Genomic DNA, 211,987 nt, shown 5'->3' with positions numbered 1-211,987 from the left:
GGCCCCGCCCCCCGCCACCGCCATGCCCGCACCGGCGGCCGACGCCGGGGCGCCAGAGCTCCCGGCGGCCGACAGCGCCGCCGAACCCGCACCCGCGCCGGCGGCCCCCGCGTCCGTACCGGCAGCCGCATCATCGGCCGCGGAAGACGCTCCCCCAGCCCCTGCCGCAGTGGCCGCGCAGACGGGGGCGAGCGCGCCCTCCGCCGCGCCCGTGCCGGGCATCGCCATCCTGGCGCCCGGCGCCGCGGAGGACGGTGCCGGCACGCCCGCCATGCCGGTGCGCATCCCGGCGCCGGTGCGCCTGGGTTTTGACGTGCACGGCCAGGTCCGGCGCCTGCAGTACAACGCCAGCGCCGAGCTGTCCTGGCAGCATGACGGCCAGCAGTACCAGGCGCGGCAGGAGATCCGCGTGCTGTTTCTGGGCGGGCGCGCACAGACCAGCGTGGGCGAGATCACCGCGCTGGGCCTGCAGCCCCGGCGCTTTGGCGACCGCTCGCGCAGCGAGCAGGCCGCGCATTTCGACTTTGCCCAGGGCCAGGTCAGCTTCAGCGCCAACACGCCGTCGGCCGCCATCGCGCCGGGCACGCAGGACCGGCTCAGCGTGTTCCTGCAACTGAGCGCCATGCTCGCGGCCGCGCCGCAGGCCTATCCCGTGGGCACGCGCATCCGCATCCCCACGGTGAGCGCGCGTGCCGCCGATGTCTGGACCTTCACCATCGAGGGCGAGGAGACCCTGGACCTGCCCCTCGGCCCGGTGCGCGCCCTGCTGCTCGAACGCCTGCCCCGGCGCGACTACGACCTCAAGGCCCAGGTCTGGCTCGCCCCGGCGCTGGACTACCTGCCGGCGCGCATCCGCATCACCCAGGCCAACGGCGACCTGGTGGAGCTCAACCTGCGCTCGCACGAGGCGCCGTAGGCGGGGCGCGGCCGGCCGCGTGCACGGCAGCCCGGTTCGTGGAATACTGGGTGCACGGGACACCAACCCTTGAACTTGCGCCAGCCGCAGCCATCTCAGCATCTAAGCCAGCCAAGGGAGAACCGCCATGCACATGCTCTACGATTCCGATTCCTTCGTCGTGGTCCACATGCTGGCCGACGCCGAAGCGCAGGACCCCGCCGCCAGCGAGGCCACGCCGCCCGTGCCCCAGCTCGCCCGCCACGGCTTCGAGATCGTGGACAAGCGCAGCGGCAAGGAGGTCTACCTCGACGGCTCCTGGGCCGAGATGTTCCAGCAGCACATCCTGGCCTGGCAGCGCCAGACCCCCACGCAGGAGGAGGTCGAGGACATCCTCGACCGCTACACCGGCCTGGCCCAGAACCCTGTCGTGGTTCACTGAGTTTTTGGGCTGCAGCGCCCGCCAACACAGCGCGAGCAGCTCTCAATAAAAGAGCAAATTACGACGCGGCGCCACGGCGCTGGCGCATGTCCGCGCCCATGGCGGCCAGGGCGGCGTCGCTCAGCAGGGCACGGGCTGCGGGGTAGACCAGGTCTTCCTCGGTGCGGATGTGCTCCGCGTAGCCCGCGGCAAAGCGCGCGAACAGCGCCTCGTCCTCCGTCGTGAACGCATCGGCCTGCCCGTCGGCCAGCGCCAGCAGGCGCGTGCGTGCGGCCTGCCAGTGGGCATGCATGGCCTCGTGGTCGGCCTGCAGGCGCCGTACCGCCGCCGCCACGGCGCTTTCGCCCTGGGCGAGCAGGGGCGGAAAGACATGCCGCTCCTCGTCCTCATGGTGCAGGGGCGCGGCGATGTCGAAATAGCGCAGCACATCGCGCGCCGCCTGGCGTGCCGACGCATCGCAGCCGTCGCTGTGCAGGTAGTCCACCAGCCGCGCCAGCAGCGCCAGCGTGCGCTGCACGCGCTCGTGGCAGGCGCGCAGCATCTCGAACGGGGTGTCAAAGCCCACGGCGGGGCCGCCGAAGCCGGGCAAGGGGGTGTGTGGTGTGGCCATGGTCGCCGAACCGGTTCAGGAAAAATGCACCGGCTCGCCCTGCCGGTTGAAGGGGATGAACGGCCCGAACATGCCCTGGCGGATGGCCTCGACCATACGCTGCAGGGGCCGCTCGGCGTCCTGGCTGCTGGGCGCGCGGTCCAGGGTGCCCGAGAGCCCGGCCACGAACACGATGGCCCAGTCCTGGCCCCACTGCAGCGACTCCTCGGCCAGCGCGGCAAAGCTGCCCAGCTCCTGCGGTAGCCGGTCCAGGCACATGCGCGGCACCAGCGCCCCGCCCTCACCCGCGGCAAAGCGCGCGCGCTGCTCGGCCGTGGCGTCCTCGGGCAGTTCCACCGCGGCGAACACGAACAGCAGGCGCTGGGCCTCGGGCTGCGCCAGCGCGGCGCGCAGCAGGTCGTCAAAACAGGTGATGTCCATGGCAAATCCTTTCAATGATCCCTGGGTTCAGCCGGGCCGCCCATCGGGGCGCAGGCGCCCGCACCAGCCGCCCAGGCGCACCGCCCACCAGGCCAGTGCGGCGGCCCAGCACAGCGCCGCCGCCAGCAGCAGCCCGGCCGAGAGCCGCGACGGCACACTGGCCGCGATGCGCAGCAGCGTCGCCGCCTGCAGGCACCAGAACAGGGGCCAGGCCAGGCGCTCGGCCGCCAGCGCCCGCCCGCTGTGCCCGCCCGCCACGCGCGTGACCATGGCCAGCAGAAGCGAGCCCAGGCAGCCCATGGTCAGGGCGTGCAGCGCGCCCAGGCCCAGCGCGGGCGCCCCGGGCACCAGGGCCAGCGCCTGGCCCGCGCCGGCCAGCAGCAGGGCTGCGCCCAGCCACAGGAAGCCGATGTGCAGCATGGCCATCATGCGGTTGCGCAGGCTTTGCGCCAGCGCCCAGGCGCGCGCCACCCAGCACAGCGCCAGGCCCGCAGCCCCTTCGAGCACGGCGCGCAGCACCTGCCAGGCGCGCGCCCAGGCCGGCGCCAGCCCCGCGCCCTCGACCCCCACGGCCAGCACTTCGAGCGCCGCCACGCCCCACATCAGCCACAGCAGCCAGAAGGCGTGGCGCCCGTGCACGAACGGCATGGCCGGCGAGGTGAAAAACGGCACCATGCGGTGCGCCATGGTCACAAAGACCACCACCATGCACCCCCACAGCCCGGAAAGCACGCTGGCGCGTGCCAGGTCCGCATCCCCGGCGGCCACGCCCAGCGCCACGCCCAGCAGGCAGAGCACGCCCCAGACCAGCGCCAGGCCCACGGCGCGCGGGTGCAGGGTGTCGGGCGCGCGGCTGCGGCGGATGAGCCGCCACAGCAGCAGGGCCATCCACGCCAGGCCCAGGGCCGCCAGCAGCGCGCCGGCCAGCGCCAGCGGCACCCCCGCATGGGCGCCCAGCAGCCACAGCAGCCCGCCCAGCGCCTGCAGCAGCAGGGCCGGGCGCAGCGCCGCCGCCGGCCAGGGCGCGACGCGCAGCCACTTGGGCAGGGCCGTGAACAGAAAGCCCGCAAAGAACAGGGGCATGAAGCCGTACACCATGGCCACGGCGTGCACCAGAGCAGGCGGCAGCGCCAGGGATGGCCCGGGCAGCCCGCCGGCCCGGCCGGCCTGCACCAGCGCCCACCAGACGCTTGCGGCCGTGAGCTGTACCAGGGCGAGGAAAAACCCGAGCCGGTAGGGCGCCAGCATCAGGTAGCGGGGCCGCCAGCGGCGCTCGGGCGGCGCCACGGTCCCAGGAGAGGGTGGGCCCGCTGCCGGTGCAACCGCAGCGGCGGGCCCGTCAGTCTTCACCCACAGCTTCCCATGTGCCCGCACTGGGTGCAGTAGTCGCAGCCGTCCTTGCGGATCATGGCGTGCGCGCCGCACTCGGGGCATTTCTTGCCGGCCATCACCGGGGGCACGGCACCCTGCCCGGCGCCTTCGTCGGCGGCCTCGGGCTCGGGCGCGGCATGCTGCTGGCGCGCGCGGCGCGCCAGGATGTTCTGGATGGCGTAGGCGATGGCCGCCACCTCGGAGTCATGCCACTTGGGCACCTGCGTGCCGTCGCTCTTCTGGTAGGTGCCCAGGCGCACGGGGCCGCGGTCCCAGGCGACCTTGCGCATGTCCGACAGGGCGCGCTCCAGGAAGCCGCCGCGCGCCGCCAGCGAGAGCAGGCGCATGCTCGAGGTGACCCACTGCTGCGACTCGCCGCTCTGGCCCACGGGCATGAAGAACTCGATGGCCCGGTCCACCGTGCCCGTGCCGTCGGCGTTGGGCACCGGCAGGAAGGAAACGATGAGGTACAGGCGCTTCTGCCCTTCCTGCGTCCAGTAGTCCACCTTTTCGGCCACGGCCGAGAGCGCGCCCTTGGGGCGGCTCTCGATCACGGTGCGCATGGGATCGACGGGGACGTGCGGCTCGGGGGCGGCGTCCTTCTTGTCGGCGGCGGGGGCGCTGTGCGTCTCCAGCACGGCGCCCAGGATGTTGTTCGGGCGGTAGGTGGCCAGGCCCTTGAGGCGCGCGCGCCAGGCCTGCAGGTACAGGCCCTTGAAGTCGTCGTAGGGGTAATCGGCCGGGATGTTCACGGTCTTGGAGATGGCCGTGTCCACATAGGGCTGCACCGCCTCCATCATGGCGATGTGATCCTGCGCCGACATCTCCAGCGCCGAGACGAAGTAATCGGGCAGCTTGTCCACGTCGCCGCCGAGCTCGCGGTACAGGCGCCAGGCGTGGTCTTCCACGGCGTATTCGGCCATGCTGCCGTCGGCTTCGCGCTTCCTGCGCTTGTACATCCAGGAGAACGGCGGCTCGATGCCGTTGGAGGCGTTGTCGGCAAAGGCCAGGCTCACCGTGCCCGTGGGGGCGATGGACAGCAGGTGGCTGTTGCGGATGCCGTGCTTGCGGATCTGCTTTTTGATGGCCTCGGGCAGGCGGCTGGCGAAGGTGCCTTCGGCCAGGTAGCCGTCGGCGTCGAATTTCGGGAAGGCGCCCTTCTCGCGCGCCAGATCGACGGAGGCGGCATAGGCCGCATCGCGCATGCGCTCGGCAATGCGCTTGGCCATGGTCCGGCCTTCGCTGCTGTCGTAGCGCAGGCACAGCATGGCCAGGGTGTTGCCCATGCCGGTAAACCCGACGCCGATACGGCGCTTGGCCTTGGCCTCGTCATCCTGCTGCGGCAGCGGCCAGAAGGTGACGTCGAGCACGTTGTCGAGTGCGCGCACCTGCAGGGCCACCGACTGGGCAAAGGCGTCGAAGTCGAACACGGGCACGCCGTGGAAGCCGAACGGGTTGCGCACGAAGCGCGTGAGGATGATGGGCCCCAGGTCGCAGCAGCCGTAGGACGGCAGGGGCTGCTCGCCACACGGGTTGGTGGCCGAGATGGTTTCGCAGTAGTTGAGGTTGTTGTCGCGGTTGATGTGGTCCAGGAACAGGATGCCGGGCTCGGCGAAGTCGTAGGTGGACTTCATGATGGTGTCCCACAGCTCGCGCGCGGGCAGGCACTGGTACACCCACAGGCCATCGGCGCGCTGGTAGGCGCCCTGCTGCATGACGGTGGCGCCGGGCTTGGCGCGGTGCGCCAGCTCCCAGGGCTGGTCGTCGAGCACGGCCTGGACGAAGGCGTCGCTCACGCCCACGGACACGTTGAAATTGTTCCAGCGGCCCGGCGTGCGCTTGGCGGTGATGAAGTCCAGCACGTCGGGGTGGTCGATGCGCAGCACGCCCATCTGCGCGCCGCGGCGTGCGCCCGCGCTCTCGACGGTGGAGCAGGACTGGTCGAAGACGTTGATGTAGCTGCACGGGCCCGAGGCCATGGAGTGCGTACCCTTGACCTCGGCGCCGCGCGGGCGGATGCGCGAGAAGTCGTAGCCCACGCCGCCGCCGCGGCGCATGGTCTCGGCGGCCTCGCGCAGGGCTTCGTAGATGCCGGGGAAGCCTTCGTCGTCCACGCCCTGGATGCAGTCGCCCACGGGCTGCACGAAGCAGTTGATCAGCGTGGCCTGGATGTCGGTGCCGGCCGCGCTCATGATGCGCCCGGCACCGATGGCGCCCGCGTGCATGTTGGCCAGAAACAGGGCTTCGTATTTCTCGCGTTCGTCCGGTTTTTCCACCGACGCCAGCGCCCGGGCCACGCGCCGGAACAGGTCTTCGGCGCTGGTTTCCCCCGCCTTGAGGTATTTCTCCTGCAGCACATCGAGGCTGATGGGCTGCGTGGCCGTCACATCCTGTGCGCGACCCAGATTTTCTCTCTTCATGGTGTGGATGTCCGTAGGTGGTGCGTTGGGCTTTCCCTGCGGCCATGGGGCCCGGGAACACGGCCCCGCCCGGCGCGCCGGGCGGGGCAAAGCGGCAGTTTAGCGATTTGGCGCGCGCCGGTTTGAGGGTTTTCCTGCCCGGCGCGCGGGAAGCCCCATGGGGGCTGGCTGAGGGGAAGTGTAAATTATTGTGAATGCGGCGAATGCCCCAGCCACCTGCACGGATTTAACTGTCGACCCATACCTGTCCGTCGTGTTCGACGTAGGGAGGGTAAGGCCCGGTGCCGCTGGAGGTGGCCTGCGAGGCGGCGACGAATCCGCCCGTGCGCACGTCGAAGACATGCACCTCGCCGTCCTCGATGACGTAGTGCCAGCCGTGCAGGCTGATGCCGCCCTGCTCGACCCGGCGGCGCACCATGGGGTAGTCCATGAGCCGCTCCAGTTGCAGGACCACGGCGCGCTGCTCCGTGCGGCGCAGGGCCTCGGGCCCGGGCACCACGGGCAGCGCGGCCTCGCGGCCCAGGTCAAGCCAGCGGCGCAGGTTGTGCGCCTCCGGCGGCACCTCGCCGTAGAGCGTCTTGATGGCGCCGCAGTGGCTGTGGCCGCAGACCACGATGCGGCTGACCTGCAGGCTCAGCACGGCAAACTCGATGGCGGCGGCCGTGCCGTGCAAGCCGTGCGAGCCGTCGTAGGGCGGCACGAAGGCGCCCACATTGCGCACGATGAACAGCTCCCCGGGCTCCGCGCCCGTGAGCAGGTAGGGCACGAGGCGCGAATCGGAGCAACCGATGAACAGGGTGGTGGGATGCTGCCCCTCTTCCACCAGGGTCTGGAACTGCTGGCGGTACTGGGGGAACGCGTCCTGGTTGAAACGGCGCAGGCGGGCGAGCAAATCGTCGTCGGGCATGGCGCAGCTCTTGGCGGCGGGCGGGCCGGGCTACTGCACCAGCGGCGTGGGCGCGCCGGCGAGGTCCACGCCCTCGATCGCGGCCTGCCCCGCCAGCACCTGCAGGTACTGGCGCAGGGCGTTCGCCCAGGCCTGCTGGCGCAGCCGCAGGGCCACGGCGCCGCGCACCTGCGCCAGAGGCGGCTGCACGCCCGCCTCGCGCTCCAGCACCTCGACCACGTGCAGCCCGAAGCGGCTGTGCACCAGGCGCGCGAGCACGCCGACCTCGGCCCCGCCAAACAGCTCGCGGGCGAACTCGGGCGCGCAGTCGGCGCGCGTGAGCCAGCCCAGCTCGCCGCCCGCGCTGCCGCTGGGGCAGTTGGACCATTGCGCCGCCGCGGCGTGGAAGGCCTGGCCGCCATCGTCGGCGCAGCGCAGCTCCCGCAGCAGGGCCTCGGCACGCTGGCGCAGGCGCTGCACGTCCACGCCCGGGGTGACGGCAAAGAGCACATGGCGCACGCGCGCGCGCTCGCCCTGCATGGTCTGTGCTGGATGGGCCGCGTGGTAGCGGCGGCAAGCCTCTTCCGAGGGCTCGGGCACCTGCAGCTCGCGGTCGAGCAATTGCTCGATGGCGGCGGCCGCGGCCGCGCTGGTCGTGCCGTCGGCGCCGGGGGCGTCGCCGGCCGCCAGCAGGCCCGCGCGCTGCGCCTGCTGGCGCAGCAGCTCGGTGCACGCGCGCTGGCGCAGCGCCTCGGGCGCCAGCCGCTCGCCGTGGGCGTGCAGCGCCACGCCGTTGATGCAGGCGACGGGGGATGGGGCCATCACGGTCATGGAGTTCTCCTGTTTTGATAGCTGCCAGCGCTTGTTTTCATGGATTTTCAATATGAATAGAACCTGGAAATCTTTTGGAACAAGCGCAAGCAGCTATTTATTTCATAGCGTGTGGCGCTGGCCAGGATGGTGCTGGCCGGCGGGCAGGTTCAGGCGCCGGGCGCGCACGAGCTGGTAGGGGCGCAGCACATAGGCCAGGGTGCCAAAGCCGCTCCACACGTGCACCAGGCGGGTGAACGGGAAGATCAGGAACACGCTCATGCCCAGGAACATGTGCAGGCGGAAGATCCAGCCCGCGTCGGCGAGCAGCTCCACGGCGCCGGCGCGGAAGGTGACGATGCGCTGGCCCCACTCGGCGAGCTTCATCATCATGGAGCCGTCCAGGTGCTGGGCCGACAGCGGGATCGTCGCCAGCCCGAGCGCGAGCTGGACCCACAGCAGCACCAGCAGCACGATGTCGCTGGTCTTGGACGTGGCGCGGATGCGCGGGTCCGTCAGGCGCCGGTGCAGCAGCAGCGTGAGGCCGAAGAGGCCCAGCACCCCGGCGACGCCGCCCACGGCCATGGCCAGGAGCTGCTTGGCGCCCGCGCTCATGAAATGCCCGTACACCGCGTGCGGGGTCAGCATGCCCACGAAGTGGCCGAAGAACAGCGTGAGCACGCCGATGTGGAACAGGTTGTTGCCCCAGCGCAGGCTGCCCGCGCGCAGCAGCTGCGAGGAATCGCTCTTCCAAGTGTACTGGTCGCGGTCGAAGCGGATCCAGCTGCCGAGGAAGAACACGGCCAGGCAGATGTAGGGATAGATGCCGAACAGCAGGGTGTCAAGCCAGGCGGTCATACGGAGGCTCCTTGGGGTGCACGGGGGTTGCGGACAAAATGCAGGGGCTGCGGCTGGTCCGGCCTGGCCTGGCCGCGCTGGCTGCAGCCCTCGAAGGCCGCGGGCTCGTCCCAGGACTCGTCGATCCCGGGCTCGGGCGCCAGGGGCACGGACTGCACCTGCTGGCCCGCGACCTCCAGGATGGCGGCGATCACGCTGGCATAGGGATTGCCCCGCGCGAGCAGCGCACTGAAGACCGCGTTGAGGATGTGGGCCATCTCCCCCAGGAAGCTGCGCGCCACCGCGGCCGGCTGCGTGGAGGCGAACTCCAGCACCACGGGCAGATGGTCCGGCAGCTCCTGGGCGCTCAGGTGCAGGCCGGCGCGCTCGTAGGTCTGCGCCAGGTCGACGAGCGCCGGGCCGCGGTCGCGCGAATCGCCGTGCACATGCTCGAACAGGTGCAGCGAGGTCGCGCGCCCGCGGTCGAAGGTCTCCACATAGCGCGCCTCCATCTCCATGGGGTCGCCCTGCGCGAGCTGCCGGCACAGGGCCTGCAGCTCGGCCAGGCGCGCAGGGCGCAGCGCCTGCTCTGTGGCCAGCGCCGCCGACAACTGCGGCAGCAGCGCGCGCACGCGCGCATCCGGGTAGGCCAGCACATGGGCCAGGGCGCGCAGGGTGATGCGCAGGCAGTCGGGTGGTGTCGTGAACATGGTGCGCCCCTCAGACCGTGGCCTTGATCGGGATGGTGCGCGGCTTCTTGCCGCCGAACAGGCTCGCCCCGGTGCTGCCGTCGGAGCAGCCGTTGCCGAACGAGAAGCCGCAGCCGCCGCGCAGGTCGAAGGCGTTTTCCGCGTATTCGCGGTGCGAGGACGGAATCACGAAGCGGTCTTCGTAGTTGGCGATGGCCATGATCTGGTACATGTCCTCGGCCTCGTGCAGGCTCAGACCCGCCTGCTGCAGCACCTGCAGGTTCTGGCGCTGCTCCACGTGCTTGTCGCGCTGGTAGGCGCGCATGGCCAGCATGCGCTCCAGGGCGCGCACCACGGGGGCGGTGTCGCCCGCGGTGAGCAGGTTGGCCAGGTACTGCACGGGAATGCGCAGTTGCGAGACGTCCGGAATTTCGCCGTTGACGCCCACATGGCCGGCGTTGGCCGCCGCGGTGATGGGCGAGAGCGGCGGCACGTACCAGACCATGGGCAGCGTGCGGTACTCGGGGTGCAGCGGCAGGGCCACCTTCCAGTCCACGGCCATCTTGTAGACGGGGCTGTTCCTGGCGGCCTCCAGCCAGTGGTCGGAAATGCCGTCGGCGCGCGCCTGGCGGATCACCTCCGGGTCGTGGGGGTCGAGGAAGATGTCGAGCTGCGCCTGGTACAGGTCCTTGTCGCGCTCCACGCTCGCGGCCTCCTGGATGCGGTCGGCGTCATAGAGCAGCACGCCCAGGTAGCGGATGCGGCCCACGCAGGTCTCGGAGCACACGGTGGGCTGGCCGGCCTCGATGCGCGGGTAGCAGAAGATGCACTTCTCGGCCTTGCCGGTCTGCCAGTTGTAGTAGATCTTCTTGTACGGGCAGCCCGAGACGCACATGCGCCAGCCGCGGCATTTGTCCTGGTCGATGAGGACGATGCCGTCTTCCTCGCGCTTGTAGATCGAGCCCGAGGGGCAGGACGCCACGCACGCCGGGTTCAGGCAGTGCTCGCACAGGCGCGGCAGGTACATCATGAAGGTGTTCTCGAACTGGCCGTAGATGTCCTTCTGCACCTGCTCGAAGTTCACGTCGGCACTGCGCTTGGCAAACTCGCCGCCGAGAATTTCCTCCCAATTCGGGCCCCACTCGATCTTTTCCATGCGCTGGCCGGTGATCAGGCTGCGCGGGCGCGCGGTGGGCGCGGCGCGCATCTCGGGTGCCGACTGCAGGTGGTCGTAGTCGAAGGTGAAGGGCTCGTAGTAGTCGTCGATCTGCGGCAGGTTCGGGTTGGCAAAGATGCGCATGAGCAGCTTCCACTTGCCGCCCTGGCGCGGGACGATGGAGCCGTCGGGGTTGCGCATCCAGCCGCCGTTCCACTTGTCCTGGTTCTCCCACTCCTTGGGATAGCCGATGCCGGGCTTGGTCTCGACGTTGTTGAACCAGGCGTATTCCACGCCGGGGCGGCTGGTCCAGACGTTCTTGCAGGTGACGGAACAGGTGTGGCAGCCGATGCACTTGTCCAGGTTCAGCACCATGCCGATTTGTGCGCGAATTTTCATCGTGTTCTCCTTGGGGTGCGGCTCAGGCGTGGGCGGCGGCGCCAGCGCCGGCCTCGTCGTCCATCCAGTCCACGCGCCGCATCTTGCGCACCAGCACGAACTCGTCGCGGTTGGTGCCGATGGTTCCGTAGTAATTGAAGCCGTAGCTGTACTGCGCGTAACCGCCGATCATGTGCGTGGGCTTCAAGACCACGCGCGTGACGGAGTTGTGGATGCCGCCGCGCGTGCCCGTGATCTCCGAGCCCGGGGTGTTGATGATCTTTTCCTGCGCGTGGTACATCAGCACCATGCCGGGGTTCACGCGCTGGCTCACCACCGCGCGCGCCGCAATCGCGCCGTTGGCGTTGAACAGCTCGACCCAGTCGTTGTCCACGATGCCGCCGCGCCGGGCGTCGTCCTCGCTGAGCCAGACCACCGGGCCGCCGCGGTTGAGCGTGAGCATGTGCAGGTTGTCGCTGTACGTGCTGTGGATGCCCCACTTCTGGTGCGGGGTGATGAAGTTGAGCGCGATCTCGGGGTTGCCGTTGGGCATCTGGCCCTCGACCTCGTGCAGCGTCTTGAGGTGCACGGGCGGGCGGTAGCTCACGAAGCCCTCGCCGAAGTCGCGCATCCAGGGGTGGTCCTGGTAGAACTGCTGGCGCCCCGTGAGAGTGCGCCAGGGGATAAGCTCGTGCACGTTGGTATAGCCGGCGTTGTAGCTGACCTTCTCGCTCTCCAGCCCGCTCCAGGTGGGCGAGCTGATGATCTTGCGCGGCTGCGCCTGGATGTCGCGGAAGCGGATCTTCTCGTCCTCGCGGTGCAGGGCCAGGTGCACGTGCTCGCGCCCGGTCTGCCGGCCCAGCGCTTCCCAGGCCTTGCAGGCCACGTGGCCGTTGGTCTCGGGCGCCAGCATCATCACCACCTCGGTGGCGTCGATGTCGGTGACGATGCGCGGCATGCCCTGGGTGGGCCCTTGCTCGCGCACGCGGCCGTTGAGGTCGCCCAGTTGGGCCACTTCGGTGCGGGTGTCCCAGGCGATGCCCTTGCCGCCGTTGCCCACGGCTTCCATCAACGGGCCCAGCGCCGTGAAGCGCTGGTACAGATGGGGGTAGTCGCGCTCCACCACGGTGATCTGCGGCGCCGTCTTGCCGGGAATGAGATCGACCTCGCCCTTCTTCCAGTCGCGCACCTCGAAGGGCTGCGCGATCTCGGCCGCCGTGTCGTGCATGATGGGGGTGAGCACCACCTCCTTCTCCGTGCCCAGGTGGCCCACGCAGACCTCGCTGAAGGCCTTGGCGAAGCCCTTGTAGATCTCCCAGTCGCTCTTGGCCTGCCAGGCCGGATCGACGGCCGCCGACAGCGGGTGGATGAAGGGGTGCATGTCGCTGGTGTTGAGGTCGTTCTTCTCGTACCAGGTGGCCGTGGGCAGCACGATGTCGGAATACAGGCAGGTGGTGGAGAGGCGGAAGTCCAGCGTCACCAGCAGGTCGAGCTTGCCTTCGGGCGCCTGGGCGTGCCAGCGCGCCTCCTCGGGCTTGGCGTCGTCCTGGCCCAGGTCCTTGCCCTGCACGCCGTGCGTGGTGCCCAGCAGGTGCTTGAGGAAGTACTCGTGGCCCTTGCCCGAGCTGCCCAGGATGTTGGAGCGCCACACGAACATGTTGCGCGGCCAGTTGGCGGGGTGGTCGGGGTCTTCGCAGCTCATCCTGAGCGAGCCGTCCTGGAGCGACTGCACCACGTAGTCGCGCGCATCCATGCCGCGCGCCTGCGCGTCCTTGACCACCTGCAGGGGGTTGGTTTGCAGCTGGGGCGCCGAGGGCAGCCAGCCCATGCGCTCGGCACGGATGTTGAAGTCGATCATCGAGCCGCTGTAGCGGCTCTTGTCGGCCAGGGGCGAGAGCACCTCGTCCACCGCCAGCTTCTCGTAGCGCCACTGGTCGGTGTGCGCGTAGAAGAAGCTCGTGGAGTTCTGCTGGCGCGGCGGGCGGATCCAGTCCAGCGCGAAGGCCAGCGCCGTCCAGCCGGTCTGCGGGCGCAGCTTCTCCTGGCCCACGTAGTGCGCCCAGCCGCCGCCGCTCTGGCCGATGCAGCCGCACAGCATCAGCATGTTGATGATGCCGCGGTAGTTCATGTCGCAGTGGTACCAGTGGTTCATGGCCGCGCCGATGATCACCATGCTCTTGCCACGGGTCTTGTCGGCGTTGTCGGCGAACTGGCGCGCCACGGTGATGACCTGCTCGCGCGGCACGCCCGTGATGCGCTCTTGCCATGCAGGGGTGTAGGGGCGGTCGGCGTCATAGCCGGCCGCGCCGCTCTCTCCGGGCAGGCCGCGCTGGATGCCGTAGTTGGCGGCCAGCAGGTCGAACACGGTGGCCACCATGACCTCGCCGGACACCCCTTCGCCCTGCAGCGCCAGGCGCGTGACCGGCACGGGGCTCACCATCACGTCGCCCTGCGCCTGGGTGTTCGCCGTGAAGTGGGGCGTGGGCACACCGCCGAAATATGGAAACGCCACGGGCGCCACTTCATGCGCCTGGGCGCCGTCTTCGAGCACGGAGAGCTTGAGCCGGGTTGGCGCGCCGCTGCGCGCGTCCTTGCTCTCCAGGTTCCAGCGGCCGAGGTCGGCGCGCTCCTTGGCCCCCCAGCGGAACCCGATGGAGCCCTGGGGCAGGACCACGTTGCCCTGCGCGTCGTAGGCCACGGTCTTCCAGTCGGGGTTGTTGTCCTGGTCGAGCTTTCCGGGGAAGTCGCTGGCGCGCACGTAGCGGTCGGGCACCAGCGCGGTGCGCCCATCCGCAAGCTGCTTTTCCTTGAGCACCACGAGCAGCGGCAGGTCGGTGTAGCGGCGCGCGTAGTCGTCAAAGTATGCCGAGCGCCGGTCGAAATAGAACTCCTGGAGGATCACGTGCCCCATGGCCATGGCCAGGGCGGCGTCCGTGCCCTGCTTGGGGTGCATCCACAGGTCGGCGAGCTTGGCCACTTCGGAATAGTCCGGCGTGACGGCCACGGTTTTGGCGCCCTTGTAGCGCACCTCGGTGAAGAAGTGCGCATCGGGGGTGCGCGTCTGGGGCACGTTCGAGCCCCAGGCGATGAGGAAGGTGGAGTTGTACCAGTCGGCGCTCTCGGGCACGTCGGTCTGCTCGCCCCACACCTGCGGGCTGGACGGCGGCAGGTCGCAGTACCAGTCGTAGAAGCTCATGCACACGCCGCCCAGCAGGCTCAGGTAGCGCGAACCGGCGGCGTAGGAAATCATGGACATGGCCGGAATCGGCGAGAAGCCGATGATGCGGTCCGGGCCGTGCTTCTTGATGGTGTAGACGTTGGCCGCCGCGATCATCTGGTTGACCTCGTCCCAGGTGCTGCGCACGAAGCCGCCCAGGCCGCGCTGCTTCTGCCATTCGCGGCGCGCACTGTCGTTCTCGACGATGGCGGCCCAGGCGTCGACCGGGCTCTTGGCCACGGTCAGGGCGGCGCGCCAGTGCTGGAGCAGGCGTGCGCGCACCAGCGGGTACTTCACGCGGTTGGCGCTGTAGAGGTACCAGCTGTAGCTGGCGCCGCGCGCGCAGCCGCGCGGCTCGTGGTTGGGCAGATCGGGGCGCGTGCGCGGGTAGTCGGTCTGCTGGGTTTCCCAGGTGACGATGCCGCCCTTGACGTACACCTTCCACGAGCACGAGCCCGTGCAGTTGACGCCGTGCGTGGAGCGCACGATCTTGTCGTGCGCCCAGCGGTCGCGGTAGGCATCCTCCCAGGTGCGGTCCTCGCCGGTGGTCCGGCCATGCCCGCCCGAGAACGGCTCCTGCGGCTGGTTGAAGTAACTCAGGCGGTCCAGAAAATGGCTCATAGGTCTCTCCAGATGCGATGCGGTGGGGGTGACGGCTCAGGGGTTCTTGATTTCCGAACCCCGGCGCAGGTAGAACCACCAGTTCAGTACCAGGCAGAAGCCATAGAACGCAGCAAAGCCGTACATGGCCAGTTGCGGCGTGCCGGCCTTGATCTCGTCGCCGATGACGATGGGGGCGATGAACGCACCGTAGGCGGCCACGGCCGACGTCCAGCCGAGCACGGGGCCGGCCTGGGTGCGGTCGAAGATCACGCCGATGGTGCGGAAGGTCGAGCCATTGCCGATGCCGCTGGCGGCGAACAGCACGATGAACAGGCCCAGGAAAGCGGGGAAATAGCTCTCGGGCGTGGCCGATGCGTAGGCCTGCTGCATGACGTAGCCCACGGCCACCGAGGCCACGACCATCACCGCCGAGATGGCCTGGGTGACGATGGAGCCGCCGATCTTGTCGGAGATCCAGCCGCCCACCGGGCGCACTGCCGCCCCCACGAACGGACCGATCCAGGCGTAGGCGAGCACCGTGGGGGCGTTCGGGTTGTTCTGCGTGTGCTGCAGGATGCCGTTGGCATCCGGGACGTGGATCACGCCGAAAATGACCTTCATCGCCAGCGGCAGGGCCATGGAAAAGCCGATGAAGGAGCCGAAGGTCACGATGTACAGCGCCGTGAGCGACCAGGTGTGCTTGTTGCGAAAGATCGCGAACTGGCGGGCGATGTTCTCCTTCATGGTGCCGAAGGCGGCCAGGCGCATGATGAGCAGGGCGCTGCAGATGTCCAGCGGAATCGCCACCCACATGCTGATGAGGCCCAGCCCCGTGGGCTGGGGCAGGTAGAGGTACAGGCCCAGGATGGAGGGAATGAAGGCCAGCGTGTACAGCCAGGTGATCTTGGCAAAGGCCACCAGCGGACTGCCGGTGTCGGGCGAGACGGTCTTGAGGTTGTTCATGCCCAGCCAGCAGAGGATGGACAGCGGCACCAGCGACAGCGCCCAGGCGAAGCCCGCGTTCTGTATCCAGGTCGGCGTGCCGGCGGCGATCTTGCCGAAGATCCAGCCACTGTCCTTCTGCAGGATGTCGGGCGCACCGCCGAGGGTGCCGAACAGGCCCACGGTCATGACCAGCGGGATCACGATCTGCATGGTCGTGACGCCGAAATTGCCCAGGCCCGCATTCAGCCCCAGCGCCGTGCCCTGCAACCGCTTGGGAAAGAAGGTGCTGATGTTGGACATGGAGGAGGCAAAGTTGCCGCCGCCCACGCCGCACCACAGGGCCATGAGCTGGAAGGACCACAGCGGCCAGTCCTTGTGCTGCAGCACGATGCCCGTGCCGATGGCTGGCGCCAGCAGCATGGCCGTGGTCAGGAAGATGGTGTTGCGCCCGCCGGAGAGGCGCACGAAGAACGAGGCCGGGATGCGCATGGTGGCGCCCGCGATCCCGGCGATCGCCGTGAGCGTGAACAGCTCGGCCTGGGTGAAGGGAAACCCCAGGTTCATCATCTGCACGGTGATGATGCCCCACATGCCCCAGACGGCAAAGCCGCACAGGAGCGCCGGGATGGACAGCCAGAGGTTGCGGTAGGCCACCTGCCTGCCGGTCTGCTCCCAGAAGGACTCATCCTCGGGGTACCAGTCGGCAAGGGTGCGGCCACCTGCGTTGGTTTGGGTCATGGTGTGCTTTCGGTCAAGATTGCAGGGCCGCACCCTGGGCGCTCCTGCCCATGACGTCGGTGCGGCGGACTTCGGTCCAGTACATCCAAATGAGCGAGACCCAGACCACGCCATACATGAGCATGAATGCGCTGGAGCGGATGCCGCTCAGGTCCATGAGCGCGCCGAACATGATGGGCAGGACGAACCCGCCCAGGCCGCCGGCCAGGCCCACGATGCCGCTGATCGTGCCGATGTTGTCCGGGTATTCGTCGCTGATGTACTTGAACACGCTGGCCTTGCCAAAGGCCCATGCCACGCCCAGCACGGCCATGATGGCGGTGAACAGGTAGACGTTCAGGCCGATGTGGAAGCTGGTCGGGCCGTTGACGGTCTGGATGGTGAAATCGGTCTGCGGGTAGGACAGCAGGAACAGGCAGATCCAGCTCACCCACATCACCCACCAGGTCACGCTGTGCGCGCCGTACTTGTCCGAGAGCACGCCGCCGATGGCGCGCAGCACCCCGCCCGGCAGGGAGAAGCAGGCCGCCAGCAGCGCCGCGACGCGGATGTCCAGCCCGTACTCGCCCACGTAGTACTGCACCATCCACAGCGCCAGTGCCACATAGCCGCCGAACACGATGCTGTAGTACTGGCAGTACTTGAGCACCTTGGGATCCTTGAGCGCCCGGAGCTGGTCGGTGAACTTGACGTGGCTCGCCACCAGGTGCGCCGGGTCGCTGTGGCTGAACAGCCAGAACAGCACCAGCGTGCCCGCCATGATGGCCGCGTAGACCTGGGGCACCATGGTCCAGCCGAAGGCCACCACCAGCACCGGCGCGACGAACTTGTTCACCGCGGCGCCCGAGTTGCCCGCCCCATACACCCCCATGGCCGTACCCTGGCGGCTCTTGGGAAACCAGCGTGCGACATACGGCGTGCCCACGGAGAACGTGCCCCCGGCCAGGCCGACGAACAGACCGATCACGAGAAAATGCCAGTACTGCGTGGCATAGGCCATGAGCCAGATGGCCGGCACGGTGGCAGCCATCACGCTGGCCATGACGATGCGCCCGCCGTAGCGGTCCGTCCAGATGCCCAGCGGCACGCGCACCAGCGAGCCCGTGAGCACGGGCATGGACATGAGCAGGCCGAACTGGGTGGCGTTGAGGTCCAGCATCTTCTTGATCGGGATGCCGATGACGCCGAACATCATCCAGACCATGAAGCAGACCGTGAAGGACAGGGTGCTGACGATCAGCACCGACCAGGCCTGGCGCGTTTTTTGCGGGCTGTCGCCCGCAGCCTGCGGAGCATTTGCCATGGAAACGATTCCTCTCAAAGATGAGTGGATGCATCGTCGTCCAGGGCGCGCCCTTTGCACATCCTTCCGCAGACGGGTCGGGGCGCGGCAAAAGAACTAGGAATGGGAGGGCGCCATCCTCCCAAAGAACTATGGGCGCCTGCCGGCGCGAGGGGGGATCAGCGCAGGCGGTCCGAGGCGTACACGGCCGCCTGTACGCGCGAGGAAAGGCCCAGCTTGCGCAGGATGTGCTGCACGTGGATCTTGACCGTGGTCTCGGCGATGTTCAGCGTACGGGCGATTTCCTTGTTGCTCGCGCCGCGCGCAATCTCGCGCAGCACCTCTTCCTCGCGCGGCGACAGGGGCGAGCTGCTGCCCTCCGGGGCGGGCGCGGTGTCGGCCGGGGCCAAAGGCGCCAGGGGCGCAGGCGGCGGCCCCCCCAGGGCCTGGAACGCCGCCACCAGCTTGCCCATGAGTTCCTGGCTGACGACGGGCTCGCCCTGCGCCGCGCGGCGTATGGCCTGCGCCAGGAGGTCGCCGTCAATGGTCTTGAGCAGATAGCCCTGGGCGCCGTTGCGCAGCGCGACGGCCAGGTCCTGTGCGTCCTCGCTCACGGTGAGCATGAGCACGCGCGAACGCGGAGAGAGCGCGCGCAAATCCTTCACCGCATCCATGCCCAGGACACCGGGCAGGTGGTTGTCCAGCAGGATGACGTCGGGCTGCAAGCCCGGCACCAGGCGCAGGGCCTGCGCGGCATCCGCCGCCTCGCCGATCACGCGCAGGCCGCTGTCCTGCTCCAGCAGGGCAATGAGGCCGCGGCGGAACAGGGTGTGGTCGTCCACCACGAGAATGGAAATGACGGGCGCAGGGGAAGTCATGACGGGGTTTCTGTCGCTACGGGGCCGGGCACGGCTGCATCCTCGACGGCCTGCAGGGCCTGGTCGGGCAGCTCGATCAGCACGGTGGTGCCCTGGCCGGGGGCGGATTGCCATTGCACCGCCGCGCCAATGCGCTCGGCGCGCTCGCGCATGATGCCCCGGCCCACGTGCAGCGAATCGGGCGACGGCGCCGTGCTGGTGTCGAATCCCAGGCCGTTGTCGCGTACCTCGAAGCGCCAGGGGTGGCGCTGCACCAGCACCTGCACGCGGCTGGCCTGCGCATGCTTGCGCACATTGGACAGCGCCTCCTGCACGATGTGCAGGATCTGGATCTGCATGTCGGGCGGCAGGGGCAGGCCGTGCCCCGTCAGGCTGAGCTCGGTGCCGATGCCCGTCTGGTGCTCGAACTTGGAGAGCGTGGAGCGCAAGGCACCCTCGATGTCCTCCTCGTTGGCGCGGGTGCGGAAGTGCACGAGCAGTTCGCGCACATCGGCATAGCACTCGCGCACCCCCGCGTCCAGCTCGGCCATGCTGCGGTCGCGCGCGGCCTCGTTGCCCCTGGCCACGGCGTCGCGCAGGAGCTGCGTCTGGATCTTGAGGAACGCCAGCGACTGGGCAATCGAGTCGTGCAGTTCGCGCGCCAGCAGGCTGCGCTCCTGGGCGATGGCGGCCTCGCGCTCCAGGGCGATCGCGCGCAAGCCCTCCATGGAACTGGCCAGGTGGCGCACCATGGCTTCCAGCAGGTCGCGCATCTCGGTGCCGATCTCCATGCAGGAGCGGAAAAACAGGTTGAGCTCGCCCAGCACCCGGTGCTGCACCATGACGGGAATGGCCACGAGGGTCTGGTACCCGGCCTCCTGGCAATGGGGCAGCAGCATGTCCTGCTGGGCGACGATGGGAATCACGCGCGTGTGCGGCTGCTCGCCCACAGGGCCGCAGAGGCAGGCACCGGCACTCAGGCATTGCTCGCCCTGCGCCATCGCCTGGGGCAGGCCATCGGCCGCCAGAATCACGTAGCGCTCATTCGCCTCGTCCGACCAGCGCACCACAGCGGCGTCGGCACCGGCGACCTTGCGCACCTGCTGCACGAAACCCTGCGCCAGCGTGGCCAGGGAACTGGCGTCCGCCGCCATGGCGCTGATGTCGTACAGGGCCGAGAGCCGCTGGTTCTTGATTTCCACGCTGGCCGTCTTCTCGCGCACCTTGCGCTCCAGGTCTTCGTGCGAGGTCTGCAGGGCGCCGGCCATGCGGTTGAAGCCCTCGGCCAACTGGCCAAATTCGTCCTCCGAATCCACGGGCACGCGCGTTCCCAGATCTCCCTGGCGCAGGCGCGCCAAGGCCTGCTGCATGCGTGACACCGGTGCCAGCACCAGCAGAAAGCTCATGGCCATGAAGACGGCCGCGGCCACGATGGCCATGCCCAGCATGAAGATCTGGAACACGTGCAGCGCCGCCGTCCAGCGCGCGATCTGGGTCTCGATGGCATCGACGAAATGGTCCACGCGCGCCACGAAGGCATCGGCCTGGGGCACGACCTGCGCCGTATCACCCTCGCGCGCCGCCCACCAGGCGGCATGCAGGACCGTCCACCCATCGGCCACGTCGTCAAAGCGCGCGCGTGCATCGTCGCTCCAGGGCACGAACAGCGGGCGCATCGAGGTGCCGGCGCGCAGCAGCTCCAGGCTGGCGTCGAAGCGCTGTGCCAGGTCCCCCAGGCGCTCGGCGTCGCCGGTCTTGAGTGCCAGCGCCATGCGCACGGTGTACATGCGCAGGCGCCCGGCTTCGTTGATCGCCGCCGCCCCACCCTCGAGCTTCCAGGTCACCCACAGCGTCAGACCGATGGACACCATGGCCAGAAAAAGAAAAGCGCAGCCCGTGGCCATCAGCCGCGTCGTCAGGGTGGGGGTCTGCTGCATGCGCGCGAGTGTACGAGAGCCTGCGAAAATGCCGTCCCTATGAGTACTCCCGCCTATATCCTGACCCTCTCCTGCCCCGACCGGCTCGGGCTGGTGCACGCCGTCTCCGGTTTTCTGCTGGAGCATGGCGGCAACATCGAAGAAGCCGCACAGTACAACGACCACGGCACGGGCCTGTTCTTCATGCGCGTGCAGTTCGCCTGCGGCCAGCACGATGCGGCCACGCTGCGCACCCATCTGACCGCCTTTGCCGAGCCCTACCAGATGCACTGGCGCCTGCACGCCCAGGCCGAGCCCATGAAGACCGTGATCATGGTCAGCAAGGAGGGGCACTGCCTCAACGATCTGCTGTTCCGCTGGAAGTCGGGCTTGCTGCCGCTGGACATCCGCGCCATCATCAGCAACCACCGCGACTTCTACCAGCTCGCCGCCGGCTACAACGTGCCGTTCCACCACATCCCCGTCACGGCCGCCACCAAGGCACAGGCCGAAGGCCGCCAGTACGAGATCATCGAGCAGGAGGGTGCAGACCTCGTGGTGCTGGCGCGCTACATGCAGGTGCTCTCGAACGACCTGTGCACCAAGCTGGCGGGCCGGGCGATCAACATCCACCACAGCTTCCTGCCAAGCTTCAAGGGCGCCAAGCCGTACTACCAGGCGCACGACCGGGGCGTCAAGCTCATCGGTGCCACGGCGCACTACGTGACGGCCGACCTCGACGAAGGCCCCATCATCGAACAGGACGTGGCGCGCGCCGACCACACCGACACCGTGGAAGACCTCACTGCGCGCGGCCGCGACACCGAAAGCCTGGTGCTGGCGCGTGCCGTCAAGTGGCACAGCGAGCACCGCGTGCTGCTCAACGGCCACCGTACGGTGGTCTTCCGCTAGGCCCCACCATGGCCACGCACAGCCCCAGCCCGGCAAACGTGCGGCGCATCCCGCCCATCCAGTGCCTGCTGACCTTCGAGGCCCTCGCCCGGCTGCGCAGCGTCACGCTGGCAGCCGACGAGCTGTGCGTGACACCAAGCGCGGTCAGCCACCGCATCAAGCAACTGGAGCAGACCATTGGCACCCGGCTGTTCGGCCGCGCGGATTTCTCCCTGACCACCGAAGGCAGCGAATACCTGGCCCATGTACGCGAGGGCCTGGGCAACCTGCAGAAATTCCCGCAGGCGGCATCCGCCCCCGGCAAGCGCAAGCTGCGCGTGGCCGTCACGCCCACCTTCGCCCGCTCCATTCTGCTGCCCCGGCTGCGCCAGTTCACCGACACCTACCCCGAGATCGACCTCACCCTGCAGGTGTCGATCCCGCTGCTCGATGTGGTGGCAGAGGACGCGGACCTGACCGTGCGCTTCGGCACGGGACGCTACGCCGACATGGAGCACCTGTGCCTGCTCAAGGACGAGGTGCTGCCCCTGGCGTCACCGGCCTTCGTGCGCGAGCAGGGGCCGTTCGAGACCAGTGCCGACCTGGCTGCCCTGCCGCTGCTGCGCAGCCCGCTGGAGCCCTGGCGCACCTGGTTCGCCGCCCACGCGCTCGATTGGCCCGAACCCGCCGAAGGCTCCCAGTTCAACGACGTGGGCCTGATGTGCGATGCCGCCGCCGCGGGCATGGGCATTGCGCTGGTGCGCCTGAAGCTGGCCACCGCCTGGCTGGATCAGGGCACGCTGGTGCGCCTGGGCACCAGCGCGCCGTTCTGCCAGGCCATTGCCAGCCCGCATGCGCACTACCTGTGCTGGCGCACCGGCGCCATGGACCGCTGGGAGGTGAGCGCCTTTTCCGGCTGGCTGCGCCAGGTCTGCGCCTGAGTGGCGCAGGCGCATCTCACTGCATCATGTGGGAGACTTCGATGACGCGGGCGCGCTGGGCCAGAGTGCGCACCAGGGCGCGCGCGCGCTCACGGTTGCCGGCGTCGAGGTTGGCGTCCCATTCGTCGAGCAGGTAGTAGCGGCAGCGCGTGTGCTCGACCAGTTCCGTGAGCACCTGCAACTGCCGCTCGCCACTGGAGTAGCCGCGCTGCTCCACGGCGGCCTCCTGGGCGCAAAACTCCTCGGCCTCGGGCGCGTCGTCCTCGGTGGCGTCAGCGTCCCATTCCATGGCCGGCAGGGCCGGCTGAGCGTTGAAGCGAAAGCGCAGGCGGTCATGGGCGGGCAGGTAGAACGCCGCGCCCCCCCAGTGGGCCTTGAGCCCGGCCAGCAGCGATGACTTGCCGGCCCCATTGCCCCCGCGCACGCTCACCCAGCCCGCCGGACGCGCCTGCACGGACTGCAGCACCTGGGCAAACGAGTCGCACGGTGCGCGCGGGCCGCCTTCCTCGCCCATCTGGATGTGCGCAAAGCGCACGCGCTCGAGGGGGCGCACGGTGGGCGCCGGCTGGATATGCGCCATGGCACCCTGCATGCGCGACCAGATGGCGACCAGCTCGTTGAGTCCGGTGGTGAGCTGGTGCAGGTCCATGGTCATCTCCAGCTGGCGCGGCAGGGTCGCGGCCAGGCCGATGAGCAAGGCCGCATTGCCCCGGTCGTCCCAGACGATCCAGGCCGTGGCCGAGAGCACCACCCCCAGGGCCAGTACCCCGCTGAAGGCGCTCCAGCCTTCGCGCAGCATGATGGCGCGGATCTGCGCGCCCAGCGCCTGGCGCCAGCGTTCGCGAAAGTCCCGCTGCCACAGGCGCAGATTGTGGGCGTTGCCCGTGGCCACGTTGTCCCAGGCGTTGTAGGTACGCGCCGTCATGCGGTTGGCCATGGCCTGGTTGTGCAGGTAGGCGCGTGCCATGGGCCGGCGCAGCAGCCACTGCAGCAGCACCAGCAGCACGAAGGCCGCTGCGTAGGCCAACGGCAAGGCCGCGTCTATGGCCCAGCCGAACACGGCGGCATTGAACACCACGTTGGCAAACAGCCGCAGGTCGTACTGGATGTCATAGACCAGGCTGAAACTGATCTGGAAGGCCTCGCCGGTCAGAAAGGGTTCCGTGCTCTCGCGCGCCTGGGCGTCGCTCAGGAGATCGGTGCGCCCGCGGTTGGCGCGCACGAAGAACTGCAGATAGCGCGCATAGGCGGCAAATCCTGCGCGCTCGACGAAAAACCAGCTCGCCGCCCCGGCCAGATACGAGGCCGACTGGATCGCCGCCAGCTCGGCCAGCGCGCGCAGCCCCAGATGCCCGTCGGCGATGTCCCGGGCAATGGCGATCACCCACCAGGTGGCGACGGCACCGGCGGCTTCCTGCAGCAGCACCAGGAGCACCATGGCCCACAGGGCAGGCCCCCAGACAAAGGCCAGGAAATCGCGGGCACTGCGGGACGGGGGAGTCTGGATGGTTTCAGCCATGACAACACCTGCAAACGGCAACAAAAAAGCAGGCTCAGCCTGCTTTTTTGTCGTGTAACAGCAAGTCGGGAAAACTTGCCTGTTTCACTTTTTCTTCTTGCCTTTTTTCTTGGCCATGGCAGTTTCCTTTTCAAGCACTCGCACGGCGCGAGCAAATTCGGTGTAGCGCACGCGCCAGGGAGAAAAAGGCTTCGCCGAGGACTATTTTTTGCACGGACTTGCAACAGGGCATTTCACGGCCTCGTGCAAGATTCGTCATGGCACAGATCTGCCGATTCGCCTACAGTTGCCGGCATGAACGCCGCCGATTCAGCCCCTTTTGCTGCTGCACAGGAGCGCGCCGCCCGCCAAAGCCAGGTGGTGCAGGCGCTGCAGCGGGTCTTGCCCGCCGACGCCCTGCTGTGGCACAGCGAAGACACCACCCCCTATGAGTGCGATGGCCTGACGGCCTACCGCCAGCGCCCGCTGGCCGTGTGCCTGCCGCAGACCGAAGCCCAGGTGCAGGCCGTGCTGCGCACCTGCCACGGCCTGGGCGTGCCGGTGGTGGCGCGCGGTGCAGGCACGGGCCTCTCGGGCGGCGCCATGCCGCATGCCCTGGGCGTGACGCTGTCGCTCGCGCGGTTCAACCGCATCCTGGCCGTCGACCCGGTCAGCCGCACGGCCACCGTGCAGTGCGGCGTGCGCAACCTGGCCATCAGCGAAGCGGCGGCCCCCCACGGGCTGTACTACGCGCCCGACCCCAGCAGCCAGATCGCCTGCACCATCGGCGGCAACATTGCCGAAAACTCGGGCGGCGTGCACTGCCTGAAATATGGCCTGACGGTACACAACGTGCTGCGCGTGCGCGGCTTCACCGCCGAGGGCGACGAAGTCACTTTCGGCAGCGAGGCGCTCGACGCCCCGGGCTACGACCTGCTGGCCGCCGTGATCGGCAGCGAAGGCATGCTGGCCGTGGCCATCGAAGCGACCGTCCGGCTCGTGCCCAAGCCGCAGCTGGCGCGCTGCATCATGGCCAGCTTCGATAGCGTGCGCAAGGCGGGCGATGCGGTGGCCGCCGTCATCGCCGCCGGCATCATCCCCGCCGGGCTGGAGATGATGGACAAGCCCATGACGGCTGCCGTGGAGGACTTCGTGCACGCCGGCTACGACCTGAGCGCCGAAGCCATCCTGCTGTGCGAGAGCGACGGCACGCCCGAAGAAGTGGAAGAGGAAATCGCGCGCATGAGCGCCGTGCTGCAGGATGCCGGCGCCACGGCCCTGGCGGTGAGCCGCGATGAAGAAGAACGCCTGCGCTTCTGGAGCGGGCGCAAGAACGCCTTCCCCGCCAGCGGCCGCATCAGCCCCGACTACATGTGCATGGACTCGACCATCCCGCGCAAGCGCCTGGCCGACATCCTGCTGGCCATCCAGGACATGGAGAAGAAATACGGCCTGCGCTGCGCCAACGTGTTCCATGCGGGCGACGGCAACCTGCACCCGCTGATCCTGTTCGATGCCAACGACGCCGACCAGCTGCGCCGCGCCGAGGCCTTTGGCGCCGACATCATGAACACCAGCGTGGCCATGGGCGGCGCCATCACCGGCGAGCATGGCGTGGGCGTGGAAAAGCTCGCCAGCATGCGCGTGCAGTTCACCGACGCGGAGCTGCAGCAGATGGAGCGCCTCAAGCAGGCCTTCGACCCGCAGGGCCTGCTCAATCCCGGCAAGGTCATCCCCACGCCCAACCGCTGCGGGGACTTGGGGCTGATGAAAACCCTGGCCGGCGGACCTGGCCTGGCGCCGCGCGCCTGAGCACCGGCCATGCAGGTGCTCCAGGGCCTGGCCATCCTGCTCACGCTGCAGTCGGCGGGCGAGGCCCTGGCGCGCCTGCTGCACCTGCCCTACCCCGGCCCGGTGATCGGCATGGTGCTGCTGCTGGGCGCGCTGCGCTGGCCGGCGGTGCAGATGCGCGTGCAGGCTGTCGCCAGCTTCCTGCTGAGCCACCTCTCGCTGCTCTTCGTGCCCGTGGGCGTGGGCGTGGTCACGCAGCTCGGGCTGCTGGCACAGCACGGCCTGCGGCTGCTGCTGGTGATCGCCGTCTCCACCTGGATCGGCCTGGCCGTGACAGCATTGGTGCTGCGCCGCCTGATGAAGGCACCGCATGACTGACTTCGTGCAACTGTGGGTGTACCTGGCGTCCACGCCGCTGTTCGGGCTCAACGCCACGCTGGTGGTGTACGTGCTGGCCCTGGCGTTCTACACGCGCATGGGGCAGGCGCCCTGGGCCAACCCGGTGCTCTGGTCCATTCTGGCCCTGGGCACAGGCCTGTGGGCCACGGGCACGGCCTACCCCACCTACTTTGCCGGTGCGCAGTTCATCCACTTCCTGCTCGGGCCGGCCGTGGTCGCGCTGGCCTGGCCCCTGTGGGAGCGACGCGCCGCGCTGCGCGCGCACTGGGCGCGCTTTACCCTGGCGGCCGTGGTCGGTGGTGCGGCCGCAGCAGGCAGCGCCGCCGGCCTGGCCTGGGCCCTGGGATTGCCCGCGGAGGTGGTGCTCTCGCTGGTGCCCAAATCGGTCACCGCCCCCGTGGCCATGGGCATTGCCGACAAGATCGGGGGCGTGCCTTCCCTCGCGGCAGTGTTTGCGGTGTTGACGGGGCTGATCGGCGCCCTCAGCGGCAAAACCCTGTTCGCCCTGCTGGGCGTGGGCCGGGACACCACGGGGTGGATGGCGCGCGGCTTCGCCCTGGGTACGGCCGCACACGGCATCGGAGCAGCCCGCGCCCTGCAGGTGCACGCGGACGCGGGCGCCTGGGCCGCCCTGGCGCTGGGGCTGCAGGCCGTGCTGGCGGCGCTGCTGATTCCGCTGGCCATGCGCTGGCTATGACGCCCCTTGGGCCTGCAGCCACTCCCGGAACGCCTGCAGGGCCTCCGTGCCGGGACGGTGCTGCGGCTGCACGCACCAGTAGCCCTGGGCCCCAGCGAGCTGCTGCGGGTGGGCAAGCACCAGGCGGCCGCTGTCCAGCGCCTCCTGCGCCAGCAGCAGCGGCACCAGACCCACGCCCAGGCCCACGGCAGCAGCGGCGATGACCATGGAGAACAGTTCATAGCGCGGCCCGCGCGAGGCGTGCAGCGTGTAATGCCAGCCCCGCGCGGCGTACCAGTCGCGCCAGGCGTTGGGGCGCGAGGCCAGCGTGAGGTGTGGGCACTGCAGCCAGGCGGATTCGTCCTGCAGGCTGTGCGCCTGCGCATAGGCCGGACTGCACACCGGCGCGCAAGACCCCTCGGGCACCACCATGCTGCCCTGGGTGTCAGGCCAGAGCCGGTCGCCGTAGTAAAGGGCAGCGTCGAAACCGCTTTCGTCAAAGGCAAAGGCCTCTGAGCGCACCGACAGGTTCAGCGTGATGCGCGGGTGCTGCGCCGCAAACTGCGGCAGGCGCGGAATGAGCCACTGCGTGCAGAACGTGGAGACCACGGCCAGGTTCAGCACATAGCCTTCCTCGCGCCCCACGCGGATTTCCTGCGTGTCGCGCTCGATCTGCTCCAGGTGCAGGCGGATGCGCGCCGCATAGCTGCGCCCGGTATCGGTCAGCATGAGGCGGCGGCGCGCACGCACGAACAGCGTCACCCCCAGGCGGTCCTCCAGGGCCGCCACATGGCGGCTCACGGCACTGGGCGTGAGCGCCAGCTCCTCGGCCGCGCGGGAGAAGCTCAGCAAGCGCGCCGACGCCTCGAACGCCTGGAGCACACCCAGGCTGGGGATGTCTTTTCTCATGCCCGATAGATTCAAAAAACTCAACAACCATGAAGGATATAGCAGTTGTTGGGTGCGCAAAACGCAATTACCATGGCATGCATCGCCTCCTGAATGCCCCTGCGCCTCTGCGTGCACAGGAGCCGAGGCGGCCTCACCGTTGAAGCCTTCCGGCATGGATTTATGAACACCTCTTCGATTCCTCTTTTCGACTCCGTCCTGCAGCAACTGGGCCTGGACCTCGCACCCTGGCGCGGCCAGGGCCTGAGCGTGCGCGCACCGCGCGACGGCGCCGTGTACGCCCAGCTCGCCAGCCACACCAGCGCACAGGCCCAGGCGCTCATCGAGGGCGCACACGCCGCCTTCCTGCAGTGGCGCGCCACGCCCGCGCCCGTGCGCGGCGAACTGGTGCGCCGCCTGGGCCAGAAGCTGCGCCAGCACAAGGAGGCGCTGGGCCTGCTGGTGTCGCTGGAGGCGGGCAAGGTGCGCTCCGAAGGGCTGGGCGAGGTGCAGGAGATGATCGACATCTGCGACTTCGCCGTGGGCCTGTCGCGCCAGCTGCATGGCCTGACCATCGCCAGCGAGCGCCCCGGCCACCGCATGATGGAAACCTGGCACCCGGTGGGCGTGGTGGGTGTGATCTCGGCCTTCAACTTCCCCGTGGCCGTGTGGGCCTGGAACGCCGCGCTGGCCCTGGTGTGCGGCAACGCCGTGGCCTGGAAGCCTTCGGAAAAGACCCCGCTGTGCGCCATCGCCTGCCACCACCTGCTGCAGCAGACGCTGGACGAGTTTGCCGCCGAGCAAGGCGTGGCCGCCCCCGACGGCCTGGCCACGCTGCTGCTGGGCGGGCGCGAGATGGGCGAGCTGCTCGCGCGCTCGCCGCGCGTGCCCGTGCTCAGCGCCACCGGCAGCACGCGCATGGGCCGCGCCGTGGCAGTGGACGTGGCGCAACGCTTTGGCCGCAGCATCCTGGAGCTGGGCGGCAACAACGCCATGGTGGTCATGCCCAGCGCCGACCTGGAACTGGCCGCGCGCGCCATCACCTTCGCCGCCGTGGGCACGGCGGGCCAGCGCTGCACCACGCTGCGCCGCCTCATCGTGCACCGCGACGTGGCCGCGCCGCTGCTGGCGCGGCTGGAAAAAATCTACGCCAGCGTGCGCGTGGGCGACCCTTTGGCCGACGGCGTGCTCGTCGGCCCGCTGGTGGACCGGGCGTCTTTTGAGCAGATGCAGAGCGCCCTGGCCCAGGCGCGTGAACAGGGCGGCACGGTGCACGGCGGTGAACGCGAATGCCAGGCCCTGGGCGAGGACGCCTGGTACGCCCGCCCGGCCCTGGTGCGCATGCCGACGCAAAGCGCCGTGGTGCAGCACGAAACCTTCGCGCCCATCCTCTACGTGCTGACCTGCGCCAGCCTGGAAGAAGCCATTGCCTTGCAGAACGGCGTGCCCCAGGGCCTGTCGTCGGCCATCTTCACCACCGACCTGCGCGAGGCCGAGCGCTTCCTCTCCAGCACCGGCAGCGACTGCGGTATCGCCAACGTGAACATCGGCACCTCCGGCGCCGAGATCGGCGGTGCCTTTGGCGGCGAGAAGGAAACCGGCGGCGGCCGCGAATCGGGCTCCGACGCCTGGAAGGGCTACATGCGCCGCGCCACCAATACCATCAACTACAGCGACGCTCTGCCGCTGGCCCAAGGCGTGCGCTTCGACGTCTGATCCCATGATCGCCAACACCCAGGGCGCGCCGATCGCCATCATCGGCGGCGGCGCCATTGGCAGCGCCATCGCCTTTTTCTTGACGCAGATGGCGCCGCAGCAGCCCGTCGTCGTGATGGAGCGCGACCCTAGCTACGCGCGCGCCTCGTCGGCGTTGTCGGCCAGCTCGATCCGGCAACAGTTCTCCAGCCCGATCAACATTGCCATCTCGCAGTTCGGCATCGAATTCCTGCGCGACATCGGCACGCGCTTGCAGGTGCATGGGGAACAGCCCGACATCGGCCTGGTCGAAGCGGGCTACCTGTACCTGGCCAGCCCGGCGGGCGAATCCGTGCTGCGCGACAACCATGCGGTGCAGCGTGGCATGGGCGCCGATGTGGCCCTGCTCGCACCCGACGCGCTGCGCGCGCGCTTTCCCTGGCTGTCCACGGACGGCGTCTCGCTCGGCTCGCTCGGCCTGTCAGCCGAGGGCTGGTTCGACGGCTACAGCCTGCTGCAGGCCCTGCGCCGCAAGGCCCTGGCCCAGGGCGCGCGCTATATACAGGCCGAGGCCGTGGGCGTGGACACGCAGGCCAGCGGCGGCGTGCGGCACATCCGCGCGCTGCGCCTGGCGGATGGCCAGCGGCTGGAATGCAGCGCCGTGGTCAACGCCGCCGGCCCCTGGGCGCGCGCGGTGGCGCAGTGGCTGGGCATTGACCTGCCGGTGTTTGGCAAGCGGCGCACGGTGTTCCACTTCACCTGCCCCGAGGCGCTGCCCGGCTGCCCGCTGCTCATCGACCCCTCGGGCATCTGGCTGCGGCCCGAGGGCACAGGCTTCATCGCGGGCTATGCCCCACCCGAGGACGCAGACCCCGACGACGCACCGCTGGACCCGGACCACGCGGCTTTCGAGGACCATGTCTGGCCCACGCTGGCGGAACGCATCCCAGCCTTCGAGGCGCTGCGGCTGCGCAGCACCTGGGCGGGCTACTACGAGATGAATGCGTTCGACCACAACGCCATCCTGGGCCTGCACCCGGCCTGCGACAACCTGTACTTCGCCAACGGCTTCTCGGGCCACGGCCTGCAGCAGTGCCCGGCCGTCGGGCGCGGCCTGGCCGAGCTCATCCTCACCGGCCGCTGGCAGACACTGGACCTGGAGCCCCTGGCCTTCCAGCGCCTTCTCGACAACCGCCCCCTGCTCGAACGCAATGTCATCTGAAACCACCCCCACCCTGCTGCGCACCGGCGGCCAGATCCTGGTCGACCAGCTCGTGCTGCACGGCGTGCAGCACATCTTCTGCGTGCCCGGCGAGAGCTACCTCGCCGTGCTCGACGCATTGCACGACGCGCCCATCGAACTGACGGTGTGCCGCCAGGAAGGCGGCGCAGCCATGATGGCCGAGGCGCACGGCAAGCTCACCGGGCGGCCCGGCGTGTGCTTCGTCACGCGCGGCCCCGGCGCCACCAACGCAGCGGCGGGCGTGCACATCGCCATGCAAGACTCGACGCCCATGGTGCTGTTCGTCGGCCAGATCGAGCGCGGCGCGCGCGGGCGCGAGGCCTTCCAGGAGGTGGACTACCGCGCCGCCTTCGGCCCGCTCGCCAAGTGGGCCACCGAGGTGGACGACGCTCGCCGCCTGCCCGAGATCGTGGCACGCGCCTTCAGCGTGGCCTGCAGCGGGCGCCCCGGCCCGGTGGTGGTGGCCCTGCCCGAGGACATGCTGACCGAGCGCGCCCAAGTGCCCGACGCGCGCACGCTCCAGCCCATCGAGGCCGCGCCAGCGCCGGCGCAGATGGAACGCGTGCTGGCACTGCTGCGCCAAGCACGCAACCCGGTGGCCATCGTTGGCGGCAGCCGCTGGAACGCCGAGGCCGTGGCGCGCTTTCAGGACTTCGCCGCCGCCCACGCCCTGCCCGTGGCCTGCTCGTTCCGGCGCCAGATGCTATTCGACCACCAGCACCCCTGCTACGCGGGCGACCTGGGCCTGGGCGTGAACCCTGCCCTGCTGGCGCGCATCCGCGCGGCGGACCTGCTGCTGCTCGTCGGCGGTCGCCTGTCGGAAGTGCCCTCGCAGAGCTACACCCTGCTCGACATTCCCACGCCGCAGATCCCGCTGGTGCATGTGCACCCCGACCCGGACGAACTGGGCCGCGTCTACCAGGCCGACCTGGCCGTCAACGCCCCGCCCACGGCCTTCTGCGCCGCCCTGCCCAGCACGGCGGCGCAAGCGCCCCGTGCCGAGCGCCAGCAGGCCGTGCACGAAGCGCATACCGCCTACCAGGCCTGGAGCGATCCGGCGCCGATCCGCATTCCGGGCGAGCTGCAGATGGGCGCGGTGATGCAGCACCTGCGCGAAGTGCTGCCGCCCGATGCCATCTTCTGCAACGGCGCGGGCAACTTCGCCACCTGGGTGCACCGCTTCTGGCCGTTCCGCCAGTTCGGCACACAGCTCGCGCCCACCAGCGGCAGCATGGGTTACGGCCTGCCGGCTGGTGTGGGCGCGCAGCGCCTGTGGCCCGAGCGCACGGTGGTGGTGTTCGCGGGCGACGGCGACTTCCTCATGCACGGCCAGGAATTCGCCACCGCCGTGCAGTACCGTCTGCCCCTCATCGTGGTGCTGCTGGACAACGGCATGTACGGCACCATCCGCATGCACCAGGAGCGCGAGTACCCGCACCGCGTCAGCGGCACGGCCTTGCAGAACCCCGATTTCGCGGCCTACGCCCAGGCCTTCGGCGGCCACGGCGCGCGCGTGGAACGCACGGAGGACTTCGCCCCGGCGCTGGCCCGCCTGCGTGCGCAGGCCCAGGCCACACGCCTGCCCGTGCTGCTGCACTGCCTGATCGACCCCGAGGCCATCACGCCCAGCCGGTCGTTGAGCCAGATACGGGGCGGCTGAAGCGCCCCAACACAATTGCTATTATTTTGATAGCTTGTAGCGCTTATTCGATGGGTGCTGGAGCCCCATTTCACTCAGAACCTTCAGCCACCCAATCGCGCTGGGCGGCACCACCCTCCAGCGCCAGCAGCGCCCGCTTGCGCGGCAGGCCGCCGCCAAAACCGGTGAGGCTGCCGTCGCTGCCGATCACGCGGTGGCAGGGCACGATGATGGAGACCTTGTTCTGCCCATTGGCTGCAGCCACGGCGCGCGTGGCGCTGGGGCGGGCGATGGCGCGGGCCTGCTGGGCGTAGCTGCGCGTCTGCCCGAAGGGGATCTCTAACAGGGCCTGCCAGGCGCTGCGTTGGAAGGGTGTGCCCACCAGGTCCAGCGGCACGCCAAAACGCTGGCGTTGCCCGGCGAAATATTCCGCCAGTTCGTGCACCGTCTGCGCCAGTACCGCGCTGTCACCCGGCTGCGCCGGGCCGCCGCGCGCGGCCTCGACCTGGGCCAGCTCGCGCTCCACGCCGTCCTGGCCCACGAATTCGAGCAGGCACAGGCCCTGGGACGAGGCCACGGCCAGCATCTCGCCCAAGGGGGAGGAGAGCTGGCGCGAGAGCAAGGCCATTGGCCGGGTGGTCAGGCGATTTGATCCAATGCCTTGCGCAGGTGGCCCACCGTGCGCTCCACGTTGTGCCACTTCTCCAGGCCGAACAGGCCGATGCGGAAGCTCTTGAAGTCCGGCCCCTCGTCGCACTGCAGCGGCACGCCCGAGGCGGTCTGCAGGCCCACGGCGGCGAACTTGCTGGCGTTCTGGATCCCGGGGTCCGTGGTGTAGCTGACCACCACGCCGGGCGCCTTCCAGCCTTCGGCGGCCACGCTGGGGAAGCCCTTGCTCTCCAGCAGCGCGCGCACCTGGGCGCCCAGTTCGATCTGTTCCTGGCGCACCTTGGCAAAGCCGTATTCGCGCGTCTCCTGCATCACGTCGCGCAGGCGCACCAGCGCGTCGGTGGGCATGGTGGTGTGGTAGGCGTGCTGGCCTTTTTCGTAGCCTTCGGCGATCTGCATCCACTTCTTCAGGTCGCAGGCGAAGCTGCTGCTCGTCGTGCCGTCGATGGCCTGGCGCGCACGCTCGCTCAGCATCACCATGGCGCAGCAGGGCGAGCCGCTCCAGCCCTTTTGCGGCGCACTTATGAGCACGTCCACGCCGGTGGCCTGCATGTCCACCCACATGGCACCGGAGGCGATGCAGTCGAGCACGAACAGCGCGCCCACCTCGTGCGCGGCGGCGCTCACGGTGCGGATGTAGTCGTCGGAGAGGATGATGCCGCTGGCCGTCTCCACATGCGGCGCGAACACCACCTTGGGCTGCTCGGCGCGGATGGTGGCCGCCACTTCCTCGGCCGGGCACGGTGCCCAGGGCGCCTGCGGGCCTTCGCCCTGCTTGCGCGCCTTGCAGACCACGGCGCCGCCGCCCAGGCCGGTGTCGGCATCAAAAATCTGGCTCCAGCGGAAGCTGAACCAGCCATTGCGCACGATCAGCACTTTCTGCTTGTTGGCAAACTGGCGCGCCACGGCCTCCATGCCGAAGGTGCCGCTGCCGGGCACGAGCACGGCGGTGTGGGCGTGGTAGACCTCCTTGAGCGTGGCCAGGATGTCCTGCATGACGCCAGTGAAGCGCTTGGACATGTGGTTGAGCGCGCGGTCGGTGTAGACCACCGAGAATTCGAGCAAGCCGTCGGGATCGATGTCGGGCAGAAGGCCGGGCATGGGGGTACTCCGTGGGTGGGAAAGCGAAGGACCACGCCCGGCGGATGGCCCGGCGCGGCATCAAAGCGTTTCAGCTTAGCACGGGCCACCGGCCCTGAAGGACACCGCCCCACGGGCGGGCGGGCCTTCTCACCAGGTGTCGATGAAGCGCGGCCCCAATGCTCCCACGCGCGCCGAGGCCAGGCCACGCGCCAGCCAGGCGCGTGTGTCCGCCGGGTCGATGACGGCGTCGATCTCCAGCGTGGCGGCCATGTGCATGGCCTCGCCATTGGAATACTGCTTGGCCACGAGCTTCTGGAACAGCGCGTCGCGCTCGGGGCCTTCGGGCAGGGCTTCGAGCTCCTTGCGGAAGCCCAGGCGCACCGCGCCCTCCAGCCCCATGGCGCCGAACTCGCCCGTGGGCCAGGCGATGGTGAACACCGGCGCATGGAAGCCCCCGGCCGCCATGCCCATGGCGCCCAGGCCGTAGCCCTTGCGCAGCACCACGCTGAAGAACGGCACGCGCAGGTGCGCGGCGGTGACGAACAGGCGGCTCACATGGCGCACCTGCGCCGTCTGCTCGACCTCGGGGCCGACCATGAAGCCGGGCGTGTCCACCAGGCTCACGAGCGGCAGGCCGTGCGCGTTGCACAGCTGCATGAAGCGCGCGGCCTTGTCGGCGGCGGGCGCGTCGATGGCGCCGCCCAGGTGCAGCGGGTTGTTGGCGATCAAGCCCACGGGCCGGCCCTCGATGCGTGCCAGCGCCGTGTGGATGCCGGCGCCAAAGCCGGTGCGCAGCATCAGCAGGCTGCCTTCGTCCACCAAGCCCGCCATGGCGGCGCGCGTGTCGTACACGCGCAGGCGGTTCTCGGGCACCACGGAGCGCAGCAAGCGCTGGTCGGGCGCGCTCCAGCCCTGCACGCGGCCCTGGAAGAACGACAGGTAGTGGCGCGCGGCCTGCACGGCCTCTTGCTCGTTGTCGACGAGCACGTCGATCACGCCATTGGCGTGCTGCACATGGCTGGGGCCGATCTGCTCGGGCTTGAACACGCCCAGGCCGCCGCCCTCGATCATGGCCGGGCCGCCCATGCCGATGTTGCTGGCGCGCGTGGCGATGATGGCGTCGCAGCAGCCCAGCAGCGCCGCGTTGCCGGCGAAGCAGCGGCCTGCCGCGATGCCCACCACGGGCACCTGGCCCGACAGCGCGGCGTGGCTGGCGAAGGTGTGCACATGCAGGCCCGCGACCACGGGAATATCGGTGTCGCCCGGGCGCCCGCCGCCGCCCTCGGCGAACAGCACCACGGGCAGCTGCTGGTCGAGCGCAATGCCCAGCATGCGGTCGGTCTTGGCGTGGTTGCGCGCGCCCTGGGTGCCCGCGAGCACGGTGGCGTCGTAGGCCATGACCACGGTGCGCGCCTTCTCCTCGCCGCACTGCGCGCCGTTGACGGCGCCAATGCCCGTCACCATGCCGTCGGCCGGGGTGTTGGCGATGAGGTCGTCCATGCTGCGGCGGCGCGCCTGCGCGGCCACGGCGAGCTGGCCGTATTCGATGAAGGAGCCAGCGTCGCACAGGTCGGCGATGTTCTCGCGCGCCGTGCGCTGGCCCTGCGCGTGGCGCTTGGCCACGGCGGCCGAGCGTTGGGCGTCAAGCGTGAAGGCGTGGCGGTCGATGACGCGCTGCAGGTCGGGGCGGATCTGGTCCGGGTCCTGCGCCGCATCGGGGCCGGTGGCCTCCAGCGCGGCGTCCTGCACCGGGTCCAGCACCAGCAGCGGCTGGCCCTGCGCCACGTAGGCGCCCGGCGCGGCGGCCAGGCCGCGCACCCGGCCCGCGTGCGGCGCGAGCAGCACATGCTCCATCTTCATGGCTTCGAGCACGGCCAGCTCGGCGCCCGCCGCCACCACGGCGCCCTCGGCCACGGCGTACTGCACCAGGCGCGCGGGCATGGGGGCTCGGACGGCGTGCGGGTCAACATCCTCCGGTTCGGACGCATTCTTTGAATGATTTTGGCCACCAGCGCTCTCCAAATAAGCGCCAGCAGCTATGGTTTTGGAAGCTTCGAGCAGCGCGGGCAACACCTCTTCCACCCAGCGCGTGTGCACCTGCTGGTGCTCCATCTCGGGCCGCTGGGCCAGGGCCTGCAGCAGAGACACATTGGTCGCCAGGCCGTCGATGCGGCATTCGGCCAGCGCGCGCTGCGAGCGGCGCAGCACGTCGGCGAAGCTGCCGCCGCGCGTGGACACGATCAGCTTGGCCAGCAGCGTGTCGTAGTGCGGCGAGGGCGCACGGCCCGCGACCGCATGCGTGTCCACGCGCACGCCCGGCCCCGTGGGCAGCGCCAGCCGCGCGATGGTGCCGCTGCCCGGCTGGGCCTGGCCCTGGGCATCGAGCGTTTCGGCGTTGATGCGCCACTGGATGGCATGGCCCAGCGCGCGCGGCGGCTGCGCCGGGTCCAGGCCCAGGTCGCCCAGGCGGCGGCCCGCGGCCAGGCGCACCTGCGCCTGCACCAGGTCCACGCCCGTCACCTCCTCGGTGATGGTGTGCTCGACCTGCAGGCGCGGGTTGCATTCGATGAAGACGTAGGGCAGGTCGCTGGACGCCAGGTCCACGAGAAACTCGAAGGTGCCCAGGCCCTCGTAGCGCACCTCGCGCGCCATGGCCAGGGCGTCCTGGATGATGCGTTGGCGCAGGGCCTCGGGCAGCGACGGGCTGGGCGCGATCTCCACCAACTTCTGGAAGCGCCGCTGCAACGTGCATTCGCGCTCGCCCAGGGCAATCACCTCGGCGCCATCGCCCAGCACCTGCACCTCGATGTGGCGCGCGTTCACCATCAGCCGCTCGACGTACACGCCCGCCACGCCGAAGGCCGCCTGCGCCTCGCGCCGGCAGGTCTCGTAGGCTGCGGGCAGCTCGGCCGCCGACTGCACGGCGCGCATGCCGCGCCCACCACCGCCGCCAATGGCCTTGATGACGATGCCCGCCCCCGCCCCGCCCGCCTGCTGCGCGTGCCAGAAGGCCTGCGCCTCTTCGAGCGTGACCTCGTGCTGCGTGCCCGGCATCAGCGGCACCCCGCAGCGCGCGGCCAGCGCGCGCGCCTGGGCCTTGTCGCCGAACAGCGTGAGCTGCGCGGGCGTGGGGCCGATGAAGCGCAGGCCCGCAGCCTCGCAGGCCTGGGCGAAGTCGGCGCGCTCGCTCAGAAAGCCGTAGCCGGGGTGCACGGCTTCCACGCCGCGCTCGCGCGCCAGAGCGACGATCCGCGCACCGTCGAGGTAGGCCGCTGGGCCCGTGGCGCCGAGCGCGACGGCCTCGGTGGCCGCCTGCACATGGGGCGCACCGGCATCGTCGTCGGCATACACAGCGACGCTGGGAATACCCAGGTCGTGCAAGGCGCGCACGATGCGCAGCGCCACCTCGCCACGGTTGGCGATCAGGACTTTGGAAAAGACCGGCGTGTTCATGGTTTTGCTTCGGTTTTAATAGCTGCCAGCGCTTGATACATAAGCCCTGGAGGCCGATTTTTCATTTATCTCAGTGATTCATGGCGCGGCACGCGAAACTGGCGTGGCCCCAACCAGGGCAGCCGCGCAAGGGCCGCCCCGCCGCGCTGGCTGCGTCCCCCTGCCCGCAGCGCGCAGCGCTGCGAGAGCGGGGGGAAGGCGCGCAGCGCCACAGGGGGGTGTCACTCATCCTTCAACATGCGCCGCAGCACCTTGCCCGCACCCGTGGCGGGGAGCTGGGCGATGAAACGCACCTCGCGCGGCGCCTTGTAGGGCGCCATGTTCTCGCGGCACCAGGCCACGAGCGCGGCAGCCTCCACCTCCTGCCCCGGCTTCTGGACGATGAAGGCGCGCACCACCTCGCCCTTCTCGGCGTCGGGCACGCCAATGACAGCGGCCTGGGCCACGGCGGGGTGCTTGATGAGGATGGTTTCGACCTCCTCGGGGAACACGCTGTAGCCCGAGACCTTGATCATTTCCTTGAAGCGGCCGATGAAGGTGAGGTAGCCGTCCTTGTCGATTTGGCCCATGTCGCCAGTGAACACCCAGCCGTTCTTCAGCGTCTTGGCCGTGGCCTCGGGCTTGTTCCAGTAGCCCTTGAAGTTGCCGGGGCCGAGGATGGTGATCTCGCCCACCGTGCCGGCTGGCAGCGGCGCGCCGGTGTCGGGGTCGACGATGCGGATCTGGTTGCCCGGCACGGGCTTGCCCTGCGTGCCCCAGCGTATGGCATCCACCGGCATGGCGGTGTCCACCGTGTGCGTCTCGCTCAGGCCATAGGCCGCCTCGTGCGAGACGCAGTTCGGCGCAAACTGGCGCCACTGCTGCGCCAACTGCTCGGTGAAGGTGATGCCGAAGCTCGTCACCGGGTTGCGGCGCAGCGCGCTCCAGTCCATCTCGCGCGCGCCGGGCACCTGCATGAGCGCGCCATTCATCGGCGCGATGCTGTACCACCAGGTGATGCGGTGACGCTCCAGTGCCTGGGCCACGCCCAGGGGGTCGAAGCGGTAGAGCAGCACGCAGGTGGCGCCGGTGTAGACCGGCAGGTTCACGCCCATCACCATGCCGGCGATGTGGTACAGCGGCGCCACGGCCAGCAGCACCTCACCGGCCGACATGCCGTTGCAGTCGGCCGAGGCCGCCGTCTTGAAGCGCGCGTTCTCGTAGCTCAGCATGGCACCCTTGGGCAGCCCGGTGGTGCCCGAGGTGTAGGTCATGAGCGCCACGTCGTCCATGGACAACTCCACGGGCGCGGGTTGGCCACCCGCGCGCACGGCGGCGAGGAAGTCCTCGCAGCCCGCGGGCACCGGTGCCGCGCTGGCGCGCATGGCCAGCAGTTCGGCCGGCACGGTGATGCTCGGCTCGCCATCGGGCAGCAGTTCGGCGTAGCGCACCACGAACACATGCTGCAGCGCCGTCTGCGCGCGCACCTGCTCCACCACGGGCAGCAGCACGTCGGCGGCGACGATCACGCGCGCCTTCAGGTCATCGAGCTGGTACTGCAGCTCGTGCTCCTTGTTCAGCGGCCCGCAGGGGCAGACGATGGCGCCGATCTTCTGGATGCCGTAGTGCGCCATGAGGTACTGCGGGCAGTTGTTCATGAACAGCGCCACCGGCTCGCCCTTCTTGACGCCCAGGGCCTGCAGGCGCGCGGCGAAGGCGTCGCTGGCGGCATCGAGTTCGGCCCAGGTGATGGCGCGGCCGTACCAGAGGTAGGCCGTGCGGTCCGGGGTGGCGCGCGCGTGGCGGCGCAGGTGTTCGTGCAGGGGCAACAGGGTGGCGTTGGGGGCCATGGGGTGTCTCCAGAGTGTCAAAAACCGCCGGTTCTCGGTGCCGCATCAGGGTTTGCCATAGGGCCAGGCACCGGCCAGCGTCTTGCCAATATATACCGCTTGGTAGAACAATGCTACCCATGGGTATAACCAAAGCGACACCAAGCACCGCGCCCGCCGCGCTGGGCACGCCGCCCGTAAAGGCGCGCGGCCGCCAGAAGGCCAGCACGCCGAGCACGGACGAGAAGCGCGAGCGCATCCTCCAGGCGGCCGAGGCGCTGTTCGACCGGCAGGGCTACGCCAACACCACGATGGAGCAGATCGTGCAGCAGCTCGGCGTGACCAAGCCCTACGTCTACTACTACTTCCACAACAAGCAGGAAATCTTCGAGACGCTGTGCTGGCGCCCCTCCGTGGCCTGCTTCACGGCCATGGACTTCCCCGAGGACGACCGCCGCCCCGCGCATGTCAAGGTCACCGAGGGCATAGAGCGGCTGATCCGCGCCACCATCGAGCACCACCCGGCAGCCTTCTTTCCCTACCGCGAGCCGCAGGTCTTCCGCCCCGAGTACCTGGCCATGCAAAAAAAATTGGCCAACCACTTCTACGACCGCATGTGCGCGCTGATGGAAGAGGCCCGCGCCGACGGCATGCTCGATTTCAAGGAAACGCGCCTCACGGCCCTGGCCGCCTGCAGCCTGCCGGGCTTTCTCTACCACTGGTACCGGCCCGACGGGCGCCTGTCGCCGGCCGAGGTAGTGCGCGAACTCTCGCAACTGGCCTGGCGCGTGCTGGGCCTGCGCACGGCGCGCCGTCGCCCCGCGCGCTCCTCCACCCCCCTTCCACCATCCTCCACGGAGACCCACCCATGAAAGCCTTGTTCACTCCCCTCGCCGCCGCGGCCCTGCTCTGCGCCGGCGCCGCATCGGCCCAGGACACCTTCAAGATCGCCTACATCGACCCGCTCTCGGGCCCGTTCGCCAACGTGGGCGAGCTGATGCTCACGCACACCCAGTTCGCCGTGGAGGACATCAACGCCAAGGGCGGCGTGCTCAAGGGCACCAAGCTGCAACTGCTGCAGTTCGACAGCAAGCTCTCCGCCCAGGAAAGCCTCAGCGCGCTGCAGGCCGCCATCGACCAGGGCGCGCGCGCCATCGTCACGGGCGGTTCGGGCTCGTCGGTGGTCACGGCGCTGGTGCAGGCGGCCGCACGCCACAACCAGCGCAACCCGGGCAAGGAGATCCTGGTGCTCAACCACTCCTCCATCGACCCCGAGCTGACCGGCAAGGCCTGCAGCTTCTGGCACTTCCAGTTCGAGGCGAACACGGCCATGAAGATGAAGGCCATCGCCAACTACATCAAGAAGCAGGAGAGCATCAAGAAGGTCTACCTGCTCAACCAGGACTACGCGCACGGCAAACAGTGGGCGCATTACGGCCGCGAGCTGGTGGGCCTGGCGCGGCCCGACATCCAGTTCACCGGCGAGGCCCTGCACCCCATCGGCCGCGTGAAGGACTTTGCGCCCTATGTGGCCAAGATCAAGAGCACCGAGGCCGACTCGGTCATCACCGGCAACTGGGGCCAGGACATGGTGCTGCTGCTCAAGGCGGCGGGCGACGCGGGCTACAACCTGCGCTACTTCAACCACAGCGCGGGCTCGGTGCCGGGCACGGTGCTGGCGGTCTCGCAGGCCAAGCTGGGCCAGCTCACCTGGGTGGCCGAATGGCACCCCGGCCAGGCCGACAGCCCCAAGGCGGACGCGCTGGCCAAGGCCTACAAGGCCAAGACGGGCAAGGAGTTCCTGGCGCCGCGCATCGAGATGACGCCGCGCATGCTGGCCGCGGCGATCAACAAGGCCCAGTCCACCGACCCGGTGAAGGTCGCGCGTGCCCTGGAAGACCTGAGCTTCGACTCCGTGGTCGGCCCGGTGCGCATGCGCGGCGACGACCACCAGTTGCTGCTGCCCCAGGTGGTCAACACCATCGCGCCCGTGGACGGCAAGGCGGTGAAAGTGGGTTGGGAAGGCACGAACTACGGCTTCCGCACCGACGCGGCCTACACCGGCAACGAACTGGCGCAGGGCACCGACTGCAAGATGGCACGCCCCTGAGCCGGCAAGGGAGCGCGGCGGCCGATACCATGGGTGGCTTCTTCACGAGAGAGACCGCCCATGCCCGATTTCCGCAGCGACACCGTCACCCAGCCCACGCCCGCCATGCGCGCCGCCATGCAGGCAGCGCCGCTCGGTGACGACGTCTTCGGCGACGACCCCTCCGTCAACGCCCTACAGGAGTACGCCGCGCAGTTGCTGGGCTTCGAGGCGGCGCTGTTCGCACCCTCGGGCACGCAGACCAACCTGATCGCCCTCATGGGCCACTGCCAGCGTGGCGACGAGGCCATCGTGGGCCAGAGCTGGCACACCTACCGCTGGGAGGCCGGCGGCATGGCGGTGCTCGGCTCCATCCAGCCCCAGCCGGTGGAAACCCAACCCGACGGCACGCTGCGCCTGGCCGACATCGCCGCCGCCATCAAGCCCGATGACCCGCATTTCGCACGCACCCGCCTGGTGGTGCTGGAGAACACCACCGGTGGCCAGGTGCTGCCCACGCCCTACATCTTTGATGTGGCGCAACTGGCGCGTTCGCGCGACCTGGCCCTGCACCTCGATGGCGCGCGCCTGTTCAACGCCGCCACCGCCAACGCCGAGGCCCAGGGCAGCGACGTGTACGACGAGGCGCGCGCCCTCTGCCAGCACTTCGACTCCGTGTCGCTGTGCCTGAGCAAGGGCCTGGGCGCGCCCGTGGGCTCGCTGCTGCTGGGCCGCGCCGATTTCATCCGCCAGGCCAAACGCACGCGCAAAATCCTGGGCGGCGCCATGCGCCAGTGTGGCCTGCTCGCAGCCGCCGGGCAGCACGCGCTGCAGCACCATGTGCGCCGCCTCGCCGACGACCACGCCCTGCTGCGCCAGCTCGCCGCCGGCCTGGCCGAGGCCGGGCGCAGCCACCCGACACTGCAGGGGCGCCTGGCCGTGGCCTCGGCGCACACCAACATTCTGTTCACCGACGTGCACGCCGACGTGGCGCCCGCCTTCACCGCCTGGCTGGCGCAGCACGGCGTGCGCGTGACCAGCAGCCTCTATGGCGGGCAAACACGCCTGCGCTGGGTCACGCACCTGGACGTGGGGCCGCAGGATGTGGCGCAAGCGCTGGATTGCGTGCGCCTCTTCGGCGCCACCTGATCGCTACAAAAAATAGAGCTGGCAGCGCATGCTGCGCGGGCACCAGCGGTCAATTTGCCATGAAATCCGTTCAGGCCGCAGGGCGGGTTCTTCCGCCGAAGATGCCCGTGCCCACGCGCACCATGGTGCTGCCCGCTGCGATGGCGGCGTCGAGGTCGGCCGTCATGCCCAGGGACAAGGTATCGAAGCGCTCCAGCCCACGCAGGCCCGACGCCCGGATCTGCTCGAACACGGCGCGCGCACGCTGGTGCAGCGCCAACTGGCCGGCATAGTCCGGCGCCGGCTCGGGGATGCTCATCACGCCGCGCAGGCACAACTGTGGCAGCGCCGCCACGGCGCCGGCCAATGCCAGCGCATCTTCGGGGGCCACGCCCGACTTGTTCAGCCCGCCATCGACGTTCACCTGGATGCACACCTGCAGCGGCGCGCGGTGCGCCGGGCGCTGGGCCGAGAGGCGCTCGGCGATCTTGAGCCGGTCCACCGTGTGCATCCAGTCGAAATGCTCGGCCACGAGCCGCGTCTTGTTGCTCTGCACCGGGCCGATGCAGTGCCACTGCAGCGCCGGCGCGCCCAAGGCCTGCACGGCGGCCATCTTCTCCACGGCCTCCTGGATGTAGTTCTCGCCAAAGGCGCGCTGCCCCGCACGGGCGGCCTCGCACACGGCCTCGGGGCCGAAGGTCTTGGAAACGGCCAGCAGCGCCACGCTGGCGGGATCGCGCCCGGCGCGCGCGCAGGCAGCCGCCACTTGGTGCTGCACCTGTTGAAGCTTGTCGGCAATCGTGGTCATAATGATCATTGAGCGTACCAAACGACAGAGGGAACCGTGGACATTACCCAACTGCTGGCCTTCAGCGTCAAGAACAAAGCGTCCGACCTGCACCTGTCTGCAGGGCTGCCTCCGATGATCCGCGTGCACGGCGACGTGCGGCGCATCAACGTCGATGCCCTGGACCACAAGACGGTGCACGGCATGGTGTACGACATCATGAGCGACGCGCAGCGCAAGACCTACGAGGAATTCCTGGAGGTCGATTTCTCCTTCGAGATCGAGGGCCTGGCGCGCTTTCGCGTCAACGCCTTCAACCAGAACCGCGGCGCCGCCGCCGTGTTCCGTACCATTCCGAGCAAGATCCTCACGCTGGAGCAGCTCAACGCCCCCAAGATCTTCGCCGACCTTGCGCTCAAGCCGCGCGGCCTGGTGCTGGTGACCGGGCCCACGGGCTCGGGCAAGTCCACGACGCTGGCGGGCATGGTCAACCACCTCAACGAGACCGAATACGGCCACATCCTCACCATCGAGGACCCGATCGAGTTCGTGCACGAGTCCAAGAAATGCCTGGTCAACCAGCGCGAAGTGGGGCCGATGACGCTGTCGTTCGCCGCCGCCCTGCGCTCGGCCCTGCGTGAGGACCCGGACGCCATCCTCGTGGGCGAAATGCGCGACCTGGAAACCATCCGCCTGGCCATGACGGCCGCCGAAACGGGCCACCTGGTGTTCGGCACGCTGCACACCTCCAGCGCCGCCAAGACCATCGACCGCATCATCGACGTGTTCCCCGCCGAAGAGAAGGAAATGGTGCGCGCCATGCTGTCGGAGTCGCTGCAGGCCGTGATCTCGCAGACGCTGTGCAAGCTCAAGGACGGCTCGGGCCGCGTGGCCGCGCACGAGATCATGCTGGGCACCAGCGCCATCCGCAACCTCATCCGCGAGGCCAAGGTGGCGCAGATGTACTCCACCATCCAGACCAGCAACAGTGTGGGCATGCAGACGCTGGACCAGAACCTCACCGATCTGGTGCGCCGCAACATCATCAGCCCCGCCGAAGCGCGCAGCAAGGCCAAGATCCCCGAGAACTTCCCCGGCTGACGCCCCACCCAACCCACCGATACCGGCCTGCCGCAGGCCCCCACTGGAGCATCCGATGAAAGGCATTCTGGCCCTCCTGCGCATGTCCTCGCGCAACCCCAAGGCGCAGCAGGAGCATGGCGATTCCGTCTTCTTCTCCACCGCCTTCGCCACCCAGGGCGTCGATGCCTCCATGCTCGTGCCCTGGGATGCACGGGCCGTGGAGATCGGCGCCAAGCGCATGGCCGCGAGCCGCGGGGGCAAGCTGCTGCAGATGATCTGGTCCAAGGACAAGTACATGGCGCAACTGGAGGCCGACTCCATCAAGCGCATGGAGCACTTCTTCGAGTTTGCCCAGGTGCCGCCCAACCGCGACGTGATCCGCCAGGACGAGTACGGCAACTTCATGATCGTGCTGCTCACGGGCACCATCGCCGTGGACCGCGTGCAGCCCTGGGGCGAGCAATTGCGCCTGGCCGAGACGCGCCCCGGCGACATCCTGGGCGAGATGTCCCTGCTCGACAGCGGCATCCGTTTCTCCGCCTGCACCACGCTGACCGATTGCGAGATCGCCGTGCTCAGCGCCGATGCCATGGACGAGATGATGACCAAGGACCCGCAGCTTGCCGCCAGCCTCATCGCCCTGCTGGCGCGCAAGCTCTCGCTGCGGCTGCGCGCCGTGAGCGCACGCTTGAGCGAGAACCAGAAATAGGGCTGCGGCAGGCACCCACCAATCGAGAGGGACACACAAGATGGAACGCGATCAGGCGAGCAAGTTCATCAACGACCTGCTGAAGCTGCTGGTGAGCCGCAACGGCAGTGACCTGTTCATCACCGCCGACTTCCCCCCCGCCATCAAGGTCGATGGCGCCATCACCAAGGTCTCTCCGCAGACCCTGACCCCCAACCACACCTTGACGCTGGCGCGCTCCATCATGAGCGACAAGCAGGCCGCCGAGTTCGAGCGCACCAAGGAGTGCAATTTTGCGATCTCGCCCTCGGGCATCGGGCGCTTCCGCGTCAATGCCTTCGTGCAGCAGGGGCGCGTGGGCATGGTGCTGCGCGTGATCCCGCTGGCGCTGCCCACCATCGACGGGCTGGGCCTGCCGCAGGTGCTCAAGGAGGTGGCCATGACCAAGCGCGGCCTGTGCATCCTGGTGGGTGCCACGGGCTCGGGCAAGTCCACCTCGCTCGCCGCCATGGTGGACTGGCGCAATGAGAACTCCTTCGGCCACATCATCACGGTGGAAGACCCGGTCGAATTCGTGCATCCGCACAAGAACTGCGTGGTCACGCAGCGCGAGGTGGGCCTGGACACCGACAGCTGGGAGGCCGCGCTCAAGAACACCCTGCGCCAGGCGCCCGACGTGATCCTCATGGGCGAAATCCGCGACCGCGAGACCATGGAACACGCCGTGGCCTTCGCCGAGACCGGCCACCTGTGCCTGGCCACGCTGCACGCCAACAGCGCCAACCAGGCCCTGGACCGGGTGATCAACTTCTTCCCCGAGGAACGCCGCGCGCAATTGCTCATGGACCTGTCGCTGAACCTGCGCGCCATGGTCTCGCAGCGCCTGATCCCCAAGCAGGACGGCAAGGGCCGCGCCGCTGCCGTGGAAGTCATGCTCAACACCCCCCTGATCGCCGACCTCATCTTCAAGGGCGAAGTGGCCGAGATCAAGGAGATCATGAAAAAGAGCCGCAACCTGGGCATGCAGACCTTCGACCAGTCGCTGTTCGACCTGTTCGAGTCCAACGTCATCAGCTACGAAGACGCGCTGCGCAACGCCGACTCGCTCAACGACCTGCGCCTGCAGATCAAGCTCTCCAGCCAGCGCGCCAAGAGCACCGACCTGTCGTCGGGCACGGAACACTTCGTCATCGTCTGACGCCTGCGGCGCCGGACCATCGGCCTGGCCCCTGCGCCCCGCGCGGGCCAGGCATTCTTTTCTCTACAGGAGCATTCCTCACCATGGCCAGCACGAATCCCCGCAGCTACGAACCCACCGCCCCGCGCAAACTGGCCTTCATCGGCCTGGGGGTCATGGGCTACCCCATGGCGGCGCACCTGGCGCTGGCCGGGCACGCCGTCACGGTCTACAACCGCACATCCGCCAAGGCCCAGGCCTGGTGCGCCGAGTACGCGGCCAGCGCTGCGCCGCGCCAGGCCCCCACGCCACGCGAGGCCGCGCAGGGCGCCGACATCGTCTTCTGCTGCGTGGGCAACGACGACGACCTGCGCGCCGTCACCCTGGGCGCGGACGGCGCCTTCGCCGGCATGGCCCCCGGCAGCATCTTCGTGGACCACACCACCGCCTCGGCCGAAGTGGCGCGCGAACTCTATGGCGCAGCGCGCGCGCTGGGCCTGCGCTTCATCGATGCGCCGGTCTCCGGTGGCCAGGCAGGCGCGCAAAACGGCCTGCTCACGGTGATGTGCGGCGGCGACCAGGACGCCTTCGACACCGTGCAGCCGGTGGGCATGGCGTTTGCGCGCGCCTTCACGCGCATGGGCGAGAGCGGCGCAGGCCAGCTCACCAAGATGGTCAACCAGATCTGCATCGCCGGCCTGGTACAGGGCCTGGCGGAAGCCATCGCCTTTGGCCAGCGCGCCGGGCTGGACATGCCCCTGGTGCTCGACGTGATCGGCAAGGGCGCCGCGCAGAGCTGGCAAATGGACAACCGCGGCAAGACCATGGTGGCCGACCAGTTCGACTTCGGCTTTGCCGTGGACTGGATGCGCAAGGACCTGGGCCTGGTGCTGGCCGAGGCCCAGCGCAACGGTGCACGCCTGCCGGTGACGGCGCTGGTGGACCAGTTCTACGGCGACGTGCAGCAAATGGGCGGCCAGCGCTGGGACACCTCCAGCCTCATCCGGCGCCTGCGCTGAGGCCGCCGCCGGGCTGCGCCGTTACTGCGCCGGGCGCGAGGCCTCGCCGCTGGCAGGCGCCTCGGCCGGCTTGACGGGCTGGCCGGCCTGGATGCGGGCGACATCCTCGTCGCTCAGGTATTCAAACACGCGCACCACCTTGCTCACCCCGCTGATGTTGCGCGCAATGGCCGTGGCGCGGCCCGCCTCGCGCTGCGACACACGCCCCATGAGGTAGACGGTGTTGCGCTCGGTCACCACCTTGAAGCTGTTGGCCGACAGGTCCCGGGCATCGACCAGGCTGGCGCGCACCTTGCCGGTGATGTAGGTGTCGTTCGAGCGCTGGCCCAGCGAGGTATTGGGCATCACGGCGAGCTCGTTGACCACGCTGCGCACATTCTCGACGCCGACAACGATCTTCTCGACCGCATCGCGGATCTCGGCGCTGGGCACCTCGCCGGTCAGCAGCACCTGGCGGTTGTAGCTCGTGACGTTGACGTGCACCTTGTCGCCATGGACGCCACGGATGCGGTTGCCCGCGCGCAGCTCGATGCCCTCATCCTCCACCTGCGTGCCGACGGTGCGCCGGTCCAGCGCCATCATGCTGCCCACGGCAGCGCCGCCCAGCACGGCCGGGGCGCAGCCGCCCAGGGCCGCCGACAGGGCTGCTGCCGAGAGCACGGCACACAGGCTGCGATCGAATCGGAAAGTCATGACAAATCCTCCTGTTCACCAAACAATTGCGCGTCCATGCCATCGCACAGGCAGTGCAGCACCAGGGCATGGACCTCGCGCACCCGCGCCGCACGCTCATGCGGCACGGCCAGGCATACATCTGTGTCACGCAGCAGCGCCGCAAGTTCCCCGCCCTGGCGGCCGGTGAGCGCCACCACCGACATGTCGCGCTCGTGCGCAGCCTGCACAGCGCCGAGCACCTGCGCATCATGGCCGTCCACGGTGACGGCGACCAACAGGTCGCCCGTCTGTCCCAGGGCGCGGACCTGGCGCGCCAGTGCCTGGGCCACGCCACCCTGGCCCGCCGTCCACAGCGCGGCGTCGCTGCCCAGTGCCACGGCGGCGAATTCCGGGCGCTCACGCTCGAAGCCCGCCACGCAGCAGGCCACGAACTGCTGCGCCAGCGGCGCACAGACGCCGCTGCCGCACGCAAGAATCTTGCCGCCGCTGGTCACGCAGGCCAGCAGGGCCTGCACGGCCGCGGCAATGGGCCGGCCCAGCGCCTCGGCGGCCTGGTATTTGAGGTCGGCGCTGTCGATGAATTGCTGCTGGATGCGTTGCTCGATCATCAATGGGAAATCCTTGCGCAGGGTCGCATGATATACCCTGTGTGTTATCAATTTTGTAGCAATCTGTGCGCCCCGGGGGCGCGTTCAGCCGGCGTCGAAGGCTCCCTGGATCCAGGTGAGCGCGGGCTCCAGCAGCACGGCATCGAAGCGGCAGGCTGGTTCTGACCCGTAGCGCAGCAAAAAGTGCCGCGCCGCAAAGACGATGCGCCGCTGCTTGGCCGCCCCGATGCTGGCGCCCGCGCCGCCCCAGGCGCGGCTGGTGCGGCTGCGCACCTCGACGAACACCACCGTGCCGTCGGGCGCGCGCATGACCAGGTCGATCTCGCCGCCGCCACGCCCCGGTGTCCGATAATTGCGCTCCAGCAGGCGCAGGCCTGCGGCCTGCAGGTGGGCCAGCGCCCGGTCTTCGGCGGCCTGGCCCTGGGCCCGCGTACTGGCCTGCCGGCCCTGGACCGCATCGTTCTTGCCAAGGAATCCCATTGAGCGCCTCTTTTGCCCTTGCCCTGGATGCTGCCCATGCGGCAGCGGCAGCGCAGCATTATCCGCAAGGCGCACTCTACGTGGTCGCCACGCCCATCGGCAATCTGGCGGACATCACCCTGCGCGCCCTGCACGTACTGCAGCTCGCCGACACCCTGGCGTGCGAGGACACGCGCCACACCCAGGCCCTGCTGCGCGCCTACGGCATCGACAAGCCGGCAGCGCACTGGCTGGCCCTGCACCAGCACAACGAAGCCCAGGCGGCCCAGACCGTGCTCGAACGCCTGCAGGCCGGCCAGCGCGTGGCCTACGTGAGCGATGCAGGCACGCCGGGTATCAGCGACCCAGGCGCCCGCCTGGCCGCCGCCGCGGCCTCCGCGGGCCTGCGCGTGGTGCCCCTGCCCGGCGCCAGCAGCATCACGGCGGCGCTGAGCGTGGCCGGTGCGGTGGCCAGCGGCGCCGACGACGGCGGCTTTGTATTTGCCGGCTTTTTGCCCACCAAGGCCGGTGAACGCGATGCTGCCGTGCAGCGCCTGCAGGCCGAATCCCGCTGCTGCGTGCTGCTCGAAGCCCCCCACCGCATCGCCGCCCTGGCCGCCACGCTGGCCGCCCTGGGCGAGCGCCCCGTAACCCTGGCGCGCGAGCTGACCAAGCAGTTCGAGCAGATCACCACCCTGCCCGCGGCCGCGCTCGCCGGCTGGCTGCAGCAAGACCCGCTGCGCTGCCGCGGCGAGTTCGTCGTGGTGCTGCACCCGGTGGCCGCCAGCGCCGACACGGCGCAGGGCCTGGACGTGCTGCAGCGCCTGCTGCAGGAGCTGCCGCTCAAGAGCGCCGTGCGCCTGGCCGCCGACATCACGGGCGCGCCGCGCAACCAGCTCTATGAGGCGGCGCTGGCGCTCAAGGCGCAGTCCTAGATCTCGATCTTTGAGCCCAGCTCGACCACGGCATTGCTCGGCAGGTGGAGGAACTCCGCCGCGGCCGTCGCGCTGTGGTGCATCTGCGCAAACAGCTTTTCACGCCACAGCGCCATGCCCGGCCCCGGGGTCGGGGTGACGATGTCGCGCGAGAGGAAGTAGCTGGTCGTCATGGGGTTGAGGTCCACGCCGCGGCCCGTGAGCAGGGCCAGAGCGCGCGGCAGGTCGGGGTCGTTCTTGAAGCCGTAGTGCACCGCCACCTGCCAGCAATCATGGCCCAGGGGCTCGACTTCGAGCCGCTGCTCCATGCCGATCCAGGGCAGTTCGTGGCTGCGCACGGTGACGAACAGGTTCTGCTCGTGCAGCACCTTGTTGTGCTTGAGGTTGTGCAGGAGCGCGCTGGGCACGATGCCGGGCTGCGCCGTCAGGAACACCGCCGTGCCCGGCACGCGCGCGGGCGGGCTCACGAACACCGATGCGAGGAAGTCCTGCAGATCGACCGAGAACGCGCGCAGCGTCTCGTTGAGCTGCTCGCGCCCGTCCTTCCAGGTCGTCATGAGCAGGAACACCCCGCCGCCGATGAGCAGCGGGAACCAGCCGCCATCGACCAGCTTGAGCAGGTTGGAGCTGAAGAAGGCGATGTCGATGACGAAGAAAAAGCCCGTGGCCGCGATGCACAGCGCCAGCGGATAGCCCCAGCCGTAGCGGATGACGAAGAAGGTGAGCACGGTGGTGATGGTCATGTCCAGCGTCACCGCGATGCCATAGGCCGCAGCCAGGTTGCTCGACGACCGAAACAGCACCACGGCCAGCACGATCATCACGAACAGGCTCCAGTTGACGAAGGGCAGGTAGATCTGCCCCGTGTCCCGGGTGCTGGTGTGCAGGATCTGCAGGCGCGGCAGATAGCCCAGCTGGATGACCTGCTTGGTGACGCTGAAGGCCCCGGAAATCAGGGCCTGCGAGGCAATCACGGCCGCCGCCGTGGCCAGCCCCACCAGGGGCAGCGTGATCCACTCGGGGGCCATCATGAAGAACGGGTTCTTCACCGCCGCGGGGTGCTCGAGCAGCAGCGCCCCCTGCCCGAAATAATTGAGCGTGAGCGCCGGCATGACGATGGAGAACCAGGCGATGCGTATGGGCCGGCGCCCGAAATGCCCCATGTCGGCATACAAGGCCTCGCCACCCGTGACGCACAGCACCACGGCGCCCAGGATGATGAAGGTGGTGCCGGGCTGGCGCAGCATGAAGCGCAGCGCATGGTGCGGGCTGAGCGCACCGAGGATCTCCGGGTGGCCCGCGATGTGGTACACGCCCAGCGCTGCAATGGCCGCAAACCACACCACCATGACGGGCCCGAAGAAGCGCCCTATGCCGGAGGTGCCCTTCTTCTGCACCCAGAACAGCACGAACAGGATGGCCAGGGTCAGCGGGATCACGGCGCGGCGGAAGGCGGGCGAGACCACGTCCAGCCCCTCCATGGCCGAGAGCACCGTGATGGCCGGGGTGATGACGCCGTCGCCATAGAACAGGCAGGTGCCGAAGATGCCGATCAGCAGCATCCAGCGGCGCAGCGCGGGGGCCTTGTCCTTGACCGACTGCGAGGCCAGCGCCAGCATCGCCACCAGCCCGCCCTCGCCATGGTTGTCGGCGCGCAGCACCAGCGTGACGTACTTGATGGAGACGATGCTCGTGAGCGTCCAGAAGACGATGGACAGCACGCCATAGACATTGGCATGCGTGAAGGGCACATGGCCGGAGCCGAAGACCTCCTTGAGCGTGTAGAGAACGCTGGTGCCGATGTCACCGTAGACGACGCCGATGGCTGCCAAGGTCAGCGCAGCCGTGGAGGATTTTGCGTGGTTCACTGCAGTACCCCCTGCAGCCAGCAGAGTCCTGGCCGTGGGAGGCGGGTGGTCCTGAAGCCCCGGATTCTGCGCCAGCCCGCACGCCGAGGGAATCACCCGCAGCACCGGCTGCACAAAAAAGACACAGTTTGTTGCGGTGCAACAACTGTGTGTCAATCGTAGGTCTCGGCCTCCGGGTTGGTGGCTTCGAGCTCGTAGCTGGCGGCCAGCATGGCCAGCCGGGCGATCACGCCGTACATGTAGAAACGGTTGGGCGCGCTGGCCCCGGGCTTGGCCCCCAGGTGCGGGAACTGCGTGCCGGCCGCAAAGGCCAGGGGCACGAAGCCCGCGCCCGGCCCCTTGAGATCCTCATCCACGCCGCGCTCGGGATGGATGCGGTAAAAGCCGCCGACCACATAGCGGTCCATGAGGTAGACCACCGGCTCGGCCACGGCCTCGTGCACGCGCTCCTGGGTGAGCACCCCCTCCTGGACGATGAAGTCCTGCCCCGCGCGGGCGGCGCGCGCCGTGCCCCGGGGGCGCGGGCGCCGGGCCAGGGCCGGCAGGTCGCGGGCGTCGTGCACGGTGAATACGCCCATGCCATGGTCGCCGTTGTCGGCCTTGACGACGGCAAAGGGCTTTTCGTGGATGCCGTACTCCTTGTACTTGCGCCGCACCTTGGCGAGCAGCGCATCGACCAGGGTCTGCAACTCCTCCAGGCCCGCGGCGGTGGCCACATCGACGCCGCTGCCATGCCCGTACAGCGGGTGGATGAGCCAGGGGTCTATGCCCAGCAGCTTGCCGAAGCGCTTGGTCACCTCCTCGTAGCTGCGGAAGTGGTGGCTCTTGCGGCGCACAGCCCAGCCCGCGTGCAGCGGCGGCAGCAGGTACTGCTCGTGGATGTCCTCCAGGATGCCCGGGGCGCCGGCCGAGAGGTCGTTGTTGAGCAGGATGGTGCAGGGGTCGAAATGCTTGAGCCCCAGCCGGCGGCGCGTGCGCACCACGGGCTCGAGGGTGATGGACTCGCCCGTGGGCAGTTCGATGACGGTGTTCTTCTTCACCTCCGGGCTGATGGAGCCGAAGCGCACGTTCAGCCCCGCCATGTTGAAGATGCGCTGCAACTGCACCAGGTTGCCCAGGTAGGAGATGCTGCGCGTGTCGTTCTCGGGCACGATGAGCAGGTTGCGCGCCTCGGGGCAGATCTTCTCGATGGCCGCCATGGCGGCCTGCACCGCCAGGGGGAGCACCTCGGGCGCCAGGTGGTTCCAGCCGCCGGGAAAGAGGTTGGTGTCCACGGGCGCAAGCTTGAACCCGGCGTTGCGGATGTCCACCGAGGTGTAGAACGGCGGCGTGTGCTCCATCCACTCCAGGCGGAACCAGCGCTCGGTCGCCGGCATGGAGTCGATGATGCGCTGTTCAAGCTCGTTGATGGGCCCCGTGAGGGCCGTGATGAGATGCGGAACCATAAAAACCCTGGTGAAGGCCAATGCGGCATTTTAGGGACGCCATCGCGCCCGCAGCCTCCCCCACGGGCTTGGCCAGACCACTGGCGCCGCTCCCCGTCCCGCCCACGGGCCGCCAGAGGGGAAAGCGGCGCAGCCGCGCTGGGGGGATTGTCCTTCAGCGCCGCCAGAACGCTGGGGACAGCAGGGCCATGAAGCTCAGAATCTCCAGGCGCCCGAGCAGCATGCCCAGCGTGCACACCCAGAGCTGGAAGTCGCTGAGCACGGCGTAGTTGGAGCTGGGCCCGATGGCGCCCAGCCCCGGGCCCGTGCAGTGCACGCTGGCGAGCACGGCGGAAAACGCCGTGAGCGGATCCAGGTCGGTGAGCAGCAGCACCATGCTGAGCACGATGACGGTGGCGCCATAGACCAGCATGAAGGCCAGCACCGAGAAGATCATGCGGTTGTCCACCACGCTGCCGCCCAGCACCACCGGCTGCACCGCACGCGGATGCACCAGGCGCGTGAGCTCGCGCCGCGCCTGCTTGACGAGGATGAGCATGCGCACCATCTTGATGCCGCCGCCCGTGGAGCCCGCGCTCGTGGCCACGCCCGACAGCAGCAGCATGAGCACCGGGGCGAACACCGGCCACTGCAGGTAGTCCTGGGTGGCGAAACCCGTGGTCGTGGCCACCGAGACCACCTGGAACAGCCCATGGCGCAGCGCCTGCAGCGGGCCGTACACGCCCTTGGCCCACAGCAGCAGGGCGACCACCAGGCCACCGCCCACCAGCGCCACCATGGTGGCGCGCATCTCGGGGTCGCGCCAGAAGCCCCGCCAGTGGCCCTTGCGCAGCGCCACGAAGTACAGCGCGAAGTTGCAGCTCGCCACCAGCATGAACAGCACCGCAATGGCTTCGAGCAGCGGCGAGTCGAAATAGGCAAAGCTCGCATCGTGCGGCGACAGCCCGCCCAGGCTCACCGTGGTGAACATGTGCATGAGCGCGTCCAGCGGCTGCATGCCGCCCGCCCAGAAGGCCGCCGCGCACAGCACGGAAAACGCCGCGTACACCCCCCACAGGCCCTTGGCCGTCTCGGTCATGCGCGGGGTGAGCTTGGTGTCCTTGATCGGGCCGGCGGCCTCGGCCTTGAAGAGCTGGGCGCCGCCCACGCCCAGCAGCGGCAGCACGGCCACGGCCAGGATCAGGATGCCCATGCCGCCCATCCACTGCAGGAAGGTGCGCCAGACGTTGACCGAGGCGGGCAACGCGTCGAGGCCGCTGAGCACGGTGCTGCCCGTCGTCGTCAGGCCCGAGACGGCCTCGAAGTACGCATGCGTGAACGACAGCGGCCGGCCTATGGACTGCATGGCCAGCCACAGCGGCAGCGTGGCGCACAGCGGCAGCAGCACCCACACCAGCGTGACCAGGATGACGCCGTGGCGCGGCTGCAGCTCGCGCCGGTGGCGGCGCAGCCCCCACCACAGCGCCAGGCCCAGCAGCAGCGCCACGCCCATGGACACGGGGTACACCTGCCACACGCCGTCGCCCTGGAACCACGACACGGCCCAGGGCAGGCCCATGGCCAGCGAGAACATGCACAGCAGCATGCCCAGCACGCGCAGAACGGGAAGCAGGTCCGTCATGGCCGGTGCGGGCGCGTCTAGAAGAAGGTGGCGCTCACGCGGAAGAGCTTTTCCACGTCGCGCACCAGGCGCTTGTTCGGCAGGAAGAAGACCACGTGGTCGTTGCTCTCGATCACCGTGTGGCTGCGCGGCAGGATGATCTGCGGCTCCTGCGCTTGCTGCGCGGGCGGCGCCTGCCCGTCCTCGCCGGCGAGCGCGTCCGGGTCGGGCAGGCCGCGCACGATCAGGCCCATGTGCACCGCGCGCGGCAACGACAGCTCCTCGACGCGGCGGCCGACGACGCGCGAACTCTTGCGGTCGCCGCGCGCGACGATCTCCAGCGCCTCGGCCACGCCGCGGCGCAGGCTGTGCACGGCCTGCACGTCGCCCTGGCGCACAAAGGCCAGCAATTCGCCCAGCATGGCCTGCGCGGGCGACAGAGCGATGTCGATCTGCGTACCGTGCATGAGGTCGGCATAGCTCTGGCGGTGGATGAGCGCCAGCACGCGCCGCGCCCCCAGGCGCTTGGCCAGCAGGCAGGACATGATGTTGTTCTCGTCATCGTCGGTCAGCGCCAGGAACAGGTCCACCTCCTCGATGCCCTCCTCGCCGAGCAGATCCTCGTCGGACGTCTCGCCCTGCAGCACCAGCACGCCCTCGGGCAGAGCCGAGGCCAGGGCGACGCAACGCTGCGGGTCTTCCTCGACGATCTTGACGTGGAAGCGCTCGCCCTCCTGCGCCAGCAGGCGCGCCAGGCGCTCGCCCACGCGGCTGGCGCCCGCGATCAGGATGCGCCGCACCGGGCGCGCGGGCTGGTCCTCGCGGCGGTGCAGCGCGGCCAGCACCTGGGCAATGCGCTCGCGCCCGGCCAGGGCGAAGACCTCGTCGCCGGGCTCGATGCGCGTGGCGCCGTCGCAGGGCACGAAGCGGTCGGGCTCGTCGGGAAAGCGGCGGTAGATGGCGACGATGCGCACGGCCACGTCGGGCATGCGCTCGCGCAGCTCGCGGATCTCCATGCCCACGGCCGGCGCGCCGGGGCGCGCGCGCGCCGACACCAGGCAGGCGCGCCCGCCCGCGAACTCGCGCACCTGCAGGGCCTCGGGGTATTCGACCAGCTTGGCGATGTAGCGCACCAGCGAATCCTCGGGGCAGAGGATGTGGTCCACCGCAAAGCCATTGGTGCCGAGCAGGGCGCTGCCGTCTTCGTAGCCCTCGGCGCGCACGCGCGCGATGCGCGTGGGCACGCTGAACAGCATTTGCGCCACCTTGCAGCACACGAGGTTGGTTTCGTCCTGCGCGGCGCAGGCGATGAGCAGGTCGGTGTCGCGCGCACCGGCCTCGGCCAGCACCCGGGGGTCGGTGCCGCTGCCGACCACGCCGCGCAGGTCCAGGCGCGCCTCCAGCTCGCGCAGGCGCTCGGCGTCGGTGTCGATGACGGTGATGTCGTTCTTCTCCGACACCAGGCTGTCGGCCACGCTCTGGCCCACACGGCCCGCCCCGAGGATGATGATTTTCATCGCCGCACCGTGCGCCGTCTCAGGTGCGCACTTCGCCCTCGCCCAGCACCACCCATTTGAGCGAGGTGAGCCCCTCGATGCCCACGGGGCCGCGCGCGTGGAATTTGTCGGTGCTGATGCCGATCTCGGCGCCCAGGCCGTACTCGAAGCCATCGGCAAAGCGCGTGCTGGCGTTGACCATCACACTGCTCGAATCGACCTCGCGCAGGAAGCGCTGGGCGTGCATGTGGTGGGTGGTGAGGATGGCCTCGGTGTGGTGGCTGGAATAGCGGTTGATGTGGGCAATGGCCTCGTCCAGCCCCGCCACCACGCGGATCGAGATGATGGGCGCCAGGTATTCCTCGGACCAGTCGGCTTCCGTGGCGTCCTGCAGTTTCGCTCCTGAAACAGTCGCTAGCAGCGCCCTGCTTTCGGCGCAAACCCGCATTTCCACGCCTTTTTCGGCGAACACCGCGCCGATGCGCGGCAGGAAGGCGCTGGCCACGCCGCGCGCCACCAGCAGGCTCTCGGTGGCGTTGCAGGGGCTGTACTTCTGTGTCTTGGCGTTTTCGGTGACCTTGAGCGCCAGTTCCAGGTCGCAGGGGTCGTCCACATAGGTGTGGCAGTTGCCGTCCAGGTGCTTGATGACGGGCACCTTGGCCTCGCGGCTGATGCGCTCGATCAGGCCCTTGCCGCCGCGCGGGATGATCACGTCCACAAACTCGGGCATGGCGATGAGGTGGCCCACGGCGGCGCGGTCGGTGGTTTGCACCAATTGCACGGCGTCCTGCGGCAGGCCGGCTTCTTCCAGCGCCTGCTGCACCAGCCGCGCCAGCGCCTTGTTGGAGTCGATCGCCTCGGAGCCGCCGCGCAGAATGCAGGCGTTGCCGCTCTTGATCGACAGGCTGGCGGCCTCGATGGTCACGTTCGGGCGGCTCTCGAAGATCATGCCGAACACGCCGATGGGCACGCGCATGCGCCCCACGCGGATGCCGCTGGGCTGCTGCTGCAGGCCGATGATCTCGCCGATCACGTCGGGCATGGCGGCGAGCTGCTCGCAGCCCTGGGCACAGGTTTCCAGCACCTGGGGGGTCAGCTTGAGCCGATCCACCATGGGCTCGGCCAGCCCGGCGGCACGGGCGCGCTCCAGGTCGCGCGCGTTGTCCACCTGCAGCGCTGCGGTCTGCTCGCGCAGCAGGCGCGCCAGCGCCCGCAGCGCTTTGTTTTTGATAGCTGCTGGCGCTTTGGCCATCAGTGCCGAAGCCGTTTTTGCCTGTAAACCGAGGGTGTGCGTGGTTTCAGCCACGTTGAGCGCGTTCATGGGGGGATTTTGCCGCAGTTGCACACAAGACGGCGGCCCGCGCTGTAATCCCGCCAGGAGACCCGCCATGACCGAACACCCCGCCACCCAGCTCGCCGCTCTGCAGTCCGCCCTGGCGGCCCACGGCCGGGGCGAGCTGAGCGCCGCCGCCCTGGGCGATGCGGCACGCGCCCAGCAAGCCCTGCTGACCGCCCTGCCACCGCGCTACGGCGAGGTGCTGCTGGGCCTGCTCGACCGGCTGGAAGCCAGCGCGCTGTTCACCGAGGAGAGCTGTTCCTTCAGCCGCTCCGAGCTGCTCAACCACCTGCAGGCCTGGGTGGACAAGGCGCGTAGCGTGCTGCCTGGCGCCTGATTGCTTCAAAAACAATAGCTGCCCGCGTTGACACCACGAGCGTCAGCAGCACTTTTTGCTTGATTTCCCGCGACTTCAGCGCGCCGCCATGCCCAGCCGCGCAAGCTGGAGCGCCAGGCGCTGCAAGGCCTGCCAGGGCTGGGCCGGCCAGTCGGGGAGCTTGAGGCCCTTGACGATGCCATCCACCTGGTGCGCCGCCTGCAGCAGGCGCGCGAGCTGCGCGTCGTTGGCGCGCGGCAGGATGCGCTCGTACAGCCGCTCCTTCACGCCCCAGACGCGGTTTTCGCGCAGCGCCATGGGCAGGGGCTTGCCGGCGTTCATGGCGTCCTTCACGCGCTTCAGGGCGCGGATGTCCTCGGCCAGCGCCCAGTGCACCAGCACCGCGGCCTCGCCCTCGGCCTCCAGGCCGTCGAGCATGCGCTGCACGCGCAGCACCTGGCCGCCCAGCACCGCCTCGGAGAGCTTGAAGACGTCGTAGCGCGCCACGTTGAGCACGGCGGCCTCGACCTGCGCCCACGAGAGCTCACCCGGCGGATGCAACAGGCCGAGCTTCTGGATTTCCTGGTGCGCGGCCAGCAGGTTGCCCTCCACCCGATCGGCGAAGAACTGCAGCGTGCGCTGCCCCTCCTCGCCCGCCGCCACGCGCTGGCCCTGCGCGGCCAGGCGCTGGGCGATCCACTGCGGGAGCTGGGCGCGCTCGACGGGGTCGATCTGCACGGCCAGGCCCGCGCCGTCGAGCGCGGTGAACCAGCCGCCGGTCTTGGTGGCCTTGTCCAGGCGCGGCAGTTGCACCAGCGTGAGCGTGCTGTCGTTGCCGCGTGCGGCTTCCGCCAGCTGCTGCAGCGCCACGCTGCCATCCTTGCCGGGCTTGCCCGAGGGGATGCGGATCTCGACGATCTGCCGGTCGGCGAACAGGCTCAAACTGCCGCCCGCCGCCAGCACCGCGCTCCAGTCGAAATGCGCGCCCGCCACGGTGAAGCTGCTGCGCTCGGTGTAGCCCTGGGCGCGCGCCGCGGCGCGGATGGCGTCGGCCGCCTCCTGCTGCAGCAGGGGCTCATCGCCGTGCAGCACGTACAGCGGCGCGAGGCCGCGCTGCAGTTGCGAAGAGAGTTGGGCCAGGGCGACTTGCATGCCCGGCAGTGTATCGCCGCGCCCTGCCCGAACGGTCTATGAGGCAAATCGCCATTTATCGATGGCGATTTGCTCTACAAGCTGCATGAATTGCGCAGGTTTCTCACTTTTCTTTGGCCGCGCCCCTGCGGAGAATTCTTCCCAGAACACAAGTCAAGGAGATGGTCATGGTGAATTACCTCGGTGTGAGCAGCGTGCGCGAACTGGTGCGGCAGGTGGGGCTGGCCCGCTTCCTGCAGCAACTGGTGGACGCCATGGACAGCGACTACCGCCGCTGGGAGCAGTTCGACAAGTCGGCGCGGCACGCCATCCATTCGCCCGTCGGCGTGATCGAGCTGATGCCCACCAGCGACGGGCAGCTCTACTGCTTCAAGTACGTCAACGGCCACCCCAAGAACACGGCCGAGGGGTTGCTCACCGTCACGGCCTTCGGCGTGCTGGCCGATGTGGACACGGGCTACCCGCTGCTGGTGTCCGAGCTGACGCTCACCACCGCGCTGCGCACCGCCGCCATGTCGGTGTTGGCCGCGCGCCACCTGGCCCGGCCCGACAGCCGCCGCATGGCGCTGATCGGCAACGGCGCACAGAGCGAGTTCCAGGCGCTGGCCTTCCACCACCTGCTGGGCATCCGCGAGCTGCGCCTGTTCGACACCGACCCCGGCGCCAGCCTCAAGCTGGAGCGCAACCTGGCACGCCTGGCGCTGCCGGACCTGCACATCGAGCGCTGCGCCAGCGCGCAGGAGGCCGTGCGCGGCTGCGACATCGTGACCACGGCCACGGCCGACAAGCGCAACGCCACCATCCTGCGGCCCGAGATGATCGAGCCCGGCATGCACCTCAACGCCGTGGGCGGCGACTGCCCGGGCAAGACCGAGCTGCATGCCGACATCCTGCGCCGCGCCGACGCGCGCGTGGTGGTGGAGTTCGAGCCGCAGTCGCGCATCGAGGGCGAGATCCAGCAGATGCCGGCCGACTTCGCCGTGACCGAGTTCCACCGCATCCTGGCCGGCCAGGCCCCGGGCCGCCGCACGGCGCAGGAGGTGACGGTGTTCGACTCCGTGGGCTTCGCACTGGAGGACTTCTCCGCCCTGCGCACGCTGCACGCGCTGCTGCAACAATACCCGCACCTGGGCACGTCCATCGACCTGGTGCCGCAGATGAACGACCCCAAGGACCTGTTCGGCCTGCTGCACGCCCCGGCGCCCCAGGCCCGCACCGCCCTGCAACCGGAGCCGCAAGCCGCATGAACACCCACCGCCCCGCCCCCGCCATCAGCCTGATCGGCGCCCCCACCGACATCGGCGCGGGCGCGCGCGGCGCCTCCATGGGCCCCGAGGCCCTGCGCGTGGCCGGGCTGCAGGCGGCGCTCGAAGGCCGGGGGCTGGAGGTGGCGGACCGGGGCAACCTCGCCGGCCCCGCCAACCCCTGGCTGCCGCCCGTGGACGGCTACCGCCACCTGCCCCAGGTGGTGGAATGGAACCGCGCCGTGTTCGGCGCCGTGCGGGCCGAACTGCGCCAGCAGCGGCTGCCCGTGCTGCTGGGCGGCGACCACAGCCTGGGCCTGGGCAGCATCAGCGCCGTGGCGCGCCATTGCGCGGAAGCGGGCAAGCAACTGCGCGTGCTGTGGCTGGACGCGCACGCCGACTTCAACACCAGCACGCTCACGCCCAGCGGCAACGTGCACGGCATGCCCGTGGCCTGCCTGTGCGGCTTCGGTCCCGAGGCGCTCACGCAGCTCGCCGGCATGCCCGGCGGCGCCCCGGCACTGCGGCCCGACCAGATCCGCCAGATCGGCATCCGCAGCGTGGACGCGGGCGAGCGCCGCTTCGTGCACGAGCAGGGGCTGGAGGTGTTCGACATGCGCTTCATCGACGAGGTGGGCATGCGCCAGACCATGCTGCAGGCGCTCGACGGCCTGGACGAGCACACGCACCTGCATGTGAGCTTCGACGTGGACTTCCTCGACCCCGACATCGCCCCTGGCGTGGGCACCACCGTGCCCGGCGGGCCGACCTACCGCGAGGCGCAGCTGTGCATGGAGATGATTGCCGACAGCGGACGCCTGGCCTCGCTCGACATCGTGGAGCTCAACCCCGCGCTCGATGTGCGCAACCAGACGGCCCTGCTGGCCGTCGATCTGGTGGAATCGCTCTTTGGCAAGAGCACGCTGATGCGGCGCTGACTCAGCGCGGCGGCCGTGCGGCGGCAAGGCGGCGCACGATTTGCTGCACGATGTCGGTCTGCATGTTGCGGTAGAGCAGCGCCTCCTCGGCCTCCTTGGCCAGGGCGATGGTCTCGCTGTAGCTGATGTCGCGCGTCTGCACGATCTCCGTGGGCGCGATCCACTCGGCGCCGTCCGCACTGCGCAGGCGGATCTGCACGCGCAGGCGCAGTTGCAGCTCGCGCACCTGGCCGGCGGAGGTGAGGCCCACCACGGCACGCTCCTGCTTTTCCTGCAGGATGTCGAGCACCACCTGCGCCGCGTTCGGCGGCGCCGGCTCGCGCAGCACCTGCAGGCGCCCCCCCGAGGACTCCAGCATGCGCTGCAGCTCGCGCGCCAGCGAGGAGCCCGCGGGCGCGGCCAGGTACAGCGACGCAAAAGCGAACTGCGGCGCGCCCCGCAGGTGGAAACCGCAGGCAGCCAGCCCCGCGACCGGAGCCAAGGCCAGAAGCGTGCGCCGCTGCATGGTCAGACCACCACGTTGACCAGGCGCCCGGGCACCACCACCACCTTCTTGGGCACGGCACCCGCGGCGAACTTCTGGAAGGCCTCGCTCGCCACGGCCAGGCGCTCGATCGCTGCCTTGTCGGCGCTGGCGGGCACATGGAGGGCGCCGCGCAGCTTGCCGTTGACCTGCAGCACCAGTTCGATCTCGTCCTGCACCAGCGCGGCGGGGTCCACCTGCGGCCAGGGGGCGTCGAGCAGGTCGCCCAGGTGGGCCGCGTAGCCCAGCTCGCTCCAGAGCGCGTGCGTGATGTGCGGCGTGGCCGGGTAGAGCGCGCGCAGCAGGATGCCAAAGCCCTCGATCAGCGCGACGCTGGCGCCCTCGCCGTCCCAGGCCTTGAAGTCCTCCAGGGCGTTGAGCATCTTCATCGCGCCCGAGACCACGGTGTTGTACTGCATGCGCTGGTAGTCGTAGTCCACCTGCTTGAGCACGGTATGGATCTCCAGGCGCAGGGCCTGGGCCTCCTTGCCGAACTTGACCTCATTCAGGCTTGCAGCGCCCGCCACACTTGCGCCAGCAGCTACCTTATCGATAGCAGAGAGCTTGACACCGAAGTTCCACACGCGGCGCAGGAAGCGGTAGCTGCCCTCCACGGCCGCGTCGTTCCACTCCAGCGTGGCCTCGGGCGGCGCGGTGAACATGGTGTACAGGCGTGCGGTGTCGGCGCCGTATTTCTCGATCAGCTCCTGCGGGTCCACGCCGTTGTTCTTGGACTTGGACATGGTGCCCACGCCCTCGTAGTCGATGCTGGTGCCCACGGGCAGGTCGCCCACGGCGTTCTTCAGCTTGGCGCCGATGACCTTGCCGCCCTCGTCCAGCACATGTTCGACGTCGTGCGGCCAGAAGTATTCCTTGCCGCCCTTCTCGCCCTTGCGCGAGTAGATGTGGTTGAGCACCATGCCCTGCGTGAGCAGCTTGGTGAAGGGCTCGTCGATCTTCACCAGCCCCAGGTCGCGCATGACCTTGGTCCAGAAGCGCGCGTACAGCAGGTGCAGGATGGCGTGCTCGATGCCACCGATGTACTGGTCCATGGGCATCCAGTAGTCGGCACCGCCGGCCACCATGGCTTCGGCATTCTTCGGGTCGCAGTAGCGCATGAAGTACCACGAGCTGTCCACGAAGGTGTCCATGGTGTCGGTCTCGCGGCGCGCGGCCTGGCCGCAGCAGGGGCAGGTCACGCCGGCGTGGAAGGCCTCGCTTTTCACCAGCGGGTTGCCCGAGCCGTCGGGCACCAGGTCCTGCGGCAGCACCACGGGCAGGTCCTTCTCCGGCACGGGCACGGCGCCGCAGGAGGGGCAGTGGATGATGGGAATGGGCGTGCCCCAGTAGCGCTGGCGCGAGATGCCCCAGTCGCGCAGGCGCCAGGTGGTCTTCTTCTCGCCCAGGCCCTTTTCGCTCAGCGCCTGGGCCACGGCGTTGACGGCCTCGGCGTACGACAGACCGCTGAAGCTGTCGGAGTTGATAGTCACGCCGCGCTGCTTGTCGGCGTACCAGTCCTGCCAGTGGTGGAAGTCGTAGCTCTCGCCATCGACCAGCACCACCTGCTTGATCTCGATGCCGTACTTGAGCGCAAAGGCGAAGTCGCGCTCGTCGTGCGCGGGCACGCCCATCACGGCGCCGTCGCCGTAGGACATGAGCACGTAGTTGCCCACCCACACCTCGACCTGCTCGCCGGTGAGCGGGTGCGTGACGCACAGGCCCGTGCGCATGCCTTCCTTGTCCTTGAGCGCCAGCTCGGCCTCGGTGGTGCCGCCCTTCTTGCATTCCTCGATGAAGGCGGCGAGCTGCGGGTTGCCGCGCGCGGCATGCTGGGCCAGCGGGTGCTCGGGCGCCACGGCGCAGAAGGTCACGCCCATGATGGTGTCGGCGCGCGTGGTGAACACGTACATGCGCCCGTCCTGGATCAGCGCGCCGTCCGCGCCGCGGATGTCGTGCGTGAAGGCAAAGCGCACGCCCTCGCTCTTGCCGATCCAGTTCTCCTGCATCAGGCGCACCTTGTCGGGCCAGCCGGTCAGCGTGGCCTTGGCGTTGCCGATCTGCACATGGTCGAGCAGCTCCTGGGCGTAGTCGGAGATCTTCAGGTAGTAGCCGGGGATTTCGCGCTTTTCCACCACGGCGCCGGTGCGCCAGCCCTTGCCGTCGATCACCTGTTCGTTCGCCAGCACGGTCTGGTCCACCGGGTCCCAGTTCACCACCTGGGTCTTGCGGTAGGCAATGCCCTTTTCCAGCATCTTGAGGAACAGCCACTGGTTCCAGTGGTAGTAGTCGGGGTCGCAGGTGGCGACCTCGCGGCTCCAGTCGATGGCCAGGCCCATGGCCTGCATCTGGCCCTTCATGTAGGCGATGTTCTCGTAGGTCCACTTCGCGGGTGGCACGCCGTTCTTGAGCGCGGCGTTCTCGGCCGGCAGGCCGAAGGCGTCCCAGCCCATGGGCATGAGCACGTTGTAGCCCTGCATGCGCAACTGGCGCGTGAGCATGTCGTTGATGGTGTAGTTGCGCACATGGCCCATGTGCAGCTTGCCGCTGGGGTAGGGCAGCATGGAACAGGCGTAGAACTTCTTGCGGCCAGCGTCTTCGGTCACGCGGTAGGCGTCGTTGGCCGTCCAGTGGGCCTGCGCGCTGCGCTCGACCTCGGTGTGGTGGTACTTGTCTTGCATGGATGCCCTGAAAAAAGAAAAAGCAGCCGCAACCCGCTGCACTGGCTGGATTTTAGGCCCGCTGGCTCAGCGCGCGCCGGGCCGCCCGGCCTGTGCGGCCGGTTCGGCCACGAAGCCGATGCGCTGCAGCCCCGCCGCATGCGCTGCGCCCATGATCTCGACCACGCGCCCGTAGGGCACGGCGGCGTCGGCGCGCAACTGCACTTCGGTGTCGGCGCCGTCCGCGGCCGCCTGGGCCAGGCGCGCGGCCAGGGCGGCGGCCGTGGGCACGGCCTGGTCGTCGATGAAGACCTGCCCGCGCTGGTCGAGCACCAGCATGATGGCGCGCGGCGCCGCGCCGGGCGCCGTGCCTTCGGCGCGCGGCAGCTCCAGGCGGATGCTGCTGGCCAGCAGCGGCGCCGTGAGGATGAAGATCACCACCAGCACGAGCATCACATCCACCAGCGGCGTCATGTTGATGTCGCTCATGGGCGCGGGCGCGCTCGTGCGTTCCAGGCGGCCGAAGGCCATCAGCCCCCTCCCCCCGTCTGGTGCAGCATGAGCTCGCGCAGGTCCAGGGCGAAGCCCTCGAGGTCGGCCTCGATGCGGCCGACCACGCGGCCAAAGGCGTTGTACGCCAGCACCGCCGGAATGGCGACCGCCAGCCCCGCCGCGGTCATGATGAGCGCCTCACCCACCGGGCCGGCCACGCGGTCGATGCTGATCTGGCCGGCACCCGCAATGGCGGTGAGCGCGTGGTAAATGCCCCAGACCGTGCCCAGCAGGCCGACAAAGGGCGCCGTGGAGCCCACGGTGGCCAGCAGCACCTGGCCCGCCTGCAGCCGGGCCAGCACGGCGTGCAGCGCATCGCGCAGCCCGCGCGTGAGCTGCTGGCTGCGGCTCGCCGCGTGCGCCAGCGAGCCCGCAGGCGGCAACTGCGCCACCGCATGGGCGGCGGCCACCAGGGGCAGCACCAGGGTCTCGCGGTCGAAGGCCGCCAGGGCGCGCTGCGCCGCGTCCACCGTGGGGGCCTGCCAGAAGGCCGCCATGCTGCGCGCCACGTCGCGGCTGCCGCGGTGCAGGAACCAGGTCTTCCAGACGATGACGACCCAACTGCCCACGGACATGGCCAGCAGCAGCAGCGCCGTGCCCTGGGTCACGGCATCGCCCTGGCGCCACCAGTGCAGCAGATCCATGGCGGCGTGTCAGCGCAGGCCCAGCACGTCGAACATGTCGAACATGCCGGTGGCGTGGCCGCGCAGGAAGCGCACCGCGCGCAGACTGCCCTGGGCGTAGGTGGCGCGGCTGGACGACTTGTGCGTGATCTCGATGCGCTCGCCCGTGCCGGCGAACAGCACGGTGTGGTCGCCCACGATGTCGCCGCCACGGATGGTGGCGAAGCCGATGGAGGACGGGTCGCGCTCGCCGGTCACGCCTTCGCGCGCGTAGACGGCGCAGTCCTTGAGGTCGCGGCCCAGGGCGCCGGCGATGACCTCGCCCATCTTGAGCGCAGTGCCCGAGGGCGCGTCCACCTTGTGGCGGTGGTGCGCCTCAATGATTTCGATGTCGTAGCCTGTGGACAGCGCCTTGGCCGCCATCTCCAGCAGCTTGAGCGTGACGTTCACACCCACGCTCATGTTGGGCGCCATGACGATGGCCGTGCGCTGCGCATGGGCGGCGATCTCGGCCTTCTGCGCCTCGGTGAAGCCGGTGGTGCCGATGACGGCCTTGACGCCGCGCGCGGCGCACACCGCCAGGTGGCCCAGCGTGCCCTCGGGGCGCGTGAAGTCGATGAGCACGTCGGCGTTCTGCAGCCCCACGCCCAGGTCGGCCGTGATGGGCACGCCGCTGGCCACGCCGAGGAAGGCGGTGGCGTCCGAGCCGATGCCCGGGCTCGACGGCACGTCCAGCGCGCCCGCGAGCACGCAGTCCGGGCTGGCGCGCACGGCCTCGATGAGCATGCGACCCATGCGGCCCGAAGCGCCCGCCACAGCCACGCGGCAGGGGGCATTGGAGGGGGTGGGGGAGGAAGTCCCGGTCATGGCTGTCCTTGAATAACGGTTCGCAGGCCGCGCAATGCGCGCGCAGGCGCCCTCAGCGCGTGCGCGCTTCGAGCGGCGGATACGGCGTCGCCGCAGGGGCGACCGACGCGTCGCCGGGCTCCTGCGCCGCGGCGGGCTCCTGGGGCGCGGGGAATTTGGCGAGCTGCTCTTCGCTCGCCTCGAGCACCGGCACCTTGCGCTGGCCCTTGCGCGTCTCCAGCGAGGCGACGAATTCGCTCTCGGAGGGCATGTCGTCACCCTCGTAGCGCTCCAGCACCTCGCCCCGGAAGAACACGGTGAGCTTGCGCGACTGCACGGGCTGGCCCGGGCGCTGCAGGGTGAACACATATTCCCAACGGTCGGCGTGGAACAGGCTGCTCACCAGCGGGGTGCCCAGGATCTCGCGCACCTGCTGGCGCCCCATGCCCGGCTGCAGCGCCTCGACCTGCTCGCGCGAGACGAAGTTGCCCTGCACCACGTCCACCTTGTAGGGCGTGACGACGCTGGCGATGCGCGCGGTGGCGCCATCGAAACTGCCGCAGGCGCTCACGCTGGCAAGAAGCAGCAGGGCTGGCGCCAGGCGCACCCTGCGATAGGCTTTGGCGGACATGGAAAAAACGCTTGAGGATATGATGCGGCCCATTGTAGCGGCAGGCCCCGCCAGCCCATGCCACCGCATCCTCACCCCGAACCCATGCCATGTCCAACATCGACGAGCTCAAGAGCAGCGGCCTGAAGGCCACGCTGCCGCGCCTGAAAATCCTGGAGATTTTTCAGAAGGGCACGCAGCGCCACATGACGGCCGAGGACGTGTTCCGCGTGCTGCTCGAGGAGCGCTCGGACATCGGCCTGGCCACCGTGTACCGCGTGCTCACGCAGTTCGAGCAGGCCGGCATTCTCACGCGCAGCAATTTCGAGAGCGGCAAGGCGGTCTACGAGCTCAACGAGGGGCAGCACCACGACCATTTCATCTGCACGTCCTGCGGCAAGGTCGAGGAGTTCTTCGATCCCGAGATCGAGAAGCGCCAGCAGGCCGTGGCCCAGGCCAAGGGCTGGGTGGTGCAGGACCATGCCATGGCGCTGTACGGGCAGTGCGCGAGCTGCGCCAAGAAGTAAGCCCCTGGGTCACTCAGGATCAAATCCGGCTCCAGCGCTTGTCCAGCAAGCGCCGGAAGCTACTAAAATAGCAGCAAATCAGGCGCTGCCGCCGCGCTCCATGGCGCGCCGGTGGCGCTCGACGAATTCCTGGTAGGTGTCGATGCCGCGCAATTGCAGGATGGTGTTGCGCACGGCGGCCTCGACGAGCACGGCGATGTTGCGCCCCGCCACCACCTGGATGATGACCTTGAGCACCGGCACGCCCAGCACGTCCTGCGTCAGGGGCTCGTAGGGCAGGCGCTCGAAGTCGCGCTCCAGGGTTTCCTTGCGCACCAGGTGCACGATGAGCTTCAGGCGCATCTTGCGCCGCACGGCCGTCTCGCCAAAGATGGCGCGGATGTCCAGCAGGCCGATGCCGCGCACCTCCAGCAGGTTCTGCAGCAGCTCCGGGCATTTGCCCTCGATGGTGTTCTGGTTGATACGGTACAGATCCACCGCATCGTCGGCCACCAGGCCGTTGCCGCGCGAGATCAGCTCCAGGCCCAGCTCGCTCTTGCCCAGGCCGGACTCGCCCGTGATGAGCACGCCCAGGCCCAGGATGTCCATGAACACGCCGTGCATGGTGGTGCGGTCGGCGAAATGCTTGGACAGGTAGGCGCGCAGCACGTCGATCACGAAGGCCGACGACTCGTGCGTGGCGAACATGGGAATCTGCGCGCGCTCGCACATCTGCAGCAGTTCCTCGGGGGCGGTCTGGCCATCGGCCAGCACGAGCACCGGGGGCTCCAGCGTGACGATGCGCGCCACGCGGCGCTTGCAGTCCTCGCGCGTGGCGTTCGTCAGGTAGGCGACTTCGCGCTCCCCGATGATCTGCACGCGGTAGGGGTGGATGTAGTTGAGGTGGCCTACGAGATCGGAGCCCGAGCGCGCCGAGCGTACGGCCTCTTCGTCGAAACGCCGCTCCGAAGCCCCCAGGCCCGCGACCCACTGCCATTTGAGCAGGCCGCGAAACTCCTCGAACAGGGCATCGGCGCTGACGACGTTGGGTTTCACGGCACGCGGGCGGCGGGGGCGGCGCCGCTCAGACCGTCTGGGTGGACTGCCACCCGGCGATCATGCGGTGCAGCTCGGCCGCGTCGTTGCAGGCCTTGATTTTTTCGCGCAGCGGGCCGTCGCTGAGCAGCTCGGCGATCTCGGAGAGGATTTCCAGGTGCTTTTGCGTGGCCGCCTCGGGCACCAGCAGGAAGATGAGCAGGCCCACGGGCTGCTCGTCCGGGGCGTCGAAGCCTATGGGCTGCGCCAACTGGAACACGGCCGCCATGGGCGACTTGAGCCCCTTGATGCGCCCGTGCGGTATGGCCACGCCATGGCCCAGGCCGGTCGAGCCCAGGCGCTCGCGCGCAAACAGGCTGTCGGTGATCAGGGCACGCGAGAGGCCATGCAGGCTTTCAAACAAAAGCCCCGCCTCTTCGAAGGCGCGCTTCTTGCTGGTGGCTTCGACGCTCACCAGCACTTGGTTGGCAGGCAGGATGGAGGCAAGGCGGTTCATGGCTGTGTCAGGGCGCGATTATGCACCGCTTGGAACAAACGCTCACATTTGCTCGCATACAGGAGAAAAAAACCGCCCGGCAGGGCGGTCGGTCTGCGGGACGGGCCTGCAGGCCCGTCCCAGGAACGCAGCGCAGGTTCACGCGCTGAGTCCACGCACGTCGGAGTAGTGGTTCTTGATGCGGTCCTTGTGACGCACGACCTGCCGGTCCATCTTGTCCACGAGTTCATCGACGGCAGCATACAGGTCTTCGTGTGCACTCTCGGCAAACAGATCCGAGCCCTTGACGCGGATATTGCATTCAGCGCGCTGGCGCTTTTCCTTCTCCTTTTGCTTCTCGACGGTGAGCAGGACCTTCACGTCGACCACCTGGTCGAAATGGCGCGTGATGCGGTCCAGCTTGGTGGTGACGTAATTGCGCAGAGCGGGGGTGACTTCGAGGTGGTGGCCACTGATCGTCAGATTCATAGACAAGCTCCTGTTGCACTCTGTAAATAAGCGCCGCCGCCCGGTTGGGAAGGCGGCCCGGCCGTGCGCCCAGAGCGCCTGGCCGTGGATTCACTATGCGCCCGGCGGGGGGCAAAAGCAATCCCATACCGGGGCGCCGCGGCGGGTTTTCCGGCCCAGGGTGCCAAAGCCCGGATTTGCGCGCACAATGAGCGGATTGGCCTACCACGCGCCCGGCACTGGCACCCGGCGCAGGTCACACGGGCGCATACAATGCCCCCGCCCGGCTGCTGCGCAGCAGCCCCGGTTTTCCGCTCCCCCGACCGCGTCTCCCCCATGAACCTCCCGTCCCGCCCCCCTGCCCTGCACACCTCCGCCCTCACCTCGCTGCCGCTGCTGGCGCGCGGCAAGGTGCGCGACAACTACGCGGTGGGCAACGACCGCATCCTCATGGTGGCCAGCGACCGCCTCTCGGCCTTCGACGTGATCATGGGCGAGCCCATCCCGGGCAAGGGTGAGCTGCTCACGCAGATGGCGCTGTTCTGGTTCGACAAGCTGGGCCACATCTGCCCCAACCACCTCACCGGCGAGGCGCCCGAGAGCGTGGTGAGCCCCGAGGAAGCCCCCCAGGTGCGTGGCCGCTCCATGCTGGTGCGGCGCCTGCAGCCCATTCCGGTCGAGGCCGTGGTGCGCGGCTACCTGGCTGGCAGCGGCTGGAAGGAGTACCAGGAGAGCCAGTCGGTCTGCGGCGTACCGCTGCCCCCGGGCCTGACCAACGCGGCCCAACTGCCCGAGCCCATCTACACCCCGGCGGCCAAGGCTGCGGCGGGCGAGCATGACGAGAACATCACCTTCGAGCGCACGGTGGAGATGATCGGCCCCGAGCTGGCCACGAAGATCCGCGACCTGAGCATCGCCATCTACAAGGAGGCAGCAGCGATCGCCCGGGCCAAGGGCATGATCATTGCCGACACCAAGTTCGAATTCGGCCTGGCGCCCGACGGCACGCTGGTGCTGATGGACGAGGTGCTCACGCCCGACAGCTCGCGCTACTGGCCCGTGGAAGGCTACGCCGAGGCCCTGGCCCAGGGCGCCAACCCGCCGAGCTACGACAAGCAGTTCGTGCGCGACTGGCTGGAGCAGGCCAAGGTGGGCGGCAAGCCCTGGAACAAGACGGCCCCCGCGCCGCGCCTGCCGCAGGACGTGATCGAGAAGACCGCCGCCAAGTACCGCGAGGCGCTGCAGCGGCTCATGGGCTGAGCGCCCGCTCCCCCAGCAAAAAGGCCCCATCCAGGGGCCTTTTTCATGGGCGCAGCGGGTTCAGCTGAGCACGACGGAGCTCAGGCGCCGGCGGTAGGTGGCCACCAGCGGGTCCTCGGGCGGGATCTGGCCTTCGGCGACCTTGGGCTTGGGCGGCTCGATGATTTCCAGGATGGAGACATAGGTCTTGCGCGCGGCCTCCTCGTTCCAGGTCTTGTCGCGCATCAGGATTTCCAGCAGCTCGTCCATGGCCTCCTGCCAGCGCTGCTGTGCCAGCAGCCAGCGCGCACGGCCGAAGCGCGCTTCAAAGTCACGCTTGTTGGCGGCGATTTTTGCATCAAATTCGGCTCCAGCGCCCTCTCCGTAAGCGCCAGAAGCTACGAAATCAAGAGCATCCATCCAGTCCTTGAGCGCCCCCAGGCGGCGCGAGCCCGCCGCCTTGGCGATCACGGGGGCGAAAGCCACCTTGGCATCGTCCTCGCGGCCGAGCTGCAGCAGCAGCTTGACGTAGTCGAAGCGCGCGTCGTCGTTCGCCGGGTCGGTGGCCACGGCATGCTGGAGCTTTTCCAGCGCGGTGTCGGTGTCGCCCTCGGCCAGGGCGTCCAGCGCCTGCTCCTCCTCGACCTCGGCCTGCACCTCTTCGGCGCTGGGCACATGCTTGTCCAGAAAGGCGCGCACCTGGCCCTCGGGCAAGGCGCCGGTAAAGCCATCGACCGGCTGGCCGTTCATCAGCAGCACGCAGGTGGGGATGCTGCGGATGCCGAACATGGCGGCCAGTTGCTGCTCGGTATCGGAGTTGATCTTGGCCAGGCGAAAGCGCCCGGCGTACTCGGTCTCGAGCTTTTCGAGCACCGGGCCCAGGGACTTGCAGGGGCCGCACCACGGCGCCCAGAAGTCCACCAGCACGGGCACGCTCATGGAGGCGGCGATGACCTCGGTTTCAAAATTCTCTACAGTGATGTCCAGCATGCGGCAAGGCCCCTTTCAGGCAACGGGCGGCAAAACGTAAAATCCCGGGTTCACATCCGTGGCAGGCCACCGGCTTTGGTGCGCAGCCCCTCCACACTATGACACCCATCCAGATCGGCGTGGTCATGGGCTCTTCCAGCGACTGGGAGACCATGCAGCACGCAGTGCAGATTCTCCAGCAATTCGGCATCCCCCACGAGGCCCGGGTGGTATCGGCCCACCGCATGCCCGACGACATGTTCGCCTACGCCGAGGCGGCGGCCGGCCGCGGGCTCAAGGCCATCATCGCGGGCGCGGGCGGCGCGGCCCACCTGCCGGGCATGCTGGCGGCCAAGACCACGGTGCCCGTGCTGGGCGTGCCCGTGGCCAGCAAGCACCTCTCGGGTGTGGATTCGCTGCACAGCATCGTGCAGATGCCCAAGGGCATTCCGGTGGCGACTTTCGCCATCGGCGCGGCCGGCGCGGCCAATGCGGCGCTGTTTGCCGTGGCCATGCTCGCCACCGGCAACCCGGCGCTGCGCGAGCAGCTCGAGGTGTTCCGCACCGCGCAGACGCAAAGCGCGCGTGCCATGCAACTGCCCCCGGCCGCATGAGCGCGCACCCCATCCGGCCCTTGCCGCCCGGCAGCACCCTGGGCGTGCTCGGCGGCGGCCAGCTTGGCCGCATGTTCGCGCACGCCGCCCAGGCCATGGGCTACTTCACGGCCGTGCTCGACCCCGACCCGGAAAGCCCTGCCGGGCTGATCAGCCACCACCACATCCCGACCGGCTATGAAGACCCCGACGGCCTGGCGCGGCTCGCCGGGCTGAGCGACGCCATCACCACCGAGTTCGAGAACGTGCCCGCCGTCTCCCTGGCCGCACTGGCCGGGCAATGCCCCGTGGCGCCGGCCGCGCGCGCCGTGGCCGTGGCGCAGGATCGCGCCCAGGAGAAGGCCCATTTCGTGCGCTGCGGCGTGCCCTGCGCGCCCTACGCGGTGATCGAGACGGCCGAGCAACGGGCGGCCGTGTCCGCCGACCTGCTCCCGGGCATTCTCAAGACGGCCCGCCTGGGCTACGACGGCAAGGGCCAGGTGCGCGTGCCAACCGCCGCCGCACTGGCCACCGCCTGGGCATCGGTCGGCTCCGTGCCCTGCGTGTTAGAGAAGATGCTGCCGCTGCAGCTCGAATGCTCGGTGATCGTGGCGCGCGGCGCCGACGGCGCCACCGTGCACCTGCCGGTGCAGCGCAACCTGCACCGCGACGGCATCCTGGCCGTGACCGAGGTGTACGAAGGAAATCTGCCTCCAGCCCTTGCACAACAAGCGGTAGATGCTGCGATTTCCATAGCGCAAGGCCTCGATTACGTGGGCGTGCTGTGCGTGGAATTCTTCGTACTGCAGGACGGCAGCCTGGTGGTCAACGAGATCGCGCCGCGCCCGCACAACAGCGGCCACTACAGCCAGAACGCCTGCGATGTCTCGCAGTTCGAGCTGCAGGTGCGCACCCTGGCCGGCCTGCCGCTGGTGCAGCCGCGCCAGCACAGCGCCGCCGTCATGCTCAACCTGCTGGGCGACCTGTGGTTCGCCCACGGCGAGACGGCGCAGACGCCGCCCTGGGCCGCGGTGCTGCGCCTGCCCGGCACGCACCTGCACCTGTACGGCAAGACCCTGGCCAAGCATGGCCGCAAGATGGGGCACCTGAACATCACCGCCCCCACCGCAGAGGCGGCGCGCGCCACGGCGCTGCAGGCGGCGGCCATCCTGGGCATCGCGCCCTTCTGAGCGGCCCCATGATCCTCGACGGCAACGATCCCTCGGCCATCGCCGCCGCCGCGCGCGCCCTGCGCGGCGGCGCGCTGCTGGGCCTGCCCACCGAAACGGTGTACGGCCTGGCGGCCGACGCCCGCAGCGATGCCGCCGTGGCGCAGATCTTCGCCGCCAAGGGCCGGCCCAGCGACCACCCGCTGATCGTGCACGTGGCCGACGCCGCGGGCATCGCGCATTTCGCCAACGAGGTGCCGGCCTTCGCCCAGGCGCTGGTCGACACCTTCTGGCCCGGCCCGCTCACGCTCATCCTGCCGCGCCGGGACGGCGTGGCGACGGCGGCCACCGGCGGCCAGGACAGCGTGGGCCTGCGCTGCCCTGCCCACCCCGTGGCCCATGCCGTGCTGCAGGCCTGTGCCGCGCCCGGCGACGGCCCCGCGCTGGGCGGCCCGCCCGTGTGGGGGCTGGCTGCGCCCAGCGCCAACCGCTTCGGCCGCGTGAGCCCCACCACAGCACAGCATGTGCAGGACGAGTTCGGCGCATCGCTGCTGGTGCTCGACGGCGGGCCCTGCGGCGTGGGCATCGAATCGACCATCGTGGACTGCACGCGCGGCGTACCCGTGCTGCTGCGCCCGGGCGCCATCACGCGCGCGCAGATCGCGGCCGCCTGCGGCATGGAGCCGCTCTCGAAAGAAGAGCTGCCCGCGCAGACTCCGCGGGCCTCGGGAACCCTGGAAGCCCATTACGCACCGAACGCCAAGGTGCGCCTCATGGATGCCAAGGCCTTGCAGACGGGCCTGGACCTGCTCGGCGCCGAGGCCGCGCACCTGGCGGTGTATGCGCGCGCGCCGCTGCGCAGCGCCTCGCCCCACGTCCTGCTGCGGCGCATGCCCAGCGACGCCGAGGCCACGGCCCAGCAGTTGTTCGCAGCGCTGCGCAGCTTCGACGACGCGGGCGCACGGCTGATCTGGATCGAGACCCCGCCCGACACCCCCGACTGGGAAGGCGTGCGCGACCGCCTGCTGCGCGCCGCCGCGGCGGCGTAGGGCCGCACGCAGGCGCCTCGTTACACTAGCAACCCCTGATTGGAGAACTCACCATGGCAGCAAATTGGATGCGCCGCACCTTTCTGGCGGCCGCCTGCGCATCGGCCGCCCTGCTGGCGGCCTGCGGTTCCAGCACCACCGAATCGGCGATCAAGCCCGAGCGCTTCATCGCCTTTGGCGACGCCTTTTCCGATGCCGGCCAGAAGGGCGCGCTCTACACCGTGAACAACGGCTCGGTGAACAACTGGACGCTGCAGCTCGCTGCGCGCTATGGCAAGACCCTGGCCCCCGTCTCGGCCGGCGGCCTGAGCTATGCCCAGGGCAATGCACGCATCACGGCGCAGCCGGACGCCGCGGGCCAGAGCGGTACGCCAACCATCCAGGAGCAGGTGGACCGCTTTCTGGCCAGCAAGACCTTTGCCGTCAACGACCTCGTGCTGGTCAATGGCGGCATCAGCGACCTGATCGCCGGCATGGCGGCCGTGCAGGCCGGCACGCTGGCCAGCGCCGATTACCTGACCCAGGCACGGCAGAACGGCGAGGCGCTGGCGGCGCAGGTGCGCCGGCTGGTCAACGCCGGGGCCACGCACGTGGTCGTGGCCGGGGCCTATGACCTGAGCAAGACGCCCTGGGCCATCGCCACGCAGCAGCAGTCGCTGCTCTCCAGCGCCAGCCTGCGTTTCAACGAGGGCCTGCTGATCGGCATCAACGACCTCGGCGACCGGGTGCTGTACGTGGACGCGGCGTATTACGTCAACCTGTACACCTACTCCCCCGGCACCTACTACTTCACCAACGCCACCACGCCCGTGTGCACGTCGGTGGACCCGGGCCCGGGCATAGGCATAGGCGCAGGCCAGGTCAATTCGGCGCTGTGCACCTCGGCCACCCTGGTCGCTGGCGCCAACCCCGACCACTATGTGTTTGCCGACGCCGTGTACCTGAGCCCGTCGGCGCACCGCCAGTTTGGCGACTACGCCTACGACCGGCTGCGCATGCGCTGGTGAGCGCGCAGGGCGCACCCATGAAAAAAAACCGACCCCAGGGTCGGTTTTTTTGTGGACCCGGCCCCGATGGGCCGGGGGTGGACCTCACTTGACGAGGTCAAACAGGCCGCGCGCCTGGGCGTGGCAGAACGGCGGCTCGTAGGTGCCGTGGTAGGAGCCGTAGTAGGTGGCGAACTCGACCGAGGTGGGGTCGGTGGGCGCCTTGCCGCCAGGACCGTAGGCCATCTGGACCATGGCGTCCACGTCCACCGAGCTCACGTTGGTCACGCCGCGGCTGTCGAAGTCTGCCTTCATCACGTTCTGATGCACGGCCGGCGGGACGGTGGGATCCCCGGCGCCGCCGCACAGCAGCACGCGCGCCTTGGGGGTCCAGCCCAGCAGGTCGTTCTTGCGCGCCGCCACGGCCAGCGGATGCGTGTCGCTGGTGCGTGCACCGGCCAGGAAGTCGGCCTGGAACATGGCGTCGCGCGCCTGGTTGGGCGTGACACCCGGGCCGCCGGGCAGCGAGCCGCTGGTCACCAGCGTGGTGTAGTTCAGCGTGGGGTTGGGCAGCAGGTTTTCGATGTAGCCGGAATACGGAGCCTTGAACGCCGTCTTCACGTCGGTGTAGACGGTGCCGTACACCTTTTGCCAGGAGGTGACCAGGAAGGGCACGAAGAACTGGAAGCCGGCGATGGCGTCAGGCAGCTTGAGCGAGCCCGAAAGGTTGTACGGGCCGGCCAGGTGGGCACCCGCGGCGACGTTGAACTCCGTGCCGTAGTCGCGCTCGGCCGCCCGCTGCGCGGCCATGGACGCATGCCCGCCCTGCGAGTAGCCGGTGAACATCACCTTGCCCGAGAGGCTGGCACCCACCGCACCGGCTGCATGGCGCGCCGCGCGCACGGCGTCGATGACGCTGGTGGCCTCGGAGTCGGCATGCAGGTAGGGGTGGAAACTGTACTGCGACTTGGCGTAGCCCAGGTAGTCCGTGGCCACCACCGCATAGCCCTGTGCGGCATACATGGCCGCGAGCAGGAAGGTCTCGCTGTCCTGGGGATTGGCCAGGGTGCGCGGTTTTTGCACATCCGTGCCCTTGGCATAGGCCACCAGCGCCGCCGGTGCCGCGCAGGCCGCCCCGCCGGGCACGAGCATCACGCCCGAGGCGTTGGTGAAGTCATTGCCGCGCGCCCCCACGGTGTTGTAGTTCAGGGCCACCACCTTGACGTCGCATTTCGCTGCGCCCGCAAGAGGCCGCAGGCCGCTGGCCGTGGTGGCTGCGTCGATCTGCGCGGCGGTCAAGGTGGTCAGCACGGCAGGCGTATCGATCAGCGAACCGCGCTCCGGATCGTCCGAGCCACCGCAGGCGGTCAGGACGGCGGCCGCGACGGCCACACACGACAAACGGAAAAATGGCATGTTCTACCCCTCTTGGTCATGGAAAGCTGGCATGGTGCACCGGGCAGACCTATTGCAGCATCGGGGATAACACGCACCCGGCACACCGGCGCCGGGTTCACTGGTCGCGCGCCGTCCAGTCGATCAGGGCATCGAGCACCGGGCGGGCCGCGCCCGCCATGGGGTGGTTGACCAGGGCCACGAGCACATAGCGCCGCCCGCTCGCCGCATGCACGTAGCCGGCGACGGCCAGCACGTCGCGCAGGCTGCCCGTCTTGAGGTGGGCCGCCCCCGCCCGCCCCTTGCTGCGCCGCAGCGTGCCATCGACCCCGGCGATGGGCAGCGAGGCCGCCAGCTCCGGCATCACCGGCGAATCCCAGGCCACCTGCAGCATGCGCCCCAGGGCCTGGGCCGTGGTGCGCGCCTCGCGGCTCAGCCCGGCGCCGTTGTCCACCTGGGGCAGGGGCTGCCCCCCCAGGCGCTGGCGCCACCACTGTGCCAGCACGTCGCGCGCGCCCTCGAACGTGGCGGTGGCGCCACGCTGCAGGGCGAGCGTGAGAAACACCTGCTGCGCCATGACGTTGTTGCTGTACTTGTTGATGTCGCGCACCACCTCGGCCAGGGCCGGCGAAGCCACGGCAAAGGCGGGCTGCAGGCCCGCGGGCACCTGGCCGTCGCGCACCCGGCCCGTGAGCCTGCCGCCCAGCGCACGCCACATGCCCTCCACGGCGCGTGCCGCCAGGGCGGCCGGATCGGCATATGCCACGGGCCACACGCGCTCGCCGCAGGCCGCCGGATAGGCGCCCTGGAAGGCAATGCGCGCCGGATCGGCCCACTGCGCACGCAGGCCCGCACGCCAATCGCCGCAGGGCGTGCCCGCCGGCGCCAGCGGCACGCTGGGCTGGAGCTGCATCCCGGCGAGCGGCGGGTCGTACTGGATGCGCGCCAGGGCGGCCGCCGGGTCGGGCACGAAGGTCAGGGCCACGGATTGGAAGTTCACCAGCAGCGCGTCGGGCGCCACGTTGTAGGGGCGCAGCGGCTCGCCGTCGAAACGCCCGGGATCGTGCGCGGGCAGGTCGAAGGCGCTGCGGTCGAGCACGATGTCGCCCGCGATGTCCTCGATGCCCTGCGCCTGCAGGCGGCGCATCAGCAGCCACAGGCGCTCCACGACCAGCTTGGGGTCGCCCTGGCCCTGGATGTACACATTGCCGCGCAGGCTGCCGCCGCGCACCGTACCCTCGACGTACACCGGCGTGTTCCACACATAGGCGGGGCCCAGCAGGTCCAGGGCGGCAAAGGTGGTGACCAGCTTCATCACCGAGGCCGGGTTGGCGCCTTCCTGCGCGCGGTGCGCCAGGCGGGCCGGTGCGCGCGCATCCTGCGCATCGGCCACGTACACGGCCAGCGCGTCCTGCGGCAGGCGCGCGCGCGCCAGCGCAGCCTCGACCTCGGGGGGCAGGGCGCCAGCCGCCGCCTGGCACGCCAGGGCGGCGCCCAGGCCCAGGGCCGCGCCCATGCGCGCCAGGCGCAGAAGGCCACGGCGCAGGCCGCATGGGGACAGAGAATTTCGCATCGCCCAAGTCTAGCGATAATACCCTTTTGCCCCGGCGCACCCGCCCATGCACCTGCTTGCCTTCGATACCAGCACCGAAACCCTGTCCGTCGCCATCCAGCGCGGCACGGCCGTGTGGGAGCACACCGGCCCCGGGGGCGCGCAGGCCTCGCGCGGCCTGATCGCGGCCATCGAGGCGCTGCTCGCCCAGTCCGGCCTGCGGCTGGCGCAGCTCGATGCCCTGGTCTTCGGGCAAGGCCCGGGCTCGTTCACCGGCCTGCGCACGGCCTGCGCCGTGGCGCAAGGCCTGGCCTATGGCGCCAGCGGCGCCCGCGCCCTGCCCGTGCTGCCCATAGACACCTTGAGCACGCTGGCCCAGGCGGCCCGCGATGCCCACGGCTGCACCGAGGTGGTGGCCGTGCTCGACGCCCGCATGGACGAGGTCTATGCCGCCCACCTGCAATGGCAGCAGGACCGCTGGCATATGCCCTGGGGGCCCCAGCTGTGCGCACCCGAGCATGTGCCCGTGCCGGAGGGCTGGACGGTGGCGGGCAACGCCCAAGCCGCCTACGGCGCCCGCCTGGCCCCGCAGGCGCACCATGTGGCGGCGCTGCCCACGGCGCGCGCGCTGCTGCAACTGGCGCCCGCCTGGCTCGCGGCCGGCCGCGGCACGGATGCGCGCGGTGCGCTGCCGCTCTACCTGCGCGACAAGGTCGCCCAGACCACGGCCGAACGCGCGGCGCTGCGCGCCGGGGCCGCGCCATGACCACGGAAGCCGCCGTGCCCGTGCGGCTCGCGCCCCTGTCGCTGGCGCAGCTCGACGGCGTGCTGGCCATCGAGCAGCAGGCCCACGCGCACCCGTGGTCGCGCCGCCATTTCACCGATGCGCTGGCCAGCGGCTACCGCATCGACCTCCTGCTGGGCGGGGATTGCATTCTGGGCTACTTCGTCGCCATGGCGGGGGTGGACGAGGCGCACCTGCTCAATCTGACGGTCGCACCGGCCTTCCAGCGCCAGGGCTGGGCCCAGGTGCTGCTCGATGCGCTCGCCCTGTGGGCGCGCGCCCGGGGCCTGCAATGGCTGTGGCTTGAAGTGCGCGTGGGCAACCAGCGTGCGCGCCAGGTCTACGAGGCCAACGGCTTCCAGGCGGCGGGTGTGCGCAAGGGCTACTACCCCGTGGCCGCGGGCGGGCGCGAGGACGCCATCGTGATGAGCCGCGCGCTGTGAACCCTCCTGACGCCCCCTCGTCCGCACCGCCCGGCCTGGCCCTGGACGCGCGCCAGCGTGCCATGCTGCTCGAAATGGGCGTGCGGCTCTGGCAGCCCGCAGCCGCGGCAGAGGCTGCGCCGCCGGCCCCGCCGCCTGCCACTGCCACTGCCACTGCCACTGCCACTGCCGCTGCGCCGCCAGCGACGCCCGCACGCCCCGAGGCCGCCGCGCCACCGGCCACTGCAGCGGCTCCCGTGCGGCGCGCAGCGCCGGCCCCCGCCCGCCCTGCGGATGCGAGCCCGGCCGTGCTCCTGCCCGCACAAGCCCTCTACCCGGACGCCGACCCCGCCCAGACCCCGCCCGGACTGGGGACGGCCTGGCTGCTGGTGGCCGAGAGCCTGCAGACGCATGCCCGCCTGGCCGAACAGGGTGCACGCCTGCTGGACAATATGCTGCGCGCCCTGGGGCTGCACCGCCATCCGCAGGTGTACCTGTGCTCCGTGGCCAGCGCCCCGGACGCGGCAGCAGGCGGCCTGGCGCTGCCCGGCGCCCTCGACGGCGTGCTGCAGCAATTGCGCCCGGCGGTGGTGCTGCTCATGGGGCGCGCGGCCGTGCGCCACTGCCTGGGCCGCACCGAGCCCCTGGGGCAGTTGCGCGGCCAGCCCTTCGCGCTCGCGGGCGTGCCTGCCGTGGTGACCTACGACGCCCCCCTGCTGCTGCGCTCGCCGGGCCTCAAGCCGGCCGCCTGGGAAGACCTGTGCCGCGCCCGCGCCCTGGCGGCGCCAGGGCCTTCCGCCCCGGCCTGAAAAAAACGCCCCACCGCGGCGGGCAGACCGGGCGCGCGGGCCACCGGGCGCGCCCGCGCCGCGGGCGGCGCACCACCCCCTGGACATCGCGGACATGCCCCCGCACCAGCCGCTCGAGGACGGCCGGTGCGATAATTGCGTGCTTGCAATCTGGAGACCCTTGTCATGGAAGCCTATCCCAGTCGATAGCTTTCAGCTCCCGGCCGTATCGGGGCTGAAAGCACCCCCACCGTCCCCCCCGATCCACCCCTGCCGGGAGCCATCGCATGCTCAACGTCTTTACGCTCGCCAACGGGCGCCTTGTCCAGGAAGAAATCGAATCGCTGGAGGAGCTCTCCCGGTTCCAGCCCATCTGGGTCGATCTCGAATCGCCCACCACCGATGAAAAGCGCTGGGTCGCGCAGTATTTCGGCCTGTCCATCCCCGAGGACGCGATGGACGACGACATCGAGGAGTCGGCCCGGTTTTACGAGGAAGACAACGGCGAGCTGCACATCCGCAGCGACTTCCTGATCGACGACCGCGGCCAGCCGCGCGCGGCGCGCGTGGCCTTCATCCTCAACCTGGTCAACGACGAACTGCGCAGCAAGGGCGTGCTGTTCTCCATCCACGACGAGGATGTGCCCGTGTTCCGCCTGCTGCGCCTGCGCGCGCGCCGCGCGCCGGGCCTGATCGCGGACGCGCGCGACGTGCTGCTCAAGCTCTTCGACGCCGACGCCGAATACTCCGCCGACACCCTGGAAGGCATTTACGACGAGCTGGAGCAGGCGAGCAAGCAGGTGCTCTCGGGCGACGTGACGGACGAGCGCGCCGGCAAGGTGCTGGCCGCCATCGCGCGCCAGGAGGACCTGAACGGCCGCATCCGGCGCAACGTCATGGACACACGGCGCGCCGTGAGCTTCATGATGCGCAGCAAGATGCTCGACGCCGAGCAGTTCGAGGAAGCGCGCCAGATCCTGCGCGACATCGACTCGCTCGACAGCCACACGGCCTTTCTGTTCGACAAGATCAACTTCCTGATGGACGCCACCGTCGGCTTCACCAACATCAACCAGAACAAGATCATCAAGATCTTCTCGGTGGCCAGCGTGGCCCTGCTGCCGCCCACGCTGGTCGCCAGCCTCTATGGCATGAACCTGCGGTTTCCGGAGATCGAGTGGCTGGGCCACCTGGGCTACCCCTATGTGCTCGGGCTGATGATCTCCAGCGCGCTGGTGCCCATGTGGTACTTCCGCAAGCGCGGATGGCTGAAGTAGGCCTCCCCGGGGTGCTGCACGGCTTTGCACGCCCCGCGGCTGCGCCCGGACCGAGGGCAGCGCCCAGGACGCAGCGCCCACGGACATCCAATGAAATCAGCCTCCAGCGACCGCCCACCAAGCGCCAGCAGCTCTGTTTTTTATAGCGACTGGAGCAGATGGCGCACGATGTGGTCGGCGTAGCGGCTGGCCACGGTCTGGATGAAGACCGGGAAATCGACGTGCGCGTCATCATCGGCCCGGTCGGAAATCGTGCGCACGGCGGCAAACGGCAGGCCGTAATCCAGGCACACCTGGGCCACGGCGGCGCCCTCCATCTCCACGGCCAGCACATCGTGCCCGGCGGCCACCAGGGGCTCGCGCAGCGCGCGCGAGACCTGGGCGCAGGTGACAAAGCGGTCGCCACTGGCCACCAGCCCTTGGTGCAGGCTCGGCCGCCGCCCATCGGCATTTGAATGAAAATCGGCCACATCGCCCGCCAGGCAAGCGCTGACAGCTCCTGAAAGATGAGCAGTCAAGGCCGTATCGCACGGCAGGCGCACACCGGCGTAGCCCGGCACCAGCCAGCGCTCGAACAGCGGCGAGGCGTCCATGTCGTGCTGCACATAGTCCTGTGCCACCACCACGTCACCCACCTGCACGCCCTCGCCCACGCCGCCGGCCACACCCGTGAAGACGATGCGCGCCACGCCAAAGCGCTCGGCCAGCACCGTGGCCGTGGTGGCGGCAGCCACCTTGCCTATGCCCGAGAGCGCCAGCACCACGGGCCTGTCGTACAGGTGGCCGAGCCAGAAGGACCGCCCCGCATGCATCACCCGGCGCGCGCGCTCCAGGCTGGTGATGAGGCCGGACTGTTCTTCGGGCAGGGCGCTGAGGATGGCGGTGGTCATGGCAAAGTAGGCAGACAAAAGACAAGGAGCGGCGCCAGGCCGCTCCTTGATTGTCGCCCAGACCGGCTGGCGCGCTTACTTCTTGTCGCGCAGCTCGCGCCGCAGGATCTTGCCCACGGGCGTCTTGGGCAGTTCGGTGCGGAACTCCACCACCTTGGGCTGCTTGTAGCCCGTGAGGTTGGCGCGGCAGAACTCGCGCACCTCGGCCTCGGTCAGCTCGGGGTCCTTCTTGACGATGACGAGCTTGACCGCCTCGCCCGTCTTCTCGTCGGGCACGCCGACCACGGCGCATTCAAGCACGCCGGGGCAGTTGGCCACGACTTCCTCCACCTCGTTCGGGTAGACGTTGAAGCCGCTCACCAGCACCATGTCCTTCTTGCGGTCCACGATCTTGAAGTAGCCGCGCTCGTCCATCACGCCCACGTCGCCGGTCTTGAAGTAGCCGTCCGCCGTCATGACCTTGGCGGTCTCGTCGGGGCGCTGCCAGTAGCCGGCCATGACCTGCGGGCCCTTGATGGCGATCTCGCCGGGCTGGCCCAGCTCGGAGACGGTGTTGCCCTCGTCGTCCAGCAGCTTCATAAAGGTGCTGGGCAGGGGCACGCCGATGGTGCCGGTGAACTCGGTGCTGGTGGTCGGGTTGCAACTGGCCGAGGGGCTGGTCTCCGACAGGCCGTAGCCCTCGCAGATGGGGCAGCCCGTCTTCTCCAACCAGAGCTTGGCCACGGCGCCCTGCACCGCCATGCCGCCGCCCACGGAGACCTTGAGGTTCTTCCAGTTGACGGTGTTGAAGTCCGGGTGGTTGGCCAGGCCGTTGAACAGCGTGTTGACCGCCGGGAAGCTGTGGAAGGTGTGCTTGGACAGCTCCTTGAGCACGGCAGGCAGGTCGCGCGGATTGGGAATCAGGATGGTCTTGCCCCCGGTGCGCATGGACAGCATCATGTTCACCGTAAACGCGAAGATGTGGTAGAGCGGCAGCGCGCAAATGCTGGTGGGTTGCTCGCCGGCTGGCACCTTCTTCATCACCGGTTCGTTCCAGACCTCGGACTGCAGCACGTTGGCGATCACGTTGCGGTGCAGCAGCACAGCCCCCTTGGAGACGCCGGTGGTGCCGCCGGTGTACTGCAGCAGGGCGATGTCGTCGGGCTTGATGTCGGGCTTCTTGAAGGTGCCGCGCGTGCCCTGGGCAATGGCTTCATTGAAGCGCACGGCATGGGGCAGGTTGTAGGCCGGCACCATCTTCTTGACGTTGCGCACCACGTAGTTGACCAGCGCGCCCTTGAGCAGGCCGAGCTGGTCGCCCATGGCGCACAGCACCACATGCTTGACGGGCGTGTGCGCGATGCACTGCTCCAGCGTGGTGGCAAAGTTCTCGATGATGACGATGGCCTTGGCGCCCGAGTCCTTGAGCTGGTGCTCCAGTTCGCGCGGCGTGTACAGCGGGTTGACGTTGACCACCACGTAGCCGGCGCGCAGGATGGCCGCCACCGCCACGGGGTACTGGGGGATGTTGGGCATCATGATGGCCACACGGTCCCCCTTGGCCAGACCGAGCCCCTGCAGGTAGGCTGCGAAGGCGCTGCTCAGCGAGTCGGTCTGGGCGTAGGTGATGTCCTTGCCCATGAAGCTATAGGCCACGCGGTCCTTGTACTTCGTGAAGGCCTCCTCCATCAACGCCACGAGCGACGGGTACTGCCCCGCGTCGATGTCGGCGGGTACGCCGGACGGGTAGCTCTTGAGCCAAATGCGGTCGGTCATCTGCAAGTCTCCTGCTGTGTTTATCGTGTGTGAAAAACCGTGCCGGAACATTTAGCACGGTCGTGCTTTTTTGCCTGGGCCATTATGCCCCGTCAGCCCTTGAGCGCGCCCAGCACCTCGTCAAGCATCTTCTTCGCATCGCCAAACAGCATGCGGTTGTTCTCCTTGTAGAACAGCGGGTTGTCCACGCCGGCGTAGCCCGAGGCCATGGAGCGCTTCATGACGATGGAGGTCTTGGCCTTCCACACCTCCAGCACCGGCATGCCGGCAATGGGGCTGGCCGGGTCTTCGAGCGCGCTGGGGTTGACGATGTCGTTGGCGCCAATGACCATGGCGACGTCGGCGTCGGGGAAGTCCTCGTTGATCTCGTCCATCTCCATCACGATGTCGTAGGGCACCTTGGCCTCGGCCAGCAGCACGTTCATGTGGCCCGGCATGCGCCCGGCCACGGGGTGGATGGCAAAGCGCACCTGCACGCCCTTTTCGCGCAGGGTCTGGGTGATTTCGTACACCGTGTGCTGTGCCTGGGCCACGGCCATGCCGTAGCCGGGCACGATGATGACGCTCTTGGCCTCGCGCAGCATATCGGCCGTCTCGGCCGAGCTCACGGGCACCACTTCGCCCTGGGGCGCAGCAGCATCGCCAGCCTTGGCGGCGGGCGCCCCGCCGCCGGAACCGAAGCCGCCGGCGATCACGCTGATGAAGTTGCGGTTCATCGCGTTGCACATGATGTAGGAGAGGATGGCGCCCGACGAACCGACCAGCGCACCGGTCACGATCAGCAGGTCGTTGCTCAGCATGAAGCCGGTGGCCGCTGCGGCCCAGCCGGAGTAGCTGTTGAGCATGGACACCACCACGGGCATGTCCGCGCCGCCAATGGCCATGACCATGTGCACGCCGAACAGCAGCGCAATCGCGGTCATCACCATCAAAGGCAGCATGCCGGACTGCACATCGGGCGCGGCCAGGAACTGCTTGCCGAACCAGATCACCACCAGGAGCGCGACCAGGTTGAGCCAGTGGCGCGCGGGCAGCAGCAGGGGCTTGCCGCCGATCTTGCCGTTGAGCTTGCCAAAGGCGATCAGCGAGCCCGAGAAGGTCACGGCGCCGATCAGGATGCCGACGTAGATTTCCACCTCATGGATGACCTTCTCCGCGCCCTGGAGCTGGATCGAGGTATCCACATAGCTGGCAAAACCCACCAAACAGGCGGCCAGACCCACCAGGCTGTGCATGAGGGCCACCAGCTCGGGCATTTGCGTCATCTTGACGACCTTGGCCGCATACAGGCCGATGCCGCCGCCGATGACCAGCGCGCCCACGATCCAGGCAATGCCTGCCGGGCCCACGCGCGGGCCGAACACGGTGGCCAGCACGGCCAGCGCCATGCCGATCATGCCGAACAGGTTGCCGCGGCGCGAGGTCTCCGGGTTGGACAGGCCTCCCAGGCTGAGAATGAAAAGAATGGCGGCGCCCAGGTAGGCCACCGTAGCGAGACTTTGGGACATGGTGTGTTCTCCCTCTTGTTCTTATTTGCGGAACATGGCCAGCATGCGGCGCGTCACGGCAAAGCCGCCGAACATGTTGACGGCGGTAAGCACCAGGGCGGCAAAGGCCAGCCACAGGATCAAGCCGTCCGGGCGTCCGTTCGTCCCCGCTTCGGGCGGTGCAATCTGCACCAGCGCCCCGATGGCGATGATGCTGGAGATGGCATTGGTCACGCTCATCAGCGGCGTGTGCAGGGCCGGGGTGACGTTCCACACCACCATGTAGCCGATGAAGCAGGCCAGCACAAACACCGTGAAGTGGCCCAGGAAAGCCACCGGCGCATAGGCGCCCACCCCCCAGAAGAGCACGGCCAGCACGGCAAAGACGATGGTCAGCGTCTTGGCCGACATGGGCGCGCCCGGGCCGTGGCTGGACTTTTTCTCGGCCGCAGGCACTGCGGCTGCAGGCTTGGGCGCAGGGGCCGGGGCCGCCTTGAGCGGCGGGGCGGGCCAGGTGAGGGCGCCGTCCTTGACGACGGTGAGGCCGCGGATGGCGTCGTCCTCCATGTTGACCACGGCCACGCCATCCTTGGCCTTGCACAGCTCTTCGATCAGGCGCAGCAGGTTGGTGGCGTAGAGCGTGGACGACTGCTTGGCCAGGCGCGAGGCCAGGTCGGTGTAGCCGATGATGGTCACGCCATGGCGCACCACGGCCTCGCCGGGCACGGTCAGTTCGCAGTTGCCGCCCTGCTCGGCCGCCATGTCCACGATCACGCTGCCGGGGCGCATGCTCTGCACCATCTCGGCGGTGATCAGCTTGGGCGCGGGCTTGCCGGGGATCAGGGCCGTGGTGATGATGATGTCGGCATCCTTCGCCTGCTCGGCGTACATCTGGCGCTGCGCCGCCTGGAAGCCCTCGCTCATGACCTTGGCGTAGCCGCCGCCACCCGAGCCGTCTTCCTCGTAGTCCACCTTGACGAACTCGCCGCCCAGGGACTTGACCTGGTCGGCCACCTCGGCGCGCGTGTCGTTGGCGCGCACGATGGCGCCCAGGTTGGCGGCCGTGCCAATCGCGGCCAGGCCCGCCACGCCGGCGCCGGCGATGAACACCTTGGCCGGCGGCACCTTGCCCGCGGCCGTGATCTGGCCGTTGAAATAACGGCCAAAGGCGTTGGCCGCCTCGATCACGGCGCGGTAGCCGCTCACCCCGGCGGTGGAGGTCAGCGCATCCATCTTCTGCGCGCGGCTCAGGGTGCGGGGCAGGCAGTCAATGGCCAGCACCGTGGCCTTCTTGGCCTGGAGCTGCTCCATCAGCGCCGGGTTCTGGGCGGGCCAGACGAAGCCGATCAGCGTGCCACCTTCGCGCATCAGGGCCACTTCCTCGCTGCTCGGCGGGCGCACCTTGAGCACGATGTCCGATGCGGCCCAGAGCTGCGCCGCATCGGGCAGCACCTCGGCGCCCGCGGCGCGGTAGGTGTCGTCGCTGAAGTGGGCGGCATCGCCGGCACCCGCTTCCACAGCCACCTTGAAGCCGAGTTTGATGAGTTTTTCCACCACGTCGGGCACGGTGGCCACGCGCTTTTCGCCAGGGAAAGTTTCCTTGGGCACGCCAATGCGCTGCACCAGTGGACTTGGGCTCGTCTGCATGGATGATCTCCTCCAGGTTTTATGATCGTTGCGCAAGCCCTGTGCGGGCTCGGATGCACAGAAGACCAGGCGCGCACCGCTGCGCGCGCCTGTACAGGCTGACTGACCGCAAGCTTACATGAAGAAACAGGCCCCGCTCTGTCTCGCATGCGCGTGTAGAGAAGGCCCCCAAAACGCAAAACGGCAGCCCGCGGGCTGCCGTTTTTTTGCCGCCGTCGTGCGGCGGGCGTCAGTTCACCACCTGGGCCAGTGCGCCCGCAGCGTATTTCTGTGCCATCACGGCGAGCGGCGCCCCCTTGATCTTGGCAGCCTGCCCCTCGCAGCCGAACTCCAGGTAGCGCTGCTTGCAAATGGCCTTGGCCGCTTCACGCGCGGGCTTCATCCACTCGCGCATGTCGAACTTGTCGGGGTTTTCGGCCTGGAACTTGCGCACGGCACCGGTCATCGCCAGGCGGATGTCGGTGTCGATGTTGATCTTGCGCACGCCGTGCTTGATGGCTTCCTGGATTTCCGCGATGGGCACGCCATAGGTCTGCTTCATCTTGCCGCCGTACTGGTTGATGATGGCCAGCAGATCCTGCGGCACGCTGGAGCTGCCGTGCATCACCAGGTGGGTGTTGGGAATGCGCGCATGGATTTCCTTGACGCGCGAGATGGCCAGCACGTCGCCCGTGGGCGGGCGCGTGAACTTGTAGGCCCCGTGGCTGGTGCCGATGGCAATCGCCAGGGCGTCGAGCTGCGTGGCCTTGACGAACTGCGCAGCCTCCTCAGGGTCGGTCAGCATCTGGGCGTGGCTGAGCTTGCCCACGGCGCCAATGCCGTCCTCTTCACCCGCCTCGCCGGTCTCCAGGCTGCCCAGGCAGCCGAGCTCGCCCTCGACGGTGGCGCCGATGCGGTGGGCCATTTCGACGACCTGGCGCGTCACGCGCACGTTGTACTCGAAGTCGGCGGGCGTCTTGCCATCCTCCTTGAGGCTGCCGTCCATCATGACCGAGCCAAAACCCAGCTGGAGAGCGCCCTCGCAGATGGCAGGGCTGGTGCCGTGGTCCTGGTGCATCACCAACGGAATGTGCGGATAGGCCTCGGAGGCGGCGGCAATCAGGTGTTTGATGAAACTCTCGCCCGCGTACTTGCGCGCGCCGGCGCTGGCCTGCAGGATGACCGGCGCGCCCACTTCATCGGCGGCGGCCATCACGGCCTGGACTTGCTCCAGATTGTTGACGTTGAAGGCAGGGATGCCATAGCCGCATTCGGCGGCGTGGTCCAGCAGTTCGCGCATCGAGACGAGGGGCATGGTGGTCGGTCCGGGAAAATATGAGAAGTGCGGTGGGCTGTAACCGCTCCGTAACTCGCAATTCTATCCGCCATGCCTGCGGGCCCGGCCTTCGCGCAGCGCACCACCGGGTTAATGGCTCGTTAATTCTGGTGGCCTAGGATGGCAGCATGAAGACGACCGCCGAAGCCGCCACCATGCCCCTTCCTGCAGCAGGCCATGTGCGCATCCTGTTCTGGACCGTCGCCTGGCTGGTGTGCATGCTCGCATGGGACGCCAGCGGCCTGGATCTGCCCGTGGCCCGGTGGTTCGGCAACCCTTCTGGCTTTCCCCTGCGCGAGCACTGGTTCCTCGTCGGCGTCATGCACGAGCTCGCACGCCGCCTGGCATGGGTGCTGGTCGCCGTGCTGATCGCGTCCATCTGGCTGCCCCTGGGGCCCTTGCGCGGCACCAGCCGCGGCGCACGCATTCAACTGGCGGCCACCACCCTGCTGTCGCTGGCCGTGGTCAGCACACTCAAGTACACCAGCAGCACCAGTTGCCCCTGGGATTTGTCCGAATTTGGCGGCGTGGCGCGCCACGTCTCCCACTGGGCCCTGGGCGCTCTCGATGGCGGCGGCGGCAAGTGCTTTCCGGCCGGACACGCGTCGGCCGGATTTGCCTTTTTTGGCGGCTTTTTTGCACTGCGGCGCCAGCGCCCCCCGGCCGCCCAGGCATGGCTGGTCGCCACCCTGCTGGCGGGGTTGCTGCTGGGCTGGGCCCAGCAGGTGCGCGGCGCCCATTTTCTGAGCCACACCCTCTGGACCGGATGGCTGTGCTGGTGCACTGCCTGGCTCGTGGATCTCGGTATCCAGGTGCAGCAGCGGCGCCCCCGCCGCCCGGCCCGTGACAGCCTGTCCGGCGATGCTGCCGCTTGACCTGCTCCTGTTCCAGTGGATCAATGCCGGCCCCGGCACGGCGCCCGCGCTGGTGTTTCTGGCGCGTATCGCCTCCAGCGCCGAGGCCGTCCTGCTGCTGGCGCTGCTGACCCTGGCCATGCGCAGGGAACCACGCCGGGCGCACCGCGCACTGCTCGGCTGCCTGACGGCCCTGGCGCTGGCCTGGTGCACGGTGTACTGCCTGCGCCTGTGGATTCCCTTTCCCCGGCCGGCGCAATGGGGCCTGGGCATCCAGTGGGTGGCGCAAGGCCCGCGCCCGGGCTTTCCCAGCATGCACGCCGCCACGGCGTTTGCCTTTGCCTGCGCCCTGCAGTTCACCTGCCGCAGGTGCGTGGCGGCATGGACCGCCCTGCTGTTTGCCGGCATGGTCGCCTGGAGCCGCGTCTGCCTGGGGCTGCATTTCCCTTCGGATGTGCTGGCCGGCGCAGGGGTCGGCCTGACCTGCGCCTATGGCGCCAGGGCCCTGCTGCCCCTGCAGCTCAGGTGGCTCGGCAGATCTTCAGCATATTGGTCCCGCCTGGCGCACCCATGGGTTCGCCGCAGGTGATGGCGTAGACGTCGCCGCTGGCGACGATGCCGCGCTCCTTGAGATGCCGCTCCGCCTGCTCCAGGGCGGTGTCGCGATCGGCGCTGGTATCCATGAGCAGCGGACGCACATTGCGGTACAAGGCCATGCGGCGCTGCGTCGCCACCTTGGGTGTGAGAGCGTAGATGGGGATGTGGATGCGGTGGCGGCTCATCCACAGGGCGGTCGAGCCGCTTTCCGTCATGGCCACGATGGCCTTGGCACCCAGGTGGTGCGCGGTGAACAGCGCGCCCATGGCGATGGACTGGTCGATGCTGGCAAAACTGCGGCCGGAAAAATCGGCGTCGAGCTGGCTGTCTTCGGCTGCCTCGGCGGCTGCGCAGATCTTGGCCATTTCCTGCACCGTCTCCAGGGGATAACGGCCCGCGGCGGTTTCCGCGCTGAGCATCACGGCGTCCGTGCCGTCGAGCACGGCGTTGGCCACGTCGCTGACCTCGGCGCGCGTGGGCACGGGGTTGGTGATCATGCTCTCCATCATCTGCGTGGCGGTGATGACGACCTTGTCCATGTCGCGCGCCATGCGGATCATCTTTTTCTGCAGCGCCGGCACGGCCGCATTGCCCACCTCCACGGCCAGGTCGCCGCGCGCGACCATGATGCCGTCGCTGGCGCGCAGGATTTCCTCCAGCCGCGGAATGGCCTCGGCGCGCTCGATCTTGGCAATCAGGCCCGGCCGGTGGCGCAGGGGCGCGGCCGCCACATTGCACAGCTGGCGGGCCATTTCCATGTCGGTGGCGTTCTTGGGGAAGCTCACGGCCACGTAGTCGGCCTGCAGGCCCATGGCGGTGCGGATGTCCTCCATGTCCTTGGCCGTCAGGGCAGGCGCCGACAGGCCGCCGCCCTGCTTGTTGATGCCCTTGTTGTTCGACAGCTCGCCGCCGATGCGCACCGTGGTGTGCACGGCCTCGCCGCGCACGGCTTCGACCTGCAGCACGATCAGGCCATCGTTGAGCAGCAGCACATCGCCCGGGCGGGTGTCGCGCGGCAGCTCCTTGTAGTCCAGGCCCACGCCCTCCTGGTCGCCCGGCTCGGTGCGCGAGGCGTCGAGGATGAAGGGCGCACCCGCCTCCAGCAGCACCTTGCCCTCGGCAAATTTGCCCACGCGGATCTTGGGGCCCTGCAGGTCGGCGATGATGGCCACCTCGCGCCCGGCACGCTGCGCGGCCTCGCGCACCATGCGCGCACGGTCGATGTGGTCCTGCGCCGTTCCATGGCTGAAATTCAGCCGCACGACGTTCAGGCCGGCGGTGATCATCTTCTCGAGCAGGCCCGCATCACTCGATGCGGGGCCGAGGGTGGCCACGATCTTGGTGGCGCGGCGCGGTGACACGGACATGGGGGCTCCCTGACGATGTAATCGGGTTTCTATTTTTGCACGGATTCAGTTACATCGACACAACAAGACACGGCCGCCGCGCAGAAAAAAGGCCGTCAGAGACGGCCTGGTGCGAGACGGTGCGCCTGGAGCGGCGCGCTGTCAGCGGGGCACTGCCAGCATGCGCTGCACGTCGCGGTCGTTGGGCAGGGCGTAGTCATGCCCGCGCACTATGCGGCTGTCCTCGGTGCGCACGAGCTTGAGGCTCACGTAGGTGAGATTGGCGGCGGCCGAATAGGTGCCCACGAGGACCAGCGCGGCGTTCTGGTTGCGCGCAATGTCCTTGATCTCGCGCGACAGCAGCAATTCGCCCGTGCCTTCCTTGACGAACACATCACCGCGCAGCTTGATTTCCCTCACATTGAAGCCCTTGCCCGAGAGAGCGGAGGCGTACTGCTCGGAGAGCGTGCGGCCCAGGGGCGCGGCGCGGCTCAGGTCGTTGACGTTGACCACCGTGGCCACCAGCACCGGAGCGCCAGCCAGGGATTGCACGTCGAACCCGGCGGTGAGCTTGTCCACGGCAGCGGCGTTGGCCTGCAGGAACTGGCTGCTGGCCGCTTCCTGGTAGGTGGGTTCGGCACGCACCGGCGCGTTGTTGTTGGCACAGCCCGCGAGCAGTGCAGCAGCCAGGGCGGCCCAGAGTGCAGAGGTCTTCATGCTCATTGCGACACCACCTTCATGTTGACGCCCTTGGAAGGACGCACGAACAGGGGCGTGTCGGCGTTTTCCAGGTAATACACATCGGTCTTGCGCGCCACGTACTGGCCGCCGCGTGCCACCGTGGTGGTCAGGATCATTTCGGTATGGGTCGGCCCGCCGGAGTTGACGCTGGCGCCGTAATCGGCCGCCACTGCGAGGCCCAGGGCCCCTGCCAGCTGGGCATCCAGGTGCTCATGGCGCAGGCCATAGGCGGCCATCAATCCCGCGGCGATCATGGTGAACTGGCCGGGGATGAAGTGCGGGCGCTCGCTGTTGTGGCGCACGAGCTGTGCGTGGTAGGTCACGTCCAGCGCCTGGCCGGGCATCTGATCCACCACGGCGCCGCTCTGCACCAACTGGGTGATGAGGAAATCACGGAAACCCACGTCAAAGGCGCTGGGGTTGGGCGGCAGCGCCACATGCAGCGGCGTGCCGGGCGCCACGCCCGCCCTCTCCAGGGTTGCCAGGGTCTGGGCGACGACATCGCGCGACACCAGCTCCCAGTGCCCGGCAGAGCGGACCTTGGGCTGCACGGTCAGCTCAAAATTCTCGGCCAGCGGAATGGGTGCCCGGTTGGCGCAACCCACCATTGTTGCCACAGCACCGGCCAGAACGGCCAGGCTGACTGCCCTTGAAAATGCCATGATTTCCCTCCTACGGACTTGGAACGGTAGAAAGCCTGGAAAGCGGGCCACTACGCGATTGAAAATGATTTTGGGCGCTGTCCTCAACAAAAACAAGAAAAAGATGCGCTAACTGCGCCCAAGCGCAGACGCTTTGTTGTTTTTGTCACAGCGCCCCTGCAAGCTGTAACGGGCCGTTTCACGGCAGGGGGTTTGTTCAGCCTGCCGCGCGTTTTTCCAGGATTTCAAATGCCGGCAGGGTTTTACCTTCGAGCACCTCCAGGAAAGCGCCGCCGCCCGTGGAGATATAACCCACGTCCTTTTCAATGCCGAATTTGGCAATCGCCGCCAGGGTATCGCCACCCCCGGCAATGCTGAAGGCCGAGGATGCGGCAATGGCCTGGGCGATCGCGCGCGTGCCCTGGGCAAAGGCCTCGAACTCGAACACCCCCACCGGCCCGTTCCAGACGATGGTGCCCGCCCCCTTGAGCTGCGCCGCCAGGCGCGCGGCCGTCTCGGGGCCGATGTCCAGGATCAGGTCGTCGTCCTGCACGTCGGTGGCCCGCTTCACTGTGGCCGGGGCATCGGCGGCAAAGGTCTTGGCGACCACCACGTCGGTGGGGATGGGCACCTCGGCACCGCGGGCCTTCATGGCTTCGATCACCGCCCGGGCCTCGCCCACCAGGTCGGCCTCGGCCAGGCTCTTGCCGATGGGCAGGCCGGCAGCCAGCATGAAGGTGTTGGCGATGCCGCCGCCGACGATGAGCTGGTCCACGTTGCGGGCCAGGCTTTGCAGGATGGTGAGCTTGGTCGAAACCTTGGAGCCCGCCACGATGGCCGCCAGCGGCCGGCGCGGGTGGGCCAGCGCCTTGCCGATGGCATCGATCTCGGCGGCCAGCAGCGGGCCAGCGCAGGCGATCGGGGCGAACTGGGCGATGCCGTAGGTCGTGCCCTCGGCGCGGTGCGCCGTGCCGAAGGCGTCGTTCACGAAGATGTCGCACAGCTGCGCCATCTTGCGCGCCAGTGCTTCGCTGTTCTTCTTCTCGCCTTTGTTGACGCGGCAGTTCTCCAGCAGCACGACCTGCCCTGGCGCGACCTGCACCCCATCGACCCAGCCCGCGACCAGGGGCACCTCGCGGCCCAGCAGTTCGGCCAGGCGCCGGGCCACGGGCGCCAGCGAATCCTCGGGCTTGAACTCACCTTCGGTCGGCCGGCCCAGGTGGCTGGTGACCATGACGGCAGCGCCCGCATCCAGCGCCATGCGGATGCAGGGCACCGAGGCACGGATGCGCGTATCCTCGGTGATGGCGCCCTGGGCATCCAGCGGCACGTTCAGGTCGGCACGGATGAAGACGCGCTGGCCGCGCACGCGGTCCTGGGCGCACAGGTCGGAAAAGCGAAGAATGTTCATGGCTCGAAGAAGGGAAGTGGACAGACGGGCCGCACCGGCGGACCGGGTGGATTGTAGGCACCCGCCCTACCACCCCAGGCCGATGTGCAGGGGCAGGTAGACCAGCATGCCGACGACGATGGTGCCCAGGATGCCGCGCCGGAAGAAGTACCAGGCCACGGCACAGGCCACAGCGGGCAGGCGCGCATCCTGCCAGGTGCCGATCAACGCGCCCTGCGCCATCAGGACCTCGGGGGCGATCACCGCGGTGAGCGCGGCCAGGGGCGCGAACTTGAGTCCGCGGCGCAGCCAGCCGGGCATGGGGATTTCCTGCTCGGGCATCATGAAAAAGGCGCGCGCCACCACGGTGATCACGGTCAGGCCGGCAATGGCCAGCAGGGGTTCCCAGAAGGCATCGTTCATGGCTGGGACTCCCTGCGGTGCGGCGGCGGCGCACGCTGCGCCTCCAGGGCCTCGATGCACAGCCCGGCGGCCACGGCCGCGGCGATGGCCACCAGGATATTGAGCTTGAGCGGCAGCGCGAAGGCGGCGATGGCCGCCGTCGCCGCGACGCCGGTGGCCACCCAGCTTGCGCGGTCCACGAGCAGCGAGAGCAGCACCCCGAGCAGCGCCAGCACCCCGGCAAAGCCCAGGCCCCAGGAGAGCGGAATCGCGTGCGCCAGGACGATGCCCAGGATGGACGGCACCTGCCACGCCACCCAGTTGAGCCCGGCCGCCCCCCAGAAAAACGGCAGCTGCCCCGGCCCCGGGCGCGGATCGGGAAAGCGCTGGATGAAGGCGACGAAGATGACGTCACCGCTGAAATAACCGATCGCCAGCCGGTGGCGCAGCGGCAGGTGCTGGAAATAGGCGCGCCACAGGCTGCTGAAGATGACGAAGCGCAGATTGACGCAGGCCGCGGTGAGCCAGATCACCCACAGCGGCGCCCCGGCGGCCAGCAGGGGGATGACGGCCAGTTGCGCACTGCCGGCATACACGAGCAGGGACATGAGCACGGCCACGGGGATCGACATGCCGCTCTTGACCATGGCCACGCCCGTGACCAGGCCCCAGGCGGCAATGCCCAGGCCCGGCCCGATCATGTCGGCCGCGCCCTGGCGGAACAGGGGATGGTGCCAGGCGGCGCGCAACGGCAGCATGCCTCAGGCCTGGTCCGTGCCCAGCACCATGCCGGGCTGCAGGCCGAATCCGCGGAGGAAGTCCTGGGCCGGCAAGCGCTTGCCCCCGGCGCGCTGCAGCGCCGTCAGGCGCAGCACGCCGCTGCCGCAGGCCACGCGCACACCCTCGTCGTCTACATGCAAAATCTGGCCGCAGGGCACACCAGCCGGGCGCGACATGCTATCAATTTGAGAAGACCAGAGTTTCACCACCTCGCCTGCGGCTGTGGTGCTGGCCCCCGGGAAGGGGTCGAACGCCCGCACGCGCCGCTCGATCACCTCGGCCGGCAGTGTCCAGTCCACCGTGCTCTCCGCTTTCTCGATCTTGTGCGCATAGCTCACGCCGTGCGCGGGCTGCGGCTCGGGCACCAGCGCCCCTGCGGCCAGGGCCTGCACGATGAGCTGCCCACCCAGGGCGGCCAGCCGGTCGTGCAGGCTGGCCGTGGTGTCCTGCGGCAGGATGGCCAGGGGGGCGCGCAGCAGCATGGCGCCGGTATCGAGCCCGGCATCCATCTGCATGATGGTGATGCCCGTCTGCGCATCGCCGGCCTCGATGGCGCGGTGGATGGGCGCCGCCCCGCGCCAGCGCGGCAGCAGGCTGGCATGGATGTTCAGGCAGCCCAGGCGTGGCGCATCAAGCACCCACTGCGGCAGGATCAGGCCATAGGCCGCCACCACCATCACATCCGCCCGGGCCTGGGCGATGGCGGCCTGCGCGGCCTGCGCCTCGTCGGGGAATTTGCCGTCCAGCCGCAGGCTGCGCGGCTGCGCCAGGGGCAGGCCATGCGCCTGTGCCAACTGCTTGACGGGCGATGCCTGCAGCTTCATGCCGCGCCCGGCGGGGCGGTCGGGCTGGGTGAGCACCAGCGGCACCGCGTGCCCCGCATCGAGCAGGGCCTGCAGCGCCACGCGGGCAAATTCCGGCGTGCCGGCAAAAATCACTTTCATGGGGGATGGCGCCTGTGCAGGCGCTCAGCGGTAACGGCTGTCGGCCGCCGGGTCTTCGCCCAGGACGACGCTGGTGACCACGCCTGCAGTATTGAAATGGATGCGGGCCAGGCGGAATACGCCATGCTCCTGGTAGGAGTACACCCACTGGCTACCCTTGCCCGCATCGTCCGCGCGGCGCGCCGGTGGGCCGAATGCCTGCTGCACATCGGCCACGCGCCACTGGCCGGCCACGATGCCCGAGAGCAGCGCCGGGGTCAGCATCTGCTCGTGCACTTGCTGCAAGCGCCCCTGGGCGTCGAAATCAAGCCGCTGCACCTGCCAGGGCTGGGGGCTGTAGAACAGGCGCTGGCCAGTCTCCACCTGGTACATGGCCTTGGGCTCGCCCCACTGCGCCCGCACCTCGTCGAGGGTGGCGCCAGGACGCACGCCCCCGCCCGTGGCAGCGCAGCCAGCCAGCGCGGCGGCGACCAGCAGGCCGGCGGCAAGGCGGCGCGTCTTCATGCGCGGGCCTCGCGCTGGCGCTTGACCATCTTGGTCTTGATGCGCCCCTGCTTGAGGGGCGAGAGGTACTCGACGAACACCTTGCCGCGCAAATGGTCCATCTCATGCTGGATGCACACCGCCAGCAGGCCCTCGGCCTCCAGGGTCTGCTCCTGGCCCTGGGCGTCGAGGGCGCGCACACGCACCGCCACGGAGCGCTCGACGCCATCGTAGATGCCGGGCACCGAAAGGCAGCCCTCGTCCCCCAACTGGGTTTGCGGGCTGGCCCAGACGATTTCGGGATTGATGAGCACCAGGGGCTGGTCGCGCTCCTCGGACACGTCGATCACGACGATGCGTTCGTGCACGTCCACCTGCGTGGCCGCCAGGCCGATGCCGTGCGCGTCATACATGGTCTCGAACATGTCGGCCACCAGGCCGCGGATGCGCGCATCCACGGCCTGCACGGGTTGGGCCACGGTATGCAGGCGCGGGTCTGGGTAGCAAAGAATCGGAAGAAGGGCCATGGTGGAGCACTAGAGATTGTCGTTATTTTCGCCACTTTTTCCAGTCCGGGCACGCCCCTGGGGCAATAATCATTGCCGAATCAAGGGCTTGAGCAGAGAATCTCAGACGATTGATGACGTATTTCTGCCGGGAGGCTGCTTTGCCGCACGCCCTTGGCGCCAGTGAGGGGCGTTTGAACATGCACATCCACAACGACATGGGAGCCATTGCAACAATGCCACGCGCCGTCCTGGGCGCGCTCGGCATTGCCTGTGCCCTGCTCGCCAGCCCGGCGGCCATGGCGCAGTCCCGGCCAGTCACCCCGGCGCAGCGCGCCACGGCCGAGCAGGTGGCCCAGCAGGGCGTGCCCCTGGCGGAACTCGCCCCGAACGCCCCCGATGTGTACGTGGTCAAGCGCGGAGACACGCTCTGGGGCATCTCGGGCGTGTTCCTGCAGCGCCCCTGGCGCTGGCCCGAGCTGTGGGGCATGAACCTGCCCGCCATCGCCAACCCGCACCTGATCTTCCCGGGCCAGACCCTGTACCTGGAGAAGAAAGACGGCCGCGCCCGCCTGAGCACCGGCCCGGCTGCCGCCAGCGGCGAGCCCGAGACCGTGCGCGTCTCGCCCCGCACCCGTGCCGACAGCGTGTCCTCCATGGCGCTGCCCACGCTCAGGATGCACCTCATCGAACCCTTCCTGGCCGAGCCCCTGGTGGTCGATGCGCAGACGCTGGAGCAGGCTCCGCGCGTGGTCGGCACCATGGAAGACCGCGTGATCATGGGCCCCGGCGACCGCATCTACGCACGCGGCGACGCCGCCAACCCCCTGCGCGCCGAACCTGGCGAGCCGCGCCAGTACCGCGTGTTCCGCGATGCCGTGGCCCTGAAGGACCCGGCCTCGGGCGACATCCTGGGCTATGAGGCGCAGTACCTGGGCAAGGCCGATCTGGTGCGCGGCGAGAGCTTCGAGGAAAGCGCCAATGGCAAAGGCGGCTACGTATCCGACTACGTGCCGGCCTCGCTGGACCTGGTGTCCAGCAAGGAGGAAATCCGTGCCGGCGACCGGCTGCTGCCCGCGCCGGCGCGCACGTTCGTGAATTTCGTGCCCCACGCGCCCGAGATGAACGTCGATGCCCGGGTGGTCTCCATCTACGGCAGCTTCGGCATGTCCAACGCGGCGCAGAACAACGTCGTGGCCATCAACCAGGGCAGCGAGGACGGCATGCGCGCCGGCCATGTGCTGAGCCTGCTGACCAAGGGCAGCCGCATCAAGGACAAAACCGACAAGAACCGGCCCGTGATCAAGCTGCCCAGCGAGAGCAACGGTCTGGCCATGGTGTTCCGCACGTTCGACCGCGTCTCCTACGCCCTCATCCTGGAGGCGCGCCTGCCCGTGAGCGTGGGCGACCGCCTGGTCAATCCCGAGTGAGGCCCGCAGGGAAAGTGCCTGCAAGCAGCCGCCGCAGCCCGTGCACCCATGGAGCGCGATGAACTGGCCGGCTGGCTGCGCCTGACGCTGACCCCCGGCGTGGGCCCGCAGACGGCCCAGCGCCTGCTGGCGGCCTACGGCCTGCCGCAGCACATCTTCACCCAGACGCACAGTGCCTTGCGGGCGCATGCCACGCCCGCCCAGGCGGCCGCACTGTGCACGGTGCCCGAGACCCTGGACACCTTGCTGCAGACCACGCTGGCCTGGCTCGCACCGGGCAGTGCCGGCGAACCCTGCCACGACATCCTCACGCTGGGCGATCCCCGCTACCCGGCGGCCCTGCTGCATATCCCCGACCCGCCGCTGCTGCTGTACCTGCTCGGGCCCGCGCACTTGGTCCAGGGCCCGGTCCCGGCGCACTGCCTGGCCATGGTCGGCAGCCGCAACCCGACGCCGCAGGGACGCGAGACCGCCCGCCAGTTCGCCAGCCACCTGCGCACGGCGGGCTGGACCATCGTCTCCGGCCTGGCGCTGGGCATAGACGCCGCGGCCCACGAAGGCGCGCTGGAAGCCGCGGCCGACCCCGGCACCTGCGCCACCCTGGCCGTGGTGGGCACCGGGCTGGACCGCGTCTACCCCCGGCGCCACCTGGAGCTGGCGCACCGCATCGCGCGCCAGGGGCTGGTGCTGAGCGAATACGCTCTGGGCACGCCGCCGCTGGCCGGCAATTTCCCGCGGCGCAACCGCATCATCTCGGGCCTGGCGCAAGGCACGCTGGTGGTCGAGGCGGCCCCCGCCTCGGGCTCGCTCATCACGGCGCGCCTGGCGGGCGAACAAGGGCGCGAGGTCTTCGCCATCCCGGGCTCCATCCACTCCGTCCAGTCGCGCGGCTGCCATGCCCTGATCCGCCAGGGCGCCAAGCTGGTGGAGACGGCGCAGGACATCCTCGAAGAGCTCGCGCCGCCGGCCACCGCCCCGCGGCAGCCGCCGCCTCCCGATGCCGCACCGCCCCAAGCGTCGCTGGCAGGCGCGCATGCCGCGCTGCTTGCCGCCCTGGGCTACGACCCCGTGGGCCTGGACACGCTGCAGGCGCGGACCGGCCTGGACACCCCCACGCTGCAGGTGCAATTGCTGGAGCTGGAAATGGAAGGCCTGGTGATGCGCCTGCCGGGCGGCCTGTTCCAGCGCATGGCGCGCGCGTGAATCCCTAGCCCAACAGGCGTTCGGGATTGGCCTGCAGCTTGGCCAGGGCATCGCGCGTCGCACGCAGGGTCAGCCCCTCTTCCTCGCGGGCCACGAGCAGCCCGGCCTGCAGGTACGCCGCCAGCCGGCGCAACTGGATCAGGTAGCACGTGCCGTCGGACGCGGCGAACAGGTGCAGTTGCTTGCGCTCGCTGTGCCAGCAGTACTGCACCTGCGTGCTGGCGCCGTTGTGGTCCAGCGTGAACCAGTGGCCCTTTTGCAACTCCAGCGCCCAGGCCACCATGGACTCGTCCACCGGCGCGCCGTTGTCGGCGATCACGTGGATGGCCGAGGCGTCGATGCCGGTCATCATCTCGATGTTCTCGGCGTCCAGCGGCAGATCGCCCATCTCGGCGTCGCCGATGAAGTCCTCCAGGTGGGCCAGGCGCTTGGCCAGCGCCTGGATGTGCTCCACGGGGATGGCCGCGGTCTTGGAGAGAAAGGCTTCGGCGAGCGTGTCCGTCAGCGCCTTGATCTGCGCGTCCTGCGCCTGGCCGACCATGCCCATGAGCGTCAGCCCCTGGCGCAGGCGCTGCAGCAGGCCGGGCAGGCTCTGGATGACCTGCGCGCGCTCGGCGCGGTTGGGCTTGGCGCTGGCCGCCCACACCAGGTCGGCTGCCGTGCGCTTGTAGGACACGGTATCAGGGTGCTGCGGGCCATCGCGCACGGCAGACATGGCCAGCACCTCGGCCCAGTTCTTGAACAGGAAATCGCGGATCTCGTCGCGCACCGGCATGTCCTTGAGCAGGGTGCGCAGCTCGATGGTGTACTGGATGGTCAGCGTTTCCTTTTGCTCGACCTGCTGGGCCACGCTCACCAGCCGGGCCGTGGACTGCTTGGCCGTGAGGAACTTGGCGAGAAAGGCCTCGAACTCGTCGTGCACGAGCTGGAACACGCGCCGCCCCGTCTCGGGGTATTGCTCGATGACCTGCACGATGCGCTTGACCTCTGCCTCCAGGGCGCTGCCGGACAGCGCGGTGGAATCGAAGCCCAGCGCCACCGCGCCCATGCGGTCGATCAGCTTGCGCGCGGGATGGTCCATATTGCTGAAGAACTCGGGCTCGGCCAGCGCGACGCGCAGCACCGGCACCTGCAGGCGGGCAAACCACACGCGCACCGCGGGGGGGATGCGGTCCTCGGACAGGATGCTCTGGAACATCAGGGCCACGACTTCGATGATGGCCTTCTCGCCCTCGGTGTCCGCCTTCTTCTTGAGTTCCGTGGAGCGGTCGCGCACCACGTCGGCGAGCTTGACGACCGCCGCCGGGCTGTAGTCTTCGATGAGCGCGCCCACGGTGCTGTGGTAGCTCTCGGCCTGCACGCGGTGGGCCGCCAGCGCCTGCGCCAGGGCCGCCGAGGCGGGTGGGGCGTGCACCATGTCAAAACCCGTGGCCGGCTGGGTGAGCAGGCGCTTGAGCTGCACCATCACCCCTTGCGCACGCTGGCGCGCCCGCAGCAGCGGCGTGACGCCCCCATACCCGGACGGCACCGGACGGTGCGCCGCCGCACCCCAGGGGCCGGGCGCCAGGCGGCTGCCCGGGGGTGCTGGATGGGCCATGCCTGCCGGGGGGTGGGGGGTCGGGGCCGCGCCCGCCGCCAGGGGCGCGGCGCCGGATCCGCCCGCAGGGCGGCTGATGCGCACGCGCAATTCCTTCTGCGCCGCCACGCCCTGGGCCTGCAGGAAGTCATTGCAGGCCTGGTAGGCCTTGAGCAGCACCGCAGCCAGTTCGCGCTGCAGCGGATCGACCACCGTCTGCAGGTCTGTGCGGGCCATGCCCGCCTCGACCCACTGCTCGACCAGGCGCAAGGCCACGGCCTCCGGGCGCAGGATGTCGTCCTTGGGCAGCTCCTGCCCTTCCAGGAACTGCATGCGCAGGCGCAGGGCCTCGAAATCGGTGCTGACCTGCTCCATCACCGTCAGGGCCATGCGCGAGGCGATGATCCGGTTTTCGACGACGTCGTCATCGACCAGCTCGAAGCTGAACTCGGGAGCGGCCGTCGGGTCTGCGTGCGCGGTCGCGGTGGGTGCCAGGGCCTCGCGCCAGGCCGCGGCCACGGCGCGCATCCACTTGCCGCTGCCCTGCTGGAAGGCATGCCAGGCGTCGCGCCGGCTCTGCATCTCGCTCTGCGTGCCGGTCTGCGACATCAGGTGGTTGAAGAACTCCAACAGCACCTTGTCGATGTCCACCTGGCCGCGGCACACAGCGTCCACGAAACGCTCGCGCGTCTGCTGCGCGAGGCGGCGCTGGGCCAGGCTGGGAGGAGAATGGGATTGCATCCCCGGATATTAGTATGGGAGCGCCCGCCCGTGTAGGCCGGCGCGCTCCCTACAGGCCGGGGAGCAACAAAAAACTTACACCACGGCGCCCGCGTTGGGATCGTTGGGGTCGCCTTCCTTGCGCTGGCTCTTGACCAGGTCTTCGCGCTTGACGCCCAGCCACATGGCGATGGCCGCGGCCACGAACACCGAGGAGTAGATGCCGAACAGGATGCCAATGGTCAGCGCCAGCGCGAAATAGTGCAGGCTGGGGCCGCCGAAGAAGAACATGGACAGCACCATGGCCTCGGTGGAGGCGTGGGTGATGATGGTGCGGCTCATCGTCGAGGTGATGGCGTGGTCGATCACCTCGCGCGTGCTGAGCTTGCGGAATTTGCGGAAGGCCTCGCGGATCCGGTCGAAGATCACGACCGACTCGTTCACCGAATAACCGAGCACGGCCAGCACCCCGGCCAGCACGGAGAGCGAGAACTCCCACTGGAAGAAGGCGAAGAAGCCCAGGATGATGACCACGTCGTGCAGGTTGGCGATGATGGCCGCGACGCCGAACTTCCACTCGAAGCGGAACGCCAGGTAGATCACGATGCCCAGCACCACCATGCCCAGGGCCATGAGGCCGCCGTGCACCAGCTCGTCGCCCACCTGCGGGCCGACGAACTCCGTGCGCCGCAGGGTGACCTCGGCGTCCTGGCCTTTCAGTGCGGCGAGCACCTGCTCGCTCTGCTGCGCCGAGGTGACGCCCTTTTGCACCGGCAGGCGGATCATCACGTCGCGCGAGGTGCCGAAGTTCTGCACGATCACGTCCTGGTAGCCCAGGCGGGAGACGGTCTCGCGCACCTTGCCGATGTCCGCCGTCTGGGTGTAGGCCACCTCCATGACGGTGCCGCCCGTGAATTCCACCGACAGGTGCAGGCCGCGCGTGAGGAGGAAGAACACGGCCAGCGCGAAGGTGATGAAGGAGATCGCGTTGAGCACCAACGCGTACTTCATGAACGGGATGTCTTTTTTGATGCGGAAAAATTCCATGATTTTTCCTCCTCTTTATTGATCGCCGCGCGCGGCCACCGAACGCAGTTGCGAGTCGTCCTCGGGCTTCCACACCTGGCCGATGGCCACGCTCTTGAGCTTCTTGCGCCGGCCGTACCAGAGGTTGACCAGGCCGCGCGAGAAGAACACCGCCGAGAACATGCTGGTGAGGATGCCGATGCAGTGCACCACGGCAAAGCCGCGCACCGGGCCCGTGCCGAAGGCCAGCAGCGCCAGGCCGGCGATCAGGGTGGTGACGTTGGAGTCCAGGATGGTGGCCCAGGCACGCTCGTAGCCCGCGGCGATGGCCGCCTGCGGCGAGGCCCCCGCGCGCAGCTCCTCGCGGATGCGCTCGTTGATCAGCACGTTGGAGTCGATGGCCACGCCCAGCGCCAGCGCCATGGCGGCGATGCCGGGCAGCGTCAGCGTGGCCTGCAGCATGGACAGGATGGCGATGAGCAGCAGCACGTTCACGCCCAGCGCGACCGTGGAGAACACGCCGAACAGCATGTAGTACACGCACATGAAGGCCGCGATGGCCACCATGCCCCAGACCACGCTGTGGATGCCGCGCTCGATGTTGTCCGCGCCCAGGCTGGGGCCGATGGTGTATTCCTCGATGATCTCCATGGGCGCAGCGAGCGAACCCGCACGCAGCAGCAGGGCCGTGTCGTTGGCCTCCACGGTGGTCATGCGGCCGGAGATCTGCACGCGCCCGCCGCCGATCTCGGAGCGGATCACGGGCGCCGTGACGACCTCGCCCTTGCCCTTCTCGAACAGGATGATGGCCATGCGCTTGTTGATGTTCTCGCGTGTGACGTCCTTGAAGATGCGCGCGCCCTTGGCGTCGAGCGTGAGATTGACGGTGGGCTCCTGCGTCTGGCCGTCAAAGCCGGGCTGGGCGTCGGTGAGGTTCTCGCCCGTGAGCACGACCTGCTTCTTCACGATCACGGCCTGGCCGTTGCGGTCGAGGTATTTCTCGTCGCCGAAGGGCACGGGGCCCTGGCCGGTCTCGGCGGCGCGCGCCTCGGTGCTTTCATCGACCAGGCGCACCTCCAGCGTGGCCGTGCGGCCCAGGATGTCCTTGGCCTTGGCCGTGTCCTGCACGCCGGGCAGTTGCACGACGATGCGGTCCAGCCCCTGCTGTTGGATCACGGGCTCGGCCACGCCCAGCTCGTTGATGCGGTTGTGCAGCGTGGTGATGTTCTGCTTGAGCGCCTGCTCCTGCACCTTGCGCACGGCCTCGGGCTTGATGCTGGCGCGCAGCTTGAATTCGCTGCCCTCGGGCGTGGCCACGACCTGCAGTTCGGCAAACTGGTCGGCCAGCAGGTTGCTGGTGGCCTGGCGCGTGGCTTCGTCGCGCACCTTGATGTCGATGGCCTGGCCGTCGCGCGCGATGCCGCTGTGGCGGATGTTCTTGTCGCGCAGCGCGGTGCGGATGTCGCCGGCCAGCGACTCGGCGCGCTTGGTGAGCGCGGCCTGCATGTCCACCTGCAGCATGAAGTGCACGCCGCCGCGCAGGTCCAGGCCCAGGTACATGGGCTGGGCGTGCAGGGCCGTGAGCCAGGCGGGCGAGCGCGACACCAGGTTGAGCGCCACGATGTAGGTCGGGTCGGCGGCATCGGGGATGAGCGCCTTCTGGATCGCGTCCTTGGCCTTGAGCTGGTTGTCGGGCGTGTCAAAGCGCGCGCGCACCGAACTGCCCTCCAGGCTCACGTAGTCGGGCACGAGACCGGCGCCGCGCAGCGCCTCCTCGACGCGCTGCAGCACCACGGAGTCGACCTTGACGGTGGCCTTGGCCGAGGAAACCTGCACTGCAGGCGCCTCGCCAAAGAAGTTGGGCAGGGTGTAGAGCACCCCGATGAGCAGCGCGACCACCAGGATCGCGTACTTCCAGACCGGATAACGGTTCATGATCGCGCTTTACCTCACGGACAAAGGCGGCAGCGCCGCCGCAGGGCCCCGCGCGGGGGCCGCAGAAGAATTACTTGATGGTGCCCTTGGGCAGCACCTGCACGACGGCCGAGCGCTGGAACTGCACCTCGACGCCCGTGGCGACTTCCACGCTCAGGTACTGCTCGCCCAGGCGCGTGACCTTGCCCAGCATGCCGCCGGCAATGACGACCTCGTCGCCCTTGGCCAGGGCGTCGATCATGGCGCGGTGCTCCTTTTGGCGCTTCATCTGGGGACGGATCATGATGAAGTACAGCACCACGAACATGAGGACCAGCGGCAGCATGCTGGTCAGCGTGGTGGCCAGGTCGCCGCCACCGGCAGCGGCAGGTGCGGTCTGGGCAAAAGCAGAGGAAATGAACACGGGAAGACTCCACAGGGGATGGAAGAAAGAGGGACGACCGCCCCGACGCATCTGCTCGGGCGGTAAACGAGCGATTGTATGTCGCACCCCAAAGCCCCCGCGCAGCCGGGTGCACGGCGCCGCCCGGGGTCTGGTTTTGCAGGCAAAAAATGCCGCAAAACCTTACCCGTTAAGCGCAAATAGCTATTAATTCAATAGCATACCCACAGCTCAGGCCTGGCTGCGCCAGGCGGCCATGAGGCCCTGCCAGCGCGTGCGCGCGGCCTGCAGGTGGCGCTCCTTCACGTGGCCATAGCCGCGGATCTCTTCGGGGATGCTGGCAATCTGCACCGCCAGGGCCAGGCGCTCGGGCGCCAGGCCGGCCAGCAGCTCCTCGATGCAGGCGCGGTATTCCTGGATCAGGGCACGCTCCATGCGCCGCTCCCCGGTCTTGCCGAAGACATCCAGCGCCGTGCCGCGCAGGCCCTTCATGCGCGCCAGCCAGCCGAAGGCGCTGCGCACCCAGGGTCCGTAGGCCTTCTTGACGAGCTCGCCACGCTCGTTCTTGCGCGCCGTCAGGGGCGGTGCGAGGTGGTGCACGATCTTGTAGTCGCCTTCGAACATGGCGGCGATCTTGTCGGTGAAGGCCTTGTCGGTGTGCAGGCGGGCGACCTCGTACTCGTCCTTGTAGGCCATGAGCTTGAACAGGTAACGCGCCACGGCCTCGGCCAGGCGCGCGCCCGCGCCCAGCGGGGCCTCGGCGGCCTGCACCTTGTCCACCAACGCGCGGTACTGCGCGGCATAGGCGGCGTCCTGGTAGCCGGTGAGGAACTCCACACGCTGCGCGACCAGCTCGGCCAGGCTGGGCTTCTTCACGATCTGGATGACCTGCGCCGCCTGGTACAGGGCCTGCACCGCGGCCAGGTCGTGCGCGCAGCGGCGGCCCCATTCAAACGCGGCCTGGTTGTTCTGCACCTGCACGCCGTTGAGCTCCATGGCGCGCATGAGCGCGGCATGCGACAGCGGCACGCGGCCCTTCTGCCAGGCGTAGCCCAGCAGCAGCGGGTTGGTGTAGATGCTGTCGCCCAGCAATTGCACGGCCACCTGCTCGGCGTCGAAATGGCCGAGCAGCTCCGCGCCCACGGTCTGCGCGATCACGCTTTCGCAGGAGCTGCCGGGGAACTGCCAGTCGGGGTTGTGCACGAAGCTGGCCGTGGGCGTGGCGTGGCTGTTGAGCGCCACGAAGGTGCGCCCTGGCTGCATCACGGCCAGCGTGGCCTTGTTCGCGGCAACGATGGCGTCGCAGCCGATCACCAGGTCGGCCTTGGCGGTATCGACCTTGGTGGTGTAGATGGCGCCGGGCCGCTGGGCGATCTGGATGTGGCTCCAGGTCGCCCCGCCCTTTTGCGCCAGGCCGCCCGCGTCCTGCGTGACCACGCCCTTGCCGTCGAGGTGCGCGGCCATGCCCAAGAGCGAGCCGATGGTGATGACGCCCGTGCCGCCTACGCCGCCGACCACGATGCCCCAGGCCTGCTCGGCCAGCGGCAGCACCGGCTCGGGGATGGGAGGCAGGCTGGAGAGGTCGCCCTTGGTTTCCTTCTTGGGCTTCTTGAGCTGGCCGCCTTCGATGGTGACGAAGCTCGGGCAGAAGCCGTTGACGCAGGAGTAGTCCTTGTTGCAGGTGCTCTGGTTGATGCGGCGCTTGCGGCCGAACGGCGTCTCCACGGGCTCGACGCTCAGGCAGTTGGACTTGACCGAGCAGTCGCCGCAGCCCTCGCACACCAGTTCGTTGATGAGCACCGTCTTGGCAGGCGTGGCGAGCTTGCCGCGCTTCCTGCGGCGGCGCTTCTCGGTGGCGCAGGTCTGGTCATAGATCAGCGCCGTGCAGCCCGGGATCTCGCGCAGCTCGCGCTGGATGCGGTCGAGCTCGTCGCGGTGGTGCACCGTCACGCCCTCGGCCAGCGGCGCGCCCTCGTACTTCTGCGGCTCGTCGGTCACGATGACCAGCTTGGCCACGCCCTCGGCCTTCAGGCTGTTCATGATCTGCAGCACCGAGTGGCCCTCGGGGCGCTCGCCCACCTGCTGGCCGCCGGTCATGGCCACGGCGTCGTTGTAGAGGATCTTGTAGGTGATGTTCACGCCCGCGGCGATGCTCTGGCGGATCGCCAGCAGGCCGCTGTGGAAGTAGGTGCCGTCGCCCAGGTTGGCGAACACATGCTTGTCCTGGGTGAACGGGAACTGCCCCACCCAGGACACGCCTTCGCCGCCCATCTGCGTGAAGGTGGAGGTGCTGCGGTCCATCCACACCGTCATGTAGTGGCAGCCGATGCCGGCCACGGCGCGCGAGCCCTCGGGCACGCGCGTGCTGGTGTTGTGCGGGCAGCCGCTGCAGAACCAGGGCGTGCGCTCGCCGGTGTCGGCCTTTTGCTCCTGCAGCGCGCGCTCGCGCGCCTCGATGGTGGCCAGGCGCGCCTGCATGCGCGCCACGATGTCCTGGGGCACGCCGCGCTTGGTCAGGCGCTTGGCGATGGCCTGGGCGATGAGGGCCGGGGTCAGGTCGGCCTTGGGGCGCAGCAGCCAGTTCTGGCTCGGGTTGGGCATGCCCCATTCGCCGCCGGAGTGGTCGCCCTCGACCTCGTCGAACTTGCCCAGCACGTCGGGGCGCACGTCGGCGCGCCAGTTGTAGAGCTGCTCCTTGAGCTGGTATTCGATGACCTGGCGCTTTTCCTCGACCACCAGGATTTCCTGCAGGCCCTGGGCGAAGTCGCGCGTGATGGTGGCCTCCAGCGGCCACACCACATTGACCTTGTGCACGCGGATACCGAGCTGGCGGCAGGTGTCGTCGTCCAGGCCCAGGTCCACGAGCGCCTGGCGCGTGTCGTTGTAGGCCTTGCCGCTGGCGATGATGCCGAAGCGGTCATGAGGCCCCTCGATGACGTTGTAGTTGAGCTTGTTGGCGCGCACATAGGCCAGGGCGGCGTACCACTTGTAGTCCATGAGGCGCGCCTCCTGGGCCAGGGGCGCGTCGGGCCAGCGGATGTGCAGGCCGCCCTCGGGCATGGCGAAGTCCTCGGGCAGGAGGATCTGCACGCGGTCCGGGTCCACCGACACGCTGGCCGAGGACTCCACCACCTCCTGGATGGTCTTCATGCCCGCCCACACGCCCGAGAAACGGCTCATGGCCAGGGCGTGCAGGCCCATGTCCAGGATCTCCTGCACGCTGCTGGGGAAGAACACCGGCGTGCCGCAGGCCTTGAAGATGTGGTCGCTCTGGTGCGCAGCCGTGCTGCTCTTGCTGATGTGGTCGTCGCCGGCGATGGCGATCACGCCGCCATGGCGCGCCGTGCCCGCCATGTTGGCGTGCTTGAACACGTCGGCGCAGCGGTCCACGCCCGGGCCCTTGCCGTACCAGATGCCGAAGACACCGTCGTACTTCTTCCTGTCGGGGTACAGGTCGAGCTGCTGCGTGCCCCACACGGCCGTGGCCGCGAGTTCCTCGTTCACACCGGGCTGGAAGACGATGTGGTTCTCGGCCAGGTGCTTCTTGGCCGCCCACAGCGACTGGTCGTAGGTGCCCAGGGGCGAGCCGCGGTAGCCGCTGATGAAGCCCGCCGTGTTCAGGCCCGCCGCCAGGTCGCGCTGGCGCTGCAGCATGGGCAGGCGCACCAGGGCCTGCACGCCGCTCATGAAGGCGCGGCCCCGGTCCAGGGTGTATTTGTCCTCCAGCGTGACGGCTTCAAGCGCCTGGCGGATGTGTTCGGGCAGCGGGGCGTTCATGGCCTTGTCTCCTTATGGTGGTGCATGCAGGCCGCACACGGCGGCGCGCGCCTAGCATGCCAGGCACGCTAGCGCATGCAGCGTGTTCTGGAGTGTATGCCCTTGCTGCTGACAGGTGTTTGCTTTTGATGCCGTATTTAGGCTATCTTGAGAAAGCTTCTTTCTCGAAAACCGCCATAAATGAATAATTTGGATAAATTCGACCTGGCCATCCTGGGCGAGCTGCAGGCCGATGCGCGCCTGACCAATGCCGAGCTGGCCCAGCGCGTGGGCCTCTCGGCCGCGCCCTGCTGGCGCCGCGTGCGCGCGCTGGAGGAGGCCGGCTTCATCAAGGGCTACCGCGCCGAGATCGACCGGCGCAAGATCGGCCTGGGCGTGCTGGCCTTCGTGCGCCTGGACGCCGACCGCAACACCGGCGGCCTCACGCAGGCCATGGAGGAGGCCATACGGCGCATCCCCGAGGTGGTCTCGTGCCACTACATCAGCGGCACGGGCACCTTCGAGCTGCAGGTGGTGGCGCGCGACCTGGACAGCTTCTCGCAGTTCGCGCGCGAAGTGCTGCTGCACCTGCCCAATGTGAAGGACATGCACACCAGCTTCTCGCTGGGCGAGGTCAAGGCCAGCGGCGCATTGCCGCTGGCGCATCTGCTGCCGTCCTGAGTGCTGCTGTTTTTATAGCTGGTGGCGCTTCATCCATGGGCCTCAGCGGCATTTTCGGCTTCATTTTCCACCGGCCCGGCCGCGCCCGCGACACTGCGCTGCACCATGCCGCGCAGCATGCTCTCGAGCACGGGCAGCAGCGCGTCCTGCGCGCCGGGGGGCTGCTGCAGGGCTGCCGCCAGGGCTGCGCCGTGTGCGGCCACCGTGGCCGTCACCTCGGCGCGCCAGCGCCGGGCCAGGGGGGCGGCGTCGGCCGGCAGCACGCGCGCCTCGTGGGCGATCACGAGGTAGTGCGTGCAGGCCTGCTCGGCGCACTGCCAGAGCTGCTCCTGGGCGGCGTCCTTCTGCTGCGCGCTGCGCACCATCCAGGCCGTGGCGCCGCCCAGCAGCGCGCCCAGGGCCGTGCCCGCCCCCAGCGTCAGGCCGCCCGTGCCCAGGTCGATGAGCGCCCCCACCTTGGCCCCGGCCGCCGCGCCCGCCGCCGCCCCGGCCGAGGTGCCCACGGCCAGGGCCACGCCGCCAGCCGGGCGCGCGGGCCGCGGGGCGCCTGCGCCCTCGCCTGCGGCCCCACCCTCTGCAGGCGGCGTGCGCCCGTGCAGCGCGCGCAGCTCGGCATCGAGCGCCTGCAGGGCGCGCGCGCCGGCGGCGCCGCCATCGTCCTGCGGCGCCGCCGCGCAGGCGCGCAGGCAGCGCGCCAGGGCCTGCAGCGCCTGGGCAAAGCAGGCCTCGTTCTGCGCCACGCGCGCCTGGCGCAGGCGCTGCAGCGCCGGCCCGTGCTGCGGCCACAGCGCCGCCAGGCGCTCGAAGAGCCGCTCCTCCAGCATCCAGCTCGCGCCCCAGGCTGCCCAGGGGCAGGCGAGCCGGGGCGCCGCCTGCCATGCGGCGGGCACGGGGTCGGCATGCGCCGCGTCGCACACCAGCACGGCATCCACCGGGGTGCTGGCGGCCGCATCGGGCAGGGCCCAGCGCAGCCGGTCGCCCAGCGCGCTGTGCAGGCCGCCGCCCGCAGCCGGGCCGCCGCCCAGGGCGCGGACCTGCGCGGCGCCCACGCCCAGCAGGCCCAGCACCCAATCGACCGGCAGCGCCTGGTGCAAGGCCTCGAAGCTGCCGTCCCCCAGGTCCAGCGTGCAGCGGCGTGCGCTGCGCGCCGCGCGCCACAGCGCCCAGGCGGCCAGCAGCAGGCGCGGCAGCACCACGGCCAGCAGTAACAGGCCCACGTACATGCCCACCCAGCGGCTCCCAGCCACGCCCTGGCCGGCAAAGTCCTGCGTGGCGGCGATGTCCTGCACGCTGAACGGCGCCAGGCCCAGCAGGACGGTGAGGGGCGCGAACAGCACGGAGACGATGGCGTGCACCTGCGCGGCGTCGAGGAAGGTGCTCTCCCAGCCGAAGCGGTAGCTCACGACCAGGCCGCGCAGCAGCAGCGACAGGGCGATGCCCGCCGCCCAGGCGGCCGCGCACAGGTGCAGCACCGCGGCCGCGCGCCGCGCCAGCAGCGCCGCGGTGCGCGCCAGCCACAGCGCCTCGAACTCCGCGGCGATGCGCGCGGACAGGCCGCGGCGCGTGCCGCGCCCGGCCGGGGCGCGCCAGCGCCGCAGGACGGCGGGCAGCGCCTGCAGCAGCGCCGGCGGGCCGCCCGGGCGCCGCAGCGCCTGCCACAGCAGCAGGGCGTAGACGGCCAGGTTCCAGGCCAGCACGGCCAGCAGCGGGGGCGAGAGCAGGTCCACGCGGTGCGCGTTGGCGATGCGGTCGAGCACCAGGCCGGCCAGCAGGGCGGCCGCGGGCAGGGCCCAGGCCAGGGCGCGCCCGCGCGGCAGGCGCAGGGCGGCCACGGTGGCGTCGCGCGCGCTGGCGCGCTCGACGATGCGCTCGGCACGCGCGCACACCACGTCGCCCAGGCCCACGGCCTGCACGCCGCGCGCACGCGCCGCGGCCAGGGCCTGCTGCGTGGCTTCGTCCCACTCCACGGTGCTGACCAGGGTGTGCGCCGTATCGGCGCGCTCCAGGGCCTGGGCCAGCGTCACGCTGCGCAAGGCCTGCTCCGTCAGGTGCAGGTCGGCATCCGGGGGAAGCGTCACGCCACGGTGCTCCTATGGTTGTAGCTGCCAGCGCTTTCCCAGCAAGGGCTGGAGGCCTTTTTGACTCTTATTTCGGCCACAGGGCCCACAGGCGCAGGCCCTGCTTGAGGCGCCCGGCGAGCTCACCCGCCTCGGCCCCCCAGCCCGTGAAGTAGTCGGCGCGCACCGCGCCGACGATGGCGCTGCCCGTGTCCTGCGCCAGCACCAGGCGCGCGAGCTGCGTCTGCGGCCCGCTGGAGGCCAGCCACACGGGCGTGCCGTAGGGGATGCTGCCCTTGTCCACGGCGATGGAGCGCCCCGGCGTGAGCGCCACACCCTGCGCGCCGCGCGGGCCGAAGCCGGCGTCCAGCGCATCGAGCGGCTCCTCGCGGAAGAACACGTAGCGCGGGTTGCTCCACAGCAGCTCGTTCACGCGCTGCGGGTTGGCCGCCAGCCAGGCCTTGATGCCGGGCCAGGTGGCATCGCGCGTGGCGCCCTGGTCGAGCAGCCAGCGGCCCACGCTCTGGTAGGGCTGGTCGTTGCTGCCCGCGTAGGCCAGGCGCACCAGGCGCTGGCTGCCGTCGGGTTCGGTGATGCGCAGCCGCCCCGAACCCTGGATGTGCAGCACCAGCGCATCGACCGGGTCGCGCACCCAGGCGATGGCGCGCCCGGCGAGCTGGGCCTGCGCCTCGGGCAGGGTGTCGATCTGCTGGCGCGTGTACCAGGGCTTGCGCTCCATGGGGGGCAGGCGGTACAGGGGCACGGCATAGCCGCCGCCGGGCTGGCGCGCGGCCTCCAGCAGAGGTTCGTAGTAGCCCGTGAGCAGGCCCTCGGCGCTGCCGTCCAGCGCCTCGATGCGGTAGGGCTGCAGGCGCGCGGCCATCCAGGCACGCTGCTCCTCGCCGCTGGCGATGCTGAGCTGGCGCACCTCGGCGCACAGCGCGGCGAACGCGGGGGCCGGGCGCTCGCAACTGCGCAGCCAGGCGTTCCAGGCCTCGTGCAGGGCGTCGTCGGTAAAGCCCGGCAGTTCGCCCCAGCGCACAGGCACCCAGCGGCTCTTGGCCTGCAGGCGCACGCCGGGCAGGGGGCCGGCATCGCCCGGCCCGGGCGCGGGGCTGGTGGCGCGCGGCGCCGCCCCGGGCGCCGGTGGCGGCGCGGGCGGCGTGGAGCAGGCGCCCAGCATTCCTACAATCAGCGCCCATGTGGCAAGGCGAAGGGACTTCCAGTTCATGTGGCTGATTTTGCTCGAAGCGCTGGCAGCGCTGTTCATTCTGGTGCTGATCGTCTGGTGGACCATGTTCAGCGGGCGCCAGCGCGGCGAACTGCCGCCCGGCGAGGCGGACCCCGGCGACGATCCGGGCGGCCGCTGAGCCGCGCGCCTCACAGCACGCGGTGCGCGAGCGCGGGCAGTTGCGTGCGCACCTGCTGCAGGCGCTGGGCGTCCAGCGTGCCCACCACCAGGCCCGGCCCCTCGGCCTGCAGGGCCAGCACCTCGCCCCAGGGGTCCACGAGCATGCTGCGGCCCCAGGTGCGCCGCCCGGTCTCGTGCCGGCCGCCCTGCGCCGGGGCGAGCACGTAGGCCTGGTTCTCGATGGCGCGGGCGCGCAGCAGCACCTCCCAATGCGCCTGCCCCGTGGTGTGCGTGAAGGCACTAGGCACGAGCAGCAGGTCGGCACCGGCGCGCGCATGCGCGCGGAACAGCTCGGGAAAGCGCAGGTCGTAGCACACGCTCAGACCCACGCACCAGGACGCGCCGGCGCGGCTGGACAACCGGAACTGCACGGGCGCGCCGCCGGCCTCGATCACGCGGCCCTCGTCGTACTGCTCGCTGCCCTGCTCGAAGCGGAACAGGTGGATCTTGTCGTAGCGCGCCACGCAGGCGCCGTCCGGGGCGTAGACCAGGGTGGTATTGCGCACCTTGCCGGGCGCGCCGCAGGCCAGGGGCAGCGTGCCGCCCACGATCCACAGCCCCAGTTCGCGCGCGCTCTGCGCGAGAAAGTCCTGCATGGGCCCGGCGCCCTCCTCCTCGCGCAGCGCAAGCTTGTCGCTGTCGCGCGCGCCCACGGCGCCGAAGTACTCGGGCAGCACGGCCAGTTCCACGCCCTGGGCGGCCGCCTGCTCGAGCAGGGCGCGGGCGCTGGCCCGGTTGTCGCTCCAGCGCGGGCTGGAGACCATTTGCAAGGCGGCAATCTTCATCAGCGTGCTCCTGGGGGGTTGTCTTGCGCGGCCGGTTCGGAGGCGGGCTGCGCCGGGGCCGCCGCGCGCGCGCGCCGCGGCAGGCGTGTGACCCGCGGGTCGCTCCAGGTGCCGTCGATCTGGAACTCCTGCGTCGCCGCTTCGATCAGCGGGCCGCGCAGGGCCATCTGGGCGAGAAAGCTGCCCAGCCCCACCACGGGGTTGATGGCCGTGGCCACGAGCGAGGCGGTCAGGGCGTTGATCTCGGGCACCACGACCACGTGCAGGTCTTGCGTCTCGTGCTCGATGTCGGCGCGCCCCTCCATGAGCACGGCCGCGTTGACGCCCTTCATCTGCAGGTTGTTGGTGGCGGCCACGCCTTGCTCGATGCGCACGTCGCCGCGCACGAAGTCGAAGCTGAAGCCCTCGCTGAACACGTCGCGGAAGTCCAGCGTGAGGCGCCGCGGCAGCGCCTGCAGGCTCAGCACGCCCAGCAGCTTGGCCAGACCCGGGTCGGCCTTGAGGAACTGGCCGGACTCGATGTTCAGGTGCGTCTGCCCGGTCATGCTGGCGTAGTCGGGGCTGATGGGCGCGCCGCGCCAGGCGACCAGCCCTTCCATGCGGCCCTTGCCGCGGCGCAGCGCCCCGGGCAGGCCCAGGCGGGTGAGCAACTGGCCCGCGTCCTCGATGTCGAGCCGGTAATTGAGCACGGTGCGCCGCGTGCTGCCCGCCCCGGCGCTCGCCCCGGCGCTCGCCGCGGCCTGCAGCGCCGCCCAGTTGCCGCTGGCGACGAACTGGGCCTCGGGCATGAGCAGGTTGAGCTTGCCCAGGCGCCACTCGCGCTGGCCGCCGTCGAGCGCGCGGTTCTGCGCCTCGATCTCCAGCCGTCCCAGCTTGCGCCCGCGCAGCTCGAAGTCGTCCACCGCAATGTCCAGCGCCGGCAGGCTGGCGGGCTGGGCGTCCAGCAGGGCCTCGACCTGGGAGGCCGCGCTCTGCGGCATGTTCAGGCGCGCCAGGCGGGCAAACAGGCGCCCGCTGCCCGCCTCCTGGGGCGCGGCCTGCTGGTACTGCACATAGCCGCTGAGTTCGCGCGCATCGACGTTGGCGCGCCACAGCAGCCCCTGGCGCGCGCCGCCCACCACCACGTCGTGCAGCGTGCGCCCCTGGACGCTCAGGGCGCGCGCGCGCACGGCCAGGGTGTCGGGCAGGTAGTCCTGCAGCGCGAGCGCGGTGTCCGCCGCGCCCGGTGCCTTGCCTGGGGCGAGCAGCGCCTGCCAGGCGTCCACGTCCACCTCGCCCAGTTGCACGTGGGCGGCGACGCCGCGCTCGGGCTGGGGCGCGCCGTCCTGCGCGCCCAGGCCCAGGGCGATGGAGCCCTGCAGCACGCGCGGCGCCGGGCCCGCCAGGTCGCGCACGTACACCGCCTCGCCCACGCCCTCGATGCGCGCGAGCAGCCGGTCCTGCAGCGGCGGCAGCGGCGCGCCCGGCGCCGCGGGCGCGGCGGCCGCGCGCGTGAGCTGGTTTTCGTAGCGCACCGGCAGAGCCGTCTCGGCCGTCTTGCCCAGGGGCGCAGGCAGCGCCAGGGCCAGCCCCTGCAGGCTGGTGGAGACCTGCAGCTCGGGCACCCCGCGGCGCAGCCCGAAAACCACGGCATAGGGCGCCGCGCCCGTGGCCTGCTGCGCAAGCTGCGCCAGCAGGCCCAGCTCGCGCGCCTGGCGCAGCCCCTCGGCCGTGGCCGTGCCCTGGGCGCGCAATTGCAGCAGCGGCGCCCCGGCGGGCGCGGGGCGCATGCCGCCTTCGATGCGCACCTCGCCCCCGAGCGCGCGTGCCTGGACGCCGGAGAGCGTGAAGCCGCTCTCGCTGAACTGCACGCTGCCGCGCGCGCGCGCCAGCAGCGGCGTGTCGGGCGTGATGCGCACCTCGTTGCCGGCCAGGGCCAGGGCGCCCTGCACGCGCGACTTGGCCAGGTCGGCGATGGGCAGCTCCAGGCGCAGGCGCAGGTCGGCCGCGCCGCTGCCCTGGGCACCGTCCAGCGCATGGCCCACCATGGCCGCCAGGGGCGAGCCCTTCATCAGCGCCAGCAGCTCGGGCAGGGGGCCGCGCGCGTCGGCGCTCACGCCCACCACGGTGTGCGCCAGGTCGGGGATCTCCGCCTGCACCTTGCTCGCCTGCAGCCCCGCGCGGCCCTGAAAGCCCCCGCTGGCGTCGCGCACGCGCATGGACGAGCGCTCGAACACCAGCTCGCCCCCCAGTTGCACCAGCACCGGCCAGGGCGGTTCGCCCGCGGGCTGCAGGCGCGGCGGCACGAAGGCATAGGTCACGTCGCGCACCTTGGCGGCGATGCGGAATTCCCCCTTGCGCGGGTCGTCGAAAGGCATGTCGTGCAGGTCGCCGCGCACGCGGAACTGCACGTCGCTGGCCTTCCCGGCGAGCACGGCATCGCGCACGTAGTGGCGCGCGTCCTGCGGAATGGACAGGGGCAGGTAGCGGTGCACGCGCGTGCCGTCGGCGCGCGCGAGCGTGCCGCTCAAGTCCAGCACGCCGGGAAAGCGCGCGCCGCTGGACGAGCGCGCCGGGTCGCTGGTCTGCCAGCTCGCACGCGCCACGCCCTGCGCATCGGCATTGGCAAAGCGCGCATCGCTGACCTGCACGGCGATGCGCTCGCCCTCGATCTGCCACTGCACGCCGGCGCTGAACTGGTCCAGCGGCAGCACCGGGTCCTCGAACACGCCGGGCAGCACCAGGGCACCCTCGGCCATGGTCACGGTGGCGCTGCCGCCCTGGTGCGTGAGGTCGAAGTCCACGCCCGCGCCGCGCAGGCCGATGGCCGCCTCGGCCGGCGCTGCGCCCGCGTTGCTGCTGGCGCGCGGCCGCCCGGCCAGCGACAGGCCCGACACCCGGCCCCGGGCCTGGTAGCCAGTGGGCTGCGTCAGCGGGCCCTGCCAGCGCGCCTCGATGGTCTCGACCAGCCCCTGGGGCACGTAGGTGCGCAGCGCCTGGCGCACTTCGGGGGTGATGGGCAGGCGGTCGGCGATGCGCGCCAGCGCCGCCAGGTCGAGCCGGTCGGCCTGGAAGTCGCCGCGCGCCGCCGCGCCCCGGCGCGCCTGCACATGGCGCAGGCGCACATTGCCCCCCGGCCAGCGCAGGCCGTCGTCGGTGGTGAACTGCAGGTTCTGCGTGGAAAACTCCAGGCTGTCCGCCCCGCGGCGCCCGCCCAGGCGCCCCTGCAGCAGGGGCAGGACCAGGGGCTGCAGGCCCTCGGCCAGGGTCACGTCCACGTCGGCCAGGGCGAGGTCGGCCGTGCCGCCCACCCACTGGCCGCGCTCCACATCGATCCAGGCGCGCAACTCGCCGCGCCCCTGCGCCAGGTGCACGCCAAGGTCGGCATGGTGGCGCAGGCGCGTGACATCGACCTGCGGGAAATGCGCGTGGATCTGCCCGCTCCACTGCTGCCAGTGCCCGCGGTGCACGCTCAGCAAGGGCTGGCGAAACTGCCCGGCGAGGGTAAAGCGCGTGCCCCAGGCCGGCGGCGGGGTGGCGTCTATGCGCAGGCTGTGGCGCCAGTTGCGGTTGCGCACCACGATGTCCACCGCCTGCAGCGCCAGCGGTGCGGCGCCGCGCAGCTCGTCGGTCCAGCGCACCAGGCCGCCGCGCACCACCAGCTCGGGCTGGGCGAACAGCCAGTCGGTGGCGGCACTCTCGTCGCCCGAAGACGCGGGCAGCTCCAGGCCCGCCAGCAGGATGCGCCCCTCGCGGGTGCGCCGCACGTCGAGCTCCGGGCTCTCGATGTAGAGCTGCTCGAAACCGAAGTTCCACAGCGAACGCGGCGAGACGGCCAGCACCACGCGGGGCAGGCGCAGCGCCTCGCGCCCCTGGGCGTCGAGCAGGGCCACGCCGCCGAGCTCCACGGTGGGGATCAGGCCCTCGGTGCGCGCGGCGACGGTGCCCAGGCGCACGGGAATCCCCAGCGCCCGCGTGGCCTGTTGCTCCAGCTGCGCACGGTAGTCGCCGATGCGCGGCACAATCCAGCCATGCAGCACCCCCCAGGCCAGCGCCAGCACCACGTATGCCGCCAGCAGCAGGCCCAGCAGCCACCGGGCCAGCACCGCCGTGCAGCGGAGCAGGCGCGTCGGGTGGGCGTCGGGTTCGGTCATGGCGTGCACGGGCTGAGGCCGGAATTATCGCCCGCAGCCAACGCGCCGCCGCACCTGCGGGCCTGCTGATCCACGCCGCGCCGGCCCCGCACCGCATGAGCACTCCATCCACCGCCCCCTCCAGCGCCCCCGCCGTGCTGCACTCGCGCTTCTACCAGCGCCTGCAGCGCCGCCATGGCGAGGAAATGTCCCTGCTGCCGCCCGGCGCGCCCACGCCGGCGGCCATGCAGCGCACGCTCGACGCCCTGCTGCAGCGCGGCCACCCGCTGGCCGCGGCGCTGCGCATCCTGCGCCAGCTCGTCCTGGCCCGGCTCATGGAGGCCGACTGCGCCGCCCAGGCGCCGCTGCACGAGGTCACGCGCGCCATGACCGCACTGGCCGAACTGGCCCTGGACCACGCCTGCCGCGCGGCGCGCGCCGAACTCGATGCGCGCCACGGCGCCCCCTGCGGCAGCGCGGGCGAGCCGGTGGCGCTGTGGATCATCGGCATGGGCAAGCTCGGCGCGCGCGAGCTCAACGTCTCCAGCGACATCGACCTGATCTACGTCTACGAAGAGGACGGCGAGACCTGCGGCACCGCCGATGGGCGCGGCCGCATCTCCCACCACGAGTACTTTGCCCGCGCCGTGCGCCTGATCCACGCCCTGGTGGGCGAGGCCACGGAGCACGGCACGGTGTTTCGCATCGACCTGGCGCTGCGGCCCAACGGCAGCGCCGGGCCCACCGCTCTCTCGCTGCCCGCCCTGGAGGAATACCTGCAGGTCCAGGGCCGCGAATGGGAGCGCTTTGCCTGGCTCAAGAGCCGCGTGGTCGCACCGCGCGCCGCCATCGGCAGCGACGGGGTGCAGGCGCTGCGCGCGGTGGTGCTGCCCTTCGTGTTCCGCCGCTACCTCGACTACAACGTGTTCGAGGCGCTGCGCGGCCTGCACCGCCAGATCCGCGAGCACGCCCTGCGGCGCAGCGCCGGCCACCCCGAGCGCGCCAACGACGTCAAGCTCTCGCGCGGCGGCATCCGCGAGATCGAGTTCACCGTACAGCTTCTGCAGGTGGTGCGCGGCGGGCAATTCCCCGAACTGCGCTGCCGCCCCACGCTCGAAGCGCTCGAGCGCCTGGCCAAGGCCGGCCTCATGCCGCCCGAGACCGCCGCGGCCCTGGGCGAGGCCTATACCTTTCTGCGCCGCGTGGAGCACCGCATCCAGTACCTGGACGACCAGCAGACGCACATCCTGCCCACGCGCGACGACGACCTGGCCTGGATCGCCCGCACCCTGGGCTTTGCCGACAGCCCCGCCTTTCTGCACGAGCTCGACCGCCACCGCGAACTGGTGGCGCAGGAATTCGACACCCTGCTGGGCCACCAGGAGCCCCGCAAATGCACCAGTTGCCAGCCGGGCCCCGGGGGCGCCACGCCGGACCTGGACGCCCTGGTCGAGCAACTGCCCGCGCAACTGGCCGCGCGCGTGGCCGAGTGGCGCACCCACCCGCGCGTAACCGCGCTGCGCGAGCAGGCGCGCACGCGCCTGCTGCGCCTGGTGCAGCGCACCGCACAGTGGCTGCGCGAAGGGCGCGTGGACGAAGCCGCGGCCCTGCGCCTGATCGACTGGCTCGAACCGCTGCTGCGCCGCGAAAGCTACCTCGCCCTGCTGCTGGAGCGCCCGGCCGTGCACGAGCAGCTGCTGCACCTGCTGGGCGCAGCGCGCTGGCCGGCGCGCTACCTGCTGCAGCACCCCGGCGTGATCGACGAGCTGGCGGGCAGCCCGCTGCTGTCCGAGCGCTTCTCCCCCGCCGACTTCGAGCGCGACCTGCAACTGCGCCTGGCCGCGCTGCGCTCCACGCAGGAGGACGACGACGAGGCCTTGCTCGACCTGCTGCGCCGCGCCCACCACGCCGAGACCTTCCGCACCCTGGCGCGCGACGTGGAGGGCCGCATCACCGTGGAGCAGGTGGCCGACGACCTCTCGCTGCTGGCCGACAGCGTGCTGCGCATCACCGCCCAGTGGTGCTGGAGCCGCCTGAAGAATCGCCACCGCGAGACGCCACAGTTCGGCATCATCGGCTACGGCAAGCTCGGCGGCAAGGAGCTGGGCTACGGCAGCGACCTGGACATCGTGTTCGTCTTCGACGACGACGACGAGCGCGCCCCCGAGATCTACGCCGCCTTCGTGCGCAAGCTCATCAACTGGCTCACCGTCAAGACGGGCGAGGGCGACCTGTTCGAGATCGACACCCAGCTGCGCCCCAACGGCAACTCCGGCCTGCTGGTCACCAGCTTCGAGGCCTATGCCAACTACCAGCAGCAGCGCGGCAGCAACACCGCCTGGACCTGGGAGCACCAGGCCATGACGCGCGCGCGCTTCGTGCTCGGCAGCGAGGACCTGCCCGGCGCCGACGGCGCTGCCCCGGCCTCCCGCCTGCGCGCGCGCTTCGACGCCGTGCGCCAGGCCGTGATCACGGCCAAGCGCGACCCGGCAGCGCTGCGCCAGGAGATCCAGGCCATGCGCGAGCGCGTGCGCTCGGCGCACCCGGCTCCGGCCGGGCAGTTCGACATCAAGCACAGCCCCGGCGGCATGGTCGATGCCGAGTTCGCCGTGCAGTTCCTGGTGCTCTCGCAGTCGGCGGCCCACCCCGAACTGGTGGACAACGTGGGCAACATCGCCCTGCTGCAGCGCGCCGAGGCCGCGGGCCTGCTGCCGCCCGGCGTGGGGCAGGCCGCCGCCTCGGCCTACCGCGAGCTGCGCCGCGTGCAGCACCGCGCCCGGCTCGACGAGGCCCCCACCCAGGTGCCCCTGTCCGAGCTGCAGGAGGAGCGCGCCGCCGTGCAGGCCCTGTGGCGATCCGTCTTTGGCCCGGCGCAATGAGCACGCGCACCGGCCGTTTATGAAATTTTTCTTAACTCAAACAACTGTTTGAATTAAAGTGGTGTAATCCGGGCCCATGGCCCCATCCACACCACCGGTTTCGTCGCGCGCGCCCCGCAGCGATGGCGCAGACACCCGCGCCCGCCTGCTGCTGGCGGCATTGCGCCTGTTTTCCGAGCGTGGCTTCGCCCAGACGCCGGTGCGCGCCATCGCGCAGGCCGCCGGCACCAACGTGGCGGCGATTGCCTACCATTTCGGCGACAAGGCCGGGCTGTACACCGCCACCTTCCACGAGCTGCTGGGCAGCAGCCACGCACTGATCCCGCATTTCTCGGCGCCCGGACTGGGTCTGGAAGAGGCCCTGCGGCGCTACTTCGAGGGCTTCCTGGAACCCCTCAAGCACGACGACCTGGGGCGCCAGTCGCTGCGCCTGCACATGCGCGAGCTGCTGGAGCCGACCCATGTCTGGCCCGAGGTACTCGAGCGCGAATGCCGCGCGCCGCACCAGGCGCTGGCACGGGTGCTGTGCCGGCACCTGGGCGTGCGACGCCTGGACGCCGAAGTGCACAGCCTGGCCTTCTCGATCGCCAGCCTGGTGATGCAGATGTGGACCCAGCGCGACGCCCTCGAAGCCATCGCGCCTGCATTGGCCCGCCCCGCTGCCGTGAACGCCTGGACCCGGCGCCTCACAGGCTACGCCCTGGCCATGGTGCAGGCCGAAGCCCTGCGCCGCCAGATCGTCCGGCCGGCGGCCCGCAAACGCCAGAAAGCCCCCACATGACACCTGACACCTCCGCTCTGCGCTGGCTCGCCGCCTGCCTGCCCCTGGCGCTGGCCGCCTGCGCCACCACGCCCCCGCCTTCGCGCATCGCGGCCCCGCCCCCCGCGGCCTGGCAGGCGCCGCTGCCGCACCAGGGCTCGCTGGCCAGCCTGACGCAATGGTGGGCGCAATGGGGCGACCCGCTGCTGGTGGACCTGATCCGCGAGGCACAGGACCTCAGCCCCAGCGTGGCCCAGGCCCGCTCGCGCCTGGTGCAGGCCCAGGCCGCCCGCAGCGCCAGCCGCGCGGCGCTGGGGCCCGCGCTCGATGGCCAGGCCAGCGCCAGCCGGGGCTTCAACGAGCAGATCGGCGCCGTGGCCGGCACCGCCCAGGCCGGCCTGCAGGCCCAATGGGAGATCGACCTGTGGGGCGGCAATGCGGCCGCCGACACGGCCGCACGCGAGCGCCTGGCCGGCGCGCAGGCCCTGTGGCACGAGGCCCGCGTGAGCGTGGCGGCCGAGGTGGCGCTGCAGTACAGCAGCCTGCGCACCTGCCTGCAGCAGCAGGAGATCGCCGAGCGCGATGCGCAGTCGCGCGCGGAGACGGCGCGCCTGTCGGAACTCAGCGAGCGCTCGGGCTTCACCGCGCCGGCCACGCATGCGCTGGCGCGTGCCAGCGCCGCCGAGGCCGTGGCGCGCGCCGCGCAGCAGCGCATGCAGTGCGCGGTGGAACTCAAGACCCTGGTGGCGCTCACCGGCCGCGACGAGGCGGCGCTGCGTCCGCAGCTCTCGGCCAGCCCGGCGCAGCCCGCGCCCGAGGCGCTGTTCACCATTGCCCGCCTGCCCGCGCAGGTGCTGGCCCAGCGCCCCGACGTGTACCAGGCGGAGCGCGAGGTGGCGGCCGCCAGCGCCGACGTGGGCCAGGCGCAGGCCCAGCGCTACCCGCGCCTGGGGCTGAGCGGCGCCATCGGCGCGGCGCGGGTGCGCACGGGCGGCACGACCACGGACCTGTCCACCTGGTCCATCGGCCCGCTGGCGCTCAGCGTTCCGCTCTTCGACGGCGGCCGCCGCGCCGCGCAAGAGGAGGCCGCGCGGGCCCGCTACGACGAGGCGGCCGCGCTCTACCGCGCCCGCGTGCGTCTGGCCGTGAGCGAGGTCGAGCAAGCCCTGGTGCGCCTGCACAGCAGCGCCGAGCGCAACGACAGCGCGCGCACGGCGGCCGAGGGCTACCGCGCTTCCTTCGCCGCCACCGAGGCCCGCTGGCGCGCCGGCATGGCCAGCCTGGTGGAGCTGGAGGACGCGCGCCGCACCGCCCTGGCCGCACAGAACGCGCTGACCGCGCTGCAGCACGAGCGCACCGCCGCCTGGGTGGCGCTGTACCGGGCCGCCGGCGGCGGCTGGGAGAGATGAAACACCCCCCTGAGCGGCTGCGCCGCTTCCCCCCGCTCTCGCATGGCTGCGCCATGCGGGCAGGGGGACACCGCCAGCGCTGCGGGGCGGCCCTTGCGCGGCGGCCCGCGCCTTGCGCAGCGCCCGTATTACGTACCACGCACAGCGCCATAGGCCATTGAAACCCATTCGTCAGGACAGATACCAATGCCAAATTTCTCTTTCTTTAGGTTTTCTCCCACTACCCTTGCCGTAGTAGCGGTCTGTGCGCTGGCTGTGAGCGGTGCCCTGCTGTTCTCCGGCACCCTGCGCGCCGCCGACGCCCCGGCCGCCGGCGCGGCCCGCCCGGCCCTGACGGTGTCCACCGCCCGGCCCCTGCGCGCCGCCATGCCCCTGCACCTAGCCGCCAACGGCAACGTGATGGCCTGGCAGGAGGCGAGCATCGGCGCCGAAAGCAACGGCCTGCGCCTGACCGAGGTGCGCGCCAACGTGGGCGACGTGGTGCGCGCCGGGCAGGTGCTGGCGACCTTCGCGACCGAGACGGTGCAGGCCGACCTGGCCCAGGCCCGCGCCAGCCTGCTCGAAGCCCAGGCCCACGCAGCCGAGGCCGCGGCCAACGCCGAGCGCGCGCGCACGCTGCAGGCCACGGGCGCCCTGAGCCAGCAGCAGATCCAGCAGCTCACCACGGCCGAGCAAACCGCCCAGGCGCGCGTCGCAGCCGCCCAGGCCCTGGTGCGCGCCCAGGAACTGCGCCTCCAGCACACCCAGGTGCTGGCCCCCGACAGCGGCGTGATCTCGGCGCGCACGGCCACCGTGGGTGCGGTGGTGGGCGCGGGCACCGAGCTGTTCCGCATGGTGCGCAAGGGCCGGCTCGAATGGCGCGCCGAGGTGCTGGCCTCCGAACTGCGCCCGCTGCGCCCCGGCGCCAAGGCCCGCGTCACCGCCGCCAGCGGCGTCACCGTGGACGGAACGGTGCGCATGGTGGCGCCCACGGTGGACCCGCAGACGCGCAACGCCCTGGTCTACGTGGACCTGCCCGCGCACCCGGACCTGCGCGCCGGCATGTTCGCGCGCGGCGAGTTCCAGCTCGGCCACAGCGACGCGCTCACCGTGCCGCAGGAGGCCCTGGTGGTGCGCGACGGCTTTGCCTACGTGTTCGCCGTGGGCGCCGACCAGCGCGTGCAGCAGCGCAAGGTGCAGACCGGACGCCGCCAGGCCGACCGCGTGGAAGTGCTCTCGGGCCTCACCGCGGAGACGACCGTGGCGGTGCGCGGCGCGGGCTTCCTCAACGACGGCGACCTGGTGCGCGTGGCGCCGGCCGCCGAAGAATCGGCATCAAAACCGGCTCCAGCGCCCGCCAGTCAAGCGCAAACAGCTACTAAATAAGGAGCATTCACCATGAATGTGTCCACCTGGTCGATCAAGAACCCCATCCCGGCGTTGATGCTGTTCGTGCTGCTGTGCTTCGGCGGCCTGCTGTCCTTCAACGCCATGAAGGTGCAGAACTTCCCCGACATCGACCTGCCCACCATCTCCGTCACCGTGGCGCTGCCCGGCGCGGCTCCGGCGCAGCTCGAGAACGACGTGGCGCGCAAGATCGAGAACAGCATCGCCACGCTGCAGGGCCTCAAGCACATCTACACCAAGGTGCAGGACGGCGGCGCCACCATCACGGCCGAGTTCCGCCTGGAGAAGCCCACGCAGGAGGCGCTGGACGACGTGCGCTCGGCCGTGGCGCGCGTGCGCGGCGACCTGCCCGGCGACGTGCGCGACCCCATCGTCACCAAGATGGACCTGGCCGCGCAGCCCGTGCTGGCGTTCACCATTGCGTCGAGCCGCATGGATGACGAGGCGCTCTCCTGGTTCGTGGACAACGACGTGGCCAAGAAGCTGCTCGCGGTGCGCGGTGTGGGCGCCGTCAACCGCGTGGGCGGCGTGGAGCGGCAGGTGCAGGTGGCGCTGGACCCGATGCGCCTGCAGGCCCTGGGCGCTACGGCGGCCGACATCTCGCGCCAGCTGCGCCAGGTGCAGCAGGAGAGCGCCGGCGGCCGCACCGACCTGGGCGGCAGCGAGCAGCCCGTGCGCACCCTGGCCACGGTGCAGACGGCGCAGGAGCTCGCCGGCCTGTCGCTGGCGCTGCCCGACGGGCGCGCGGTGCGCCTGGACCAGCTCGCCACGGTGCGCGACACCTTTGCCGAGCCGCGCGCGCTGGCGCTGCTCGACGGCCAGCCCGTGGTGGGCTTCGAGGTGGCGCGCAGCAAAGGCGCGAGCGAGGTCGAGGTCGGCGCCGCCGTGCAGGCCGCACTGCAGGAGCTGCGCGCCCAGCACCCGGGCCTGACGATCACCGAGGCCTTCAATTTCGTCGCGCCGGTGCAGGAAGAGTACGACGGCTCCATGCACCTGCTCTACGAAGGCGCCCTGCTGGCCGTGCTGGTGGTGTGGCTGTTCCTGCGCGATGCGCGCGCCACCTTCGTCTCGGCCGTGGCGCTGCCGCTGTCGGTCATTCCGGCGTTCATCGGCATGTATTTGCTGGGCTTTTCCATCAACGTGATCACGCTGCTGGCGCTGTCGCTCGTGGTGGGCATCCTGGTGGACGACGCGATCGTGGAGGTGGAGAACATCGTGCGCCACCTGCGCATGGGCAAGACGCCCTACCAGGCGGCCATGGAGGCCGCCGACGAGATCGGCCTGGCCGTGATCGCCACCACGTTCACGCTGATCGCGGTGTTCCTGCCCACGGCCTTCATGAGCGGCATCGCGGGCAAGTTCTTCAAGCAGTTCGGCTGGACGGCCTCGCTCGCGGTGTTCGCCAGCCTGGTGGTGGCGCGCCTGCTCACGCCCATGATGGCGGCCTATATCCTCAAACCCATCGTGGGCACGCACCGCGAGCCGCGCTGGATGGGCGTGTACCTGCGCTGGGCCGCCTGGTGCGTGCGCCACCGCTGGGCCACCTTCGTCGCCACCATCGCCTTCTTCATCGGTTCGCTCGCGCTCATCTCGCTGCTGCCCACGGGCTTCATCCCGCCGGACGACAACTCGCAGACCCAGGTGTACCTGGAGCTGCCGCCCGGCGCCACGCTGGCGCAGACGCGCGCCGCCGCCGAGGACGCGCGCCAGCGCATCATGGGCGTGGCGCATGTGCAGAGCGTCTACACCACCATCGGCGGCGGCTCGGCCGGGGCCGACCCGTTCATGGGCAGCGGCAACACCGAAACGCGCAAGGCCACGCTGACCATCCAGCTCGCACCGCGCGGCGAGCGCCCGCGCAAGCAGGGCATCGAGCAGGCCATCCGCAGCGCGCTGGAGAGCCAGCCTGGCGTGCGCTACAAGGTGGGCCTGGGCGGCTCGGGCGAGAAGTACATCCTGGTGCTCACCGGCGACGACCCGCAGGCGCTCACCAGCGCCGCGCTGGCCGTCGAGAAGGACCTGCGCACCATCCCCGGCCTGGGCAGCATTGCCTCCACCGCCAGCCTGGTGCGCTCGGAAATCGCCGTGCGCCCCGACTTCGCGCGCGCCGCCGACCTGGGCGTGACCTCGCAAGCCATCGCCGAGACACTGCGCATCGCCACCCTGGGCGACTACGACGTGGCCCTGCCCAAGCTCAACCTGGCCTCGCGCCAGGTGCCCATCGTGGTCAAGCTGCAGGACGGCGCGCGCCAGGACCTGGCCCTGCTCGAACGCCTGGCCGTGCCGGGCAGCAAGGGCCCGGTGCTGCTGGGCCAGGTGGCCCAGCTCGAATTCAGCGGCGGCCCGGCCGTGGTGGACCGCTACGACCGCGCGCGCAACGTCAACCTCGAGATCGAGCTGTCGGGCCGGCCGCTGGGCGACGTGACGCAGGAGGTGCAGCAACTGCCCTCGCTGCAGAAGCTCCCGCCCGGCGTGCGCCAGGTGACGGTGGGCGACGCCGAGGTGATGGGCGAGCTGTTCGCCAGCTTCGGCCTGGCCATGCTCACCGGCGTGCTGTGCATCTACATCGTGCTGGTGCTGCTGTTCAAGGACTTCCTGCACCCGGTGACCATCCTGGCGGCGCTGCCGCTGTCGCTGGGCGGCGCCTTCGTGGGGCTCTTGATCGCGCAGAAGAGCTTCTCCATGCCCTCACTCATCGGGCTCATCATGCTCATGGGCATCGCCACCAAGAACTCCATCCTGCTGGTGGAGTACGCCATCCTGGCGCGGCGCGAGCACGGCCTCTCGCGCTTCGACGCGCTCATGGACGCCTGCCACAAGCGCGCGCGCCCCATCATCATGACCACGCTGGCCATGGGCGCAGGCATGCTGCCCATCGCCATCGGCATCGGCGCGGCCGACCCGAGCTTCCGCTCGCCCATGGCGGTGGCGGTGATCGGCGGGCTGATCACCTCGACCTTCCTGAGCCTGCTGGTCATCCCCGCCGTGTTCACCGCGGTCGACGACCTGGGCCAGTGGTGCGGCCGGCTGCTGCGGCGCCTGCGCAGCCACCCGGCGCCGCCGCAGGCCGCGCCGGAGCGCGCCGTCCCGTGAAATAGGGCCTTTCCCTCCGGGTTTGCGCGCTTTTGCCCCCCCGGGGGCAACGGGATAATGGGCACCGACCATGAACCTTGTCCCCCTGAGCATCGACTCCATCCAGCTCGGCAAGCCGCTGCCCTTTGTGCTGCGCAACGCCCAGGGGGTGCTGCTGGCGCACAAGGGCTTCGTGATCCGCAACCGCGAGGAGCTGCAGCAGTTGCTCGCGCGCGGCGTGGCGCTCTATGTCGATACCGACGAGTCGGGCGAGAGCCACCGCGCCTACCTCAACGCGCTGCAGCAGATGCTGATCTCCGAGAAGCCCCTGGGCCAGATCGCCAGCGCACAGATGTCGGCCGACGCCACCCCGGGCGCGCGCGGCCAGGCCGGCCGCTTCCCCCCCGACTGGCCCGAGCTGCAGGCCCAGGCCACCGCCCTGCTGCGCAGCCCGCAGGGCCCGGACTTCAGCGGCCGCTTTTTTGCGTTGCACAGCGAGATCGCCCGCCAGACGCAGCAGGCGCCCGATGCCACGGTGCTGGCGCTGATCTACCTGTCCGGGCAGGAGGCGCACCAGTACAGCGCCACGCATGCCATGCTGGTCGCCTGCGTGTGCATGATCACGGCGCGCGAGGTGCTGCGCTGGCCCGAGGCGCGCGTGCAGGTGCTGGGCCAGGCGGCCCTGTCCATGAACATCGCCATGACCGAGCTGCAGGACCAGCTCGCGCAGCAGGCGCACCCGCTCTCGACGGCGCAGATCGAGGCCGTCGAGACGCATGCCGCGCGCTCCGAGGCGCTGCTGCGCCAACTGGGCGTGGCCGACGCCGCCTGGCTGGAGGCCGTGCGCTGCCACCACCACCGCCTGGGCGGCCCGCTGGCGCAAAAGTCCGAAGGCCAGCAAATGGCCCGGCTCATCCAGCGCGCCGACGTGTTTGGCGCGCGCCTGGCACCGCGCGTGACGCGCTGGCCCATGGCCGTGACGGCCGCCATGCAGGCCAGCTACTACGACGAGGAGCGCCAGGTGGACGAGGCGGGCGCGGCGCTCGTCAAGGCCCTGGGGGTGTACCCGCCCGGCGCCTTCGTGCGCCTGGCCAGCCAGGAGACCGCCATCGTGCTGCGCCGCGGCAGCACGGCCACCACGCCGCGCGTGGCGGTGGTGGTCAACCGCGACGGCATCGCCACGGGCGAGCCCATACGGCGCGACACCGCCCTGGCGCAGTGGAAGATCACCGGCCCGGTCGCGCACCGCGAGGTGCGCGTGCAAATCCCGGTCGCCCGCCTGGCCGTCATGGTGTAAACCGCCCCAGGGCGCACCGGCCGCAGGCGGGCGCCACGCCAGGCCCCCGCACCGGCCGTCTTTGCAAAATTTTGCATATCAGGCCTTGGAACTTCCTGGCCCGGCCCCCACTCTATGCAGCACAGGGCGTTGAGAGCGTCCTGCGAGTTTGGTGTTGCGGAGCCTTTCGCGCCGATTGCTGCGATTGAAACCCTGGAGCGCTTCTCCTCCCTCCCTCTCTTCTTCGTTTCGGGACGCTTCGCAACCTTTTTCTACCCGCCCCCCGGCATGGCCCGCCGGGGGGCTTTGTTTTTGGTCAGGGGGCCGGACGGGTGTCGATGAAGCTCTGGCGCTGCGCCAGCTTGTCCATCAGGCGCGCGAGGTTGGGGTGCGCGGCACGCCAGCCGATCTCCGGGAAGCGGAACTCCAGCCAGCCCAGGGCGCAGCCCACGGCGATGTCCGACAGGCTCAGGTGGATGCCGCTGCAAAATGGCTTGTCGCCCAGCCCCTGGGACATGGACTGCAGGCTGGCATGGACCTTGTCCATCTGCCGGGCGATCCAGGCCGGGCTGCGCTGGGCCTCGGTGCGGCCCTCGAAGGTGTTTTCCAGGCGCACGAGGACGGCGGCGTCGAGCAGGCCGTCGGCCAGGGCCTCCCAGGTCTTGACCTCGGCGCGTTCGCGGCCCGTGGCCGGAATGAGCCGCCCCACGGGCGAGAGGGTGTCGAGGTATTCCACGATGACGCGCGAGTCGAACACCGCCTCGCCGCCCTCCATCACCAGGCAGGGCACCTTGCCCAGCGGGTTGGCAGCGGCGATCTGGGTGTCGGCCGCCCACACGTTCTCCAGCACGAACCGGTAGTCGAGCTTCTTTTCCGCCATCACGATGCGCACTTTGCGCACATAGGGGCTGGTGGTGGATCCGATGAGTTTCATGGTGGTGGTTTCCAGGGTGCCTGCCTGCACCAGGCCGCCGATTCTATCGGCAGGTGCTTGCGCGCGCCTGTCGCGCAGTACACCCCGGCGCCAGGCGCCACCTACAATGCGGGGCCATGAACCTGTCGCCCCTCAACGCCCTCTCCCCGCTGGATGGCCGCTACGCCGCCAAGCTCTCGTCCCTGCGCCCGCTCATGAGCGAGTACGGCTACATGCACCGCCGCGTGCAGGTGGAGGTGACCTGGTTCATCGCCCTCTCCGACGCGGGCTTTGCCGAGTTTGCTCCTCTTTCAGAAGCTGATCGCGCTTATCTGCTGGGCCTGGTGGCCGATTTTGACGAGGAAGATTGCGCCGCCATCAAGGCCGAGGAAAAGATCACCAACCACGACGTCAAGGCCGTGGAGTACTGGATCAAAAAGCAGTTTGCCGGCCGGCCCGCGCTGGAGAAGGCCGCCGAGTTCGTGCACTTCGCCTGCACCAGCGAGGACATCAACAACACCAGCCACGCTCTGCAACTGCGCGCCGGGCGCGATACCGTGCTGCTGCCGCAGCTCGACACCATCATCGCCAAGCTGCGCGCCATGGCGCACCAGTACGCGGCCGTGCCCATGCTCAGCCGCACGCACGGCCAGACGGCCAGCCCCACCACCGTGGGCAAGGAGCTGGCCAACGTGGTCGTGCGCCTGGACGCGGCGCGCGCGGCCATCGCCGGGGTCCAGATCCTGGCCAAGATGAATGGCGCCGTGGGCAACTACAACGCCCACCTGTCGGCCTGGCCGGAGTTCGACTGGGAGGCCTTCAGCCGCCAGGTCGTGCAAGCGCCCGAACCCCGGGGCCTGGGCCTGACCTTCCAGCCCTACAGCATCCAGATCGAGCCGCACGACTACATGGCCGCGCTGTTCGACGCCACGGCGCGCGCCAACACCATCCTCATCGACCTGGCGCGCGACATCTGGGGCTACGTGAGCCTGGGCTACTTCAAGCAAAAGCTCAAGGCGGGCGAGATCGGCTCGTCCACCATGCCGCACAAGGTCAACCCCATCGACTTCGAGAACGCCGAGGGCAACCTGGGCCTGGCCAATGCCGTGCTCAAGCACCTGGCGGAAAAGCTCCCCATCAGCCGCTGGCAGCGCGACCTGACCGACTCCACGGTGCTGCGCAACATCGGCGTGGCCCTGGGCTACGCGGCACTGGCGTACTCCTCGCTGATGACCGGCCTGAACAAGCTCGAGCTCAACGAGGAGGCCCTGGCCGCCGACCTGGACGCCGCCTGGGAAGTGCTGGCCGAGCCCATCCAGACCGTGATGCGCCGCTACGGCGTGCCCGGCGCCTACGAAAAGCTCAAGGAAGTCACGCGCGGCAAGAGCGTGACCGCCGAGGCCCTGCACCAGCTCATCCGCAGCCTGGACATCCCCGCGGCCGACAAGGAGCGCCTGCTGGCCATGACGCCGGCCAGCTACGTGGGCAAGGCCGCCGAGCTGGCGCGCCGCGTCTGACCACCGGTTTATAGCCATTTCGGCCTCCAGCGCTGATCCATCCAGCGCTGGCAGCTCCATTTTTGATAGCGTAGCGCATGGCCCTCAAATCCACCATCTTCAAGGCGAACCTGCAGATCGCCGACATCGACCACGGCTACTACGCCGACCATGCCTTCACCCTGGCGCGCCACCCGAGCGAAACCGACGAGCGCATGATGGTGCGCCTGGCGGCCATGGCGCTGCACGCCCATGCGCTGCAGGAGGTCTGCCAGGGCGACGGCACGCTCGCCTTTGGCGCCGGGCTGTCGGACCCGGACGACCCGGACGCCTTGCTCACCGACTTCACCGGGCGCAAGCGCCTGTGGATCGAGGTCGGCCAGCCCGAGGACAAGCCGCTGGCCAAGGCCTGCGGCCAGGCCGACGCGGTGTGCGTCTACGCCTTTCACCACGCGGCCGAGGTGTGGTGGAAGGGCATCGCGGGCAAGCTCACGCGGCTGGACCGGCTGCAGGTCTGGCGCATCCCCGCCGATGCCGCCCAGGCCCTGGCGCAACTGGCCGAACGCAGCATGCAACTGCAGGCCACCGTGCAGGACGGCGCCCTCACGCTCTCCAGCGACAAGGCCAGCGCCACGCTGGAGCCGCTGCGCTGGAAGTGACGCCCCTCCCTGCGCTCTGCTTTTGATAGCTGTCCGCGCTTGCTGCATAAGCGCTGGCGCCGCATTTTTCTTCAAACCCCAGTCCGCCGTGCCGGGCATGCCTGGCGCGCCTGTGCTCTAATCCCGCCCCGAAGGGGAGTAGCTCCGGACCCGCGCAACTTGGCAGAGCGGGTATCGGCAGGCCGTCAGCACGGTGCAACGCACCCGGCCTGCCGGGGCGGCGCGCAAGCAGCGCCGCCGGGCAAGACCTTCGGCCACAGGCCCGCACCCGCACCCCGGGGGCAGGCCTGCGGCATTCCATCCCCTTCTGCCAACTCCCGAGAGAGTCCATGGAACAGTTCCTGACCCCCGAATTCTGGGTCGCCGTCGGTCAGATCATCATGATCGATATCCTGCTGGGCGGCGACAACGCCGTCGTCATCGCCCTGGCCTGCCGCAAGCTGCCCGCGCACCAGCGCCGGCAAGGCATCCTGTGGGGCACGGCAGGCGCCATTGCGCTGCGCGTGGTGCTGATCTTCTTCGCGCTCACGCTGCTGGCCCTGCCCTTGCTCAAGCTGGCGGGCGCACTGCTCCTGGTGTGGATAGGCGTCAAGCTGCTGGCCCCCGACCCCGAGGACGGCCACGGCACCGTCGAGGCCAGCGACAAGCTGCTCGCGGCCATCAAGACCATCATCGTCGCCGACCTGGTGATGAGCATAGACAACGTGATCGCCATTGCGGGCGCGGCCCAGGGCGCGGCCGACCACCACGAGATGCCGCTGGTCATCTTCGGCCTGCTGGTGAGCATCCCCATCATCGTCTGGGGCAGCCAGCTCGTCATCAAGCTGATGGACCGCTTCCCCGCCATCATCACCCTGGGCGGTATGCTGCTGGGCTGGATCGCGGGCACCATGGCCGTCTCCGACCCGGCCCTGGTGCGCGCCGACGTGCTTGCCTGGATGCCCAAGACCGGCCCCGTGACCGACGCCCTGCAGTACGGCGCCGGCGTGGCCGGGGCGCTGCTGGTGCTGGCCCTGGGCAAGTGGATGCTGGCGCGTCAGCGCGTGACGGCGGCCTGAAGGCCGCGCGCCGCTCACACCGGCGCGGCGGCGGGCGCGATGCGCAGCGGAATGGTCACCGGCCCGTCGTTGACCAGGTGCACCTGCATGTCGGCGGCGAACTGCCCTGTCTGCACCACGGGGTGCAGGGCGCGCGCCTGCTGCACCAGGTAGTCGAACAGCCGGCGCCCTGCGTCCGGCGCCGCCGCTTGGCTGAAGCCGGGGCGGTTGCCGCTGGAGGTGTCGGCCGCCAGCGTGAACTGGCTCACGAGCAGCAGGCCGCCGCCCACCTCCTGCAGGCTCAGGTTCATCTTGCCGGCCGCGTCGCTGAAGATGCGCAGCTTGAGCATCTTGGCCAGCAGCCTGTCGGCCTCCTGCTCGGTGTCGCCGCGCTCGGCGCACACCAGCACCAGCAGGCCGGCGCCGATGGCGCCCACGGTCTGCCCCTGTACCTCGACACGTGCTGCGCGCACGCGCTGCAAGACGCTGATCACTTCACACCCTCCCGGGGGGCGTCGGGGAGATCGTCGACATGCGCCTCCACATCGGTGGGCAGCAGCTCGATGGTGGCGCGCAGGCCGGGCACGGCGGCCATCAGGGCGCGCTCGACCTGGCCGCGCAGCGCGGCAGCGTGGTGCAGCGTCCAATGGGCCGGCATGTGCATGTGCATGTCCACGAAGCGGCGCTGCCCGGCGCGGCGCGTGGAGACATGGTCGAACCGCAGCGCCCCCGGCGCCTGGCCCTGCACGAAGCCTTGCAGCGTGGCCTCGATGGTGGCCTGCACGTCCGGCTCCACGGCCTGGTCCATCAGGCCCTGGGCCGAGCGCCAGCACAGCTCCCCGCCCTCCTTGAGGATGTTGAGCGCCACCAGCATGGCGGCCACGGCGTCCAGCCACAGCCAGCCCGTGAGGGCGGCGCCGGCCAGGCCCGCGACCACGCCCGCAGAGGTCCACACGTCGGTGACGAGGTGGCGCGCGTCGGCCTCCAGGGCGATGGAGCGGTGCTCGCGCGCCGTGCGGAACATCACCCAGGCCAGCAGGCCGTTGAGCGCCGAACTGAGCACCGACAGCGCCAGGCCCCAGCCCACCTGCTCCAGCGGCTGCGGGTCGAACAGGCGGTGCGCCGCCGCCCACAGAATGCCCAGGGCCACGCCCACGATGAGCAGGCCCTCGAAACCCGAGGAGAAGTACTCCGCCTTGTGGTGGCCGTAGGGGTGGTTCTCGTCGGGCGGCATCTGCGCCACGGTCACCATGGCCAGGGCGAACAGGGCGCTGGCCAGGTTGACGAAGGACTCCATGGCGTCCGACAGCATGCCCATGGAGCCCGTCACGTACCAGGCCAGCGTCTTGAGCACGATGGTGGCCAGCGCCACCACCACCGAGGCGCGCAGCAAATGGGCTGGTGTGAGCCGGGAGAGCGAGAAAAAGGCGGTGTCGGACATGGCTATGGATTACACCAGAGCGGGGCCGGCAAGCCATCCATGCCCTTGCCCAGCCCAAGGACAGCACCGCGCACCCCGTGCCAGAATCGCCGCCATGGACAAGGCATGGCACCGCCGCACCGCCGCCGCGCTGGCCTGCATCCTGGCCGCCGCTGTGGGCGCCGGGTGGCTGGCGCATGCGCGGCTGCAGCAGTTGCAGGCGGATTTCGAGACGGATGCGCGCATCGTCCACCGCCTGCTGAGCCAGCGCATGGTGCAGCACGACGCCATCCTCTCCACCCTGGCGCTGCTGCAGCCCGCCGAGCCCGACCAGGGCGGCGCCGATGCCGCGCTGGCGCGCCTGCCCGCGGTGTACCCGCAGATCCTCGGCGTGCTGCGCCGCGCACCCGGCGGCACCTGGCCCGCCGCCGCGCCGGGGCTGGACGCCGCCGAGGCCGCCTCGCGCGCCAGCGGCCACGCCGCGCTGGCCCGGCCGGACCTGGCCGCCGGGCGCTACCACCTGGTCCTGGCCAGCACGCCCGCCAGCTACGCCCTGCACATCGACCTGCACGCCAGCGTGCCGCGCGAGGAATGGCCCATGGACCGCGCCCGCAGCCCGGTGCGCGTGACGCTGGAGCATGCCGGGCAGACCTTCACCGTGCAGCCCGGAAGCACCTCGACACAGGGCTGGGCCTACGGCTTTCGCAAGACCCTGGCCTCGCCCAGCCAGCCCTTCGACGTCGTGGCGCAGCGCGTGGTCGGCTGGGACGAGCTGCCCTGGCTCGCCATGCTGGGCTGGTGCGCGGTCACCGCCGCCGCCGCCGTGGCCGCGCAGATGCTGTGGCGCCAGCGCGTGGCGCGCCGGCGCGCCGAGGAGCTGCTGCGCCTGGGCCAGGTGGCGCGCCTGAACACCCTGGGCGAACTGGCCGCCGGCATGGCGCACGAACTCAACCAGCCCCTCACCGCGCTGCTCTCGGGCACCCAGGCGGCGCAGCGCCTGCTGGGCGACGAACCGCCCGACATCGCCACGGCGCGCAGCGCCATGGCCCGCACCGTGGAGCAGGCGCGGCGCGCCTCCGACGTGGTGGGCCGGCTGCGCCGCCTGGTCGAGCGCCCCGACCTGTCCGGCCAGGTGCAATCCCTGGCGCTGCCGGCCGCCGTGCACGACGCGCTGCACCTGCTGGAGCCCGAATGCCGCGCCCGCGCCGTGGTGCCCGAGGTGCGGACCGAACCCGGTCTGCCCGCCGTGCGCGCCGAGCCCGTGGCGCTGCAGCAGATCGTGCACAACCTCGTGGTGAACGCGCTGCAGGCGCTGGAGCAGGTGCCCGCCGCCGAGCGCCGCCTGGAGCTGCACCTGGCCATGCCCACCCCCGGCCAGGTCCAGCTCACCGTGCGCGACCACGGCCCAGGCATTGCGCCCGAGGCGCGCGCGCGCCTGTTCGAGCCCTTCTACACCACGCGCGCGGGCGGCCTCGGGCTGGGCCTGCCGCTGTGCGAGAGCCTGGCCCAGGCCATGGGCGCCAGCCTCCAACTCGCCCCCGGCAACGGCCGGGGGGCGGCCTTCGTGCTCGTGCTGCCCGCCGCCACCTCCGCACCATGAACGACAGCGCACCCTCCCTCTCGCCCCTGATCCACCTCGTGGACGACGACGCCGCCGTGCGCGAGGGCCTCTCCCTGCTCATCGCCACCGTGGGCCTGCGCGTGCAGGCCTGGGCCGACCCGCAGGCCTTCCTGGCGGGGTTCGACCGCGCGAGCATCGGCGCCATCGTGCTCGACGTGCGCATGCCCGGCACCAGTGGCCTGGCCGTGCTGGAGCAGCTCCAGGCCCAGGGCGCGGACCAGCCCGTGGTCCTGCTCACCGGCCACGGCACGGTGGACATGTGCCGCCGCGCCTTCAAGGCCGGCGCGGCCGAGTTCCTGGAAAAACCGGTGCACGACGAGGTGCTCATCGAGGCCCTGCAGAACGCCGTGCGCCAGCACGTGCGCTCGCGCGAGCGCCAGCAGGCCGACCAGCAGGCGCGCGAGCGCCACGCCCAGCTCTCGCCGCGCGAGCGCGAGGTGCTGGGCCTGATCGTCGAGGGGTTGACGAACAAGGAGATCGGCCGCGCACTCACCCTCTCGCCGCGCACGGTGGAGACGCACCGCGCCAACCTGTTCGCCAAGCTCGGCGTGGACTCGCTGGCCCAGCTCATCCGGCGCTACGCCGCGCTGGTGGAATAAGGCACCCGCCCAGCGCGGGCTCCGTAGTTCTACGGAGCCGCGCGCGTAGCCGTCCGCATGGCGCGGCGCGGCGGCTTTTTCTACAGTGCTCCCACGGCGCCGCAACGGGTGGCGCCGAAGCACACACACCGGAGAACGCCATGCACCACGCCTTCAAGACCACCGCCATCGCCCTCGCCTTCATCGCCACGGCCGCCAGCGCCGAAGGCGTGCGCACCGAGCGCAATATGTCGCTCGACCTGGCCAACCAGATCGCCGCGCACACCGTCGCCGCCTGTACCGCCGCCGGCTACAACGTGACGGCCACGGTGGTGGACCGCGCCGGCACCGTGCGCGCCGTGCAGCGCGCCGACAATGCCGGCCCGCACACGCTGGAGGCCAGCCGCCTCAAGGCCTACACCTCGGCCTCGGCCAAGAACACCACGCAGGCCATCATGGAAGGCGCGCAGAAGAACCCCGCCGCGGCCAACCTGGGCCAGATCCCCGGCTACCTGCTGCTGGGCGGCGGCGTGCCGGTGAAGGTGGGCAACGAGGTCATCGGCGCCGTGGGCGTGGGTGGCGCGCCCGGCGGCCACCTGGACGAGCAGTGCGCCATGGCGGCGCTTGCCAAGGTCCAAGACCAACTGAAGTAAACCATGGCCCGCAGCGCAGCACACCGCCTGGTGCGGCACGCCCTGGCAGGCGCCGGCCTGGCCGCCGGCCTGGCCCTGGCACCCTCGGCTGAGGCCCAGGTGCCCCCCACCGCCAGCGAGATCGCCGCCTACCAGGGCCTGCACGCCGCCGCCGCGCGCGGCGATGTGCCGGCGCTGCAGCGCCTGCTGGCCGGGCGGCCCGACGCGGGCACGCTGAATGCGCGCGACGCCCAGGGCCGCACGCCGCTGCACGTGGCCACCTTTGCGCGCCAGCGCGAGGCCGTGCGCCTGCTGGCGCAGGCGGGCGCGGCGCTCGACCTGCTGGAGAACGACCGCTACGACGCCGTGACCATCGCCGCCGTCGCCGACGACGAGGACACACTGCGCCTGCTGCTGCAGCTGGGCGCCAGCGCCAGGCAGGTGACCAGCCGCTACGACGGTACGGCGCTGATCGCCGCCGCCCACCTGGGACACGCGGGCGTGGTGCGCCAGCTCATCGCCGCCGGCGCGCCGCTGGACCATGTGAACAACCTGTACTGGACGGCGCTGATCGAGTCCATCGTGCTCGGCGACGGCGGGCCGCGCCACCAGGCCACGCTGCAGGCGCTGCTGGAGGCCGGCGCCAGCACCCGGCTGGCCGACCGCCACGGCAACACGCCGCTGCAACTGGCGCGCCAGCGCCACTATGCCGCCATGGTGCAGATGCTGGAGCAGGCCGGCGCACCCCCCTGAGCCGACCCGCCCCCAGAGGGCAAGAGGGCATGGCCCGCCGGCCGGCAATCGGCTATAACCAGGGTGGGCGCTGTGCCCGGTCAGGCTATTGCATCCATGCCGCATTCCGCTGTCGATGCCCCGGTGTCCTCCCCGGCGGACCAGGACGAGAAGCTCCTGCGTCTGATCGCGGATGCCGTGCCCGCGCTCATCGCCTACTTCGAGCTGCCGGGCATGCGCTGCCGCTTTGCCAACCGGGCCTACGCGGTGCAGTACGGGCATACCGTGCAGTCCGTGCGCGGCCTGACGACCGAGCAAATCGTCGGCGCCGACGCCTGGGAGGTCATCCGCCCCTATGCCGAGCGCTGCGCGCACGGCGAGGCGGTGCGCTACACGCGCGAGCAGACACTGTCCAGTGGCGAGATGCGCATGATCGAGGTCAACCTGCTGCCGCATTTCGACGGCACGACCGTGCCCGTGGGCGCGTTTGTGCTCATCACCGACATCACCGAGCGCTGGCGTGCCGAGCGCGCGGTGCGCCAGAGCGCCGAGAGCATGCGCAAATTCGCCGCGGCGACCGAGGAAGCCATCGTGTTCCACCGCGACGGCATCATCCTCGACGGCAACGAGGCCTTGTGCCGTCTCACGGGCCGGCCGCTGCACGAGATGCTGGGCCAGTCGATCTTTCAGTTCATCAGCCCGCAGTGGCACGCCACCACGCGCGAATACATGCGCCAGGGGCGCGAGGACCACTACGAAATCGCCGTGCAGCACCAGGACGGGCGCAGCATCCCCGTGGAGGTGGTGGGCAAGACCATGCGCGAGCCGGTCGCAGACTACCGCGTGGCCGTGCTGCGCGACATCACGGCGCGCAAGCAGGCCCAGGAGCGCGAGGCCTTTGCCCGGCTGCACGACCCGCTGACCGGCCTGCCCCACCGGCGCCACCTGATGGAGCAGCTCGAGCGCCGGCTGCTGCAGGCCGGGCAGGGCCCGCAGCACGCCGCGGTGCTGCTGGCCAACATCGACCACTTCAAGACGGTGAACGACTCGCTGGGCCAGCACGCGGGCGACGAGGTGCTGCGCGAAGTGGCGGCGCGCATTCGCCAGTGCGCACGCCAGGCCGACGTGGTGGCGCGCCTGGGCGCCGACGAGTTCGCCCTGGTGCTCGCCCCGCTGGCCACGCCCGAGGAGGCCACGGCCGTGGCCGACCAACTGCTGCACGCCATGCAGACGCCCTGCGCACTGGGCGCGCACACGGTGACGATGTCGCTGTCGATCGGCATCAGCCTGTTCCCCGAGGACGGCCACAGCGGCGATGCCCTGCTGCGCCACGCCGACGCCGCCATGTACCACGCCAAGCAGACCGGCCCCGGGCGGCGCCAGCGCTTCCAGAGCGGCATGGGCACGCGCGCCCTGGAGGTGCTCGAGCGCGAGCGCCAGTTGCGCGAGGCCATCGCGGCGCAGGCCTTCGTGCTGCACTACCAGCCCCAGATCAGCCTGCAGGACGGCCGGCTGCAGGGCCTGGAGGCGCTGGTGCGCTGGCGCCACCCGGTGCGCGGGCTGGTGGGGCCGGAGGAGTTCATCGGCTTTGCCGAGCAGCGCGGCCTGATCGCCGCCATCGGCCGCTGGGTGCTGCACGCGGCCTGCCGCCAGCTCAAGGCCTGGCAGGACGAGGGCCTGGCGCTGGTGCCCGTGGCGGTGAACCTCTCGGGCCTGGAGTTCCGCCAGCGCGACCTGGTGCAGGAGATCGCCGAGGTGCTGACCACCACCGGCCTGGCGCCGCAGTACCTGGAGATCGAGCTGACCGAATCCGTGCTCATGCACCACACCGGCCAGACCATAGACACCCTGCACGCGCTCAAGGCGCTGGGCGTGGGCATTGCGGTGGACGACTTCGGCACGGGCTATTCCTCGCTCGCCTACCTCAAGCGCTACCCCATCGACAAGCTCAAGATCGACCGCTCCTTCGTGCTCGACACCCCGGGCCACAGCGACGACGTGGCCATCGTCACCGCCATCGTGCAGATGGGGCGCAGCCTGCAGATGCGCACCGTGGCCGAAGGCGTGGAGAACGCGGCGCAGATGGCGCTGCTGCGCTCCCTGGGCTGCGACATGGTGCAGGGCTACCTGCTCTCGCCGCCCATGGACGCGCAGGACACGCGCCGCTGGCTGGGCACGGCGCCACCACCGGGCTGACACACGGCGCGTGGACAATACGGCCATGCACCTCATTCCCGAGTTCATCGCCCCCACGCAGCACACCGACCCGGCCCAGGCCCTGGCCCAGGTGCAGCGCATCTACCAGCAGCAGATCGGCCACCTGCGCAGCGCCATGCAGGGCTTTGTCGCCGGCCGCACGCCGCATGCGCCCGTGCGCGCCTTCTACCCCTTCGTGCGCATCCAGACCAGCACCGTGGCGCGCGCCGCCACGCCGCTGGCCTATGGCTTCGTCGAGGGGCCCGGGCGCTACGAGACCACGCTCACGCGCCCCGACCTGTTCTCCGACTACTACCTGGAACAGTTCCACCTGCTGCGCCGCAGCCACGGCGTGGAGCTGGAAGTGGGCACCAGCCAGCACCCCATTCCCATCCACTTCTCCTTCGCCGAGCACGACCACGTGGAAGGCACGCTGAGCCCCGAGCGGCGCATGCTCATGCGCGACCTGTTCGACCTGCCCGACCTCGCCGCCATGGATGACGGCATCGCCAACGGCACGCACCAGCACCGCCCGGGCGAGGCCCAGCCGCTGTCGCTGTTCACCGCGCCGCGCGTGGACTACTCGCTGCACCGCCTGCGCCACTACACGGGCACGCAGCCCGAGTGGTTCCAGAACTTCGTGCTGTTCACCAACTACCAGTTCTACATCGACGAGTTCGTGCGCCTGGGCCACGCCGAGATGGCCAAGCCCGACAGCGAATACACCGCCTTCATCGAACCCGGCAACGTGGTCACGCGCCGCGCGGGCCTGGCGGCCGAGCCGGGCGACGAGCTCGGCGCGCCGCCGCCGCGCCTGCCGCAGATGCCGGCCTACCACCTCGTGCGCCCGGACCGCAGCGGCATCACCATGGTCAACATCGGCGTGGGCCCGGCCAACGCCAAGACCATCACCGACCACATCGCCGTGCTGCGCCCGCACGCCTGGCTCATGCTGGGCCACTGTGCCGGCCTGCGCAACAGCCAGCAACTGGGCGACTACGTGCTCGCGCATGCCTATGTGCGCGAGGACCATGTGCTCGACGAGGACCTGCCGCTGTGGGTGCCCATCCCCGCGCTGGCCGAGATCCAGGTGGCGCTGGAGCAGGCCGTGGCCGACGTGACGCAAATGCCGCAGGACCAGCTCAAGCGCATCATGCGCACCGGCACCGTGGCCAGCACCGACAACCGCAACTGGGAGCTGCTGCCCGACAACCTGCCCCAGCGCCGCTTTTCCCAGAGCCGCGCCGTGGCGCTGGACATGGAGAGCGCCACCATCGCCGCCAACGGTTTCCGCTTCCGCGTGCCCTATGGCACGCTGCTGTGCGTCTCCGACAAGCCGCTGCACGGCGAGATCAAGCTGCCCGGTATGGCCAACCACTTCTACCGCGAGCGCGTGGACCAGCACCTGCGCATCGGCATGCGCGCCATCGCCATCCTGCGCGCCGGCGGCGTGCAGCGCCTGCACAGCCGCAAGCTGCGCAGCTTTGCCGAAGTGGCATTCCAGTGAACGCCCGCAGCGCCCGAACGCTATTGACTTGATAGCTGCTTGCGCAGCATGGACGGGCGCTGCAGGCCTTTTTCCTTGAAGTAACACCCCCCGGCCGCTACCACCGCAGCACCGCCACGAAGGCGGCCGTGTGCAGCAGCACGCCGCCGCCCGCCGCCAGGGCGTAGCGCCAGCCGCCGCTGGCCAGGGCGGCCACGCACTTGCTCACGGCATGCACGGCCAGCGCCACAGCCAGGGCATCGGCCAGGCCTGCGCCCGCCGCGTCCTGCGGCCGCCCCTGCGCAACGATGGCGGCCGTGGCCGCATGCACATCGGCCAGCGCGGCGAGCAGCGCGCCGGCCAGCAGCCCGGCCTCGCCCCACCAGGCGCGCAGCGCCTGCACCAGCACCTGCACGGCGGTGAGCAGGGCGGCGATCCACAGCGCATCGCGCAGCTTGAACAGCTCCGCGCCATCGGCCTCGGGCTGCGCCGCCGGGGCCGCACGGGGCGCATGGCGCAGCAGCAGCCCGCCCCAGGCCAGCGCCACGGCGCCGCCCGCCAGGGCCGGCGCCCACAGCCGCGGCAGCCACAGCGGCTGCACCGTGGCCGCGACCACCAGGATCTGGGCCATGGTGGCCACGCACGACAGCACGGCCGCCCCGCCCTGGGGACGCGCGCTCTCGCGCCCGGCGCGCACGGCCATCCCCAGGCTGGCGATGGTGGCGGTGCTGGAGATGAAGCCCGAGGCCAGGGCCGACAGGGCGCTGGCATGGCGCGCATCCATGAGCCGCCGGCCCAGGTGGGCGAGCGCCTGGATGAGCAGCAGCACCAGCACCAGGCGCAGCAGCACCTGCGGGTCCAGCGCCTCGCCCCACAGCGGCCGGTGCGGCACCAGCGGCAGCGCCAGCAGGGCCAGCGCCGCCAGGATCAGCCCACCGCGCACCTCGCCGGGGCGCAGCCAGTCGCGTGCGAACTGGTGCAGCGCCTCGCGCGCGGCCAGCAGGCTGGTGACGGCCACGGCCAGGCCCGCCGCCACCGGCAGGCTGCGCGTGCACAGCACGCCGATCAGGTAGGCCAGCAGCAGCGCGATCTCGGTCGTCACGCCAGGGTCGTCGGAGCGGTCGCGCGCATAGGCGACCACGCCCAGCAAGGCGATGAACACCGCCCCCACGGCCATGAGCAGCTCGCTGCCCAGCAGCGCCGCCGTGGCCCCGGCCAGCGCCGCCAGCGTGAACGAGCGCACACCCGCGAGCGCGCGCGTCGGGCCCTGGCCCTTGCGGCGTTCGCGCTCTATGCCCATCAGCAGGCCGCTGCCCAGCGCGCCCGCCAGCACGGCCAGTGTGTCCTGCAGGCCCGGTGTGTCCATGGCAATGGTTCTCCCTCAGTGTCTGCAGGAATTGGACCACGGAACACCGGCACCGTACCGCCGCCTGCAGCCACCCATTCACTCCTGTTTTCATAGCTATTAACGCTTGCTGAAAGGGCGCCGGAGGCCATTTTCATGCATAAAATACCAGGACCCGCGGATTGCCCCACAATCGCGGCATGGACGTGCTTTTCGAGGCCAGCGGGCTGCGCAAACGCTATGGCGACGCCACCGTGGTGGACGGCGTCTCCTTCGCCATCGCGCCGGGCGAATGCCTGGGCATCATCGGCCCCAACGGGGCGGGCAAGACCACCACGCTGCGCATGTGCCTGGGCCTGACCACGCCCGACGACGGCGCCATCCACTACCAGCCGCCGGGCGGCGGCCCCGTGCTGCACATGCCACAGGACGCGCTAGCCATCAAGGCGCAGATCGGCGTGGTCACGCAGTTCGACTCGCTGGACCCGGATTTCAGCTGCGAAGAAAACCTGCGCGTGTTCGGCCGCTACTTCGGCCTGGGCCACCACACGATGGACGAGCGCGCGCCGCGCCTGCTGGAGTTTGCCGCCCTCACGCACAAGGCGCAGGCCAAACCCGGGGAGCTGTCGGGCGGCATGCGCCGGCGCCTGTCGCTGGCGCGCGCGCTCGTCAACGCACCGCGCCTGCTGCTGCTCGACGAGCCCACCACGGGCCTGGACCCGCAGGCACGCCACCTGATGTGGGAACGCCTGCAGCAATTGCTGCAGGCGGGCACCTCCATCCTGCTGACCACGCATTTCATGGACGAGGCCGAGCGCCTGTGCACCCGCCTGCTCGTGCTCGACCAGGGCCGCACCATCGCGCAGGGCGCGCCGCGCGCGCTCATCGCCGAGCACCTGGAGCCCGACGTCGTGGAGGTGTACGGCGCCGGCGCCCTGGCCCTGGCGCAGGAGCCCGCGCTGCTGGCCCTGGCCGCGCGCACCGAGGTGAGCGGCGACACCGTGTTCTTCTACACGCGCGCGGCGCACCCGCTGCTCGACGCCCTGCTGCAGCGGCCGCACCTGCGCACCCTGCACCGGCCGGCGAACCTGGAGGACCTGTTCCTCAAGCTCACCGGGCGCCAGATCCGTGAGGGTGGATAAGACCCTGCGCCATGGAACACTGACATGCATCCACACCGCTCCCCCAGCCCCTGGCGCGCACCCGGCCTGTCGCTGCGCTGGTGGCCCGTGTTTCTGCGCAACCTGCTGGTGTGGCGCAAGCTCGCCATCCCCAGCCTGGTGGGCAATATCGCCGAGCCGCTGATGTGGCTCCTGGCCTTCGGCTACGGCCTGGGGGCACTGGTGGGCCAGGTCGCCGTGGAGGGCCGCACCGTGCCCTACATCCTGTTCCTGGCCAGCGGCTCGGTCTGCCTGAGCACCATGAACGCCGCCAGCTTCGAGGCGCTGTACTCGGCGTTCTCGCGCATGCATGTGCAAAAAACCTGGGACAGCATCCTGAACACGCCCGTGGCGCTGGACGACGTGGTGCTGGCCGAGATGCTGTGGGCGGCGTTCAAGGCGCTGTTCACGGCCACGGCCATCCTCGCGGTGATGCTCGCCCTGGGCATCAGCCACAGCCCCAAGCTGTTCATGGCCTGGGCGGTGCTGGCCTGCGCGGGCCTGATGTTCGCCAGCATCGCGCTGATCTTCAACGCCCTGGCCCGGGGCTACGATTTCTTCACCTATTACTTCACGCTGGTGCTCACGCCCATGATGTTCCTCTCGGGCGTGTTCTTCCCGCGCGAACAATTGCCGCCCGGGGTGCACGCGCTCTCGGGCTGGCTGCCGCTGACCCACGCCGTGGAGCTGGTGCGCCCGCTGTTCATGGACCAGTGGCCCGCGCACCCGCTGCGCCACGGCCTGGGCATGGCGCTCACCACGGCCGCCACCTACTGGATCGCGCTGGCGCTCACGCGCCGGCGCTTCGCCGCCTGACCCCCATGTCCCCGCCCGCCCTGCTCAACCCCCAGCACATCGCCATGGTGGACCGTGGCGTCTCGGTGATCGTGGCCTCGCGCGACGCGGCGCTGCGCCCCAGCATCATGCGCGGCGTGGGCAGCGCCATCGACCCCGGGGGCACGCAGGTCACGGTTTACCTGCGGCGCAGCCAGTCGCGCCAATTGCTGCAGGACATCGCTGCCGGCGGCGGCCTGGCCGTGGTGTTCAGCGAGCCGCCCACGCACCGCACGCTGCAGCTCAAGGCGCGCACGGCCACGCAGCGCCCGGCCGGCCCCGCCGACCTGCCGCTGCTGCAGCGCTACCTGGCGTCCATGCAACACGAGCTGGCCCAGGTGGGCTACGGGCCTGCCTTTGTCGCCGCCATGCTCTCGGCCCCGCTGGAGGACGTGGTGGCGGTGCAGTTCAGCCCCGAGGCGGCCTTTGACCAGACGCCCGGTCCGCGCGCCGGCACGCCCCTGCAGCCCTCCACGCCCACGCCATGACCGCCCCCTCGCTGCACAGCATCCGCCCCTGCCTGGAAGGCGCCATCCCGGCCGTCATGGCCACCTGCGCCAGCGACGGCACGCCCAACGTGGCCTACATCTCGCAGGTGGTCTACGTGGACGAGGGCCATGTGGCCCTGTCCTTCCAGTTCTTCAACAAGACGCGCGCCAACATCCTGGCCCATCCGCAGGCCTCGGTGCTGGTGCTCGACCCGGTGACGGCGCGCTTTTACCGCCTGCACCTGCGTTATCTGCGCACCGAAACCCACGGTCCGCTGTTCGAGAGCATGAAGGCGCGGCTGGCGGGCATCGCCTCGCACAGCGGCATGGCCGAGGTGTTCCGCCTCAAGGGCTCGGACGTGTATGCCGTGGAGCACATCGACGCCATCGACGGCGAGGGCCTGCCGCCCCCGCCCTGCCGCACCGGGCTGCTGCACCGCCTGCGCCAGTGCAGCGAGCGCATGGCCGCCTGCACCGGTCTGGACGAGCTGCTGCAGACCGCACTGGCCTGCCTGCGCGAGGCGCTGGGCATAGCGCACGCCATGGTGCTGCTGCTGGACGCGCCGGCCCAGCGCCTCTACACCGTGGCGAGCTGCGGCTACGCCACCTCGGGCGTGGGCTCGGAGATTGCGCTGGGGCATGGCGTGATCGGCGTGGCCGCGCGCGAAAACACCCCCGTGCGCATCAACCACATGGCGCACGCCGCACTCTACAGCCACGCCATGCGCAGCAGCCTGCAGGCCGGCAGCGCGGACGGCCCGGCACTGGCGCCGGGCACCGAGATCCCCTACCCCGGCCTGCCCGAGCCGCACAGCCAGCTTGCCGTGCCCATGGTGGCGGCAGGGCGCGTGCTGGGCGTGCTGTTCGTCGAGAGTGCGCGCGACATGGCCTTCGACTTCGAGGACGAGGACCTGCTGGTCGCGCTGGCCGGTCACCTGGGCGCCGCCATCGACCTGCTGCAGGCCGCGCCCGACAGCAGCGAGGCGCCCCCCGCACCCGCGGCCGCGCCCGCGCCCGCCGTGGGCGGCGCGCCCGTGCGCGTGCGCCACTATGCGTCGAACGACAGCATCTTCATCGACGGCGACTACCTCATCAAGGGCGTGGCGGGCGCCATCTTCTGGAAGCTGCTGCGCGACTACACGCAGGCCGGGCGCACCGATTTCACCAACCGCGAGCTGCGGCTGGACCCCTCGATCCGCCTGCCCGACGTGGCCGACAACCTGGAGGCGCGCCTGCTGCTGCTGCAGCGCCGCCTGCAGGAGAACGCCCCGCCCATGCGCATCGAGAAGACCGGGCGCGGGCGCCTGCGCCTGTGCGTGGCCTGCCCGGTACTGCTCGAGGAACAGGCGGGCTGATCGCTCACTGCAGGCCCGCGCCGGTCAGGCCCATGCCCAGGCCCGCCATAAGCTTGTCCCATTCCCGCGCCGTGAGGTGCGGGCGCACGACATCCAGCACGGCGCCGAAGGCCTCGGCCGGCGCCTGCTCGCGCATGCCGGCGAGCAGGCCCAGGCGCTCGGCCGGCGCCATGAAGGGCACCATCCAGCGCATCACCAGCATCATCTCGCCCGGCGGGATGGAGGACACCAGCGCGCCATGCACGGCCTGCAGCTCGGCGTCCGTGTAGTGCTGCCACAGCGCCGCGTTGTGCGCCGTTTCTTCCAGGTGCATGTGCTCGAAGTTGTGCGCCACGAACAGCGCCAGCTCGTGGTACAGGGCATGCGCGTGCGCCGCGCGCGCGCCGCGTGCGCACGCCGTCAGGCCGTGCAGGGCACGCGCCAGGCGCTGGATGGCCTGCTCATGGCCCTGGTGCTCATCCCCGGCCGTCTGGCTGGCGCCTGCGGCGCGCGCCTCGATCACGGGGTGGATGAAGCGGTTCTCGTGCTCCAGATGGGCCTGGCACAGGTCCAGCAGTTGCGCCACGCGCTGGCAGCCCTGGGTGAACTCCAGCTCGTCATCCACATCCAGGCGGCCCAGGCCCAGCAAGGTGTCGGCCATGAAGGCGCGCAAGGCCTTGTGGATGCCGGCGTACAGGTTCTCGCGCGGCACGGCGGGTTGGGCGGCGGCGATTTCGGCAATTTCGCGGGTATCGATTTTCATCAGTGTCTTTCCTGGCCCTGCGGGCCTGCGGTGGCGCGGACTGGTGCCGCGCCAGGCCGGGTGCCCCATGCACCCGCAGCCATACCGGAAAGTCTAGGAACCGGGGCCGCGCCGCGCTGCTAAAAATCCCTTAACTGAACCCTATCGATTTCTTAAAAACGCCTTCGCCCGCCAATTTCGTGAAATGCATCACACCGGCGCGCGCCGCCGCCTGCCACGGGTGCATGCCGGGCCGCGGGGCCAATGCCGCTACGATGGCGCTTGTTGTTTCACTTTTACGAGAGCATTTCTTATGAGCATCACCACGGTTGGCATCATCGGCGCCGGCACCATGGGCAACGGCATTGCCCAGGCCTGCGCGGTTTCCGGCATCCGCGTCGTCATGGTCGACATCTCCGACGCGGCCGTCCAGAAGGGGCTGGCCACCGTCGCCGGCAGCCTGGACCGCCTGATCAAGAAGGAAAAGATCACCCAGGCCGACAAGGATGCAGCCCTGGCGCGCATCCAGACCTCGACCCGCTACGAGGACCTCCAGGCCGCCCAGCTCGTCATCGAGGCGGCCACCGAGAACTACGAACTCAAGCTCAAAATCCTCCAGCAGGTGGACGGCATCGTCGCGCCCGAGGTCATCATTGCCTCGAACACCTCGTCGATCTCCATCACCAAGCTGGCCGCCGCCACCAGCCGTGCCGACCGCTTCATCGGCATGCACTTCTTCAACCCCGTGCCCATGATGGCGCTGGTGGAAATCATCCGCGGCCTGCAGACCAGCGATGCCACGCACGAGGCGGTCAAGCAGCTCGCCGTGGCGCTGGGCAAGAGCCCCATCACCGTGAAGAACGCCCCCGGCTTCGTGGTCAACCGCATCCTGGTGCCCATGATCAACGAGGCCTTCTTCGTGCTCGCCGAAGGCCTGGCCACGCCCGAGGACATCGACGCCGGCATGAAGCTCGGCTGCAACCAGCCCATCGGCCCGCTGGCCCTGGCCGACATGGTGGGCCTGGACGTGTGCCTGGCCGTGATGGACGTGTACCTCGCCGAGTTCGGCGACAGCAAGTACCGCGCCTGCCTGCTGCTGCGCGAGATGGTGGCCGCCGGCCGCCTGGGCCGCAAGACGGGCCGGGGCGTTTACCAGTACTGATCGCACTCCCTCCAGGCGGCGCTTGGGCGCCCCTGCAGGGCGCGGCAGCACGCAGCCCCGCCGCACCCGGCTCCCTCCCGCCGCGCCCGAGCTGCGCGGCGCGCGTCACACCAGCGCCTGCTGCCCGGCGCCTGCGCTCCCCCCACCCCCGAGGCCGCGCCCGAGCGGCACCCGTACCGGCGTGCCGCCATGCGTCAATCACCTGGGTGACCGCAGCACGCCGCGCGCGCGCACCGCCAGTCGCATGCATGACTGACCGTCCGCGACCGCCGATGCTTCAATCGTCCCGGCTTCTGATTTATTCACTACCTGCCGGAGACATTCGATGAAGAAGAAAGCGTTGTATGCGCTGATGGTTGCTGCTGCTTGCACGTTCGCCCACGCCGAGGAGACATTCAAGATCGGCATGATCGATCCGCTGAGCGGACCGATGGCCGACGTGGGCAAGATCTTTGAAAACCACCTGCGCTTCGCCGCCGACCAGATCAATGCGCGCGGCGGCATCAACGGCATCAAGCTCGAGGTGCTGGCCTACGACAACAAGCTCTCGACGGCAGAAAGCCAGGCGGCGCTGCAGGCCGCCGTGGGTGCCGGCGTCAAGGCCGTGTTCGTGGGCGGCGGATCGGCCGCAGCATCGGCCGTGGTCGCCGCCGCCAATCGCAACAACGCACGCAATCCGGACAAGCAGGTGCTGGTCTTCAACTATGGCGGCTACGACCCGGACCTGGTGGGCAAGCAATGCTCGTTCTGGCACTTCCTGACGGATGCGCAGGTGGAAATGCGCATGAAGGCGATGAGCGAGTTCGTGAAGAAGTCGGCCGACATCAAGAAGGTCTACTTCCTCAATCCCGACTACAGCTTCGGCCGCCAATGGACCGCCTACGGCAAGAAGCTGATCGGCGCCGCGCGCCCCGACGTCCAGTTCGTGGGCGAGGACTTCTTTCCCACCGGCATGGTCAAGGACTTTGCGCCCTACATCGCCAAGATGCGCGCCGCCGGTGCCGACACGGTGGTCTCCGGCAACTGGGGCAACGACATGGCGCTGATGATCCGTGCGGCCGGCGAATCGGGCTACAAGCTGCGCGTGCTGACGCACTCCAGCGCCAACAAGTCCACCATGATCGCCCTGTCCGCCGCCAAGACCGTCCAGCTCAGCATGGTCGGCGACTGGTATCCCGGCGCGAACAATCCGGAGCTCACGGCCCAGGCCACGGCCTTCGAGGCGAAATACCAGGAGCCCTTCTACCTGGCGCGCCTGTCGGTCGGCACGGAGCTGCTGCAAAAGGGCATCGAAAAGGCCAAGTCCACCGATCCGCTGAAGATCGCGCTGGCGCTGGAGAACCTGAGCTACAAGTCCGTGGTGGGCGACGTGACCATGCGCAAGGACGACCACCAGTTCCTTTCGCCGCAGATCATCTACACCAGCCACCCGGTCGACGGCAAGCGCGTCACCAAGGGCTTTGACGGCACGGACTACGGCTTCATCAAGGAGTCCGAATCGTCGGCGCAGTCGCTCACGCTGCCCAATGAGTGCGACATGAAGCGTCCCAACGGCGTTTGAGGCGGCCATGAGCGAACATCCCTGGATCAAGACCTATCCGCCCGGCACCCGTTGGAATGCGCCGCTGCGCACACTGGCGCTCCCGCAGATGCTGGACGGCGCTGCCGCGCGCTGGCCGGCGCGCTGCGCGCTGCATTTCGAGGGCCGCAGCTTCAGCTACGCCGAACTGGCCGACCTGTCGGACCGCATGGCGCAGGGACTGCTTCGCTTGGGCATAGGGCCCGGCTCCCATGTCGGGCTCTATCTGCCGAACACGCCGCACTACATCATCAGCTTCTTTGCGGTGCTCAAGGCGGGCGCGACCGTGGTGAATTACTCGCCGCTGGACGCCGGCGCTGCGCTGGAGCACAAGATCGGCGACAGCACAACCGACTTCATCGTGACGCTGGATACCCCCGCCTTGTTCGCAAAGATGAACGGGTTTCTGGGCACGACGCGGCTGCGCGGCCTGATCGTCGGCTCGGTGAACGAGTTCGGCGGCGCCAGCGCCCCGCAGGAGACGCATGCCGTGGCCTGGGACGCGCAGCGCCTGCGCTTCGCCGACCTGCTCACGGCCCCGCCGGCCGCCGGGGCTGCGCTGCCCCAGCCGCCCGCCCTGGATGCCGTGGCCGTGCTGCAATACACCGGCGGAACCACCGGCCACCCCAAGGGCGCCATGCTCACGCATGCGAACCTGAGTTCGGCCGTGTCGCAGGTGTGGCACACGCTGGTGGGCGCCGGCACGCTTGCCGAGGGCGAGGAGACGTTTCTTTCGGTCCTGCCGCTGTTCCACATCTATTCGCTGGTCGTGAACATGCTGTTCGGTCTGAGCATCGGCGCCAAGCTGATCCTGCACCAGCGTTTTGACCTGCAGGCGGTGCTCGACGAAATCGTGGCCAGCAAGGTCAGCGTCTTTCTGGGCGTGCCGACCATGTACGTGGCCTTCACCGGCCACCCGGACATTGGCCGCACAGACCTGTCCTCGCTCAAGTTCTGCAACTCGGGCGGCGCCCCCATCGCGGCCGAGGTGTTCCAGAAATTCGTGCGCCTGGCGCAGTGCCGGCTGCAGGAAGGCTGGGGCATGACGGAGTCGTGCACCATGGCCACGGCCTCGCCCGGCGTCGGTTCGCACCGTGCGGGCTCCTGTGGCATTCCTGTGCCGGGCGTTGAGGTCAAGGTGATCAGTCTCGACCAGCAGGCCGAGGTGCCGCTGGGCACGCACGGCGAGCTGTGCATCCGCGGCCCCAATGTCATGAAGGGCTACTGGAACAACCCCGAGGCGACCCGCGAGGCCATGACCGCCGACGGCTATCTGCGCACCGGCGACATCGGCTACATGACGAAGGAAGGCTTCGTCTACATCGTCGACCGCACCAAGGACATGATCATCTGCGGCGGCTTCAACGTCTACCCGCGCAACATCGAGGAAGCCATCTACCGCCATCCCGCCGTGGAGGAGGTGATCGTGATCGGTGTGCCCGATGCCTATCGCGGCCAGTCGCCCAAGGCCTTCGTCAAGCTCAAGGAGGGCAGCGCGCCGCTCACGCTCGAGCAACTGCGCGGCTTTCTTGGCGAGTACCTGGGCAAGCACGAAATGCCGCATGCCCTGGAGCTGCGCGCCGAACTGCCCAAGACGGCCGTCGGCAAGCTCTCGAAGAAGGATTTGTACACCCAGGAGCTGGGCGCCGCCTGACGCAGCCCCACCGCCCTCCCGCACGAAAAGGAATTCCGAACCATGTCTTGCGCCTTGGCCATCGCCCCTCCCACCGTCCCACCGCCCGAAGGCTGCATCGACACCCAAGTGCTCGGGCACATTCTGCTGATCGGCATCAACCGTCCGGCCAAGCGCAACGGCTGGACGCCGGCCATGTTCCGCCAACTGGCCGAGGCCTATACGCGCCTGGACGACGATCCCGCGCTGCGCGTGGGTGTGCTGCATGCGTTTGGCGATCACTTCACGGGCGGCCTGGACCTGCCCGCCGTCACCGCCTATATGCAGCGCGGCGAAAAGGCCATTCCCGAAGGCCTGGTGGAGCCACACGACTTCGGCCAGCCCGGCTACCGGCGCCGCACCAAACCCATGGTGGTGGCCGTCAAGGGCATTTGCTTCACGGTGGGCATTGAGCTCATGCTGGGCGCAGACATCGTGGTTGCGTCGGACAACTGCCGCTTCTCGCAGATGGAGGTGCAGCGCGGCATCATGGCCACGGGCGGCGCCACGCTGCGCATGGCCGAGCGTGCCGGCGCCGGCAATGCGCTGCTGCACCTGCTGACCGCCGACGAGTTCGACAGCGCCGAGGCCTTGCGCCTGAATTTCGTGCAGAAGGTGGTCCCTGCAGGCCAGGAGCTGGACGAGGCGCTGGCCATTGCCCGGCGCATCGCCGCCCAGGCGCCGCTGGCGGTGGTGGCCACCCGGCTCAATGTGCTCAAGGCGATTGAGCAAGGCCAGGCGGCGGCGGTGGCGGACTTCGTTCCCGTGCAAAAGCAGTTGGCCAACAGCGCTGATGCCGCCGAAGGGGTGCGCGCGTTCGTCGAACGGCGGCCCGCGCAGTTCAGCGGCCGCTGAACGCGCGCCCAGGTGCGCCCATGCACACGCATGGCGCGCACCCCGGCGCCAATTCCACACTGCTGACAAAGTTTTTGCAATTTAATTGCACACAATTTAATTGTTTGCGATAATTTTTTTATGTCTACCGCCGAACACGCCACCGACCGCCCCAGCCCCCCCCTCCTGTGGCTCGACAACCAGGTGTGCTTTGCGCTGTATTCGACCTCGCTGACGATGACCAAGCTCTACAAGCCGCTGCTCGATGCCATCGGCCTGACCTACCCGCAGTACCTCGTGATGCTGGTGCTGTGGGAGCAGGACGGACCCACGGTGTCCGAGCTCGGCGAGCGCCTGTTCCTCGACTCGGGCACGCTGACGCCGCTGCTCAAGCGCCTGGAGGCCGCGGACCTGGTCGCGCGCCAGCGCGACCCGCAGGACGAGCGCCGCGTGCGCATCCGCCTCACCCCCCGGGGCCGCGCGCTGCGCGACGAGGCCGAGAGCGTGCCCGCCTGCGTGCTGCGCAGCAGCCGCACCGCCCTGCCCGAACTGCAGGCGCTGACGCGCCAGCTCCAGGCCCTGCGCGCCCAGCTCGGCCAGGCCTGAACCCACCGATTCCCTCCCGCCCGCCCCGGGCACCACCCGCAAAGGAAAGCACCATGGCCACCCTCGACAAAGTTCTCTACACCGCCCGCGCCCACACCACCGGGGGACGCGACGGCGCCTCGCGCACCGACGACGGGCGTCTGGACGTGAAATTGTCCTCGCCCGGCACCTCGGGCACCGGCACCAACCCCGAGCAGTTGTTCGCCGCCGGCTACTCCGCCTGCTTCATCGGCGCGCTCAAGGCCGTGGGCGGCATGCAGAAGATCGCCGTGCCGCAGGACGTGGCCGTGGACGCCGAAGTGGACCTGGGCCCCATCACCGGCGGCTATGGCATCGCCGTGCGCCTGCAGGTGCACCTGCCCGGCATGGAGCGCGCCGCCGCCCAGGCCCTGGTGGACGCAGCGCACCAGGTCTGCCCCTACTCCAACGCCACGCGCGGCAACGTCAACGTGACGCTGACCCTGGCGCCCTGAGCCCGCAATCGCTACTAAAATGGGAGCTGCCAGCGCTTGATGGAAGAGCGCTGCAGCTCTTTTTTGCCTTATGACCACCAGCGCCGACCCGGCCCGCCACTTCGCACGCCAGCACGAGCAGCTGGATGCGCAACTGCATGCCCACCTGCTCGACGTGGTGGGCTGCGACTTTGCCAGCGCCCAGCAGGGCCTGCAGCGCTGGCGCGCCGGGCTGGCGCGGCACATCGAGGTGGAAGACACCCTGCTGCTGCCCCACGTGCCCGAGGGCGCGCGCTGGGCGGCGCGCGTGTACCGGCTGGAGCACGAGCGCATCGCCCTGCTGGCCGACGAGTACGCCGAGCGCCTGCAGGCCGTGCTCGCCCAGCCGCCGCGCGACGCCCAGGCCCAGCGGCGCGCCGCGCTGTTCCTGCTCGACGCGGTGCACGCGCTGCGCCACGTGCTGGAGCACCACCACGAGCGCGAGCACTCGGCCCTGGCGCAGGAGCTGCCGCAGGCGCTGCAGGAAGCGGCCTGGCGCAGCCTGGAGGCCGGCGCACCGCCGCCCTGAACGCGGTCCGGGCGGGGCACGGCAGCGGGCCGTGCGCATCTCCTGGTTTTCCCTAGGTTGCGGCGCAAGCTTGCCCTCAGCTTGGCACGCGATGATGGGCCTCTGGAGCCATCATGAAATTCGCCCTGCTGTCCGACATCCACGCCAACCGCCAGGCCTTTGCCGCCTGCATCGAACACGCCCGCGCCCACGGGGCGCAGCAATTCGCCCTGCTGGGCGACCTGGTCGGCTACGGCGGCGACCCCGTGGCCGTGGTCGAGCAGGCCATGGCCCTGGCGCGCGAGGGCGCGCTCATCGTGCGCGGCAACCATGACGTGGCCGCCGTCACCCCGCCGGCGCAGGCAGCGCACCTGGGCGAACAAAGCGCGCTCTGGACGCACGAGCAGCTCAGCCCCGCGCAGCGCGAATTCCTCGCCGCCCAGCCGCTGACGGCGCGCCTGGGGGCCTACGCGCTGCTGGTGCATGCCAGCGCCGACCAGCCCGAGCGCTGGTACTACGTGGAGGACGGCAGCGCCGCCGAGCGCAGCATGTCGGCCGCGAGCATCCTGGACCCGTCCATCCGCTACGTGTTCAGCGGCCATGTGCACGAGCAGGCGCTGTACTTCCTCACGCCCACGGCCAAGCTCATGCGCTTTACGCCACAGCCCGGCGTGCCCGTGCCCGTGCCCATGCACCGGCAGTGGCTGGCCATCGTCGGCTCGGTGGGCCAGCCGCGCGACCGCGACGCGCGCGCCATGTACGCCCTGTTCGACGAGCAGGCCTGCAGCATCACCTTCCACCGCGTGCCCTACGACCATGCGGCCGCGGCCGCCACCATCCGCAGCACGCCGCTGCCCGCCTTCTTCGCCGACCGCCTGGAGGCCGGCCGGTGAAGCTGCTCGAACCCGGCACCGAGGTCGACGGCTTCGTGGTGCGCGAATGCATCCATGCCGGCGGCATGGCGCATATCTACGCCGTGGAATACGCCAGCCGCGCGCGCGACCCGGGCTTTCCGCTGGCCATGAAGATCCCGCGCATGACGGCCGGCGACGGCGCGGAGAACATCGTGAGCTTCGAGGTGGAGCTGCAAATCCTGCCCGCGCTCAGCGGCCCGCATGTACCGCGCTTCGTGGCCGCCGGCGACCTGCTGCACCTGCCCTACATCGTCATGGAGTACGTGCACGGCCAGACGCTACAGCACTGGCTGGACCTGCCCGAGCGCCCGGACGCCGCCCGCATCGCACAGCTGGGCGCCGCCATGGCGCTGGCCGCGCACAGCCTGCACCAGCAGAACTGCTGCCACCTCGACCTCAAGCCGGGCAACGTGCTCATCAAGCCCGACGGCGGCGCCGTGCTGCTGGACTTCGGCCTCTCCTGCCACGCGCACTACCCCGACCTGCTGGCCGAGGAGATGCGCAAGGCCGTGGGCTCGCCCGCCTGGATCGCGCCCGAGCAGGTGGTGGGCGTGCGCGGCGACCTGCGCAGCGACATCTTCGCCATCGGCGTGATGCTCTACGAACTCGCCACGGGCGAACTGCCCTTTGGCGCACCCACCACGCAGGGCGGCCTGCGCCAGCGCCTGTGGATGACGCCCCCGCCGCCGCGCGCACACCGCCCGGACCTGCCCGAATGGCTGCAGGAGATCATCCTGCGCTGCCTGGAGGCCGAGGCGGCCAATCGCTACCCCTCGGCCGCACACCTGGCCTTCGACCTGGCCAACCCCGGGCAGGTGGCCATCACCGAGCGCGGCCAGCGCACCCAGGGGCCCAGCCTGGGCAAGCACCTCAAGCGCTGGGTCAAGGCCGCGGGCATGCACTACCAGCCCAGCCCCCTGCCCAAGAACCAGATCGAGCAGGCACCCATCGTCATGGTGGCCGTGCCGCACGAGGACGTGCAGGACGCCACGCTGTACTCGCTGCGCGAGGCCGTGGCACGCTCGCTGGGCATACGCCCGGGCGCGCGCCTGGCCTGCGTGACGGTGCTCTCGCCCTCGGCCAGCAGCACCTCGGACAGCGAGCGCAGCGAGACCACCCTGCACCGCATGCACCTGGCGCGCCTCAAGCAGTGGGCGCAGCCCCTGCCGCTGGCGGGCCACAGCGTGAGCTACCACGTGCTGGAGGCCGGCGACGTGGGCCAGGCCCTGGTGCGCTATGCCGAGGGCAACCGCGTGGGCCTCATGATCCTGGGCGCCGCCACGCACGGGCTGCAGTTGCAGCGCTTCATCGACACCGTGCCCATCCGCGTGGCGCGCGACGCGCCCTGCACGGTCATCCTGGTCAAGCAGCAATTGCCCTTCAACCAGTTGCAGGGCCACGCCAGCGGCGAGTGACGCGCACGCCAGCGCGAGCGGGGCCCCGCCCCAGGGCCGGCATCAAGGCCGCGGCGCGTGCGGCGTGCCGGCCTGCACCTCCGGCGTGCCGGCGGCCGCGCCGCGCGTCTTCCACAGCGAGACGAGCACGCCGCCCGCGATCAGGCCCACCGTGACACCCAGGCTCACGAGCGAGGGAATCTTGCCCACCAGGTTGACCAGGAAGATCTTGCCGCCGATGAACACCAGCACCAGGGCCAGCGCGTACTTGAGGTAGGCGAAGCGGTGGATCATGGCCGCCAGCGCGAAGTACAGCGCGCGCAGGCCCAGGATGGCGAAGATGTTGCTCGTGTAGACGATGAACGGGTCGGTGGTGATGGCGAAGATCGCGGGCACGGAGTCGACGGCGAAGATCAGGTCGGCGAACTCCACCATGCACAGCGCGAGGAACAGCGGCGTCACCCAGGTCACGGCGCGGCCGGTGGCCGGGTGCGGTGCGCGCACGAAGAAGGCCTTGCCGTGCAGCCCGGGCGTGACGCGCAGGTGGCCGCGCAGCCAGCGCAGCAGCGGGTTCTTCTCCAGGTCGGGCGTGTGATCGGCCATCCAGAGCATCTTGATGCCCGTCGCCACCAGGAAGGCGCCGAACAGGTACAGCACCCACGAGAACTGCGTCACCAGCGCCGCGCCCAGGCCGATCATGAGCGCGCGCAGCACGATCACGCCCAGGATGCCCCAGAACAGCACGCGGTGCTGATACTGGCGCGGGATGGCGAAGAACGAGAAGATCATCGCGATCACGAACACGTTGTCCATGGACAGCGACTTCTCGATCAGGAAGCCCGTGAAGTAGTCGATGCCGCTTTGCGTGCCGAGCTGCCACCAGAGCCAGCCGCCGAACAGCGTGGCCGCGCCGATGTAGCCGCCCGACAGCCACAGGCTCTCGCGCACGCCGATCTCGTGGTCGTCGCGGTGCAGCACGCCCAGGTCCAGTGCCAGCAGCGCCACCACCACGGCGGCAAACACCAGCCAGAGCCAGACGGCCTGGCCCAGGAAGGGGGTGAGCAGGAATGCAGTCATGAGGGAAAAAGCAGAGTCTCAGGGGAAAGAGGTCGGGGCATCAGTCGAAGATGTCGCTGAGCCAGGACGTCTTGCGCGGCCGGCGCGCCGTGGTGTGCTCATAGCCCAGGTTGCCGTGGGACGGGGGTGCGCCGCGCAGCGAGCGCTCGATCAGCTTGTCCAGCTCGCCGCGATCGAGCCAGACGCCGCGGCATTGCGGGCAGTAGTCGATCTCGATGCCGTTCCTCTCGGCGATGACCAGCGTGGTGCTGGGGCAGTGCGGGCATTTCATGGGAACTCCTTCAAAGCGGTGGCCATGGGTGCACTGTAGGCATGCATCGATCAGAAAAAAATCAGAAAATTCATTTGATACTTCGATAAAACCGCAACGTCTCCGCCATGAACTACAAACACCTGCACTACTTCTGGACCGTGCTGCGCGCCGGCGGCATCGTGCGCGCCAGCGAGCAGCTGCACCTCACGCCGCAAACCCTCAGCGGCCAGATCAAGCTGCTGGAGGAGCGTGTCGGCCAGCCGCTGCTGCGCAAGGCGGGGCGTGGCGTGGAGCCCACCGATGCGGGCCGCCTGGTCATGCGCTATGCCGACGAGATCTTCGCCCTGGGCGCGGCGCTGCAGGACGCCCTGTCCACGGGGCGCGACGCGCGGCGCACGGCGGTGCTGCGCGTGGGCATTGCCGACCCGGTGCCCAAGGCCGTGGCCTTCCACGTGCTGGAGCCGGCCATGGCGCTGCCCGAGCCGCCCCGGCTGGCCTGCCACGAGGGCGGACTGACCAGTCTGCTGGGCGAGCTGGCGGTGCACCGGCTGGACCTGGTCGTCTCCGACGTGCCCGCGCCCGCCAGCCTGAGCGTGCGCGTCTACACCCACCTGCTCGGGCGCTCGGGCGTGGCGTTTTTTGCGGCGCCCCGGCTGCTGCGCGCCACCGGCTGGACGGTGCGGCGCGCGCGCCAGAGCTTTCCCGCCTGCCTGGCCGATCTGCCGCTGCTGCTGCCCAGCGCGCCGGCGGCGCTGCGCCCGCGCCTTGACGCCTGGCTGCGCCAACACGCGCTGGCACCCGCGGTGGCGGCCGAGTTCGACGACAGCGCCCTGCTCAAGGCCTTCGGCCGCGAAGGCCAGGGCGTGTTCGCCGCGCCCGCCGTGCTGGCCGAGGAGGTCGCGCAGCAATACCAGGTGCAGTGGCTGGGCACGGCGGACGACCTGCTGGAGGAGTTCTACGCGATCTCCGTCGAGCGGCGCATCACCCACCCGGCCGTGGCCGCCATCACCGCGGCCGCACGCAGCAGGCTGTTCGCGCGCGCCGCGCCCTGAGGGCCACGCCCCGGGCACCACCGCCTTCCCCCACAATCGGCCCCATGCACCCACCCGATACGGCCCCGCACGCCTACGCCGCCCTCACGCCCGACGTGGTCCTCGACGCCCTGGCGCACGCCGGCCTGCACGGCGACGGCCGCCTCATGGCGCTGGGCTCCTATGAAAACCGCGTCTACCAGGCCGTGCTGGAGGACGGCCGCCGCGTGGTCGCCAAGTTCTACCGGCCGGGACGCTGGAGCACGGCCCAGATCCTGGAGGAGCACGCCTTCGCCGCCGAGCTCGACGCCGCCGAGGTGCCCGTGGTGGCGCCCCTGGTGCTGGCGGGGCGCACGCTGCATGCGCACGCGGGTTTCGTGTTTTCCGTCAGCCCCTGGCGCGGCGGCCGCCCGCCCGAACTGCAGGACCCGCAGACCCTGGAGTGGATAGGCCGCTTCCTGGCGCGCCTGCACACCGTGGGCGCGCGCCAGGCGTTCGTGCACCGGCCCGCGCTGAACGTGCAGCACCTGGGCGTGGAGCCGCGCGAGGCACTGCTGGCGCACGGCGCCATCGCCCCCGAAGTGCGCACGGCCTGGCGCGAGGCCTGCACCGAAGCTATCAATTTAATAGCTGCTGGCTCTTACTGCACAAGTGATGGAGCCATTTTTCACCTGGAAGATGCCACCCCCATCCGCCTGCACGGCGACTGCCACCCCGGCAACATCCTGTGGACGCCGCCGGGCGACAGCGACCCGGGCGGGCCGCATTTCGTGGACCTGGACGACGCGCGCACCGGCCCGGCCGTGCAGGATTTGTGGATGCTGCTCGCGGGCGACCGGCACCAGCGCACGCAGCAACTGGCCGCGCTGCTCGACGGCTACGAGCAGTTGCGCGCCTTCGACCGCCGCGAGCTCGCGCTCATCGAGCCCCTGCGCACGCTGCGCCTCATCCACTACAGCGCCTGGCTCGCGCGCCGCTGGAGCGACCCGGCGTTTCCCATCCACTTTCCGTGGTTCGGCACGCCCGACTACTGGCGCGGCCAGGTGGCCCTGCTGCGCGAACAAATCGACGCCCTGCGCGCGCCGCCCCTGGCGGCCTGACCGGCGCCCGCGGCATTCGGCTATGCTGCGGCCTTCTTCATTGGCAAAAAAATAACGGATTCCCGCCATGAAAGACCTGATACGCACGGTTTTGTCCATACGCCAGAAGCGCCGCAGTCCGCCGGCCGGCCCCACGCCGCCCGAAGGGGCCTACGTGATCCGCGGCGAGGTGCGCATGCTCGTGAACCAGCGCATCCCGCGCGATCTGTGGAACTGGATGCTGCTGTCGGGTTGGCGCACCATCCCGGTCAAGAAGGACCGGCGCAAGTGCATGGAGCTGCCCCCGGACGCCCTGCTGGAGCTCATCAACGCCCACCCGGCCGAGCGCGACATCGTGCACGGGCGCATCCTGGCCCGGGCGCGCCAGCCCTGAGGGCGGCACCCGCCCTGCGCAGCGCCTCAGGCCGCGCGTGGCCGCTCAGGCGCCATGGCACTTCTTGAACTTCTTGCCGCTGCCGCACCAGCACAGGTCGTTGCGCCCCGGCGCAGCCGGCTTGACCACGGGCTCCTGGCGCGGCCCCAGGCTTTGCCAGAGCTGGCGCAGGTCGTACACCGCCCAGATGGCCTCGCCAAACGCGTCCAGGCGCGCCTGGCTCACGCTGGGCGGGGCGTCGTCGTCGAACATGCTGTACGCGGGCACGCCGGTGTCGTCCTGGGTGAGCGCCTCGATGTGGCCCAGGGCCTCGTCCAGCCACTGCGCAGTCTCCTTGTCGCGCGGCGCGGCCCACTCCTCGGGCCAGACGTCCACGGCGCACAGAAACCCCAGCGCCCAGATCTGCGCAAAGGCCGGCACCGGCCCCTGCTCCTGCGCCTCGGCGCGCTGGTCTTCGGGCAGCATGGCCAGGGCGCCGCGCAGGTCGAAGGTGGCCGGCACCAGGGCCTCGTCCTGGTCCAGGCTGTCGACCTCGGTGTCGAGCTGGCGCGTCACCTCGTCCCAGCGCCGCTGCCACAGCGCCATGAAGCGCTGCTGCTGCGCCGCATCGGCAAAGCCCAGGGCCTCGGGCGCGAGCGCATCCGCCGCCGGCGCGCCATCGCCCAGCAGTGCGGGCAGGTACTCGGACGGCGGCACAGCGCGGCGCATGCATACCAGCGCCGTGAGAAAGCCGTCGCAGAATTCCCACTGCGGAATGTCACCCGCGCCGCGCTGGCGCAGGTCGTCCAGGATGGCGTCGAGTTCGTCGAGCTCGTCGCTGCTCAGAGCCGGAGCACTGCTGCCGGCGTCGGTGGAAGGGGTCATGGAGAGCTTTCGGTTCGGTGCGGCGCAAAGGCTTTTATGATGCCCGCCGGGGGCGCGTCCGCACATGGCGGCAAGTGTAGCCCCCGGGGCGGCAACGCCCGTCCGCACCCGCCGCTGTCCGCCACCGCCCCCGCGCCCCGATGAACGCCTCCGCCCCGCCCCCGGCATGGTCCGCCGCCTGCGGCCACGCCCGCTTCCTGCACGCGCAGTTGCCGCTGCAGCATGGCAATGTGCAGAGCTACCGCCTGGACGACGGGCAGGTGTGGCTCAAGAAGGCCGGCCCGCGCCACGGCATGGGGCGCTACCGCCTGCTGGGCCTGCTCGCCTGGCTGACCCGGCTGGAGGTGCTGCGGCCCGTGCCCAACCTGGGCGGGCGCGCGGCCATCGCCACCGAGGCGCGGCGCCTGCGCGACCTGGGCGCGCGCGGCCTGCGCGTACCCGCGGTGCTGGCCGAGGAGGCCGACGGCCTGCTGCTGCTGCACCTGGGGCACGCCGGCGAGGCCACGCCCACGCTGGACGACGAGCTGCGCGCCGCCGCCGCCCAGGGCCCGGCTGCCGTGCAGGCGCCGTGGCTGCAGGGCCTGCAGGCGCTGGACTGCGTGCACGCCGCCGGCACCTGCCTGAGCCAGGCCTTTGCGCGCAACCTGGTGCGCTGCCCCGATGGGGTGATCGGCTACATCGACTTCGAGGACGACCCCGCCGCCAGCCTGCCGCTGGCGCTGTGCCAGGCGCGCGATCTGCTGTGCTACGCGCATTCCAGCGCGCTGTACCTGCGCGAGGGCGGCGCCCTGGACGCCGCGCGCGCGCACTGGGCCGCCTGGCTGGGCCAGCGCAGCCCGGCCGTGCGCACCGTGCTGGCCGCCAGCGCCGCGCGCCTGGCCTGGCTGCGCCACCTGCCGGCCGACCGCCGCCTGGGCCGCGACCTGCAGCGCGCACGCGCCGCATACGACCTGCTCGCCCCCGCGCCGCCGGCGTGACAGCGCCGCGCACCCCGCTGCGGCACACTGGCGCATGCCCATTTTCAGGAGACCCGCCATGGATGTGAGCGAAGCCGTCGCGCGGCGCACCTCGGTGCGCGCCTTCAAGCCCGACCCGCCGAGCGCCGCGGTGGTGCGCGCCATCCTGGAGGGCGCGGCGCGCGCGCCCTCGGGCGGCAACCTGCAGCCCTGGCATGTGCACGCCCTGGCCGGCGCGCCGCTGGCGCAGTTGCTGCAGCGCGTGGCCGCCGCACCGCTGCAGGTGCCGCCCGAATACGCCGTCTACCCGCCCGAGCTGTGGGAGCCCTACCGCACGCGGCGCTGGCGCAATGCCGAGCAGTTGTATGCCGCCATCGGCATCCCGCGCGAGGACAAGGCCGCGCGCCTGCAGCAGATGGCCAAGAACGCCACCTTCTTCGGCGCGCCGGTGGGCATCTTCCTCAGCGTGGACCGCCGCATGGGCCCGCCGCAGTGGGCCGACCTGGGCATGTACCTGCAGACCGTGATGCTGCTGGCCACCGCGCAGGGCCTGGACACCTGCGCGCAGGAATACTGGGCGTTTTGCGCCCAGCCCGTGCGTGACTTCCTCGGCCTGCCGCCCGAGCGCATGCTGTTTGCCGGCCTGGCGCTGGGCTGGCGCGACGAGAGTGCGCCCATCAACCAGTGGCGCAGCGAGCGCGATCCCTTCGAGGCCTGGGGCGAGATGCGCGGCTTTGACTGAGGCCGGGGTGCCGCCTAGGCCGCCAGCGCCGGGTTGAGCACCACCCCCAGGGCCTGCAGGCGCTTGCGCAGGCGCAGCACGGCGCCGTCCTTGCTCAGCAGCAGGGCGCCATGCTGCACGGCCAGGTCGATGAACTGCTGGTCGTCCGGGTCCTTGCACACGGCGCTGGCGCGCGGCGCCGGCGCCACGGTGCGGGCCTGCGCATCGAAGGCCTGCAGCACCTGCGCGGTGCTCAGGCCGTAGTAGGCCAGGCGCGGCGCGATCTGCGGGTAGCCGAGCACGCGCGCGAGTTCGGCGCGCATGGCGGGCGTGGCGATCCAGCACAGCGCGCCCGCCGCCAGCAGGCGCTGCAGCGGCTGGGTGGCCGCGTCGGCAAAGACCAGCAGGTCGAGCACGATGTTGGTGTCCAGCACCACGCTCTGCCCGCCGGCGGCGGTCTGCGCAGGCTCAGGCGCCATCGGCCGCTCCCGCCTGCGCGCCCGGCGCCGGCGCGCGCGCGGCGCCCGGCACCATGTCGAAGCGGAACAGGCGGCATTCGATGGGCCCGTTCCACAGCGGCACGCGGCGCGACTCCTTCAGGCGCATGCGGCCCGGCAGCTTGAGGTCGGGCGTGAGCATCCAGGCCGTCCAGCCCGCGTAGTGCTTCTTCCAGTGGCTGGCCAGTTGGCTGAAGAACTCGCCGCCGTCCTCGGTCTGCGCCGTCTCGCGCCCGGGCGCGGCGCCCTGGGCGCGCAGCACGGCGCGCTCTGCCGCGTTCTGCCCCGCCGCGCCCGCGGCGGCGATGCGCTCGCCATAGGGCGGGTTGAGCAGCAGCACGCCGGGCTGGGCGCAGGGCGGCATGCGCTGCAGGGCGTCGCCGCCGCGCAACTGCACGGCCTGCGCCACGCCGGCGCGCTCGGCATTGCGCTGGGCGAAGTCCACCATGCGGTGCGAAATATCACTGCCAAATATGCCTACGGGGCTTTCCTGGCGTGCGCCAGCAGCTTCTGTTTTCATAGCATCCCAGACATGCGCCTGGAAGGGCAGGAGTTTCTCGAAGGCAAAGCGGCGCAGCAGGCCCGGGGCGATGCGGCAGGCAATCTGCGCCGCCTCGATGACCACGGTGCCGCTGCCGCAGCAGGGGTCGTACAGGGGCTGGGGCGCGGGGCCATGCGGGTCCCAGCCCGTGGCGGCGAGCATGGCCGCGGCCAGGGTTTCCTTGAGCGGCGCATCGCCCTTGTCGGCGCGCCAGCCGCGCTTGAACAGGGGCTCGCCCGAGGTGTCGATGTAGACCGTGGCCTCGTCGCGCGTGAGGTGCAGGTGGATGCGCACGTCGGGCCGCTGGGTGTCCACGTCCGGGCGCACACCGCCCTTGGCGCGGAAGCGGTCGGCCACGGCGTCCTTGACGCGCAGGGCGGCGAAGTTCAGGCTCTTGAGCGGGCTGTGCTGCGCCGTGACCTCGACGCGAAAGCTCTGGCGCGGCGTGAACCAGGCCTCCCAGGCAACGCCGGCGGCGAGTTCGTAGATGTCGTTCTCCTGCTGGCAGGGGCGCTGGGCCAGGCGCACCAGCACGCGCTGCGCCAGGCGGCTGTGCAGGTTCAGCCGCAGGGCGTCGCGCCAGGAGGCGCGCAGCAGCACGCCGCCGCGACCGGTGAGCAGGTCCTGGCCTGCCAGGCCGGTGATGCGGTGCGCCTCGTCGGCCAGATAGCCCTCGACGCCGGCGGCGCAGGGCAGAAAAAGATGCAATGGGTTCATAGGTTCTCAGAGGGCAGGCGCAATTCCTGCGCGGGCACGGGGCGGCCGAACAAATAGCCCTGGTAGCCGGTGCAGCCCTGGCGCTGCAGTACGTCGAACTGCCCGGGCTGCTCGACCCCTTCGGCCACCACGCTCAGGCCCAGCGACTGCCCCAGGCGCACGATGCCGTGCGCGATGGAGGCCACGTTCGGTTCGGTAACGATGTCGCGCACGAAGGCGCGGTCGATCTTGAGCACGTCCAGCGGCAGGCGGCGCAGGTAGGACAGGGACGAGTAGCCCGTGCCGAAGTCGTCGAGCGCAAAGCCGACGCCATGGGCGCGCAGTTCCTGCATCTTGGCGATCACGCCCTCCACGTCGTGCAGCATGAGGCTCTCGGTCAGCTCCAGGCGCAGGCGCGTGGCCGGGGCGCCCGTCTGCTGCAGCGCCTGGAGCACGCCGGCGATGAAATCGGGCTGATGGAACTGGCGCGCGCTCACGTTCACCGACAGCACCAGCGGCGCCGTGGCTGCGCTGGCGCTCCATTGGGCCAGCTGCCTGCAGGCTTCCTCGAGCACCCACTGGCCCAGCGGAATGATCAGGCCCGTCTCCTCGGCCAGGGCAATGAATTCGCCCGGCAGCACGGTGCCGCGCTGCGGGTGCATCCAGCGCAGCAGGGCCTCGGCGCCCAGGATGCGCCCGTGCGCATCGACCTGGGGCTGGTAGTGCAGGCGGAACTCGCCGCGCTCCAGGCCCGCACGCAGTTCGGTGTCCATCTGCACGCGCTGGGTGACGGCCTCCTGCATCTGCGGGTCGAAGAAATGCAGCATGTTGCGTCCGGCCGTCTTGGACTGGTACATGGCCAGGTCGGCCTGGCGCATGAGGGCGTCCAGGCTGGTCTCCTGGCCGCGGAACAGCGTCACGCCAATGCTCGGGGTGTTGCGCAGTTCGCGGCCGGCGAGCTGGTAGGGCTGGTTGAGCACGGCGAGCAGCTTCTCGGCCACGGCGCGCGCCTGGGCGCCGGCCTCGACCGCATCGGGGGCGAGGTCTTCGAGCATGACGACGAACTCGTCGCCCCCCTGGCGCGCCGCCGTGTCGCTGGCGCGCACGGTCTCCTGCAGGCGCCGCGCCACCTCGGTCAGCAGCAGGTCGCCCACGTCGTGGCCCAGGGTGTCGTTGAGCGACTTGAACTGGTCCAGGTCGATGAACATCAGCGCCCCATGGCTGCCCATGCGCTCGCTCAGCGCCATGGCGTGCTGCAGGCGGTCGAGCAGCAGGCGCCGGTTGGGCAGGTGCGTGAGCGGGTCGTAGAACGCCAGGTGGCGGATCTTTTCCTCGGCCTCCTTGCGCTCGCTGATGTCGGCGAAGGCGGCCACGTAGTGCGTCACCTGTCCCTCGTCGTTGCGCACGGCGGAAATGCTTTGCAGCAGCGGGTAGATGGCGCCGTCCTTGCGCCGGTCCCAGATCTCGCCGAACCACGCGCCGCGCTCCTTGAGCGCGCGCCACATGTCGGCGTAGAACTGCGCATCGTGGCGGCCGGACTGGAACATCGACGGCTTGCGCCCCACCACTTCCTCGGCGCCGTAGCCCGTCATCGCGGTGAAGGCGCGGTTCACGCGCAGGATGTGGGTCTGCGCATCGGTGACGATCATGCCGTGCAGCGACTCGAACGCCGTGGCGGCGATGCGCATTTCCTGCTCCACGCGGCGGCTCTCGGTGATGTCGCGCAGCACGACGACGCGGTGCGTGGCCCCGCCCTCGCCGTCCTGCACGGGGTTGACCACCGCCTCGAACCAGAACGGCGTGCCGTCGCGGCGCTGGCCCTGGCCCACGCAGGGCTGGCCTGCGGCCCCCTCCCACAACTGGGCACGCGCACGCTCATCGCCCCAGAGGAAATCGGGCGCCTGGCCCACGATGTCCTGCAGCGCACGGCCCGTGATGGCGCACAGCGCAGGGTTGCAGAAGGTGACCAGGCCCTGGGCGTCCACGATGAGCACCCCCTGGGAGATGGCCTGCAGCGCCTCGTGGTGCAGGCGCAGGGCCAGGGCGCTGCGCAGCCGCTCCTCGGCCTGGGCGATGCGCGCCACATTGTCACGGAACACCAGCGTGGCACGCGCCATGTCGCCGATCTCGTCGCCGCGCTCCTGGTCCAGGATGGGCACGTGCGCATCGCGCGCATCGGGCGCGGCCAGGCGGTTCATGGCCTCGGTGATGCGGCGGATCGGCAGGATGATGCCGCGCGCCAGCGCGCCGGCCAGCACCATCGCCAGGCCCAGCACCAGCAGCACCACCAGGCCGGCGGAGAACACCGCCTGGCCCGCCGCGCGCTCCGCCTCGCGCGAGGCGGCCACCAGGTCCTGCGCCACGCGGGCCTCGACCTGCTGGAACTGGTCGATCTTCCAGGTCATGGCATCGAACCACTGCAGCGCGGCGCTGCCGCCCGCACGCTGCGCGGCCGGGGCACGCACATGCACCTGGGCGCGCATGCGCTCGATCTCGGCCAGCCGCAAATCGGCCAGCAAGGTATCGAGCAGCGCCACCTGCGGCGGATCGGCCTGGGTGCGGAACTGCTCCAGGTACAGGGACTGGCGGCTGGCCAGGGCCACGAAGGCCTCGCGCGCAGAGGCTTGCGCCCGGGGCGCAGCGAAGTACATGGCCCCGACCGCACGCTCCATGCCCGCGAGTTCCTTGGCCTGCATGAGGCTCACATAGGCGCCGATGGCGCGCGACGCCCAGGGCAGCGCGCCCACCAGGTGCATTTCGCGCACGATGGCAATGAGCTCATGGATGGCGGCGCTGTAGCGCGCGGTCTGCTCCTCGTCACTCACCTGCAGCTGTCCGGCCTGGGCACGCCATGCCCCCAGCAGCGTGAGTTGCTCGCGTGCCCGATCCAGGCGCGGGCCCAGCAAGGCATCGAAGCGGCCCAGGCCATCGGCCTGCAAGGCCTCCTCGTACTGGGTCAACTGGGCGTCGGTCTGCGTTTGCTGCGCCGCACGCCACTCGGCGAAATCGTTCCCCTGGGTCCCCAGAAAGGCCGCCGACAGACCGCGCTCGCGCTGCAGCTCGTGCACCAGGCGGCTCACGGCCGTGGCCAGTTCGGCCATTTCGCGCAAGGCGCGCATCTCCCCGGCCACGCGCTGCTGGCCCAGCAAGACCCAAAAGGCGAAGAAGAGCAACCCCGCGATGGGCAGGGCCAGCGCAAGAGCAATGCGCTGGCCGATAGGAAGCTGGTGCACGAACAATGGTTTCACATCACGGCCCAGAATGCGGAACAAAAGTAGCCGGCGAGGGTCGCGAGCGGCGTTGACACAGAGACGAAAGGCATTATGCGTCCTGTCTACCCAGGGCGCACAATCGCCCCTACACTGCAGAACACACCCTATTGCGCCTGCACCACGCCATGCACGCCACCCCTGCCGCAGCCGTCACCCGCGCCTTGCGCCAGCACCGCCACCGGCGCGATGCGCTGGTGCAAATCCTGCGCGCGGTGCAAGAGCATACCGGCTGGCTGCCGCGGCCGGTGCTGGCCCAGGTGGCGCAGGGCCTGGGCCTGACGCCGGCCGTCGTCGAGGGCGTCGCCAGCTTCTACCGCTTTTTCCACCTGCAGCCCGTGGGCCGCTACCACCTGTTGTGGAGCGACCACATCACCGACCGCATGCGCGGCAGCCGCGCCCTGGCGCAGGCCTTGTGCGCGCGCCTGGAGCTAGCCCCAGGCCAGGTGCGTGCCGACGCTCTGGCCAGCGTGGGCACCACTTCCTGCACCGGCCTGGCGGACCAGGGGCCGGCCCTGCTCGTCAACCAGCACCAGGTGCTCACGCGCATGGACGGCGAGCGCGTGCGCCAGTTGGCCGATCTGGTGCTGGGCCAGGTGCCCGTGCCGGACTGGCCGGCCGAGTGGATGCAGGTGGACGACAACATCCAGCGGGCCGATGTGCTGCTGGGCAGTCCGCCCCTGCGGGGCGAGGCCTTGCAGGCCACCGTGGGGCGTGGCGCGCAGGCCACGCTGGACGCGCTGGAGGCCTCGCGGCTGCGCGGGCGCGGCGGCGCGGGCTTTGCCACGGCGCGCAAGTGGGCACTGTGCCGCGCGGCGCCGCTCGCTGCCGGCGCCACGCGCGTGGTGGTATGCAACGCCGACGAGGGCGAGCCCGGCACCTTCAAGGACCGGGTGCTGCTGCAGCGCCAGGCCGATACCGTGTTCGAGGGCATGACCGTCGCGGCCCGCCTGCTCGGCGCGCGCCAGGGCCTGATGTACCTGCGCGGCGAATACCGCTTCCTGCTCGCATCGCTGCAGGCCGTGCTCGCGCGCCGCCGCGCCCGGGGCCTGCTGGGCCGCCACATCCTGGGCTGCGCGGGCTTCGACTTCGACATCGCCATCCATGTGGGCGCGGGCGCCTACGTCTGCGGCGAGGAGAGCGCGCTCATCGAGTCGCTGGAGGGCAAGCGCGGCACGCCGCGCATCCGCCCGCCGTTTCCGGTCGAACAGGGCTACCTGGGGCAGCCCACCATCGTCAACAACGTGGAGACCTTCTGCGCGGCCGCCCGCATCGCCCAGCACGGGGACGCCTGGTGGAGCGCGCGCGGCACGCAGCACAGCAGCGGCACGCGCCTGCACTCCGTGAGCGGCGACTGCGCGCGCCCCGGCATCTACGAGTACCCCCTGGGCGTGTCCGTGGCGCAGGTGCTGCACGACTGCGGCGCGCACGCGACCCAGGCCGTGCAGGTGGGCGGCCCGTCGGGCACCTGCATTGCCGCGCCCGAATTCGACCGCCGCCTGTGCTTTGAAGACCTGCCCACGGCAGGCGCGTTCACGGTGTTCGACCGCTCGCGCGACATGTTCGAGGTGGCGCACAGCTTTGCCCGGTTCTTCGCGCACGAGAGCTGCGGTTTTTGCACCCCGTGCCGCGTGGGCACGCAGCTCGTGCTGCGGCGCATGGACAAGCTCGCCGCCGGCCTGGGCTCCGTCTGGGACCGCGCCGAACTCGACGGCCTGGACGCCCTGATGCAGGGCACCACGCACTGCGGCCTGGGCGCCAGCAGCACGCGCGCGCTGCGCGACACGCTGCAGCGCTTTGGTCCGGCCTACGCCCGGCGCCTGCGCCAGCACAGCTTCGTCCCCGGCTTCGACCTGGATGCCGAACTCGAGAGCGCCCGGCGCGCCACCGGCCGGGACGATGCGCACGCCCACCTGGAGCAGCACGAATGAGCCACTTCCTGCTCGACGGCACCCCCGTGCCCTTTGCCGCGGGCGACACGCTAATGGCCGCGGCCCAGCGCGCGGGCCAGTCCATCGCCCACCTGTGCTGGGATGCACGCCTGGGCCCGAGCGGCGCCTGCCGCCTGTGCACAGTGCGCGTCGATGGCCGCCTGGCCGCCGCCTGCACCACGCATGCGCAGGCCGGCCAGGTGGTCGAGAACCGCACGGCCGAACTCGACGCCCGGCGGCTGCGGCTCACGCAGATGCTGTTCGTCGAGGGCAACCACTTCTGCCCCGGCTGCGAAAAAAGCGGCGACTGCGATCTGCAGGCCACGGCCTACGCCCTGGGCATGGCGGACATGCACTTCGAGCTGCTGGCCCCGCAACGCCCGGTGGACGCCAGCCACCCGGACCTCTGGCTGGACCATAACCGCTGCATTCTGTGCAAGCTGTGCGTGCGCGCCAGCCACGAAGCCGACGGCAAGAATGTGTTTGCCATCGGCGGCTACGGCGCCAGCACGCGGCTGCTGGTCAACGCGCCCAGCGGGCGGCTGGGCGACAGCGCCCTGCAGGCCAGCGACCTGGCGGCACGCATCTGCCCGGTGGGTGCCATCCTGCCCAAGCGGCGCGGCTTTGCCGTGCCCCTGGGGGCACGGCGCTACGACAGCGCAGCGCCACCCGAGGCGCCGGCCAGCGCGTCCGGGGACCGCGATGACGCCCATTGAAGAACCCCGGCGCCTGCGCGTGGCCACGGTCTCGCTGGCGGGCTGTTTCGGCTGCCACATGTCGCTGCTGGACATCGACGAGCGCCTGTTCCCCCTGGCCGAGCGCATGGTGTTCGACCGCTCCCCGTTCACCGACATCAAGGCGCTGGGTCCCTGCGACGTCGGCCTCGTCGAGGGCGGCCTGTGCAATAGCGAGAACGTGCAGGTGCTGCGCCTGTTCCGCGCGCGCTGCAAGGTGCTGGTGGCCGTGGGCGCCTGTGCCATCAACGGCGGCCTGCCGGCGCAGCGCAATGCACTGGACATAGGGCAGATCCTGGTCGAGGTCTATCGCAACCGCCCGGGCCTGGCAGCGGACAGCAGCATGCCCAGCGACCCCGAACTGCCCCTGCCGCTGGCCCAGGTACACGCCCTGCACGAGGTGGTGCATGTAGACCACTACCTGCCGGGCTGCCCGCCCAGCGCGGACGCCATATATGCCTTGCTGTCCGCGCTCATCGAGGGGCGCACGCCGCACGCCGACCCGGCCGAGATCCGTTTCGACTGATGAACGCCCCCATCTCCCCCTCGCCCATCCCGCCTGCCCCCCGGCGCGTGGTCATCGACCCGGTCTCGCGCGTGGAAGGCCATGGCAAGGTCACGCTGCTGCTGGACGCGCACGGCCGCGTGCAGCAGGCGCGCCTGCACATCGTCGAGTTCCGCGGCTTCGAGAGCTTCATCGCCGGGCGCCCCTACTGGGAGGTGCCGGTCATGGTGCAGCGCCTGTGCGGCATCTGCCCGGTCTCGCACCACCTGGCCGCGAGCAAGGCCCTGGACCGGGCCCTGGGCATACGCGCCGTGCCGCCCACGGCCGATGCCGTGCGCCGGCTCATGCACCACGGGCAAATCCTGCAATCGCACGCCCTGCATTTCTTTCACCTCGCCTCGCCCGATCTGCTGCTGGGCTTTGACAGCGACGCCACTCAGCGCCACATCCTCGGCGTGGCCGCGGCGCACCCGGACATCGCGCGCCAGGGCGTGCTGCTGCGCAAGTTCGGCCAGGAGGTGATCCGCATCACCAGCGGCAAGCGGGTGCATGGCACGGGCTCCATCCCCGGTGGGGTGAACCGCCACCCCACGCGCGCCGAACGCGACGCCCTGGCCGCCCAGGTGCCGCAGATGCTGGACTGGTGCGAGCAGGCCGTGGCCCTGATCGCACGCCTGCACGCCCAGGACCCGGAGCTGTATGCGCAGTTCGGCCACGTGCGCTCGCGCTGGATGTCCATCGTGGGCGCGGGCGGTGCGATGGATCTCTACGACGGCCACCTGCGCGTGTGCGAGGCCGACGGCACCGTCCTGCACGACGGCGTGGACGTGCAGGACTACCTGGGCCTGATCGAAGAGGCCGCCGAGCCCTGGACCTACATGAAGTTCCCCTACCTGCGTGCGCTCGGACGCGAGGCCGGCTGGTACCGCGTGGGCCCGCTGGCCCGCATGCACACCTGCAGCCGCATCCCCACGCCGCGCGCCGAACACGCCCGCCAGCGCCTGCTGGCGCACGGCCCGGTGCACGCACTGCTGGCCACGCATTGGGCGCGCATGATCGAGATGCTGCACGCCATGGAGGTGATCGCCGACCTGCTGCAGGACGAGGCCTTGCTCGGCGGTGCGCTGACCGCCCCCCTGCCGCCGCAGCCCGGCGGCGAACGCAGCGGCGTGGGTGTGATCGAGGCGCCGCGCGGCACGCTGATCCACCACTACACGCTCGGCGACGACGACCTGGTGCGCTGGTGCAATCTCATCGTCAGCACCACGCACAACAACCAGGCCATGAACGAGTCGGTACGCGCGGTCGCGCGGACCTATTTCGATGGGCGTGCCATCACCGAGGGCCTGCTCAACCGCATCGAGGTGGCCATCCGCGCCTACGACCCCTGCCTGAGCTGCGCCACCCACGCCCTGGGCCGCATGCCCCTGCAGGTGCAGGTGCTCGATGCTGCGGGGCAGGTGCTCGATGCCGCACTGCGCCATGGCGACGGCCGCACCGAACGCATCGCCCGCCTGCCCGGGCCAGGTACGGCCTGATGCGCCCGCCCCTGCTCGTGCTGGCGGTGGGCAACCCGAGCCGCGGGGACGACGCCCTGGGTCCGGAGCTGCTGCAGCAGCTCGAGGCCTGCGGCCTGCCCGCCCAGGGCGATGTGGAGTTGCTCAGCGACTTCCAGCTCCAGGTGGAGCATGCCCTCGACCTGGCCGACCGCCACGCCGTGCTGTTCGCCGATGCCGCGCACCCGGGCGCGGTGGACGGGGTGGCGCTGTACCCGCTGCTGGCCGCCCTGCAGGCGCCCAGGCACAGCCACGCGCTGTCCGCCCCCGAAGTGCTGCAGGTGGCCCAGAGCCTGGGCCTGGCCCTGCCCGCCGCCTGGCAACTGGCCCTGGAGGGCCAGTGCTTCGCCCTGGGTGCCGGCCTGAGCCCGGCCGCCCGCGAGCACCTGGCCCAGGCCCTGCCGCAGGTACAGGCCTGGGTACAGGCGCGCCGCGCCGAGATGGCGCCCGCGACCGCACGGCCAGAATCGCTCAGGGCGACACCGCCCCCTGCCCCTGGTGCTGGCGGATGCGCTCGTACAGTGCCTGTGCGGGCAGAGGACGGCTGAACAGATAGCCCTGCATCAGGTCGCAGCCGGCCTGGTGCAGAAAGGCGCGCTGCGCAGTCGTCTCGACGCCTTCGGCCACGGTCTGCATGCGCAGGCTGCGCGCCAGGCCGATGATGCTGTGCACGATGGCGGCGCTGTCCTGGTGCTCTATCATGTCCTGGACGAACGAGCGGTCGATCTTGAGCTGGTCGATGGGGAAGCGGCGCAGATAGGCCAGCGAGGAATAGCCGGTGCCGAAATCATCCACCGACAGGTCGACGCCCAGGGCCTTCAAGGCGGCCAGCACGCGCGCGGCCTGGTCGGCGTTCTGCATGACGGTGCTTTCGGTGATCTCCAGCTTGAGCTGGCGCGCCTCCAGCCCGGCCTCCTGCAGCGCCTGCTGCACGCTGGCCACGAGCTGGTCGTCCCGGAACTGCCGTGCCGAGAGGTTCACCGCCACGCGCAGCTCCAGCCCCGCACGCTGCCACTGGCGCGCCTGCTGGCAGGCGGTGCGCAGCACCCACTGGCCGATGGGGACGATGAGTCCCGTCTCCTCGGCCAGGGGGATGAAATCGGCCGGCGAGACCAGGGTGCCGTCATCCATGCGCCAGCGCAGCAGCGCCTCCACATCCGTCACCGCATCGGTGGCCAGATTCAGCAGGGGCTGGTAGTGCAGCAGCAGCTCTCCGCGCTCGAGCGCGTGGCGCAGGCGTGCCTCCATTTCCAGCTTGCGCAGCGCCTGGGTATTCATGTCGGCGGTGTAGAAGCAGAAGGCATTGCGCCCGCTCTCCTTGGCGCGGTACATGGCCGCATCGGCGTTGCGCAGCAGGGTGTCGCAATCGTTGCCGTCGGACGGATACAGACTCACGCCGATGCTCACCGACAGATTGACCTCGCGGTTGTGCAGCGGTATGGGGCGTGCGATGTCGTGCAACAGCCGGTCCGCGCGCAGCATGACCTCCTGCGGCCCGGCCAGGTCGGCCAGGACCACCACGAAGTCGTCCCCACCCATGCGCGCCGCCGTGTCGCGCTCGCGCAATTGGCCTGCCAGGCGCTGCGCCACGACGCGCAGGATGTCGTCGCCAAAGTCGTGTCCCAGGCTGTCGTTGATGCGCTTGAAATGGTCCAGATCCAGGTACAGCACGGCCACCGCCCCTTGGTGGCGCCGCGCAAAGGCGATGGCCAGGTCCGTGCGTTCGCGCAGGCGGTTGCGGTTGGCCAGGCCGGTGAGGTCGTCCTGGTTGCTCTGCCGCTCCAACTGCTCCTCGTAGCGCTTGCGCTCCGTGATGTCGTTGAGAATGCCGACGAAGTGGGTGACCTCGCCCCGCGCATCGCGCACGGGCGCGATCGACAGCTCGTTCCAGAACAGCGAACCGTCCTTGCGGTAATTGCGCAGCGTGGCATGGCCCTCACGCAGCGCGCGCATGGCGCCCGCCAGCTCGTGCACCCCCGATTGGTGGCGGTCGCTGCCCAGCAGCAGGTCGGTGCCCTGCCCGAGCGCCTGCGGGGCAGCGTAGCCCGTGATGCGCTCGAACGCCGGGTTCACATAGATGATGCGCTCGCCTTCGGGCTGGCGCGCGATGATCATGATGCCGTTGGCCGAGGCCGCGACCGCGCTGGCATTGAGGCGGCAGGATTCCTCGCTGGCCCGCAGGCGCTCTTCGGCCTGCCGGCGCAAGGCCTCCTTCTCGAAATTGGACAGGGCGAAACCCACGTCGCTGGCCATCTCGGCTACGAGGTCCTGCAGCTCGCCGTCGAAGAAGCCGGCCTCGCCAGCGAACAGCGTGAAGCTGCCCACCACCCGCGCATCAATGCACAGCGGCAGGCAGGCCCCGGAGCCGAATCCCTGGCGCTGCAATGCGCCATGCAGGTGCGCGAGCGCCGGTTCGGCCAGCAAATCGTTGCACACGAAAGGCACCAGCAGTGCGCACGCATGGTCAAGGATGCTGACGGGCACCGCGTCCCGGTGCTCTGCGCAGGGTGCGGTGCAGTGCGCCACGGGAACCATGCGCCCGGTCTGCCCATCGATCCAGCCCACCCAGGCCATGCGCAGCCCGCCGCGTTCCACGGCCACGCGGCACAGGCGCTCGAAAAGTTCGTCGCGGCCACTGGCATGGACGATGGCCTGGTTGGTTTCGCTCAGCGCTGCATAGAGCCGATTGAGCCGCAGGATGCGCTGCTGCGCGGCATCGAGCTCCTGCAGGCGCCGCTCCAGCTCCAGGCTGCGCTGCTCCAGCTTGTGCACCAGCACCTCGCTGTACATCTTGAGCATGGACGGTTCCGACAGCAGGGGCGTGCGTGCCTCGGGGCTCTGCCGGGCGGCCGTGGCCAGCATGCCGTGCAGGCTTTCCATGAAGGCTTCGGGCTCGGAGGGCTTGACCAGGAAGGCATCGGCCCCCATGTCCAGCGCCAGCCTGCGGTCCTGCGATTCGGTGTAAGTGGCGGTGTAGACCATGAACGGGATGCCGCGCAGCGCCGCATCGGCCTTCCATTCCCGCAGCAGCGAGAAGCCGTCCATGACCGGCATCAGCAGATCGCTGACGACCAGGTCGGGCGCCCGCCTCCGGGCCAGCTCCAGCGCCTGCTGGCCGTGCAGTGCCTCCTGCACCTCGAAGCCATGGCCCTGCAGCAGCATGCGCAGCAGGTAGCGGTTGTCCTCGCGGTCGTCGACGATCAGGGCCAGCATCAGGCGGCTCCTTCGATGTAGCGCTCCACCTCGTCGGCAAAGGTCTGCGGGTCTATGGGTTTTTCGATGTAGCCATTGCAGCCGGCCGCCAGGCAGCGCTCACGGTCACCGGCCATGGCGTACGAGGTGACCGCCACGATGGGGATGCGGCGCAATTGGGGGTCGGCCCGCAGGGCCTGGGCCACGGCATAGCCATCCATGCCGGGCAACTGGATGTCGAGCAGGATCAACACCGGATCGGTCCGGGCCGCCAGGGCCACGCCGGTGGGCCCATCCTCGGCATGCACCATGTCCCAGCCGCGCGATTCAAGCAGGAAATTGGCAAGGTAGCGGTTTTGCGCGTTGTCCTCGATCAGCAAGATGCGTTTGTTCATGCGGCTTCCTTCATGGGTACGGCCTGCAGGGGCAGGGTCACGGTGAAGGTGCTGCCCTGCCCCCAGGTGCTGCGCACTTCTATCGTCCCTCCCATCAGGCCCACCATGCGCTGGCAGATGGTCAGGCCCAGGCCCGTGCCCTCGTGCTTGCGCGCCAGTGTCGAATCCACCTGCCGAAACGGCTGGAACAGCAGGCCCATGTCCTCGGGCTTGATGCCTGGGCCGGTGTCCGAGACACTCAGGCGTACGGCCGCCTGCGGCAGGGGAGCACCCGCAGGCCGGAAATCATCGATCCGTTCGGCGCGCAGTGCAACGGTGCCATGGTCCGTGAACTTGACGGCGTTGCTCAGCAGGTTCAGCAGCACCTGCTCGACCCGGCGCTCATCGCTCACCATCGCCCCCAGGCCAGGCGCAGCGCTGATCTCCAGTGCCAGGTGCTTTTTCTCTGCCAGAGGGGAGATGAGAGCCGTCACCTTCTCGATGGAGCGCGCCAGGTCGAAGGGCGCGCAGCCCACGTGCAGTTCGCCCGCTTCGATCTTGGAAATGTCGAGCACATCGTTGATCAGCGCCAGCAAGTGGCGGGCGCTGTCGCGCACCATGCCCAGTTGCTTGCCCTGCTCGGCGTTCAGCGGCCCGGCCAGACCCTGCAGCAGGATGCCGGTGAAACCGATGATGGAGTTGAGCGGCGTGCGCAGCTCATGGCTCATGGTGGCCAGGAAGGCCGACTTGATGCGGTCGGCGTCTTCCGCACGGTGCATGGCCTGGGCCAGTGCGTGCGTGCGCTCTTTCACCCTTTGTTCCAGTTCCTGGGCATGTTCCTGCGCCTGCTGGTACAGGCGGGCATTCTCGACGGCCAGCCCCACCGGGCCGCACAGGTCGGCCACCAGCCGCAGGCCGGCCGGCGCTGGCGGCTCGGCCTGGCCGGAGGACAGGCACAGTACACCGAGGGTGCGCTCCTGCACCTGCAGCGCGAAGTAGGCATTCCAGCGCGCACCGGCAACGCGCCCGTGGCCAGGAGCAGCGCGCTCCCCCGGGTCGTCGGCACGGACCAGGGCGTGGCGCTTCGCACCCTCCAGCACCTCGCGCAAGGCCGTGCTGCCCTCAGGGCACGAGGACGGCGCTCCCGGCCCCTGGAGCACCCCGGGCAGCGCCTGCTGCCAGGCGCCCGCACGCAGCAGGCCTGAAGCGGTATCGCGCAGGCAGAGCACGCCGGCGTCGAATCCGGACAATGCGAGCGCGCCGCGCGTCGCCTCCTGCAGCACGCCATCGAGGTCACGGCGTGCACCGATGGCACGCAGGGTATCGTTGATGGTCTGCATCTCCTGGTTGCGCTGGCGCAACTCCCGGGTGCGCAGCGCCACCTGGCGCCGCAGCAGCAGCACACCCGCCACCGCGGCCAGCAGAAGGGCCGTGAACGCGACCGAGACCGGCAGCAGCCAGGCCGGCGTCGCCGCACGCACCTCATCGACCGACCAGCGCCGCAGAGACTGGTAATAGAGCGAACCGGAGTCCTTCTTGAGGGCGGAGAGCTGCCGGTCGATCGCCCGGAGCAACTCCGGCCTGCCCTCCAGCGGGGCGGCAAAGTACAGTTTGGACGGGCTGAAGATGATGGCCGTGTCCTCCAGGCCGTAGCGCAGCGCGTTGCGTACGCCGAAAAACCGGTTGGTCACCACGGCATCAGCGCGCCCCTGGGCCACCGCGGCAAAGGCAGCGTCGTAGTCCGGCTGCGGCACCCAGTCCACGACCAGGCTGAAGCTCTCGGCCATTTGCTCGAACTGGCGCTCCTGCACCGAGCCTGCCAGCACTGCCACGCGGCGACCTTCCAGGTCCAGCATCGAGCGCACGCCCGAACCGCGGCGGGCGTAGACCTGGTTCCAGCTCGACAGCACCGGCTCCTGGTGAAATGCGTAGAGTGCCTCGCGCTCCGGGGTGCGTGCCACGTCGGGCATCAGATCGATGTCCCCGCGGGCCAGGCGCTCCAGGCCTTCGGCCCAGGTGCCCGGGACGTACTCAATGGTCCAGCCTTCCCTGGCGGCGATGCCCTCCACCAGGTCCACGAAGATGCCCTCGGCCTTGCCGGCAGCAGACAAGCCCACCTTGGGACTGTTCTGGTAGACGCCCACGCGCACCCTCTCCGCCCCCCAGGCGGGCAGGCCCAGCAGCAGCGCCAGAAGACACAGAGCAAGCATGCGCCCTGCTGCGCCAGCGGCGCGCAAGCCCCTCAAAGCCCGGCATGGAAACTGCATGGCACGGTCCTCCTCGGCGGATGATGGCTCACCTGCTGCTCGTGCGGCAGTGACAGGACATGATACGCGGGCCCCGTGCAGGCTGCGCGGTGCACGCGCGGGCCGGGAGCCTCCATGGAAACACGCATTTACTGATCCGCATCAACATCCGGCGAACCAGCCCGCCGTCCCAGGGATTCACCCGAGGCCGCGCCCGCAGGCGCCGCCCCTAGACTGTTTCTGACCTGCGCCACGGTGGCCGCAGGCCCGTGGACGGGAGATTGCCTTGCAGCCGACCAACACCACCCACCCCGGCTACTACCACAAGGTGGTGGATTGCCAATGGGCCTGCCCGGCGCACACGCCGGTACCGGAATACATCCGCCTCATCGCCCAGGGCCGCTACACCGACGCCTACATGGTCAACTGGGCGGCCAATGTGTTCCCCGGCGTGCTGGGCCGCACCTGCGACCGCCCCTGCGAGCCCGCCTGCCGGCGCGGTCGGGTCGAGCAGAGCAACGGCGCGCACCCCGAGCCCGTGGCCATCTGCCGCTTGAAGCGCGTGGCGGCCGACCACAAAGCCGACGTGCGCGCGCGCATGCCCGCCATCGCGCCACCCAACGGCAGGCGCGTGGCCTGCGTGGGCGCCGGCCCCTCGTCCCTGACCGTGGCGCGCGACCTCGCGCCTCTGGGCTACGCCGTGACCGTGTTCGACGCCGAGGCGCAGGCAGGCGGCTTCATGCGCAGCCAGATCCCGCGCTTTCGCCTGCCGGAATCGGTGATCGACGAGGAAACCGGCTACATCCTCAACATGGGCGTGCAGTTCCAGGGCGGCCAGCGCGTGGCTTCCCTGCGCGACCTGCTCGCGCAGGGCTATGACGCGGTGTTCGTGGGCAGCGGCGCACCGCGCGGGCGCGACCTGGACATCCCCGGGCGGCGCGCAATCGCCGAGAACATCCACATCGGTATCGATTGGCTGGCTGGAGTGTCCTTCGGCCACATCACCCACATTGCGCCGCGCGTCATCGTGCTCGGCGGCGGCAACACAGCCATGGACTGCTGCCGCTCGGCACGCCGCCTGGGCGGCACTGACGTCCAGGTCATCGTGCGCAGCGGCTTTGACGAGATGAAGGCCTCGCCCTGGGAGAAGGAGGACGCGCTGCACGAGGGCATCCCCATCCTCAACTACCACGTGCCCAAGTCCTTCGTGCACGACCAGGGGCGCCTGACGGGCATGACCTTCGAGATCGTGCGCGCCGAGTACGACGCCCAGGGCCGGCGCAGCCTGGTGCCCACGGGCGCGCCCGACGTGCTCGTGCCCTGCGACGTGGTGCTGATCGCCGTGGGCCAGGAAAACGCCTTTCCCTGGATCGAACCGGACCTGGGCATCGCCTTCGACCGCTCGGGCCTGCCGCGGCTCACGGAGGGCAGCTTCCAGTCCACGCTGCCGCAGGTGTTCTTCGGCGGCGACGCCGCCTACGGCCCGAAGAACATCATCACCGCCGTGGCCCAGGGGCACGAGGCGGCCGTGTCCATCGACCGCTTCCTGCGCGGCGAGGACGTGCGCCAGCGCCCCGCGCCGCACACCCACCTGCTCTCGGCCAAGATGGGCATCCACGAGTGGAGTTACGACAACGATGTCTCCCATGACGCGCGCTACAAGGTGCCTTGGGTCCGGGCCGAGCAGGCGCTGGCCAACATCCGCGTGGAGGTGGAGCTGGGCTTTGACGTCGCCACGGCGGTCAAGGAGGCCTCGCGCTGCCTGAATTGCGACGTGCAAACGGTGTTTGACGCCCCTGCCTGCATCGAGTGCGACGGCTGCGTGGACATCTGCCCCATGGACTGCATCACCTTCACGGCCAACGGCGAAGAAGCGGACCTGCGCGACCGGCTCAAGGCGCCGGCGCGCAACCTGGAGCAGGCCCTGCTGGTCTCGCCCCCCCTCAAGACCGGGCGCGTGATGGTCAAGGACGAAGACGTCTGCCTGCACTGCGGCCTGTGCGCCGAGCGCTGCCCCACCGGTGCCTGGGACATGCAGATCTTTCGCCTGGTCCCCGCCCATGCGGGAGCCGCCTGCCACGATCCCCAGTCCCACCCCTGCTCGCGGGAGGCCGCATGAAGCGCATCCACGCCGTCAACGACTTCGTCATCAAGTTCGCCAACGTCAACGGCTCGGGGTCGGCATCGGCCAACGAGCTGTTTGCCAAGGCCATTCTGCGCATGGGCGTGCCGGTGAGCCCACGCAATATCTTCCCCAGCAATATCCAGGGCCTGCCCACTTGGTACGAGGCCCGGGTGTGTGCCAAAGGCTATCTCGGGCGGCGCGGCGGCGTGGACATGATGGTCGCCATGAACCCCCAGACCTGGGACGCCGACGTGGCCGAGATTGCGCCGGGCGGCTACCTGTTCTACGACAGCACCCGCCACCTGCCCGCAAACGGGCTCCGGGACGACGTCGAAGTCATCGGCATGCCGCTGACCGAGATCAGCAACCAGACCTACACCGACCCGCGCCAACGGCAATTGTTCAAGAACATCATCTACGTGGGGGCGCTCTCGGTGCTGCTCGACGTGGAGGCCGAAGTCTTCGAAGCCCTGTTTGCCGAACAGTACCGCGGCAAGGAAATGCTGCTGGACGCCAACCTGCGCGCCCTGCACCTGGGGCGCGACCATGCCCGTGCGCACCTGCCCTGGCCCCTGGGCATTCGCGTGCAGCGTGCCGACCACGTCGGTGACCGCATCTTCACGGACGGCAACAGCGCCGCAGCCCTGGGCTGCCTGTATGGCGGCGCCACTGTGGCGGCGTGGTACCCGATCACGCCTTCGTCCTCCATCCCCGAGGCCTTCCAGAAATACTGCCGCCAGTACCGCGTAGACCCGCAGACCGGGCAGCACCGCTACGCCATCGTGCAGGCGGAAGACGAACTCGCCTCCATCGGCATGGTCGTGGGTGCGGGCTGGAACGGCGCACGCGCCTTCACGGCCACCTCGGGGCCCGGCATTTCGCTGATGACCGAATTCATCGGCCTGGCCTACTTTGCCGAGATCCCGGTCACCATCATCAACGTGCAGCGCGGCGGGCCCTCCACGGGCATGCCCACGCGCACGCAGCAGTCCGACCTGCTCGCCTGCGCCTATGCCTCGCACGGAGACACCAAGCACGTGCTGCTGCTGCCCGAGGACCCGCACGAATGCTTTGAACACGCGGCCACGGCGCTGGACCTGGCCGACCGCCTGCAAACCCCCGTGTTCGTGATGACCGACCTGGACATCGGCATGAACCAGCGCCTGTGCGCTCCCTTTGCGTGGGACGATGCCCGCCGCCATGACCGCGGCAAGGTCATGACGGCCCAGGAGCTGGAAGCGGGCAAGGATTTCGGCCGCTACAAGGACGTGGACGGCGACGGCATCCCCTGGCGCACCTACCCGGGCACCCACCCCACCAAGGGAAGCTTCTTCACGCGCGGCACCACGCGCGACCCCTATGCCCGCTACTCCGAGCGCGGTGGCGATTACATCTACAACATGGAGCGGCTGGAGCGCAAATTCCGCACGGCCGCAGACCTCGTGCCCCGGCCGGTGCTGCGCGCGGCCGCACGGCCCACGCCGCGGGGCGTGATCTATTTCGGCTCCACCAGCCCGGCCATGCAGGAAGCGCTGGACGTGCTCGCAGAAAACGGCATCCACCTGGACGCGCTGCGCCTGCGTGCCTTCCCGTTTGCCGACGCAGTGGCGGATTTCATCGCCGCACACGAACAGGTGTTCGTCGTCGAGCAGAACCGTGACGCCCAGATGCGCCGCATGCTGATCAATGAACTGGAGATCGATCCCGCACGCCTGATCAAGCTGCTGCATTACGACGGCACGCCCATCACGGCGCGCTTCATCACCCAGGCCATCCAGAACCACCTGCAGGGCGCCCCCGTGGCGTGCAAGGAAGCCGCATGACCTACCTCGCCAAGCCCCGCCTGCACCATCCTTCGCTCACGCGCAACCAGGTGGGCTACACCCGGCGCGACTACGAAGGCCGCATCTCCACACTGTGCGCGGGCTGCGGGCACGACTCCATTTCAGCCGCCATCATCCAGGCCTGCTGGGAGCTCGACATCGAGCCGCACCGCGTGGCCAAGCTCTCGGGCATAGGCTGCAGTTCCAAGACACCGGACTATTTTCTCGGTGCCGCGCACGGCTTCAATACCGTCCACGGGCGCATGCCCTCGGTGCTGACGGGCGCCAACCTGGCCAACCGCGACCTGCTGTACCTGGGCGTTTCGGGCGACGGCGATTCGGCCTCCATCGGCCTGGGGCAGTTCGCCAATGCCATGCGCCGTGGCGTGCGCATGGCCTACATCGTCGAGAACAACGGCGTCTATGGCCTCACCAAAGGCCAGTTCTCGGCCACGGCAGACCGGGGCTCACGCAGCAAGAAGGGCGTGATCAACAACGACAGCCCCGTGGACCTGGTGGCCCTGGCACTGCAACTGGGTGCCACCTATGTGGCACGCAGCTTCTCGGGCGACAAGGAGCAGCTCGTCCCGCTCATCAAGGGCGCCCTGGGCCATGGCGGGGCGGCATTCATCGACGTCATCAGCCCCTGCGTGACCTTCAACAACCACGCCGGCAGCACCAAGAGCTACGACTATGTGCGCCAGCACAACGAGGCCGTGAGCCGCATCGACTTTCTGCCCCCGCACAGCGAGATCACGGCCCGGTACGCCCCGGGCGAAGCCATCGACGTACCGCAGCACGATGGCAGCGTGCTGCGCCTGCGCAAGCTGCACGCCGGCTACGACCCCACCGATCGCCACGCCGCACTCAGTCACCTCAACACCCAGCAGGCGCGGGGCGAAATCGTCACCGGGCTGCTGTACGTCGATCCGGTCGCGACGGACCTGCACGGCGCGCTCAACACCTGCAGCATGCCCCTCAACCAACTGGACGAGCGCGCACTGTGCCCCGGCGCCGAGGCCCTGCAGAAGATCAACGCCGCGCTGCGCTGAGACCACGCACCTCCCCGGAGCCGCACCATGGCCGCACGCACCGTCCTCCAGTCGATCACCCAGCGCCATCTGGTCAGCCTGGGGCCGCAGGCCAGCGTGCGCGACGCAGCGCGTGCCATGGCAGGTGCCCAGTGCGGCAGCGTGCTCATCCTCGATACGGCCAGCGGCACGCTTCTGGGCATACTCACCGAACGCGATCTCATGGTGCGGGTACTGGCGCGCGACCTCGACCCGCAGACCACCCGCACCGAACAGGTCATGACGCCCGCGCCCCGGACGGTGCCACCGGACACCCCCGTGGCGCAGGCCGTGCTGACCATGCTGGAGCAGGGCTTCCGGCACCTGCCCATCGTGTCGGCGGCAGGCACCATCCTTGGCGTGCTCTCGATGCGCGATGCCTTGCCGCGCGAAATCGGCGACGCCGTGAGCCTGGCGGAATTCAATGACCAGGTGAACGACGCCCTGGGGTGATCTGCTGGCCGGGGGGCGGTGCCGTATCTGGGATACTTGCACCCTGCAGAACAGACGCCCCGCAGGAAGCGAGACACGCACCATGAGCATCTTCGACCGGTTTTTGGGCGGCGCACGCAAGCCGGCAGCCCGGCCCGAGCCCAGCCCGGCGCAGGCAGCCGCCCCTGCGGAGCGGCGCAAGCGTACGCGCGTCAATGCGCGCCCGGGGACCAAGGCGCTGATCATTGACGACTCACCGACGGTCGTCGCTGCGCTGCGCAAGGTGCTGCGCTCGGCGGGCTACGAAACCCGCGAAGCCCTCGACGCCGAACATGGCCTGACCCTGATCGCTCAGGAACCGCCGGAGCTGATCTTTCTCGACATCATCCTGCCAGGCATGAACGGCTTCAACGCGCTGCGCATGATCCGCAAGACTCCGGCCACGCAGCACATCCCGGTGATCATGATCAGTGGCAACGAACACGCCACCGAGCAGTTCTATGCCAACCGCATCGGCGCAGACGACTTCATGAAAAAGCCTTTCTCGCGCCACGAAATCTTTGCCCGCATCGAGACCTTGCTCGACGCGCAGTTCGTGCCCCGGCGCAGAAGCGACACGGGGGCGGCGCCTGCACCAGGGCCAACCGCGCCGCTAGCGGCAGCGGCCACCCCGCCCGTGCCATAGGCGCGCACGGACGGACGTCCCTGGGCTCAGGCAGCTGCCTTTTTCAGGATCACGTAGATCTGGTCCTTGAGAGCGAGTTTTTCCTTTTTCAGCGTTTCGATCTGCTCGTGCGTGGCAGGGCTGATCTGCGATTCCATGTTCTTGATCTTCTGGTCGAGCTCGTTGTGCTGGTCGAACAGGCGCAAAAAATGCCGGTCGGTCGTCTTGAGCTGGGTGATCAGGTCACGGTATTCAGGAAACATGCTGTGCCTTTGGAGAAGAAGGAATACAGGATCTGCAGACCACAGTCCCTGCGCCCGAAACTACTGTACCGCGCTTTTTTGGGGCATACCAATGCCCCGGCGCTCAACTCAGCCACTGGCGCAGCACCTCGGCGGGCGGCGTGCCGTGGATCTGGCGCGCCGAACCATCGCGCCCCAGGAGCACCACATAGGGCAAGGCGGACGGCCACTGCGCACTGATGCTGCGCCGTATCTCCGCCTCGGGTCCGCTGAAGCCATACATGCGCGTCGCTCCGATGTAGAAGCGTGCGTGCGCCAGCGCCTCCACGCCGTGCACATCCATGAGCACGATGACCAGTTCCGCGATCTTGCGCGAACCCCGGATGTACGCAAACAGTGCGTCGAATGCCTCCGTGCATGCGGCGCAATTCGTGGTGGCAAAAATATAGGCCGCCGGGCGCGGTCCCTGCTCCACCAGTCGCTGCCAGGTGTGGGTGTCGAATGGCGCCACGGAATTGAGCGTGACCTGGGGGCGGCTCATCTGCGCCAGGGTCTCTCCCGTCCAGGCCGCCAGCGCCCAGGCGCTGGCGGCGGCCAGCACCCGGCGCCGCGCCGGTATACGAGCCAGAAATTCGGAATGGCTGGGCATGGTCGTTGTTCTCCTTACGCTGGATTCTGCCCTCCCCGGTGTACCGGGCCGCTTCAGGGCAGCCACTTTCTCAGCACGGCCTCCTCCGGCGCGCCAATGCTGCGCTGCACCGAGCCATCACGCCCCAGCAGCACGATATAGGGCGTCACGTTGGGCCACTTCGGGTCCACGCTCTGGCGGATAGCGGGCTCGAAGCCATGGAATGCATAGAGCCGGGTGGCCCCCGCGTAGTGGCGCGCATGTGCCAGGGCCTTCGCTCCTTCCACGTCCATCAGCACCACCCCCAGCTCCACCGGCCGGCGTGCCTCCGTGACGAAGGCGCGCAGCTTCTCGAAGGCATCGGGGCAATTGGGGCAGTACGAGGCCGTGAACACGTAGGCTGCCGGTCGGGGGCCTTTTTCCACCAGTCGCGCCCAGGTCGCCTCGTCGAAGTCCACGATGGAATGCAGGGCACGCTGCCTTCCGGCCGGCTGCGCCAGCACGGGCTGCGCGCATACCGCCCACGCCAGCGCCGCCACCGAGGCCGCCAGCACCCTGCGGCGCCCCATGGACCGCTGCGATCTAAAAATCGAGTTCATGGACTTTCACCCCTTCCACATTGCGCCAGACCACCACCATGCGCTGGTCCTTCTGTACCAGGCGCGGAAAATCATTGTCCCCTTGCACGGTACCGAGGGTACGCAGCTGGAACGTCTGCCCTCCGTCGGTGGACAGCCAGGCCTTGAGTGTGCTGGTCATGCCGTCGGTGCTGCGCCACACCACGGCGACGCGCTGCCCCTGCGCCGCCACATCGGCATGCTCGGCGCGCTCGTCGGGCAGCATGCGCACCGTGTCGGGCCTGGGCGTGCCATCCGGCTGGAGCCGACCATAGCGCACGCCCGGCACCTTCTCCTCGCCCTGTTGGCGGATGCCGAACCAGACGGCGTGGAAGCCGTCCTCGGCCCCCGCCAGGCCGGGCCCGTGGTGGGGACAGGCGTCCACGCGCCAGTCGTCGTAGGTGGCGCGCACGGGCTCCGCGGAGGCATCGGCGCGCAGCACGGCAATGGCATGGTCGCGCACATTGGGCAGGAACACGTGGCGCCACAGGGCGCGCAGGTCGCCATCGGCGCCCCGGCCCAAGGCGATGCGGCAGCATTCGCAGGAATGGTCGGCCACCTTGATGTCTGGTCCGAAGGTGGCACCGCCGTCACTGGAGGTATTGCGGTAGATGGCTGCACCACGGTAGCTGGACTTGTTGCCCACCTTGGGCGCGGCCTCCAGGTCACGCTTGTCAATCCAGACCGTGTGCAGCACGCCCCGTGCGTCGAAGCCCAGTGACTCGAACCGATGGGTGATGACCTGCCGGTCGGCATGCACCGTGACTGGAGCGGCGAACGTTCGTCCGCCGTCGGTCGAGCGCAACAGGCGCACCTGGCCCGTATTGGGCTTGGCCAGTGGCTGGGTATAGGCGATGAGCACCGTGCCCTGCGGTCCGAAAACGAGCTTGGGACGGTTTTCGCCATCAGCAGAGATCGGATCACCGCCGGTGTCCAGCAGGCGCGGCGCCGACCACCGTGCACCGGCCTCGCCCAGCGCTGCCGCCTGGACGAACAGCCGACCCTGGGGATCGACGCCCACCATCCACAGCGCGCCATCGGGCGCGAATGCCACACCGGTTCCCAGTTGCGGCCGGCCTTTGCGTACGGCGGCGGGGGATTTGGCTGGCGCGGCATGGGCGCCATGCCCCCCCTTGACCGGCGCATCGTGAACCTGCTGCGCCGAGGCAGCGGCGCAGCTCAGTGCCAGGGCCGTGCCCAGCGCCAGCAAGGCCCGCAGGGGGGTGTTTCCTTGGAAAGATGTCATTGGCTTCCTCGTTGATGAAGCGGCGCTCCACCACCGCCTCGGCTTTTCCGAGGGGAGGTGGGGCACCAGGGCTCACTTCATGCTGTAACGCAACTCCGTCTGCACCGAACGTTGTGGCAGGCTATGCGCCTGCCACGCCTTCTGGTTGGTGACGTTGTTGACACCCAGGCTCCACTCCCAATGGCGCGCGAACTTCCATACGGCCTTGAGGTCGATCTGGCTGAGCCGAGACGTGCCGCCATAGGTATCGGGGTTCGTGTCCAGATTCAGCTCGGTGTTGTACATGCGGCCACCGTAGCGCCAGGCGGCGCCGAACAACCACTCGGCATTGGGCCGGTAGCTGGCCTGCACGGCATAGCGCTGCTTGGGAATGCGCAGCCACTGTTTGCCCACCTGCGCCGGGTTGGCCGCGTTGGCCTTGACCACGGCGTCGGTCCAGGTGGCGCTGCCGCCGATGTCCAGGCCCTTGATGCCTACATCACGGGCCTGCCAGACCAGCTCGATGCCCTGGGTCAGCACGCGGTCCACGTTGCTCACGCGGGTGACCGAGGGCGTGACCGTGCTGTCGGTCTGGCGCAGGATGGTGTCCTTCACGTCATCGCGGAAGTAGCTGGCGCGCAGCCAGTGTTCACCCCAGAACTTCTCCACCGCCAGCTCCAGCGCATTGGCCACCTCGGGGCGCAGATTCGGGTCGCTGGTGGTGATGCTGCTGCCCGTGCGCGTGCCGTTGAACAGCTCGTCCACGTTGGGGAAGCGCACGCCGCGCCCATAGCTGGCGCGCAGCAGCAGTTCGTCGACGGCGCTCCAGGCCAGCGACAGCTTGGGGCTGGTGGCGTGCAGCGTGCGCCGGGGGAAGCTCACCTGGGCCACGGGCGGTCCGGCGAAATACTGCGAACCGTCCGACGCCTCGAACGTCTCGAAGCGCAGGCCCGAGGTCAGCACCAGGTCGGGCGTGAGCTTCCAGGCATCCTGGCCGTAGAGCGCGGTGATGGTCGTGGTGCCGTAGTAGCTCTGGTTGAGCGTGGTCTCGGTGGTGCGCCAGTCGCTGGCGTTGTTCACGATATTGTCCAGCTGGTACTGGTTGCGGTGCAGGCCGAACACCAGCGCATGGCGGCCGCCACCCCAGTCCCCGGCGGTGGGGGTGTAGGTCGACTGCAGCTCCAGCGTGTTCCAGCCCGTGCCGTCGCGCCGCGTGACGGTGCCCGCGCCGCCCAGCGCGGCCAGCGGCGGCGCCGTGCTGGCCTGGCGATCGGCGTCCCGGAGCATCTGGTACTGCGTCAGCATCACCGAGGCATTCCAGCCCGTGGCGTTGCGCGTCTTCCAGGTGGCGCCGAGCTGGCGGTGCAGCTCGTCGCGCTGGCTGGGCGCGAACGCGTTGGCGGGCAGGGTGAAGCTGTTCGTGCCATCGTTCACCACGCCGCTCCAGACCGGCTTGCCCGTGGCGTCGCGCAGGTAGGTCATGGTGCGCACGGTGCTGTCGCTGCGCCAGAAGGACACCCGGCCCTCGATCTCCTGCGTCGCCGAGATGTCGTAGCCCAGGCGCAGGTTCACCGTGTCCTGCACGCTGTGGTCGATGCCGGTGGCACCGAAGATCGCCCGGTCGCGCCCCTGCGGGTCGCGGTCGTACTGGATGCCCGAGACACGCGTGCCCGCGACGGGCTTGAAGCCGCCCGCCGTCACGCCGCGCACGGCGTTGGCGTATCCCATGGGGTGGCCCTGGCTGTCCTGATGCTGCACGCCCAGGGCATACCAGAGCCCGGAGTCCAGGCGCGAGGCGATGCGCGCCGACAGCTGCTTGCTGCCAAAGGACTCGTCCGTGCCGTACTCATCGAACGACTGCCGGTTGTACTTGATGCCGGCCGACAGCTCCAGCCCCTTGGGCTTGCGCTCGGTCACCACCATGGTGGTGCCGATGGAGTTGCCCGGGTAGATGGCCGAGAACGGGCCGTAAAGGGCATCGACACGCTCGATGGCCTCGACGTTGATCATGTTCCAGCGCGGCGCGTCGAAGCGCCCCAGGAAGTTCGAGATCAGGTAGCCGTCGAGGTACACCAGCGCGCGGCCCGGCTGCAGCGTGCCGAAGCTGCGCCCGCCCACGTTGGCGTTGCGGTCGCCGAGGTAGCGCTTGCGGATGGTGGTGCTGGGCAGCAGGGCGGCGGCATCCTCGGGGTTGAAGACGTTCTGCTCTTCGAGCTCGCGCGCCGTCTTGCTGGCGGTGCTGTTGGGCAGGTTGGGATCGAGCTGCGAGCGCGTCTCGGTGACGCTGATGGCTTGCAGCTGGGCATCGGTGGCGATGCCCTGGGCCAGAGCGATGCTGGGTATCAGGGCCAGGGCCGCGGCAAGGGGGCGCAGGCGCAAGGCAGCGCCCGACAAATGACGGTGGTTCCGCACAAAAACTCCATAAGTATGAAATTGGCATCCAACGCCCGCAAACAGGGCGCCAGGCGCTATGAATTCAATAGCTTAGGAATCAGCGGAGGCCCCCGGGGCGGTGGCGCAAGGGCCGCGAACGCGAGACGGAAAAAGGGCAGCCGTGCCACCGGCGCGGGCTGCGCACTGGGTGACACCCGCCACCCGGCCTCGACCACCGGGACGGGAAACAGGGGGCCCACGCTCCACAGGCACCACGGGCACTCCATGGACAGCATGGCGGCATCCTGCCCGGACGCTGCCGCCCCATCGCCATGCGCATCCACCCAGGCCATGCCGGTGCTGGTGCAGACCTCCATCGCGGCGGCGGTCTTGTCGCCTGCCAGCGCGTGCGAGATCGCAGGCATGACGGCGCCCAGCACGGCGAGCAGCACGGTCAACCAGACCCACCGGGCGTGGCGCAAGGTTGCAAAGGCGGGCTGCGAGGTCATGGCAGAGGGCGGGAGGGCAGAGCCCACCGCGATGGGCCGCGCCACAGCATTCTAGGGGCATCGGGCGTGGGCCATGGCCCATCCGCTTGATGCGCGTCAAGTAAGTTCGGCGCCCAGGCCCGGCTCCAGGGGGTGGAAGTCCAGCGCCCGGTGCAGCGCCAGGTGGCGCGGCGTCCAGGCGTGCGGCTTGCGGTAGACAAAATGGTGCCGCGCCACGTGGTAGCTGGGGTCAAAGCCGTAGAAATTGCGCTGCATGCGCTGCAGCTCTTCTTCGCGGTAGCGTGCCAGGGGCTTGCGTGCCTCGTCCGCGGCACGGCGCCGGGCCTTTTGCTGCAGCCGCTGCGGCAGATCAGGCACGGCGGCCAGGGCCAGCGCGCGTGCGCGCGCCTGCGCCACAAAGGCATCGGCCCCCCCGGCAAAGCAGGCGTCGAGCAGGCCGCGCTGCACCGCCAGCGGCGCCACCAGTGGCAGGCGCTGCTGCATGACGGCGCGGCTGGCGGCCTCACCGATGCGCCGCGGCAGCGAATAGGTCCAGTACTCGCTGCCGTAGAGGTTGCCCATGTTCTTGTAGTGCGGGTTGAGCACCACGCCCTCGTGCGCCCAGACCTCGTCGGCCGCCAGCGCCAGAAAGCAACCGCCCGCGCCCGCATTGCCCTGCAGCGCGGCCACGGTGATGCGGTCGGTGAGCGTGAGGATCTCCAGCGCCACATCGTCGATGGCGTTGATGGCGCGCCACGAGGCATCGGCCGCGCTGTCACCGTCGATGCGCTGCGCCGCCTCGATGTCGTGCAGGTGGATGCCGTTGGAAAAGAACTCCGCCCCCCCGGCCAGCACCAGCACCTGGGTGCTGCGCGAGCGCACCCAGCGCAGCGCGTCGCACAGGCGCTGGCACTGGCGCTCGGACATGGCGCCGTTGTGAAAGTCGAAGTCCAGCCAGCCCACGCGGGCGCCCTCGGGGCCGAACTCGTGGTAGCGCAGTTCGTCCCATTCATAGTCATCCCGCATCAGCGGCACCTCCCATGCGGGCAGCGCGGCGGCCTGCGCGGCAAACACGCGCGTGGCGGCGAGCTTGAGCGCGCTCGCGCCATCGGCGCGCGCGGCCTGGCCGTCGTCGGGGCGCACATGGCCGATCCACAGCGCGCCATCGACCGTGCGGCGCAGCAGCGCCGGGCCGCGCCGCGCCACCAGCGCGCCCGGTGCCGCAACCGCGCAGCGCGCCAGCACAGCGCCGCTGGCGGCGTGGGCGTCGAACAGGCGGCAGGGCTGTCCCCAGAAGGCATCGAGCACGCCCGGGAAGCCATCGGCCGCCGCGATCTTGCGCAGCACCGTGGCGGTGTCGTCGTGCTGCCAGTCGATGCGGCGCTCGGCTTGGGGCATCAGCGGCAGCCAACGGCCCGGCCCATGCGCCACCACCGCGCCCTCGGGCGCGGGCTGCCACTGGCCGGGCACGAAGCGCTGCAGCGCCCGCAGCACCGCCACCACGGCCGCCTGCGTGACTTCGCGCCGGTACACGCTGGACTTGGTGGCCCCTGGGCGTACGTCGAAAGGCTCCCAGGCCCAGACCTCGCCCGCGTCGTAGTCCTGCACGGCCTGCAGCACAGTCACGCCCCAGTGCGCGTCGCCACGCATGAGCATCCAGTCCAGCGCGCTGGGCCCCTGGTCGCCCGGCACGCCAGGGTGCACCACCAGGCAGACGGTGCGCGACCAGACCGATGCCGGGATGCGCCGCTTAAGGAAGGGCGCCAGCACCAGGTCAGGCCGGAACAGCGCCACGGCCTCCTCGGTGACCGCATCGGCAATGTCCAGCTCCACCGACACCTCGTGCCCCTGCGCGCGCAGCAGGCCGAAGAGCCGCTGGCTCAGGCTGTTGAAACTGTGGGTGAGCAAAAGAACACGCATGGCCATCTCAGTTATCTATTCCGCGAACGCGGCACCCGCGACGCATGAAACTGGCGCGCCTCAGGCCAGGGCCGCCGTGCAAGGGCCGCCCCGCCGCACCGGCGGCGTCCCCCTGCCCGCAGCGCGCAGCGCTGCGAGAGCGGGGGGAAGGCGCCAAAGGCGACTCAGGGGGGTGTTTCACTTCAGCAGATGCGGGGGAGTTGCTCGCCGCTGAGCCAATCGACCACGCGGCGGCCGCCAAAGCGCGTGTCCATCTGCACAAAGCCGTTGACATCCTCGATGACGGTGCCGATGCGCTGCGCGCCCTGACCCAGCGGGTGCGCGCGCATGGCGGCCAGCAGGGGCTCGGCGGCCTCGGGCGCACAGATGGCCACCAGCTTGCCCTCGTTGGCCACGTACAGCGGATCCAGCCCCAGCAGCTCGCAGGCGGCGGCCACCTGGGGCTGCACGGGAATGTCGGCCTCGCGCAGCAGCATGCCCACCTGCGACTGGCGCGTGATTTCGTTGAGCGTGCTGGCCAGGCCGCCGCGCGTGGGGTCGCGCAGGACATGCAGCAGCGCAGGGTTGGGCAGCGCCTGCAGCATGGCCTGCACCAGGGTGTGCAGGGCCGCGCTGTCCGAGACGATGGCGGTCTCAAATTCCAGCGATTCGCGCAGCGACATCACCGCCACGCCATGCTCACCCAACGTGCCCGAGACCAGCACCGCGTCGCCCACGCGCGCCTGCCGTCCATCGATGGTCAAGCCCGGCGGCGCCACGCCAATGCCGGTGGTGCTGATGAACACGCCGTCGCCCTTGCCCTGCTCCACCACCTTGGTGTCGCCGGTGACGATGGGCACACCCGCCTCGCGCGCCGCCGCCGCCATGGATTCGACGATGCGCCGCAGCTCCGCTAGCGCAAAGCCCTCCTCGATGATGAAGCTGGCCGTCAGGTACAGCGGCATGGCGCCCGCCATGGCCACGTCGTTGACCGTGCCGTGCACCGCCAGCGCGCCGATGTCGCCGCCGGGGAAGAACAGCGGCGAGATCACATGCCCGTCGGTCGCCACCACCAGGCGCCCGCTGCCCGGCAGCGGCAGCAAGGCGCCGTCGTGACCCTGGCGCAGGTAGTCGTTGTCGAAGGCACGGGCGAACAGCTCGTCGATGAGCTGCGCGCTGGCACGCCCCCCGGCGCCGTGCGTCATGTCCACACGGCCGTGCTTGAAATCGATGGGGCGAACGTAGTCTTTGCGGATGCTCATGCGGACACCACCGGAATGTCTTTGAACCGCCCGTAGGCGTAGTGCGCGGCGCAGGCGCCCTCGTTCGACACCATGCACGAGCCCATGGGGCTTTCGGGCGTGCACACGGTGCCGAACAACTTGCAGTCGGTGGGCCGCTTGACGCCGCGCAGGATGGCGCCGCACTCGCACTGCTTGTGGTCAGGCACGCTGGCGTAGTGCAGGTCGAACTTGCGCTCAGCATCCCAGGCGGCAAAGGCCGGGCGGATTTGGAGCGCGCTGTAGGGCACCTCGCCCAGGCCGCGCCACTCGAAGCTCTCGCGCAGCTCGAACACCTGCGACACCAGGTTCTGCGCGGCCAGGTTGCCCTCGGGCGTGACGGCACGGGAAAATTCGTTCTCGACCTCGGCGCGGCCCGCGTTGACCTGGCGCACCAGCATGAGGATGCCCTGCATCACATCGAGCGGCTCGAAGCCCGAGATCACCACGGGCTTGCGGTATTCCTCGGCGAAGTGCTCGTAGGGCTGCGATCCGATCACGATGCTCACATGCGCCGGGCCGATGAACCCGTCGATGGGCACGGTGCCCAGCTGCCGCACCTCGGCCGATTCGAGGATGTGCGTGATGGCCGCCGGCGTGAGCACATGGCAGCACAGCACGCTGAAATTGGGCACCGCCCGCTCGCGCGCCTCGCGCAGCACCAGCGCCGTGGGCGGCGTGGTGGTCTCGAAACCAATCGCCAGGAAGACGACCTCGCGGTCCGGGTGCTTGTCGGCCAGCGCCAGGGCGTCTGCCGCCGAATAGACCATGCGCACATCGGCGCCGCGCGCCTTGACCTTGATGAGCGACAGTCCCTCCGACGCGGGCACGCGCATGGTGTCGCCGTAGGTGCAGAGCATCACGCCACGCTCCAGCGCCAGGCGGATCGCCAGGTCGATGCGGCCGATGGGCAGCACGCACACCGGGCAACCCGGGCCGTGGATCATGCGCACACTGTCGGGCAACAGGCCCGCGATGCCGTAGCGCGCAATGGCGTGGGTGTGGCCGCCGCAAAACTCCATGAAGCGGTAGCTGTGCCCTGGCCGCACCTCGGCGGCGATGTTGGCCGCGATGTGGCGCGCCTGCTCGCCGTCGCGGTACTCGTCGATGTACTTCATGCGTCCCCCTGCGCGCTGGCAAGCTCGGCAAACAGCGCCAGGGTGCGCTCGGCTTCCTCGGGGTCGATCTTGCCGATGGCATAGCCCACGTGCACGATCACATAGTCCCCCAGTTGCGCATCGTCCACCAGGGCAATGGACACCTGCTTGCGCACACCGGACAGGTCCACCACGGCCTGCTGACCGGGCAACAGTTCCACCACGCGGGCGGGTATGGCTAGGCACATGCGGCCGTCTCCTCTGAATCCATGGATTGCGGTGCCTGCGCCAATTGCTGCGCAGCCACCCAAGCCTGGCCCAGCGCGAGCCCGGCATCGCCGCACGACAGCGCCTGCGCCGTATGCACCCGCAGACCCTGCGCCTGCAGGCCTGCGATGCAACGCTCGGCCAGGATGCGGTTGAAAAAACACCCCCCGCCCAGCACCACGCTGCGCACCCCGCGCGCGCTGGCCACCTGCGCGGCCCGCGCCACCAGGGCATCGGCCAACGTGAGGTGGAACTGCGCGGCGGCGGCCTCGATCTGTGCCGGGCTGGGTGAAGACCACTGCGCCCAGGGCCGACACAGCGGACGCAGGTCGATGCAGCCCGCGGCATCCACTGGCGCCAGGGCCGGGTCGGTGCGCTGCGCCAGGGCGCCGCCGTGGGCCTGCAGGTGGCGCGCGGCCACCTGCTCCAGCGCGATGGCGGCCTGGGCCTCCATGTCCTGGCGCACCGACAGACCCAGCAGGCCCGCCACGGCATCGAACCAGCGCCCGGCCGCCGTGGTCTGCGGGCAGTTCAGCCCGCGTGCCAGCATGGTCTGCACGGTGCGCGCCGCCGTTTCGCCCACCACGGGCGCGAAGCGCGGCACGATCTGCTCGGCCTGGCCGCTGGCGTGCAGCAGGGCCGCCGCCATGCGCCAGGGCTCGCGCGCCGCCACATCGCCGCCGGGCAGTGCGAGCGGCGCCAAATGCCCCACGCGCTCACAACGCGCGCCGTGCACCCACAGCAGCTCGCCGCCCCAGGAAGTGCCATCCAGCCCCAGGCCCACGCCGTCGAGCGTGAGGGCGATGACGGGCGCCTGCACGCCGTGCTCGGCCAGCACCGCCGCCGCATGGGCATGGTGGTGCTGCACCTCCACGGCGGGTATGCCGCGCTCCCCCGCCAGGCGCAGCGCCAGGCGGGTGCTGAAGAAGTCTGGGTGCAGGTCGTGCGCCACGGCGTCCAGCGAAGCGCCGGAGCGCGCCAGCAGGTCCTGCACCGACTGCTCCAGCGCCGCGCAGGCGGCCGGGTCGGAGAGGTCACCGTGCACGGCGGACCACAGCGGCGCCTGGGGTGCCTGCGTGTCGAACAGGCAGGCGCTGTTTTTCAGGAAGGCCCCGCAGGCCAGGATGCGTGCCATGGCGCAACCCCCCTCAACCCTGCCCGGCTCTGAGCCGCGCCAGCTCGGCTTCGAGCTGCGCGATGCGCGTCTGCACACTGGTGGGCTCGATGGCATCAGGGTGCAGCAGCCAGTCGATCCAGGCGTTCATGCCCTCTCCCGTGGTGGCCGACAGTTGCAGGATGCGGATGCCGGGGTTGACGCGGCGCGCGTAGTCCACGCAGCGCTGCACGTCGAAGCTCAGGTGCGGCAGCAGGTCGGTCTTGGTCAGCACCATGAGCTGCGCGGCGGCGAACATGTCGGGGTACTTGAGCGGCTTGTCCTCGCCCTCGGTGACCGAGAGGATGACCACCTTGGCGTCTTCGCCCAGGTCCCATAGCGCGGGGCACACCAGGTTGCCCACGTTTTCGATGAACAGCAACGACTGCGGATGGTGGTGGTGCCCGTGGTCGTGGTCGTGGTCGTGGTCGTGGTCGTGGTCGTGATGATGGTGCCCGTGTCCATGCGCATGGTCGTGCAGCGCCAGGCGGGCGAAAGCCTGGGCCACCATGGGGGCGTCCAGGTGGCAACCCTTGCCGGTGTTGACCTGGATGGCCGGCGCGCCGGTGGCGCGGATGCGGTCGGCGTCGTGCGAGGTCTGCTGGTCGCCCTCGATCACGGCCAGCGGCAGCTCGGGGTGGCTTTGCTGCAGGGCGCGGATGGTGGCGCACAGCAGCGTGGTCTTGCCCGAGCCGGGGCTGGAGACCAGGTTGAGCGCCCGCACGCCATGGGCATGGAAATGCGCGCGGTTGTGCTGCGCCACCTGGTTGTTGGCGCCCAGCACGTCCTGCTCGATGCGCAGCGTGCGCGCCTCGCTCAGGCCCGGCACCGACACGCGCGCCGCACCCGCGCCAAAGTGCAGGTCGCCCGTGCGGGCATCCACCTGCGCACCGCCGGCCGCCGGCTCCTCGGGGCTGTTGCATCCGCATACGACACACATGTTCGGCTTCCTTTCTATGCCACCTGCATCTCCACCACGCGCAATGCGTCCCCGCCCTGGGGGCTGAGCCCGTAGCCGCCGCAGGCGGGGCAGGCAGCGCCATGCTGCACGATCTCCACCGCCGCACCGCAGCCCGGGCACCGCGCACGGCCGGGCGGCTCGTCGATGAGGACTTGCGCCCCTTCGAGCAGGGTGCCCGGGGCGATGGCGTCCAGCGCAAAACGCAGCGCCGGCACTTCCACCCCGGCGAGCCGGCCCACTTCCAGCCGCAATTGCAGCACGCGCGCAAAGGCCTCGCGCGCCGCCGCGTCTTCCACCACCTGCAGGATGCCACCGGCCAGGCTCAGCTCATGCACGGACCTGCTCCTCGCATTGCGCACCGCCCAGGCCGCCTGTGCACCGTACCCGGGGCATGTGCAGGGACGTACATGGCTCAGGCGCGCGCCAGCAGCATGGCCAGGCCGGCGCCGCCGATCGCCATTCCGGCCACACGCAGCCATGCCGCATGCATGCGCTGCAGCGCCAGGCCCAGCCCCAGGCCGCCGAGGTGCAGCAGCGCCGTCGTCAGGGTAAAGCCAGCGCCGTAAGCCAACCAGGGGGTGGCAGGGTCCCATTCCAGCCCATGCGCCATGCCATGCAGCAGCGCGGCGGCAGCGACCAGGCCCATGCACCAGGCGGTGGGAAACACCGCGCGCCCCAGCAGCAGCGCGCCCAGCGCGGCGACGCTCGCGGCGATGGCGGCCTCCAGCCCGCTGGCGGGCGCCCTGGCCCCCCAGCCCGCCGCCAGCGCGCCCAGCAGCATGGTGGATACGAAAAGGGTGGGCGCCTGCCAGCGGCGCCGCGCGGGAGCCGCGGCGGACCACAGCCCCACGGCCAGCATCGCCAGCAAATGGTCGGCGCCCAGCAGCGGATGGACCAGGCCGCTGAACCACGTGGCGGCCTGGGCAGGCCCCAGGCCCACATGGGCGTGGGCGGACCCCGCCGCCATGCAGAGCCCCCATATCGGCAAAACCATGGCACCCAGGCTGTCGCGTCGCATGTCCATCTCCTGGCCGAGGCCCTCGGGGGTCGGGGAACACCCCGGCGTTGTTGCAGCGCCCGCGCCGACCGGCGGGGCACAGGACCGAAGATTACAACGCCTTGCGCAGCGTGGCGACCGGAATGCGCAGCGCCTCGCGGTACTTGGCGACGGTGCGGCGCGCGCACTCGATGCCCTGCTCCTTGAGCATGTCCGCCAACTGGCTGTCCGACAGGGGCTTGGCCGGGTTTTCGGCAGCAATGAACTGCTTGATGAGCGCGCGCACGGCCGTGCTCGACGCGTTGCCGCCCGTGTCGGTGCCCAGGCCCGAGCCGAAGAAGTACTTGAGCTCGAAGGTGCCCTGCGGCGTGGCCATGTACTTGGCCGTGGTCACGCGCGAGATGGTCGATTCGTGCAGGCCCAGTTCTTCGGCGATGTCGCGCAGCACCAGGGGGCGCATGGCCAGCTCGCCATGCACGAAGAAGTTCTTCTGCCGCTCGACGATGGCGCGCGCAACGCGCAGGATGGTGTCAAAGCGCTGCTGGATGTTCTTGATGAACCAGCGCGCCTCCTGCAGGCGCTGCTGCAGCGCCTGGTGGCCCTCGCCCCCGCGGTGGCCGCGCAGGGCGGCGGCATACGCGTCGTGCACGCGCAGCCGGGGCATGACCTCGGGGTTGAGCTGCACGACAAACTGCTGCCCTGCGCGCCCGCTGCGCGTGACGAGCACGTCGGGCCGCACGGCGTTGCGCTCCACGTCGGCAAAACGCCGGCCCGGCCGCGGCTCCAGCCGGGTGATCAGCGCCATGGCAGCGCGGGTGCGCTCCTCGCTGCCGCCGCACACCTGCATCAGGCGGCGCACATCGCGCCGCGCCAGCAGATCCAGCGGCTGCGCGCAGATGCACAGCGCGGCCTGCACGGTCTCGGCGTCGGCTGCGCCCTCCTGCTGCAGCGCACGCAGTTGCAGGCCCAGGCATTCGGCCAGGTCGCGCGCGCCCACGCCGGTGGGCTCCAGGCTTTGCAGCAGGCGCAGCGCCACGGTGAAGTGGTGCACCAGTTCATCGACCTGCGCGGGGTCGTCCGTGCCCGCCAGGCCCTGGGCCAGGGCGTCGATGGCGTCTTCGAGGTAGCCGTCCTCGTTCAGCGATTCGATGAGAAAGCGCAGCGCCGCCATGTCCACGTCGGACAGGCGCAGCGCCAGGGCCTGGCGGTGCAGGTGCGCGGTGAGCGACTCCGGGGCGTGCAGCCATTCGCTGGCGTCGCTGTCCTCGTCAGCGGCCGCGCCGTGCTGGCGCGCCGGGGCGTCGCCGCCCCACTCGCTGTCGTCGGGGGCCATGTCGGCGCTGCCGTCGCCCTCCCAGCCGGGCTCTTCGCCCAGGACGGCGGTTTCTGCATCATTTTGGCCTTCAGCGCTTGCTGTGTCAGCGCCAGCAGCTCCTGAAACAATAGCATGGTCGGCTGCCGCATCGTCCCGCTGGGCGGGGGCGTCGGCCTGGGCCAGGCCAAAGGCCTCGCGCTCGGCCTCGTCGCTGGCGCGCTCCAGGAAGGGGTTGTCGTCGAGCATCTGCTCGACCTCCTGCGACAGCTCCTGCGTGGACAGTTGCAGCAGGCGGATGGACTGCTGCAACTGCGGCGTCAGCGCCAGGTGCTGTGAGACGCGGAGGGAGAGCCCGGGCTTCATGGCGTGAGCGCAGCCATTCCGGTCACATGCGGAAATGCTCGCCCAGGTACACGCGGCGCACTTCGGCGTTGTCCACGATCTCGGACGGCGTGCCCTGGGCCAGCAGGCGCCCGTCGCTGATGATGAAGGCGTGGTCGCAAATGCCCAGGGTTTCGCGCACGTTGTGGTCGGTGATGAGCACGCCGATGCCGCGCTCCTTGAGGAAGCCGATGATGCGCTGGATCTCGATCACGGCAATGGGATCGATGCCCGCGAAGGGCTCGTCCAGCAGGATGAAGCGCGGCTGGGTGGCCAGGGCGCGCGCAATCTCCACGCGGCGGCGCTCGCCCCCCGACAGGGCCAGCGCGGGCGAGTCGCGCAGATGCTCCACGCGCAGGTCCTGCAGCAGCGCGGTCAGGCGCTGCTCGATCTGCGCCTGGGGCAGGCGCTGGCCCTGCGCATCCCGCTGCAGCTCCAGCACGGCGCGCACGTTTTCCTGCACGCTGAGCTTGCGGAAGATCGAGGCCTCCTGCGGCAGGTAGGACAGGCCCAGGCGCGAGCGCCGGTGGATGGGCATGTGCGCCACCGACTGGCCGTCGATGCGGATGTCCCCCGCGTCGCTGCGCACCAGACCGACGATCATGTAGAACGACGTGGTCTTGCCCGCGCCATTGGGGCCGAGCAGGCCGACGACCTCGCCCTTTTCCACCGTCAGCGAGACATCCTTGACCACCTTGCGGCTGCCATAGGCCTTGGCCAGGTGCAGCACTTCGAGGCGGCTGGACGCCGCCGTGGGCTGGGCGTGGCTCATGGCGCCCCCCTCACCGCACACCGCCCAGGGTGCTGCTCGGCCGCAGGGCTGGCTTGCCGCCGGCGGGCTCCTGGGGCGCAGCGCTCGCCGGGGCCTCCTTGGGCGCAAGCACGGCGCGCACCCGAGCGCCGCTGCCGGCCGGGGTGTCGCCCGCCGCGCCAGGGGCGGTCTTCTGGCCGTCGACGGTGAACACGTCGGTGAGGTTGTTGTAGACGATGACGGCGCCCGAAATTTCGTCGCTCACCACCGCCCCGCGCAGGCGGCGCAGCTCGGCGTGGCGCACGAAGCGCACGGTGTCGTTGCGGCCGTCGTACTCGATGAGCTCGCCCTCGCCCTCCATGAACTCCTCGGCGGCGCCGGGCGCCACATCACGCCGCTGGCGGAAGAAGGCGCGCTGACCGGCCTCGGCCGTGACGGTGCCGAACTGGTAGCCCTCGGCGTCCTGGCGCACTTCCAGCCGCGCGCCGCGCAGCACGATGCTGCCCTTGGTCATGACCACGCGCCCGGTGAAGACGCTGGTCTGCTTGAGGTCGTCGTGGCGCAGCGCGTCGGCCTCGATGTTCATGGGCTTGTTGCGGTCGGCCTTCTCGGCCCAGGCCGGGCCGATCCCGCACAGCACGGCCAGCAGGAGCGCCCAGCACCAGGGCTGCCGTGCAGCGCCCGGGCGGCGGCCCGGGGAAGTCAAAAAACGGAGGTCCATGCGGCTTTCCTGTCAGACATGGCTGGCACCAACGTGCAAGGCACGAATCTTGCAAGCATTGTAGCCCCCGGCACACGGGGCGTCAGGAAAAAACCGCGCCGCGGCGGAGCACCGCCGCGCGCGCATCAGCCCTTGCGGGCGATGCCGACGAGCTGGTCCACCACCTGCAGCATGCCGGGCAGGCTGCCCGCCATGGTGCCGTCGGTGTAGAAGCGCCCCGCCACGCCCATGGACGGCGTGCCCTCGACGCCATAGGCTTCCTGCAATTGCGTGGCACGCTGCACCTGGCTGGCGACGTTGAAGGAGGCGTACATCTCCTTGAACTTGGCCAGGTCCATGCCCGGCTGCTTGGCCATCCAGGCCATGATGGCGTCTTCCTTGGAGAGGTTGACCTTCTCCACGTGGATGGCGCGGAACACGCGGGCGTGCAGCTCGCCGACCTTGCCCAGGCCCTGCAGCGCGTAATAGAGCTTTTGCTGCGGCACGAAGCTGGCATTGAAGGCCACGGGCACGCGGCGCACGGCGATGCCCTTGGGCTCGGCCGCCTTGGCCCAGGACTCGAACAGGGGCTCGAAGGTATGGCAGTGGCCGCAGTTGTACCAGAAGAACTCGATCACCTCGACCTTGCCTGCGGGCGCATCGGTGCTCACGGGCTTGCCCAGACGGTTGTAGTCCTTCCCCTCCTTGGGCAGGCCCTGCGCCCAGAGCGGCAGGGCCAGACCGGAGCCCGCCAGGGCGGCTGCGGCAGAGAGGGTGAAGCTGCGTCGTTTCATGAATGGTTCTCCTTGTTCGGGTCTGCGTGGGAGCGGTGGACCGGGGGGAAAGTTCAGCGCTGCACGCGCACCAGGGCCGACTCGACGCCTGCGCCGGCCAGCTTTTCCTTGATTTGCTCGGCATCGTCGCGCTTGCCAAAGGGCCCGATGCGCACGCGGAACACGTTGCGCCCGTTCTGCTCGCGTTCGTTCACCCGCGCCTCCCAGCCGAGCATGGCGAGCTTGGCGCGCTGCGCATCGGCCTCCTGCTGGTTGCGGAAAGCGCCGGCCTGCACGAAATAGTCGAACGGATCGACCGGGCCGGCCGCCGCGGCCTTGGCGTTGGCCAGGTCGCCGAGCGGGTCGGCTCCGGGCTTGCCCTCGGCTTTGCTCGCGGCGGGCTTGGCGGCATCGGCCGTGGCCTTGCTGTCGGTCTTGCTGTCGGTCTTGCTGTCGGCCTTGGCGTCCGCCGGGGCGGGGGCCGGGCTGGATGCCGGGGCCGACGCTGCCTTGGCCGGAGACTTGCCGTACAGGGGCGCGTTGGGGTCCCAGTCGCGGTTCTTGCGTGCCTCGGCGGCGTCACTGTCGCCACTGAGCAAGGCGCCCTTGTTCAGGAAAGGCACGGGCACCTTGGTGACGTACACCGCCACTGCCAGCGCCGCACCCAGGCCCACGATCAGGCCGACGATGAACCCGACGATGGTTCCGCCCCGGTGTTGGTGTTTCATAAGTCAGTTACCACTTACATTCTGCGGGGTGCCGATACGCCGAGCACCGCCAGTCCATTGTGCAATACCTGCGCGGTGGCGGCGATGAGCGCCAGACGCGCACGCTTGACGGTGTCGTCGTCCACCAGGATGCGCTCGGCGTCGTAGTAGCTGTGGTAGCTGGCTGCCAGGTCGCGCAGGTAGAAGGTGACGTCGTGCGGCGCCTCGCCCTCGGTGGCGGCCGTCAGCATCTCGGGGTACTTGGCCAGTTGCAGCATCAGCGCCTGGGCCTGGGGGCCGTCGAGCGGGGCCAGGTCGGCGCCCTGCAGGGAGGCCACATCGCCGCCCCAGGCGGCCAGCACCGAACAGATGCGCGCATGCGCGTACTGCACGTAGTACACCGGGTTGTCGTTGTTCTGCTGCACGGCCAGATCGACGTCGAAGGTGTATTCGGTGTCGGGCTTGCGGCTCAGCAGGAAGAAGCGCACGGCGTCCTTGCTGGTCCACTCGATCAGGTCGCGCAGCGTCACGTAGCTGCCCGCGCGCTTGCTGATCTTGACCTCCTCGCCGCCCTTGACCACGCGCACCATGGTGTGCAGCACGTAGTCGGGGTAGCCCTGCGGAATGCCCACATCGGCCGCCTGCAGGCCGGCGCGCACGCGCGCGATGGTGCCGTGGTGGTCCGTGCCCTGGATGTTCACCACCTTGGAGTAGCCGCGCTCCCACTTGGTGATGTGGTAGGCCACGTCGGGCACGAAGTAGGTGTAGCTGCCATCGCTCTTGCGCATGACACGGTCCTTGTCGTCACCGTAGTCGGTGGACTTGAGCCACAGGGCGCCGTCCTGCTCGTAGGTCTTGCCGTTGGCGATCAGCTTGTTCACCGTCTGCTCGACGCGGCCGCTGGTGTACAGGCTCGATTCAAGGTAGTACTCGTCGAACTTGAGGTTGAAGGCCTGCAGGTCCTTGTCCTGCTCGTGGCGCAGGTAGGCCACGGCGAAGTGGCGGATGGATTCGAGATCGTCCACGTCACCGCTGGCGGTGAATTCGCGGTCGTCGGCCTTGACGGTCTTCTTCGCCAGGAAGTCGTTGGCGATGTCCTGGATGTAGTCGCCGTTGTAGGCGGCCTCAGGCCACTGGGCATCGCCGGGCTTGAAGCCCTTGGCGCGCATCTGGGTGCTCAGGGCCAGGGTCTGGATCTGCACGCCCGCGTCGTTGTAATAGAACTCGCGGTGCACGCTCCAGCCCTGCGTGGCGAACAGATTGCTGATGGCGTCGCCGATGGCCGCCTGGCGGCCATGGCCCACGTGCAGCGGGCCGGTGGGGTTGGCCGAGACGAACTCGACCAGCACGCGTTCGCCGCGCGGGCTCTGGAAGCCGAAGCGCTCGCCGGCGGCCAGCACCTCGCGCACGATCTCCTGCTTGGCGGCGGGCTGGAGGCGGATATTGATGAAGCCGGGCCCCGCGATCTCGATCGCGGACACCCAGCGCTGGTAGGCCGGGGTGGCCAGCAGTGCGGTGCGCAGGTTTTCGGCCACCTGGCGCGGGTTCTGCTTGAGCGGCTTGGCCAGTTGCATGGCCGCGGTGCAGGCGAAGTCGCCATGCGCCGCCACCTTGGGCGACTCGAACGCGGCCTTGGCGCCCGCGCCGGGGGACAGTTGTTCCAGCTCGGCGGCCAGCGCGGCGAGCAATTCGTTCTTGACAGAAAGCATCGCGGGATTTTACGAGGCCGTGGCGCCCAGCCCACGCCGGCTGTCAGCCGCGTTGTGCGCCGCGGCGTTGTGTGTTGGAATTTCGCCAGCTTTCCCCCCCTCCACAGGAGTTACCATGAAGCAGCTACTGACCCTCGCCACCCTGGGCATGGCACTGGCACTGGGCAACGCCCACGCCGCCGAAGAGAAGGCGCCCACCAAGCAGCAGACCCGCATGACCACCTGCAACGCCGAAGCCAAGACCAAGGATCTCAAAGGCGACGAGCGCAAGGCCTTCATGAAGACCTGCCTGAGCAACAAGCCGGCCACCCAGCAGGACAAGATGAAGACCTGCAACGCCGACGCCAAGGCCAAGGATCTCAAGGGCGACGAGCGCAAGGCCTTCATGAGCGAGTGCCTGAAGAAATAAGCCCCGGCACTGCCACCCCACCCCGCCGGGCTGCCGCCGGGCGGAGCTGGGCCGCTCTGGCGCGGGGCGCTCAGCGCGTGCCCACGCCGCGCGCCAGGAACACCGCCAGCAGGACGACCACGCCCATCAGGTGCGCGGCCCACATCACCAGCAGGCGCGTGCGGCGCAAGGCCTCGGCCGGGGGCAGGCTGCCGTCGGCCTCCAGCGTGCGCAGCCAGCCCCGGTAGCGCCGGGCGGCCAGCCACAGCAGCACCAGCATCACCACCAGCAGCGAGATCTTGGTGTGCAGCAGGGGCTGGGACCAGTACCAGCCCACGCCCTTGACGCCCCAGATGCTGCGCGCCAGGCCGGTCAGCAGCACCAGCAGGCCCGAGACCAGGCTCAGCACGTTCACGCGCACCAGCCGCCGCAGCACGGCGGCGTTGGTCCATTCCACGCGGCACAGCGCGGTTTCGCTGGTCATGAAGGTGGCCAGCATCAGAAAGGCCATGATGTGGGCGTAGGCCAGCAAGCTTTCGAGTATCACGGGGCGTCGTCCTTGGGGGTTGAAACAGGGGGTGCGGCCTGAGCGGGCGCCGCGGCGGGCCGCGACCAGAACGCCGGCTGGGCGTAATGGTGGCGCAGAAAGTCTATCCACAGGCGCACGCGCAGCGGCAGGTGCTTGCGCTGGGGGAACAGCACAAAAATGCCGTTGGGCGGGGCGGCGAACTCCTCCAGCACGGGGATGAGGCGGCCCGCGGCGATCTCGCCCTCGACCTCCCAGGTGCTGCGCCAGGCGATGCCATGGCCCGCCAGGCACCAGTCATGCAGCACCTGCCCGTCCGAGCAGTCCATGGGACCGCCGGGCTTGAGGTAGGTCACTTCGGTCCCGCCGCCCTCGGCCGGCATGCAAAAAGCCCAGCCGCGCGTCTGCGAAGCCTCGCTGGACAATGTCAGGCAGTCGTGCTGCGCCAGTTCACTGGGGTGGCGCGGCGTGCCGTGGCGGCGCAGGTACTCGGGCGTGGCCACGCACAGGCGCCGGTTGTCGGCAATGCGCACGCTCACCAGCGAGGAGTCGGGCAGGTCGCCCACGCGCACGGCGCAGTCGAAGCCCTCGGCCGCCAGGTCGACCACGCGGTCGCTGAGGTTGAGCGACAGCGTCACGTCCGGATGCCCGGCGAGAAAACAGGGCACCAGCGGCGCCACGTGGCGCCGCCCGAACCCCGCCGGCGCCGTGACGCGCAAATGCCCGCTGGCCTTGACGCCGCCCGCCGACACGCTGGCCTCGGCATTGGCCACGTCGGCCAGCAGGCGCTGGCAGTCTTCGAGAAAGGCGCTGCCCTCGTGCGTGAGCGTGATGCGCCGCGTGGTACGCACCAGCAGCTTGACGCCCAGGTGCTCCTCCAGCGCATCGAGCCGCCGGCCCATGATGGCCGGCGCCACGCCCTCGGCGCGCGCGGCCGCCGTCAGGCTGCCGCGCGTGGCCACCGACACGAAGGACTCGAAGGCCTTGAGTTTGTCCATGGGGCTGGATTATCGGGAGGTCTGCCGCGCTGCGCTTCCTGCGCCCCCACACGGCCGCAGGTCACATCCAGGTCAAATAGGCCTCTAGCGCTTATGGAGCGAGCGCCAGCAGCTCTCATTGTCATAGCAAACGACCGGCAGCACCCCACCCTGGCCGTGGCCCTCCACACCCCGTCACTTTTGCAAAAAAGTCAATGGTTTCAAGATTTTCATGCTCTTTATGGATTACGCGATATGTAATACAGTGCTCCGATCGCCGTAATGGCTGTTTTCTCTGGAAGAAGGCTTCACACCATGACCGATCGCACCACCGTCCACGGCCTGCAAGTGGCCACCAATCTGTACCGCTTCATCGAAGACCAGGTGCTGCCCGGCACCGGCGTCGACGCCGCCACGTTCTGGAAGGGCTTCGACGCCATCGTCTCCGACCTGGCGCCGCGCAACATCGCCCTGCTGGCCGAGCGCGACCGCCTGCAGACCGAGCTGGACACCTGGCACAAGGCCAACCCCGGCCCGATCAAGGACATGGTGGCCTACCGCGGCTTCCTGGAAAAGATCGGCTACCTCGTGCCCCAGCCGGCCGATGTGAAGGTCACCACCGCCAACGTGGACGATGAACTGGCCACGCAGGCCGGCCCGCAGCTCGTGGTGCCCATCCTGAACGCGCGCTACGCCCTCAACGCCGCCAACGCGCGCTGGGGCTCCCTGTACGACGCGCTGTACGGCACCGACGCGATCAGCGAAGAGGGCGGCGCCGAAAAGGGCAAGGGCTACAACCCGGTGCGCGGCGCCAAGGTCATCGCCTTCGCCCGCCAGGTGCTGGACGACAACGCGCCCCTGGCCACGGGCTCGCACAAGGACGCCACCGGTTACCGCGTGGAAGGCGGCCAGCTCGTGGTGCAGTTGGGCAGCAGCAGCACGGGCCTGAAGGACCCCAGCCAGTTCCAAGGCTACCAGGGCGATGCGGCCAACCCCTCGTCGGTGCTGCTGCAGCACAACGGCCTGCACATCGACATCCAGATCAATCGCGCCACGCCCATCGGCCAGTCCGACGCCGCGGGCGTGAGCGACGTGGTGCTCGAAGCCGCGCTCTCCACCATCCTCGACCTGGAGGATTCCGTGGCCGCCGTGGACGCCGAGGACAAGGTGCTGGGCTACAGCAACTGGCTGGGCATCCTCAAGGGCACGCTGACCGAGTCGTTCGAGAAGGGCGGCAAGCAGCTCACGCGCGGCCTCAACCCCGACCGCGTCTACACCGGCCCCAATGGCGGCGAAGTGCGCCTGCATGGCCGCAGCCTGATGTTCGTGCGCAACGTCGGCCACCTGATGACCAACCCGGCCATCCTGTGGACGGACGCCCAGGGCCAGCAGCGCGAGATCCCCGAAGGCATCCTGGACGCCGTGGTCACCACCACCATCGCGCTGCACGACCTGCAGGGCCATGGTGCGGGCGGCATCCGCAACTCGCGCAAGGGCTCGGTTTACATCGTCAAGCCCAAGATGCACGGCCCCGCCGAGGTGGGCTTTGCCGCCGAACTGTTCGGCCGCGTGGAACAGCTCCTGGGCTTGCCCGACAGCACCGTCAAGCTGGGCATCATGGACGAGGAGCGCCGCACCAGCGTCAACCTCAAGGCCTGCATTGCCGCTGCGCAAAGCCGCGTGGCCTTCATCAACACCGGCTTCCTCGACCGCACGGGCGACGAGATGCACACCGCCATGCAGGCCGGCCCCATGATCCGCAAGGGCGACATGAAGACCAGCGCCTGGATCCAGGCCTATGAGCGCAACAACGTGCTCGTGGGCCTGTCCTGCGGCCTGCGCGGCAAGGCGCAGATCGGCAAGGGCATGTGGGCCATGCCCGACCTGATGGCCGAGATGCTCAAGCAGAAGATCGGCCACCCCAAGGCCGGCGCGAACACCGCCTGGGTGCCCAGCCCCACGGGCGCCACGCTGCACGCGCTGCACTACCACCAGGTCAAGGTGAGCGACATCCAGATCGAGCTGGAGAAGATCGACGCCAACGCCGAGCGCGACAACCTGCTCACCGGCCTGCTGACCATCCCGGTCACCGCGTCGCCCAACTGGACCGACGTGGAAAAGCAGCAGGAACTGGACAACAACGCCCAGGGCATCCTCGGCTACGTGGTGCGCTGGGTGGACCAGGGCGTGGGCTGCTCCAAGGTGCCCGACATCAACGACATCGGTCTGATGGAAGACCGCGCCACGCTGCGCATCTCCAGCCAGCACATGGCCAACTGGCTGTTGCACGGCGTGGTGAGCGAAGGCCAGGTGCGCGCCACCTTCGAGCGCATGGCCGCCAAGGTGGACCAGCAAAACAGCGGCGACCCGCTATACCAGCGCATGCACGGCCGCTTTGCCGAGTCCATGGCCTACCAGGCCGCCTGCGACCTGGTGTTCAAGGGCGTGGAGCAGCCCAGCGGCTACACCGAGCCCCTGCTGCACGCCTGGCGCCTCAAGGTCAAGGCCGCCGCACGCAAGGCGGCCTGAAATAGCAAGCTATTGAATCAGTAGCTGCTGGCGCTTACCCAGTAAGCGCCAGAGCCAGATTTGACCTCTGATCCACGGCACCTTCGGGTGCCGTTTTTCATGGCACTGGCCCTACACTCGCAGGCTGGCCCTCCCACCTTCTCGCGCCATGCCTGCACCACCTTCCGCCCCGCAGCACCTGTGCCCCGCCTGTGGCCAACCCAACGCCTGCCGCATGGCCGCAGGCGGCGACGCCCGGGGCTGCTGGTGCATGGACACGCCCATCGCCGCAGCGGTGCTGGCCCGCCTCCCCCCAGCCGAACGCGGCCAGCGCTGCGTGTGCGCGGCCTGCGCGGCGGATGCGGGCGCTGCGGCGCCATCCGGCGCGTGCTCTGCACAGGACCGCAGGCCCATCTTATGATGTGACCGCCTCTCCGAGGCTGCGCCCCATGCCGACCTGTCCCATCGCCATACCCGTAGGCCGCTGCCCATGAACACGTCCAGCAGCGTGCAGGCACTGCGCGCCCGCTATGGTGAACGCTACCGCTGGCTGGTGCTGCTGGCCGTGATGGTCGGCACCATGGCCTCCATCATGTCGTCCACCATCGTCAACGTGGCCATTCCAGACATGAGCCACCATTTCGCCCTCGGCCAGGACCGCGCGCAGTGGGTCTCCTCGGGTTTCATGGTGGCCATGACGGTGTCCATGCTCACCACGCCCTGGCTGCTGGCGCGCTACGGCTACCGCACCGTGTATGTGGCCACCATGGCGCTCTTGCTGCTCGGCGGACTCACCGGCGGCCTGGCCGCGCATTTTTCCGTGGTGCTGCTGGCACGCATTGCCGAAGGCCTGGCCGCGGGTGTGGTGCAGCCCATCCCCGCCATCATCATCCTGCACGCCTTCGCGCCGCACGAACAGGGCCGCGCCAGCGGCTTTTTCGGCATGGGGGTGGTGCTTGCCCCCGCCCTGGGCCCCAGCATCGGGGGCCTGCTGGTGGAGTGGTTCGGCTGGCGCTCGATTTTCTTCATGGTCGTGCCCTTCTGCCTGCTGTCGTTCTGGCTGGCCTACCGCTACGTGCCCGTGGCTGCGCCGGGCGGGCAGCCGGTGCGCCGCAGCGGCGCCGGCATGGATTGGCGCGGCCTGCTGCTGTGCTGCAGCGGCACGCTGTGCCTGCTCAATGGCCTGGTCGAGCTGCGCCACGGGCTCGATGCGGCCTCCGCGGCTCTGCTCGCCGCGTCCGCCGGCTGCACCGTGCTGTTCCTGTGGTGGCAGCGCCGCCTGGCCCGGCAGGGACGCACACCGCTGCTCGATTTGGCCCTGTTCCGGCACCGCCCTTATGCCATGGGCACCGTCGTGGCCTTCATCTATGGCACGGCCCTGTTCGGCTCGACCTACCTGCTCCCGGTCTACATGCAAATGGGCCTGCACATCGCCCCGGCCCATGTGGGCAGCATCTTGCTGCCCGCAGGCATCGTGCTGGCGGTCACCATCCCCCTGGCAGGGCGTCTGGCCGATCACCGCCCCACGCGGCAACTGGTGGCCATCGGCCTGTTCCTGCTGGCGGTGTCCTTCGCGCTCATGGTGCTGCTGCGCGTGGGGTCGCCGCTGTGGCTGCTGGCGCTGTTTTCCATTCTGGGGCGCATCGGCCTCGGCTTCATCCTGCCCTCGCTCAACCTGGGTGCCATGCGCACCCTGGACAAATCACAGGTCTCGCAGGGGTCCAGCGCCATCAGCTTTCTGCGCATGCTCGGCGGCGCTGCCGGCGTCAGCCTGTGTGCCATTGTGCTGGAATGGCGTCTGGCGGCCCATGGCGCCGTGCTGCTCCAGGGGCAGGCGAGCCCGGCGCAGCTCCAGGCCTTTGGCGACACCTTTCTGATGCTCGCCGGCCTGTGCGTTCTGGCCCTGCTGGCCGCCTCCCAATTGCGCGAGGCCCCTCCACCCACCCTGCAACCCTGAACCGCGATCGGTCGCCATGTGCCAGCTTCTCGGCATGAACTGCAACACGCCCACGGACGTGACCTTCAGCTTCACCGGTTTTTCCCAGCGCGCCGGCCACACGGGCGACCACAGCGATGGCTGGGGCATTGCATTCTTCGAGGACCGCGGCGTGCGCCTGTTCGTGGATCCGCTGCGCGCTGCCGACTCCCCCATTGCCGCCCTCATCCGCAACTACCCCATCCGCAGTTGCAATGTCATCGCCCATATCCGCAAAGCCACCCAGGGCGCCGTCGGCCTGCAGAACTGCCACCCCTTCGTGCGCGAACTCTGGGGCCGCTACTGGGTGTTCGCGCACAACGGCGACCTGAAGGATTTCCGCCCGCGCCTGCACAGCCATTTCCGCCCGGTAGGGCATACGGACAGCGAGCACGCGTTCTGCTGGATCATGCAGGAACTGGCCAAGGCCCATGCCGGCGTGCCCTCCATCGCCGAACTCACGCTGACCCTGCGCGCGCTGGCGGCGCAGATCGCGCCGCACGGCACGTTCAACTTCCTGCTCTCCAACGGGCAGGCGCTTTGGGCGCATGCATCCACACAGCTCTACTACATTGAACGGCGCCACCCCTTCTCCGAGGCCCATCTCGCCGATGAGGACTTGCGGGTGGATTTTGCCGCCCAGACCCGACCCACCGACCGCGTGGCCGTGATCGTGACAGCGCCCCTCACCCTCAATGAAACCTGGCACGCCTTCGAGACGCGCAGCCTGAAGGTATTTGTGGATGGGGCGCTGCAGCCGTATTGAAGCGCGGCTTCCCGGGCATGCCGGGACTTCTCGGCCGCAGCCTGTTTTTTGCCTCGCAT

At 69.8% G+C, this 211,987-nt stretch carries 186 protein-coding genes; 85 read left to right on the top strand and 101 right to left on the bottom strand.

What is annotated here, in order from left to right; translation table 11 throughout:
• On the top strand, window positions 1–916 hold a 916-nt coding region (locus tag CGR01S_RS09595; RefSeq protein WP_042425860.1), incomplete at its 5' end, for a DUF3108 domain-containing protein.
• A 127-nt stretch (window positions 917–1,043) separates the two neighbouring features.
• Window positions 1,044–1,337 (top strand): BTH_I0359 family protein, encoded by a 294-nt coding sequence (locus CGR01S_RS09590; protein ID WP_042425804.1) that lies wholly within the window; start codon window positions 1,044–1,046, stop codon window positions 1,335–1,337.
• A gap of 58 nt (window positions 1,338–1,395) precedes the next feature.
• Here CGR01S_RS09590 and CGR01S_RS09585 read toward each other — a convergent pair whose 3' ends face one another.
• The 14 genes from CGR01S_RS09585 to CGR01S_RS09520 form a co-directional block, all read right to left on the bottom strand.
• Complete coding sequence (locus tag CGR01S_RS09585; RefSeq protein ID WP_042425802.1) at window positions 1,396–1,947, bottom strand: hemerythrin domain-containing protein; 552 nt, start codon at window positions 1,945–1,947, stop codon at window positions 1,396–1,398.
• Window positions 1,948–1,962: 15 nt separating this feature from the next.
• Complete coding sequence (locus CGR01S_RS09580; protein WP_042425800.1) at window positions 1,963–2,367, bottom strand: hypothetical protein; 405 nt, start codon at window positions 2,365–2,367, stop codon at window positions 1,963–1,965.
• A gap of 27 nt (window positions 2,368–2,394) precedes the next feature.
• Window positions 2,395–3,654, bottom strand: coding sequence for an NnrS family protein (locus tag CGR01S_RS09575; protein ID WP_245616781.1), 1,260 nt, complete (start codon window positions 3,652–3,654; stop codon window positions 2,395–2,397).
• A 59-nt stretch (window positions 3,655–3,713) separates the two neighbouring features.
• On the bottom strand, window positions 3,714–6,158 hold the full coding sequence (locus tag CGR01S_RS09570) for an adenosylcobalamin-dependent ribonucleoside-diphosphate reductase (protein WP_042425797.1): 2,445 nt from the start codon (window positions 6,156–6,158) through the stop codon (window positions 3,714–3,716).
• A gap of 226 nt (window positions 6,159–6,384) precedes the next feature.
• On the bottom strand, window positions 6,385–7,065 hold the full coding sequence (locus tag CGR01S_RS09565; protein WP_042425794.1) for a carbonic anhydrase: 681 nt from the start codon (window positions 7,063–7,065) through the stop codon (window positions 6,385–6,387).
• A 30-nt stretch (window positions 7,066–7,095) separates the two neighbouring features.
• Complete coding sequence (locus tag CGR01S_RS09560) at window positions 7,096–7,875, bottom strand: peptidylprolyl isomerase (protein ID WP_042425792.1); 780 nt, start codon at window positions 7,873–7,875, stop codon at window positions 7,096–7,098.
• 102 nt (window positions 7,876–7,977) lie between these two features.
• Window positions 7,978–8,712 (bottom strand): respiratory nitrate reductase subunit gamma, encoded by a 735-nt coding sequence (gene narI / locus CGR01S_RS09555; RefSeq protein ID WP_042425789.1) that lies wholly within the window; start codon window positions 8,710–8,712, stop codon window positions 7,978–7,980.
• Window positions 8,709–9,401 carry a nitrate reductase molybdenum cofactor assembly chaperone gene (narJ, locus tag CGR01S_RS09550; RefSeq protein ID WP_042425787.1) on the bottom strand — a complete coding sequence of 231 codons (693 nt, stop codon included), beginning with the start codon at window positions 9,399–9,401 and terminating at the stop codon, window positions 8,709–8,711. The genes narI and narJ overlap by 4 nt, the downstream gene beginning before the upstream one ends.
• Window positions 9,402–9,411: 10 nt before the next feature.
• A complete protein-coding gene (gene narH / locus CGR01S_RS09545) occupies window positions 9,412–10,935 on the bottom strand; it encodes a nitrate reductase subunit beta (RefSeq protein ID WP_042425785.1) in 1,524 nt (507 codons plus the stop codon).
• Between the two features lie 22 nt (window positions 10,936–10,957).
• Window positions 10,958–14,752 carry a nitrate reductase subunit alpha gene (locus CGR01S_RS09540; RefSeq protein WP_042425782.1) on the bottom strand — a complete coding sequence of 1,265 codons (3,795 nt, stop codon included), beginning with the start codon at window positions 14,750–14,752 and terminating at the stop codon, window positions 10,958–10,960.
• A 36-nt stretch (window positions 14,753–14,788) separates the two neighbouring features.
• Window positions 14,789–16,417 carry an MFS transporter gene (locus CGR01S_RS17220; protein WP_042425778.1) on the bottom strand — a complete coding sequence of 543 codons (1,629 nt, stop codon included), beginning with the start codon at window positions 16,415–16,417 and terminating at the stop codon, window positions 14,789–14,791.
• A 13-nt stretch (window positions 16,418–16,430) separates the two neighbouring features.
• Entirely contained in the window at window positions 16,431–17,720 is a 1,290-nt protein-coding gene (locus CGR01S_RS17215) for an MFS transporter (protein WP_042425775.1), read from the bottom strand.
• Window positions 17,721–17,878: 158 nt separating this feature from the next.
• Entirely contained in the window at window positions 17,879–18,577 is a 699-nt protein-coding gene (locus tag CGR01S_RS09525) for a response regulator (RefSeq protein ID WP_042425773.1), read from the bottom strand.
• Window positions 18,574–20,493 carry a type IV pili methyl-accepting chemotaxis transducer N-terminal domain-containing protein gene (locus CGR01S_RS09520; RefSeq protein ID WP_042425770.1) on the bottom strand — a complete coding sequence of 640 codons (1,920 nt, stop codon included), beginning with the start codon at window positions 20,491–20,493 and terminating at the stop codon, window positions 18,574–18,576. Before CGR01S_RS09520 ends, CGR01S_RS09525 begins: the two co-directional genes overlap by 4 nt.
• A gap of 39 nt (window positions 20,494–20,532) precedes the next feature.
• Between CGR01S_RS09520 and purU the strand changes: the two genes are divergently transcribed.
• Window positions 20,533–21,384 carry a formyltetrahydrofolate deformylase gene (gene purU, locus CGR01S_RS09515; protein ID WP_042425767.1) on the top strand — a complete coding sequence of 284 codons (852 nt, stop codon included), beginning with the start codon at window positions 20,533–20,535 and terminating at the stop codon, window positions 21,382–21,384.
• Window positions 21,385–21,392: 8 nt separating this feature from the next.
• Window positions 21,393–22,304 carry a LysR substrate-binding domain-containing protein gene (locus tag CGR01S_RS09510; RefSeq protein WP_042425764.1) on the top strand — a complete coding sequence of 304 codons (912 nt, stop codon included), beginning with the start codon at window positions 21,393–21,395 and terminating at the stop codon, window positions 22,302–22,304.
• 16 nt (window positions 22,305–22,320) lie between these two features.
• Here the strand turns inward: CGR01S_RS09510 and CGR01S_RS09505 are convergent, their stop codons facing one another.
• Window positions 22,321–23,823, bottom strand: coding sequence for an ATP-binding cassette domain-containing protein (locus CGR01S_RS09505; RefSeq protein ID WP_042425761.1), 1,503 nt, complete (start codon window positions 23,821–23,823; stop codon window positions 22,321–22,323).
• A gap of 294 nt (window positions 23,824–24,117) precedes the next feature.
• Here CGR01S_RS09505 and CGR01S_RS09500 point away from each other — a divergent pair, with 294 nt between their 5' ends.
• The 3 genes from CGR01S_RS09500 to CGR01S_RS09490 are packed head-to-tail and all read left to right on the top strand — an operon-like array spanning window position 24,118 to window position 26,689.
• On the top strand, window positions 24,118–25,614 hold the full coding sequence (locus CGR01S_RS09500) for an FAD-linked oxidase C-terminal domain-containing protein (RefSeq protein ID WP_042425759.1): 1,497 nt from the start codon (window positions 24,118–24,120) through the stop codon (window positions 25,612–25,614).
• 9 nt (window positions 25,615–25,623) lie between these two features.
• The gene (locus tag CGR01S_RS09495; RefSeq protein WP_042425756.1) at window positions 25,624–25,971 is read left to right on the top strand and encodes a CidA/LrgA family protein; all 348 of its coding nucleotides are present in this window, start codon (window positions 25,624–25,626) and stop codon (window positions 25,969–25,971) included.
• Complete coding sequence (locus tag CGR01S_RS09490; protein WP_042425754.1) at window positions 25,964–26,689, top strand: LrgB family protein; 726 nt, start codon at window positions 25,964–25,966, stop codon at window positions 26,687–26,689. The genes CGR01S_RS09495 and CGR01S_RS09490 overlap by 8 nt, the downstream gene beginning before the upstream one ends.
• Here CGR01S_RS09490 and CGR01S_RS09485 read toward each other — a convergent pair.
• Window positions 26,684–27,577, bottom strand: coding sequence for a LysR substrate-binding domain-containing protein (locus CGR01S_RS09485; RefSeq protein ID WP_042425753.1), 894 nt, complete (start codon window positions 27,575–27,577; stop codon window positions 26,684–26,686). The two genes, CGR01S_RS09490 and CGR01S_RS09485, sit on opposite strands and share 6 nt — an antisense overlap.
• A gap of 162 nt (window positions 27,578–27,739) precedes the next feature.
• Here CGR01S_RS09485 and amaB point away from each other — a divergent pair, with 162 nt between their 5' ends.
• Genes amaB through CGR01S_RS09470 form a run of 3 tightly spaced genes read left to right on the top strand, consistent with a single transcriptional unit; the run spans window position 27,740 to window position 32,154 of the window.
• A complete protein-coding gene (gene amaB / locus CGR01S_RS09480; RefSeq protein WP_042425751.1) occupies window positions 27,740–29,272 on the top strand; it encodes an L-piperidine-6-carboxylate dehydrogenase in 1,533 nt (510 codons plus the stop codon).
• A gap of 4 nt (window positions 29,273–29,276) precedes the next feature.
• Complete coding sequence (locus tag CGR01S_RS09475; RefSeq protein WP_042425749.1) at window positions 29,277–30,473, top strand: NAD(P)/FAD-dependent oxidoreductase; 1,197 nt, start codon at window positions 29,277–29,279, stop codon at window positions 30,471–30,473.
• A complete protein-coding gene (locus CGR01S_RS09470; protein WP_042425746.1) occupies window positions 30,463–32,154 on the top strand; it encodes a thiamine pyrophosphate-binding protein in 1,692 nt (563 codons plus the stop codon). The genes CGR01S_RS09475 and CGR01S_RS09470 overlap by 11 nt, the downstream gene beginning before the upstream one ends.
• A 70-nt stretch (window positions 32,155–32,224) precedes the next feature.
• Here the strand turns inward: CGR01S_RS09470 and CGR01S_RS09465 are convergent, their stop codons facing one another.
• The 4 genes from CGR01S_RS09465 to CGR01S_RS09450 form a co-directional block, all read right to left on the bottom strand.
• Window positions 32,225–32,761: a methylated-DNA--[protein]-cysteine S-methyltransferase gene (locus CGR01S_RS09465; protein WP_042425743.1), complete on the bottom strand. Its 537-nt coding sequence runs from the start codon at window positions 32,759–32,761 to the stop codon at window positions 32,225–32,227.
• Window positions 32,762–32,772: 11 nt separating this feature from the next.
• Window positions 32,773–33,903 (bottom strand): aminotransferase class V-fold PLP-dependent enzyme, encoded by a 1,131-nt coding sequence (locus CGR01S_RS09460; RefSeq protein ID WP_042425739.1) that lies wholly within the window; start codon window positions 33,901–33,903, stop codon window positions 32,773–32,775.
• Window positions 33,904–34,032: 129 nt separating this feature from the next.
• Entirely contained in the window at window positions 34,033–37,338 is a 3,306-nt protein-coding gene (locus tag CGR01S_RS09455) for a carboxyl transferase domain-containing protein (RefSeq protein WP_042425736.1), read from the bottom strand.
• Between the two features lie 221 nt (window positions 37,339–37,559).
• Window positions 37,560–39,167: an AMP-binding protein gene (locus CGR01S_RS09450; RefSeq protein ID WP_042425733.1), complete on the bottom strand. Its 1,608-nt coding sequence runs from the start codon at window positions 39,165–39,167 to the stop codon at window positions 37,560–37,562.
• A gap of 119 nt (window positions 39,168–39,286) precedes the next feature.
• Between CGR01S_RS09450 and CGR01S_RS09445 the strand changes: the two genes are divergently transcribed.
• From CGR01S_RS09445 to ltaE, 3 genes are read left to right on the top strand one after another with little or no spacing between them, the layout of a single operon-like run.
• The gene (locus tag CGR01S_RS09445; RefSeq protein WP_042425730.1) at window positions 39,287–40,018 is read left to right on the top strand and encodes a TetR/AcrR family transcriptional regulator; all 732 of its coding nucleotides are present in this window, start codon (window positions 39,287–39,289) and stop codon (window positions 40,016–40,018) included.
• Entirely contained in the window at window positions 40,015–41,256 is a 1,242-nt protein-coding gene (locus tag CGR01S_RS09440) for a branched-chain amino acid ABC transporter substrate-binding protein (RefSeq protein ID WP_042425727.1), read from the top strand. Before CGR01S_RS09445 ends, CGR01S_RS09440 begins: the two co-directional genes overlap by 4 nt.
• A 60-nt stretch (window positions 41,257–41,316) precedes the next feature.
• On the top strand, window positions 41,317–42,384 hold the full coding sequence (gene ltaE, locus CGR01S_RS09435) for a low-specificity L-threonine aldolase (RefSeq protein ID WP_042425724.1): 1,068 nt from the start codon (window positions 41,317–41,319) through the stop codon (window positions 42,382–42,384).
• A gap of 70 nt (window positions 42,385–42,454) precedes the next feature.
• Here ltaE and CGR01S_RS09430 read toward each other — a convergent pair whose 3' ends face one another.
• Window positions 42,455–43,171: a YggS family pyridoxal phosphate-dependent enzyme gene (locus CGR01S_RS09430; RefSeq protein WP_042425853.1), complete on the bottom strand. Its 717-nt coding sequence runs from the start codon at window positions 43,169–43,171 to the stop codon at window positions 42,455–42,457.
• Window positions 43,172–43,207: 36 nt separating this feature from the next.
• On the opposite strand from CGR01S_RS09430, the gene CGR01S_RS09425 reads away from it, so the two are divergent.
• The 4 genes from CGR01S_RS09425 to CGR01S_RS09410 all read left to right on the top strand — a co-directional run bounded on the left by CGR01S_RS09425 (window position 43,208) and on the right by CGR01S_RS09410 (window position 47,117).
• Window positions 43,208–44,251, top strand: coding sequence for a type IV pilus twitching motility protein PilT (locus tag CGR01S_RS09425; protein ID WP_042425721.1), 1,044 nt, complete (start codon window positions 43,208–43,210; stop codon window positions 44,249–44,251).
• Window positions 44,252–44,306: 55 nt separating this feature from the next.
• A complete protein-coding gene (locus CGR01S_RS09420) occupies window positions 44,307–44,942 on the top strand; it encodes a cyclic nucleotide-binding domain-containing protein (protein ID WP_042425718.1) in 636 nt (211 codons plus the stop codon).
• 40 nt (window positions 44,943–44,982) lie between these two features.
• Entirely contained in the window at window positions 44,983–46,119 is a 1,137-nt protein-coding gene (locus CGR01S_RS09415; protein WP_042425715.1) for a PilT/PilU family type 4a pilus ATPase, read from the top strand.
• A gap of 83 nt (window positions 46,120–46,202) precedes the next feature.
• Window positions 46,203–47,117: an NAD(P)-dependent oxidoreductase gene (locus tag CGR01S_RS09410; RefSeq protein WP_042425711.1), complete on the top strand. Its 915-nt coding sequence runs from the start codon at window positions 46,203–46,205 to the stop codon at window positions 47,115–47,117.
• A gap of 21 nt (window positions 47,118–47,138) precedes the next feature.
• Here the strand turns inward: CGR01S_RS09410 and CGR01S_RS09405 are convergent, their stop codons facing one another.
• The 3 genes from CGR01S_RS09405 to CGR01S_RS09395 form a co-directional block, all read right to left on the bottom strand.
• Entirely contained in the window at window positions 47,139–47,810 is a 672-nt protein-coding gene (locus tag CGR01S_RS09405) for a BON domain-containing protein (protein ID WP_042425706.1), read from the bottom strand.
• Complete coding sequence (locus CGR01S_RS09400) at window positions 47,807–48,400, bottom strand: SIS domain-containing protein (protein WP_042425704.1); 594 nt, start codon at window positions 48,398–48,400, stop codon at window positions 47,807–47,809. The genes CGR01S_RS09405 and CGR01S_RS09400 overlap by 4 nt, the downstream gene beginning before the upstream one ends.
• Before the next feature lie 84 nt (window positions 48,401–48,484).
• A complete protein-coding gene (locus tag CGR01S_RS09395) occupies window positions 48,485–48,880 on the bottom strand; it encodes a YraN family protein (RefSeq protein ID WP_042425700.1) in 396 nt (131 codons plus the stop codon).
• Between CGR01S_RS09395 and rsmI the strand changes: the two genes are divergently transcribed.
• A complete protein-coding gene (gene rsmI / locus CGR01S_RS09390; protein WP_042425697.1) occupies window positions 48,880–49,794 on the top strand; it encodes a 16S rRNA (cytidine(1402)-2'-O)-methyltransferase in 915 nt (304 codons plus the stop codon). The two genes, CGR01S_RS09395 and rsmI, sit on opposite strands and share 1 nt — an antisense overlap.
• Here the strand turns inward: rsmI and CGR01S_RS09385 are convergent.
• The 5 genes from CGR01S_RS09385 to CGR01S_RS09365 all read right to left on the bottom strand — a co-directional run bounded on the left by CGR01S_RS09385 (window position 49,791) and on the right by CGR01S_RS09365 (window position 57,524).
• Window positions 49,791–51,662 carry a potassium transporter Kup gene (locus CGR01S_RS09385; RefSeq protein ID WP_042425694.1) on the bottom strand — a complete coding sequence of 624 codons (1,872 nt, stop codon included), beginning with the start codon at window positions 51,660–51,662 and terminating at the stop codon, window positions 49,791–49,793. The genes rsmI and CGR01S_RS09385 overlap by 4 nt on opposite strands.
• A gap of 152 nt (window positions 51,663–51,814) precedes the next feature.
• The gene (gene gshA / locus CGR01S_RS09380; protein ID WP_042425691.1) at window positions 51,815–53,107 is read right to left on the bottom strand and encodes a glutamate--cysteine ligase; all 1,293 of its coding nucleotides are present in this window, start codon (window positions 53,105–53,107) and stop codon (window positions 51,815–51,817) included.
• A gap of 154 nt (window positions 53,108–53,261) precedes the next feature.
• Window positions 53,262–54,728, bottom strand: coding sequence for a TrkH family potassium uptake protein (locus CGR01S_RS09375; RefSeq protein ID WP_042425688.1), 1,467 nt, complete (start codon window positions 54,726–54,728; stop codon window positions 53,262–53,264).
• Window positions 54,729–54,745: 17 nt separating this feature from the next.
• Complete coding sequence (gene trkA / locus CGR01S_RS09370) at window positions 54,746–56,224, bottom strand: Trk system potassium transporter TrkA (RefSeq protein ID WP_042425685.1); 1,479 nt, start codon at window positions 56,222–56,224, stop codon at window positions 54,746–54,748.
• 19 nt (window positions 56,225–56,243) lie between these two features.
• Window positions 56,244–57,524 (bottom strand): glutamate-5-semialdehyde dehydrogenase, encoded by a 1,281-nt coding sequence (locus tag CGR01S_RS09365; RefSeq protein ID WP_042425681.1) that lies wholly within the window; start codon window positions 57,522–57,524, stop codon window positions 56,244–56,246.
• 67 nt (window positions 57,525–57,591) lie between these two features.
• Between CGR01S_RS09365 and CGR01S_RS09360 the strand changes: the two genes are divergently transcribed.
• Complete coding sequence (locus CGR01S_RS09360; protein ID WP_042425678.1) at window positions 57,592–57,876, top strand: hypothetical protein; 285 nt, start codon at window positions 57,592–57,594, stop codon at window positions 57,874–57,876.
• A gap of 75 nt (window positions 57,877–57,951) precedes the next feature.
• On the opposite strand, the gene holA is transcribed toward CGR01S_RS09360, so the two are convergent.
• Window positions 57,952–59,007 carry a DNA polymerase III subunit delta gene (gene holA, locus CGR01S_RS09355; RefSeq protein WP_042425675.1) on the bottom strand — a complete coding sequence of 352 codons (1,056 nt, stop codon included), beginning with the start codon at window positions 59,005–59,007 and terminating at the stop codon, window positions 57,952–57,954.
• A gap of 167 nt (window positions 59,008–59,174) precedes the next feature.
• Between holA and ocd the strand changes: the two genes are divergently transcribed.
• Both ocd and rocF read left to right on the top strand, forming a co-directional pair.
• Window positions 59,175–60,254, top strand: coding sequence for an ornithine cyclodeaminase (gene ocd, locus CGR01S_RS09350; RefSeq protein ID WP_042425852.1), 1,080 nt, complete (start codon window positions 59,175–59,177; stop codon window positions 60,252–60,254).
• A complete protein-coding gene (gene rocF / locus CGR01S_RS09345; protein WP_042425672.1) occupies window positions 60,251–61,189 on the top strand; it encodes an arginase in 939 nt (312 codons plus the stop codon). Before ocd ends, rocF begins: the two co-directional genes overlap by 4 nt.
• Before the next feature lies 1 nt (window position 61,190).
• Here the strand turns inward: rocF and CGR01S_RS09340 are convergent, their stop codons facing one another.
• The 6 genes from CGR01S_RS09340 to CGR01S_RS09315 form a co-directional block, all read right to left on the bottom strand.
• A complete protein-coding gene (locus CGR01S_RS09340; RefSeq protein WP_042425670.1) occupies window positions 61,191–61,694 on the bottom strand; it encodes an LPS-assembly lipoprotein LptE in 504 nt (167 codons plus the stop codon).
• A 2-nt stretch (window positions 61,695–61,696) separates the two neighbouring features.
• The gene (gene leuS / locus CGR01S_RS09335; RefSeq protein WP_042425667.1) at window positions 61,697–64,390 is read right to left on the bottom strand and encodes a leucine--tRNA ligase; all 2,694 of its coding nucleotides are present in this window, start codon (window positions 64,388–64,390) and stop codon (window positions 61,697–61,699) included.
• Window positions 64,391–64,456: 66 nt separating this feature from the next.
• Entirely contained in the window at window positions 64,457–64,900 is a 444-nt protein-coding gene (locus CGR01S_RS09330) for an ExbD/TolR family protein (protein ID WP_042425664.1), read from the bottom strand.
• Complete coding sequence (locus tag CGR01S_RS09325) at window positions 64,900–65,565, bottom strand: MotA/TolQ/ExbB proton channel family protein (RefSeq protein WP_042425661.1); 666 nt, start codon at window positions 65,563–65,565, stop codon at window positions 64,900–64,902. The genes CGR01S_RS09330 and CGR01S_RS09325 overlap by 1 nt, the downstream gene beginning before the upstream one ends.
• 9 nt (window positions 65,566–65,574) lie before the next feature.
• A complete protein-coding gene (dapB, locus tag CGR01S_RS09320) occupies window positions 65,575–66,411 on the bottom strand; it encodes a 4-hydroxy-tetrahydrodipicolinate reductase (protein ID WP_084690620.1) in 837 nt (278 codons plus the stop codon).
• Between the two features lie 52 nt (window positions 66,412–66,463).
• Window positions 66,464–67,021: an outer membrane protein assembly factor BamE gene (locus CGR01S_RS09315; RefSeq protein ID WP_042425656.1), complete on the bottom strand. Its 558-nt coding sequence runs from the start codon at window positions 67,019–67,021 to the stop codon at window positions 66,464–66,466.
• A gap of 89 nt (window positions 67,022–67,110) precedes the next feature.
• On the opposite strand from CGR01S_RS09315, the gene fur reads away from it, so the two are divergent.
• On the top strand, window positions 67,111–67,527 hold the full coding sequence (gene fur, locus CGR01S_RS09310) for a ferric iron uptake transcriptional regulator (protein WP_042425654.1): 417 nt from the start codon (window positions 67,111–67,113) through the stop codon (window positions 67,525–67,527).
• Between the two features lie 78 nt (window positions 67,528–67,605).
• Here fur and hprK read toward each other — a convergent pair whose 3' ends face one another.
• From hprK to hpf, 3 genes are all read right to left on the bottom strand, one after another.
• Window positions 67,606–68,562, bottom strand: a complete 957-nt coding sequence (hprK, locus tag CGR01S_RS09305; RefSeq protein ID WP_042425651.1) for an HPr(Ser) kinase/phosphatase — start codon at window positions 68,560–68,562, stop codon at window positions 67,606–67,608.
• 28 nt (window positions 68,563–68,590) lie between these two features.
• Window positions 68,591–69,058, bottom strand: a complete 468-nt coding sequence (locus CGR01S_RS09300; protein ID WP_042425650.1) for a PTS sugar transporter subunit IIA — start codon at window positions 69,056–69,058, stop codon at window positions 68,591–68,593.
• 138 nt (window positions 69,059–69,196) lie between these two features.
• Window positions 69,197–69,526: a ribosome hibernation-promoting factor, HPF/YfiA family gene (gene hpf / locus CGR01S_RS09295; RefSeq protein WP_042425648.1), complete on the bottom strand. Its 330-nt coding sequence runs from the start codon at window positions 69,524–69,526 to the stop codon at window positions 69,197–69,199.
• A gap of 315 nt (window positions 69,527–69,841) precedes the next feature.
• Here hpf and CGR01S_RS09290 point away from each other — a divergent pair, with 315 nt between their 5' ends.
• Window positions 69,842–70,765, top strand: coding sequence for a phosphoribosylaminoimidazolesuccinocarboxamide synthase (locus CGR01S_RS09290; RefSeq protein WP_042425647.1), 924 nt, complete (start codon window positions 69,842–69,844; stop codon window positions 70,763–70,765).
• Window positions 70,766–70,825: 60 nt separating this feature from the next.
• On the opposite strand, the gene trxA is transcribed toward CGR01S_RS09290, so the two are convergent.
• Window positions 70,826–71,734 (bottom strand): thioredoxin, encoded by a 909-nt coding sequence (gene trxA / locus CGR01S_RS09285; protein WP_042425645.1) that lies wholly within the window; start codon window positions 71,732–71,734, stop codon window positions 70,826–70,828.
• Window positions 71,735–71,832: 98 nt separating this feature from the next.
• On the opposite strand from trxA, the gene purE reads away from it, so the two are divergent.
• The 4 genes from purE to CGR01S_RS09265 are packed head-to-tail and all read left to right on the top strand — an operon-like array spanning window position 71,833 to window position 75,531.
• Window positions 71,833–72,327 carry a 5-(carboxyamino)imidazole ribonucleotide mutase gene (gene purE / locus CGR01S_RS09280; protein ID WP_042425643.1) on the top strand — a complete coding sequence of 165 codons (495 nt, stop codon included), beginning with the start codon at window positions 71,833–71,835 and terminating at the stop codon, window positions 72,325–72,327.
• Complete coding sequence (locus tag CGR01S_RS09275; RefSeq protein WP_042425641.1) at window positions 72,324–73,496, top strand: 5-(carboxyamino)imidazole ribonucleotide synthase; 1,173 nt, start codon at window positions 72,324–72,326, stop codon at window positions 73,494–73,496. The genes purE and CGR01S_RS09275 overlap by 4 nt, the downstream gene beginning before the upstream one ends.
• An 8-nt stretch (window positions 73,497–73,504) precedes the next feature.
• Entirely contained in the window at window positions 73,505–74,524 is a 1,020-nt protein-coding gene (locus CGR01S_RS09270) for an L-threonylcarbamoyladenylate synthase (RefSeq protein WP_042425638.1), read from the top strand.
• 53 nt (window positions 74,525–74,577) lie between these two features.
• Window positions 74,578–75,531: an SGNH/GDSL hydrolase family protein gene (locus tag CGR01S_RS09265; RefSeq protein WP_042425635.1), complete on the top strand. Its 954-nt coding sequence runs from the start codon at window positions 74,578–74,580 to the stop codon at window positions 75,529–75,531.
• 84 nt (window positions 75,532–75,615) lie between these two features.
• Here CGR01S_RS09265 and CGR01S_RS09260 read toward each other — a convergent pair whose 3' ends face one another.
• Both CGR01S_RS09260 and dacB read right to left on the bottom strand, forming a co-directional pair.
• On the bottom strand, window positions 75,616–76,926 hold the full coding sequence (locus CGR01S_RS09260) for an alpha/beta hydrolase family protein (protein WP_042425632.1): 1,311 nt from the start codon (window positions 76,924–76,926) through the stop codon (window positions 75,616–75,618).
• Between the two features lie 97 nt (window positions 76,927–77,023).
• Window positions 77,024–78,478 (bottom strand): D-alanyl-D-alanine carboxypeptidase/D-alanyl-D-alanine endopeptidase, encoded by a 1,455-nt coding sequence (dacB, locus tag CGR01S_RS09255; RefSeq protein ID WP_084690619.1) that lies wholly within the window; start codon window positions 78,476–78,478, stop codon window positions 77,024–77,026.
• Between the two features lie 46 nt (window positions 78,479–78,524).
• On the opposite strand from dacB, the gene tsaB reads away from it, so the two are divergent.
• The 4 genes from tsaB (at window position 78,525) to CGR01S_RS09235 (ending at window position 81,728) form a co-directional block, all read left to right on the top strand.
• Window positions 78,525–79,223 (top strand): tRNA (adenosine(37)-N6)-threonylcarbamoyltransferase complex dimerization subunit type 1 TsaB, encoded by a 699-nt coding sequence (gene tsaB / locus CGR01S_RS09250; protein ID WP_042425627.1) that lies wholly within the window; start codon window positions 78,525–78,527, stop codon window positions 79,221–79,223.
• Window positions 79,220–79,684, top strand: a complete 465-nt coding sequence (gene rimI, locus CGR01S_RS09245; RefSeq protein WP_042425624.1) for a ribosomal protein S18-alanine N-acetyltransferase — start codon at window positions 79,220–79,222, stop codon at window positions 79,682–79,684. Before tsaB ends, rimI begins: the two co-directional genes overlap by 4 nt.
• Window positions 79,681–80,472 (top strand): uracil-DNA glycosylase family protein, encoded by a 792-nt coding sequence (locus tag CGR01S_RS09240; protein WP_245616779.1) that lies wholly within the window; start codon window positions 79,681–79,683, stop codon window positions 80,470–80,472. The genes rimI and CGR01S_RS09240 overlap by 4 nt, the downstream gene beginning before the upstream one ends.
• Window positions 80,473–80,738: 266 nt before the next feature.
• Entirely contained in the window at window positions 80,739–81,728 is a 990-nt protein-coding gene (locus tag CGR01S_RS09235) for a magnesium and cobalt transport protein CorA (RefSeq protein WP_042425619.1), read from the top strand.
• Between the two features lie 140 nt (window positions 81,729–81,868).
• Here the strand turns inward: CGR01S_RS09235 and CGR01S_RS09230 are convergent, their stop codons facing one another.
• From CGR01S_RS09230 to fba, 5 genes are all read right to left on the bottom strand, one after another.
• Window positions 81,869–82,618, bottom strand: a complete 750-nt coding sequence (locus CGR01S_RS09230; protein WP_042425617.1) for a 5'-methylthioadenosine/adenosylhomocysteine nucleosidase — start codon at window positions 82,616–82,618, stop codon at window positions 81,869–81,871.
• 75 nt (window positions 82,619–82,693) lie between these two features.
• Window positions 82,694–84,373 carry a long-chain-fatty-acid--CoA ligase gene (locus CGR01S_RS09225; RefSeq protein WP_042425614.1) on the bottom strand — a complete coding sequence of 560 codons (1,680 nt, stop codon included), beginning with the start codon at window positions 84,371–84,373 and terminating at the stop codon, window positions 82,694–82,696.
• Window positions 84,374–84,465: 92 nt separating this feature from the next.
• On the bottom strand, window positions 84,466–85,881 hold the full coding sequence (pntB, locus tag CGR01S_RS09220) for a Re/Si-specific NAD(P)(+) transhydrogenase subunit beta (protein WP_042425612.1): 1,416 nt from the start codon (window positions 85,879–85,881) through the stop codon (window positions 84,466–84,468).
• Window positions 85,882–85,902: 21 nt separating this feature from the next.
• Window positions 85,903–87,507: a Re/Si-specific NAD(P)(+) transhydrogenase subunit alpha gene (locus tag CGR01S_RS09215; RefSeq protein ID WP_042425609.1), complete on the bottom strand. Its 1,605-nt coding sequence runs from the start codon at window positions 87,505–87,507 to the stop codon at window positions 85,903–85,905.
• A gap of 229 nt (window positions 87,508–87,736) precedes the next feature.
• On the bottom strand, window positions 87,737–88,801 hold the full coding sequence (fba, locus tag CGR01S_RS09210) for a class II fructose-bisphosphate aldolase (RefSeq protein ID WP_042425606.1): 1,065 nt from the start codon (window positions 88,799–88,801) through the stop codon (window positions 87,737–87,739).
• A 149-nt stretch (window positions 88,802–88,950) separates the two neighbouring features.
• Between fba and CGR01S_RS09205 the strand changes: the two genes are divergently transcribed.
• On the top strand, window positions 88,951–89,697 hold the full coding sequence (locus tag CGR01S_RS09205; protein WP_042425605.1) for a phosphatase PAP2 family protein: 747 nt from the start codon (window positions 88,951–88,953) through the stop codon (window positions 89,695–89,697).
• A complete protein-coding gene (locus CGR01S_RS09200; RefSeq protein WP_042425603.1) occupies window positions 89,684–90,265 on the top strand; it encodes a phosphatase PAP2 family protein in 582 nt (193 codons plus the stop codon). Before CGR01S_RS09205 ends, CGR01S_RS09200 begins: the two co-directional genes overlap by 14 nt.
• Here the strand turns inward: CGR01S_RS09200 and pyk are convergent.
• The 9 genes from pyk to def all read right to left on the bottom strand — a co-directional run bounded on the left by pyk (window position 90,198) and on the right by def (window position 97,527).
• Complete coding sequence (gene pyk, locus CGR01S_RS09195; RefSeq protein WP_156967538.1) at window positions 90,198–91,634, bottom strand: pyruvate kinase; 1,437 nt, start codon at window positions 91,632–91,634, stop codon at window positions 90,198–90,200. The genes CGR01S_RS09200 and pyk overlap by 68 nt on opposite strands.
• 147 nt (window positions 91,635–91,781) lie before the next feature.
• Window positions 91,782–92,342 (bottom strand): FlgO family outer membrane protein, encoded by a 561-nt coding sequence (locus CGR01S_RS09190; protein WP_042425598.1) that lies wholly within the window; start codon window positions 92,340–92,342, stop codon window positions 91,782–91,784.
• Entirely contained in the window at window positions 92,339–93,022 is a 684-nt protein-coding gene (locus CGR01S_RS09185) for a hypothetical protein (protein WP_042425595.1), read from the bottom strand. Before CGR01S_RS09185 ends, CGR01S_RS09190 begins: the two co-directional genes overlap by 4 nt.
• A gap of 196 nt (window positions 93,023–93,218) precedes the next feature.
• Window positions 93,219–94,412, bottom strand: coding sequence for a phosphoglycerate kinase (locus CGR01S_RS09180; RefSeq protein WP_042425592.1), 1,194 nt, complete (start codon window positions 94,410–94,412; stop codon window positions 93,219–93,221).
• Window positions 94,413–94,478: 66 nt separating this feature from the next.
• On the bottom strand, window positions 94,479–94,814 hold the full coding sequence (locus CGR01S_RS09175; RefSeq protein WP_042425589.1) for an AzlD domain-containing protein: 336 nt from the start codon (window positions 94,812–94,814) through the stop codon (window positions 94,479–94,481).
• Entirely contained in the window at window positions 94,811–95,551 is a 741-nt protein-coding gene (locus tag CGR01S_RS09170; protein WP_042425587.1) for an AzlC family ABC transporter permease, read from the bottom strand. Before CGR01S_RS09170 ends, CGR01S_RS09175 begins: the two co-directional genes overlap by 4 nt.
• 3 nt (window positions 95,552–95,554) lie before the next feature.
• Window positions 95,555–96,517, bottom strand: coding sequence for a methionyl-tRNA formyltransferase (gene fmt / locus CGR01S_RS09165; protein ID WP_042425584.1), 963 nt, complete (start codon window positions 96,515–96,517; stop codon window positions 95,555–95,557).
• A 24-nt stretch (window positions 96,518–96,541) separates the two neighbouring features.
• The gene (locus CGR01S_RS09160) at window positions 96,542–97,021 is read right to left on the bottom strand and encodes a hypothetical protein (RefSeq protein ID WP_052382531.1); all 480 of its coding nucleotides are present in this window, start codon (window positions 97,019–97,021) and stop codon (window positions 96,542–96,544) included.
• The gene (gene def, locus CGR01S_RS09155) at window positions 97,018–97,527 is read right to left on the bottom strand and encodes a peptide deformylase (RefSeq protein WP_042425582.1); all 510 of its coding nucleotides are present in this window, start codon (window positions 97,525–97,527) and stop codon (window positions 97,018–97,020) included. Before def ends, CGR01S_RS09160 begins: the two co-directional genes overlap by 4 nt.
• A gap of 197 nt (window positions 97,528–97,724) precedes the next feature.
• Here def and CGR01S_RS09150 point away from each other — a divergent pair, with 197 nt between their 5' ends.
• Complete coding sequence (locus CGR01S_RS09150) at window positions 97,725–98,936, top strand: LysM peptidoglycan-binding domain-containing protein (RefSeq protein ID WP_052382535.1); 1,212 nt, start codon at window positions 97,725–97,727, stop codon at window positions 98,934–98,936.
• A 48-nt stretch (window positions 98,937–98,984) separates the two neighbouring features.
• Window positions 98,985–100,139: a DNA-processing protein DprA gene (gene dprA, locus CGR01S_RS09145; RefSeq protein ID WP_042425580.1), complete on the top strand. Its 1,155-nt coding sequence runs from the start codon at window positions 98,985–98,987 to the stop codon at window positions 100,137–100,139.
• A 4-nt stretch (window positions 100,140–100,143) separates the two neighbouring features.
• Here dprA and CGR01S_RS09140 read toward each other — a convergent pair whose 3' ends face one another.
• From CGR01S_RS09140 to CGR01S_RS09120, 5 genes are all read right to left on the bottom strand, one after another.
• Window positions 100,144–102,456 (bottom strand): DUF1631 family protein, encoded by a 2,313-nt coding sequence (locus CGR01S_RS09140; RefSeq protein ID WP_042425578.1) that lies wholly within the window; start codon window positions 102,454–102,456, stop codon window positions 100,144–100,146.
• 75 nt (window positions 102,457–102,531) lie between these two features.
• Window positions 102,532–103,482, bottom strand: coding sequence for a protein translocase subunit SecF (secF, locus tag CGR01S_RS09135; RefSeq protein WP_042425574.1), 951 nt, complete (start codon window positions 103,480–103,482; stop codon window positions 102,532–102,534).
• A gap of 15 nt (window positions 103,483–103,497) precedes the next feature.
• Window positions 103,498–105,396 carry a protein translocase subunit SecD gene (gene secD / locus CGR01S_RS09130; RefSeq protein ID WP_042425571.1) on the bottom strand — a complete coding sequence of 633 codons (1,899 nt, stop codon included), beginning with the start codon at window positions 105,394–105,396 and terminating at the stop codon, window positions 103,498–103,500.
• Between the two features lie 70 nt (window positions 105,397–105,466).
• The gene (gene yajC / locus CGR01S_RS09125; RefSeq protein WP_042425569.1) at window positions 105,467–105,799 is read right to left on the bottom strand and encodes a preprotein translocase subunit YajC; all 333 of its coding nucleotides are present in this window, start codon (window positions 105,797–105,799) and stop codon (window positions 105,467–105,469) included.
• 210 nt (window positions 105,800–106,009) lie between these two features.
• Entirely contained in the window at window positions 106,010–109,555 is a 3,546-nt protein-coding gene (locus tag CGR01S_RS09120; RefSeq protein ID WP_042425568.1) for an indolepyruvate ferredoxin oxidoreductase family protein, read from the bottom strand.
• Between the two features lie 180 nt (window positions 109,556–109,735).
• On the opposite strand from CGR01S_RS09120, the gene CGR01S_RS09115 reads away from it, so the two are divergent.
• Entirely contained in the window at window positions 109,736–110,215 is a 480-nt protein-coding gene (locus tag CGR01S_RS09115; protein WP_042425567.1) for an Lrp/AsnC family transcriptional regulator, read from the top strand.
• A gap of 29 nt (window positions 110,216–110,244) precedes the next feature.
• On the opposite strand, the gene CGR01S_RS09110 is transcribed toward CGR01S_RS09115, so the two are convergent.
• Together CGR01S_RS09110 and mltA are read right to left on the bottom strand one after the other, a co-directional pair.
• Window positions 110,245–112,293, bottom strand: a complete 2,049-nt coding sequence (locus CGR01S_RS09110) for a DUF3482 domain-containing protein (RefSeq protein ID WP_245616777.1) — start codon at window positions 112,291–112,293, stop codon at window positions 110,245–110,247.
• Between the two features lie 67 nt (window positions 112,294–112,360).
• On the bottom strand, window positions 112,361–113,569 hold the full coding sequence (gene mltA / locus CGR01S_RS09105) for a murein transglycosylase A (RefSeq protein WP_084690618.1): 1,209 nt from the start codon (window positions 113,567–113,569) through the stop codon (window positions 112,361–112,363).
• On the opposite strand from mltA, the gene CGR01S_RS16845 reads away from it, so the two are divergent.
• Window positions 113,502–113,642: a hypothetical protein gene (locus CGR01S_RS16845; protein ID WP_169742455.1), complete on the top strand. Its 141-nt coding sequence runs from the start codon at window positions 113,502–113,504 to the stop codon at window positions 113,640–113,642. The two genes, mltA and CGR01S_RS16845, sit on opposite strands and share 68 nt — an antisense overlap.
• Window positions 113,643–113,652: 10 nt before the next feature.
• Here CGR01S_RS16845 and CGR01S_RS09100 read toward each other — a convergent pair whose 3' ends face one another.
• Entirely contained in the window at window positions 113,653–114,468 is an 816-nt protein-coding gene (locus CGR01S_RS09100) for a carbon-nitrogen hydrolase family protein (RefSeq protein WP_042425562.1), read from the bottom strand.
• Window positions 114,468–118,601, bottom strand: a complete 4,134-nt coding sequence (locus tag CGR01S_RS09095) for a YhdP family protein (RefSeq protein ID WP_042425559.1) — start codon at window positions 118,599–118,601, stop codon at window positions 114,468–114,470. The genes CGR01S_RS09100 and CGR01S_RS09095 overlap by 1 nt, the downstream gene beginning before the upstream one ends.
• A 95-nt stretch (window positions 118,602–118,696) precedes the next feature.
• Here CGR01S_RS09095 and glnE point away from each other — a divergent pair, with 95 nt between their 5' ends.
• From glnE to CGR01S_RS09065, 6 genes are all read left to right on the top strand, one after another.
• The gene (gene glnE, locus CGR01S_RS09090; protein WP_042425557.1) at window positions 118,697–121,459 is read left to right on the top strand and encodes a bifunctional [glutamate--ammonia ligase]-adenylyl-L-tyrosine phosphorylase/[glutamate--ammonia-ligase] adenylyltransferase; all 2,763 of its coding nucleotides are present in this window, start codon (window positions 118,697–118,699) and stop codon (window positions 121,457–121,459) included.
• 76 nt (window positions 121,460–121,535) lie between these two features.
• Window positions 121,536–122,240, top strand: coding sequence for a TetR/AcrR family transcriptional regulator (locus tag CGR01S_RS09085; RefSeq protein WP_042425555.1), 705 nt, complete (start codon window positions 121,536–121,538; stop codon window positions 122,238–122,240).
• On the top strand, window positions 122,237–123,628 hold the full coding sequence (locus CGR01S_RS09080) for an efflux transporter outer membrane subunit (protein ID WP_042425553.1): 1,392 nt from the start codon (window positions 122,237–122,239) through the stop codon (window positions 123,626–123,628). Before CGR01S_RS09085 ends, CGR01S_RS09080 begins: the two co-directional genes overlap by 4 nt.
• Window positions 123,629–123,814: 186 nt before the next feature.
• Window positions 123,815–124,993, top strand: coding sequence for an efflux RND transporter periplasmic adaptor subunit (locus tag CGR01S_RS09075; RefSeq protein WP_042425550.1), 1,179 nt, complete (start codon window positions 123,815–123,817; stop codon window positions 124,991–124,993).
• A gap of 12 nt (window positions 124,994–125,005) precedes the next feature.
• A complete protein-coding gene (locus tag CGR01S_RS09070; protein WP_042425547.1) occupies window positions 125,006–128,107 on the top strand; it encodes an efflux RND transporter permease subunit in 3,102 nt (1,033 codons plus the stop codon).
• 70 nt (window positions 128,108–128,177) lie between these two features.
• Window positions 128,178–129,383: an HD-GYP domain-containing protein gene (locus CGR01S_RS09065; RefSeq protein ID WP_042425544.1), complete on the top strand. Its 1,206-nt coding sequence runs from the start codon at window positions 128,178–128,180 to the stop codon at window positions 129,381–129,383.
• A gap of 295 nt (window positions 129,384–129,678) precedes the next feature.
• On the opposite strand, the gene CGR01S_RS09055 is transcribed toward CGR01S_RS09065, so the two are convergent.
• The gene (locus CGR01S_RS09055; RefSeq protein WP_042425836.1) at window positions 129,679–130,296 is read right to left on the bottom strand and encodes a glutathione S-transferase N-terminal domain-containing protein; all 618 of its coding nucleotides are present in this window, start codon (window positions 130,294–130,296) and stop codon (window positions 129,679–129,681) included.
• A gap of 116 nt (window positions 130,297–130,412) precedes the next feature.
• Between CGR01S_RS09055 and purB the strand changes: the two genes are divergently transcribed.
• The 3 genes from purB to CGR01S_RS09040 all read left to right on the top strand — a co-directional run bounded on the left by purB (window position 130,413) and on the right by CGR01S_RS09040 (window position 133,488).
• The gene (gene purB / locus CGR01S_RS09050; RefSeq protein WP_042425538.1) at window positions 130,413–131,792 is read left to right on the top strand and encodes an adenylosuccinate lyase; all 1,380 of its coding nucleotides are present in this window, start codon (window positions 130,413–130,415) and stop codon (window positions 131,790–131,792) included.
• Window positions 131,793–131,869: 77 nt separating this feature from the next.
• Window positions 131,870–132,430, top strand: coding sequence for a YaeQ family protein (locus CGR01S_RS09045; RefSeq protein ID WP_042425535.1), 561 nt, complete (start codon window positions 131,870–131,872; stop codon window positions 132,428–132,430).
• A 329-nt stretch (window positions 132,431–132,759) separates the two neighbouring features.
• On the top strand, window positions 132,760–133,488 hold the full coding sequence (locus tag CGR01S_RS09040) for a TerC family protein (RefSeq protein WP_042425532.1): 729 nt from the start codon (window positions 132,760–132,762) through the stop codon (window positions 133,486–133,488).
• 14 nt (window positions 133,489–133,502) lie between these two features.
• Here the strand turns inward: CGR01S_RS09040 and dtd are convergent, their stop codons facing one another.
• Together dtd and CGR01S_RS09030 are read right to left on the bottom strand one after the other, a co-directional pair.
• Entirely contained in the window at window positions 133,503–133,961 is a 459-nt protein-coding gene (gene dtd / locus CGR01S_RS09035) for a D-aminoacyl-tRNA deacylase (RefSeq protein WP_042425529.1), read from the bottom strand.
• A complete protein-coding gene (locus CGR01S_RS09030) occupies window positions 133,958–134,908 on the bottom strand; it encodes a cation diffusion facilitator family transporter (protein WP_042425526.1) in 951 nt (316 codons plus the stop codon). The genes dtd and CGR01S_RS09030 overlap by 4 nt, the downstream gene beginning before the upstream one ends.
• 94 nt (window positions 134,909–135,002) lie before the next feature.
• Here CGR01S_RS09030 and CGR01S_RS09025 point away from each other — a divergent pair, with 94 nt between their 5' ends.
• From CGR01S_RS09025 to CGR01S_RS09000, 6 genes are all read left to right on the top strand, one after another.
• Window positions 135,003–136,487: a sensor histidine kinase gene (locus CGR01S_RS09025; RefSeq protein WP_042425523.1), complete on the top strand. Its 1,485-nt coding sequence runs from the start codon at window positions 135,003–135,005 to the stop codon at window positions 136,485–136,487.
• Window positions 136,484–137,107, top strand: coding sequence for a response regulator transcription factor (locus CGR01S_RS09020; protein ID WP_042425521.1), 624 nt, complete (start codon window positions 136,484–136,486; stop codon window positions 137,105–137,107). The genes CGR01S_RS09025 and CGR01S_RS09020 overlap by 4 nt, the downstream gene beginning before the upstream one ends.
• Window positions 137,108–137,247: 140 nt before the next feature.
• Complete coding sequence (locus CGR01S_RS09015) at window positions 137,248–137,739, top strand: GlcG/HbpS family heme-binding protein (protein ID WP_042425518.1); 492 nt, start codon at window positions 137,248–137,250, stop codon at window positions 137,737–137,739.
• A gap of 3 nt (window positions 137,740–137,742) precedes the next feature.
• Entirely contained in the window at window positions 137,743–138,471 is a 729-nt protein-coding gene (locus CGR01S_RS09010; RefSeq protein WP_156967537.1) for an ankyrin repeat domain-containing protein, read from the top strand.
• A gap of 96 nt (window positions 138,472–138,567) precedes the next feature.
• On the top strand, window positions 138,568–140,646 hold the full coding sequence (locus tag CGR01S_RS09005) for a putative bifunctional diguanylate cyclase/phosphodiesterase (RefSeq protein ID WP_042425515.1): 2,079 nt from the start codon (window positions 138,568–138,570) through the stop codon (window positions 140,644–140,646).
• Window positions 140,647–140,671: 25 nt separating this feature from the next.
• On the top strand, window positions 140,672–142,153 hold the full coding sequence (locus CGR01S_RS09000; RefSeq protein WP_042425831.1) for an AMP nucleosidase: 1,482 nt from the start codon (window positions 140,672–140,674) through the stop codon (window positions 142,151–142,153).
• A 97-nt stretch (window positions 142,154–142,250) separates the two neighbouring features.
• On the opposite strand, the gene CGR01S_RS08995 is transcribed toward CGR01S_RS09000, so the two are convergent.
• Window positions 142,251–143,498 carry an MgtC/SapB family protein gene (locus tag CGR01S_RS08995; protein ID WP_042425512.1) on the bottom strand — a complete coding sequence of 416 codons (1,248 nt, stop codon included), beginning with the start codon at window positions 143,496–143,498 and terminating at the stop codon, window positions 142,251–142,253.
• A gap of 179 nt (window positions 143,499–143,677) precedes the next feature.
• Here CGR01S_RS08995 and CGR01S_RS08990 point away from each other — a divergent pair, with 179 nt between their 5' ends.
• Genes CGR01S_RS08990 through CGR01S_RS08975 form a run of 4 tightly spaced genes read left to right on the top strand, consistent with a single transcriptional unit; the run spans window position 143,678 to window position 147,314 of the window.
• Window positions 143,678–144,619, top strand: a complete 942-nt coding sequence (locus tag CGR01S_RS08990; RefSeq protein WP_042425509.1) for an ATP-binding cassette domain-containing protein — start codon at window positions 143,678–143,680, stop codon at window positions 144,617–144,619.
• A 24-nt stretch (window positions 144,620–144,643) separates the two neighbouring features.
• Entirely contained in the window at window positions 144,644–145,453 is an 810-nt protein-coding gene (locus CGR01S_RS08985) for an ABC transporter permease (protein WP_042425506.1), read from the top strand.
• A 5-nt stretch (window positions 145,454–145,458) separates the two neighbouring features.
• Window positions 145,459–145,959, top strand: a complete 501-nt coding sequence (locus CGR01S_RS08980; protein ID WP_042425503.1) for a hypothetical protein — start codon at window positions 145,459–145,461, stop codon at window positions 145,957–145,959.
• Complete coding sequence (locus CGR01S_RS08975; protein ID WP_042425499.1) at window positions 145,956–147,314, top strand: GAF domain-containing protein; 1,359 nt, start codon at window positions 145,956–145,958, stop codon at window positions 147,312–147,314. Before CGR01S_RS08980 ends, CGR01S_RS08975 begins: the two co-directional genes overlap by 4 nt.
• Window positions 147,315–147,318: 4 nt before the next feature.
• Here the strand turns inward: CGR01S_RS08975 and CGR01S_RS08970 are convergent, their stop codons facing one another.
• Window positions 147,319–148,056: a hemerythrin domain-containing protein gene (locus CGR01S_RS08970; protein ID WP_042425497.1), complete on the bottom strand. Its 738-nt coding sequence runs from the start codon at window positions 148,054–148,056 to the stop codon at window positions 147,319–147,321.
• 292 nt (window positions 148,057–148,348) lie between these two features.
• Here CGR01S_RS08970 and CGR01S_RS08965 point away from each other — a divergent pair, with 292 nt between their 5' ends.
• From CGR01S_RS08965 to CGR01S_RS08925, 9 genes are all read left to right on the top strand, one after another.
• The gene (locus CGR01S_RS08965; RefSeq protein ID WP_042425490.1) at window positions 148,349–149,197 is read left to right on the top strand and encodes a 3-hydroxybutyryl-CoA dehydrogenase; all 849 of its coding nucleotides are present in this window, start codon (window positions 148,349–148,351) and stop codon (window positions 149,195–149,197) included.
• Window positions 149,198–149,522: 325 nt separating this feature from the next.
• The gene (locus tag CGR01S_RS08960; protein ID WP_042425487.1) at window positions 149,523–150,758 is read left to right on the top strand and encodes a branched-chain amino acid ABC transporter substrate-binding protein; all 1,236 of its coding nucleotides are present in this window, start codon (window positions 149,523–149,525) and stop codon (window positions 150,756–150,758) included.
• Window positions 150,759–150,765: 7 nt separating this feature from the next.
• Window positions 150,766–152,430, top strand: coding sequence for a long-chain-fatty-acid--CoA ligase (locus CGR01S_RS08955; protein WP_042425485.1), 1,665 nt, complete (start codon window positions 150,766–150,768; stop codon window positions 152,428–152,430).
• A 42-nt stretch (window positions 152,431–152,472) separates the two neighbouring features.
• Window positions 152,473–153,303, top strand: a complete 831-nt coding sequence (locus CGR01S_RS08950) for a crotonase/enoyl-CoA hydratase family protein (protein ID WP_042425482.1) — start codon at window positions 152,473–152,475, stop codon at window positions 153,301–153,303.
• A 120-nt stretch (window positions 153,304–153,423) separates the two neighbouring features.
• Window positions 153,424–153,888 carry a MarR family winged helix-turn-helix transcriptional regulator gene (locus tag CGR01S_RS08945; protein ID WP_042425479.1) on the top strand — a complete coding sequence of 155 codons (465 nt, stop codon included), beginning with the start codon at window positions 153,424–153,426 and terminating at the stop codon, window positions 153,886–153,888.
• Between the two features lie 53 nt (window positions 153,889–153,941).
• Window positions 153,942–154,361 (top strand): organic hydroperoxide resistance protein, encoded by a 420-nt coding sequence (locus CGR01S_RS08940; RefSeq protein WP_042425476.1) that lies wholly within the window; start codon window positions 153,942–153,944, stop codon window positions 154,359–154,361.
• Window positions 154,362–154,431: 70 nt separating this feature from the next.
• Window positions 154,432–154,908 (top strand): hypothetical protein, encoded by a 477-nt coding sequence (locus tag CGR01S_RS08935; protein WP_042425471.1) that lies wholly within the window; start codon window positions 154,432–154,434, stop codon window positions 154,906–154,908.
• Window positions 154,909–155,021: 113 nt separating this feature from the next.
• On the top strand, window positions 155,022–155,780 hold the full coding sequence (locus tag CGR01S_RS08930) for a metallophosphoesterase family protein (RefSeq protein WP_042425466.1): 759 nt from the start codon (window positions 155,022–155,024) through the stop codon (window positions 155,778–155,780).
• On the top strand, window positions 155,777–157,216 hold the full coding sequence (locus CGR01S_RS08925; protein ID WP_042425463.1) for a serine/threonine protein kinase: 1,440 nt from the start codon (window positions 155,777–155,779) through the stop codon (window positions 157,214–157,216). Before CGR01S_RS08930 ends, CGR01S_RS08925 begins: the two co-directional genes overlap by 4 nt.
• 42 nt (window positions 157,217–157,258) lie before the next feature.
• On the opposite strand, the gene CGR01S_RS08920 is transcribed toward CGR01S_RS08925, so the two are convergent.
• Together CGR01S_RS08920 and CGR01S_RS08915 are read right to left on the bottom strand one after the other, a co-directional pair.
• On the bottom strand, window positions 157,259–158,272 hold the full coding sequence (locus CGR01S_RS08920; protein ID WP_042425460.1) for a TerC family protein: 1,014 nt from the start codon (window positions 158,270–158,272) through the stop codon (window positions 157,259–157,261).
• A 40-nt stretch (window positions 158,273–158,312) separates the two neighbouring features.
• Window positions 158,313–158,543: a TFIIB-type zinc ribbon-containing protein gene (locus CGR01S_RS08915; RefSeq protein ID WP_042425458.1), complete on the bottom strand. Its 231-nt coding sequence runs from the start codon at window positions 158,541–158,543 to the stop codon at window positions 158,313–158,315.
• Between the two features lie 107 nt (window positions 158,544–158,650).
• On the opposite strand from CGR01S_RS08915, the gene nhaR reads away from it, so the two are divergent.
• The 3 genes from nhaR (at window position 158,651) to CGR01S_RS08900 (ending at window position 161,029) form a co-directional block, all read left to right on the top strand.
• Complete coding sequence (gene nhaR, locus CGR01S_RS08910; protein ID WP_042425455.1) at window positions 158,651–159,577, top strand: transcriptional activator NhaR; 927 nt, start codon at window positions 158,651–158,653, stop codon at window positions 159,575–159,577.
• 44 nt (window positions 159,578–159,621) lie between these two features.
• Window positions 159,622–160,656 (top strand): serine/threonine protein kinase, encoded by a 1,035-nt coding sequence (locus tag CGR01S_RS08905; RefSeq protein WP_042425453.1) that lies wholly within the window; start codon window positions 159,622–159,624, stop codon window positions 160,654–160,656.
• Window positions 160,657–160,723: 67 nt separating this feature from the next.
• Window positions 160,724–161,029, top strand: coding sequence for a hypothetical protein (locus CGR01S_RS08900; RefSeq protein ID WP_042425451.1), 306 nt, complete (start codon window positions 160,724–160,726; stop codon window positions 161,027–161,029).
• A gap of 45 nt (window positions 161,030–161,074) precedes the next feature.
• On the opposite strand, the gene CGR01S_RS08895 is transcribed toward CGR01S_RS08900, so the two are convergent.
• A complete protein-coding gene (locus CGR01S_RS08895; protein ID WP_042425448.1) occupies window positions 161,075–161,893 on the bottom strand; it encodes a YecA/YgfB family protein in 819 nt (272 codons plus the stop codon).
• A gap of 140 nt (window positions 161,894–162,033) precedes the next feature.
• On the opposite strand from CGR01S_RS08895, the gene CGR01S_RS08890 reads away from it, so the two are divergent.
• Together CGR01S_RS08890 and CGR01S_RS08885 are read left to right on the top strand one after the other, a co-directional pair.
• On the top strand, window positions 162,034–162,870 hold the full coding sequence (locus CGR01S_RS08890) for a hypothetical protein (protein ID WP_042425446.1): 837 nt from the start codon (window positions 162,034–162,036) through the stop codon (window positions 162,868–162,870).
• A 58-nt stretch (window positions 162,871–162,928) separates the two neighbouring features.
• The gene (locus CGR01S_RS08885) at window positions 162,929–163,591 is read left to right on the top strand and encodes a nitroreductase (RefSeq protein WP_042425443.1); all 663 of its coding nucleotides are present in this window, start codon (window positions 162,929–162,931) and stop codon (window positions 163,589–163,591) included.
• A 14-nt stretch (window positions 163,592–163,605) separates the two neighbouring features.
• On the opposite strand, the gene CGR01S_RS08880 is transcribed toward CGR01S_RS08885, so the two are convergent.
• From CGR01S_RS08880 to CGR01S_RS16165, 3 genes are read right to left on the bottom strand one after another with little or no spacing between them, the layout of a single operon-like run.
• Window positions 163,606–164,049 carry a putative toxin-antitoxin system toxin component, PIN family gene (locus CGR01S_RS08880; RefSeq protein WP_042425440.1) on the bottom strand — a complete coding sequence of 148 codons (444 nt, stop codon included), beginning with the start codon at window positions 164,047–164,049 and terminating at the stop codon, window positions 163,606–163,608.
• Window positions 164,039–165,325 (bottom strand): THUMP domain-containing class I SAM-dependent RNA methyltransferase, encoded by a 1,287-nt coding sequence (locus CGR01S_RS08875; RefSeq protein ID WP_042425438.1) that lies wholly within the window; start codon window positions 165,323–165,325, stop codon window positions 164,039–164,041. The genes CGR01S_RS08880 and CGR01S_RS08875 overlap by 11 nt, the downstream gene beginning before the upstream one ends.
• On the bottom strand, window positions 165,322–168,537 hold the full coding sequence (locus CGR01S_RS16165) for an EAL domain-containing protein (protein ID WP_156967536.1): 3,216 nt from the start codon (window positions 168,535–168,537) through the stop codon (window positions 165,322–165,324). Before CGR01S_RS16165 ends, CGR01S_RS08875 begins: the two co-directional genes overlap by 4 nt.
• A gap of 164 nt (window positions 168,538–168,701) precedes the next feature.
• Here CGR01S_RS16165 and CGR01S_RS08865 point away from each other — a divergent pair, with 164 nt between their 5' ends.
• The 5 genes from CGR01S_RS08865 to CGR01S_RS08845 are packed head-to-tail and all read left to right on the top strand — an operon-like array spanning window position 168,702 to window position 173,847.
• On the top strand, window positions 168,702–170,504 hold the full coding sequence (locus CGR01S_RS08865; RefSeq protein ID WP_042425824.1) for an NAD(P)H-dependent oxidoreductase subunit E: 1,803 nt from the start codon (window positions 168,702–168,704) through the stop codon (window positions 170,502–170,504).
• Window positions 170,501–171,220 (top strand): 2Fe-2S iron-sulfur cluster-binding protein, encoded by a 720-nt coding sequence (locus CGR01S_RS08860; RefSeq protein ID WP_042425431.1) that lies wholly within the window; start codon window positions 170,501–170,503, stop codon window positions 171,218–171,220. The genes CGR01S_RS08865 and CGR01S_RS08860 overlap by 4 nt, the downstream gene beginning before the upstream one ends.
• Window positions 171,207–171,764 (top strand): NADH-quinone oxidoreductase subunit B family protein, encoded by a 558-nt coding sequence (locus tag CGR01S_RS08855; protein ID WP_042425428.1) that lies wholly within the window; start codon window positions 171,207–171,209, stop codon window positions 171,762–171,764. The genes CGR01S_RS08860 and CGR01S_RS08855 overlap by 14 nt, the downstream gene beginning before the upstream one ends.
• Window positions 171,764–173,281, top strand: a complete 1,518-nt coding sequence (locus CGR01S_RS08850) for a Ni/Fe hydrogenase subunit alpha (protein WP_042425424.1) — start codon at window positions 171,764–171,766, stop codon at window positions 173,279–173,281. The genes CGR01S_RS08855 and CGR01S_RS08850 overlap by 1 nt, the downstream gene beginning before the upstream one ends.
• Entirely contained in the window at window positions 173,281–173,847 is a 567-nt protein-coding gene (locus tag CGR01S_RS08845; RefSeq protein WP_052382529.1) for a hydrogenase maturation protease, read from the top strand. Before CGR01S_RS08850 ends, CGR01S_RS08845 begins: the two co-directional genes overlap by 1 nt.
• Here CGR01S_RS08845 and CGR01S_RS16160 read toward each other — a convergent pair.
• From CGR01S_RS16160 to CGR01S_RS16155, 3 genes are read right to left on the bottom strand one after another with little or no spacing between them, the layout of a single operon-like run.
• The gene (locus tag CGR01S_RS16160) at window positions 173,771–176,512 is read right to left on the bottom strand and encodes a two-component system response regulator (RefSeq protein ID WP_052382528.1); all 2,742 of its coding nucleotides are present in this window, start codon (window positions 176,510–176,512) and stop codon (window positions 173,771–173,773) included. The genes CGR01S_RS08845 and CGR01S_RS16160 overlap by 77 nt on opposite strands.
• Window positions 176,512–176,886, bottom strand: coding sequence for a response regulator (locus CGR01S_RS08835; protein WP_042425422.1), 375 nt, complete (start codon window positions 176,884–176,886; stop codon window positions 176,512–176,514). The genes CGR01S_RS16160 and CGR01S_RS08835 overlap by 1 nt, the downstream gene beginning before the upstream one ends.
• Entirely contained in the window at window positions 176,883–179,075 is a 2,193-nt protein-coding gene (locus tag CGR01S_RS16155) for an ATP-binding protein (RefSeq protein ID WP_052382527.1), read from the bottom strand. Before CGR01S_RS16155 ends, CGR01S_RS08835 begins: the two co-directional genes overlap by 4 nt.
• 322 nt (window positions 179,076–179,397) lie before the next feature.
• Between CGR01S_RS16155 and CGR01S_RS08820 the strand changes: the two genes are divergently transcribed.
• From CGR01S_RS08820 to CGR01S_RS08800, 5 genes are all read left to right on the top strand, one after another.
• On the top strand, window positions 179,398–181,230 hold the full coding sequence (locus tag CGR01S_RS08820) for an FAD-dependent oxidoreductase (RefSeq protein WP_042425420.1): 1,833 nt from the start codon (window positions 179,398–179,400) through the stop codon (window positions 181,228–181,230).
• Complete coding sequence (locus tag CGR01S_RS08815; RefSeq protein WP_042425417.1) at window positions 181,227–183,059, top strand: 2-oxoacid:acceptor oxidoreductase subunit alpha; 1,833 nt, start codon at window positions 181,227–181,229, stop codon at window positions 183,057–183,059. Before CGR01S_RS08820 ends, CGR01S_RS08815 begins: the two co-directional genes overlap by 4 nt.
• A complete protein-coding gene (locus tag CGR01S_RS08810) occupies window positions 183,056–184,111 on the top strand; it encodes a 2-oxoacid:ferredoxin oxidoreductase subunit beta (protein WP_042425413.1) in 1,056 nt (351 codons plus the stop codon). The genes CGR01S_RS08815 and CGR01S_RS08810 overlap by 4 nt, the downstream gene beginning before the upstream one ends.
• 27 nt (window positions 184,112–184,138) lie before the next feature.
• Entirely contained in the window at window positions 184,139–184,582 is a 444-nt protein-coding gene (locus CGR01S_RS08805; protein ID WP_042425410.1) for a CBS domain-containing protein, read from the top strand.
• 82 nt (window positions 184,583–184,664) lie between these two features.
• Window positions 184,665–185,246 (top strand): response regulator, encoded by a 582-nt coding sequence (locus CGR01S_RS08800; protein WP_042425406.1) that lies wholly within the window; start codon window positions 184,665–184,667, stop codon window positions 185,244–185,246.
• 26 nt (window positions 185,247–185,272) lie between these two features.
• On the opposite strand, the gene CGR01S_RS08795 is transcribed toward CGR01S_RS08800, so the two are convergent.
• The 20 genes from CGR01S_RS08795 to argS form a co-directional block, all read right to left on the bottom strand.
• A complete protein-coding gene (locus CGR01S_RS08795) occupies window positions 185,273–185,488 on the bottom strand; it encodes an HP1242/YdcH family protein (protein WP_042425404.1) in 216 nt (71 codons plus the stop codon).
• Window positions 185,489–185,591: 103 nt separating this feature from the next.
• Window positions 185,592–186,116, bottom strand: a complete 525-nt coding sequence (locus CGR01S_RS08790) for a hypothetical protein (protein WP_156967535.1) — start codon at window positions 186,114–186,116, stop codon at window positions 185,592–185,594.
• Between the two features lie 53 nt (window positions 186,117–186,169).
• Window positions 186,170–186,664 (bottom strand): hypothetical protein, encoded by a 495-nt coding sequence (locus CGR01S_RS08785; RefSeq protein ID WP_042425397.1) that lies wholly within the window; start codon window positions 186,662–186,664, stop codon window positions 186,170–186,172.
• A 13-nt stretch (window positions 186,665–186,677) separates the two neighbouring features.
• Complete coding sequence (locus tag CGR01S_RS08780; RefSeq protein ID WP_042425394.1) at window positions 186,678–187,958, bottom strand: sialidase family protein; 1,281 nt, start codon at window positions 187,956–187,958, stop codon at window positions 186,678–186,680.
• Window positions 187,959–188,030: 72 nt separating this feature from the next.
• A complete protein-coding gene (locus CGR01S_RS08775) occupies window positions 188,031–190,349 on the bottom strand; it encodes a TonB-dependent receptor (RefSeq protein ID WP_084690616.1) in 2,319 nt (772 codons plus the stop codon).
• A gap of 56 nt (window positions 190,350–190,405) precedes the next feature.
• The gene (locus CGR01S_RS08770) at window positions 190,406–190,819 is read right to left on the bottom strand and encodes a DUF2946 family protein (RefSeq protein ID WP_042425391.1); all 414 of its coding nucleotides are present in this window, start codon (window positions 190,817–190,819) and stop codon (window positions 190,406–190,408) included.
• Between the two features lie 96 nt (window positions 190,820–190,915).
• Window positions 190,916–192,718, bottom strand: a complete 1,803-nt coding sequence (locus tag CGR01S_RS08765) for a hydrogenase maturation protein (RefSeq protein WP_042425388.1) — start codon at window positions 192,716–192,718, stop codon at window positions 190,916–190,918.
• Between the two features lie 182 nt (window positions 192,719–192,900).
• Window positions 192,901–193,959: a hydrogenase expression/formation protein HypE gene (hypE, locus tag CGR01S_RS08760; protein ID WP_042425385.1), complete on the bottom strand. Its 1,059-nt coding sequence runs from the start codon at window positions 193,957–193,959 to the stop codon at window positions 192,901–192,903.
• Complete coding sequence (hypD, locus tag CGR01S_RS08755) at window positions 193,956–195,095, bottom strand: hydrogenase formation protein HypD (RefSeq protein WP_042425382.1); 1,140 nt, start codon at window positions 195,093–195,095, stop codon at window positions 193,956–193,958. The genes hypE and hypD overlap by 4 nt, the downstream gene beginning before the upstream one ends.
• The gene (locus CGR01S_RS08750; protein ID WP_042425381.1) at window positions 195,092–195,322 is read right to left on the bottom strand and encodes a HypC/HybG/HupF family hydrogenase formation chaperone; all 231 of its coding nucleotides are present in this window, start codon (window positions 195,320–195,322) and stop codon (window positions 195,092–195,094) included. Before CGR01S_RS08750 ends, hypD begins: the two co-directional genes overlap by 4 nt.
• On the bottom strand, window positions 195,313–196,476 hold the full coding sequence (locus tag CGR01S_RS08745; RefSeq protein WP_042425379.1) for a Kae1-like domain-containing protein: 1,164 nt from the start codon (window positions 196,474–196,476) through the stop codon (window positions 195,313–195,315). Before CGR01S_RS08745 ends, CGR01S_RS08750 begins: the two co-directional genes overlap by 10 nt.
• A 13-nt stretch (window positions 196,477–196,489) precedes the next feature.
• Window positions 196,490–197,434 (bottom strand): hydrogenase nickel incorporation protein HypB, encoded by a 945-nt coding sequence (gene hypB, locus CGR01S_RS08740; protein ID WP_042425375.1) that lies wholly within the window; start codon window positions 197,432–197,434, stop codon window positions 196,490–196,492.
• A 14-nt stretch (window positions 197,435–197,448) separates the two neighbouring features.
• The gene (locus tag CGR01S_RS08735) at window positions 197,449–197,790 is read right to left on the bottom strand and encodes a hydrogenase maturation nickel metallochaperone HypA/HybF (RefSeq protein WP_042425372.1); all 342 of its coding nucleotides are present in this window, start codon (window positions 197,788–197,790) and stop codon (window positions 197,449–197,451) included.
• A gap of 77 nt (window positions 197,791–197,867) precedes the next feature.
• Window positions 197,868–198,422, bottom strand: coding sequence for a HupE/UreJ family protein (locus tag CGR01S_RS08730; protein WP_052382525.1), 555 nt, complete (start codon window positions 198,420–198,422; stop codon window positions 197,868–197,870).
• A 142-nt stretch (window positions 198,423–198,564) separates the two neighbouring features.
• The gene (locus CGR01S_RS08725) at window positions 198,565–200,130 is read right to left on the bottom strand and encodes an RNA polymerase factor sigma-54 (protein WP_042425365.1); all 1,566 of its coding nucleotides are present in this window, start codon (window positions 200,128–200,130) and stop codon (window positions 198,565–198,567) included.
• Window positions 200,131–200,152: 22 nt separating this feature from the next.
• Window positions 200,153–200,920 (bottom strand): LPS export ABC transporter ATP-binding protein, encoded by a 768-nt coding sequence (gene lptB, locus CGR01S_RS08720; protein ID WP_042425363.1) that lies wholly within the window; start codon window positions 200,918–200,920, stop codon window positions 200,153–200,155.
• A gap of 10 nt (window positions 200,921–200,930) precedes the next feature.
• Window positions 200,931–201,620, bottom strand: coding sequence for a lipopolysaccharide transport periplasmic protein LptA (gene lptA / locus CGR01S_RS08715; RefSeq protein WP_084690615.1), 690 nt, complete (start codon window positions 201,618–201,620; stop codon window positions 200,931–200,933).
• Between the two features lie 125 nt (window positions 201,621–201,745).
• The gene (locus CGR01S_RS08710; protein ID WP_042425361.1) at window positions 201,746–202,393 is read right to left on the bottom strand and encodes a thiol:disulfide interchange protein DsbA/DsbL; all 648 of its coding nucleotides are present in this window, start codon (window positions 202,391–202,393) and stop codon (window positions 201,746–201,748) included.
• 53 nt (window positions 202,394–202,446) lie between these two features.
• Window positions 202,447–203,100, bottom strand: a complete 654-nt coding sequence (locus tag CGR01S_RS08705) for an SPOR domain-containing protein (RefSeq protein WP_042425359.1) — start codon at window positions 203,098–203,100, stop codon at window positions 202,447–202,449.
• Window positions 203,101–203,114: 14 nt separating this feature from the next.
• Entirely contained in the window at window positions 203,115–204,788 is a 1,674-nt protein-coding gene (gene argS / locus CGR01S_RS08700; RefSeq protein WP_042425356.1) for an arginine--tRNA ligase, read from the bottom strand.
• Between the two features lie 115 nt (window positions 204,789–204,903).
• Here argS and CGR01S_RS08695 point away from each other — a divergent pair, with 115 nt between their 5' ends.
• Window positions 204,904–205,197, top strand: a complete 294-nt coding sequence (locus CGR01S_RS08695) for a PsiF family protein (protein ID WP_042425354.1) — start codon at window positions 204,904–204,906, stop codon at window positions 205,195–205,197.
• 70 nt (window positions 205,198–205,267) lie between these two features.
• Here CGR01S_RS08695 and CGR01S_RS08690 read toward each other — a convergent pair whose 3' ends face one another.
• Together CGR01S_RS08690 and CGR01S_RS08685 are read right to left on the bottom strand one after the other, a co-directional pair.
• Window positions 205,268–205,723, bottom strand: coding sequence for a DUF2214 family protein (locus tag CGR01S_RS08690; protein ID WP_042425351.1), 456 nt, complete (start codon window positions 205,721–205,723; stop codon window positions 205,268–205,270).
• Window positions 205,720–206,700, bottom strand: coding sequence for a LysR family transcriptional regulator (locus tag CGR01S_RS08685; protein WP_042425348.1), 981 nt, complete (start codon window positions 206,698–206,700; stop codon window positions 205,720–205,722). Before CGR01S_RS08685 ends, CGR01S_RS08690 begins: the two co-directional genes overlap by 4 nt.
• 294 nt (window positions 206,701–206,994) lie before the next feature.
• Here CGR01S_RS08685 and CGR01S_RS08680 point away from each other — a divergent pair, with 294 nt between their 5' ends.
• The 4 genes from CGR01S_RS08680 (at window position 206,995) to CGR01S_RS08670 (ending at window position 211,928) form a co-directional block, all read left to right on the top strand.
• Window positions 206,995–209,208 (top strand): malate synthase G, encoded by a 2,214-nt coding sequence (locus CGR01S_RS08680; protein ID WP_042425345.1) that lies wholly within the window; start codon window positions 206,995–206,997, stop codon window positions 209,206–209,208.
• 148 nt (window positions 209,209–209,356) lie between these two features.
• Window positions 209,357–209,608 carry a cysteine-rich CWC family protein gene (locus CGR01S_RS16430; protein WP_084690614.1) on the top strand — a complete coding sequence of 84 codons (252 nt, stop codon included), beginning with the start codon at window positions 209,357–209,359 and terminating at the stop codon, window positions 209,606–209,608.
• A 69-nt stretch (window positions 209,609–209,677) separates the two neighbouring features.
• Window positions 209,678–211,144 (top strand): DHA2 family efflux MFS transporter permease subunit, encoded by a 1,467-nt coding sequence (locus CGR01S_RS08675; protein ID WP_042425342.1) that lies wholly within the window; start codon window positions 209,678–209,680, stop codon window positions 211,142–211,144.
• A 16-nt stretch (window positions 211,145–211,160) separates the two neighbouring features.
• A complete protein-coding gene (locus CGR01S_RS08670) occupies window positions 211,161–211,928 on the top strand; it encodes a class II glutamine amidotransferase (RefSeq protein ID WP_042425339.1) in 768 nt (255 codons plus the stop codon).
• Window positions 211,929–211,987 lie beyond the last annotated feature (59 nt).

Source organism: Comamonas granuli NBRC 101663 (genome assembly GCF_000739995.1).
GTDB lineage: Bacteria > Pseudomonadota > Gammaproteobacteria > Burkholderiales > Burkholderiaceae_C > Simplicispira > Simplicispira granuli.
The sequence above is the reverse complement of the archived record's forward strand: the minus strand, read 5'-3'. Positions and strand labels throughout refer to the sequence as shown.

Bases quoted from the DNA above. Each gene is read 5' to 3' on its own strand.
- CGR01S_RS09445 (WP_042425730.1), top strand. From the start codon at position 39,287: ATGGGTATAACCAAAGCGACACCAAGCACCGCGCCCGCCGCGCTGGGC.
- CGR01S_RS09300 (WP_042425650.1), bottom strand. From the start codon at position 69,058: ATGAACCGCCTTGCCTCCATCCTGCCTGCCAACCAAGTGCTGGTGAGC.
- CGR01S_RS09010 (WP_156967537.1), top strand. From the start codon at position 137,743: ATGGCCCGCAGCGCAGCACACCGCCTGGTGCGGCACGCCCTGGCAGGC.
- purB (WP_042425538.1), top strand. From the start codon at position 130,413: ATGAACCTGTCGCCCCTCAACGCCCTCTCCCCGCTGGATGGCCGCTAC.
- CGR01S_RS08860 (WP_042425431.1), top strand. From the start codon at position 170,501: ATGAGCCACTTCCTGCTCGACGGCACCCCCGTGCCCTTTGCCGCGGGC.
- CGR01S_RS09180 (WP_042425592.1), bottom strand. From the start codon at position 94,412: ATGAACATTCTTCGCTTTTCCGACCTGTGCGCCCAGGACCGCGTGCGC.
- fba (WP_042425606.1), bottom strand. From the start codon at position 88,801: ATGCCCCTCGTCTCGATGCGCGAACTGCTGGACCACGCCGCCGAATGC.
- CGR01S_RS09185 (WP_042425595.1), bottom strand. From the start codon at position 93,022: ATGGCATTTTCAAGGGCAGTCAGCCTGGCCGTTCTGGCCGGTGCTGTG.
- CGR01S_RS09315 (WP_042425656.1), bottom strand. From the start codon at position 67,021: ATGTCCGCCAAAGCCTATCGCAGGGTGCGCCTGGCGCCAGCCCTGCTG.
- CGR01S_RS08805 (WP_042425410.1), top strand. From the start codon at position 184,139: ATGGCCGCACGCACCGTCCTCCAGTCGATCACCCAGCGCCATCTGGTC.
- CGR01S_RS08845 (WP_052382529.1), top strand. From the start codon at position 173,281: ATGCGCCCGCCCCTGCTCGTGCTGGCGGTGGGCAACCCGAGCCGCGGG.
- CGR01S_RS09215 (WP_042425609.1), bottom strand. From the start codon at position 87,507: ATGCAGACGAGCCCAAGTCCACTGGTGCAGCGCATTGGCGTGCCCAAG.
- CGR01S_RS08705 (WP_042425359.1), bottom strand. From the start codon at position 203,100: ATGAAACACCAACACCGGGGCGGAACCATCGTCGGGTTCATCGTCGGC.
- CGR01S_RS16430 (WP_084690614.1), top strand. From the start codon at position 209,357: ATGCCTGCACCACCTTCCGCCCCGCAGCACCTGTGCCCCGCCTGTGGC.
- CGR01S_RS08885 (WP_042425443.1), top strand. From the start codon at position 162,929: ATGGATGTGAGCGAAGCCGTCGCGCGGCGCACCTCGGTGCGCGCCTTC.
- CGR01S_RS09275 (WP_042425641.1), top strand. From the start codon at position 72,324: ATGAGCGCGCACCCCATCCGGCCCTTGCCGCCCGGCAGCACCCTGGGC.
- CGR01S_RS16155 (WP_052382527.1), bottom strand. From the start codon at position 179,075: ATGCTTGCTCTGTGTCTTCTGGCGCTGCTGCTGGGCCTGCCCGCCTGG.
- CGR01S_RS09490 (WP_042425754.1), top strand. From the start codon at position 25,964: ATGACTGACTTCGTGCAACTGTGGGTGTACCTGGCGTCCACGCCGCTG.
- CGR01S_RS08695 (WP_042425354.1), top strand. From the start codon at position 204,904: ATGAAGCAGCTACTGACCCTCGCCACCCTGGGCATGGCACTGGCACTG.
- dacB (WP_084690619.1), bottom strand. From the start codon at position 78,478: ATGCGAAATTCTCTGTCCCCATGCGGCCTGCGCCGTGGCCTTCTGCGC.
- CGR01S_RS09400 (WP_042425704.1), bottom strand. From the start codon at position 48,400: ATGATCGAGCAACGCATCCAGCAGCAATTCATCGACAGCGCCGACCTC.
- narH (WP_042425785.1), bottom strand. From the start codon at position 10,935: ATGAAAATTCGCGCACAAATCGGCATGGTGCTGAACCTGGACAAGTGC.
- CGR01S_RS09290 (WP_042425647.1), top strand. From the start codon at position 69,842: ATGAACCTCCCGTCCCGCCCCCCTGCCCTGCACACCTCCGCCCTCACC.
- CGR01S_RS08935 (WP_042425471.1), top strand. From the start codon at position 154,432: ATGACCACCAGCGCCGACCCGGCCCGCCACTTCGCACGCCAGCACGAG.
- CGR01S_RS09235 (WP_042425619.1), top strand. From the start codon at position 80,739: ATGCTCAACGTCTTTACGCTCGCCAACGGGCGCCTTGTCCAGGAAGAA.
- CGR01S_RS09000 (WP_042425831.1), top strand. From the start codon at position 140,672: ATGCACCTCATTCCCGAGTTCATCGCCCCCACGCAGCACACCGACCCG.
- mltA (WP_084690618.1), bottom strand. From the start codon at position 113,569: ATGGTCCACCAGACGATCAGCACCAGAATGAACAGCGCTGCCAGCGCT.
- secD (WP_042425571.1), bottom strand. From the start codon at position 105,396: ATGAACCGTTATCCGGTCTGGAAGTACGCGATCCTGGTGGTCGCGCTG.
- CGR01S_RS08865 (WP_042425824.1), top strand. From the start codon at position 168,702: ATGCACGCCACCCCTGCCGCAGCCGTCACCCGCGCCTTGCGCCAGCAC.
- CGR01S_RS09540 (WP_042425782.1), bottom strand. From the start codon at position 14,752: ATGAGCCATTTTCTGGACCGCCTGAGTTACTTCAACCAGCCGCAGGAG.
- CGR01S_RS09020 (WP_042425521.1), top strand. From the start codon at position 136,484: ATGAACGACAGCGCACCCTCCCTCTCGCCCCTGATCCACCTCGTGGAC.
- CGR01S_RS09420 (WP_042425718.1), top strand. From the start codon at position 44,307: ATGAAAGGCATTCTGGCCCTCCTGCGCATGTCCTCGCGCAACCCCAAG.
- narJ (WP_042425787.1), bottom strand. From the start codon at position 9,401: ATGTTCACGACACCACCCGACTGCCTGCGCATCACCCTGCGCGCCCTG.
- CGR01S_RS08670 (WP_042425339.1), top strand. From the start codon at position 211,161: ATGTGCCAGCTTCTCGGCATGAACTGCAACACGCCCACGGACGTGACC.
- CGR01S_RS09175 (WP_042425589.1), bottom strand. From the start codon at position 94,814: ATGAACGATGCCTTCTGGGAACCCCTGCTGGCCATTGCCGGCCTGACC.
- CGR01S_RS08940 (WP_042425476.1), top strand. From the start codon at position 153,942: ATGGCCACCCTCGACAAAGTTCTCTACACCGCCCGCGCCCACACCACC.
- CGR01S_RS09470 (WP_042425746.1), top strand. From the start codon at position 30,463: ATGTCATCTGAAACCACCCCCACCCTGCTGCGCACCGGCGGCCAGATC.
- CGR01S_RS08970 (WP_042425497.1), bottom strand. From the start codon at position 148,056: ATGAAAATCGATACCCGCGAAATTGCCGAAATCGCCGCCGCCCAACCC.
- CGR01S_RS09025 (WP_042425523.1), top strand. From the start codon at position 135,003: ATGGACAAGGCATGGCACCGCCGCACCGCCGCCGCGCTGGCCTGCATC.
- CGR01S_RS08780 (WP_042425394.1), bottom strand. From the start codon at position 187,958: ATGACATCTTTCCAAGGAAACACCCCCCTGCGGGCCTTGCTGGCGCTG.
- CGR01S_RS08785 (WP_042425397.1), bottom strand. From the start codon at position 186,664: ATGGGGCGCCGCAGGGTGCTGGCGGCCTCGGTGGCGGCGCTGGCGTGG.
- def (WP_042425582.1), bottom strand. From the start codon at position 97,527: ATGGCCCTTCTTCCGATTCTTTGCTACCCAGACCCGCGCCTGCATACC.
- hpf (WP_042425648.1), bottom strand. From the start codon at position 69,526: ATGAATCTGACGATCAGTGGCCACCACCTCGAAGTCACCCCCGCTCTG.
- CGR01S_RS08770 (WP_042425391.1), bottom strand. From the start codon at position 190,819: ATGACCTCGCAGCCCGCCTTTGCAACCTTGCGCCACGCCCGGTGGGTC.
- CGR01S_RS08965 (WP_042425490.1), top strand. From the start codon at position 148,349: ATGAGCATCACCACGGTTGGCATCATCGGCGCCGGCACCATGGGCAAC.
- CGR01S_RS17215 (WP_042425775.1), bottom strand. From the start codon at position 17,720: ATGGCAAATGCTCCGCAGGCTGCGGGCGACAGCCCGCAAAAAACGCGC.
- CGR01S_RS08985 (WP_042425506.1), top strand. From the start codon at position 144,644: ATGCATCCACACCGCTCCCCCAGCCCCTGGCGCGCACCCGGCCTGTCG.
- CGR01S_RS08895 (WP_042425448.1), bottom strand. From the start codon at position 161,893: ATGACCCCTTCCACCGACGCCGGCAGCAGTGCTCCGGCTCTGAGCAGC.
- argS (WP_042425356.1), bottom strand. From the start codon at position 204,788: ATGCTTTCTGTCAAGAACGAATTGCTCGCCGCGCTGGCCGCCGAGCTG.
- CGR01S_RS08875 (WP_042425438.1), bottom strand. From the start codon at position 165,325: ATGAACCCATTGCATCTTTTTCTGCCCTGCGCCGCCGGCGTCGAGGGC.
- CGR01S_RS16845 (WP_169742455.1), top strand. From the start codon at position 113,502: ATGTGGCTGATTTTGCTCGAAGCGCTGGCAGCGCTGTTCATTCTGGTG.
- CGR01S_RS09230 (WP_042425617.1), bottom strand. From the start codon at position 82,618: ATGACCACCGCCATCCTCAGCGCCCTGCCCGAAGAACAGTCCGGCCTC.
- CGR01S_RS09095 (WP_042425559.1), bottom strand. From the start codon at position 118,601: ATGACCGAACCCGACGCCCACCCGACGCGCCTGCTCCGCTGCACGGCG.
- CGR01S_RS08915 (WP_042425458.1), bottom strand. From the start codon at position 158,543: ATGAAATGCCCGCACTGCCCCAGCACCACGCTGGTCATCGCCGAGAGG.
- trxA (WP_042425645.1), bottom strand. From the start codon at position 71,734: ATGCTGGACATCACTGTAGAGAATTTTGAAACCGAGGTCATCGCCGCC.
- CGR01S_RS08955 (WP_042425485.1), top strand. From the start codon at position 150,766: ATGAGCGAACATCCCTGGATCAAGACCTATCCGCCCGGCACCCGTTGG.
- CGR01S_RS09140 (WP_042425578.1), bottom strand. From the start codon at position 102,456: ATGCAATCCCATTCTCCTCCCAGCCTGGCCCAGCGCCGCCTCGCGCAG.
- CGR01S_RS08725 (WP_042425365.1), bottom strand. From the start codon at position 200,130: ATGAAGCCCGGGCTCTCCCTCCGCGTCTCACAGCACCTGGCGCTGACG.
- CGR01S_RS08920 (WP_042425460.1), bottom strand. From the start codon at position 158,272: ATGACTGCATTCCTGCTCACCCCCTTCCTGGGCCAGGCCGTCTGGCTC.
- fmt (WP_042425584.1), bottom strand. From the start codon at position 96,517: ATGAAAGTGATTTTTGCCGGCACGCCGGAATTTGCCCGCGTGGCGCTG.
- CGR01S_RS09070 (WP_042425547.1), top strand. From the start codon at position 125,006: ATGAATGTGTCCACCTGGTCGATCAAGAACCCCATCCCGGCGTTGATG.
- CGR01S_RS08855 (WP_042425428.1), top strand. From the start codon at position 171,207: ATGACGCCCATTGAAGAACCCCGGCGCCTGCGCGTGGCCACGGTCTCG.
- CGR01S_RS09395 (WP_042425700.1), bottom strand. From the start codon at position 48,880: ATGGGATTCCTTGGCAAGAACGATGCGGTCCAGGGCCGGCAGGCCAGT.
- CGR01S_RS08810 (WP_042425413.1), top strand. From the start codon at position 183,056: ATGACCTACCTCGCCAAGCCCCGCCTGCACCATCCTTCGCTCACGCGC.
- CGR01S_RS08750 (WP_042425381.1), bottom strand. From the start codon at position 195,322: ATGTGCCTAGCCATACCCGCCCGCGTGGTGGAACTGTTGCCCGGTCAG.
- CGR01S_RS09465 (WP_042425743.1), bottom strand. From the start codon at position 32,761: ATGGCCTTGCTCTCGCGCCAGCTCTCCTCCCCCTTGGGCGAGATGCTG.
- CGR01S_RS09525 (WP_042425773.1), bottom strand. From the start codon at position 18,577: ATGACTTCCCCTGCGCCCGTCATTTCCATTCTCGTGGTGGACGACCAC.
- CGR01S_RS09045 (WP_042425535.1), top strand. From the start codon at position 131,870: ATGGCCCTCAAATCCACCATCTTCAAGGCGAACCTGCAGATCGCCGAC.
- CGR01S_RS08685 (WP_042425348.1), bottom strand. From the start codon at position 206,700: ATGGACAAACTCAAGGCCTTCGAGTCCTTCGTGTCGGTGGCCACGCGC.
- CGR01S_RS09200 (WP_042425603.1), top strand. From the start codon at position 89,684: ATGCTGCCGCTTGACCTGCTCCTGTTCCAGTGGATCAATGCCGGCCCC.
- CGR01S_RS17220 (WP_042425778.1), bottom strand. From the start codon at position 16,417: ATGACCCAAACCAACGCAGGTGGCCGCACCCTTGCCGACTGGTACCCC.
- CGR01S_RS09520 (WP_042425770.1), bottom strand. From the start codon at position 20,493: ATGCAGCAGACCCCCACCCTGACGACGCGGCTGATGGCCACGGGCTGC.
- CGR01S_RS09260 (WP_042425632.1), bottom strand. From the start codon at position 76,926: ATGCCATTTTTCCGTTTGTCGTGTGTGGCCGTCGCGGCCGCCGTCCTG.
- CGR01S_RS09005 (WP_042425515.1), top strand. From the start codon at position 138,568: ATGCCGCATTCCGCTGTCGATGCCCCGGTGTCCTCCCCGGCGGACCAG.
- pntB (WP_042425612.1), bottom strand. From the start codon at position 85,881: ATGTCCCAAAGTCTCGCTACGGTGGCCTACCTGGGCGCCGCCATTCTT.
- CGR01S_RS09375 (WP_042425688.1), bottom strand. From the start codon at position 54,728: ATGACGGACCTGCTTCCCGTTCTGCGCGTGCTGGGCATGCTGCTGTGC.
- CGR01S_RS08710 (WP_042425361.1), bottom strand. From the start codon at position 202,393: ATGAAACGACGCAGCTTCACCCTCTCTGCCGCAGCCGCCCTGGCGGGC.
- holA (WP_042425675.1), bottom strand. From the start codon at position 59,007: ATGCAAGTCGCCCTGGCCCAACTCTCTTCGCAACTGCAGCGCGGCCTC.
- CGR01S_RS09410 (WP_042425711.1), top strand. From the start codon at position 46,203: ATGGCCAGCACGAATCCCCGCAGCTACGAACCCACCGCCCCGCGCAAA.
- CGR01S_RS09120 (WP_042425568.1), bottom strand. From the start codon at position 109,555: ATGAACGCCCCGCTGCCCGAACACATCCGCCAGGCGCTTGAAGCCGTC.
- gshA (WP_042425691.1), bottom strand. From the start codon at position 53,107: ATGGTTCCGCATCTCATCACGGCCCTCACGGGGCCCATCAACGAGCTT.
- CGR01S_RS09075 (WP_042425550.1), top strand. From the start codon at position 123,815: ATGCCAAATTTCTCTTTCTTTAGGTTTTCTCCCACTACCCTTGCCGTA.
- CGR01S_RS09340 (WP_042425670.1), bottom strand. From the start codon at position 61,694: ATGCAGCGGCGCACGCTTCTGGCCTTGGCTCCGGTCGCGGGGCTGGCT.
- CGR01S_RS09580 (WP_042425800.1), bottom strand. From the start codon at position 2,367: ATGGACATCACCTGTTTTGACGACCTGCTGCGCGCCGCGCTGGCGCAG.
- CGR01S_RS08790 (WP_156967535.1), bottom strand. From the start codon at position 186,116: ATGCCCAGCCATTCCGAATTTCTGGCTCGTATACCGGCGCGGCGCCGG.
- CGR01S_RS08745 (WP_042425379.1), bottom strand. From the start codon at position 196,476: ATGGCACGCATCCTGGCCTGCGGGGCCTTCCTGAAAAACAGCGCCTGC.
- CGR01S_RS08730 (WP_052382525.1), bottom strand. From the start codon at position 198,422: ATGGCGGCGGGGTCCGCCCACGCCCATGTGGGCCTGGGGCCTGCCCAG.
- ltaE (WP_042425724.1), top strand. From the start codon at position 41,317: ATGCCCGATTTCCGCAGCGACACCGTCACCCAGCCCACGCCCGCCATG.
- secF (WP_042425574.1), bottom strand. From the start codon at position 103,482: ATGGAATTTTTCCGCATCAAAAAAGACATCCCGTTCATGAAGTACGCG.
- CGR01S_RS09065 (WP_042425544.1), top strand. From the start codon at position 128,178: ATGAACCTTGTCCCCCTGAGCATCGACTCCATCCAGCTCGGCAAGCCG.
- nhaR (WP_042425455.1), top strand. From the start codon at position 158,651: ATGAACTACAAACACCTGCACTACTTCTGGACCGTGCTGCGCGCCGGC.
- CGR01S_RS09450 (WP_042425733.1), bottom strand. From the start codon at position 39,167: ATGGCCCCCAACGCCACCCTGTTGCCCCTGCACGAACACCTGCGCCGC.
- CGR01S_RS09170 (WP_042425587.1), bottom strand. From the start codon at position 95,551: ATGCTGCCGTTGCGCGCCGCCTGGCACCATCCCCTGTTCCGCCAGGGC.
- narI (WP_042425789.1), bottom strand. From the start codon at position 8,712: ATGACCGCCTGGCTTGACACCCTGCTGTTCGGCATCTATCCCTACATC.
- CGR01S_RS08950 (WP_042425482.1), top strand. From the start codon at position 152,473: ATGTCTTGCGCCTTGGCCATCGCCCCTCCCACCGTCCCACCGCCCGAA.
- CGR01S_RS09205 (WP_042425605.1), top strand. From the start codon at position 88,951: ATGAAGACGACCGCCGAAGCCGCCACCATGCCCCTTCCTGCAGCAGGC.
- fur (WP_042425654.1), top strand. From the start codon at position 67,111: ATGTCCAACATCGACGAGCTCAAGAGCAGCGGCCTGAAGGCCACGCTG.
- CGR01S_RS09160 (WP_052382531.1), bottom strand. From the start codon at position 97,021: ATGAAGACGCGCCGCCTTGCCGCCGGCCTGCTGGTCGCCGCCGCGCTG.
- rocF (WP_042425672.1), top strand. From the start codon at position 60,251: ATGAACACCCACCGCCCCGCCCCCGCCATCAGCCTGATCGGCGCCCCC.
- CGR01S_RS09505 (WP_042425761.1), bottom strand. From the start codon at position 23,823: ATGGCTGAAACCATCCAGACTCCCCCGTCCCGCAGTGCCCGCGATTTC.
- CGR01S_RS09495 (WP_042425756.1), top strand. From the start codon at position 25,624: ATGCAGGTGCTCCAGGGCCTGGCCATCCTGCTCACGCTGCAGTCGGCG.
- ocd (WP_042425852.1), top strand. From the start codon at position 59,175: ATGGTGAATTACCTCGGTGTGAGCAGCGTGCGCGAACTGGTGCGGCAG.
- lptB (WP_042425363.1), bottom strand. From the start codon at position 200,920: ATGAGCCACGCCCAGCCCACGGCGGCGTCCAGCCGCCTCGAAGTGCTG.
- CGR01S_RS09430 (WP_042425853.1), bottom strand. From the start codon at position 43,171: ATGACCACGATTGCCGACAAGCTTCAACAGGTGCAGCACCAAGTGGCG.
- CGR01S_RS16160 (WP_052382528.1), bottom strand. From the start codon at position 176,512: ATGCTGGCCCTGATCGTCGACGACCGCGAGGACAACCGCTACCTGCTG.
- CGR01S_RS09080 (WP_042425553.1), top strand. From the start codon at position 122,237: ATGACACCTGACACCTCCGCTCTGCGCTGGCTCGCCGCCTGCCTGCCC.
- CGR01S_RS08850 (WP_042425424.1), top strand. From the start codon at position 171,764: ATGAACGCCCCCATCTCCCCCTCGCCCATCCCGCCTGCCCCCCGGCGC.
- CGR01S_RS09590 (WP_042425804.1), top strand. From the start codon at position 1,044: ATGCACATGCTCTACGATTCCGATTCCTTCGTCGTGGTCCACATGCTG.
- CGR01S_RS09100 (WP_042425562.1), bottom strand. From the start codon at position 114,468: ATGAAGATTGCCGCCTTGCAAATGGTCTCCAGCCCGCGCTGGAGCGAC.
- rimI (WP_042425624.1), top strand. From the start codon at position 79,220: ATGACCACGGAAGCCGCCGTGCCCGTGCGGCTCGCGCCCCTGTCGCTG.
- hypE (WP_042425385.1), bottom strand. From the start codon at position 193,959: ATGAGCATCCGCAAAGACTACGTTCGCCCCATCGATTTCAAGCACGGC.
- tsaB (WP_042425627.1), top strand. From the start codon at position 78,525: ATGCACCTGCTTGCCTTCGATACCAGCACCGAAACCCTGTCCGTCGCC.
- CGR01S_RS08880 (WP_042425440.1), bottom strand. From the start codon at position 164,049: ATGGCGCCTGAGCCTGCGCAGACCGCCGCCGGCGGGCAGAGCGTGGTG.
- CGR01S_RS09475 (WP_042425749.1), top strand. From the start codon at position 29,277: ATGATCGCCAACACCCAGGGCGCGCCGATCGCCATCATCGGCGGCGGC.
- CGR01S_RS09015 (WP_042425518.1), top strand. From the start codon at position 137,248: ATGCACCACGCCTTCAAGACCACCGCCATCGCCCTCGCCTTCATCGCC.
- amaB (WP_042425751.1), top strand. From the start codon at position 27,740: ATGAACACCTCTTCGATTCCTCTTTTCGACTCCGTCCTGCAGCAACTG.
- CGR01S_RS09365 (WP_042425681.1), bottom strand. From the start codon at position 57,524: ATGAACGCGCTCAACGTGGCTGAAACCACGCACACCCTCGGTTTACAG.
- leuS (WP_042425667.1), bottom strand. From the start codon at position 64,390: ATGCAAGACAAGTACCACCACACCGAGGTCGAGCGCAGCGCGCAGGCC.
- CGR01S_RS08905 (WP_042425453.1), top strand. From the start codon at position 159,622: ATGCACCCACCCGATACGGCCCCGCACGCCTACGCCGCCCTCACGCCC.
- dapB (WP_084690620.1), bottom strand. From the start codon at position 66,411: ATGACCGGGACTTCCTCCCCCACCCCCTCCAATGCCCCCTGCCGCGTG.
- CGR01S_RS09500 (WP_042425759.1), top strand. From the start codon at position 24,118: ATGAACGCCGCCGATTCAGCCCCTTTTGCTGCTGCACAGGAGCGCGCC.
- CGR01S_RS08815 (WP_042425417.1), top strand. From the start codon at position 181,227: ATGAAGCGCATCCACGCCGTCAACGACTTCGTCATCAAGTTCGCCAAC.
- CGR01S_RS08680 (WP_042425345.1), top strand. From the start codon at position 206,995: ATGACCGATCGCACCACCGTCCACGGCCTGCAAGTGGCCACCAATCTG.
- CGR01S_RS08960 (WP_042425487.1), top strand. From the start codon at position 149,523: ATGAAGAAGAAAGCGTTGTATGCGCTGATGGTTGCTGCTGCTTGCACG.
- hypB (WP_042425375.1), bottom strand. From the start codon at position 197,434: ATGTGTGTCGTATGCGGATGCAACAGCCCCGAGGAGCCGGCGGCCGGC.
- CGR01S_RS09330 (WP_042425664.1), bottom strand. From the start codon at position 64,900: ATGGCCTTCGGCCGCCTGGAACGCACGAGCGCGCCCGCGCCCATGAGC.
- CGR01S_RS09150 (WP_052382535.1), top strand. From the start codon at position 97,725: ATGGGAGCCATTGCAACAATGCCACGCGCCGTCCTGGGCGCGCTCGGC.
- CGR01S_RS09455 (WP_042425736.1), bottom strand. From the start codon at position 37,338: ATGAACACGCCGGTCTTTTCCAAAGTCCTGATCGCCAACCGTGGCGAG.
- CGR01S_RS09265 (WP_042425635.1), top strand. From the start codon at position 74,578: ATGGCAGCAAATTGGATGCGCCGCACCTTTCTGGCGGCCGCCTGCGCA.
- CGR01S_RS08800 (WP_042425406.1), top strand. From the start codon at position 184,665: ATGAGCATCTTCGACCGGTTTTTGGGCGGCGCACGCAAGCCGGCAGCC.
- CGR01S_RS09585 (WP_042425802.1), bottom strand. From the start codon at position 1,947: ATGGCCACACCACACACCCCCTTGCCCGGCTTCGGCGGCCCCGCCGTG.
- dprA (WP_042425580.1), top strand. From the start codon at position 98,985: ATGGAGCGCGATGAACTGGCCGGCTGGCTGCGCCTGACGCTGACCCCC.
- CGR01S_RS08795 (WP_042425404.1), bottom strand. From the start codon at position 185,488: ATGTTTCCTGAATACCGTGACCTGATCACCCAGCTCAAGACGACCGAC.
- CGR01S_RS09485 (WP_042425753.1), bottom strand. From the start codon at position 27,577: ATGAGAAAAGACATCCCCAGCCTGGGTGTGCTCCAGGCGTTCGAGGCG.
- CGR01S_RS08900 (WP_042425451.1), top strand. From the start codon at position 160,724: ATGAAAGACCTGATACGCACGGTTTTGTCCATACGCCAGAAGCGCCGC.
- hypD (WP_042425382.1), bottom strand. From the start codon at position 195,095: ATGAAGTACATCGACGAGTACCGCGACGGCGAGCAGGCGCGCCACATC.
- CGR01S_RS09460 (WP_042425739.1), bottom strand. From the start codon at position 33,903: ATGCCCGGCCTTCTGCCCGACATCGATCCCGACGGCTTGCTCGAATTC.
- CGR01S_RS09085 (WP_042425555.1), top strand. From the start codon at position 121,536: ATGGCCCCATCCACACCACCGGTTTCGTCGCGCGCGCCCCGCAGCGAT.
- CGR01S_RS09510 (WP_042425764.1), top strand. From the start codon at position 21,393: ATGGCCACGCACAGCCCCAGCCCGGCAAACGTGCGGCGCATCCCGCCC.
- CGR01S_RS09225 (WP_042425614.1), bottom strand. From the start codon at position 84,373: ATGACCGACCGCATTTGGCTCAAGAGCTACCCGTCCGGCGTACCCGCC.
- CGR01S_RS09360 (WP_042425678.1), top strand. From the start codon at position 57,592: ATGACCGAACACCCCGCCACCCAGCTCGCCGCTCTGCAGTCCGCCCTG.
- CGR01S_RS09115 (WP_042425567.1), top strand. From the start codon at position 109,736: ATGAATAATTTGGATAAATTCGACCTGGCCATCCTGGGCGAGCTGCAG.
- CGR01S_RS08765 (WP_042425388.1), bottom strand. From the start codon at position 192,718: ATGCGTGTTCTTTTGCTCACCCACAGTTTCAACAGCCTGAGCCAGCGG.
- CGR01S_RS09270 (WP_042425638.1), top strand. From the start codon at position 73,505: ATGATCCTCGACGGCAACGATCCCTCGGCCATCGCCGCCGCCGCGCGC.
- CGR01S_RS09030 (WP_042425526.1), bottom strand. From the start codon at position 134,908: ATGTCCGACACCGCCTTTTTCTCGCTCTCCCGGCTCACACCAGCCCAT.
- lptA (WP_084690615.1), bottom strand. From the start codon at position 201,620: ATGGACCTCCGTTTTTTGACTTCCCCGGGCCGCCGCCCGGGCGCTGCA.
- trkA (WP_042425685.1), bottom strand. From the start codon at position 56,224: ATGAAAATCATCATCCTCGGGGCGGGCCGTGTGGGCCAGAGCGTGGCC.
- purU (WP_042425767.1), top strand. From the start codon at position 20,533: ATGAGTACTCCCGCCTATATCCTGACCCTCTCCTGCCCCGACCGGCTC.
- CGR01S_RS09560 (WP_042425792.1), bottom strand. From the start codon at position 7,875: ATGACCGTGATGGCCCCATCCCCCGTCGCCTGCATCAACGGCGTGGCG.
- CGR01S_RS08980 (WP_042425503.1), top strand. From the start codon at position 145,459: ATGTCCCCGCCCGCCCTGCTCAACCCCCAGCACATCGCCATGGTGGAC.
- CGR01S_RS08930 (WP_042425466.1), top strand. From the start codon at position 155,022: ATGAAATTCGCCCTGCTGTCCGACATCCACGCCAACCGCCAGGCCTTT.
- CGR01S_RS08945 (WP_042425479.1), top strand. From the start codon at position 153,424: ATGTCTACCGCCGAACACGCCACCGACCGCCCCAGCCCCCCCCTCCTG.
- CGR01S_RS08835 (WP_042425422.1), bottom strand. From the start codon at position 176,886: ATGAACAAACGCATCTTGCTGATCGAGGACAACGCGCAAAACCGCTAC.
- CGR01S_RS08890 (WP_042425446.1), top strand. From the start codon at position 162,034: ATGAACGCCTCCGCCCCGCCCCCGGCATGGTCCGCCGCCTGCGGCCAC.
- CGR01S_RS09190 (WP_042425598.1), bottom strand. From the start codon at position 92,342: ATGAGCATGAAGACCTCTGCACTCTGGGCCGCCCTGGCTGCTGCACTG.
- CGR01S_RS08995 (WP_042425512.1), bottom strand. From the start codon at position 143,498: ATGGACACACCGGGCCTGCAGGACACACTGGCCGTGCTGGCGGGCGCG.
- purE (WP_042425643.1), top strand. From the start codon at position 71,833: ATGACACCCATCCAGATCGGCGTGGTCATGGGCTCTTCCAGCGACTGG.
- CGR01S_RS09055 (WP_042425836.1), bottom strand. From the start codon at position 130,296: ATGAAACTCATCGGATCCACCACCAGCCCCTATGTGCGCAAAGTGCGC.
- CGR01S_RS09565 (WP_042425794.1), bottom strand. From the start codon at position 7,065: ATGCCCGACGACGATTTGCTCGCCCGCCTGCGCCGTTTCAACCAGGAC.
- CGR01S_RS08975 (WP_042425499.1), top strand. From the start codon at position 145,956: ATGACCGCCCCCTCGCTGCACAGCATCCGCCCCTGCCTGGAAGGCGCC.
- CGR01S_RS09040 (WP_042425532.1), top strand. From the start codon at position 132,760: ATGGAACAGTTCCTGACCCCCGAATTCTGGGTCGCCGTCGGTCAGATC.
- CGR01S_RS09570 (WP_042425797.1), bottom strand. From the start codon at position 6,158: ATGAAGAGAGAAAATCTGGGTCGCGCACAGGATGTGACGGCCACGCAG.
- glnE (WP_042425557.1), top strand. From the start codon at position 118,697: ATGAGCACTCCATCCACCGCCCCCTCCAGCGCCCCCGCCGTGCTGCAC.
- CGR01S_RS09440 (WP_042425727.1), top strand. From the start codon at position 40,015: ATGAAAGCCTTGTTCACTCCCCTCGCCGCCGCGGCCCTGCTCTGCGCC.
- CGR01S_RS09415 (WP_042425715.1), top strand. From the start codon at position 44,983: ATGGAACGCGATCAGGCGAGCAAGTTCATCAACGACCTGCTGAAGCTG.
- CGR01S_RS08675 (WP_042425342.1), top strand. From the start codon at position 209,678: ATGAACACGTCCAGCAGCGTGCAGGCACTGCGCGCCCGCTATGGTGAA.
- CGR01S_RS09325 (WP_042425661.1), bottom strand. From the start codon at position 65,565: ATGGATCTGCTGCACTGGTGGCGCCAGGGCGATGCCGTGACCCAGGGC.
- CGR01S_RS08990 (WP_042425509.1), top strand. From the start codon at position 143,678: ATGGACGTGCTTTTCGAGGCCAGCGGGCTGCGCAAACGCTATGGCGAC.
- CGR01S_RS09405 (WP_042425706.1), bottom strand. From the start codon at position 47,810: ATGACTTTCCGATTCGATCGCAGCCTGTGTGCCGTGCTCTCGGCAGCA.